208 protein-coding genes and 4 tRNA genes (1 of these 212 only partly in view) are annotated in these 226,152 nt (G+C 65.5%); 143 read left to right on the top strand and 69 right to left on the bottom strand.

Annotated elements, in window-relative coordinates:
• Window positions 1–55: 55 nt before the first annotated feature.
• The 4 genes from ACQ5BL_RS08645 to ACQ5BL_RS08630 are packed head-to-tail and all read right to left on the bottom strand — an operon-like array spanning window position 56 to window position 5,138.
• The gene (locus tag ACQ5BL_RS08645) at window positions 56–286 is read right to left on the bottom strand and encodes a YheU family protein (protein ID WP_205336877.1); all 231 of its coding nucleotides are present in this window, start codon (window positions 284–286) and stop codon (window positions 56–58) included.
• Between the two features lie 59 nt (window positions 287–345).
• Entirely contained in the window at window positions 346–1,548 is a 1,203-nt protein-coding gene (locus ACQ5BL_RS08640) for an osmoprotectant NAGGN system M42 family peptidase (protein WP_243808832.1), read from the bottom strand.
• On the bottom strand, window positions 1,545–3,335 hold the full coding sequence (ngg, locus tag ACQ5BL_RS08635) for an N-acetylglutaminylglutamine synthetase (RefSeq protein ID WP_243808831.1): 1,791 nt from the start codon (window positions 3,333–3,335) through the stop codon (window positions 1,545–1,547). Before ngg ends, ACQ5BL_RS08640 begins: the two co-directional genes overlap by 4 nt.
• Window positions 3,336–3,368: 33 nt before the next feature.
• Window positions 3,369–5,138, bottom strand: a complete 1,770-nt coding sequence (locus ACQ5BL_RS08630) for an N-acetylglutaminylglutamine amidotransferase (RefSeq protein WP_243808830.1) — start codon at window positions 5,136–5,138, stop codon at window positions 3,369–3,371.
• Between the two features lie 130 nt (window positions 5,139–5,268).
• Between ACQ5BL_RS08630 and ACQ5BL_RS08625 the strand changes: the two genes are divergently transcribed.
• Complete coding sequence (locus ACQ5BL_RS08625) at window positions 5,269–5,751, top strand: MarR family winged helix-turn-helix transcriptional regulator (RefSeq protein WP_243434853.1); 483 nt, start codon at window positions 5,269–5,271, stop codon at window positions 5,749–5,751.
• Here ACQ5BL_RS08625 and ACQ5BL_RS08620 read toward each other — a convergent pair.
• Together ACQ5BL_RS08620 and mnmC are read right to left on the bottom strand one after the other, a co-directional pair.
• Window positions 5,748–6,500, bottom strand: coding sequence for a sulfite exporter TauE/SafE family protein (locus tag ACQ5BL_RS08620; protein ID WP_243808829.1), 753 nt, complete (start codon window positions 6,498–6,500; stop codon window positions 5,748–5,750). The genes ACQ5BL_RS08625 and ACQ5BL_RS08620 overlap by 4 nt on opposite strands.
• 52 nt (window positions 6,501–6,552) lie before the next feature.
• Window positions 6,553–8,547, bottom strand: coding sequence for a bifunctional tRNA (5-methylaminomethyl-2-thiouridine)(34)-methyltransferase MnmD/FAD-dependent 5-carboxymethylaminomethyl-2-thiouridine(34) oxidoreductase MnmC (gene mnmC / locus ACQ5BL_RS08615; RefSeq protein ID WP_243808828.1), 1,995 nt, complete (start codon window positions 8,545–8,547; stop codon window positions 6,553–6,555).
• 213 nt (window positions 8,548–8,760) lie between these two features.
• On the opposite strand from mnmC, the gene pap reads away from it, so the two are divergent.
• Window positions 8,761–10,254, top strand: coding sequence for a polyphosphate:AMP phosphotransferase (gene pap / locus ACQ5BL_RS08610; protein ID WP_243808827.1), 1,494 nt, complete (start codon window positions 8,761–8,763; stop codon window positions 10,252–10,254).
• 694 nt (window positions 10,255–10,948) lie between these two features.
• Here the strand turns inward: pap and lapD are convergent.
• The 4 genes from lapD to ACQ5BL_RS08590 all read right to left on the bottom strand — a co-directional run bounded on the left by lapD (window position 10,949) and on the right by ACQ5BL_RS08590 (window position 14,742).
• Complete coding sequence (gene lapD / locus ACQ5BL_RS08605) at window positions 10,949–12,904, bottom strand: cyclic di-GMP receptor LapD (protein ID WP_430293093.1); 1,956 nt, start codon at window positions 12,902–12,904, stop codon at window positions 10,949–10,951.
• A gap of 12 nt (window positions 12,905–12,916) precedes the next feature.
• Window positions 12,917–13,618 (bottom strand): cysteine protease LapG, encoded by a 702-nt coding sequence (gene lapG / locus ACQ5BL_RS08600; protein WP_207888391.1) that lies wholly within the window; start codon window positions 13,616–13,618, stop codon window positions 12,917–12,919.
• An 87-nt stretch (window positions 13,619–13,705) separates the two neighbouring features.
• On the bottom strand, window positions 13,706–14,104 hold the full coding sequence (locus ACQ5BL_RS08595; RefSeq protein ID WP_243808825.1) for a YbaN family protein: 399 nt from the start codon (window positions 14,102–14,104) through the stop codon (window positions 13,706–13,708).
• A 50-nt stretch (window positions 14,105–14,154) separates the two neighbouring features.
• On the bottom strand, window positions 14,155–14,742 hold the full coding sequence (locus ACQ5BL_RS08590) for a YecA family protein (protein ID WP_207888389.1): 588 nt from the start codon (window positions 14,740–14,742) through the stop codon (window positions 14,155–14,157).
• Window positions 14,743–14,938: 196 nt separating this feature from the next.
• Between ACQ5BL_RS08590 and recQ the strand changes: the two genes are divergently transcribed.
• The 5 genes from recQ to ACQ5BL_RS08565 all read left to right on the top strand — a co-directional run bounded on the left by recQ (window position 14,939) and on the right by ACQ5BL_RS08565 (window position 22,751).
• Window positions 14,939–17,083: a DNA helicase RecQ gene (recQ, locus tag ACQ5BL_RS08585; protein ID WP_243808824.1), complete on the top strand. Its 2,145-nt coding sequence runs from the start codon at window positions 14,939–14,941 to the stop codon at window positions 17,081–17,083.
• A 195-nt stretch (window positions 17,084–17,278) separates the two neighbouring features.
• Complete coding sequence (locus tag ACQ5BL_RS08580) at window positions 17,279–18,475, top strand: GGDEF domain-containing protein (protein ID WP_243434899.1); 1,197 nt, start codon at window positions 17,279–17,281, stop codon at window positions 18,473–18,475.
• A gap of 256 nt (window positions 18,476–18,731) precedes the next feature.
• Window positions 18,732–19,748, top strand: coding sequence for a DUF2804 domain-containing protein (locus ACQ5BL_RS08575; RefSeq protein WP_243808823.1), 1,017 nt, complete (start codon window positions 18,732–18,734; stop codon window positions 19,746–19,748).
• Between the two features lie 118 nt (window positions 19,749–19,866).
• Complete coding sequence (gene slyA, locus ACQ5BL_RS08570; RefSeq protein ID WP_207888385.1) at window positions 19,867–20,301, top strand: transcriptional regulator SlyA; 435 nt, start codon at window positions 19,867–19,869, stop codon at window positions 20,299–20,301.
• Window positions 20,302–20,642: 341 nt separating this feature from the next.
• Window positions 20,643–22,751, top strand: a complete 2,109-nt coding sequence (locus tag ACQ5BL_RS08565; protein WP_430293092.1) for a FimV/HubP family polar landmark protein — start codon at window positions 20,643–20,645, stop codon at window positions 22,749–22,751.
• Window positions 22,752–23,094: 343 nt separating this feature from the next.
• On the opposite strand, the gene ACQ5BL_RS08560 is transcribed toward ACQ5BL_RS08565, so the two are convergent.
• Window positions 23,095–25,281, bottom strand: coding sequence for a patatin-like phospholipase family protein (locus tag ACQ5BL_RS08560; RefSeq protein WP_243808821.1), 2,187 nt, complete (start codon window positions 25,279–25,281; stop codon window positions 23,095–23,097).
• 68 nt (window positions 25,282–25,349) lie between these two features.
• On the opposite strand from ACQ5BL_RS08560, the gene ACQ5BL_RS08555 reads away from it, so the two are divergent.
• Together ACQ5BL_RS08555 and rfaD are read left to right on the top strand one after the other, a co-directional pair.
• Complete coding sequence (locus ACQ5BL_RS08555; RefSeq protein ID WP_207888382.1) at window positions 25,350–25,634, top strand: SelT/SelW/SelH family protein; 285 nt, start codon at window positions 25,350–25,352, stop codon at window positions 25,632–25,634.
• 112 nt (window positions 25,635–25,746) lie between these two features.
• On the top strand, window positions 25,747–26,739 hold the full coding sequence (gene rfaD, locus ACQ5BL_RS08550; RefSeq protein WP_243808820.1) for an ADP-glyceromanno-heptose 6-epimerase: 993 nt from the start codon (window positions 25,747–25,749) through the stop codon (window positions 26,737–26,739).
• Between the two features lie 428 nt (window positions 26,740–27,167).
• On the opposite strand, the gene ACQ5BL_RS08545 is transcribed toward rfaD, so the two are convergent.
• The 3 genes from ACQ5BL_RS08545 to ACQ5BL_RS08535 form a co-directional block, all read right to left on the bottom strand.
• Complete coding sequence (locus tag ACQ5BL_RS08545; RefSeq protein WP_243808819.1) at window positions 27,168–28,034, bottom strand: DMT family transporter; 867 nt, start codon at window positions 28,032–28,034, stop codon at window positions 27,168–27,170.
• Window positions 28,035–28,121: 87 nt separating this feature from the next.
• Window positions 28,122–28,463: a tRNA-binding protein gene (locus tag ACQ5BL_RS08540; RefSeq protein WP_207888379.1), complete on the bottom strand. Its 342-nt coding sequence runs from the start codon at window positions 28,461–28,463 to the stop codon at window positions 28,122–28,124.
• Window positions 28,464–28,532: 69 nt separating this feature from the next.
• Window positions 28,533–29,297, bottom strand: coding sequence for an AraC family transcriptional regulator (locus ACQ5BL_RS08535; protein ID WP_243808818.1), 765 nt, complete (start codon window positions 29,295–29,297; stop codon window positions 28,533–28,535).
• Between the two features lie 138 nt (window positions 29,298–29,435).
• Here ACQ5BL_RS08535 and ACQ5BL_RS08530 point away from each other — a divergent pair, with 138 nt between their 5' ends.
• Both ACQ5BL_RS08530 and ACQ5BL_RS08525 read left to right on the top strand, forming a co-directional pair.
• Window positions 29,436–30,245 carry a UDP-2,3-diacylglucosamine diphosphatase gene (locus ACQ5BL_RS08530; protein WP_243808817.1) on the top strand — a complete coding sequence of 270 codons (810 nt, stop codon included), beginning with the start codon at window positions 29,436–29,438 and terminating at the stop codon, window positions 30,243–30,245.
• On the top strand, window positions 30,242–31,264 hold the full coding sequence (locus tag ACQ5BL_RS08525) for a glycosyltransferase family 4 protein (protein WP_243808816.1): 1,023 nt from the start codon (window positions 30,242–30,244) through the stop codon (window positions 31,262–31,264). The genes ACQ5BL_RS08530 and ACQ5BL_RS08525 overlap by 4 nt, the downstream gene beginning before the upstream one ends.
• Here the strand turns inward: ACQ5BL_RS08525 and ACQ5BL_RS08520 are convergent, their stop codons facing one another.
• A complete protein-coding gene (locus tag ACQ5BL_RS08520; RefSeq protein WP_207888375.1) occupies window positions 31,265–31,513 on the bottom strand; it encodes a hypothetical protein in 249 nt (82 codons plus the stop codon).
• Window positions 31,514–31,726: 213 nt separating this feature from the next.
• On the opposite strand from ACQ5BL_RS08520, the gene ACQ5BL_RS08515 reads away from it, so the two are divergent.
• Window positions 31,727–32,866, top strand: coding sequence for a GNAT family N-acetyltransferase (locus ACQ5BL_RS08515; RefSeq protein ID WP_243808815.1), 1,140 nt, complete (start codon window positions 31,727–31,729; stop codon window positions 32,864–32,866).
• A 664-nt stretch (window positions 32,867–33,530) separates the two neighbouring features.
• Here the strand turns inward: ACQ5BL_RS08515 and ACQ5BL_RS08510 are convergent.
• The 4 genes from ACQ5BL_RS08510 to ACQ5BL_RS08495 form a co-directional block, all read right to left on the bottom strand.
• On the bottom strand, window positions 33,531–33,797 hold the full coding sequence (locus ACQ5BL_RS08510; RefSeq protein ID WP_243808814.1) for a DUF2790 domain-containing protein: 267 nt from the start codon (window positions 33,795–33,797) through the stop codon (window positions 33,531–33,533).
• A 242-nt stretch (window positions 33,798–34,039) separates the two neighbouring features.
• Complete coding sequence (locus tag ACQ5BL_RS08505) at window positions 34,040–34,270, bottom strand: cbb3-type cytochrome c oxidase subunit 3 (RefSeq protein WP_207887445.1); 231 nt, start codon at window positions 34,268–34,270, stop codon at window positions 34,040–34,042.
• Window position 34,271: 1 nt separating this feature from the next.
• Complete coding sequence (gene ccoN / locus ACQ5BL_RS08500) at window positions 34,272–35,699, bottom strand: cytochrome-c oxidase, cbb3-type subunit I (RefSeq protein ID WP_243808813.1); 1,428 nt, start codon at window positions 35,697–35,699, stop codon at window positions 34,272–34,274.
• A 149-nt stretch (window positions 35,700–35,848) separates the two neighbouring features.
• Window positions 35,849–36,280: an NUDIX hydrolase gene (locus ACQ5BL_RS08495; RefSeq protein WP_243808812.1), complete on the bottom strand. Its 432-nt coding sequence runs from the start codon at window positions 36,278–36,280 to the stop codon at window positions 35,849–35,851.
• Window positions 36,281–36,397: 117 nt separating this feature from the next.
• Here ACQ5BL_RS08495 and rluB point away from each other — a divergent pair, with 117 nt between their 5' ends.
• Entirely contained in the window at window positions 36,398–37,795 is a 1,398-nt protein-coding gene (gene rluB / locus ACQ5BL_RS08490) for a 23S rRNA pseudouridine(2605) synthase RluB (RefSeq protein ID WP_430293091.1), read from the top strand.
• A 283-nt stretch (window positions 37,796–38,078) separates the two neighbouring features.
• Here the strand turns inward: rluB and ACQ5BL_RS08485 are convergent, their stop codons facing one another.
• From ACQ5BL_RS08485 to ACQ5BL_RS08465, 5 genes are all read right to left on the bottom strand, one after another.
• Window positions 38,079–39,005 carry a GGDEF domain-containing protein gene (locus tag ACQ5BL_RS08485; RefSeq protein ID WP_243808811.1) on the bottom strand — a complete coding sequence of 309 codons (927 nt, stop codon included), beginning with the start codon at window positions 39,003–39,005 and terminating at the stop codon, window positions 38,079–38,081.
• A 255-nt stretch (window positions 39,006–39,260) separates the two neighbouring features.
• Window positions 39,261–40,004 (bottom strand): YciK family oxidoreductase, encoded by a 744-nt coding sequence (locus ACQ5BL_RS08480; protein WP_207887440.1) that lies wholly within the window; start codon window positions 40,002–40,004, stop codon window positions 39,261–39,263.
• Between the two features lie 58 nt (window positions 40,005–40,062).
• Window positions 40,063–40,740, bottom strand: coding sequence for an N-acetylmuramic acid 6-phosphate phosphatase MupP (gene mupP, locus ACQ5BL_RS08475; protein WP_243808810.1), 678 nt, complete (start codon window positions 40,738–40,740; stop codon window positions 40,063–40,065).
• Window positions 40,737–41,435 (bottom strand): bifunctional 2-polyprenyl-6-hydroxyphenol methylase/3-demethylubiquinol 3-O-methyltransferase UbiG, encoded by a 699-nt coding sequence (ubiG, locus tag ACQ5BL_RS08470; protein ID WP_243808809.1) that lies wholly within the window; start codon window positions 41,433–41,435, stop codon window positions 40,737–40,739. The genes mupP and ubiG overlap by 4 nt, the downstream gene beginning before the upstream one ends.
• 133 nt (window positions 41,436–41,568) lie before the next feature.
• Complete coding sequence (locus ACQ5BL_RS08465; protein WP_243808808.1) at window positions 41,569–42,894, bottom strand: TRZ/ATZ family hydrolase; 1,326 nt, start codon at window positions 42,892–42,894, stop codon at window positions 41,569–41,571.
• A 152-nt stretch (window positions 42,895–43,046) separates the two neighbouring features.
• Here ACQ5BL_RS08465 and mtnA point away from each other — a divergent pair, with 152 nt between their 5' ends.
• The 10 genes from mtnA to rarD all read left to right on the top strand — a co-directional run bounded on the left by mtnA (window position 43,047) and on the right by rarD (window position 57,413).
• Window positions 43,047–44,123, top strand: coding sequence for an S-methyl-5-thioribose-1-phosphate isomerase (mtnA, locus tag ACQ5BL_RS08460; RefSeq protein WP_243808807.1), 1,077 nt, complete (start codon window positions 43,047–43,049; stop codon window positions 44,121–44,123).
• A gap of 234 nt (window positions 44,124–44,357) precedes the next feature.
• Entirely contained in the window at window positions 44,358–47,132 is a 2,775-nt protein-coding gene (gyrA, locus tag ACQ5BL_RS08455) for a DNA gyrase subunit A (RefSeq protein WP_207887435.1), read from the top strand.
• 14 nt (window positions 47,133–47,146) lie between these two features.
• Window positions 47,147–48,232 carry a 3-phosphoserine/phosphohydroxythreonine transaminase gene (gene serC / locus ACQ5BL_RS08450; protein WP_207887434.1) on the top strand — a complete coding sequence of 362 codons (1,086 nt, stop codon included), beginning with the start codon at window positions 47,147–47,149 and terminating at the stop codon, window positions 48,230–48,232.
• On the top strand, window positions 48,232–49,329 hold the full coding sequence (gene pheA, locus ACQ5BL_RS08445; RefSeq protein WP_243808806.1) for a prephenate dehydratase: 1,098 nt from the start codon (window positions 48,232–48,234) through the stop codon (window positions 49,327–49,329). The genes serC and pheA overlap by 1 nt, the downstream gene beginning before the upstream one ends.
• Before the next feature lie 80 nt (window positions 49,330–49,409).
• Entirely contained in the window at window positions 49,410–50,522 is a 1,113-nt protein-coding gene (gene hisC, locus ACQ5BL_RS08440; protein ID WP_243808805.1) for a histidinol-phosphate transaminase, read from the top strand.
• Window positions 50,515–52,740, top strand: coding sequence for a bifunctional prephenate dehydrogenase/3-phosphoshikimate 1-carboxyvinyltransferase (locus ACQ5BL_RS08435; RefSeq protein ID WP_243808804.1), 2,226 nt, complete (start codon window positions 50,515–50,517; stop codon window positions 52,738–52,740). The genes hisC and ACQ5BL_RS08435 overlap by 8 nt, the downstream gene beginning before the upstream one ends.
• The gene (gene cmk / locus ACQ5BL_RS08430) at window positions 52,740–53,429 is read left to right on the top strand and encodes a (d)CMP kinase (RefSeq protein WP_207887430.1); all 690 of its coding nucleotides are present in this window, start codon (window positions 52,740–52,742) and stop codon (window positions 53,427–53,429) included. Before ACQ5BL_RS08435 ends, cmk begins: the two co-directional genes overlap by 1 nt.
• Window positions 53,430–53,826: 397 nt before the next feature.
• Window positions 53,827–55,509 (top strand): 30S ribosomal protein S1, encoded by a 1,683-nt coding sequence (gene rpsA, locus ACQ5BL_RS08425; RefSeq protein ID WP_207887429.1) that lies wholly within the window; start codon window positions 53,827–53,829, stop codon window positions 55,507–55,509.
• Between the two features lie 141 nt (window positions 55,510–55,650).
• On the top strand, window positions 55,651–56,520 hold the full coding sequence (locus ACQ5BL_RS08420) for a carboxylate/amino acid/amine transporter (RefSeq protein ID WP_243808803.1): 870 nt from the start codon (window positions 55,651–55,653) through the stop codon (window positions 56,518–56,520).
• Window positions 56,517–57,413: an EamA family transporter RarD gene (rarD, locus tag ACQ5BL_RS08415; protein WP_243808802.1), complete on the top strand. Its 897-nt coding sequence runs from the start codon at window positions 56,517–56,519 to the stop codon at window positions 57,411–57,413. The genes ACQ5BL_RS08420 and rarD overlap by 4 nt, the downstream gene beginning before the upstream one ends.
• Window positions 57,414–57,456: 43 nt before the next feature.
• Here rarD and ACQ5BL_RS08410 read toward each other — a convergent pair whose 3' ends face one another.
• The 4 genes from ACQ5BL_RS08410 to ACQ5BL_RS08395 all read right to left on the bottom strand — a co-directional run bounded on the left by ACQ5BL_RS08410 (window position 57,457) and on the right by ACQ5BL_RS08395 (window position 60,840).
• Window positions 57,457–58,017: a C40 family peptidase gene (locus tag ACQ5BL_RS08410; protein ID WP_430293090.1), complete on the bottom strand. Its 561-nt coding sequence runs from the start codon at window positions 58,015–58,017 to the stop codon at window positions 57,457–57,459.
• A gap of 396 nt (window positions 58,018–58,413) precedes the next feature.
• On the bottom strand, window positions 58,414–58,836 hold the full coding sequence (locus tag ACQ5BL_RS08405; RefSeq protein ID WP_243808801.1) for an NUDIX hydrolase: 423 nt from the start codon (window positions 58,834–58,836) through the stop codon (window positions 58,414–58,416).
• Window positions 58,833–59,378: a dihydrofolate reductase family protein gene (locus ACQ5BL_RS08400; protein WP_207887424.1), complete on the bottom strand. Its 546-nt coding sequence runs from the start codon at window positions 59,376–59,378 to the stop codon at window positions 58,833–58,835. Before ACQ5BL_RS08400 ends, ACQ5BL_RS08405 begins: the two co-directional genes overlap by 4 nt.
• A gap of 97 nt (window positions 59,379–59,475) precedes the next feature.
• Window positions 59,476–60,840: an MFS transporter gene (locus ACQ5BL_RS08395; protein ID WP_243808800.1), complete on the bottom strand. Its 1,365-nt coding sequence runs from the start codon at window positions 60,838–60,840 to the stop codon at window positions 59,476–59,478.
• A 157-nt stretch (window positions 60,841–60,997) separates the two neighbouring features.
• On the opposite strand from ACQ5BL_RS08395, the gene ACQ5BL_RS08390 reads away from it, so the two are divergent.
• Window positions 60,998–62,335 carry a DEAD/DEAH box helicase gene (locus ACQ5BL_RS08390; protein ID WP_243808853.1) on the top strand — a complete coding sequence of 446 codons (1,338 nt, stop codon included), beginning with the start codon at window positions 60,998–61,000 and terminating at the stop codon, window positions 62,333–62,335.
• Window positions 62,336–62,394: 59 nt separating this feature from the next.
• Here the strand turns inward: ACQ5BL_RS08390 and ACQ5BL_RS08385 are convergent, their stop codons facing one another.
• A complete protein-coding gene (locus ACQ5BL_RS08385) occupies window positions 62,395–64,059 on the bottom strand; it encodes an MFS transporter (protein ID WP_243808799.1) in 1,665 nt (554 codons plus the stop codon).
• 220 nt (window positions 64,060–64,279) lie between these two features.
• Here ACQ5BL_RS08385 and ACQ5BL_RS08380 point away from each other — a divergent pair, with 220 nt between their 5' ends.
• Complete coding sequence (locus ACQ5BL_RS08380) at window positions 64,280–65,575, top strand: phospholipase (protein ID WP_243808798.1); 1,296 nt, start codon at window positions 64,280–64,282, stop codon at window positions 65,573–65,575.
• A 194-nt stretch (window positions 65,576–65,769) separates the two neighbouring features.
• On the opposite strand, the gene ACQ5BL_RS08375 is transcribed toward ACQ5BL_RS08380, so the two are convergent.
• Window positions 65,770–66,033, bottom strand: a complete 264-nt coding sequence (locus tag ACQ5BL_RS08375) for a DUF2790 domain-containing protein (protein ID WP_207887420.1) — start codon at window positions 66,031–66,033, stop codon at window positions 65,770–65,772.
• A gap of 462 nt (window positions 66,034–66,495) precedes the next feature.
• The gene (locus ACQ5BL_RS08370; protein ID WP_243808797.1) at window positions 66,496–68,643 is read right to left on the bottom strand and encodes an FUSC family protein; all 2,148 of its coding nucleotides are present in this window, start codon (window positions 68,641–68,643) and stop codon (window positions 66,496–66,498) included.
• Window positions 68,644–68,989: 346 nt separating this feature from the next.
• On the opposite strand from ACQ5BL_RS08370, the gene ACQ5BL_RS08365 reads away from it, so the two are divergent.
• From ACQ5BL_RS08365 to ACQ5BL_RS08260, 22 genes are all read left to right on the top strand, one after another.
• Window positions 68,990–69,937, top strand: a complete 948-nt coding sequence (locus ACQ5BL_RS08365) for a LysR family transcriptional regulator (RefSeq protein ID WP_243808796.1) — start codon at window positions 68,990–68,992, stop codon at window positions 69,935–69,937.
• A gap of 148 nt (window positions 69,938–70,085) precedes the next feature.
• Window positions 70,086–72,041 (top strand): acetate--CoA ligase, encoded by a 1,956-nt coding sequence (acs, locus tag ACQ5BL_RS08360; protein WP_243808795.1) that lies wholly within the window; start codon window positions 70,086–70,088, stop codon window positions 72,039–72,041.
• A 767-nt stretch (window positions 72,042–72,808) separates the two neighbouring features.
• On the top strand, window positions 72,809–73,588 hold the full coding sequence (locus ACQ5BL_RS08355) for an ABC transporter substrate-binding protein (protein ID WP_207887416.1): 780 nt from the start codon (window positions 72,809–72,811) through the stop codon (window positions 73,586–73,588).
• 142 nt (window positions 73,589–73,730) lie between these two features.
• The gene (locus ACQ5BL_RS08350; protein WP_207887415.1) at window positions 73,731–74,420 is read left to right on the top strand and encodes an ABC transporter permease; all 690 of its coding nucleotides are present in this window, start codon (window positions 73,731–73,733) and stop codon (window positions 74,418–74,420) included.
• Between the two features lie 16 nt (window positions 74,421–74,436).
• On the top strand, window positions 74,437–75,135 hold the full coding sequence (locus tag ACQ5BL_RS08345; protein WP_207887414.1) for an ABC transporter permease: 699 nt from the start codon (window positions 74,437–74,439) through the stop codon (window positions 75,133–75,135).
• Window positions 75,136–75,145: 10 nt separating this feature from the next.
• Window positions 75,146–76,258 carry a succinylglutamate desuccinylase/aspartoacylase family protein gene (locus ACQ5BL_RS08340; protein ID WP_243808794.1) on the top strand — a complete coding sequence of 371 codons (1,113 nt, stop codon included), beginning with the start codon at window positions 75,146–75,148 and terminating at the stop codon, window positions 76,256–76,258.
• A 17-nt stretch (window positions 76,259–76,275) separates the two neighbouring features.
• Window positions 76,276–77,040: an arginine/ornithine transport ATP-binding protein AotP gene (aotP, locus tag ACQ5BL_RS08335; RefSeq protein ID WP_243808793.1), complete on the top strand. Its 765-nt coding sequence runs from the start codon at window positions 76,276–76,278 to the stop codon at window positions 77,038–77,040.
• 38 nt (window positions 77,041–77,078) lie between these two features.
• A complete protein-coding gene (argR, locus tag ACQ5BL_RS08330; protein ID WP_207887411.1) occupies window positions 77,079–78,062 on the top strand; it encodes a transcriptional regulator ArgR in 984 nt (327 codons plus the stop codon).
• Between the two features lie 427 nt (window positions 78,063–78,489).
• A complete protein-coding gene (locus ACQ5BL_RS08325) occupies window positions 78,490–79,710 on the top strand; it encodes an aspartate aminotransferase family protein (RefSeq protein ID WP_243808792.1) in 1,221 nt (406 codons plus the stop codon).
• Between the two features lie 153 nt (window positions 79,711–79,863).
• Window positions 79,864–80,880 carry an arginine/ornithine succinyltransferase subunit alpha gene (gene aruF / locus ACQ5BL_RS08320; RefSeq protein WP_207887409.1) on the top strand — a complete coding sequence of 339 codons (1,017 nt, stop codon included), beginning with the start codon at window positions 79,864–79,866 and terminating at the stop codon, window positions 80,878–80,880.
• Window positions 80,881–80,891: 11 nt separating this feature from the next.
• Window positions 80,892–81,911: an arginine N-succinyltransferase gene (gene astA, locus ACQ5BL_RS08315; RefSeq protein ID WP_207887408.1), complete on the top strand. Its 1,020-nt coding sequence runs from the start codon at window positions 80,892–80,894 to the stop codon at window positions 81,909–81,911.
• Between the two features lie 25 nt (window positions 81,912–81,936).
• The gene (gene astD / locus ACQ5BL_RS08310) at window positions 81,937–83,403 is read left to right on the top strand and encodes a succinylglutamate-semialdehyde dehydrogenase (RefSeq protein ID WP_243808791.1); all 1,467 of its coding nucleotides are present in this window, start codon (window positions 81,937–81,939) and stop codon (window positions 83,401–83,403) included.
• Window positions 83,403–84,749, top strand: coding sequence for an N-succinylarginine dihydrolase (gene astB, locus ACQ5BL_RS08305; RefSeq protein WP_243808790.1), 1,347 nt, complete (start codon window positions 83,403–83,405; stop codon window positions 84,747–84,749). The genes astD and astB overlap by 1 nt, the downstream gene beginning before the upstream one ends.
• A gap of 9 nt (window positions 84,750–84,758) precedes the next feature.
• Window positions 84,759–85,040, top strand: coding sequence for a GTPase (locus ACQ5BL_RS08300; RefSeq protein WP_207887405.1), 282 nt, complete (start codon window positions 84,759–84,761; stop codon window positions 85,038–85,040).
• Between the two features lie 50 nt (window positions 85,041–85,090).
• A complete protein-coding gene (gene astE, locus ACQ5BL_RS08295) occupies window positions 85,091–86,089 on the top strand; it encodes a succinylglutamate desuccinylase (protein WP_243808789.1) in 999 nt (332 codons plus the stop codon).
• Window positions 86,090–86,256: 167 nt separating this feature from the next.
• Window positions 86,257–87,261 (top strand): low-specificity L-threonine aldolase, encoded by a 1,005-nt coding sequence (gene ltaE, locus ACQ5BL_RS08290; RefSeq protein ID WP_243808788.1) that lies wholly within the window; start codon window positions 86,257–86,259, stop codon window positions 87,259–87,261.
• 122 nt (window positions 87,262–87,383) lie between these two features.
• Window positions 87,384–90,008 (top strand): alanine--tRNA ligase, encoded by a 2,625-nt coding sequence (gene alaS, locus ACQ5BL_RS08285; RefSeq protein ID WP_243808787.1) that lies wholly within the window; start codon window positions 87,384–87,386, stop codon window positions 90,006–90,008.
• Between the two features lie 101 nt (window positions 90,009–90,109).
• Complete coding sequence (locus ACQ5BL_RS08280; RefSeq protein ID WP_207887401.1) at window positions 90,110–91,345, top strand: aspartate kinase; 1,236 nt, start codon at window positions 90,110–90,112, stop codon at window positions 91,343–91,345.
• Window positions 91,346–91,529: 184 nt separating this feature from the next.
• Window positions 91,530–91,715 carry a carbon storage regulator CsrA gene (csrA, locus tag ACQ5BL_RS08275; protein WP_003085981.1) on the top strand — a complete coding sequence of 62 codons (186 nt, stop codon included), beginning with the start codon at window positions 91,530–91,532 and terminating at the stop codon, window positions 91,713–91,715.
• Between the two features lie 60 nt (window positions 91,716–91,775).
• Window positions 91,776–91,866: transfer RNA gene (locus ACQ5BL_RS08270), tRNA-Ser, on the top strand.
• Between the two features lie 109 nt (window positions 91,867–91,975).
• Window positions 91,976–92,052: transfer RNA gene (locus ACQ5BL_RS08265), tRNA-Arg, on the top strand.
• 98 nt (window positions 92,053–92,150) lie between these two features.
• A tRNA-Arg gene (locus tag ACQ5BL_RS08260) sits at window positions 92,151–92,227 on the top strand.
• Window positions 92,228–92,363: 136 nt separating this feature from the next.
• Here ACQ5BL_RS08260 and bamE read toward each other — a convergent pair.
• Window positions 92,364–92,876: an outer membrane protein assembly factor BamE domain-containing protein gene (bamE, locus tag ACQ5BL_RS08255; protein WP_243809139.1), complete on the bottom strand. Its 513-nt coding sequence runs from the start codon at window positions 92,874–92,876 to the stop codon at window positions 92,364–92,366.
• 323 nt (window positions 92,877–93,199) lie between these two features.
• Between bamE and mgtE the strand changes: the two genes are divergently transcribed.
• Window positions 93,200–94,642: a magnesium transporter gene (gene mgtE / locus ACQ5BL_RS08250; RefSeq protein WP_207887399.1), complete on the top strand. Its 1,443-nt coding sequence runs from the start codon at window positions 93,200–93,202 to the stop codon at window positions 94,640–94,642.
• Window positions 94,643–94,755: 113 nt separating this feature from the next.
• On the opposite strand, the gene amrZ is transcribed toward mgtE, so the two are convergent.
• Window positions 94,756–95,088: a transcriptional regulator AmrZ gene (gene amrZ, locus ACQ5BL_RS08245; protein WP_207887398.1), complete on the bottom strand. Its 333-nt coding sequence runs from the start codon at window positions 95,086–95,088 to the stop codon at window positions 94,756–94,758.
• 467 nt (window positions 95,089–95,555) lie between these two features.
• Here amrZ and phnN point away from each other — a divergent pair, with 467 nt between their 5' ends.
• On the top strand, window positions 95,556–96,119 hold the full coding sequence (phnN, locus tag ACQ5BL_RS08240; protein ID WP_243809138.1) for a phosphonate metabolism protein/1,5-bisphosphokinase (PRPP-forming) PhnN: 564 nt from the start codon (window positions 95,556–95,558) through the stop codon (window positions 96,117–96,119).
• Between the two features lie 3 nt (window positions 96,120–96,122).
• Here the strand turns inward: phnN and ACQ5BL_RS08235 are convergent, their stop codons facing one another.
• A complete protein-coding gene (locus tag ACQ5BL_RS08235; RefSeq protein ID WP_243809137.1) occupies window positions 96,123–96,608 on the bottom strand; it encodes a GNAT family N-acetyltransferase in 486 nt (161 codons plus the stop codon).
• 93 nt (window positions 96,609–96,701) lie between these two features.
• On the opposite strand from ACQ5BL_RS08235, the gene ACQ5BL_RS08230 reads away from it, so the two are divergent.
• From ACQ5BL_RS08230 to ACQ5BL_RS08190, 9 genes are all read left to right on the top strand, one after another.
• Window positions 96,702–96,778, top strand: a tRNA-Arg gene (locus ACQ5BL_RS08230).
• Window positions 96,779–97,030: 252 nt separating this feature from the next.
• Entirely contained in the window at window positions 97,031–97,882 is an 852-nt protein-coding gene (locus ACQ5BL_RS08225) for a LysR family transcriptional regulator (protein WP_243809099.1), read from the top strand.
• Window positions 97,883–98,627: 745 nt separating this feature from the next.
• Entirely contained in the window at window positions 98,628–99,683 is a 1,056-nt protein-coding gene (locus tag ACQ5BL_RS08220; RefSeq protein WP_207887383.1) for a putative 2-aminoethylphosphonate ABC transporter ATP-binding protein, read from the top strand.
• Window position 99,684: 1 nt separating this feature from the next.
• Complete coding sequence (locus ACQ5BL_RS08215) at window positions 99,685–101,388, top strand: putative 2-aminoethylphosphonate ABC transporter permease subunit (protein WP_243809098.1); 1,704 nt, start codon at window positions 99,685–99,687, stop codon at window positions 101,386–101,388.
• A 145-nt stretch (window positions 101,389–101,533) separates the two neighbouring features.
• On the top strand, window positions 101,534–102,559 hold the full coding sequence (locus ACQ5BL_RS08210) for a putative 2-aminoethylphosphonate ABC transporter substrate-binding protein (protein WP_243809097.1): 1,026 nt from the start codon (window positions 101,534–101,536) through the stop codon (window positions 102,557–102,559).
• A gap of 119 nt (window positions 102,560–102,678) precedes the next feature.
• Window positions 102,679–103,809, top strand: a complete 1,131-nt coding sequence (locus ACQ5BL_RS08205) for a TIGR03364 family FAD-dependent oxidoreductase (protein WP_243809096.1) — start codon at window positions 102,679–102,681, stop codon at window positions 103,807–103,809.
• A 166-nt stretch (window positions 103,810–103,975) separates the two neighbouring features.
• The gene (locus tag ACQ5BL_RS08200; protein WP_243809095.1) at window positions 103,976–104,998 is read left to right on the top strand and encodes a transporter; all 1,023 of its coding nucleotides are present in this window, start codon (window positions 103,976–103,978) and stop codon (window positions 104,996–104,998) included.
• A 284-nt stretch (window positions 104,999–105,282) separates the two neighbouring features.
• Window positions 105,283–106,521 (top strand): glutamine synthetase family protein, encoded by a 1,239-nt coding sequence (locus ACQ5BL_RS08195; RefSeq protein ID WP_243809141.1) that lies wholly within the window; start codon window positions 105,283–105,285, stop codon window positions 106,519–106,521.
• A gap of 258 nt (window positions 106,522–106,779) precedes the next feature.
• Window positions 106,780–108,114 carry an MFS transporter gene (locus ACQ5BL_RS08190; RefSeq protein WP_207887378.1) on the top strand — a complete coding sequence of 445 codons (1,335 nt, stop codon included), beginning with the start codon at window positions 106,780–106,782 and terminating at the stop codon, window positions 108,112–108,114.
• A gap of 50 nt (window positions 108,115–108,164) precedes the next feature.
• On the opposite strand, the gene ACQ5BL_RS08185 is transcribed toward ACQ5BL_RS08190, so the two are convergent.
• The 4 genes from ACQ5BL_RS08185 to flgA all read right to left on the bottom strand — a co-directional run bounded on the left by ACQ5BL_RS08185 (window position 108,165) and on the right by flgA (window position 110,677).
• Window positions 108,165–108,914, bottom strand: a complete 750-nt coding sequence (locus tag ACQ5BL_RS08185; RefSeq protein ID WP_347881044.1) for a flagellar brake protein — start codon at window positions 108,912–108,914, stop codon at window positions 108,165–108,167.
• Between the two features lie 99 nt (window positions 108,915–109,013).
• Complete coding sequence (locus ACQ5BL_RS08180; protein ID WP_243809094.1) at window positions 109,014–109,475, bottom strand: flagella synthesis protein FlgN; 462 nt, start codon at window positions 109,473–109,475, stop codon at window positions 109,014–109,016.
• A 47-nt stretch (window positions 109,476–109,522) separates the two neighbouring features.
• Complete coding sequence (flgM, locus tag ACQ5BL_RS08175) at window positions 109,523–109,837, bottom strand: flagellar biosynthesis anti-sigma factor FlgM (RefSeq protein ID WP_243809093.1); 315 nt, start codon at window positions 109,835–109,837, stop codon at window positions 109,523–109,525.
• Between the two features lie 132 nt (window positions 109,838–109,969).
• Window positions 109,970–110,677, bottom strand: coding sequence for a flagellar basal body P-ring formation chaperone FlgA (gene flgA / locus ACQ5BL_RS08170; RefSeq protein ID WP_430293086.1), 708 nt, complete (start codon window positions 110,675–110,677; stop codon window positions 109,970–109,972).
• A gap of 117 nt (window positions 110,678–110,794) precedes the next feature.
• Here flgA and ACQ5BL_RS08165 point away from each other — a divergent pair, with 117 nt between their 5' ends.
• The 28 genes from ACQ5BL_RS08165 (at window position 110,795) to ACQ5BL_RS08030 (ending at window position 142,186) form a co-directional block, all read left to right on the top strand.
• Window positions 110,795–111,733 carry a chemotaxis protein CheV gene (locus ACQ5BL_RS08165; protein WP_207887373.1) on the top strand — a complete coding sequence of 313 codons (939 nt, stop codon included), beginning with the start codon at window positions 110,795–110,797 and terminating at the stop codon, window positions 111,731–111,733.
• 128 nt (window positions 111,734–111,861) lie between these two features.
• A complete protein-coding gene (cheR, locus tag ACQ5BL_RS08160) occupies window positions 111,862–112,683 on the top strand; it encodes a protein-glutamate O-methyltransferase CheR (protein WP_243809091.1) in 822 nt (273 codons plus the stop codon).
• Window positions 112,684–113,904: 1,221 nt separating this feature from the next.
• Window positions 113,905–114,312 carry a flagellar basal body rod protein FlgB gene (gene flgB / locus ACQ5BL_RS08155; protein ID WP_243809300.1) on the top strand — a complete coding sequence of 136 codons (408 nt, stop codon included), beginning with the start codon at window positions 113,905–113,907 and terminating at the stop codon, window positions 114,310–114,312.
• Between the two features lie 5 nt (window positions 114,313–114,317).
• Entirely contained in the window at window positions 114,318–114,758 is a 441-nt protein-coding gene (gene flgC / locus ACQ5BL_RS08150; protein WP_207888433.1) for a flagellar basal body rod protein FlgC, read from the top strand.
• 16 nt (window positions 114,759–114,774) lie between these two features.
• The gene (gene flgD, locus ACQ5BL_RS08145) at window positions 114,775–115,473 is read left to right on the top strand and encodes a flagellar hook assembly protein FlgD (RefSeq protein ID WP_207888432.1); all 699 of its coding nucleotides are present in this window, start codon (window positions 114,775–114,777) and stop codon (window positions 115,471–115,473) included.
• Between the two features lie 69 nt (window positions 115,474–115,542).
• Window positions 115,543–117,051 (top strand): flagellar hook protein FlgE, encoded by a 1,509-nt coding sequence (locus ACQ5BL_RS08140; RefSeq protein WP_207888431.1) that lies wholly within the window; start codon window positions 115,543–115,545, stop codon window positions 117,049–117,051.
• Window positions 117,052–117,410: 359 nt separating this feature from the next.
• A complete protein-coding gene (locus ACQ5BL_RS08135) occupies window positions 117,411–118,160 on the top strand; it encodes a flagellar basal body rod protein FlgF (RefSeq protein WP_207888430.1) in 750 nt (249 codons plus the stop codon).
• A gap of 46 nt (window positions 118,161–118,206) precedes the next feature.
• Complete coding sequence (gene flgG / locus ACQ5BL_RS08130) at window positions 118,207–118,992, top strand: flagellar basal-body rod protein FlgG (RefSeq protein WP_207888429.1); 786 nt, start codon at window positions 118,207–118,209, stop codon at window positions 118,990–118,992.
• Between the two features lie 63 nt (window positions 118,993–119,055).
• Entirely contained in the window at window positions 119,056–119,748 is a 693-nt protein-coding gene (gene flgH, locus ACQ5BL_RS08125; RefSeq protein WP_243809301.1) for a flagellar basal body L-ring protein FlgH, read from the top strand.
• Window positions 119,749–119,758: 10 nt separating this feature from the next.
• A complete protein-coding gene (locus tag ACQ5BL_RS08120) occupies window positions 119,759–120,904 on the top strand; it encodes a flagellar basal body P-ring protein FlgI (RefSeq protein WP_243809302.1) in 1,146 nt (381 codons plus the stop codon).
• A gap of 10 nt (window positions 120,905–120,914) precedes the next feature.
• The gene (gene flgJ, locus ACQ5BL_RS08115; protein WP_430293081.1) at window positions 120,915–122,114 is read left to right on the top strand and encodes a flagellar assembly peptidoglycan hydrolase FlgJ; all 1,200 of its coding nucleotides are present in this window, start codon (window positions 120,915–120,917) and stop codon (window positions 122,112–122,114) included.
• A 12-nt stretch (window positions 122,115–122,126) separates the two neighbouring features.
• A complete protein-coding gene (gene flgK / locus ACQ5BL_RS08110) occupies window positions 122,127–124,154 on the top strand; it encodes a flagellar hook-associated protein FlgK (RefSeq protein WP_243809306.1) in 2,028 nt (675 codons plus the stop codon).
• A 15-nt stretch (window positions 124,155–124,169) separates the two neighbouring features.
• Window positions 124,170–125,471 (top strand): flagellar hook-associated protein FlgL, encoded by a 1,302-nt coding sequence (gene flgL / locus ACQ5BL_RS08105; protein ID WP_207888425.1) that lies wholly within the window; start codon window positions 124,170–124,172, stop codon window positions 125,469–125,471.
• Between the two features lie 285 nt (window positions 125,472–125,756).
• On the top strand, window positions 125,757–127,250 hold the full coding sequence (locus ACQ5BL_RS08100) for a flagellin (RefSeq protein WP_207888424.1): 1,494 nt from the start codon (window positions 125,757–125,759) through the stop codon (window positions 127,248–127,250).
• Between the two features lie 78 nt (window positions 127,251–127,328).
• On the top strand, window positions 127,329–127,691 hold the full coding sequence (locus tag ACQ5BL_RS08095; RefSeq protein ID WP_207888423.1) for a flagellar protein FlaG: 363 nt from the start codon (window positions 127,329–127,331) through the stop codon (window positions 127,689–127,691).
• 83 nt (window positions 127,692–127,774) lie between these two features.
• On the top strand, window positions 127,775–129,229 hold the full coding sequence (gene fliD / locus ACQ5BL_RS08090) for a flagellar filament capping protein FliD (protein WP_243809307.1): 1,455 nt from the start codon (window positions 127,775–127,777) through the stop codon (window positions 129,227–129,229).
• A gap of 121 nt (window positions 129,230–129,350) precedes the next feature.
• Window positions 129,351–129,731, top strand: a complete 381-nt coding sequence (gene fliS, locus ACQ5BL_RS08085; RefSeq protein WP_243809308.1) for a flagellar export chaperone FliS — start codon at window positions 129,351–129,353, stop codon at window positions 129,729–129,731.
• A 14-nt stretch (window positions 129,732–129,745) separates the two neighbouring features.
• On the top strand, window positions 129,746–130,042 hold the full coding sequence (gene fliT, locus ACQ5BL_RS08080; RefSeq protein WP_243809309.1) for a flagellar protein FliT: 297 nt from the start codon (window positions 129,746–129,748) through the stop codon (window positions 130,040–130,042).
• A gap of 259 nt (window positions 130,043–130,301) precedes the next feature.
• Window positions 130,302–131,777: a sigma-54 dependent transcriptional regulator gene (locus ACQ5BL_RS08075; RefSeq protein WP_243809310.1), complete on the top strand. Its 1,476-nt coding sequence runs from the start codon at window positions 130,302–130,304 to the stop codon at window positions 131,775–131,777.
• 120 nt (window positions 131,778–131,897) lie between these two features.
• Window positions 131,898–133,142, top strand: a complete 1,245-nt coding sequence (locus ACQ5BL_RS08070; protein WP_243434902.1) for a sensor histidine kinase — start codon at window positions 131,898–131,900, stop codon at window positions 133,140–133,142.
• Window positions 133,143–133,147: 5 nt separating this feature from the next.
• Window positions 133,148–134,554: a sigma-54-dependent response regulator transcription factor FleR gene (gene fleR / locus ACQ5BL_RS08065; RefSeq protein ID WP_243809311.1), complete on the top strand. Its 1,407-nt coding sequence runs from the start codon at window positions 133,148–133,150 to the stop codon at window positions 134,552–134,554.
• A 995-nt stretch (window positions 134,555–135,549) separates the two neighbouring features.
• Window positions 135,550–135,882, top strand: coding sequence for a flagellar hook-basal body complex protein FliE (gene fliE, locus ACQ5BL_RS08060; RefSeq protein WP_243809037.1), 333 nt, complete (start codon window positions 135,550–135,552; stop codon window positions 135,880–135,882).
• A gap of 11 nt (window positions 135,883–135,893) precedes the next feature.
• On the top strand, window positions 135,894–137,678 hold the full coding sequence (gene fliF / locus ACQ5BL_RS08055) for a flagellar basal-body MS-ring/collar protein FliF (RefSeq protein WP_207888496.1): 1,785 nt from the start codon (window positions 135,894–135,896) through the stop codon (window positions 137,676–137,678).
• 6 nt (window positions 137,679–137,684) lie between these two features.
• Window positions 137,685–138,701 carry a flagellar motor switch protein FliG gene (gene fliG, locus ACQ5BL_RS08050; protein ID WP_207888495.1) on the top strand — a complete coding sequence of 339 codons (1,017 nt, stop codon included), beginning with the start codon at window positions 137,685–137,687 and terminating at the stop codon, window positions 138,699–138,701.
• A complete protein-coding gene (gene fliH / locus ACQ5BL_RS08045) occupies window positions 138,702–139,484 on the top strand; it encodes a flagellar assembly protein FliH (RefSeq protein WP_207888494.1) in 783 nt (260 codons plus the stop codon). It abuts the gene before it with no gap.
• Complete coding sequence (fliI, locus tag ACQ5BL_RS08040; protein ID WP_207888493.1) at window positions 139,474–140,829, top strand: flagellar protein export ATPase FliI; 1,356 nt, start codon at window positions 139,474–139,476, stop codon at window positions 140,827–140,829. Before fliH ends, fliI begins: the two co-directional genes overlap by 11 nt.
• Window positions 140,830–140,956: 127 nt before the next feature.
• Entirely contained in the window at window positions 140,957–141,400 is a 444-nt protein-coding gene (gene fliJ / locus ACQ5BL_RS08035) for a flagellar export protein FliJ (RefSeq protein WP_243809038.1), read from the top strand.
• Between the two features lie 135 nt (window positions 141,401–141,535).
• Window positions 141,536–142,186, top strand: coding sequence for a DUF1345 domain-containing protein (locus ACQ5BL_RS08030; RefSeq protein ID WP_243809039.1), 651 nt, complete (start codon window positions 141,536–141,538; stop codon window positions 142,184–142,186).
• A gap of 214 nt (window positions 142,187–142,400) precedes the next feature.
• Here ACQ5BL_RS08030 and ACQ5BL_RS08025 read toward each other — a convergent pair whose 3' ends face one another.
• Window positions 142,401–143,117, bottom strand: a complete 717-nt coding sequence (locus ACQ5BL_RS08025; protein ID WP_243809040.1) for a TorF family putative porin — start codon at window positions 143,115–143,117, stop codon at window positions 142,401–142,403.
• A 235-nt stretch (window positions 143,118–143,352) separates the two neighbouring features.
• Between ACQ5BL_RS08025 and ACQ5BL_RS08020 the strand changes: the two genes are divergently transcribed.
• The 29 genes from ACQ5BL_RS08020 to ACQ5BL_RS07880 all read left to right on the top strand — a co-directional run bounded on the left by ACQ5BL_RS08020 (window position 143,353) and on the right by ACQ5BL_RS07880 (window position 170,793).
• Window positions 143,353–143,658 (top strand): STAS domain-containing protein, encoded by a 306-nt coding sequence (locus ACQ5BL_RS08020; protein WP_207888087.1) that lies wholly within the window; start codon window positions 143,353–143,355, stop codon window positions 143,656–143,658.
• A gap of 23 nt (window positions 143,659–143,681) precedes the next feature.
• Window positions 143,682–145,379: a SpoIIE family protein phosphatase gene (locus ACQ5BL_RS08015; RefSeq protein WP_430293076.1), complete on the top strand. Its 1,698-nt coding sequence runs from the start codon at window positions 143,682–143,684 to the stop codon at window positions 145,377–145,379.
• A gap of 56 nt (window positions 145,380–145,435) precedes the next feature.
• A complete protein-coding gene (locus ACQ5BL_RS08010) occupies window positions 145,436–145,777 on the top strand; it encodes an Hpt domain-containing protein (RefSeq protein ID WP_207888086.1) in 342 nt (113 codons plus the stop codon).
• An 86-nt stretch (window positions 145,778–145,863) separates the two neighbouring features.
• Complete coding sequence (locus tag ACQ5BL_RS08005) at window positions 145,864–147,162, top strand: flagellar hook-length control protein FliK (protein WP_243809041.1); 1,299 nt, start codon at window positions 145,864–145,866, stop codon at window positions 147,160–147,162.
• Between the two features lie 350 nt (window positions 147,163–147,512).
• A complete protein-coding gene (gene fliL / locus ACQ5BL_RS08000) occupies window positions 147,513–148,034 on the top strand; it encodes a flagellar basal body-associated protein FliL (RefSeq protein WP_207888084.1) in 522 nt (173 codons plus the stop codon).
• Window positions 148,035–148,043: 9 nt separating this feature from the next.
• Window positions 148,044–149,015, top strand: coding sequence for a flagellar motor switch protein FliM (fliM, locus tag ACQ5BL_RS07995; protein WP_207888083.1), 972 nt, complete (start codon window positions 148,044–148,046; stop codon window positions 149,013–149,015).
• A 15-nt stretch (window positions 149,016–149,030) separates the two neighbouring features.
• The gene (gene fliN, locus ACQ5BL_RS07990; protein ID WP_207888082.1) at window positions 149,031–149,501 is read left to right on the top strand and encodes a flagellar motor switch protein FliN; all 471 of its coding nucleotides are present in this window, start codon (window positions 149,031–149,033) and stop codon (window positions 149,499–149,501) included.
• A gap of 1 nt (window position 149,502) precedes the next feature.
• On the top strand, window positions 149,503–149,979 hold the full coding sequence (gene fliO, locus ACQ5BL_RS07985) for a flagellar biosynthetic protein FliO (RefSeq protein ID WP_243809042.1): 477 nt from the start codon (window positions 149,503–149,505) through the stop codon (window positions 149,977–149,979).
• Window positions 149,980–150,044: 65 nt separating this feature from the next.
• Window positions 150,045–150,767, top strand: a complete 723-nt coding sequence (gene fliP, locus ACQ5BL_RS07980) for a flagellar type III secretion system pore protein FliP (protein WP_243809090.1) — start codon at window positions 150,045–150,047, stop codon at window positions 150,765–150,767.
• Window positions 150,768–150,873: 106 nt separating this feature from the next.
• The gene (gene fliQ / locus ACQ5BL_RS07975) at window positions 150,874–151,143 is read left to right on the top strand and encodes a flagellar biosynthesis protein FliQ (RefSeq protein ID WP_152222009.1); all 270 of its coding nucleotides are present in this window, start codon (window positions 150,874–150,876) and stop codon (window positions 151,141–151,143) included.
• On the top strand, window positions 151,143–151,919 hold the full coding sequence (gene fliR, locus ACQ5BL_RS07970) for a flagellar biosynthetic protein FliR (RefSeq protein WP_207888079.1): 777 nt from the start codon (window positions 151,143–151,145) through the stop codon (window positions 151,917–151,919). Before fliQ ends, fliR begins: the two co-directional genes overlap by 1 nt.
• A gap of 6 nt (window positions 151,920–151,925) precedes the next feature.
• Window positions 151,926–153,062: a flagellar biosynthesis protein FlhB gene (gene flhB, locus ACQ5BL_RS07965; protein ID WP_243809043.1), complete on the top strand. Its 1,137-nt coding sequence runs from the start codon at window positions 151,926–151,928 to the stop codon at window positions 153,060–153,062.
• Between the two features lie 120 nt (window positions 153,063–153,182).
• Window positions 153,183–154,448 carry a TPM domain-containing protein gene (locus tag ACQ5BL_RS07960; protein ID WP_430293072.1) on the top strand — a complete coding sequence of 422 codons (1,266 nt, stop codon included), beginning with the start codon at window positions 153,183–153,185 and terminating at the stop codon, window positions 154,446–154,448.
• 267 nt (window positions 154,449–154,715) lie between these two features.
• On the top strand, window positions 154,716–156,839 hold the full coding sequence (gene flhA, locus ACQ5BL_RS07955) for a flagellar biosynthesis protein FlhA (RefSeq protein ID WP_243809046.1): 2,124 nt from the start codon (window positions 154,716–154,718) through the stop codon (window positions 156,837–156,839).
• Window positions 156,840–156,854: 15 nt separating this feature from the next.
• Complete coding sequence (flhF, locus tag ACQ5BL_RS07950; RefSeq protein ID WP_243809047.1) at window positions 156,855–158,165, top strand: flagellar biosynthesis protein FlhF; 1,311 nt, start codon at window positions 156,855–156,857, stop codon at window positions 158,163–158,165.
• Window positions 158,166–158,333: 168 nt separating this feature from the next.
• Entirely contained in the window at window positions 158,334–159,164 is an 831-nt protein-coding gene (gene fleN, locus ACQ5BL_RS07945) for a flagellar synthesis regulator FleN (RefSeq protein WP_015476555.1), read from the top strand.
• Window positions 159,161–159,910, top strand: a complete 750-nt coding sequence (fliA, locus tag ACQ5BL_RS07940; protein ID WP_243809048.1) for an RNA polymerase sigma factor FliA — start codon at window positions 159,161–159,163, stop codon at window positions 159,908–159,910. Before fleN ends, fliA begins: the two co-directional genes overlap by 4 nt.
• 176 nt (window positions 159,911–160,086) lie before the next feature.
• On the top strand, window positions 160,087–160,461 hold the full coding sequence (locus ACQ5BL_RS07935) for a chemotaxis response regulator CheY (protein WP_085988857.1): 375 nt from the start codon (window positions 160,087–160,089) through the stop codon (window positions 160,459–160,461).
• A 19-nt stretch (window positions 160,462–160,480) separates the two neighbouring features.
• Window positions 160,481–161,263 carry a protein phosphatase CheZ gene (locus tag ACQ5BL_RS07930; protein ID WP_243809049.1) on the top strand — a complete coding sequence of 261 codons (783 nt, stop codon included), beginning with the start codon at window positions 160,481–160,483 and terminating at the stop codon, window positions 161,261–161,263.
• A 31-nt stretch (window positions 161,264–161,294) separates the two neighbouring features.
• Window positions 161,295–163,514 (top strand): chemotaxis protein CheA, encoded by a 2,220-nt coding sequence (locus ACQ5BL_RS07925; RefSeq protein WP_243809050.1) that lies wholly within the window; start codon window positions 161,295–161,297, stop codon window positions 163,512–163,514.
• A gap of 56 nt (window positions 163,515–163,570) precedes the next feature.
• Window positions 163,571–164,686, top strand: a complete 1,116-nt coding sequence (locus tag ACQ5BL_RS07920) for a protein-glutamate methylesterase/protein-glutamine glutaminase (RefSeq protein ID WP_243809051.1) — start codon at window positions 163,571–163,573, stop codon at window positions 164,684–164,686.
• Window positions 164,686–165,426, top strand: coding sequence for a flagellar motor protein (locus tag ACQ5BL_RS07915; protein ID WP_207888069.1), 741 nt, complete (start codon window positions 164,686–164,688; stop codon window positions 165,424–165,426). Before ACQ5BL_RS07920 ends, ACQ5BL_RS07915 begins: the two co-directional genes overlap by 1 nt.
• 14 nt (window positions 165,427–165,440) lie before the next feature.
• A complete protein-coding gene (motD, locus tag ACQ5BL_RS07910; RefSeq protein ID WP_243809052.1) occupies window positions 165,441–166,325 on the top strand; it encodes a flagellar motor protein MotD in 885 nt (294 codons plus the stop codon).
• Window positions 166,326–166,374: 49 nt separating this feature from the next.
• Complete coding sequence (locus ACQ5BL_RS07905; protein WP_207888067.1) at window positions 166,375–167,166, top strand: ParA family protein; 792 nt, start codon at window positions 166,375–166,377, stop codon at window positions 167,164–167,166.
• Window positions 167,167–167,257: 91 nt separating this feature from the next.
• Window positions 167,258–168,148, top strand: a complete 891-nt coding sequence (locus ACQ5BL_RS07900) for a CheW domain-containing protein (protein WP_243809053.1) — start codon at window positions 167,258–167,260, stop codon at window positions 168,146–168,148.
• Window positions 168,149–168,219: 71 nt separating this feature from the next.
• Window positions 168,220–168,699, top strand: coding sequence for a chemotaxis protein CheW (locus tag ACQ5BL_RS07895; protein WP_015476565.1), 480 nt, complete (start codon window positions 168,220–168,222; stop codon window positions 168,697–168,699).
• Window position 168,700: 1 nt separating this feature from the next.
• Window positions 168,701–169,111: a DUF2802 domain-containing protein gene (locus ACQ5BL_RS07890; RefSeq protein ID WP_243809054.1), complete on the top strand. Its 411-nt coding sequence runs from the start codon at window positions 168,701–168,703 to the stop codon at window positions 169,109–169,111.
• Between the two features lie 192 nt (window positions 169,112–169,303).
• A complete protein-coding gene (locus ACQ5BL_RS07885) occupies window positions 169,304–170,188 on the top strand; it encodes a DMT family transporter (protein WP_243809055.1) in 885 nt (294 codons plus the stop codon).
• Between the two features lie 119 nt (window positions 170,189–170,307).
• Window positions 170,308–170,793: a hypothetical protein gene (locus ACQ5BL_RS07880; RefSeq protein ID WP_243434863.1), complete on the top strand. Its 486-nt coding sequence runs from the start codon at window positions 170,308–170,310 to the stop codon at window positions 170,791–170,793.
• Window positions 170,794–170,799: 6 nt separating this feature from the next.
• On the opposite strand, the gene ACQ5BL_RS07875 is transcribed toward ACQ5BL_RS07880, so the two are convergent.
• Entirely contained in the window at window positions 170,800–171,135 is a 336-nt protein-coding gene (locus ACQ5BL_RS07875; protein WP_243809056.1) for an EscU/YscU/HrcU family type III secretion system export apparatus switch protein, read from the bottom strand.
• A complete protein-coding gene (locus ACQ5BL_RS07870) occupies window positions 171,132–172,721 on the bottom strand; it encodes a flagellar hook-length control protein FliK (protein WP_243809057.1) in 1,590 nt (529 codons plus the stop codon). The genes ACQ5BL_RS07875 and ACQ5BL_RS07870 overlap by 4 nt, the downstream gene beginning before the upstream one ends.
• Window positions 172,722–172,960: 239 nt before the next feature.
• Here ACQ5BL_RS07870 and ccmA point away from each other — a divergent pair, with 239 nt between their 5' ends.
• The 10 genes from ccmA to ACQ5BL_RS07820 all read left to right on the top strand — a co-directional run bounded on the left by ccmA (window position 172,961) and on the right by ACQ5BL_RS07820 (window position 180,393).
• Window positions 172,961–173,617, top strand: a complete 657-nt coding sequence (ccmA, locus tag ACQ5BL_RS07865) for a cytochrome c biogenesis heme-transporting ATPase CcmA (RefSeq protein ID WP_207888061.1) — start codon at window positions 172,961–172,963, stop codon at window positions 173,615–173,617.
• Entirely contained in the window at window positions 173,614–174,285 is a 672-nt protein-coding gene (gene ccmB, locus ACQ5BL_RS07860) for a heme exporter protein CcmB (protein ID WP_207888060.1), read from the top strand. The genes ccmA and ccmB overlap by 4 nt, the downstream gene beginning before the upstream one ends.
• 65 nt (window positions 174,286–174,350) lie before the next feature.
• The gene (locus tag ACQ5BL_RS07855; RefSeq protein ID WP_207888059.1) at window positions 174,351–175,097 is read left to right on the top strand and encodes a heme ABC transporter permease; all 747 of its coding nucleotides are present in this window, start codon (window positions 174,351–174,353) and stop codon (window positions 175,095–175,097) included.
• Complete coding sequence (ccmD, locus tag ACQ5BL_RS07850; RefSeq protein ID WP_243809058.1) at window positions 175,094–175,270, top strand: heme exporter protein CcmD; 177 nt, start codon at window positions 175,094–175,096, stop codon at window positions 175,268–175,270. Before ACQ5BL_RS07855 ends, ccmD begins: the two co-directional genes overlap by 4 nt.
• Window positions 175,267–175,752, top strand: coding sequence for a cytochrome c maturation protein CcmE (gene ccmE, locus ACQ5BL_RS07845; protein ID WP_152222048.1), 486 nt, complete (start codon window positions 175,267–175,269; stop codon window positions 175,750–175,752). The genes ccmD and ccmE overlap by 4 nt, the downstream gene beginning before the upstream one ends.
• Window position 175,753: 1 nt before the next feature.
• Window positions 175,754–177,727: a heme lyase CcmF/NrfE family subunit gene (locus ACQ5BL_RS07840; RefSeq protein WP_243809059.1), complete on the top strand. Its 1,974-nt coding sequence runs from the start codon at window positions 175,754–175,756 to the stop codon at window positions 177,725–177,727.
• Window positions 177,728–177,729: 2 nt separating this feature from the next.
• Complete coding sequence (dsbE, locus tag ACQ5BL_RS07835; RefSeq protein WP_207888056.1) at window positions 177,730–178,272, top strand: thiol:disulfide interchange protein DsbE; 543 nt, start codon at window positions 177,730–177,732, stop codon at window positions 178,270–178,272.
• Window positions 178,269–178,739, top strand: coding sequence for a cytochrome c-type biogenesis protein (locus ACQ5BL_RS07830; RefSeq protein ID WP_207888055.1), 471 nt, complete (start codon window positions 178,269–178,271; stop codon window positions 178,737–178,739). Before dsbE ends, ACQ5BL_RS07830 begins: the two co-directional genes overlap by 4 nt.
• The gene (gene ccmI, locus ACQ5BL_RS07825; RefSeq protein WP_243809060.1) at window positions 178,736–179,947 is read left to right on the top strand and encodes a c-type cytochrome biogenesis protein CcmI; all 1,212 of its coding nucleotides are present in this window, start codon (window positions 178,736–178,738) and stop codon (window positions 179,945–179,947) included. The genes ACQ5BL_RS07830 and ccmI overlap by 4 nt, the downstream gene beginning before the upstream one ends.
• A 23-nt stretch (window positions 179,948–179,970) precedes the next feature.
• A complete protein-coding gene (locus tag ACQ5BL_RS07820; protein ID WP_243809061.1) occupies window positions 179,971–180,393 on the top strand; it encodes a hypothetical protein in 423 nt (140 codons plus the stop codon).
• 665 nt (window positions 180,394–181,058) lie between these two features.
• On the opposite strand, the gene ACQ5BL_RS07815 is transcribed toward ACQ5BL_RS07820, so the two are convergent.
• Window positions 181,059–182,261 carry a GGDEF domain-containing protein gene (locus ACQ5BL_RS07815; RefSeq protein WP_243809062.1) on the bottom strand — a complete coding sequence of 401 codons (1,203 nt, stop codon included), beginning with the start codon at window positions 182,259–182,261 and terminating at the stop codon, window positions 181,059–181,061.
• Between the two features lie 218 nt (window positions 182,262–182,479).
• On the opposite strand from ACQ5BL_RS07815, the gene ACQ5BL_RS07810 reads away from it, so the two are divergent.
• Entirely contained in the window at window positions 182,480–183,193 is a 714-nt protein-coding gene (locus tag ACQ5BL_RS07810; RefSeq protein ID WP_243809063.1) for a lipoate--protein ligase family protein, read from the top strand.
• 74 nt (window positions 183,194–183,267) lie between these two features.
• Window positions 183,268–185,082: a monovalent cation:proton antiporter-2 (CPA2) family protein gene (locus ACQ5BL_RS07805; protein WP_207888050.1), complete on the top strand. Its 1,815-nt coding sequence runs from the start codon at window positions 183,268–183,270 to the stop codon at window positions 185,080–185,082.
• 158 nt (window positions 185,083–185,240) lie between these two features.
• On the opposite strand, the gene ACQ5BL_RS07800 is transcribed toward ACQ5BL_RS07805, so the two are convergent.
• Window positions 185,241–185,474, bottom strand: coding sequence for a hypothetical protein (locus ACQ5BL_RS07800; protein WP_243809064.1), 234 nt, complete (start codon window positions 185,472–185,474; stop codon window positions 185,241–185,243).
• Between the two features lie 246 nt (window positions 185,475–185,720).
• Window positions 185,721–186,407, bottom strand: a complete 687-nt coding sequence (locus ACQ5BL_RS07795) for an RNA pseudouridine synthase (protein WP_243809065.1) — start codon at window positions 186,405–186,407, stop codon at window positions 185,721–185,723.
• Window positions 186,408–186,512: 105 nt separating this feature from the next.
• On the opposite strand from ACQ5BL_RS07795, the gene ACQ5BL_RS07790 reads away from it, so the two are divergent.
• The gene (locus ACQ5BL_RS07790) at window positions 186,513–187,136 is read left to right on the top strand and encodes a hypothetical protein (protein WP_243809066.1); all 624 of its coding nucleotides are present in this window, start codon (window positions 186,513–186,515) and stop codon (window positions 187,134–187,136) included.
• 7 nt (window positions 187,137–187,143) lie between these two features.
• Here the strand turns inward: ACQ5BL_RS07790 and ACQ5BL_RS07785 are convergent, their stop codons facing one another.
• Both ACQ5BL_RS07785 and ACQ5BL_RS07780 read right to left on the bottom strand, forming a co-directional pair.
• Window positions 187,144–188,244 (bottom strand): AI-2E family transporter, encoded by a 1,101-nt coding sequence (locus ACQ5BL_RS07785; RefSeq protein WP_243809067.1) that lies wholly within the window; start codon window positions 188,242–188,244, stop codon window positions 187,144–187,146.
• Between the two features lie 167 nt (window positions 188,245–188,411).
• Entirely contained in the window at window positions 188,412–188,612 is a 201-nt protein-coding gene (locus tag ACQ5BL_RS07780; protein WP_416788546.1) for a hypothetical protein, read from the bottom strand.
• Between the two features lie 153 nt (window positions 188,613–188,765).
• Between ACQ5BL_RS07780 and ACQ5BL_RS07775 the strand changes: the two genes are divergently transcribed.
• Together ACQ5BL_RS07775 and ACQ5BL_RS07770 are read left to right on the top strand one after the other, a co-directional pair.
• On the top strand, window positions 188,766–190,535 hold the full coding sequence (locus tag ACQ5BL_RS07775; RefSeq protein ID WP_243809069.1) for an ABC transporter transmembrane domain-containing protein: 1,770 nt from the start codon (window positions 188,766–188,768) through the stop codon (window positions 190,533–190,535).
• Window positions 190,536–190,868: 333 nt separating this feature from the next.
• Complete coding sequence (locus ACQ5BL_RS07770) at window positions 190,869–191,705, top strand: CvfB family protein (protein ID WP_243809070.1); 837 nt, start codon at window positions 190,869–190,871, stop codon at window positions 191,703–191,705.
• Between the two features lie 5 nt (window positions 191,706–191,710).
• On the opposite strand, the gene ACQ5BL_RS07765 is transcribed toward ACQ5BL_RS07770, so the two are convergent.
• Together ACQ5BL_RS07765 and ACQ5BL_RS07760 are read right to left on the bottom strand one after the other, a co-directional pair.
• Window positions 191,711–192,124, bottom strand: coding sequence for a DUF5064 family protein (locus tag ACQ5BL_RS07765; RefSeq protein WP_207888415.1), 414 nt, complete (start codon window positions 192,122–192,124; stop codon window positions 191,711–191,713).
• Window positions 192,125–192,314: 190 nt separating this feature from the next.
• The gene (locus ACQ5BL_RS07760; RefSeq protein WP_207888414.1) at window positions 192,315–192,869 is read right to left on the bottom strand and encodes a magnesium transporter; all 555 of its coding nucleotides are present in this window, start codon (window positions 192,867–192,869) and stop codon (window positions 192,315–192,317) included.
• A gap of 219 nt (window positions 192,870–193,088) precedes the next feature.
• On the opposite strand from ACQ5BL_RS07760, the gene def reads away from it, so the two are divergent.
• The gene (def, locus tag ACQ5BL_RS07755; RefSeq protein ID WP_243809071.1) at window positions 193,089–193,628 is read left to right on the top strand and encodes a peptide deformylase; all 540 of its coding nucleotides are present in this window, start codon (window positions 193,089–193,091) and stop codon (window positions 193,626–193,628) included.
• Between the two features lie 332 nt (window positions 193,629–193,960).
• On the opposite strand, the gene ACQ5BL_RS07750 is transcribed toward def, so the two are convergent.
• From ACQ5BL_RS07750 to ACQ5BL_RS07740, 3 genes are all read right to left on the bottom strand, one after another.
• Entirely contained in the window at window positions 193,961–194,089 is a 129-nt protein-coding gene (locus ACQ5BL_RS07750) for a hypothetical protein (RefSeq protein WP_279381585.1), read from the bottom strand.
• A gap of 81 nt (window positions 194,090–194,170) precedes the next feature.
• The gene (locus tag ACQ5BL_RS07745; protein ID WP_207888412.1) at window positions 194,171–194,359 is read right to left on the bottom strand and encodes a hypothetical protein; all 189 of its coding nucleotides are present in this window, start codon (window positions 194,357–194,359) and stop codon (window positions 194,171–194,173) included.
• Between the two features lie 11 nt (window positions 194,360–194,370).
• The gene (locus ACQ5BL_RS07740; RefSeq protein ID WP_243809072.1) at window positions 194,371–194,817 is read right to left on the bottom strand and encodes a hypothetical protein; all 447 of its coding nucleotides are present in this window, start codon (window positions 194,815–194,817) and stop codon (window positions 194,371–194,373) included.
• Between the two features lie 183 nt (window positions 194,818–195,000).
• Between ACQ5BL_RS07740 and ACQ5BL_RS07735 the strand changes: the two genes are divergently transcribed.
• Both ACQ5BL_RS07735 and ACQ5BL_RS07730 read left to right on the top strand, forming a co-directional pair.
• Window positions 195,001–195,435, top strand: a complete 435-nt coding sequence (locus tag ACQ5BL_RS07735) for a PGDYG domain-containing protein (protein WP_243809073.1) — start codon at window positions 195,001–195,003, stop codon at window positions 195,433–195,435.
• Between the two features lie 174 nt (window positions 195,436–195,609).
• Window positions 195,610–196,515, top strand: a complete 906-nt coding sequence (locus ACQ5BL_RS07730; RefSeq protein ID WP_207888409.1) for a YihY/virulence factor BrkB family protein — start codon at window positions 195,610–195,612, stop codon at window positions 196,513–196,515.
• On the opposite strand, the gene ACQ5BL_RS07725 is transcribed toward ACQ5BL_RS07730, so the two are convergent.
• Window positions 196,512–197,063, bottom strand: a complete 552-nt coding sequence (locus ACQ5BL_RS07725) for a hypothetical protein (RefSeq protein WP_430293064.1) — start codon at window positions 197,061–197,063, stop codon at window positions 196,512–196,514. The two genes, ACQ5BL_RS07730 and ACQ5BL_RS07725, sit on opposite strands and share 4 nt — an antisense overlap.
• Window positions 197,064–197,309: 246 nt before the next feature.
• Here ACQ5BL_RS07725 and ACQ5BL_RS07720 point away from each other — a divergent pair, with 246 nt between their 5' ends.
• A complete protein-coding gene (locus tag ACQ5BL_RS07720) occupies window positions 197,310–198,539 on the top strand; it encodes an SGNH/GDSL hydrolase family protein (protein WP_243809075.1) in 1,230 nt (409 codons plus the stop codon).
• A 162-nt stretch (window positions 198,540–198,701) separates the two neighbouring features.
• On the opposite strand, the gene ACQ5BL_RS07715 is transcribed toward ACQ5BL_RS07720, so the two are convergent.
• Together ACQ5BL_RS07715 and ACQ5BL_RS07710 are read right to left on the bottom strand one after the other, a co-directional pair.
• Window positions 198,702–199,826 carry a PilT/PilU family type 4a pilus ATPase gene (locus ACQ5BL_RS07715; RefSeq protein WP_243809076.1) on the bottom strand — a complete coding sequence of 375 codons (1,125 nt, stop codon included), beginning with the start codon at window positions 199,824–199,826 and terminating at the stop codon, window positions 198,702–198,704.
• Window positions 199,827–199,977: 151 nt separating this feature from the next.
• A complete protein-coding gene (locus ACQ5BL_RS07710) occupies window positions 199,978–201,738 on the bottom strand; it encodes an ATP-binding response regulator (RefSeq protein WP_243809077.1) in 1,761 nt (586 codons plus the stop codon).
• A gap of 25 nt (window positions 201,739–201,763) precedes the next feature.
• Between ACQ5BL_RS07710 and ACQ5BL_RS07705 the strand changes: the two genes are divergently transcribed.
• Window positions 201,764–202,420 carry a response regulator gene (locus ACQ5BL_RS07705; protein WP_243809078.1) on the top strand — a complete coding sequence of 219 codons (657 nt, stop codon included), beginning with the start codon at window positions 201,764–201,766 and terminating at the stop codon, window positions 202,418–202,420.
• A 212-nt stretch (window positions 202,421–202,632) separates the two neighbouring features.
• A complete protein-coding gene (locus ACQ5BL_RS07700) occupies window positions 202,633–203,265 on the top strand; it encodes a LysE family translocator (RefSeq protein ID WP_243809079.1) in 633 nt (210 codons plus the stop codon).
• 47 nt (window positions 203,266–203,312) lie between these two features.
• On the opposite strand, the gene ACQ5BL_RS07695 is transcribed toward ACQ5BL_RS07700, so the two are convergent.
• Together ACQ5BL_RS07695 and ACQ5BL_RS07690 are read right to left on the bottom strand one after the other, a co-directional pair.
• Window positions 203,313–203,594 carry a peptidylprolyl isomerase gene (locus ACQ5BL_RS07695; protein ID WP_152222096.1) on the bottom strand — a complete coding sequence of 94 codons (282 nt, stop codon included), beginning with the start codon at window positions 203,592–203,594 and terminating at the stop codon, window positions 203,313–203,315.
• Between the two features lie 341 nt (window positions 203,595–203,935).
• A complete protein-coding gene (locus ACQ5BL_RS07690) occupies window positions 203,936–204,529 on the bottom strand; it encodes an NAD(P)H-dependent oxidoreductase (protein WP_430293061.1) in 594 nt (197 codons plus the stop codon).
• Between the two features lie 168 nt (window positions 204,530–204,697).
• Between ACQ5BL_RS07690 and ACQ5BL_RS07685 the strand changes: the two genes are divergently transcribed.
• Window positions 204,698–204,997 carry a putative quinol monooxygenase gene (locus tag ACQ5BL_RS07685; protein WP_243809081.1) on the top strand — a complete coding sequence of 100 codons (300 nt, stop codon included), beginning with the start codon at window positions 204,698–204,700 and terminating at the stop codon, window positions 204,995–204,997.
• A 6-nt stretch (window positions 204,998–205,003) separates the two neighbouring features.
• Here ACQ5BL_RS07685 and ACQ5BL_RS07680 read toward each other — a convergent pair whose 3' ends face one another.
• Complete coding sequence (locus tag ACQ5BL_RS07680; RefSeq protein WP_243809082.1) at window positions 205,004–206,446, bottom strand: sensor domain-containing diguanylate cyclase; 1,443 nt, start codon at window positions 206,444–206,446, stop codon at window positions 205,004–205,006.
• 243 nt (window positions 206,447–206,689) lie between these two features.
• On the opposite strand from ACQ5BL_RS07680, the gene ACQ5BL_RS07675 reads away from it, so the two are divergent.
• Window positions 206,690–207,538, top strand: coding sequence for a CAP domain-containing protein (locus ACQ5BL_RS07675; RefSeq protein ID WP_243809083.1), 849 nt, complete (start codon window positions 206,690–206,692; stop codon window positions 207,536–207,538).
• Between the two features lie 239 nt (window positions 207,539–207,777).
• Here ACQ5BL_RS07675 and ACQ5BL_RS07670 read toward each other — a convergent pair whose 3' ends face one another.
• The 5 genes from ACQ5BL_RS07670 to ACQ5BL_RS07650 form a co-directional block, all read right to left on the bottom strand.
• Window positions 207,778–208,308 (bottom strand): hypothetical protein, encoded by a 531-nt coding sequence (locus ACQ5BL_RS07670; protein WP_243809084.1) that lies wholly within the window; start codon window positions 208,306–208,308, stop codon window positions 207,778–207,780.
• 183 nt (window positions 208,309–208,491) lie between these two features.
• Window positions 208,492–209,328: a bifunctional allantoicase/(S)-ureidoglycine aminohydrolase gene (locus ACQ5BL_RS07665; protein ID WP_152222109.1), complete on the bottom strand. Its 837-nt coding sequence runs from the start codon at window positions 209,326–209,328 to the stop codon at window positions 208,492–208,494.
• A gap of 184 nt (window positions 209,329–209,512) precedes the next feature.
• Window positions 209,513–210,397: a LysR family transcriptional regulator gene (locus ACQ5BL_RS07660; protein ID WP_207888398.1), complete on the bottom strand. Its 885-nt coding sequence runs from the start codon at window positions 210,395–210,397 to the stop codon at window positions 209,513–209,515.
• Window positions 210,398–210,467: 70 nt separating this feature from the next.
• Window positions 210,468–210,710 (bottom strand): hypothetical protein, encoded by a 243-nt coding sequence (locus ACQ5BL_RS07655; RefSeq protein WP_243809085.1) that lies wholly within the window; start codon window positions 210,708–210,710, stop codon window positions 210,468–210,470.
• A 113-nt stretch (window positions 210,711–210,823) separates the two neighbouring features.
• Window positions 210,824–211,882, bottom strand: a complete 1,059-nt coding sequence (locus ACQ5BL_RS07650; protein ID WP_243809086.1) for a hypothetical protein — start codon at window positions 211,880–211,882, stop codon at window positions 210,824–210,826.
• A 325-nt stretch (window positions 211,883–212,207) separates the two neighbouring features.
• On the opposite strand from ACQ5BL_RS07650, the gene ACQ5BL_RS07645 reads away from it, so the two are divergent.
• Window positions 212,208–212,531: a hypothetical protein gene (locus ACQ5BL_RS07645; RefSeq protein ID WP_243809087.1), complete on the top strand. Its 324-nt coding sequence runs from the start codon at window positions 212,208–212,210 to the stop codon at window positions 212,529–212,531.
• Window positions 212,532–212,646: 115 nt separating this feature from the next.
• Here the strand turns inward: ACQ5BL_RS07645 and ACQ5BL_RS07640 are convergent, their stop codons facing one another.
• The 7 genes from ACQ5BL_RS07640 to ACQ5BL_RS07610 all read right to left on the bottom strand — a co-directional run bounded on the left by ACQ5BL_RS07640 (window position 212,647) and on the right by ACQ5BL_RS07610 (window position 221,583).
• Window positions 212,647–212,844: a hypothetical protein gene (locus ACQ5BL_RS07640; protein WP_207888395.1), complete on the bottom strand. Its 198-nt coding sequence runs from the start codon at window positions 212,842–212,844 to the stop codon at window positions 212,647–212,649.
• A gap of 364 nt (window positions 212,845–213,208) precedes the next feature.
• A complete protein-coding gene (locus ACQ5BL_RS07635; RefSeq protein WP_243809088.1) occupies window positions 213,209–213,403 on the bottom strand; it encodes a hypothetical protein in 195 nt (64 codons plus the stop codon).
• Window positions 213,404–214,688: 1,285 nt separating this feature from the next.
• Entirely contained in the window at window positions 214,689–215,156 is a 468-nt protein-coding gene (locus ACQ5BL_RS07630; protein ID WP_243808431.1) for a BRO-N domain-containing protein, read from the bottom strand.
• Window positions 215,157–215,530: 374 nt separating this feature from the next.
• Window positions 215,531–216,523 carry a DGQHR domain-containing protein gene (locus tag ACQ5BL_RS07625; protein WP_243808432.1) on the bottom strand — a complete coding sequence of 331 codons (993 nt, stop codon included), beginning with the start codon at window positions 216,521–216,523 and terminating at the stop codon, window positions 215,531–215,533.
• A gap of 11 nt (window positions 216,524–216,534) precedes the next feature.
• Window positions 216,535–217,089, bottom strand: a complete 555-nt coding sequence (locus ACQ5BL_RS07620; RefSeq protein ID WP_430293058.1) for a hypothetical protein — start codon at window positions 217,087–217,089, stop codon at window positions 216,535–216,537.
• Window positions 217,090–217,205: 116 nt separating this feature from the next.
• Window positions 217,206–218,453 (bottom strand): ribonucleotide-diphosphate reductase subunit beta, encoded by a 1,248-nt coding sequence (locus ACQ5BL_RS07615; RefSeq protein ID WP_207888480.1) that lies wholly within the window; start codon window positions 218,451–218,453, stop codon window positions 217,206–217,208.
• A gap of 238 nt (window positions 218,454–218,691) precedes the next feature.
• On the bottom strand, window positions 218,692–221,583 hold the full coding sequence (locus tag ACQ5BL_RS07610; RefSeq protein ID WP_243808434.1) for a ribonucleoside-diphosphate reductase subunit alpha: 2,892 nt from the start codon (window positions 221,581–221,583) through the stop codon (window positions 218,692–218,694).
• Between the two features lie 768 nt (window positions 221,584–222,351).
• Between ACQ5BL_RS07610 and ACQ5BL_RS07605 the strand changes: the two genes are divergently transcribed.
• The 4 genes from ACQ5BL_RS07605 to modB all read left to right on the top strand — a co-directional run.
• The gene (locus ACQ5BL_RS07605) at window positions 222,352–223,056 is read left to right on the top strand and encodes a response regulator (RefSeq protein ID WP_207888478.1); all 705 of its coding nucleotides are present in this window, start codon (window positions 222,352–222,354) and stop codon (window positions 223,054–223,056) included.
• Between the two features lie 250 nt (window positions 223,057–223,306).
• Window positions 223,307–224,923, top strand: a complete 1,617-nt coding sequence (locus ACQ5BL_RS07600; protein ID WP_243808435.1) for an ATP-binding protein — start codon at window positions 223,307–223,309, stop codon at window positions 224,921–224,923.
• Between the two features lie 218 nt (window positions 224,924–225,141).
• Entirely contained in the window at window positions 225,142–225,897 is a 756-nt protein-coding gene (gene modA / locus ACQ5BL_RS07595; RefSeq protein ID WP_243808436.1) for a molybdate ABC transporter substrate-binding protein, read from the top strand.
• A gap of 30 nt (window positions 225,898–225,927) precedes the next feature.
• Window positions 225,928–226,152 carry the 5' end (the start) of a molybdate ABC transporter permease subunit gene (gene modB, locus ACQ5BL_RS07590; protein WP_243808437.1) on the top strand. Its footprint extends 456 nt past the window's final position, so 225 of the gene's 681 nt are visible here — the first part of the coding sequence; its start codon is at window positions 225,928–225,930; the stop codon falls past the right edge of the window.

Raw genomic sequence — 226,152 nt, 5'->3', positions numbered from 1 at the left:
CTTCGGTGCTGGGCTATCGCGGACAGAGTCCGCTCCTACTGGTTCACCACCTGTCTCAGTCCTCCAGCCACTCCCTCGGCACTTCGCTTTTCAGCATCAGCTGGCACTGCTGGCTTTCCGGATCGAAGACGATCACCGCCTCGCCACGCTTCAAGGCATGCCGCGCGCGCTCCACGCGCACGTCCAGCGGCGTGTCGTCGCCGTTGTCGGTGCCTTCGCGGGTGACGAAGTCTTCCAGCAGGTTGTTGAGGGTGTCGGCTTCGATCAGGTCAAAGGGAATCAGCATGGCGGGTACTCGCAAATCGCAGCGCGGGATTGTAGTCCCGCGCCGCGGCGAGTGCAGCTTCAGTTCCTGTTCTTGTCCGTGCTGTCGCCGTTCTCCAGCAGATCGTCCACTGGCGGCACATGGGTGGTGCTCTCCATGTGCACCGGATGTTCCAGCTGTTTGCTGAAGCGCTCCAGCGCGCCTTCGCTCGGTTCGGCGTCGCTGTCGAACACCGGCGGGCTCAGCAGGTAGGCCGTCAGCAATTTCGACAGGGCAGACAGGCTGTCGATGTGGGTGCGCTCGTAGCCGTGGGTGGCGTCGCAGCCGAACGCCAGCAGTGCGGTGCGGATGTCGTGGCCGGCGGTGATCGCCGACTGCGCATCGCTGTGGTAGTAGCGGAACAGGTCGCGGCGTACGGCGATCTCGTGGCGCTCGCTCAGCCGCAGCAGGTGCCGCGACAGGTGGTAGTCGTACGGTCCGCCGGAGTCCTGCAGGGCCACGCTTACCGCGTGCTCGCTGGAGTTCTGCCCCTCGGCCACCGGGGCGATGTCGATGCCGACGAACTCGCTGACGTCCCAGGGCAGCGCGCCCGCCGCGCCGGAGCCGATTTCCTCGGTGATGGTGAACAGCGGGTGGCAGTCGATCGGCGGTTGCTGGCCGCTCTCGCGGATCGCCTTCAGCGCCGCCAGCAGCGCGGCGACCCCGGCCTTGTCGTCGAGGTGGCGGGCGCTGATGTGGCCGCTCTCGGTGAACTCCGGCAGGGGATCGAAGGCGACGAAATCGCCGATGGCCACGCCCAGGGTCTCGCTGTCGGCGCGGCTGACGGTGTAGGTGTCCAGCCGCAGTTCGACGTGGTCCCAGCTGATCGGCAAGGTATCCACGGCGGTATTGAAGGCGTGCCCGGAAGCCATCAGCGGCAGCACGCTGCCACGCAGCACGCCGTTCTCGCAGAACACCGTGACCCGGCTGCCCTCGGCGAAGCGGCTCGACCAGCAGCCGACCGGCGCCAGCGCCAGGCGGCCGTTGGGCTTGATCTCGCGGACGATGGCGCCAATGGTGTCCAGGTGCGCCGAGACCGCACGGTCCGGGCTGTTGCGCCGGCCGGAGAGCGTCGCGCGGATGGTTCCGCGGCGGGTCATCTCGAAGGGCACGCCGATCTCCTCCAGACGTTCGGCGACGTAGCGCACGATGGTGTCGGTGAAGCCGGTGGGGCTGGGGATGGCGAGCATTTCCAGCAGCACGCGCTGCAGGTAGTTGAGGTCGGGTTGTGGCAATGAATTCATGCAGATGCCTCCATGCCCGGGGGCGATTCGCGGTTGAGCAGCTCGCGGCTCAGCGGGAACAGCAGGTCGAGGAAGCGCTCGGCGGTGGGCTGCGGCTCATGGTTGGCCAGCCCGGGCCGCTCGTTGGCTTCGATGATCACGTATTCCGGCTGGTCGGCGTCGCGTACCAGCAGGTCGAGGCCGGTGACCGGGATTTCCAGCGCGCGCGCCGCGCGGATCGCCGCTTCGGCCAGTTTCGGATGCAGCCGCTCGGTGACGTCCTCCAGGGTACCGCCGGTGTGCAGGTTGGCGGTGCGGCGCACGGCCAGGCGCTGGCCGCTGGGCAGCACGTCGTCGTAGCCGAAGCCGGCGGCGGCCAGGGTGCGCTCGGTCTCGCCGTCCAGCGGGATGCGGCTTTCGCCGCCGGTGGCGGCCTGCCGGCGGCGGCTCTGCGCCTCGATCAGCCGGCGGATGCTGTGCCGGCCATCGCCGATCACTTCGGCGGGGCGACGGATCGCGGCGGCCACCACTTCATAGCCGATCACTACGATGCGCAGGTCCTGGCCGGGGTGGTAGCTCTCCAGCAGCACGCGGGTGTCGAACTGCCGGGCATGGGCGATGGCGCTTTCCACTTCGCCGGTGCTGCGCAGGTCCACGGCAACCCCCTGGCCCTGTTCGCCGTCCACCGGCTTGACCACCAATGAGCCGTGTTCGGCGAGGAACTTCGCGTTGTCCCTGGCGCAGCCCGCCAGGCGCTGCTGCGGCTGGCGCAGGCCGACCCGGTCGAGGGCGCGGTGGGTGAGGGTCTTGTCCTGGCACAGGCTCATGCTGACCGCGCTGGTCAGGTCGCACAGCGATTCGCGGCAGCGGATGCGCCGGCCACCCTGGGTGAGGATGAACAGTCCGGCGTCGGCGTCCTGCACCTGCACGTCGATGCCGCGCCGATGGGCTTCGTCGACGATGATCCGGGCGTAGGGGTTCAGGCCTTCTTCCGGGCCGGGGCCGAGGAACAGCGACTGGTTGATGCCGTTCTTGCACTTCACCGCGAAGGTCGGCAGCTCGCGGAAGCGCAGCTTGCGGTACAGCGACTTGGCCTGCTGGTTGCCGTGCAGCACCGACAGGTCGAGATAGGCCAGGCCCCGGCTCATGAAGTGCTCGATCAGGTGGCGCACCAGCGCTTCGCCGACGCCTGGGCGGCTGGACTGCGGGTCCACCGCCAGGCACCAGAGGCTGGAGCCGCCTTCCGGGTCGCGGAAGGCCTTGGCGTGGTTGATGCCCATGACGGTGCCGATCACCGTACCGGTCTCGTCGTCCTCGGCCAGCCAGTAGGCCGGCCCGCCTTGGTGGCGCGGCGTGACGTTGGCCGGATCGACCGGCAGCATGCCGCGCGAGAGGTACAGGCGGTTGATCGCGGCCCAGTCTTCGTCGCTGTGTACCCGGCGGATTCGGAAGCCGCGGAACGGCCGGCGCGCCGGGCGATAGTCGGTGAACCACAGGCGCAGCGCATCGGAGGGGTCGAGGAAGAGTTGCTGCGGGGCCTTGGCCAGCACCTGTTGTGGCGCCGCCACGTAGAGGGCGATGTCACGCTCGCCCGGGCGTTCGTTGAGCAGCTCGGCGGCCAGTTGCTCGGCCGTGGCGAAGGTGTGGCCGATCAGCAGGCGGCCCCAGCCGCATTGCAGGATCAGCGGGCCCTCGGGGCGCTGCGCATGGTCGCCGGCGAAGCGCGCCTGGAGGCGTTCGTAGGTGGGCGTCTGGCCTCGCAGCAGGCGCTGGTTGTGCGGGTGAGGCAGGTTCAAATGGGTCTTCATGGTCAACTCCGTGAAAAGCATTCGTCCTGGGCTTCACAAACCTTGTTCGGTCAGCCAGAGATTGAGCGCGGCCAACTGCCAGAGCTTGGAGCCCCGCAGCGGCGTGAGGTCGGTCGACGGGTCGCTGAGCAGGCGGTCGAACATCGCCGTCTCGAACAGGCCTCGATCCTGGCTCGGGTCCAGCAGCAGTTCGCTGACCCAGGCACGGGTGTTGCCTTGCAGGTGCTTGAGGCCCGGCACCGGGAAGTAGCCCTTGGGCCGGTCGATGACCGCGTTGGGGATGACCTTTCGCGCAGCGGCCTTGAGCACCTGCTTGCCGCCGTCGCCGAGCTTGAAGCGCGAAGGGATGCGCGCCGACAGCTCCGCCACCCGGTAGTCGAGGAATGGCACGCGGGCTTCCAGGCTCCAGGCCATGGTCATGTTGTCGACCCGCTTGACCGGGTCGTCGACCAGCATGATGGTGCTGTCCAGGCGCAGGGCCTTGTCCACCGGGTCGTCGGCGCCGGGCTGGGCGAAGTGCTCGCGGACGAACTCACCGGCCACGTCCTCCACCCGCAGGGCTGCGCGCACGGTTTCCAGATACTCGCCGTGGCTGCGGTCGAAGAACGCGGTGCGGTAGGCCTGCAGCGGGTCCTTGGCGCCGGCCACCTTCGGGTACCAGTGATAGCCGGCGAACAGCTCGTCGGCGCCCTGGCCGCTCTGTACCACCTTGCAGTGCTTCGACACTTCGCGGGAGAGCAGGTAGAAGGCAATGCAGTCATGGCTGACCATGGGCTCGCTCATGGCCTGGAAGGCCGCCGGCAACTGCTCGATGACTTCCTTCTCGGCGATGCGCAGCTGGTGGTGGCGGGTGCCGTAGTGCCGGGCGATCAGGTCGGAGTACTGGAACTCGTCGCCGCGCTCGCCGCCGGCATCCTCGAAGCCGATGGAGAAGGTCAGCAGGTTGTCGACCCCCGCTTCGTGCAGCAGCCCGACCAGCAGGCTCGAATCGACTCCGCCGGAGAGCAGCACGCCGACTTCGCGGGCGGCGCGCTGGCGCACGCTCACGGCGTCGCGCAGGCTGCCCAGCAGGCGGTCTTCCCAGTCGTCCAGGGTCAGTTCCCGCTCATCGGGCAGCGGGCCGTAATCGAGGTTCCACCAGCGCTGGCGCTCGGTGTGGCCTTCGGCGTCGATGCTCATCCAGGTGGCCGGCGGCAGCTTCTGCACCTCGGCCAGCAGGGTGCGCGGTGCGGGCACCACGGCGTGGAAGTTGAGGTAGTGGTTGAGCGCCACCGGGTCCAGCGCCGGATCGATGTCGCCACCCTTTAGCAGCGCCGGCAGGCTGGAGGCGAAGCGCAGGCGCTGGCCGGTCTTCGATAGGTACAGCGGCTTGATGCCCAGCCGGTCGCGGGCGATGAACAGACGCCGTTTGTCGCGTTCCCAGATGGCGAACGCAAACATGCCATTGAGGCGAGGCAATAGTTCTTCGCCCCAGGCGTGGTATCCCTTTAGAAGGACTTCGGTATCGCCTCCGGAAAAAAAGTGGTAGCCGAGGGCTTCCAGCTCCCCGCGTAGCTCGGGGTAGTTGTAGATTGCACCGTTGAACACCAGCGACAGGCCCAGCGTCGGGTCGATCATCGGCTGGCCGGACGCTTCGGCCAGGTCCATGATCTTCAGGCGCCGGTGTCCCAGGGCCAATGGCCCTTCGCTGTGGAAACCCCAGGCATCGGGGCCCCGCGGGGCGAGGTGGTGGGTGATGCGTTCGACCGCGGCGAGATCGGCGGCCTGTTTATCGAAACGAAGTTCTCCTGCTATTCCGCACATGTCCTTACCGGTTCTCCGTTGGGGATGAGTGGGTGGTCCCTCCAGGGGGGCCATAGGGGAGGACCGTCCGATTGGTTGAGAGTTCTATTTGATTTCATTGAGGAAAGTTCGAAGGCGCAGGTGAGCGATGATGGCCGATAGCAAATCCAAGACGCGCAATGCCCATGCCCTGTCGATGCTGCAGGCGTTGCGTCGGTTGCAGCAGGCGGCCGACGTGCACTCCAAGAGCCTGGGGCGCGATGGCGAATTGACGCCGCTGCAACTGCTGATCCTGCAGGTGGTGGCGCTGGAGGGGGAAATTACCGCTGGTCAGTTGGCCGGGCAGGTCGCGCTGTCCCAGTCGTCGCTGTCAGGCGCCCTGGCGCGCCTGGAAAGCCAGCGGCTGCTGACCCGCCGGCGCGATACCGACGACCGCCGCAAGCAGTGGCTGAGTCTGAACGACGCGGGCCTGGAGGCGCTGCGCGACGGACCGGAGCTGCTGCCCGAGCACGCCCTGGAGCGTTTTGCCGGACTGCCGGAATGGGAGCAGCACACCATTCTCGCCGGGCTGCTGCGCGCTGCCGAACTGTTCGAGACACCCGACGCGGCGGTTGAGGAAGAAGAGGCGAGCTAGGACGTCAGCAACTTCTGCGCAGCCAGCGACAGACTGACCGCCACCAGCATCAGGGCGAACAGACGTTGCAGCGTCGCGCCACCCAGGCGCACCGCCAGGCGGTTGCCGAACAGCACGCCGAGCGCGCCGCCCGCCGCAAGGCACGCCAGCAACGGCAGCGGCGGCTGGGCATGGGTTAGATAGAGCAGGAAGCCGCCGCCGGACACCAGTGCGATCACTGCCATCGAGGTCGCCGTTGCCGCCAGCATCGACAGCGGGGTGAACCACAGCAGCCCCGGCACGATCAGGAAGCCGCCGCCCACGCCCATCAGGCCGGAGAGTAGTCCCACCGCAAGGCCGACGCCGAGCAACGGCCCGTTGCGCATCGGCTTGTTGCAGGTGCGTGGCTGGCTGGAGCCCTGCCACATGCGCCAGGCCGACCACAGCACCAGCAGGCAGAAGCCGACGATCAGCCAGGAGTCTGGTACGAATTTCCCCAGCCACTGGCCGACGGCATTGCCCGGCCAGCCGGTGATCACCAGCCAGAACAGCGGCTTCCATGCCACCTGGCCCTGCCGCGCGCGCGGCACCGCACCAATGGCCGCCGACAGCGCCACGGCGCCGAGGCTGACGCCGATGGCATCGTGCAGCGGCAGGTGCAGGCTGAGCAGCAGGGGCAGGGCCACCAGCGAACCGCCGGCGCCGGTGAGGCCCAGCAGCAGGCCCAGGATCAGGCCGATGGCGGAGGATTCGAACAGCAGTGCATCCATGTCGGTGGTCCGCTCTGGAAGTGTTGCCGCGGCCCGTCCGGCCGCGCGGTGATCAGGATGTCTTCTGCCCGCGTACCACTTCGCGCAGGAAGAAACGATTGGGGTGACAGGCTTCGGCCACGGCGCGCGGCAGGGGCAGCGGCTCGTCGTCCAGCCAGGCCGCCAGCAGCTCGCCGGCCAGCGGAGCGGTGACCAGCCCGCGCGAACCGTGGGCGCTGTTCAAGTACAGGCCGTCCAGCCAGGGACAGGGCGTTTCCGGCACCTGCCGGGCGTCCTTGCCGAGCACCGCGTAGGCCGCCGCGAAGGCAGCGTGGTCGGCCAGCGGGCCCACCAGCGGCAGGTAGTCCGGCGTGGTGCAGCGGAAGGCTGCGCGGCCTTGCAGGGTTGCCGGGTCGAGCTGGGCGACGTGCAGGCGTTCGCTCAGGTCTGTGGATATCTCCGCCAGCAGGTCGAGGTTGCCCAGGTGTTCTTCCAATGATGGCTCAGTGTCGTCTCGCTTGAATTCGAAACTGGCGCCCAAGGTGTGCTCGCCGTGGCGTGGCGGGGCGACGTAGCCTTCGGCACAGACCACGGTGCTCAGCGCTGCGCTCTCGGCGGTGACCGGCAGGCGGGTGATCTGCCCGCGGATGCGCTTCATCGGCAGGCCCTGCGCGCCCTCGAAGCGGCGCACCTCGGCGGCGGTGGCGAGGATGGCGACCGGCGCGCTGGCGAGCTTGTCGCCGCCGCTCCAGGCGCTCCAGCCGTCGGCCTCGCGCTGAAGGCGGACTTCCTCGCCGGTCAGCACACGGATATTCGGATGTTGCGCCAGATGCCGGCACAGGGCTGGCGGATGCACCCAGCCGCCCTCGGGGTAGAACAGGCCGCCGGCCGGCAGGCCGATACCGGCGATGGCCTCGGCTTCGGCCTTGTCCAGCTGGCGCAGCAGCGTGTCGGGGAAGGCCTCGGCCAGCTTCGCCTGGCGCTCGGTTTCGGCCTCGTCGAACCCCAGTTGCAATACGCCGCAGTCGGACCAGTCCTGGTCTTTCTGCAACCTTTCGATCAGCCGCCGGGTATGCCCGAATCCGCTGACGATCAGGCGCGACAATGCGGTGCCGTGGGCCGACAGCTTGAGGTAGAGCACGCCCTGGGGATTGCCCGAGGCTTCCTCGGCCAGGGCGCCGTGGCGTTCGATCAGCGTCACCTGCCAACCGCGTGCGGCGAGGCTGGCGGCGCTGGCGCAACCGGCCATGCCGCCGCCGATCACCAGTGCCTCGCGCGGGCCCTCGCCGTCCTGGGGAGAGCGACGGGCAGGGCGGGCGTACCAGGGTTTAGCGGCAGGCGGTTCGGCGCCGACGTATTCGCCCTGGGACATTTCCCATTTCTTGCCGAAGCCCAGGGTGCGACGGATCTTGAAGCCGGCGGCGCCCAATCCACGGCGGACGAAACCGGCGCTGGTGAAGGTAGCCAGGGTCGTGCCCGGCGCCGAGAGCCTGGCAAGCTGGGCGTACAGCGCGTCGTTCCACATCTCGGGGTTCTTCGACGGGGAGAAGCCATCGAGGAACCAGGCGTCGATGCGTGCGTCCAGCTCCGGCAGCATGTCCAGCACGTCGCCCACCAGCAGGGTCAGTACCACGCGGCCGCCGGCGAAGACGAAGCGCTGGAAGCCGGGGTTGATCCCGACGTACTGCGCCAGCAGCTGCTCCGACAGGTGCGCCAGCTCCGGCCAGAGGGCGAAGGCACGACGCAGGTCCTCCAGCGCCACCGGGAACTTCTCCACGCTGACGAAATGCAGCCGCGCATCGGCCGGCGCCAGCGCCTCGAACTGCTGCCAGGCGCAGAGGAAGTTCAGCCCGGTACCGAAGCCTGTCTCGCCGATGCACAGCCGTCCGCCGGCCGGCAGTGCGGCGAAGCGTTCGGGCAGGCGGTTGCCGGCGATGAACACGTGGTGCGTCTCCGCGATGCCGGAGGCGCGGGAGAAGTACACGTCGCCGTAGACGCGGGAGGTGGGTTGGCCGTTTTCGTCCCAGTCGATCTGGGCGCTATGGGGTTTGGGTGGGGTAGGGGACATGCGTCGATCGTGGTGAAAGCAAAGGCGGCAGTTTAGCCGATCCGTCGCGCGGACCTCAGCGGTTGGCGATGTTTCGATGTGCGCCGCGTTGCCGCGGCGGATGGTCGGCTAGCTGCCGATCCTGCGTGTCATTGTCACGGGCACGACAAAATCTCGACAGTGCTGCCGGCACATCCGCTACCTTTTATGGCATTCGGAAACAAGGAGAGGTGCATGTTCGAATCCGCCGAGATCGGCCATTCCATCGACAAGGAAACCTACGAGAAGGAGGTCGCCGTCCTGCGCGAGGCCTTGCTCGAAGCCCAGTACGAGCTCAAGCAGCAGGCGCGCTTCCCGGTAATCATCCTGATCAACGGCATCGAGGGCGCCGGCAAGGGCGAGACGGTGAAGCTGCTCAACGAATGGATGGACCCGCGCCTGATCCAGGTGGAGAGCTTCCTCCTGCCCACCGACGAGGAACTCTCCCGCCCGCCGCAATGGCGTTTCTGGCGCAAACTGCCGCCCAAGGGGCGCATCGGCATCTTCTTCGGCAACTGGTACAGCCAGATGCTCTATTCGCGGGTGACCGGCGAGATCAAGGACAGCCAGCTGGACGGCCTGATCGGCGACGCCGAGCGCTTCGAACGCATGTATTCCGACGAAGGCGCGCTGATCTTCAAGTTCTGGTTCCACCTGTCCAAGAAGCAGCTCAAGGAACGCCTCAAGACCCTGGAGAACGACCCGCAGCGCAGCTGGCAGCTCAGCGACCTGGACTGGAAGCAGAGCGAGGTCTACGACAAGTTCGTGCGCTACGGCGAGCGCGTGCTGCGCCGCACCAGCCGCGACTATGCGCCCTGGTACGTGGTCGAGGGCGCCGATGAGCGCTACCGCAGCCTGACGGTGGGCCGCACCATCCTCGAAGGCCTGCAGGCGGCGCTCAAGCGCGAGGGCCGCCCCACACCGCAACCCCATGCCGCGCCCCTGGTTTCCAGCCTGGACAACAAGGGGCTGCTCGGCGCGCTCGACCTGAGCCTGGCGCTGGACAAGGACCAGTACAAGGAGCAGATGGCCAAGGAGCAGGCGCGCCTGGCCACGTTGATGCGCGACAAGCGCTTCCGCAGCCATTCGCTGGTCGCCGTGTTCGAGGGCAACGACGCCGCCGGCAAGGGCGGCGCCATCCGCCGCGTGACCGACGCACTGGACCCGCGGCAGTACCACATCGTGCCGATCGCCGCGCCCACCGAGGAGGAGCGCGCGCAGCCGTACCTGTGGCGTTTCTGGCGGCACATGCCGGCGCGCCGGCAGTTCACCATCTTCGACCGCTCCTGGTATGGCCGCGTACTGGTGGAACGGGTCGAGGGCTTCGCCTCGGATGCGGACTGGTTGCGCGCCTACGCGGAGATCAACGACTTCGAGGAGCAGTTGGTCAACTTCGGCATCGTGGTGGTGAAGTTCTGGCTGTCCATCGATCAGGAGACCCAGCTGGAGCGCTTCAAGGAGCGCGAGTCGATTCCGTTCAAGCGCTTCAAGATCACCGAGGAAGACTGGCGCAACCGTGACAAGTGGGATCTTTATGTGGACGCGGTGGGGGACATGGTCGACCGCACCAGCACCGAGATCGCGCCGTGGACGCTGGTGGAGGCCAATGACAAGCGGTTTGCGCGGGTGAAGGTGCTGCGCACCATCAACGATGCGCTGGAGGCGGCGTACGCGAAGAAGAAGGGGTGAGGGCATTCCTTAGGAGCGAGGGGGCGCCTGGTTCTTCTGCGAACCCGCGATGCTTTTGGTTTGGGTGTGTATGCGCCGCTTCGGCGTGTGCTGATGTATTGGGTTTCGCCCCCTCGGGCGAGTTACTTTCTCAAACGACAGAAAGTAACCAAAGGTCTTGCCCCTGCATCCGGCCCCGGCTTCGCCGGGGTTCCCTCGCTCCATCGAAGTTTCAGGGGCACGCGTCGACGGGCCATCCATGGCCCAACGACGCTCTCGCGGCATCCATGCCGCTCAACCCCTGAAACTCCGATTCCACTCGGCCTCCTGAAGGGGCGTTCGGAGTGCGCGGAGGTTTCTCTGGAAGTCTTCAAGAGCTAGTGCAGAGCATCTTGATCCGCGCTGCTTTTGCTCCCGTAGGAGCGGACTCCGTCCGCGATGCTCTTGCGCTGCGTAGGGCGCCAAAAGGGACTCGCCCGAGGGGGCGAAACAAAATCTCACAGCACACGCCGAAGCGGCGCAGAAATGCCCAACCCCAAGCATCGCGGACCGTTGCTCCTACCTTCTTCTGGATCCCCGCGTTCGCGGGGATGACCTGTGCGGGGGCGATACCTTGCACCGTCACTCCCGCGAACGCGGGACAGCGCTTGCGCTGAACGCACTTCAGTGCGGCCCGAAGGGTGAGCGCAGCGAATAGCCCAAAAGACAGCTGCTCCTACGCCCCATTCTTCTGCGACGGCCGCGGCGCCCCGATGAGGCGGCCCATGGCCCCGGCGATCCCCATCTCCCGCAATACCTTCAGCTCACCCTCGCTTTCCACCATCTCCGCGATCAGCGGCAGGTCGATGCTGTTGGCCGCACGGAACACCGCCTCGATGAACAGGCGCTTGTCGTTGTCCTGGTCGATGGCACGGATGTAGCTGCCGTCGATCTTCAGGTAGGCCAGGCCCAGGCGGGTGAGGTTGCCGATCAGGCTGAAACGGCCGCCGAAGTGCTGCAGGCCGACGCGGGAGCCGACTTCCTGCACGGACTGGGCGAGTTTCTCCAGCTCCGCCGGCGGCGGCAGGTAGCGTTCGTCCACTTCCAGGGTGATCAGCCGGGCTTCCTGGGGATGGGCGCGCAGGACGTCGAACAGCTGGCGCAGCGGTGCGGCGCCGCGCACGGTTTCCGCCGAAAGCGACAGCGCCAGCGGTGCTGGTTGCTGGGCGAGATGGGCGAGGGCGTGTTCGAGCATCGCCAGGTCAAAGCGCGCGGACCAGCCGAAGCGTTCGATCCAGGGCAGGAACTGGCCGGCGGCCACGGCTTCGCCTTGCGGGTCGAGCAGGCGGGCGAGGACTTTCTGGTGCAGCAGTTCGCCGCCTTCGGCGCAGGCGCGCACGGGTTGGAACCAGAGCTGCAGCTTGCCTTTCTGCAGGGCGTCGTCGAGCCAGTCGCGCCAGGCGTGGGAGTCCTGCGCCGGCTGGCTGCCGGAGCTGTCCAGGCGCTGCCAGGGGCGGTCCGGCGAGGCTTGCGACTGCGCCAGTGCCTGGTCGGCGCGGGATAGCACGCTGGCGGGGGCTTCGCCGGGGCGGAAGGCCGACAGGCCCAGGTGCGCCACCGGCGTGCAGTCGCTGGCGCCGGTGCCGCGCAGGTTTTCCAGGGAGGCGCTCAGCTCGTCCGCCAGCTGCTCGGCGCTGGCGCTGTCCAGGCCGGGGGCGAGCAGGGTGAATTCGCCGCCGCGGCTGCGCGCGGCCAGCCATTCCGGGGTGCCGTGGTGCTGGCGCACCCGCTCCAGCAGCTCGGCCACATCGCGGATCAATGCGTCGGTGCGTTGTCCGCCCAGGCGATGGTTGAGTCCGGCCAGGTCGTTCAGGCGCAGCAGCAGCAGGTAGCCGGCGGCGTTCTGTTCGCTGGGTGAGAGTTGCGCATTCAGGCGCGCATCGAACAGGCGGCGGTTGGCCAGGCCCGAGAGGCTGTCCTGGTAGGCCTCTTCGCGCAGCTTCTCGCTGCGCGAGGCTTCCTCGGCGAACAGCGCCTTGAGCTTGTCGACCATCTGGTTCATCGCCTGGACCACGCGTTTGAGCTCGGGGGTACGCGGCTCCTTGGGCAGGGTGAGGAATTCGCGGCGGGTGATGGCCTGGGCCTGCTGCACCATCTGGTCCAGCGGCTTCAACTGGGTGCGCAGCAGCCAGCCGCCGAGGATGGCGCTGATCAGCCCGCACAGCAGCAACCAGGCCAGGCTGCCCAGCGCGCTGTCCCACAGCTTGGCCAGGGCGAACTGCGGATGGCTGACCACCTCGACCCGCGCGGCCTGTTCCCAGCCGCGCATGATCAGCGCGTCGCCGCCCTGGGCCTTGAGGTTCACCAGGCGGGCGAACCAGTGCGGCACCTGTTCGGACTGGGTGTCGGTATCCCGTTCGACGATGACCTTGCCGTCCGCGATGCTGACCACGCGGATGGTGGCGAAGTAGCCGGAGTCGAAGATCGAGCTGACCATCAGTTCGATCATCGCCGGGTCGTCCACGTGCGGCGTCAGCGACAGGCCCAGCGCGGTGGCAGCGTCCTGGGCGTGGGAGCGCAACTGGCTGATCATCTGCTCGCGGGAGCTCTCCAGGCTGGTGACGAAGCTGCCGGCGAAGGCCACTACGAGGAACAGGCAGATCGCCAGGAACAGTTGCTTGAGCAATGACATGCCGGGTTTCTCCTATCGCGTCTCGTCGAGGTCCAGGCCCTCGGCGCGCATCTTGGTCAACAGGTCCTGCCAGCGCGACAGCTTCTTGCTGTCGCCGGTGCGCTTGCCGCCGCCGGGGCCGGGCAACCACAGCCCTTCTGCGTTGAAGGCGTAGACGGGCAGGAGGTCCCTGCGCTGGGAGGCGGGCCTGATCTGCGGGATCAGGTTGTCCAGCACCAGCGGGTCGGCAGTGGGGGTGGGGTAATAGGTGAGCACCATGTGCGCCTGGTTCTGCTGCAGCGCCTTGACGTAGGTGATGCGCAGCTTGTCGCTGGCGACTCCGAGGCGGCGCAGGGTGACGTACTTGGCGATGGAGTAGTCCTCGCAGTCGCCGGCGCCCTTGTAGAGGGATTCCACGGGCGTCGCCCAGTAGTCCTCCTGGTGCCAGACGGTACGGTCGTCGGTGAACACCAGGGCGCCATTGAAGAAGGCGTTGACCGCCTTGAGCTTGGCTGCTTCGTCGAGGTTTTCGCTGTCGTCGATCAGCCGGCCCCAGGACTGGATGCGGGTTTTCGCGGTGCCCAGGTTGCCGTATTGCTGTTCGGCGTTCTGCAGGATGGTGTCGAAGTTCCAGGCGGCGCCGGCCGTCAGCGCGAGGAGCGCGAGCAGCAGCGCACCGGCCCGCAGACGCAGCGGGCTGGCGAACAGCCTAAGGGCTCCTCCGGTTGGCTGCATCGCCAGCGCTCCATGTGGGATGAATGGAGTCTAGGCGGTCCGTGGAAAGTTGCGCTGGCGTATTGCCAGTGAGTGGGGCTGTGCGGTCTAGTCCAGTCGACGTGTCTTGACCCGGAGCAGATAGATCGTCACCAGCGTCGCGCTGGTCAGCATGAAGCCCCAGGCCCACGGCCGCTGCACCAGGTAGCAGGAGAGGGCGATGCTGCTCCACATCAGGCCGATGGCGTAGACCTTGCCCTTGAGCGGAATACCTTCGCCGTCCAGGTAGTCACGGATCCAGGGGCCGAGCTTGGGGTGGTTCACCAGCCAGTCGTAGAAGCGCTGGGAGCTGCGCATGAAGCAGGCGGCGGCGAGCAGGAGGAAGGGCGTGGTGGGCAGCACCGGCAGGAAGATGCCGATCACGCCCAGCGCCACGCTGAGCCAGCCGACGCCGAGCAGCAGATAGCGAACCCAGGCGTGGCGGCTTTGGCGGATTTGCCGTGACATCGGTGTGCGCGATCGAGTCCGGAGCCGCAGGGCGCGGCTCCGGCGCCGGATCAATGAGTGCGGGGTTTCAGCAGGGCCGGCTTCTCTTCCGGGGCCTGGCACAGCAGGAACAGGTTGGTCAGCAGCTCGGGAATCTGAGCGACCATGTCGTCGACCAGTTGGCGGTCGCGGGCGATCTCGTCGAACTCGGGCTGTTCGTCGAACAGGCCGGAACCGACCATGATCGGCAGCAGCAGTTCGCTGACTTCTTCCTCGGCCTGCTCGAACCACACCGCTTCGCGCAGGAACACACCTTCCATGAAGCCGATGCACCAGCCGCGGATGTCGGAGTCGTCCGGCTCGTCGCCCAGGTAGGGCTCGCACGGCAGTTCCAGTTCTTCGTCACCGGCCATCTGGCGGGTGATGTGCGCCTTGAGCTGGACCAGGGTGCCTTCGATCTCGGCACGTTCTTCGTCGCTGCGGTAGTGCGGCGGCTCGGCGAACAGGGCGTCGATCCACTCGCGCTCCGGCACTTCCTCCGGGCAGATCGCCAGGGCGGTCAGGTAGCCGTGTGCCGCCACGTAGTCCAAGGCTTCCTCGTGCAGGTCATCGGCATCGAGAAAGGCTTGCAGGCGGGACAATTGGTCGGCGAAGGACATCGGGTACTACCTCGGAGGTGATCGGCCCCCGATTGTAGTCGTTCCGGGGCCTCGCGGCAAAAGCGAAATACCCGCGCGGCCCGTGCTGACGCGGGCTTCGGACGCATGTGGCGGATTTTTCCGCAGTTTCCCGGACAAGGTGCCGGTCGCAGGCGGACGGCTTGCGTATAATGCCCGGCTTCATTCGGAGTCCCCCATGCTCGACCAGGCCCAGCGCATCCTCAAAGACGTTTTCGGTTACGACGCCTTCCGTGGCAATCAGGCGCGGATCATCGAGCGCGTGGCCAGTGGCGGCGATGCCCTGGTGCTGATGCCCACCGGCGGCGGCAAGTCGCTGTGCTTCCAGGTCCCGGCGCTGCTGCGCGACGGCCTGACGGTGGTGGTTTCGCCGCTGATCGCGCTGATGGAGGACCAGGTCGCCACGCTGGACGAGCTGGGCGTGCCGGTGGCGGCGCTGAACTCCTCGCTCAGCCCCGACGCCCAGCGCGAGATCGCCGACCGTCTGCAGCGCGGCGAGATCAAGCTGCTTTACCTGGCCCCCGAACGCCTGGTGCAGCCGCGCATGCTGGCGTTCCTGCAGCGCCTGCAGATCGGCCTGTTCGCCATCGACGAAGCGCACTGCGTGTCGCAGTGGGGCCACGACTTCCGTCCCGAATACCTGCAACTGGGCCAACTCGCCGAGTTGTTCCCGGACGTGCCGCGCATCGCCCTGACCGCCACGGCGGACATGCGCACCCGCGAGGAGATGATCCAGCGCCTGCACCTGCAGAACGCCGAGCAGTTCCTCTCCAGCTTCGACCGGCCGAACATTTTCTACCGCATCGTGCCCAAGGAGCAGCCGCGCAAGCAGCTGCTGGGCTTCCTCGCCGAGCGGCGCGGCGATGCGGGCATCGTCTACTGCATGTCGCGCAAGAAGGTCGAGGAGGTCGCCGAGTTCCTCTCCGCCCAGGGCTTCCCGGCGCTGCCGTACCACGCGGGGCTGTCCAACGACCTGCGTGCCTATCACCAGAAGCGCTTCCTCAACGAGGAAGGGCTGATCATGGTGGCCACCATCGCCTTTGGCATGGGCATCGACAAGCCCAACGTACGCTTCGTCGCGCACCTGGACCTGCCGAAAAGCCTGGAAGCGTACTACCAGGAAACCGGCCGCGCCGGCCGTGACGGCCTGCCCGCCGATGCCTGGATGGCCTACGGCCTGCAGGATGTGTTGCTGCTGCGGCAGATGATGCAGAACTCCGAGGGCGACGAGCGCCACAAGCGCGTCGAGCGGCACAAGCTCGAAGCCATGCTGGCGCTGTGCGAGGAAACCCGCTGCCGCCGCCAGGCGCTGCTGGCCTACTTCGACGAGGTGATGCCCAACCCTTGCGGCCACTGCGACATCTGCGTCGACGGGGTGGAAACCTGGGATGCCACCGAACCCGCGCGCCAGGCCTTGTCGGCCATCTATCGCAGCGGCCAGCGCTACGGCGTCGGCCACCTGGTGGACGTGCTGCTGGGCAAGGACACCGAGAAGGTGCGCAGCGTGGGCCACCAGCACCTGGCGGTGTTCGGCATCGGCAAGTCCCGTGGCGAGGACGAGTGGCGCACGCTGTTCCGCCAACTGGTCGCCCGGGGCTTTGCCGACGTGGATGTCGACGGCTTCAACGGCCTGCGCCTGACCGAGGCCTGCCGTCCGCTGCTGCGCGGCGAAGAAACGCTGGCCCTGCGCCGCGATCCCAAGCCGCAGCGCAGCAAGTCTTCCTCCTCCGGCGGAGCCAGCCCGGCCAGCCAACTGGTGCGCCAGGAAGAGCGCGAGATGTGGGAAGCCCTGCGCACGCTGCGGCGCAAGCTGGCCGAGGAGCACTCGGTGCCGCCCTACGTCATCTTCCCCGACGCCACCCTGCTGGAAATGCTGCGCAGCCAGCCGACCACGCTGTCCGCCATGGCGCAGGTCAGCGGCGTGGGTGCGCGCAAGCTGGAGCGCTACGGCCAGGCCTTCCTCGATGTGCTCACCGAGTCGGACAAGGCACCGGACACCCCGGCCCCGGTCACCGACCTGCGCCACGAACTGGTGACCCTGGCCCGCGCCGGCATGACCCCGGCACAGATCGCCCGCCAGCTCGATTGCAGCGAGAAGAACGTCTACAGCCTGCTGGCCGAGGCCATCGGCCGCCAGCAACTGACTTTGGAACAGGCGCTGGACCTGCCCGAGGAGCTGCTCGGCGAAGTGCAGGACGCCTTCCTCGACGAGGATGGCGAACTGCCGCCAGTGAGCGCCATCGCCGAGTTGTTCGAAGGTCGCGTGCCGCTGGGCGTGCTGCATTGCGTGCGCGCCGCGCTGCAGGCTGAACTTGAGGTCTGACCGGCTGGCGCTGATGTAGGAGCGGACTTCGTCCGCGATCGACTCACCGCCCACTCCGGCCTACCCGGGAGCGGGGCATAGCCATCGCGGACGGAGTCCGCTCCTACGGGGGTGAACCTGAAGCGTCGAAGGAAATGGCCGTCAGTTTCGTGACGGAGCAAAACGACAAACTTGTGACGCGCGTCCCGAACGGCTATGGTGGCACTTAGACCTCCACGAGAAGAGGTGAGCGTGTCACAACAACAAAACTGGCTGGACGACGTCCACACCAATGCCTATGCCGAACAGCTCTCCCGGGGCTTTCGCCGCCTGCGTTTCGAACCCGACCTCGAAGTCCAATACCGTCACTACCTGCTCGAAGACAGCTTCGATCTCAAGCGCACCGCGCTGACCATCGGGGTGCTGATCTGGCTGGCTCTGGCGGTCATCGACTTTCTCCTCATCAGCGGCCCGGTGCATTGGCAGATGCTTGCCGTGCGCCTCGGCGTACTGGTGCTGCTGGTGGCCTGCGGCGCGTTGATCCTGCAGCGACGCCACACCCAGCTGCTGGTTCCGCTGAGCCTGGCCTGCATCCTCTGTATCGGCGTCGGTGCCGCTGCAGTGGTGGCCATCGCCCACTCGGTCGACCAGACCTATCCCTACGAGGGATTGCTGCTGGTCAGCATGGCTGCCTACTTCCTCATCGGCCTGCGCTTTTCCGAGGCGGTGGCCTGCGCCTTCGTCATCCTGCTGGCGTACGTGGGCGGCGAGCTGTATGTCGGGCTGCCACTGCCCAAGTTGATCAACAACGTGGTGTTCCTGCTGTTCGGCAACCTGGTCGGCGCGGTGGGGTGTTACCTGCTGGAGTACAAGTCCCGCCAGCATTTCCTGATCAGCCGCCTGCTGCGGGTGATGGCCGAGCACGACAGCCTCACCGGACTGCACAACCGGCGCAGCTTCAACCGCCAGCTGGAACGCCTGTGGCGCCAGGCGCAGCGCGAGAGCGTGGGGCTGGCGCTGCTGCTCTGCGACGTCGACCACTTCAAGGCCTACAACGACCGCTATGGCCACCAGGCCGGCGATACCGTGCTGCAGCGCATCGGCGAGGTGCTTGCGGCCTGCGCCCGGCGGCCGCTGGACATGGCCGTGCGCCTGGGCGGCGAGGAGTTCGCCGTATTGCTCTACGGCGCCAGCGAGCGCGAGGCCAGGGATCGCGCCGAGGTGCTGCGCGAGGCGGTGCAGGGGCTGGGCATCGCCCACGAGGGTTCGCTGACGGCGAACGAGGTGACGTTGTCCATTGGTGTCTCCTGCCTGTGGCCGGAGACCGGGCATCCGTTGCGCAGCATCTATGAACACGCCGATCGGGCGCTGTACGAGGCGAAGGCGTTCGGGCGCAACCAGGTGGTGGCCTGAAACATTCCGACCCTGTAGGAGCGGGCCATGCCCGCGAATAGCGCCTGTAGGGCGCTTACTTTAGCTTGCGCCAGGCCGTCGGTACGTGCCGGTCACGCGGACCTTGTCCGTGATCGCGCGCATGGCGCGCTCCTACAGGGATATTGGTGCTGGCCGATGTGGCCCATTCCGTCCCTCGCACTGGCGCCGTGCGTGACTGCGGCGCCCGCAGGCCCGGTGCTAGGATGCGCCGGACCCCGCCACCGAGCCCGCGCCCATGCAGCAGCTGATCCAGCCCAACGGCCAACCGCACTACGGCATCTTTCCCACCACCCCGGCGACGATCAACTACCGCGACTTCGACTTCCGCTCGCCCATGGGCCGCCGTCTCGGCGCGCTGAGCAAATGGCGCAGCTTCCACCAGTTCCAGTACTTCGGCCTGATCAGCCCGACCCTGATCGGTGGTTGCGCCCTGGCCGATATCAGCCTGCTCACCGTCGGCTTCGTCTACCTCTACCATCCCGAAAGCGGGCGGATGATCGAGCGCCAGTTCAAGTGCCCGCTGGGCATGGGCGCGAACTTCTCGCAGAGCCCTGACGACGGCGTCTGCGAACTGCGCCAGGGGCGCAACCGGCTGCGCCTGGAAAACGGCTCGTCGCCGCTGGAGAAGCGGCTGCTGGTGGAACTGGACGACAGCACCCGCATCGATGCGCGCTTCAGCGAGGAGCAGCCGGCCTTCGAGCCGATGAGCCTGTGCACGCCGACGGCGGCGAATGGCTGGGTGTACGCGCGCAAGGTGGCCGGCGTGCACTGCCACGGCGAGGTGCGCAGCGCCCTGGGCAACTACGACCTGCGCGAGCTGGATGCCTACGCCCATCATGACTGGTCCGCCGGCTACATGCGCCGCGAGACCTTCTGGAACTGGGCCTGCTTGTCCGGCGAGGCGCAGGGCCAGCGCGTCGGCCTGAACCTGTCGTGCGGGGTCAACGAGACCAGTTTCACCGAGAACTGCTACTGGCTGGACGGCAGGCTGGTGAAGGTGGACACGGTGCGCTTCGAGTTCGACCGCGACCATCCGCTGGGGCCCTGGAGCATCCGTTCCTTCGATGGTCAGGTCGAGCTGCGCTTCGAGGCCCACGGCCTGCACCAGGAGCGTCTCAACCTCGGTGTGTTGGCGAGCAACTTCAAGCAGATATTCGGTCGCTTCAGTGGCGTGCTGCGGCCGGCGGGGCGGGCGGAGGTGAGTATCAACAACCTGTGGGGGTTCGTCGAGGACCAATATGCCAAGTGGTGAGGTGTTGCGTCACACCCTGCGACAATCTGTCATTGTACGGGCTTGATTAGCTGGCTAATAATTAGTCAAATCAACTTCGCTGAATCATCCCGATTCGTGACCTGAAAAACGCGACGCAATGGCAGACAACGATAAGCACTACTTCGGCACCCAACTGGCCCAGGCCTCCCGTGCATGGCGGGCTGAACTCGACCGCCGCCTCAGCCACCTGGGACTGTCCCAGGCGCGCTGGCTGGTGCTGCTGCACCTGGCACGCCACTCCGCCGCGCCCACCCAGCGCGAGCTCGCGCAATCGGTCGGTGTCGAAGGGCCGACCCTGGCCCGCCTGCTCGACGGCCTCGAAGCTCAGGGGCTGGTTCGCCGCCAGGCCGTGGCCGAGGACCGCCGCGCCAAGCGCATCGCCCTGACGCCCAAGGCTGACGTCCTGATCGCCGACATCGAGAGCATTGCCGCTGCGGTGCGCAATGAGGTGCTCAACGGCATCACCGAGGACGAGATTGCCCTGTGCCAGCAGGTGCTCAGCCGGATTCTTGGCAACCTCGAGAAAAACTGAGCTTCTCATCACATTAAATTCGGTAAGATAGCCATTTTTCTGGCGGTTTCTCGCGAGGTCGCCCGTTCAGCACTCGATTGCCCTGACCATTCGCCGGTTTTTCGACGATTTGTCTTGACCAAACCCGTTGTAGCACCTAATCCCTGATATCAATCGGCCTGTACCTTTCGGGTGCAGTGGTAGGGCGCGTGCGGTCTGTCATCCGGCATTACGTTCGAGTGCGGACAAGGTGATACCTGCCGCTTTCGGGTGGTCAGGGAACGGCTAGCAGACCCGAACAATGGGATGGGGTTATGGCACTAATAACAAATAGAATTCCGCTGACGCTCGCTGCGCTTTCGGTGTTTGTTTCTGCTCATGCGCATGCCCTGAGCCTGGGTGAAATCACCCTGCATTCATCGCTGAACCAGCCGCTGGATGCGGAGATCGCCCTGCTGCAGACGGGCGATATGACCTCCGATGAACTGATCGCTCGCCTGGCGAGCCAGGCCGACTTCGAGAAGGCTGGCGTCGATCGCTTCATGTTCCTGCAGAACCTGCGCTTCACTCCGGTGATCCGCAGCGGACGCGGCTACATCAAGGTGGTCTCCACCCAGCCGGTGCACGAGCCTTATCTGAATTTTCTGGTGGAAGTGGAGCGGCCCAACGGGCGCATGCTGCGCGAGTACACCGTGCTGCTCGATCCGCCGAGCTACAACAGCGCGCGGACGTCCGTCGCCGCCAGCATCCCGCTTCCCGAACGTAGCGCGCCTGACTCCTCCAGCCGACGTGCCGCCCCCGTTCGCAGTGCCCCTGCGGCGCCGCCCATTCCGGCAGGCGAAGGGCGCTACACCACCGTACGCAACGACACGCTGTGGCGGATCGCCTCGCGTCTCTCCGGTACCGGCGCCTCGCACAGCCAGCTGATGGACAGCATTCTCGCGCTCAATCCCCAGGCCTTCGTCAATGGCGATCCGCACCGCCTGAAGGTCGGGCAGACGCTGATCCTGCCGCAGGGGCAGCAGTACGCCGGGCATGGCAACGCTCCCGCGCCGCAGCCCACAACCCGCGCGCCTGCCACCGATTCCGCAGTACCGGCTGCACCGGGTGCCGCTCCGGCCGGCACGGCGACTGCCGCCACGCCGGCCGCCGCTGCGCCAACTGCCGTTGCGCCGGTTGCACCGACGGTCGATGGCGGCCTGGCCAAGGTCGAAGCCGATCTCGCCCTGAGCAACGCCCAGCGCGACCAGTTGAACCAGCGCATGGACGCCATGCAGAAGCAGCTGGAGTCGCTGCAGAAAGCCCTGGAAAGCCGCGACCAGCAGGTGCAGAGCCTGCAGGCCGAACTGGCCCGCCGCGATGGGACGGCCACGCCGGCGGCTCCGGCCGCGCCCAAGGCTGAGCAGTCGGCTCCCGTGCCGGTCGTTGCCACTCCTGCCAGCGATGCCCTGGGCTCGTCGTTCAACTTCTGGCCGTGGCTGGGTGTGGGCGCGCTCGGTACCTTGCTGGCCGGGCTCCTGCTGATGCGCCGCAAGCGTGAGGAACAGCCGCCGGTCAAGGACACCCGAGTCCAGCCAGTCCAACCCAAGCCCATCCCGCCGGCCAGGCCCGTGGCCGCCGCGGTAGTGCCGCCGGCGCCCGCTCCGGTCCAGCGCCCGCAGCCGGTGGCCGTGCCCGATGCCGGTGTGGCTCGCCTTCCGGCGGCCAGCGCGGACAGCCTGGAAGGGGCGGATATCTACATCGCTTATGGCCGTTTCAACCAGGCGCGCGACATGCTGCGCAAGGCTGTGGCCCAGGAGCCCGAGCGCCGCGAACTGCGCATGAAGCTGCTGCTGGTGTTCGCCGAGCTGGGCGACGTGGCGGGCTTCCATGAGCAGGAACGCGAGCTCATGGCGCAGGGGGCGGACCAGAAGCAGATCGACCAGATCAAGTCGCGTTACCCGGCGATGCTCGAACGTGCGCAGGACGTCCCTCCGGCGCCGACGGGCGAAACCCTGACCGACTGGGACGACCTGTCGCTGGGTGAAACCCCCGCATCCACTGCAGGCGCCACCACCGCCGAGACGGACCCGGACTTCGCGCTGAATCTGAGCGACATGTCGCTGGACCTGGACTGGGACACCCTCGATCCCTTCGAGACGCCGCAGCGCAGCAAGAACGCGCCGGTAGCCGAGCAACCCGTTCCCGCCGATTTCCGCAGCAACCTGCGCGAGCTGCCGGAGATCACCGAGCTGGATCTGGATGGCGAGCATGCCAGCATGTTCGGGCAGGCTACGGAGACCGACCTGGTGTTCGACTTGCCGGACGATCTGCACGAGCATGACGAGCTACTGGCCAGCCTCGACGAAGCCCGTGCCTGCATCGACAAGGGCAATCTGGAGGAGGCCTACCGCATCCTCAAGCAGGTGATCGAGAACGGCGACTCCAAGGCCAAGGCCGAGGCACGCGAGCTGTTGGCGCTGATTGCCTGATTCGCGTGGTGAATGAAAAAGCCCGGCCCTGTGCCGGGCTTTTTCATGGGAGCTGACCGGCTTTTCGTAGGAGCGGACTCTGTCCGCGATCACCTGCGCGCGGGGCGAATCGCGGACGGAGTCCGCTCCTACGAGAGTCTGATGTAGAGCTCAACCCAGCATGGGGCTCGGTACCGCTTTTCGTAGGAACGGACCTTGTCCGCGAAGGGTCGGCCCCGCAGAAGAGCATCGCGGAGAAGCTCCGCTCCTACGAGAGCAGCCCAGGCTCGGCACTGACGATTGCGTGAGGTATGTCGGCGTACAACCGTGAGCGGCTGTACGCCCTACATGGGATGACGCGTCGTTAGAAATTCCGCCCCAGGTTGACGTACACCGCGTGCTCGCTGGCGCTGTTCAGGCCGTAGCTGAAGGACAGTGGCCCCAGCGGCGTCTCGAAGCCCATCAGCAGGCTGCCGGCATTGATGTAGCCGGTGTCGTAGCTGTTGTCGTTGTTCCAGACCCGGCCACGCTCCAGGCTGCCGCCCAGGTAGAAGGGGAAGTCCAGTGGCAGGAAGGAGCGCTCGGTCATGCGCCGGTAGTAGATGACCCGGCCCAGGCTGTAATTCTGCCCGGCCAGGGCGTCCTGGCGGTAGCCGGAGAGCTGCCGGGCGCCGCCGAGAAGGAAGCTCGATTCCACCACGTTGGCGTCGTCGAGGGTGCGGCCGTAGCCACCGCCCAGCACGAAGGTGTCCGGGCCGCTGCTCATGGCCTTGTCCAGGCGGATGTCCCACTGCCGGTAGCGGTCGTCGTCGCCCAGCGAGGGGGTGTGCTCACGGAAGGACGTCTCGATGTTCTCGCCTTCGCGGGGGAAGTCGACGTTGTCCATGGTGTCGAAGGAATACTGGAGCTGGGCATAGCCTTCGTTGAAGCGGTAATTGGGCAGGTCCTGCTCGCCCACGCGGACATCGGCCTTGCCGTAGGCCTGGGCCACGCCGAAACGGAATTCGCCGTTGTTGGCGATCTGCCGGCCAAGGTTGATGCCGTAGCCGTAGCGCTCCAGCCGGTATTCGGCGATGGGGTCGTTGTCGTCGGTCGCCTCGACGTTCTGTGCCTCGTTGAACAGGAAGGGCGCGACGAAGTAGCGCGAGCCCACGTCCAGCGGCTGGTAGAACTCGCTGTAGAGTTCCTGGTGGTCGCCGATCTGCAGGCGCGTCAGCCACTCCGCGCCGAGGCGGTTGATGCCGTTCATGCGGTAGCTGGCGCCGACGTTGAAGGTGCTGTCGCCGCGCAGGTCGTCGGAGAGGTTCAGCCCCAGGCGCAGGTAATCGGTGCCGCCGCGCTTGCCGTAGGCGTGGATGACCAGGGCGTTGCCCTCCGGGCGGTGTACGACGCGGTATTGCACCTGGTCGAAGTAGTCCAGGCCGTAGAGCGTGCTCATGTCGCGCTGCAGGCGATCGAGGTCCAGGCGTTCGCCCAGCGGTTGGCGGATGTAGTGGAGGATCACCTCGTCGCTGACCTTGGAGTTGTTCTCCACTTCGATGCGCGTGATCACCGGCTGGCGCTCGCCGGGCGTGCGCGCCTGGTTCAGCGCCAGGGCGTGCTCGTCCTCGCGATGGCCCAGGCTGGCCAGGCGCGGCGCGAGGATGCGGGTGGCGCGGTAGCCGGCGTCGATCAGTTGCGGCACCCTGCCGAAGTCCGTGGAGCTGTAACCGCTGAGCGGCGGCTGGATCAGCACGTCGCTGGCGGTCAGGGTGGCCAGTTGGGCCTCGGAGTTCTTGCGGGTCATCAGGGTGACGGACTGGTTGAGCATGTCCACCACGGTGGTCAGTTGCTTGCGGTCCAGCAGCGGGTTGCCGATGTCGACCACGATCACCACGTCGACGCCCATCTGCCGGGCCACGTCCACCGGGATGTTGTCGACCATGCCGCCGTCCACCAGCAGCTTGCCGTTCACATCCACCGGCGCGAACACCGCCGGGATCGACATGCTGGCGCGGATCGCCTGGGGCAGGTGGCCCTTGCTGAACACGACCTTCTCGCCTGTGGATATGTCGGTGGCCACTGCACGGAAGGGGATGGCCAGCTTGTCGAAGTCGCGGGTATCGCTGGTGTGCACCAGCAGGCTTTCCAGCAGCATCGACAGGTTCTGCCCCTGGAGAGCGCCCAGCGGCAGGCCGAGGGTGCCGTCGTCGCGGAAGCTGAGTTTCTGCTTCACCAGGAAGTCGCGGTCGTCCTGCTTGCGGCGGAAGGGCATGTCGACCCGTGGCGGGGCGTCGGAAAGGGCCTGTTGCCAGTCCAGGCCCAGGGCCAGCTTTTCCAGTTCATCGGGCGTGTAGCCCGCCGCGTAGAGCCCGCCGATCACCGCGCCCATGCTGGTGCCGGCGATGGCGTCGACGTGGATGCCCTGTTCGTCCAGCGCCTTGAGCACGCCGATATGCGCAAGGCCCCTGGCCGCGCCGCCGGAGAGCACCAGCCCGATCTTCGGCGGCGAGTTGGCCGCCAGGACGCCGAGGGGCAGGAGCAGGAGGAGGACGAACAGCAGGCGGCGCATGACAGAAGCATCCGGGTAAGCGTATGGGCCGGTATTATAGGTGCGCGTCCTACAGCCGAGTCTGATTCATGTCCGAAGCCAAAGCCGAAATCGTCATCACCTATTGCACCCAGTGCCAGTGGCTGCTGCGCGCCGCCTGGCTGGCGCAGGAACTGCTGAGCACCTTCGGCGACGATCTGGGAAAGGTCAGCCTGGTGCCGGGCACGGGTGGCGTTTTCCACATCACCTGCGACGGCGAGCAGATCTGGGAACGCAAGGCCGACGGCGGCTTCCCCGAGGCCAAGGTGCTCAAGCAACGGGTGCGCGACCGCATCGATCCGCAGCGCGACCTGGGCCACAACGACCGTTCCTGATCCGTGGGAAATTCATTTCGATAGCAGGCTAACTTCCTTGCTTCATGTCAACGGGGTACGTCCGTACCGCTCGTAGTCTCAAGGCATCCATTCTCCGCAGGGGATGCCTGACATGAGCATCATTGTCACGGGCGCCGCCGGATTCATCGGCAGCAATCTCGTCAAGGCGCTGAATGCGCGTGGCGAGACCGACATCATCGCGGTCGACGACCTGACCGATGGCGACAAGTTCGCCAACCTCGCCGACTGCGACATCAGCGACTACCTGGACAAGCGCGACTTCATCGAGCGCTTTGCCCGGGGCGACTTCGGCGTGGTGCGCGCATTGCTGCACCAGGGCGCCTGCTCCAGCACCGTTGAGCGCGACGGCCGCTACATGATGGACAACAACTACCGCTATAGCGTCGAGTTGCTGGAGGCCAGCCTGTCGCTGGGCGTGCCTTTCCTTTATGCCTCCTCGGCGGCGGTGTACGGCGGCGGCCACGAGTTCCGCGAGATGCGAGCCTGCGAGCGGCCGCTGAACGTCTATGGCTATTCGAAATTCCTTTTCGACCAGCGGGTGCGCAAGGCGCTGCCGCAGGCGCGCAGCCAGGTTGCCGGCTTCCGCTACTTCAACGTCTACGGCCCGCGCGAGCAGCACAAGGGACGCATGGCCTCGGTGGCGTTCCACTGCTTCAACCAGTTCCGCGAGACGGGCAAGGTGACGCTGTTCGGTGAATATGGCGACTACCCGGCCGGCGGCCACCTGCGCGACTTCGTCTCGGTGGAGGACGTGGCGCGGGTCAACCTGCATTTCCTCGACCACCCCGAGCGCAGCGGCATCTTCAACCTGGGCAGTGGCCGTGCGCAGCCGTTCAATGATGTGGCGCTGGCGGTGATCAACACCCTGCGTGCGCAGCAGGACCTGCAGCCGCTGACCCTGGATGCGGCGGTTCGCGCCGGGTTGCTGGAATACTGCGTATTCCCCGATGAGTTACGTGGCAAGTACCAGTGCTACACCTGCGCCGATATCGCTCTTCTGCGCGAGGCGGGCTACCGCGAACCGATGCTGGGCGTGGAGGAGGGCGTGGAGCGCTATTGCCGCGCGTTGCTGCAAGCGGCGTGAGGCGTCGTGCATGGCCGGGTTTACCCAGTCTTTACCCTGAGCTGACACTCAAGGACGGGTGAGCGCGCGATCATTGCATCCCGAGCGGCGGATACCGGTCCGCCGGATACCGCGTCAACCGAGGCTTCTGGAACATGGGGGCCGACACCGGACAGGCCGCTTCGCAGGCTGTCATGCGAGGAACCCTTGGCAATCCCTCCCCGGGGCAAGGGTTCGCAATCCGCATGCTGCGAAGCGGCCTTTTTTTGCGCCGCAGATGGTATCTGCCTTTTGTAGGAGCGAGCTTGCTCGCGAACAGCTCACGCTCTGCTGCCAAGAGGTTCGTGAGCAAGCTCGCTCCTACGAAAGCACTCCAGGCTCAGCCTTGGCAGAGACGATGGCGCGTGGTGTATCGGCGTACAACCGCGAACGGTTGTACGCCCTACGCGTCAGTGTGATCCGCGGGCGCTGAGGAAGGTGGCGAAGATGATCAACGCGCCGCCCGCCAGCATCCGCAGGCTCGGTGTCTCGCCGAACAGCACGGTGGCGAAGGCGATGCCGTAGACCGGCTCCAGGGCGAAGATCACAGCAGCCGTGCGCGCCTTGATCAGCCGCAGACTGGCGACGAACAGGCTGTGGGCGACGCCGGTGCAGAGCACGCCCAACAGGATCAGCCACAGCCAGTCCATCCCGCGCACAGCGGGCAGTTCGACGAACACCAGCGGCAACAGGCAGGCGATGATGGTCAGGTTCTGGCACAGCGCTGCCTGGATCGGGTCGATGCCGCGCACGCTCACCCGGTTGGCCAGCGACAGCAGGGCGAATAGCAGGCCGGATACCGTGCCCCAGAGCAGCCCGGCGGTGGCGCCGTCGCGAAGGTCCAGGGTCGGGGTAACCATCACCAGGCCGATGCACACCAGCGCTACCACCCCGTACTCGCCCTTGCGGATACGTTCGCGGAACAGCAGTCCCTCCAGCAGCACGGTGAAGGCGGGGAAACTGGCGAAGCCAAGGGTGGCGACGGCAACGTTGCCGACCTTCACTGCGAGGAAGAAGGTCAGCCAATGAGTGCACAGCAGCACGCCGCCGCCGACCAGCATGGCCACCTGTTTCAGCGTGGGCCTTTGCTGCTCGCGCAGATGCCTGGCGAACACCGCAGCCAACGACAGCGAGCCGAACAGTGCGCGGCCGAAGACGATGACCAGGGGGCCGGCGAGGATGAGTTTGCCGAAGATGCCGGACAGCCCGAACATCAGGGCGCCGATGTGCAGGCCGATCAGGGCGCCGCGGGGAGTGAGTCGGGAAACGGAAATCATGCCTGCGAACCCGCCGACTGCCGTGGCGGGGCCTTGATGAATAGAGAAGAGGCGCGCCGGATCGGCCGGCCCGTGGTGAGGCGCAAGTCAGGCCAGCCGCGCGCCATTGGGCAGCGGCTTGTCGAAGCCGGCCAGCACCACCTTGTCGTCGCTGTCGTAGACGCCGGTGACCAGCACTTCCGAGCGCACCCCGGCGATGGACTTGGGCGCGAAGTTGCACACGCAGAGCACCTGGCGGCCGATCAGGTCTTCGATCGCGTAGTGCGCGGTGATCTGCGCGCTGGAGGTCTTCAGGCCGAGGGGGCCCAGGTCAACCTGGAGGATGTAGGCGGGCTTGCGCGCCTTCACGTTGGGTTCGGCCTGGACGATGGTGCCCACGCGCAGTTCGACGCGTTCGAAGTCCTGCCATTCGATGGTGTCTGCCGACATCGCTGCTCTCTTTGTTCAGTTCGATGGCCGGCAGTCTAGGCCCTGGGCGCGCGGCTGTCTGTCGTGCGGCTAGCGGGAATTGTCGCGCGCCTCCTGGCGCAGCTGGCGCGCCGTGGTGCCGAACTGGCGCACCAGGGCGGCGGTGAAGGCGCTCTGCGAGGCGTAGCCGACTTGCGCAGCGATCTCGCCTACGGGCAGGTGCGTGCTGCGCAACAGGTCGCGAGCCTGTTGCAGGCGGCGCTGGCGCACATAGTCCATGGGCGTCTGCCCGGTCTCGGCGAGGAAGCGGGCGTGGAAGCGCGCAGCGGAAAGGCCGGCGAGGCGCGCGAGATCGGCGACCTGCAGCGGGTGGGCGGCATGGCGATCAATGTAGCTGTCGAGGCTGGCCAGCGGCAGTTGCGCCGGCTCCTCGATGCGCTGCTGGCCGGCGGCGAGGCTGGCGAGCAGCAGGATGGCGCCCTGGCGGGCCAGTACCGGGTCGTGCAGTGAGCTGCTGGCCAGCCAGTTAACCAGTTGCGCCTGGTCGCCATTGAGCAGGCGCTGGCCGGGAGTTTCCAGCAGGCGACGGCCGGCATCGGCATGCTGGCCAAGGCCTGCGAGCAGATCGTCCTCGTCGTCGAGGTCGACCACCAGGCAGCGGCTACCGTCGGGGCTGGCGCAGGCGTGGTGGGTTTCGCGCGGGACCACCGCGAAGCACTGCCGGGTCACCAGGCTGCCGCGCCCGCCGACCTCGAAGTCCAGGCTGCCGGAAAGGCCCAGCACCAGTTGCGCGTGGCTGTGGCTATGGGCGAGGTGGTCGTGGCTGTAGGTGCGCAGGGAGAGAATCGGGCTCATCGGGGCGGCTCATCGGGCTCTGGCGGCTGGCCGTCAGTCTAGCGCGGCGTGGGCTGTAACGGGACTGTCGCCAGTCGGTCACGTTTGCTTCACCCCCAGCGCCGAAAATCGGACGAACCCCACCGGAGGTCGCCGACGATGAGCAGCGCGCAACGCATGACGCCGACGAAGAAACAACGGGTACGGACCCTGTGGATATCCGATGTCCACCTCGGCACCCGCGATTGCCAGGCCGAGCATCTGGCGGCTTTCCTCAAGCGCTACCACGCCGATCGCATCTACCTGGTCGGCGACATCATCGATGGCTGGAAGCTGCGCGGCGGCATGTACTGGCCGCAGGCGCACACCAATGTGATCCGCCGCCTGCTGACCATGAGCAAGCGTGGCACCGAGGTGATCTACGTCACCGGCAACCATGACGAATTCCTGCGTCGCTATTCCTCGCTGCTGCTGGGCAACATCCGCCTGGTGGACGAGATCGAGCACACCACTGCCGACGGTCGACGTCTGCTGGTGATCCATGGCGACCAGTTCGACGTGATCACCCGCTACCACAAGTGGCTGGCCTTCCTCGGCGACTGGGCCTACGAGTTCACCCTGACCCTGAACCGCTGGCTGAACCACTGGCGCAGCCGCTACGGCTATGGCTACTGGTCGCTGTCGGCGTACCTCAAGCACAAGGTGAAGACGGCGGTGAACTTCATCAGCGACTTCGAAGAAGCCATCGCCCACGAGGTGCACAAGCGTGGGCTCAACGGGGTGGTCTGCGGGCACATCCACCACGCGGAAATCCGCCAGATCGGTGAGGTGGAGTACCTCAACTGTGGCGATTGGGTCGAATCCTGCAGCGCGCTGATCGAGCACTGGGACGGCAGCATCCAGCTTTACCGGTTGGCCGAGGAGCAGACGCAGGTCACCGAGCTTGCGGCGGTCGAGTCGGCGGCATGAGGCTGCTGATCGTCACCGATGCCTGGCTGCCGCAGGTCAACGGCGTGGTCACCAGCCTCGAGGCGCTGGTGACGGAGCTGGAAGGGTTGGGCCATACGATCGGCCTGATCACACCGCTGGATTTCCGTCACCGTCCGTGTCCGAGCTACCCGGAAATTCCGCTGGCCTGGGACCTGTGGAAGGTTGGCGGGAAGATCAGCGAGTTCGCCCCCGATTGCGTTCACCTCGCCACCGAAGGTCCGCTCGGCTGGGCCGCCCGGCGCTGGCTGATGCGCCGGGGCCTGAGGTTCAGCAGCGCCATCCATACCCGCTTTCCCGAATACGTGAACACCCGCTGGCCCTGGTTGCCGCTTTCCTGGGGCTATGCCTTCCTGCGCCGCTTCCACACGCCCAGCCAGGCCGTGCTGGTGAGCAGCGAACGGATGCGCGGGGCCTTTGCCGAACAGGGGCTGCAGCGCCTGGCGTTGTGGCGCAAGGGTGTCGATCTGTCCCGCTTCCAGCCGGGCGATGGGGCGCCGATGACAGAGCCGGTGTTCCTCTACGTCGGCCGCCTGGCGCGGGAGAAGAATCTCGAAGCCTTCCTCGATCTCGACCTGCCCGGAGTCAAGCGCGTGGTGGGCGACGGCCCGCAGCGATTGGAGCTGCAAGCGCGTTATCCACAGGTGGAATTCCTCGGCTATCGCCACGGCGATGAACTGGCGGCGGCCTATCGCGGCGCCAGTGTGCTGGTGTTCCCCTCGCGGACCGATACCCTGGGGCTGGTGATGTACGAGGCGCTGGCCTGCGGCACGCCGGTGGCGGCGTTCCCGGTGGCGGGACCGCTGGACGTGCTGGAGGAGGGCGTGACCGGTGCGCTGGACGACAACCTGCACAACGCCTGCCTGAGGGCGCTGGAACTGGACCGCCAGGCCTGCGCGCTCTGGGCGCAGGGGCAATCCTGGCGGTCGTCGACGCAGGAGTTCCTTTCCTTGCAGGTACGCCTGAACCCGCTGCCGGTCAGCGAAGTACCGGCCTGCTGATCAGAACAGCTGACGGTCGTGGTCCAGGCTCTGGTCCACCAGCCATTTGCCGTGGGCGATGGAAGCGTGCTGGGCCTTTTCCAGGTCCGCCATGAAGGCGAATTCCACCGGCAGCGTCTTGCGCTTGGTGGTCTGGCCGTCGGGGCTGGTGATGTGGCAGCCGCCAGCCCAGGGCGTGGGCAGGCCGGGGTGTTCAACGACATCGGCGGTGATGGTGTACTTGCGGTATTCGCATTGCATCAGGCTCATGGGTCGTCCTCCGGGCAAATCGCCACTGGCCCGGGCCGGGCGCGTGGCGGGCGGAATGGAGCCGGCTGAGGTTGCCGGCAAGCCTTTTCAATCCCCACCATAGACCAGTCGTTGGGCCCGTTTGCCGGATACCGACGAACGTGAATGTCACTGGCGCGGGCTTTTCCTGCGCCAATCTTCCCTTCCCGGGCGCTGCGCGCCAGACTGTCGGCCATGCCTATCCAGACCCTTGCCCGCCTCGCCGATGTGGATGCCCGTCAGTGGGATGCCCTGCTGCCGGACGACCAGCCGTTCCTGCGTCATGCCTTTCTTTCCGCGCTGGAGGAAAGCGGCAGCGTCGGCGGGCGCACCGGCTGGGCGCCGGCCCATCGCGTCCTGTTCGGCGACGATGGCCGCCTGCTCGCCGCCGCACCGACCTACCTGAAGAGCCATTCCTACGGCGAGTACGTATTCGACTGGAGCTGGGCCGATGCCTGCCAGCGTGCCGGCATTCGCTACTACCCCAAGCTGCTGGTGGGCGTTCCTTTCACGCCGGTGGGTGGCGCGCGTCTGCTCGGTGCGCCCGAAGCGGCGCTGAGCCTGGTCGGCGCGCTGGCGGGGGAGGTGGACGAGGCGCGCTGCTCCGGCGTGCACGTGAACTTCACCGATGGCGCCGCCGATGCGCTGCTCGGCGGTGCCGATGGCTGGATGGAGCGCCTGGGCTGCCAGTACCACTGGCGTAACCGGGGGTACCGGGACTTTTCGGACTTCCTCGATGCTTTGAGTTCGCGCAAGCGCAAGCAACTGCGCAAGGAGCGGGAGCAGGTTGCGGGGCTGGGCATCGATTTCGTCTGGATGGAGGGGCGGGAGCTTTCCGAGGCGCACTGGGACTTCGTCTATGCCTGCTACAGCAGCACCTACGAGGTTCGTGGGCAGGCGCCCTATCTGGCGCGGGCGTTCTTCAGCCTGCTCGGCGAGCGGATGCCGGAGGCCGTTCGGGTGGTCTTCGCCCATCGCGGCGGTCGTCCGGTGGCCATGGCCTTCAGCCTGGTCGGTGGCGACACGCTGTACGGCCGCTATTGGGGTTGCCTGGCGGAGTTCGACCGGCTGCATTTCGAGACCTGCTTCTACCAGGGCCTCGATTACGCCATCGGCCATGGTCTGCAACGCTTCGACGCCGGGGCGCAGGGCGAGCACAAGCTGATTCGCGGCTTCGAGCCGGTGATCACACGGTCCTGGCATCGCCTGGGGCATCCCGGATTGCGGGAGGCGGTGGCGGAGTTTCTGCAGCAGGAGCGCGCCGGCATTCTCGCCTACGCGGAAGAGGCGCGGGCGGCGCTGCCGTATCGGAAAGATAGCCCTTTGCAGGACTGAGGGTGACGCATCGCTCAGATGCTCGGCTGGATTCCTCCGCGATGGATTTCGTGGACAAGGGCCAGGCGCCCCGTCTCGCCTACAAGAGCGGAATGTATCCGTAGGAGAGGACTCCGTCCGCGATGCTGTGGCTCCTTGTAGGGCGAATAACGCACAGCGTTATCCGCCTTGATGGGTATCGCTTCGCTCCACACCATCCTACGAAAAAGCCAAAATCACCGGCGTGCGCAGAGTCCCGTCAGGAGGCCGAGTGGAGGTATTGCGCAGAGGGGCGAGCGGCATGGATGCCGCGAGAGGCTTGAAGGGCCATGGATGGCCCTTGCGAGCCGACCCTCGGAGTGATACCGGAGCGAGGGGAGTCCGACGCAGTCGGACCCGTATGTTGGGACGAGACCTTTTGGTTCCTTTTGGGGCGTTTGCCAAAAGGGACTCGCCCGAGGGGGCGAAACAAAAGCTCCCAGCACACGCTGAAGCGGCGCATGAACACCGAACAAGACGGCGGATAACGCCTTAAGCGTTATTCGCCCTACGAAGAGCAAGAGCATCGCGGACGAAGTCCGCTCCTACGCGGCGACAGAGCCTGTCAGTCAGGATCGCCCCCCGACCGCCACCACAGGCTCGCGGGGTTTGGCCAAGGCGGCCGGAGGGCGATGCTCGGTGGGGCTCAGCTCTGGCTGGTGCGGCCGCCCCATTCGAGGAAGCGGACCTTGTGGGCTTCGCCCTGGTGGTCCAGGTAGACCATGTAGGCCGGGACGATGCCGACCTTGCTGGAGTTGTCGGTGCGGTGCAGCACCTTGTCCACGTCCAGGGCCATGCCGTAGTGGTACTCGGTGGTGGGCAGGTCGGCGCCGGGGTTCTTGATGGCGTCCTGGGCAAAGGCCATCGGGGCGAGGCTGGAGATAACGGCCGACACGACAGAGGCAAGCTTCATTCGGTATTCCTCGATTAGGGGCTCGATGAATGGGGTGAAGCCCCACCGGGGAGCGCTGGCATCTGGTGTCTGCCCTGGGGTCCGGGCAGGGCAGTGGACGATGCTTCAGGCATCCATCGGTGGCGGGGCACGGGACAGATAGTTCCATCCTGGCCGCCCGCCGGGAAATTGATGTGCTTGCTAATGAAGATTGATGAAGGTGATGCGACGCTCTGTCGCAGACGTGCTGCCAAGGTGGCGCGCTAGGGCGTCCAGTCGCGCCAGTGCTCGCAGTCGCCCCGGCACTGGCCGGGGCAGGCACAGCCGGTGCGGCTGCGCCCGGTGGCTTTCTCCATGCGCCGGGCGACTTCCTCGTCATCGGCGAAGGGCAGCATGCTGGCCTCCTCGATGCCGCGTGCGCGGTGCGCCCGCAGGCTCCAGCCGACGCCGAAGTACAGCGCCAGCAAGCCGGCCAGCCCCAGCCACAGCGTCATCTCAGGCCATCCGTTCGGCGGCGAGCATGGCCTGGGGTTGCGCGTGGCGCACGGTCTTCCAGGTGTTCCAGGCCATCAGCAGCATGCCGCTGAGGAACATCAGGCCGCCGGTCATGCGTACCACGAAGCCCGGATGGCTGGCCTGCAGCGCCTCGACGAAGGAGTAGGTGAGCGTGCCGTCGGCGTTGACCGCGCGCCACATCAGGCCCTGGGTAATGCCGTTGACCCACATGGAAGCGATGTACAGTACGGTGCCGATGGTCGCCAGCCAGAAATGCGCGTTGATCAGGCCGACACTGTGCATCTGCTCGCGGCCGAACACCTTGGGAATCAAGTGGTAGAGCGAGCCGATGGAGATCATCGCCACCCAGCCCAGCGCCCCGGCGTGCACATGGCCGATGGTCCAGTCGGTGTAGTGGGAGAGGGCGTTGACGGTCTTGATCGCCATCATCGGCCCCTCGAAGGTGGACATACCGTAGAAGGCCAGGGATACCACCAGGAAGCGCAGGATCGGATCGGTGCGCAACTTATGCCAGGCGCCGGAGAGCGTCATCATGCCGTTGATCATCCCGCCCCAGCTCGGCGCCAGCAGGATCAAGGACATCACCATGCCCAGGGACTGCGCCCAGTCCGGCAGCGCGGTGTAGTGCAAGTGGTGCGGGCCGGCCCAGATGTACAGGGTGATCAGCGCCCAGAAATGCACGATGGACAGCCGGTAGGAGTACACCGGGCGCCCGGCCTGCTTGGGAACGAAGTAGTACATCATCCCGAGGAAACCGGTGGTGAGGAAGAAGCCCACGGCGTTGTGCCCGTACCACCACTGCACCATGGCGTCGGTGGCGCCGGAGTACACCGGGTAGGACTTGAACCAGTCCACCGGAATCGCCAGGTGGTTGACGATGTGCAGCATCGCGGTGACCACGATGAAGGCGGCGAAGAACCAGTTGCCCACATAGATGTGCGAGGTCTTGCGCTTGAGCAGTGTGCCGAAGAACACCACCGCGTAGGCGACCCAGACGATGGTCATCCACACCGCGCCGCTGAACTCGATCTCGGCGTATTCCTTGGTGGTGGTGTAGCCCAGCGGCAGCGTGATCATCATGGTCACGATCAGCGCCTGCCAGCCCCAGAAAGTGAAGGCGGCCAGGCTGTCCGAGAACAGTCGCACCTGGCACGTGCGCTGCACCGTGTAGTAGCTGGTGGCGAACAGCGCGCAACCGCCGAAGGCGAAGATCACCAGGCTGGTGTGCAGTGGGCGCAGGCGCCCGAAACTGGTCCACGGCAGGTCAAGGTTCAGTTGCGGCCAGACCAGCTGGGAGGCGATCAGTACCCCCATGGCCATGCCGACCACGCCCCAGACCACCGTCATGATGGCGAACTGGCGGACCACCTTGTAGTTGTACGCCTGCTCCGTGCTTCTCGTGTTCATGCTGGATTCCCGCTTGTGTCAGAACGTCCGGGCGCGCGCAGGTGGGCCGGCGGCGTGCTCCGGTGAGCGGGCAATCTAAGGAGATGCGTCAGCGGGAAACAGATTCAGATGGGCCGTGCAAATGCATATCAGCGGGGCAGTCCGCGGATTCAGTCGATTTCGACGCGCCCTGCGAGGAAATGCCGCAGGCGTTTCTGCAGGTAATCCACCGCCCGCTCGTGGGTGAGGTATTCGCTGACGCGCATCAGCCGCCAGAACTGGCCTTCATCGCCGAAGCGGATGGCGTCGAACTCGGCCTGTTCCAGCCGCGCCACCAGGAACCAGGCCCAGGGCGCGGAGCCGTGGGTGGCGCGGTAGCGGCGCTGCCATTCGATACGCTGTTCATCTAGGCGCACGGAGAATTCTTCTTCCAGCTCGCGCAAAGCACATTGCACCGGGGTTTCGTTCCCCTCGCGACCGCCGCCGGGAAAGTCCCAGTAGCCGGGGTAGGGGATGCCGGGCTTGTCGTCGCGCTTGTAGACCACCAGCTGGCCGCCATGGAACAGCGCGAGCTTGGCGCCGGTGAAGTCGTCCTGATGCATGGCGCCTCCGAGTAACTCGACTAGTCTTTCCCGATCGCGGACGGTGCTTTGCTGCCCGCAAGCGCGTATGATGCGCGACCTTTTTATTCGTTGCATGCCACACCGGGAGGTGCCCAGATGACCGACACGCACGAAAACCTAGAAGAACTTACCCCAGCCCCGGCCGGCGAGAAACTGCAGAAAGTCCTCGCGCGCATGGGCGTGGGCTCTCGTCGTGACGTCGAGGCCTGGATCGAAGAAGGCCGCGTCAAGGTCAATGGCGCCGTGGCGACCCTCGGCCAGCGCGTGGGCGACCGCGACGCCATCGCCGTCGACGACCGCCTGCTCAAGCGCGAGAAGATCGAAGAACACGTCCGCCGCGTGCTGATCTACAACAAGCCCGAAGGCGAAGTCTGCACCCGTGACGATCCGGAAGGCCGTCCGACCGTATTCGACCGCCTGCCGCGCCTGCGCAGCGGCCGCTGGATCAACGTCGGCCGCCTGGACATCAACACCACCGGCCTGCTGATGTTCACCACCGACGGTGAGCTGGCCAACCGCCTGATGCACCCGTCCTACGAGATGGACCGCGAGTACGCCGTGCGCGTGCGTGGCGAAGTCGACGAAGAGATGATCGAACGCCTGAAAGCCGGCGTGATGCTCGAAGACGGCCCGGCCAAGTTCAGCGACATCCAGGAAGCGCCCGGTGGCGAAGGCTTCAACCACTGGTACCACGTGGTGGTGATGGAAGGCCGTAACCGCGAGGTCCGTCGCCTGTGGGAGTCCCAGGGCGTGGTGGTCAGCCGCCTGAAGCGCGTGCGCTTCGGACCGGTGTTCCTGACCTCCGAGCTGACCATGGGCCGCTACCGCGAGATGGGCCAGCGCGAGCTGGACATCCTCAGCGAGGAAGTCGGCCTGAAGCCGGTCGCGCTGCCTGCGGTCTCCACCAAGACCAAGGAAAAGGTCGAGCGCCAGGAGCGCAAGCTCGGCAAGAAGCTGGCGCCCAGCGAGCGTCCGGGCCGTGGCTCGCGTACTCGCAAGGAGCACGCCGAAGGCGAGCGTCCGCAACGCGCTCCGCGTCCGGCGGCAGGCGAGCGTCCGGCCCGTGCTCCGCGTGACGGCGACGAGCGTCCGGCTCGCGCCCCGCGTGGTGAAGACAGCCGTGCGCCGCGCAAGCCGCGTGACGCTGGCAGTGATCGTCCCGCTCGCGCTCCGCGTGACGCCGGCGATCGTCCGGCCCGTGGCCCGCGCAGCGATTCCGGCGAAGGCCGCGCTCCGCGCAAGCCGCGTGATGCCGGTGGCGACCGTCCTGCCCGCGCTCCGCGTGATGGCGATCGTCCGGCCCGTGGCCCGCGTAGCGATGCCGGCGAAGGCCGTGCTCCGCGCAAGGCACCGAGCGACCGTCCGGCTCGCGCCCCCGAGCGCGACAAGGGCGCTCCGCTGGCCGAGCGTCCGGGCAAGCCGGCGCGCAAGCCGATTGCCAAGCGTCGCCCGCAAGCGGCCGGCGACGGCATGCGCCCGGGCTTCAAGCGCTAAGCGTTAGCGACAAATAAAAAAGGGCTCTTCGGAGCCCTTTTTTATTGCCTGCGATCTGCTGGGATGGGGATTTTCGTAGGACCGAGGGGGACGCCTGGTTCTTGCTCGCGAACCCGCTTGACGCCAGAGCTGCGGGGAAACCCGTTCGCGAGCAAGCTCGCTCCTACAGGTACCCGTGTTCGCCGGGAAATTTCGGTCACCAGCATCCTGTAGGAGCGGGCCATGCCCGTGATCGCGCGCATGGCGCGCTCCTACAATCCAGCGCCGGGGCGGGTTCGTCGAATCAGCTCGCGCAAGCCAGCCGATTGCGCCCATCGCGCTTGGCTTCGTACAGGGCGTTATCGGCGCGGCGCAGCAGATCGTCCACCGACTCGCCGGCATTGAGCGAGGCACAGCCCAGGCTGATGGAGAGCGGCAAGGATTTGCCGTCGATGACCAGATCCAGCTCCTCCACGGCACGCCGCAGCCGCTCGCCCACATGGGCGGCGGCGCTGCCGGAGGTGTTGGACAGCAGCACGAGGAACTCCTCGCCGCCAAAGCGGAACACCATGTCGACGTTGCGCAGGCTGGCCTTGATCGCCGCCGCCACCGCGCGCAGGGCGTCATCGCCGATGCTGTGGCCGTGCCGGTCGTTGATCTGCTTGAAGTGATCCAGGTCGAGCATCAGCACCGACAGCGGTTGCAGGTGGCGCCGGGCGACCTCGACCTCGCGGGTCAGGGCCTGGTCCATGGCGATGCGATTGCCGGTGCCGGTGAGCGCGTCGCGCAGGGCCGACTGCACCGCGGCGCGGTAGAGCAGGGCGTTGCGCAGCGGGTAGAGCAGGCAGGCCATCAGCGATTCGAGCTGGGCCAGTTCGGCCTCGGAGAAGCGCTGGCGGCGGCGGAAGCAGAGTTCGCCCAGGTATTCGCTGTCATGAATGAGGCGATAGTCGGCGCTGTGTTGTGCCGAGTCGCCGAACTCCAGCCGCAGGTCGGCACCGGTGTGCTGGTAGGCCAGGTAATCCACCGGCAACAGGCGCTGAATCTCGCTGAAGAACACCGCCAGGATGCGCTCCGCCTCCAGGCTCACCTGCAGTTGCAGGTTCAGCTGCTGGCGCAGTTCCAGCAGGTCGAGCGGACGCCCGGCGCGCTGGCGCGGCTCCTGGGCGGCCAGGCGCTGGAGCTTGGCGGCATCGAAATCGATGGTATTGGACTGCTTGGGGGGAACCATGGCGCGAGGCAACCTCTGACGCGTTTCATACGGCGACAGGAGGGACAGAGCGATTTCCGTGCCAGCCCTCGAAAAGTCTCGAAAAGAGGGCTTATGGACCGACCGAAGGCCGTTTGGGTTCCAAAGAGAGGGAAGATTCGTCAGAAGACTGGCGAAATGATGGCACTTTACTGGGGAGATAAATGACGAGTAGCCAGAAAACCGGCGGAGTGCGGGCGCCCTCGATGCGGGGCGAGGGCGCCGTGGTTCGGGACGTCAGTCCTGGGCGTTGAAGGCCTGGCCGTTGACGCCTTTGCTGTCCGGGCCCATGAGGTACAGGTAGACCGGCATGATGTCTTCGGGCAGCGGGTTGTTGAACGCGTTCTCGCCCGGATAGGCATGGGCGCGCATGGCGGTACGGGTGGCGCCGGGGTTGACACTGTTGGCGCGGACGCTGGAGATGTCCTCGCACTCGTCCGCCAGCACCTGCATCAGGCCTTCGGTGGCGAACTTCGACACCGCGTAGGCGCCCCAGTAGGCGCGACCCTTGCGGCCGACGCTGCTGGAGGTGAAGACCACCGAGGCGTCCTCGGAGAGCTTGAGCAGCGGCAGCAGGGTGTGGGTGAGGCTGAACATGGCGTTGACGTTCACCTGCATGACGCGGGTGAAGTTGTCGGTGGAAATCTGCTCGATGGGCGAGCGCAGGCCAAGGATCGAGGCGTTGTGCAGCAGGCCGTCGAGCTTGCCGAATTCCTTCTCGATCATGGCTGCCAGTTCGTCGTACTGGTGCGGCAGGGTGGTTTCCAGGTTCAGCGGAATCACCACCGGTTCCGGATGGCCGGCGGCGACGATCTCGTCGTACACCTCGTTGAGGAAGTCTTCGGTCTTGCCCAGCAGCAGCACGGTGGCGCCGTGGGCGGCGAAGGTGAGCGAGGCGGCCCGGCCGATGCCACGGCCGGCACCGGTCACCAGGATCACGCGGCCCTTGAGCAGGTCGGGGCGGGCGGAATAGTCGAACATGGTTTCTCCTTGGCGGAGCCCGTCAGTGCGGTACACGACGGGCTCGCGGGAATGGGGCTCAGCAGGAGCAGAGGGCGCGGTCGAGAACTGCCAGCAGGTCGCGGGGCTGGTCGACGATGACGTCGGCGCCCCAGTGCGCGGGGTTGTCGTCCGGGTGGATGTAGCCATAGCGCACGGCGGCGGTCTTGGTCCCGGCGGCGCGGCCCGACTCGATGTCGCGCAGGTCGTCACCGATGAACAGCACTTCGGACGGGTCGACCTTCAGCTGGCTGCAGGCCAGCAGGAGCATTTCCGGGTCCGGCTTGCTTCGGGTCACGTGGTCCGGGCAGACCAGCACGGCGGAACGTTCGGCCAGGCCCAGCTGCTCCATGATCGGAGCGGCGAAGCGCACCGGCTTGTTGGTCACCACGCCCCAGATCAGGCGCGATTGCTCGATGCTGGCCAGCAGCTCGGGCATGCCGTCGTACGGGCGGGTGAAGACGGCACAGTGCTCCTGGTAGCGATCGAGGAACTCCTGGCGCAGGGGCTCGAAGCCAGGGGCTTCCGGGTCCATGTCGAAGGTTGCGGCGACCATGGCGCGGGCGCCGCCGGAGACCACATCCTGGATGCGCTGGTCGTCGATCGGCGCGCGGCCGTGGGCCTTGAGCATCGCCTGGCAGACGGCGATGAAGTCCGGCGCGGTGTCGAGCAGCGTGCCGTCCATGTCGAAGAGAACCGCCTTGAGCATGCGATTCACTCCTCGCGCAGGGTCTGGATCATGTAGTTGACGTCAACGTCGTCGGCCAGCTTGTAGTGCTTGGTCAGCGGGTTGTAGGTCAGGCCGATGATGTCCTTGACCGCGAGGCCGGCGTCGCGCGACCAGGCGCCCAGCTCGGAGGGGCGGATGAACTTCTTGAAGTCGTGGGTGCCGCGCGGCAGCAGGCGCATCACGTATTCCGCGCCGACGATGGCGAACAGGTAGGCCTTCGGGTTGCGGTTGATGGTGGAGAAGAACACCTGGCCGCCGGGCTTGACCATCCTGTAGCAGGCGCGGATGACCGAGGCCGGGTCCGGCACGTGCTCGAGCATCTCCAGGCAGGTCACCACGTCGAACTGCTCGGGCATCTCTTCGGCCAGTTCCTCGGCGGTGATGCGGCGGTATTCCACCGGCACGCCGGACTCCAGCTGGTGCAGCTGGGCGACCGCCAGGGGCGCTTCGCCCATGTCGATGCCGGTGACGGTGGCGCCGCGCTGGGCCATGGCTTCGCTGAGGATGCCGCCGCCGCAGCCGACGTCGAGCACCTTCTTGCCGGCGAGGCTGACGCGCTCGTCGATCCAGTTGACCCGCAACGGGTTGATGTCGTGCAGGGGCTTGAACTCGCTTTCGCGGTCCCACCAGCGGTGGGCGAGGGCCTCGAATTTGGCGATCTCGGCGTGGTCGACGTTGCTCATGGTGTCCCTATTGATCGAAAAGCTGGAAACGAAGGCTGACTATGATGCCAGCTTCGTGCGGCAGATGGGGCGCGGCATGACAGATTGTCGCAGCCGCGGCCCGTATCCGGGCCGCGCTGCTCAAGGACTGGGCTCAGGCGCCGGCGATCTTGCGGCCCCATTCGCCGGCCACGGCGATCAGGCGCTCTTCGTCCATACGGGTGAGCTTGCCGTGTTCCAGCAATTGCTTGCCGCCGACCCAAACGTGGCGCACACAGTCGCGCCCGCTGGCATAGATCAGCTGGGAAACCGGCTCATAGACCGGTTGCTGGGCCAGGCCCGAGAGGTCGAAGGCGGTCAGGTCGGCGGCCTTGCCCAGTTCCAGGCTGCCGGTTTCCTGCTCCATGCCCAGGGCGCGTGCGCCGTTCAGGGTGGCCATGCGCAGGGCGCGGTGGGCGTCCAGCGCGGTGGCCTGGCCGGCCACGGCCTTGGCCAGGAGAGCGGCGGTACGGGTTTCGCCGAGCAGGTCCAGGTCATTGTTGCTGGCGGCGCCGTCGGTGCCGATGGCGACGTTGACGCCGGCCTGCCACAGGCGCTCCACCGGGCAGAAGCCGCTGGCCAGCTTGAGGTTGGATTCGGGGCAGTGCACCACCGAGCTGTTGGTTTCCACCAGCATGGCCAGGTCGTCGTCGTTCACCTGAGTCATGTGCACGGCCTGGAAGCGCGGGCCGAGCAGGCCGAGGCGATGCAGGCGGGCCAGCGGCCGCTCGCCGTTCTTCTCCAGCGCCTGCTGGACCTCGAAGGCGGTCTCGTGGACGTGCATGTGGATGCCCGCATCCAGCTCCTCGGCGAGCATCAGGATGTTTTCCAGCTTGTCGTCGCTCACCGTGTAGGGCGCGTGGGGGCCGAAGGCGACCTTGATGCGCGGGTGGTGCTTGAGGTCGTCGCGCAGCGCCAGGCCCTGGCGGATCGCCTCGTCAGCGTCGCGGGCGCCGGGCACCGGGAAGTCCAGCACTGGCACGCTGATCTGCGCGCGTACGCCGGCCTTGTGCACCGCCTCGCAAGCCACCTGCGGATGGAAATACATGTCGGAGAAGCAGGTGATGCCACCCTTGAGCTGCTCGGCGATGGCCAGTTCGGTGCCGTCGCGGACGAAGTCCTCGCCGACCCATTTGGCTTCCGCAGGCCAGATGTGCTCCTGCAGCCAGGTCATCAGCGCCAGGTCGTCCGCCAGGCCACGGAACAGGCTCATCGCCGCATGACCGTGGGCGTTGATCAGGCCGGGGGCGAGCAGCATGCCCGGCAGCTCGCGGGTTTCCGTGGCCGGGTGGCGCAGGGCTTCGGCGCGCGGGGCGAGCAGGGCGATGCGGCCGTCGCGGATGCCCAGGGCATGATCGCGCAAGACGATGCCGGCAGGTTCCACGGGGACGATCCAGGTAGGGAGCAGAAGCAGGTCGAGCGGGGCTTTGGCGGTGGGCATGAAGCGCATCCTGGGCGCGGCGGAGAGTGCGCCGGAGTATAGCCGAGCACCGCTGCCGCAGGCTCGGTATACTCGGCGCTTTTACCCGCTTGCGGGAAGATTTCTGGGGGCCGGGAATGGCCCGCGATTCCATTCGAATGACGAGGTGTTCCATGCGTGAGCGACTGTTGGCGGCCGAACGGGTTACGGCCATTGATTGGCGCAAGGGGACCCTCCGCCTGCTGGACCAGCGCCTGCTGCCGCTGGAAGAAACCTGGCTGACCTACGAGAGCGCGGCGGGCGTGGCCGAGGCCATCCGCCAGATGGTGGTGCGCGGCGCGCCGGCCATCGGCATTGCCGCCGCCTATGGCGTGGTGCTGGGCTTGCGCGCCCGCGTATCTGCCGGCGGCGACTGGCGCGCGGCGCTGGAAGACGACTTCACCCTGCTGGCCGAGTCGCGTCCGACGGCGGTCAACCTGTTCTGGGCGCTGAACCGCATGCGCGACCGCCTGGAGCGGCTGAAGCCCGGCGAAGACCCGATGCCTGTGTTGGAGGCGGAAGCCATCGCCATCCATGAAAGCGACCGCGAGGCCAACCTGACCATGGCCCAGCTGGGCGTGGAACTGATCCGCAAGCAGCACAGCGGGCCGCAGAAGATCCTCACCCACTGCAACACCGGCGCCCTGGCCACCGGCGGCTTCGGTACCGCGCTGGGGGTGATCCGCGCCGCGCACCTGGAAGGGCTGATCGAGCGCGTCTACGCCGATGAAACCCGCCCCTGGCTGCAGGGCGCGCGCCTGACCGCCTGGGAGCTGGCCAACGAGAACGTGCCGGTCACGCTCAATGCGGATGCCGCCGCCGCGCACCTGATGAAGACCGAAAGCATCACCTGGGTCATCGTCGGGGCCGACCGCATCACCGCCAACGGCGACGTGGCCAACAAGATCGGCACCTACCAGCTGGCGGTCAACGCCATGCACCACGGCGTGCGTTTCATGGTAGTGGCGCCCAGTTCGACCATCGACATGAGCCTGGAAAGTGGCGAGGACATCCCGATCGAAGAGCGCGACGGTCGCGAACTCCTGGAAATCGGCGGCAAACGTGTGGCTGCCGAGGTCGAAGCCTTCAATCCGGTGTTCGATGTGACTCCGGCTGACCTGATCGATGCCATCGTGACCGAGCGCGGCGTCGTCGAGCGTCCCGATGCCGAGCGGATGGCTCAGCTGATGAGTCGCAAGCGCCTGCATTGATGGGGCCTGCGGCAATTCATCGTGGGGCTTGGGCGAGGGTAGGGTTTGACCCTGGCTTGTGGTAAGCTCCGACGGTTCTTCGGGGGGCGTTTTCGCACCCCCTTCAGCATCGCGGATCAGCGCAATAAGTCGTTGATTTGTAGAGAGTCGGTGGCGCTTTGATGGCGCGCCGCGCTCCGCCGGGCCCAGGACGGGCGTGGCGGAGTCACATTTGAAAAAGGAACCAGGCTTCTCATGGGCGAACTGGCCAAAGAAATCCTCCCGGTCAACATCGAAGACGAACTCCGACAGTCCTACCTCGATTACGCCATGAGCGTGATCGTCGGTCGTGCCCTGCCCGATGCGCGCGACGGCTTGAAGCCCGTGCATCGCCGCGTCCTGTACGCCATGAGCGAGCTGGGCAACGACTGGAACAAGCCCTACAAGAAATCCGCCCGTGTGGTCGGCGACGTGATCGGTAAGTACCACCCGCACGGCGACACCGCGGTGTACGACACCATCGTCCGCATGGCCCAGCCGTTCTCGCTGCGCTACATGCTGGTAGACGGCCAGGGCAACTTCGGTTCGGTGGACGGCGACAACGCCGCGGCCATGCGATACACCGAAGTGCGCATGGCCAAGCTCGCCCATGAGCTGCTGGCGGACCTGGACAAGGAAACCGTCGACTGGGTGCCCAACTACGACGGCACCGAGCAGATCCCGGCGGTCATGCCGACCAAGATCCCGAACCTGCTGGTCAACGGTTCCAGCGGTATCGCCGTGGGCATGGCGACCAACATCCCACCGCACAACCTCACCGAGGTGATCGACGGCTGCCTGGCGCTGATGGACAACCCCGAGCTGTCCATCGACGACCTGATGAACTACATCCCCGGCCCGGACTTCCCGACCGCGGGCATCATCAACGGCCGTGCGGGCATCATCGAGGCCTATCGCACCGGTCGTGGCCGCATCTATATCCGTGCCCGTGCCACCATCGAGGACATGGAAAAGGGCGGCAACCGCCAGCAGATCATCATCACCGAGCTGCCCTACCAGCTGAACAAGGCCCGCCTGATCGAGAAGATCGCCGAGCTGGTGAAAGAGAAGAAGATCGAAGGCATCACCGAGCTGCGCGACGAGTCCGACAAGGACGGCATGCGTGTGGTCATCGAGCTGCGCCGTGGTGAAGTGGGCGAGGTCGTGCTGAACAACCTCTACGCCCAGACCCAGCTGCAGAGCGTCTTCGGCATCAACGTGGTGGCCCTGGTCGACGGCCAGCCGCGCACGATGAACCTCAAGGAAATGCTCGAGGTGTTCATCCGTCACCGCCGTGAAGTGGTGACCCGCCGGACCGTCTACGAGCTGCGCAAGGCCCGTGAGCGCGGCCACATCCTAGAAGGCCAGGCCGTCGCCCTGTCGAACATCGACCCGGTGATCGAGCTGATCAAGACCTCGCCGACCCCGGCCGAAGCCAAGGAACGCCTGATCGCCACCGCCTGGGAATCCAGCGCCGTGGAAGCCATGGTCGAGCGCGCCGGCGCCGATTCCTGCCGTCCGGAAGACCTGGACGAGCAGTACGGCCTGCGCGACGGCAAGTACTACCTGTCCCCGGAACAGGCCCAGGCCATCCTGGAACTGCGCCTGCACCGCCTGACCGGCCTGGAGCACGAGAAGCTCCTGTCCGAGTACCAGGAAATCCTCACCCTGATCGGTGAGCTGATCCGCATCCTGACCAGCCCCGAGCGCCTGATGGAAGTCATCCGCGAGGAGCTGGAGAAGGTCAAGGCCGAGTTCGGCGATGCCCGCCGCACCGAGATCGTCGCGTCGCAGATGGACCTGACCATCGCCGACCTGATCACCGAAGAAGAGCGCGTGGTGACCATCTCCCACGGCGGCTACGCCAAGTCCCAGCCGCTGGCCGCCTACGAGGCCCAGCGTCGCGGTGGCAAGGGCAAGTCGGCCAGTGGCGTGAAGGACGAGGACTACATCGAACACCTGCTGGTCGCCAACAGCCACGCCACCCTGCTGCTGTTCTCCAGCAAGGGCAAGGTCTACTGGCTGCGCACCTTCGAGATCCCGGAAGCCTCGCGTACCGCCCGTGGCCGTCCGCTGGTGAACCTGCTGCCGCTGGACGAAGGCGAGCGCATCACCGCGATGCTGCAGATCGACTTGGAAGCCGTGCGCGCCCAGTTCGCCGGTGAAGAAGGCGATGACGACGACGTGGTCGCCGAGCAGGTCGCCGAAGTGGTGGAAGCCGAAGAAGGCGAAGAGGGCGACGACGCCGACTTCAGCCAGGACGAGCCGACCGGCGCGTACATCTTCATGGCCACCATGAAAGGCACCGTGAAGAAGACCCCGCTGATCCAGTTCACCAAGCCGCGCTCCAACGGCCTGATCGCCCTGAAGCTGGAAGAGGGCGACTCGCTGATCGCCGCCGCCATCACCGACGGTTCGAAGGACGTGATGATGTTCTCCAACGCCGGCAAGGTGATCCGCTTCAAGGAAAGCAAGGTGCGCATCATGGGCCGTAACGCCCGTGGCGTGCGCGGCATGCGTCTGGCCGAAGACCAGCGCATCATCTCCATGCTGATCCCGGAATGCCGCGAGGCGCAGATCCTCACTGCCTCCGAGCGCGGCTACGGCAAGCGCACCCCGCTAGCCGACTACCCGCGTCGCGGTCGTGGTGGCCAGGGCGTGATCGCCATGGTGATCAACGAACGTAACGGCAACCTGGTCGGCGCCGTGCAGGTGCTGGATGGCGAGGAAATCATGCTGATTTCCGACCAGGGCACCCTGGTGCGTACCCGTGTCGACGAAGTTCGCGGCGCTGGCCGTAACACCCAGGGCGTGATCCTCATCAAGCTGGCCGCCGACGAAACCGTCGTGGGCCTGGAGCGGGTGCAGGAGCCGACCGTGGTCGAAGACGACGTCATCGACGGCGAGATCGTCGAAGGCGAAGTCTCGGACGAGAACCAAGAAGCAGGCGAAGCTGCGGCGGAAGAAGCCCCGCAGGCCAGCGAAGACTGATAGCGAGAGTGGATGTGAGCAAGCGAGCCTTTAACTTCTGCGCCGGTCCCGCGGCGCTTCCCACCGAGGTGCTGGAGCGCGCCCGCGCCGAGCTGCTGGATTGGCAGGGCAAGGGCCTGTCGGTCATGGAGATGAGCCACCGCAGCGACGACTACGTGGCCATCGCCGAGAAGGCCGAGCAGGACCTGCGCGACCTGATGGGCGTGCCGTCGAACTACAAGGTGCTGTTCCTGCAGGGCGGCGCCAGCCAGCAGTTCGCCGAGATTCCGCTGAACCTGCTGCCCGAAGACGGCGTGGCGGACTACGTGGAAACCGGCATCTGGTCGAAGAAGGCCATCGAAGAGGCTCGCCGCTACGGCAACGTCAACGTGGTTGCCAGCGCATCCAAGTACGACTACTTCGCCATCCCCGGGCAGAACGAGTGGAACCTGTCCAAGGACGCCGCCTACCTGCACTACGCGTCCAACGAGACCATCGGCGGCCTGGAGTTCGACTGGATTCCGGAAGTCGGCGATGTTCCGCTGGTGGTGGACATGTCCTCGGACATCCTCTCCCGCCCGATCGACGTGTCGAAGTTCGGCCTGATCTATGCCGGCGCGCAGAAGAACATCGGCCCATCCGGCCTGGTGGTCGTCATCGTTCGTGAAGACCTGCTGGGCCGCGCCCGCAGCATCTGCCCGACCATGCTCAACTACAAGGTCGCCGCCGATAACGGCTCCATGTACAACACCCCGGCGACCTATTCCTGGTACCTCTCCGGCCTGGTCTTCCAGTGGCTGAAGGAGCAGGGTGGCGTCGACGCCATGGAGAAGCGCAACCGCGCCAAGAAGGACATGCTGTACGGCTTCATCGACAGCAGCGACTTCTATACCAACCCGATCCAGCCCAGCGCCCGTTCCTGGATGAACGTGCCGTTCCGCCTGGCCGACGAGAAGCTCGACAAGGCCTTCCTCGAAGGCGCCGACGCGCGCGGCCTGCTCAACCTGAAGGGCCACCGTTCGGTGGGCGGCATGCGCGCCTCCATCTATAACGCCCTGGGCCTGGACGCCATCGAGGCCCTGGTCGGCTACATGGCCGAGTTCGAGAAGGAGCACGGCTGATGAGCGACGCTGACCAGCTCAAGGCTTTGCGCGTACGCATCGACAGCCTCGACGAGAAGATCCTCGAGCTGATCAGCGAACGCGCCCGCTGCGCCACCGACGTGGCGCGGGTGAAGATGGCTTCCCTGGCCGAAGGCGAGAAGCCGGTGTTCTACCGGCCCGAGCGCGAGGCCTGGGTGCTCAAGCACATCATGGAGCTGAACAAGGGCCCACTGGACAACGAGGAGGTCGCGCGTCTGTTCCGCGAGATCATGTCCTCCTGCCTGGCTCTGGAGCAGCCGCTGAAAGTGGCCTACCTCGGCCCGGAAGGTACCTTCACCCAGGCCGCGGCGCTCAAGCACTTCGGCCACGCGGTGATCAGCACGCCGATGGCGGCCATCGACGAAGTGTTCCGCGAAGTCGCCGCCGGTGCGGTGAACTTCGGCGTGGTGCCGGTGGAAAACTCCACCGAGGGCGCGGTCAACCACACCCTCGACAGCTTCCTCGAGCACGACCTGGTGATCTGCGGCGAGGTGGAGCTGCGCATCCACCACCACCTGCTGGTGGGCGAGAACACCAAGACCAACAACATCACCCGCATCTATTCCCATGCCCAGTCCCTGGCCCAGTGCCGCAAGTGGCTGGACGCGCACTACCCGAACGTCGAGCGCGTGGCGGTTTCCAGCAACGCCGACGCCGCCAAGCGGGTGAAGAGCGAGTGGAACAGCGCGGCGATTGCCGGCGACATGGCGGCCAGCCTGTACGGCCTGGACAAGCTGCACGAGAAGATCGAGGACCGCCCGGACAACTCCACGCGCTTCCTCATGATCGGCAACCAGGAAGTGCCGCCCACCGGCGACGACAAGACCTCCATCATCGTCTCCATGCGCAACAAGCCGGGCGCCCTGCACGAGCTGCTGGTGCCGTTCCACACCAACGGCATCGACCTGACCCGCATCGAGACCCGCCCGTCGCGCAGCGGCAAGTGGACCTACGTGTTCTTCATCGACTTCGTTGGCCACCACAAGGACCCGTTGATCAAGGACGTGCTGGAAAAGATCAGCAGCGAAGCCGTTGCCCTGAAGGTGCTGGGTTCCTACCCGAAAGCGGTTCTTTGATTCTGCTGCAGGCCGCAGGCGGCGCTTCGAAAGGGGCGAGCTGAACCTGCGGCCTGGAGCGCCAAGCCTGAGGCCTTCCCATGAGCTGTGATTTCCTTGCCCTGGCCCAGCCGGGCGTGCAGAAGCTTTCCCCCTATGTTCCCGGCAAGCCGGTCGACGAACTGGCGCGCGAGCTGAATCTCGACCCCGCCGGCATCATCAAGCTGGCCAGCAACGAGAACCCGCTGGGCCCGAGCCCGAAGGCGCTCGAAGCCATCCGCGCCGAACTGGCCGAGCTGACCCGCTACCCCGATGGCAACGGCTTCGAGCTGAAGAGCCGCCTGGCCGCCCGTTGTGGCGTAGGCACCGCGCAGGTGACCCTGGGCAACGGCTCCAACGACATCCTCGACCTGGTCGCCCGCGCCTACCTCGCGCCCGGCCTGAACGCCGTGTTCAGCCAGTACGCCTTCGCCGTCTACCCGATCTCCACCCAGGCCGTTGGCGCCCAGGGCAAGGTCGTGCCGGCCAAGGACTGGGGCCATGACCTGGAAGCCATGCTGGCGGCTATCGACGCCAACACCCGCGTGGTCTTTATCGCCAACCCCAACAACCCCACCGGCACCTGGTTCGGCCCGGACGCGCTGGAGCGCTTCCTGTCGCAGGTTCCGGAGAACGTCCTGGTGGTGCTCGACGAGGCCTACATCGAATACGCCGAAGGCGAGGAGCTGCCGGACGGCCTGAAGTACCTGGCCCGCTACCCGAACCTGCTGGTGTCGCGCACCTTCTCCAAGGCCTACGGCCTGGCGTCGCTGCGCGTCGGCTTCGCGATCTCCTCGGCGCAGGTCGCCGACGTGCTCAACCGCGTGCGCCAGCCGTTCAACGTCAACAGCCTGGCCCTGGCCGCCGCCTGCGCCGCGCTGGACGACGCCGAGTACCTGGCTGAAGGCAAGCGCATCAACGACGAAGGCATGCTGCAGCTGGAAAACGGCCTGCGCGCCCTCGACCTGCAGTGGATTCCGTCCAAGGGCAACTTCATCGCCGTGGACCTCAAGCGCGACGCCGGCCCGGTCTACCAGGCACTGCTTGCCGAAGGCGTGATCGTCCGTCCGGTGGGCGGCTACGGCATGCCGCAGCACCTGCGCATCTCCATCGGCCTGCCGGCCGAGAACGCCCGCTTCCTCGAGGCGCTGGCCAAGGTGCTCGCCCGTGCCTGATGTCCAGCCGCACAAGCTGCGCCGCCTGGTGGTGGTGGGGCTCGGCCTGATCGGCGGCTCCTTCGCCAAGGGCATCCGCCAGAAGGGGCTGTTCGAGGAAGTGGTCGGCGTCGACCGTGACCCGGAAACCCGCCGCCTGGCGGTGGAGCTGGGCGTGGTCGACCGCTGCGAGGAAAGCCTCGCGGCCGGCTGTCGCGACGCCGACGTGATCCAGCTCGCCGTGCCGATCCTGGCCATGGAGAAGGTCCTCGGCGAACTCGCCACCTTTGACCTGGGTAACGCCATCCTCACCGATGTGGGCAGCGCCAAGGGCAACGTGGTGCGCGCGGCGAAGGCGGTGTTCGGCGGCATGCCGGCGCGCTTCATTCCCGGCCACCCGATCGCCGGCTCCGAGCAGAGCGGAGTGGAGGCGGCCAACGCGAAACTGTTCCGCCGTCATAAAGTCATCCTCACGCCGCTGGATAATGCCGACGCGGATGCGGTCCGGTGCGTCGAAAGCCTCTGGCGCGAGCTGGGCGCGGATGTCGAGCAGATGGACGTCGAGCACCACGACGAAGTCCTGGCGGCGACCAGCCACCTGCCGCACCTGCTGGCCTTCACGCTGGTCGACTCGCTGGCCAAACGCAGCGAGAATCTGGAAATCTTCCGCTATGCCGCTGGCGGCTTCCGCGACTTCACGCGGATCGCCGGCAGCGACCCGGTGATGTGGCACGACATCTTCCTCGCCAATCGCGAGGCGGTGCTGCGCATCCTCGACGTATTCCGTGACGACCTCGACGCCCTGCGCGAGGCTGTCGACAAGGGGGACGGGCAGCAACTGATGGGCGTCTTCACCCGCGCCCGGGTTGCCCGCGAGCATTTCAGCAAAATCCTGGCCCAACGGGCCTATGTGGACGCCATGCATAACAATGACCTGATTTACCTGGCCCAGCCGGGTGGCCGCCTGTCCGGACGTGTTCGCGTACCGGGCGACAAGTCCATCTCCCACCGCTCGATCATGCTCGGCTCCCTGGCCGAAGGCACGACCGAGGTGCAAGGCTTCCTCGAGGGCGAAGATGCCCTGGCCACCATTCAGGCGTTCCGCGACATGGGCGTGGTCATCGAAGGCCCGCACCACGGCCGCGTGACCGTCCACGGCGTCGGCCTGCACGGCCTGAAGCCGCCGCCCGGTCCGATCTACCTGGGCAACTCCGGCACCTCCATGCGCCTGCTCAGCGGCCTGCTGGCGGCCCAGCCGTTCGACTCCACCCTGACCGGCGACCCGTCGCTGTCCAAGCGTCCGATGAACCGCGTCGCCAAGCCGCTGCGCGAGATGGGCGCGGTGATCGAGACCGGCCCCGAAGGCCGTCCGCCGCTGACCATTCGTGGTGGCAAGAAGCTCACCGGCATGCACTACGACATGCCGATGGCCAGCGCCCAGGTGAAATCCTGCCTGCTGCTCGCCGGCCTCTATGCAGCCGGCCAGACCTCCACCACCGAGCCGGCTCCGACCCGCGACCATACCGAGCGCATGCTGCGCGGCTTCGGCTACCCGGTCGATGTCGAAGGCGCCACCGCCCGCGTCGAGTCCGGCCACAAGCTGACCGCCACCTCCATCGAAGTCCCGGCCGACATCTCCTCGGCTGCCTTCTTCCTGGTCGCGGCGAGCATCGCCGAAGGTTCCGACCTGACCCTGGAGCACGTCGGCATCAACCCGACCCGCACCGGCGTCATCGACATCCTCAAGCTCATGGGCGCCGACATCACCCTGGAAAACCAGCGTGAAGTGGGCGGCGAGCCGGTTGCCGACATTCGCGTGCGCTCGGCCCAACTGAAGGGCATCGACATCCCCGAAGACCTGGTGCCGCTGGCCATCGACGAATTCCCGGTACTCTTCGTCGCCGCCGCCAACGCCCAGGGCCGCACCGTCCTGCGCGGTGCTGAAGAGCTGCGCGTGAAGGAATCCGACCGCATCCAGGTCATGGCCGATGGCCTGATCGCCCTGGGCGTGAAGTGCGAGCCGACCCCGGACGGCATCATCATCGACGGCGGCAGCTATGGCGGCGGCGAAGTCTGGAGCCATGGCGACCACCGTATCGCCATGTCCTTCAGCGTGGCCTCCCTGCGTGCCGGCGCGCCGATCCGCATCCACGACTGCGCCAATGTCGCGACTTCCTTCCCGAACTTCCTCGGGCTGGCCTCCGGCGCGGGCATCCGCGTCGCCGAGGAGAAAAACTGATGAACGCTGAATGGCCGGTCCTGGCCATCGACGGCCCCAGCGGCTCGGGCAAGGGCACCGTCGCCGGCCTGCTGGCCAAGCGCCTGGGCTGGAACCTGCTGGACTCCGGTGCGCTGTACCGCCTGCTGGCGTTCGCCGCCGGTAACCACGGCATCGACCTGACCAACGAGGAAGCCCTCAAGGTTCTGGCTGCGCACCTCGACGTGCAATTCACCCACGGCAAGGGTGGGCAGGGCCAGCACATCATCCTCGAAGGCGAAGACGTCACCGACACCATCCGCACCGAACAGGTCGGCGCCGGTGCCTCGCAGGTCGCCGCACTGCCGGCGGTGCGTGACGCCCTGCTGCAACGCCAGCGCGCCTTCCTCGAAGCGCCCGGCCTGGTGGCCGATGGTCGCGACATGGGCACCGTGGTCTTCCCCGGCGCCCAGTTGAAGATATTCCTCACCGCTTCGGCCGAGGAGCGCGCCCGCCGCCGCTACCTGCAGCTGAAGAACAAGGGCATCGACAGCGACCAGGCGCAACTGGCCGAAGAAATCCGCACCCGCGACGAGCGCGACAGCCAACGCGCCGTGGCGCCGCTGAAGCCGGCCAAGGGAGCCATCCTGGTGGACTCCACCTCGATGGGCATCGACGAGGTGGTCGACAGCATCCTCGCTGAGGTTTCGCGCCTGGGCCTGGCTGACTAGTCGAGCGGCAAATGAAAATCCCCGGCAGTGCCGGGGATTTTTCTTTAAGGGTGGGGCGGGTCCGCAGGATGGATCTGACAGGCGGTTCCCCCACTTTCCGAGGCTGGGCGAAAATGAAGGAATGAGGCTGGAGTCAACAAGGGCATTGGGCGCCAGGGGCTTCGATTGACGCAATCGCCATCCATTGCTACCATTCCAGACCTTGTATCGGGAGGGTTTCGCCCATATTGAGCGAAGCGTTCCCTTAAAATCTGAATGTGGAGCATCCGTTTCGGCGGGTGCAACAGGGGGCCGGCGGGATACCAGTCTTGATCCCGCTGGCTTCTTTTTCATCACTTGACCGTGTTCGCTGGTGGCGCGGAATCGGGCTTACAAGCCTTTGACTACAGGTATAGACATGAGCGAAAGCTTCGCAGAACTCTTTGAAGAAAGTCTGAAATCCCTCGACATGCAGCCGGGTGCAATCATCACCGGCATCGTGGTCGACATCGATGGTGACTGGGTCACCGTCCATGCCGGTCTGAAATCCGAGGGCGTCATCCCGGTCGAGCAGTTCTACAACGAACAGGGCGAGCTGACCATCAATGTGGGTGACGAAGTCCACGTTGCGCTGGACGCGGTAGAAGATGGCTTCGGTGAAACCAAGCTGTCCCGCGAGAAAGCCAAGCGTGCCGAGAGCTGGATTGTTCTGGAAGCTGCTTTCTCTGCCGACGAAGTGGTCAAGGGCGTCATCAACGGCAAGGTCAAGGGTGGCTTCACCGTTGACGTCAACGGCATCCGCGCGTTCCTGCCGGGTTCGCTGGTCGACGTGCGTCCGGTGCGTGACACCACTCACCTGGAAGGCAAAGAGCTCGAGTTCAAGGTCATCAAGCTGGACCAGAAGCGCAACAACGTTGTCGTTTCCCGCCGCAGCGTGCTGGAAGCCGAGAACAGCGCCGAGCGCGAGGCTCTGCTGGAATCCCTGCAGGAAGGCCAGCAGGTCAAAGGTATCGTCAAGAACCTCACCGACTACGGTGCGTTCGTTGACCTGGGCGGCGTCGATGGTCTGCTGCACATCACCGACATGGCCTGGAAGCGTATCAAGCATCCGTCGGAAATCGTCAACGTTGGCGACGAGATCGATGTCAAGGTTCTGAAGTTCGACCGCGAGCGCAACCGCGTATCCCTGGGTCTGAAGCAACTGGGCGAAGACCCATGGGTTGCTATCAAGGCTCGTTACCCGGAAGGCACCCGCGTTACCGCGCGCGTCACCAACCTCACCGACTACGGCTGCTTCGCCGAGCTGGAAGAGGGCGTGGAAGGCCTGGTACACGTCTCCGAAATGGACTGGACCAACAAGAACATCCACCCGTCGAAAGTCGTTCAGGTTGGCGACGAAGTGGAAGTTCAGGTTCTGGACATCGACGAAGAGCGTCGTCGTATCTCCCTGGGCATCAAGCAGTGCAAGTCCAACCCGTGGGAAGACTTCTCCGGCCGCTTCAACAAGGGCGACAAGATCTCCGGCACCATCAAGTCGATCACCGATTTCGGTATCTTCATCGGCCTGGAAGGCGGCATCGACGGTCTGGTTCACCTGTCCGACATCTCCTGGAACGAAGTTGGCGAAGAAGCCGTTCGCCGCTTCAAGAAGGGCGACGAGCTGGAAACCGTCATCCTCTCCGTTGATCCGGAGCGTGAGCGCATCTCCCTGGGCATCAAGCAGCTGGAAGACGATCCGTTCTCCAACTACGCCTCGATGCACGAGAAGGGCACCATCGTTCGCGGCACCGTGAAGGAAGTTGACGCCAAGGGCGCTGTCATCACCCTGGCCGGCGAAATCGAAGGCATCCTGAAAGCCTCCGAAATCAGCCGTGACCGCGTTGAAGACGCTCGCAACGTTCTGAAAGAAGGCGAAGAAGTCGAAGCCAAGATCATCAGCATCGACCGTAAGAGCCGCGTCATTTCCCTCTCCATCAAGTCCAAGGACGTTGATGACGAGAAGGATGCGATGAAAGAACTGCGTAGCAAGCAAGACGCAGAAAGCACTGGTCCGACCACCATCGGTGACCTGATCCGTGCTCAGATGGAGAACCAGGGCTAATCCCTGCTTCCTCATCCAAGGAAAAGGGCGACTTCGGTCGCCCTTTTTCGTTTCTGCCTTTCGCTGGCGGCGGGCGCGCAGCGCTATTCTCCGGTGTGAGACAGACGCTATGGTGCTTGCCCCGTTCCGGTCGTATCCCTCATGCCTTACCTGCTTTTCGTTACCGTCCTTTGGGCGTTTTCCTTCAGCCTGATCGGTGAGTATCTCGCCGGGCAGGTCGACAGCTATTTCGCGGTACTGACCCGTGTGGTGCTCGCCGGCCTGGTGTTCCTGCCGTTGACCCGCTGGCGCGGCGTCGATCCGCGTTTCATTGCCGGGGTGATGCTGGCCGGCGCGCTGCAGTTTGGCATTACCTATGTCTGCCTCTACCAGAGCTTCCGGGTGCTGACGGTGCCGGAAGTGCTGCTGTTCACCGTGCTGACGCCGCTGCACGTGGCGCTGATCGATGACGCGCTGAACCGTCGTTTCAATGCCTGGGCGCTGCTGGCGGCCGCCGTGGCGGTGCTGGGGGCGGGGATCATTCGCTACGACGGCGTCAGCGGCGATTACATCCAGGGCTTCCTGCTGCTGCAGCTGGCCAACGCGACCTTCGCCGCCGGGCAGGTGTTCTACAAGCACCTGGTACAGCGCTACCCCTCGGATATCCCGCAATACCGCCGCTTCGGCTACTTCTTCGTCGGCGCGCTGCTGATCGCGCTGCCGGGCTGGCTGCTGTTCGGTAACCCGCAAAAGCTGCCCAGCACCGAGGTGCAATGGGGGGTGCTGGTATGGATGGGGTTGCTGGCCACGGCATTGGGGCAGTTCTGGTGGAACAAGGGCGGCACCCTGGTGGATGCCGGAACCCTGGCGGTGATGAATAACCTGCACGTGCCAGTGGGACTGCTGATCAATCTGCTGATCTGGGGCGAACAGGCCGATCTGCCGCGCCTGGCCCTGGGCGGTGCGGTGATCGTCGCATCCCTGGGCGTCAATCGCCTCGGCCTGCGCCGCCACAAGGAGCGTTTCGCATGAATATCTCCGGACGTGGCGTGGCGCTGTCCCTGGCGTCGTCGGTGCTGTTCGTGACCCTGCCGGCCTATATCCATGCATTGGAGCCGCTGAGCAGCATCCAGGTGATCGCTCACCGGGTGGTCTGGTCAATTCCCATGGTGCTGCTGCTGGTGTGGTTCACCCGCCAGGGAAATGTCCTGCGTGACGCAGCCCGACGCCTGCTGCGTGAGCCTTGGCTGCTGGCGTGCTTCCCGCTGACGGCGGCGATGATGCTGGTGCAGTGGGGCGTGTTCATCTGGGCGCCCATGGTCGGGCGCACCCTGGAGTTGTCGCTGGGCTACTTCCTGCTGCCGTTGACCATGGTGCTCTGCGGGCGGCTGTTCTATGGCGAGCGCCTGACGCCGCTGCAAGCCATCGCCGTGGTCTTCGCCGTTGCCGGGGTACTGCATGAGCTGTGGCTGACCCGGGCGTTTTCCTGGTTCAGCCTGATCACGGCGCTGGGCTATCCGCCGTACTTCATGCTGCGCCGCAAGATGGCGGTGGACTCGCTATCGGGCTTCGTCTTCGAGATGGCCGTGCTGCTGCCGTTCGCGCTGGCGACGCTATGGATCACCGGCAGTGGCGAGGTACTGGAGGCGGTGCCGCGCCTGTGGGCATTGCTGCCGCTGCTTGGCCTGATCAGTGCGCTGGCCTTTGGCGCCATGATGGCGTCCAGCCGGTTGCTGCCGATGGGGCTGTTCGGGATTCTGAGCTACGTCGAGCCGGTGCTGTTATTCGCCATCGCCGTGCTGTTCCTGGGCGAGGCGTTCAATCCGGCGCAGATATGGACCTACGGACCGATCTGGATCGCCGTGCTGCTGACCGGTTGGGATAGCGCGCGACTGTTGCGCCGTCAGGCGCGTCGAGGCTTGTAAGCGAGGAGGGAAGCGCTCTCCCAGGAAGGGAGAGCGCAGGCCGTCAGTCGAAGCTGCGGCCGCCGACGTCGGCCTTGGCCAGGGTTTCCGGCAGGATGCGGCGGGCGGCGGTGTAGTGACGTTTCCAGTAGTCGCCATTGAGGTCGGAGACGCGGACCTTCTGGCCGCGGCGCGGCGCATGGACGAACTGGTTGTCGCCGACGTAGATGCCGACGTGGTCGACATTGCGGCGATTGTGAATGCGGAAGAACACCAGGTCGCCGGGCTGCAGATCGTCGCGGGCCACCTTCGGGTTGCCGCGCATGCTGAAGATCTCGCGGGCGGTACGCGGCAGGTCGACTTCATCCACGTTCTGGAACACGTAGTTCACCAGGCCGCTGCAATCGAAGCCGCGCTTGGGCGTGGTGCCGCCCCAGCGGTAGGGCGTGCCGATCATGCTGTAGGCGCGCTGGGTGACCTGGTGTGCCTCGCTCTTGGCCGGTTTTTCGGCCTGAGGCGTCATGGTCAGCAGGGCGCTGCCCTGGACCGGGACGCGCAGGTCGACCGGAGCAGGGTGGTAAGTGCGTGAGACCTTGGATGAGGCGGTAGCCCCGGTGGCGGCCAAGAGGGTCGCCAAGCCTATGGAAAGGCATGTCAAAATGTTACGTCGCATTCGGCATGTCTTCTTGCTGGTTGATGTCACCCAGACTCCGCTGGATCGCCGTTGCTGTCGGCGTGGTTTCCTTTTTGTCCGTCTAAAAAGTCCGGGCATTCTGAACGAGTTTTCATGACAGTTTTTACCGTCTGTCGACTCTGCAAATCGTCATGTGACTTGCTGGAAGATCCGTGACATGTGCTCGGACCCATCGGTCAGGGCCGTGGCTTATAGCAGGAAGCCCTATGCCATGGGGGTTTGGGCTATGACGGCAGGGCGCCATGCCCCTGATGGCGCAAAGCCAGGGAAGGTGTGCCGTCGCAGGTAAAAACCCGACGAAATGCAGGTTCTTGCGCTGACCAGGAATCAGCCCAGGTGCTGGAGAAGGGCCGGCAGGACGTGTTCGCGCAACAGCGGCGCGAGATTGTGCGGGACGCTTTTGCCAGGGGCCAGGTCAGTGGGGGCGAGCCAGGCCAGTTCTTCCAGCTCCGCCGCGGGGCTTACCGGGTGGGGCAGGGCGGCCAGGTAGACCTGCGCGTCGATCTGGGTATCGGGCTCATTGGCCGCGTCGGCGTGGAAATGGCCCAGCAGCGTCAGCGCGTTTTCCGTCAGGCGCAGGTTGAGCTCTTCATCCAGTTCGCGCAGCAGAGCCTGCACCGAGGTTTCACCGGGCTCGTGCTTGCCGCCGGGCAGCATGAAGGCGTGGGTGCCGCGCTTGCGCACCAGCAGCAGGCGTCCGCTGTCGTCGAGCAGGCAGGCGGCGGCGATGCTGAGGGTGGCGAGGGTCATGGCGAGGGGCTTTCCTTGAGAACCTGGTAACGCAGTTGCACGATGCCGCTGGGAAAACTGCGCTGTTCCAGCAGTTGCAGGCGTTGTTCGAGCCCGATGCTGAACAGCGGAATGCCGGCTCCGAGCAGGTGGGGGATGATGCTGACGATCAGCTCGTCGAGCAACCCCGCGGCAAGAAAGTTTCCCGCCAGGCTCCCGCCGCCGACCAGCCAGATGCGCCGACAACCCTTGGCCTGCAGGGCCTCCAGGGCTTCGCTCGGTGGGCTGTGCATCAACTCGACGGTGGGGCTTGCCAGCGGAAGGTGGTTGGCACGGGTCAGGATGAGGGCCGGTTTGCCCGGATAGGGCCAGTCGCCCAATCCGAGGGAGTGGAGGTAGGTGGCGCGCCCCATCAGCAGGCCGTCGATACTGGCATAGAAGGCGCCGTAGCCATGGTCGTCGGTCGCGCTGTCGTAACCCTGCAGCCAGTCCACGCTGCCATCGGGCCGGGCGATATACCCGTCCAGGCTGGCAGCGACGAAATAAATGAGAGTCGATTGCACCCTGTTTCTCCGTTGCGTAAGGCTCGATCAGAGCATGGCACGGTGGCTGTAGGGTGCTGGTACGTTCGTCCGATTCCTGCCTGCGTTGGGCGGCACGTCAGCCGGCGAGTTCCTCCAGGGTTCGGCCACGCGTTTCGATGCCGAAGATCCAGACCACGCCGGCGGCGAGCAGGAAGCACAGTGCGCCGAGGGTGAACACGCCTCCCTGGCCGGCCACCGGCAGGATCAGGCCGGCGACGGTGGGGCCGAGCAGCGAGCCGATGCGTCCGACTGCCGAGGCGAAGCCGGAACCGGTGGCGCGCGCCGAGGTGGGGTAGAGCTCCGGCGTGTAGGTGTAGAGCACCGCCCACATGCCGAACAGGAAGAACTGCATGGCCAGACCGAAGCCGATCAGCAGGCCCAGGCTGCCGCCGAACACCGCCGTCTGCCCGTAGGCGTAGGCCATGGCGCCGCCGCCCAGGAGCATCAGTACGCAACTTGGCTTGCGTCCCCAGCGTTCGACCAGCCAGGCCGCGCAGAGGAAACCGGGAATGCCGGCCAGGGAGATCAGCACCGTGTAGTAGACCGACTGGGTGGCGGCGAAGCCCGATTGCTGGAGCAGCGCGCTGAGCCAGGAGGTGAGGCCGTAGAAGCCGAGCAGGGCGAAGAACCACAGGTTCCAGACCGTCAGCGTGCGGCGTCGATAGGCGGGCGACCAGAGTTCGGCGAAGGCGCGGAAGAACCCCGGCGCACTCGGCTCCGGGCGCGCCAGCGGGCGCGGTTCGGGCAGGCTGGTCAGCTTGAGTGAGGCCATCACCCGCGCTTCGATGCGTTGCAGGGAGCGCTCGGCCTGATCGAGCAGTCCGGCCTGTTCCAGCCAGCGCGGCGATTCCGGGATCATGAAGCGGATCGCCAGGACGAAGATCGCCGGGAACGCCAGCAGCAGGAACAGGCTGCGCCAGCCGGCCACCGGCAGGATGAAGTAGGACAGACAGCCCGCGGCGATGAAACCCAGCGGCCAGAAACCGTCCATCAGCGCGATGTACTTGCCGCGCTTCTGCGCCGGGATCATTTCCGAGAGCAGCGACTGGGCGATGGGGAACTCCATGCCCATGCCGATCCCCAGCAGCACGCGGTAGAGGGTCAACTGCTGCACGTCGCCGGCGGTGGAGCAGAGGTAGCTGGCGATGCCCCAGAGCACGATGCTCCACTGGAACACCGGCTTGCGCCCGAAGCGGTCGGCGAGCAGACCGGACAGCGCCGCGCCGATCACCATGCCAACGAAGCTGGAGCTGGCCAGCAGGCCGGCCTGGGCGCTGGAGAGCCCGAACTCGGCTTTGATCGAGCCGAGCAGGAAGGTCATCATCGCCAGGTCCATGGAGTCGAAGAAGAACGCCAGGGCGATGATCACGAAGATCAACCGGTGGTAAGGACTCAGCGGCAGGCGCTCCAGACGTTCGGCGGCGGTTGGGCGGTGCGTCATCGCGGCTATCCTTGTGCGGCGTTCTTGGGCGTTGCGGCCAGTCTGGGAGCGGCTCCCGAGGCTGTCTGTCCCCTACGCGACCCGTGCCGTGCCGATTGCGACCGGCGATTAAAAGCTGCGCATCGGTTACGCTATGCAGCTATTTGGTCTTTACGTGATATCGAGGTCTGCCTTGTTCTCCCAATTCGCCCTGCACGAACGCCTGCTCAAGGCGCTCGATTCGTTGTCCTTCTCCGAGCCGACCCCGGTCCAGGCTGCGGCCATCCCGAAGGCCCTGGAGGGACGCGACCTGCGGGTAACGGCGCAGACCGGCAGCGGCAAGACCGCCGCCTTCGTGCTGCCGTTGCTGCACCGCCTGCTGAGCGAAGAGAAGCCCAAGAGCGGCGCCCGCGCGCTGATCCTGCTGCCGACCCGCGAGCTGGCCCAGCAGACCCTCAAGGAAGTCGAGCGCTTTGCCCAGTTCACCTTCATCAAGGCCTGCCTGATCACCGGCGGCGAAGACTTCAAGGTGCAGGGCGCGCGCCTGCGCAAGAACCCGGAAATCATCATCGGCACTCCGGGCCGCCTGAACGAGCAGTTCAACGCCGGCAACCTGCCGCTGGGGGACGTGGAAGTGCTGATCCTCGACGAAGCCGACCGCATGCTCGACATGGGCTTCTCCGAGGACGTGCTCAAGCTTGCCGCGCAGTGCCCGGCCGAGCGCCAGACCCTGCTGTTCTCCGCCACCAGCGGCAGCGGCCTGCACGAGATGGTCGAGAAGGTGCTGCGCGAGCCGGAGAACCTGCAGCTCAACCGCGTCAGCGAGCTGAACGAGGATGTGCAGCAGCAGGTGATCCTGACCGACGACGTGGCGCACAAGGAAGCCCTGGTGCACTGGCTGATCGGCAACGAGACCTACGACAAGGCGATCATCTTCACCAACACCCGCGTCGCCGCCGATCGTCTTACCGGTCGCCTGATCGCTGCCGGGCACAAGGTCTTCGTCTTGCATGGCGAGAAGGACCAGAAGGACCGCAAGCTGGCCATCGAGCGCCTGAAGCAGGGCGCGGTGAAGATCCTCGTCGCCACCGACGTGGCCGCCCGTGGCCTGGATGTCGATGGCCTGGACCTGGTGATCAACTTCGACATCCCGCGCCGTGGTGACGAGTACGTGCACCGCATCGGCCGTACCGGCCGCGCCGGCGCTGCCGGCACCGCGATTTCGCTGGTCGGCCATGGCGACTGGAACCTGATGTCGAGCATCGAACGCTACCTCAAGCTGCGCTTCGAGCTGCGTACCATCAAGGAACTCAAAGGCACCTACAAGGGACCGAAGAAGGTCAAGGCATCCGGCAAGGCCGCTGGCACCAAGAAGAAAAAGGACGATGCGAAGAAGGGTGGCAGCAAGGCGTCGGCCAAGAAGAAGCCCGCCGCCAAACCCAAGGCTGGCCCGTCCAAGGTGGTGAGCCAGGACGGCCTGGCGCCGCTCAAGCGCAAGAAGCCCGCAGCGGAGTAATCCTTCCGCGTTACCGAAAACGCCTCTCCTGACCGAGAGGCGTTTTTGTTTCTACGCGATTAGCCCAGGGACTCCGGCGGCGGCTCGTAACTTCCCGACTCGTAGCTCACCCCGTGGCGTATCACCGGCGGCGCGTCGCCCGCATGCAGGCTGGTGACGTTGTCGATGATGGTCTTGTCCTCAAGGGTGAGGCGGTCGAGCATCCGCAGGTGGCCGATCCAGTTGTCCACCAGGAACAACTCCTGCCAGATTTCCTGGTTGCTCACGTCGCGGTACAGCGCCCAGCGCTCCGCCCCGTTGCGCAGGCGCAGGCGGCGCAGCGGCTTGGCAGCGCGAACGAAGTCACGGGTACGCTCGGCGGGGATCCGGTACTCGATGGAGACCAGCACCGAGCCGCGCTCCGGGTTGAAGACGAAGGTCGGCTGCCCCGGCACGCCGACCGGTGCGCGGGCGATGCTGGCGGAGTTCAGCTCCGGCAGGCGCGAGTTGTACAGCAGCGCCACCGAGATCAGCAGCAGGCAACCGGCGGCGATCAGCGCGCCTTGCACCCCCATGGTTTCGGCAAAGTGGCCCCAAAGGAAGGAGCCCGCCGCGAGCCCGCCATAGATCGCGGTCTGGTAGAGCGCCAGGGCCCGGGCCTTGACCCAGTCGGGCACGAGAATCTGCACGGCGGAGTTGTAGGTGGCTACCGCCGCGATCCAGCAGGCGCCGCCCAGCACCAGTGCGGGGAAGATCACCCAGAGGTTGTCGACCCAGCCCAGGATGAGCATGACCAGTGCGAGCGTGGCGGCGGCGAAGCTGATCAGCCTGCTGCTGCCCAGCAGCAGGCGAGCCTTGCTGACCACGGTACTGGCGACGATGGCGCCCAGGCCGAGGGCGCCGAGCATGTAGCCATACACCGAGGCGCTGCCGTCCGGATTACGGTGTGCCAGCAGCGGCAACAAGGCCCAGATGGCGCTGGCCGACAGGCCGAACACCGCCGAGCGCATCATCACCAGGCGGGTGACGCTGGAATATTGGGTGAAGCGCAGTGCGGCGATCACGCCTTCGAAGATGTGCTCCGGCGGCAGGGTGCGTTTGGGCACGTCGCGGCGCCATTGCCAGATCGCCCAGATCAGTGCGGCGTAGCACAGGCAGTTGAACAGGAACACCCAGGACGGCCCGGTGGCCGACAGCAGCAGGCCGCCGATGGCCGGACCGACCGCGCGGGCGACGTTGTAGTTGACGCTGTTGAGCAGCACCGCGTCGCCGAGCATGCGCGGTGGCACCTGCTCGTTCACCGCCGCCTGCCAGGCCGGGATGGTGATCGAGCTGCCCAGCGACAGCCAGAGGATCGACACGATCAGCAGCAGCGGGTCGAGGTAGCCCATGAACGCCAGCACCGTCACCAGCGCGGCACCGGAGAGCTCCACCGTCAGGCCCACCAGCATGATCTTGCGCCGGTCGTGGTTGTCGGCCAGCACGCCGGACATGATCGACAGCAGCACCAGCGGCAGCGCCGAGGCGACCTGGATCATCGCCACCATCAGGGGGCTGGCGTGGGCCTCGGTGACTACCCAGGCGGCCGCCACCGATTGCGCCCAGGTGCCCAGGTTGGCGAACAGGTTGCAGATCCAGATGATGCGGAACGCGGCGATGCTGAAGGGGGCGAGAACGCCGCTGCGGGGTTCTACTGGATCGGGTTTGAGGGGGAGGTCGTGCTTGGGTGAAACGGACTGCAGCATGGGAACGCCCTTATTTCGAGTGGTCGGTACGCGCGTGGCCGCGGTGCCTTTCCATGCCGGGCAAGTGTAGTGGCTGGGGCCATATGCGCCATTGATGATGGTCAGCCATGGCGTTATCGGTGACTCGTGCTGGCAAGCTTCGACAGTGCCGGCGTGGCTTCGGATTGTTAGGCTGCGTCGGAATTTTCCGCATTGCATTGCCAATAAGAGCGAAGAGCCGATGAAGCGATTTTCAACCTGCCTGCTGGCCGGCCTATTGGCCCTGCCGCAAAGCCTCTGGGCCTGGTCCAATCACACCCTGGGCAGCTATATCGCCCTGCAGCAATTGCCGGCGATCACCCAGGCGCCAGAGGTCGAGGTGGAGCCGCTGGAAAGCTTCATCAGCCAGCAGCGCGCGGGCCTGGTGAAGCTGCTGGACGAGCAGGAAACCTATGCCCGCGAGCACTTCCGCGCGTACCCGCCGCGCCCGGATGACCTGCGCCTGACCGAGGACGGCCGCGACGACCTGAGCAAAGCGTTCCTCATGGCGCTGCGCCTGAACCCGGAAATCAAGCTGGCCACCGCCGTGCAGCTGCCACCGGGAGGTGAGCTGCCGGGCCATGCCGTACTCAAGCCGGCCGATGTGCTGGTGTTCCACAATCTGTCCGGCTGGAGCCAGTGGCGTTTCGTGCAACTGCAGCCGGGGGAGAAGATTCCGGCACTGGATGTGCTGGCCAGCGCCGCCGACGAGCCGGACTTCGGCCACGACATCAACCTGTTCAGCGACAACCCCGGCGAGGCCGGCCAGCGCTACGGCTTCGGCACCCAGCCGTTCGGCGACCCGCGCTACGAGTTCAGCTCCCAGGCGCCGTTCCACATGGGCTTCTACCACGAGGACGCGATCATCTTCGCCGGCGCGCCATACCTTGAGCGCAACTGGCCGGAGTGGCGCGCCTACCAGTTCTACGGCCTGGCGCGCTTCGCCTTCGACACGGGGCACCCGTACTGGGGCTACCGTTTCCTCGGCTGGGCGATGCATTACATCCAGGACATGACCCAGCCCTACCATTCGACGCCGTTGCCGGGGGAGACCACCAGCAGCATGTTGTGGACGGCGGGCAAGTCCATGGCCGGCTTCGATGCCGACAAGCAGGCGGCGATCCAGCGCGTGGCGGACCGGCATACCGGCGTCGAGCGTTATCAGGTGGACTGGCTGCGCGAGACCTTGCGCCAGGGTGGGCAGTCGCCGTTGCTGGCGGTCTATGCCGACACCAGCACCGATGGAAGTTATCCACCGTACTCGACGGAGTACCTGCGTGACGTGGTGGCGAGCGAGTCCCATGCCCATGCGGCGGCATTCGATGCGGCCATCGGTCATTGGTTGGAGAACGAGAAGACGCCGGCGGGGGATTTCAGCGCGGGGAACTCACCGCAGCCGTTCCGCCATGATGAGGCGTTGGATGAACAGATCCTGCAATTGATCCGGCACTTTGGCGCGCACAGTCGCAACCTCGCGAAGGCGGCGCTTCAGCCGTAAGGGAGCATCCCCGTCGGGGCGGCGTGGAGCCCCGGCGGGAATGTCTTGGAACCCGCTCCTGATCCGACGAGCTAGAGCAGGGCAAGGCGAAAGTGGGCGAGGGAGCGGAGTTTGCTGCTGCAAATGAGCATCCCGAGCCCAGTTTCAACGCAGCCCTGCCGACGCGCAGTCGATCAGAGCAGGTTCTAAGCCGGTTAGCCGCCGGAGCAGCCGTTGCCCCACACCTGGTATTCGACGGTGTGGCGCTGACCCTGGGAGTCTTCGTAGGTCATGCGTGCCGGCACGATGCCGCACTGGGTGGACACGTCCGTGGTGGAGATCACATGGGCGACGTCCAGCTTCATGTCGTAGGTGTACTGCTCCGCGGCCGCGCTTTGCGCCTGGTCGGCGGCGTTCACCTGCTCGGCCAGGGCGAGCGAAGAGAAGCCCAGCATGGCCAGGATGACTACAGCTTTCATGAATTTACCTGCCTTGTTCCCGGTGTCCGGGCATGACCTGCCCGTGACGCTCAGCCGGAGCTGCGTCGGGAAGCGTTGGGGATGGTTACGGGTCTTGGATGGTGTTGCGGCGCGCGCTGTAACAGCACGGAAATAATAGGATTTGCCTGACTTGAGTCATATATCCAGGCGCCAACAAGACTTCGTACTCAGAGGCAACAATCCAGGCGTGGTGCGGGTTTGAGGAGAGGTCTTGTAGCGGGCTGTCGCAGATTCGAAGGATTCGCGCGGGGTTGTCGGCAGGCGTCGGAGCGGACTCCGTCCGCGATTGGTCCGCAGCGCGCCGGAAAGCATCGCGGACGGAGTCCGCTCCTACGAACAATCTGAAATCCTGTGCCGTGCGGTTCGCGAGCAAGCTCGCTCCTACGAAGAGCGCGCCGGCGCATACCTGTAGGAGCGAGCTTGCTCGCGAACCCGCCCAGCTCAATCGCGCAGCGGCGACTGCGGATCGAGCAGCGAGGTGCGGATGAAGTGCAGGTAGCTGCACACCCGGCGCAGGGGCGAGGAGTCGAAGTGCGGCGGTCGATGGTCGTCGGTGCTGCGCGTCGCATGGATGGCATGCTCAACCGCCGCCAGAGCGCGCTGCCGGTTGCTCTCGCTGGGCTGGATGAACAGGCGGATCAGCGAGCGTCCTAGTGCACGGATCGCCCGGCGCCAGGGCATGCGCTCGGCGTACCAGGGCTCCTTGGGCAAGGCTGCCTGTTCGCGGCGCAGCTCGATGATCGACAGGCCGATCTCCTGCACCTGGAAGGTCCAGCGCAGCAGCCGGCGCTGCACGTCCGGGCGGCCTGTGGATAACCCGTAGGCCTGGTTCAGCAGATCGCGGGTGCCGCTTTCGAAGTTCGACGACAGGCCCTTCAGCGGATCGCTGATCACCCGCACCACGCGCAGGCGCAGCTCGGCTTCCAGACGCTCCCACAACCATGGCCGGTTCGGCGGCAGGATGACGATCGAGGCGACCACCGCCATGCCCATCGACAGCAGCATCGCCAGGTACTCGTTGATGAAGGTGTAGGCGTCGTAGCGCGCCAGGTTCGCCGGCAGCGAGGCGATGCAGAACCACACCAGCAGGCCGACGCCGTAGCCACTCCACTTGGGACGGGTGATGAGGAAGGCGCCGAGGGCGAACACCGGGGCAAGCACGAAGCACAGCAGCGGGAAGCCATCGATGTGCGGCAGCACGCGGAAGGTGAGGATGAAGCCGAGCGTGGCGCCGAGCAGGGTGCCGAGAGTCAGTTGCAGTGACAGGCGTTTGGGATTGGGTGAAGCGGATGAAAGCGCGGCGATCAGCACGGAGGTCAGCGCGAAGGTGGCGCCGCTGAGCCAGGAGGTCTCGATCCAGAACACCCCGCCGACTATCACCAGCAACGCACAGCGGAAGCCGGCGACCGCTGCCGCCAGGGCATTGGCCTTGGGCGTGAAGCGCTCCTTCCACTGCTCGCGCTCGTGCTTGTGCGCGGCCAGCGAAGCGTGGGTCTGGGCGTAGTTGTGCATATCGTCGGCGAAGCGGTAGAGCAGCTCGGCGGCGGTCTCGAAATCCAGCTGGTCGGCTTCCCGCGGGCAAGTATGGCCGAGGGTGGAGCGGGCCTCGCGGATGCGCGGCATCAGATGGTGCTTGCACAATTCCAGCTGCACGCTGAGCCGCTCGGCGTCGGCCTCGGAGAGCGGTCGGCCGTGCCAGCTGGCGAGCAGTTCACTGACGTCGATCAGGCACGGCATCAGCACTTCCAGCACGTTGCTGGCCTGGCGCTGACGCAGGCGGTCGAGCAGGCGCTGCAGGGCGTGGAAGCGCGTGGTCAGCTGCATGAACTCACTGTTCAGGCGCGCCAGGCGGCCGCTGCGCAGGCGCATGTGCGGGTCTTCGAAGGCGGTGACGTTACGCAGGCTTTCCAGGCCGACCACTTCGGCGGCGATGCGCGCACTGGCTTGCTCGAAGCGTTCGGGATCGAGCGTGCCGTTGAGCCCGGCGCTGGCGAGGCCGGCAAAATCGCCGAAGCGGGTGTTCAGCGCGTTGCGCAGGGCGGCGGTGCTGGTCTGCGGCAGGACCACGGCGCTGACCACGCCGGTGCAGAGAATCCCGAGGCTGATCTCGATCACCCGCCACAGTGCCTGCATGAAGGCGCCTTCGGGGTGCAGGGTGGCGGGGATGCCGATCATCACCGCGGTGTAGCCGGCGAGCAGGCAGGCGTACGCGCGGAAATCCCGGTAGCGCGCCGCGCCGGCCGTGCACAGGCCGACCCAGATCGCCACGCAAAGCAGGAACAGCACGCGCTCCTGGGCGAACAGGGCGATGAAGGTGACCATCACCGTCAGCCCGGTCAACGTGCCGAGGATGCGGTAGAAACTCTTCGCCAGTACCTGCCCGCTCTGCGGCTGCAGCACGATGAAGGCGCTCACCAGCACGGTGTTGGGCTGCGGCAATTCCAGGCGATAGGCCAGCCACAAGGCGGTGAAGGCGGTGATCAGCGTCTTGAGGATGAACATCCAGGTAACGCCGTCGGTATGCGCCCAGTCGGACAGGGCGAAGCGCAGCGCGGCAGCCTTGGGCAGGCGCACGGAGAGACTGCTCATCGGGCTTATCTCGTCTGGCTTTGGGTGGGGATCAGGCCTTCAGGGCCTTGTAGTCGGGAGATGAAACGAGGGGGTGGAAGCACGTTGCGCGAAAGGCGGAGCACGGCTGCTTGTCCTGGGGCGTGGCGGGAGACCGCGTTGGGGACGGCGATTCTAGAAGTGCGCCGGGGGCAGGATAAGCTGACGGATGGGCGAATTATTGTTACCTGAAAGTACAATAATCCCCGCGCGACACCTGTGCGACAATTCGCCGCCTGTCATGAATCTGTAACAAGGCGTTGCTCGGTCGAGCGCCGTTGCAGAGGCCGCCCGCCGTGGTGCGCCGACAGGCTCTTATGGAGAAATGATGGACCTGCTGCACAACATGCGTGCTTTCGTCTGTGTCGCCGAGACCGGCAGTTTCACCGCCGCCGCCCAGCGCATGGACCTCACCACCGCGTACGTCTCGCGGACGGTGGCCAAACTCGAAGCGCACCTGCGCACCCGCCTGCTGCACCGCACCACCCGCCGCATCGCCCTCACCGAAGCCGGCCAGCGCTACCTGCAGCGCTGCCAGCAGATCCTCGGCTACATCGAGGAAGCCGAGGCCGAAGCGGGCGACGCCCACGCCCGGCCCCATGGCAAGGTGAAGGTGCATGCCATGACCGGTATCGGCCAGCACTACCTGATCCGCGCGATCTCGCAGTACTGCGAGATCTACCCCGAGGTCAGCTTCGACCTGACCCTGGCCAACCGCATCACCGACATCCTCGACGAGGGTTACGACATCTCCGTGGTCATCGCCCAGGAGCTGCCGGATTCGGGCTTCGTCTCCAAGCGTATCGGCAAGACCTACAGCGTGCTCTGCGCGTCGCCCGAGTACGTGGCGCGCAACGGCATGCCGACAAAGCTGGCCGAGCTTACCGATCACCGTTGCCTGCGCCTGGTGAACTCGGTGATGTCCCTGGACAAGTGGCTGTTCGACGGCCCGGGCGGCCAGGAGCTGGTCGGCATCAACCACAGTCATTTCCAGGTGAACACCGCCGACGCCATGACCGAGGCGGTGCGCGCCGGCATGGGGATCGGCGCGCTGCCGGTGTACTCCGCCGTGCAGGGGCTCAAGGACGGCAGCCTGGTGCGCGTGCTGCCCGACTACAGCCTGTTCCACCTCAACGTCTATGCATTGTACCCGTCGCGCCAGTACCTCGACGCGAAGATCCGCACCTGGGTGGAGTTCCTGCGTGACTGCGTACCCGGCATGCTCGAGGAGCACGAACGGATGATGGTGCAGCACGGGCGTACGGCTTTGGTCTGAGGTCGCTACAACCGCCAGAAGTCGCACTTATGGGGCCCATCAGTACAGGGCCCCGAGTGGTAAGACCATGGTCGAATGGTTCGGAGGAGGGTGTCGCCGTTACAACTGACGGCAACAAAAACAACACTCTTCACCGAGGTAGAACGCCATGACTGCGGCATCCGTGTACCCCGTGCGTCCCGAAGTGGCCGCGACCACTTTGACCGACGAGGCCACCTACAAGAAGCTGTACCAGCAGTCGGTGGTCAACCCCGACGGCTTCTGGCGCGAACAGGCCCAGCGCATCGACTGGATCAAGCCGTTCACCAAGGTCAAGCAAACCTCCTTCGACGACCACCACGTCGACATCAAGTGGTTTGCCGACGGCACCCTGAACCTCTCCTACAACTGCCTCGACCGCCACCTGGCCGAGCGCGGCGACCAGATCGCCATCATCTGGGAAGGCGACGATCCTTCCGAGCACAAGGAAATCACCTACCGCGAACTGCACGAACAGGTCTGCAAGTTCGCCAACGCCCTGCGTGGCCAGGACGTGCACCGTGGCGACGTGGTGACCATCTACATGCCGATGATCCCGGAAGCCGTGGTTGCCATGCTGGCCTGCGCCCGCATCGGTGCGATCCATTCCGTGGTGTTCGGCGGCTTCTCTCCCGAAGCCCTGGCCGGCCGCATCATCGACTGCCGCTCCAAGGTGGTGATCACCGCCGACGAAGGCGTGCGCGGCGGCAAGAAGACCCCGCTGAAAGCCAACGTCGACGACGCGCTGACTAACCCGGAAACCAGCAGCGTGCAGAAGATCATCGTCTGCAAGCGCACCGGTTCGAACATCAAGTGGAACCAGCACCGCGACGTGTGGTTCGAGGACCTGATGAAGGTCGCCGGCTCCACCTGCGCGCCGAAGGAAATGGGCGCCGAGGACCCGCTGTTCATCCTCTACACCTCCGGCTCCACCGGCAAACCCAAGGGTGTGCTGCACACCACTGGCGGCTACCTGGTCTATGCCTCGCTGACCCATGAGCGCGTATTCGACTACCGCCCGGGCGAAGTCTTCTGGTGCACCGCCGACATCGGCTGGGTCACCGGCCACACCTACGTCGTCTACGGCCCGTTGGCCAACGGCGCGACCACCGTGCTGTTCGAGGGCGTGCCGAACTACCCGGACATCTCCCGCGTTGCGAAGATTGTCGACAAGCACAAGGTCAACATCCTCTACACCGCGCCGACTGCCATCCGCGCCATGATGGCCGAGGGCAAGGCCGCGGTCGAAGGCGCCGACGGCTCCAGCCTGCGCCTGCTGGGTTCGGTGGGCGAGCCGATCAACCCGGAAGCCTGGCAGTGGTACTACGAGACCGTCGGCCAGTCGCGCTGCCCGATCGTCGACACCTGGTGGCAGACCGAAACCGGCGCCTGCCTGATGACCCCTCTGCCGGGCGCCCATGGCCTGAAGCCGGGCTCCGCTGCCAAGCCGTTCTTCGGCGTGGTGCCGGCGCTGGTGGACAACCTGGGCAACATCCTGGAAGGGGCCACCGAGGGCAACCTGGTGATCCTCGATTCCTGGCCGGGCCAGGCGCGCACCCTCTACGGCGACCACGACCGCTACGTGGACACCTACTTCAAGACCTTCAAGGGCATGTACTTCACCGGCGACGGCGCCCGTCGCGACGAGGACGGCTACTACTGGATCACCGGCCGCGTCGATGACGTGCTCAACGTCTCCGGCCACCGCATGGGCACCGCCGAGATCGAGAGCGCCCTGGTCGCCCACCCGAAAGTGGCCGAGGCCGCGGTGGTTGGCGTGCCGCACGACATCAAGGGGCAGGGCATTTATGTCTACGTCACTTTGAATGCCGGCGAGGAAAACAGCGAACAACTGCGCCAGGAACTGCGTGCCTGGGTCCGCAAGGAAATCGGCCCGATCGCCACCCCGGACGTGATCCAGTGGGCGCCCGGCCTGCCGAAGACTCGCTCGGGCAAGATCATGCGCCGCATCCTGCGCAAGATCGCCACGGCCGAGTACGATGCGCTGGGTGACATCTCCACCCTGGCCGATCCGAGCGTGGTGCAGCATCTGGTGGAGACGCACCAGTCCATGCGCGCTGCCTGATCCTAGGCTCCATGAAAGACGCCCCGCTTGCCGGGGCGTTTTTCTTTTCTGCGCTTCTATCTAGTGGGAGCGAGGGACGAGGGATATGCGCGCGAACTGTATGGCACGGCATTCCCCTGTAGGAGCGGGCCATGCCCGCGATCGCGCGCGTGGCGCGCTCCTACAGGTCTATTCCCGTCGTTTCCATTCTCGTAGGAGCGGACCTTGTCCGCAAAGTCCCTCGCGGATGAATCCATTTCCACAGGGGGTGACGGTGCTTTGCGCTTGCGTAGGAGGGGACTCTGTCCGCGATGAGGCAGTGCGGTTCGCGAGCAAGCTCGTTCCTACAGTGTGCGTTGTGCTCCCCGGTAACATTTCAGTGCGACAAATTGAGGCGTCAGGAAACAATTCGTATGGGCTTGGTGTGCATTTCCTGTCGACTTCAAACACCAAAACTTATCGCAACCCGCATGATTACTGGGTGGTAAAATTGTTGGCCTGATAACTGCAGGTAAAATTGGTTTTACTACTCACTTCTGCATCACGTATTATCCGCGCCGTCAAGCCGCAGGGGCTCTGTCTCCAGCGCTTCTATAATTACTTGTCGCATTGAAGAAATAACCGCTCAGGGGCTGTCGCTAGAATGCCGTTCACCCCGGTAGGCGTGCTTTTCCACGAGAAACACGCCGGCAATGCGCAGAGAAACAATAACCTTCACTTCTGCCGGGCAGCCTGGGCCAACCCCTTTTCTCCTGCCAATCGAAGTCTTACCCTCGAAGGAGTTACTGATGAAGAAGTTTGCACTTCTCGGTGCGCTGGCCCTGTCCGCGCTTTCCCTGGTTGCCCACGCTGACGACAAGCCGGTCCGCATCGGCATCGAAGCCGGTTACCCGCCGTTCTCCTTCAAGACGCCCGACGGCAAGCTCGCCGGTTTCGACGTGGATATCGGCAACGCCCTGTGCGAAGAAATGAAGGTCAAGTGCACCTGGGTCGAGCAGGAATTCGATGGCCTGATCCCGGCGCTGAAAGTTCGCAAGATCGACGCCATTCTCTCGTCCATGACCATCACCGACGAGCGCAAGAAGTCCGTCGACTTCACCAACAAGTACTACCACACCCCCGCGCGCTTCGTGATGAAGGAAGGCGCCACCCTGGCCGATCCGCTGAAGGATCTGAAGGGCAAGAAAGTCGGCGTGCTGCGCGCTTCCACCCACGACCGCTACGCCACCGACGTCCTGGCTCCGGCCGGCATCGAAGTCGTGCGCTACAACTCCCAGCAGGAAGCCAACATGGACCTGGTCTCCGGCCGCCTCGACGCGGTCATGGCTGACTCGGTCAACCTCGACGACGGCTTCCTGAAAACCGACGCCGGCAAGGGCTACGCTTTCGTAGGTCCGGAATACAACGATCCGAAGTACTTCGGTGGCGGTGCCGGCATCGCCGTGCGCAAGGGCGATACTGCCCTGGCCGAGAAATTCAACGCGGCCATCGCTGGCATCCGTGCCAACGGCAAGTACAAGCAGGTACAGGACAAGTACTTCAAGTTCGACGTCTACGGCGAGAACTGATCAACGTCCACGAAAGTGGCGCAAACCCGGGCCTGTTCCTGAAGTTTGTGCCACTTTTTTATTGGGTGCGATCCCGCGTCGGGTGATCGCCCTGCAGCGTCCGTACGGTTGCGGACGGCGTCCGGTCTAGAGGTGCGAAACTATGTTCAATGGCTACGGAGCCACCATCGTCGATGGTGCCTGGCTGACGCTCCAGCTGTCGTTGCTGTCGATGGCGCTGGCGATCGCGCTGGGCCTGCTCGGTGCGGCCATCCGCCTGTCGCCGGTGAGGTGGCTGGCCTGGTGCGGCGACCTCTACGCCACCGTGATCCGCGGCGTGCCGGACCTGGTGCTGATCCTGCTGATCTTCTACGGCGGCCAGGCTGCGGTGAACTGGGTCGCGCCCATGGTTGGCTATGAGGATTACATCGACCTCAATCCCTTCGCCTCCGGCGTCGGCACCCTGGGCTTCATCTTCGGCGCCTACCTGTCCGAGACCTTCCGTGGCGCCTTCATGGCCATTCCGAAAGGGCAGGGCGAGGCCGGCTTCGCCTACGGCATGAGCCCGCTGCAGGTGTTCTTCCGCATCCAGGTGCCGCAGATGATCCGCCTGGCCATCCCCGGCTTCACCAACAACTGGCTGGTGCTGGTCAAGGCCACCGCGCTGATCTCCGTGGTCGGCCTGCAGGACATGATGTTCAAGGCCAAGCAGGCCTCGGATGCCACCCGCGAACCCTTCACCTATTTCCTCGCCGTGGCGGCGCTGTACCTGGTGGTCACCACCGTTTCCCTGGTACTGCTGCGCTTGCTCGAACGCCGCTATTCGGTCGGCGTGAAAGTCGCCGAGCTTTGAGTCAGAGGACGCCATCGTGATATTCGACTTCTCCGTTATCTGGGACAGTCTGCCGCTCTACTTCAGCGGCCTGCTGGTGACCCTCAAGCTGCTGGCGATCTCGCTGTTCTTCGGCCTGGTCGCGGCGGTGCCGCTGGCGCTGATGCGCTGCTCGAAGAACCCGGCGGTGAACCTGCCGGCCTGGCTGTACACCTACGTGATTCGCGGCACCCCGATGCTGGTGCAGCTGTTCCTCATCTACTACGGCCTGGCCCAGTTCGAGGCGGTACGTGAAAGCTCGCTGTGGCCGCTGCTGTCCAACGCCACGTTCTGCGCCTGCGCCGCGTTCGCCATCAATACCAGCGCCTACACCGCCGAGATCCTCGCCGGCAGCATTCGCGCCACCCCGCATGGCGAGATCGAAGCGGCCAAGGCCATGGGCATGTCGCGAATCAAGATGTACCGCCGCATCCTCCTGCCCTCGGCGCTGCGCCGCGCGCTGCCGCAGTACAGCAACGAAGTGATCATGATGCTGCAGACCACCAGCCTGGCGTCCATCGTCACCCTGGTGGACGTCACCGGCGCCGCGCGCACCGTGTACTCGCAGTACTACCTGCCGTTCGAGGCGTTCATCACCGCCGGCATCTTCTACCTGATCATGACCTTCACCCTGGTGCGCCTGTTCAAGGCCGCCGAGCGCCGCTGGCTGGCCTATCTCGCGCCGCGCAAGCACTGAGGAGTCGACTGTGGAACGTATCGATCATCTGTTGCCGTGGAGCAGCCTGGGTAGCGAACGCCGCCTGAGCGTGTTCCGCTACGGCAAGGGCCCGCGCAAGGTCTACATCCAGTCCAGCCTGCACGCCGACGAACTACCGGGCATGCGTACCGCCTGGGAGCTCAAGCAGCGCCTGGCCGACCTGGAGTCGCAAGGGCTGCTCAAGTGCGTCGTCGAACTGGTGCCGGTGGCCAACCCCATCGGCCTGGGCCAGACCTTGCAGGCCAGCCACCTGGGCCGTTTTGAATTCGGCAGCGGGAAGAACTTCAACCGCGATTTCGTCGAGCTCTCCGCGCTGGTGGCCGAGCGTGTCGGTGACAAACTCGGTGCCGATGAAGCCGCCAACGTCGAGCTGATCCGCCAGGCCATGCGCGACGGCCTCGATGCGCTGCCGCCGGCCGCGTCCGAGCTGCAGGGCATGCAGCGCGTCCTGCTGCGCCACGCCTGCGACGCCGATGTGGTGCTCGACCTGCACTGCGACTTCGACGCCGCCATCCATGTCTATGCGATCCCGCAGCACTGGCCGCGCTGGAAATCCCTGGCCGCGCGACTCAAGGCCGGTGTGGCGCTGCTCGCCGAAGATTCCGGCGGCAGCTCCTTCGACGAATCCTGCTCGCTGCCCTGGCTGCGCCTGTCGCAAGCCTACCCGCAGGCGGCGATTCCGCTGGCGTGCCTGGCGACCACCGTCGAGCTGGGTGGCGTGGCCGATACCCGTGTCGACCAGGCCCGGGACAACGCCGAAGCCATTCTCGGCTTCCTCGCCGAGCAGGGGCTGATCGCAGGCGACTGGCCGGCGGCCCCGACCGAATGCTGCGAAGGCATGCCCTTCGAAGGCACCGAATACCTCCACGCGCCCCATGCCGGTGTCGTGAGCTTCCTGCGCAAGGCGGGGGAGTGGGTGGAGAAGGGCGACGCGCTGTTCGAGGTAGTCGACCCGCTGAACGACAAGGTCAGCACCGTTTGCGCCGGGACTTCCGGCGTGCTGTTCGCCATCGAGCGTGGGCGCTATGCCCAGCCAGGGCTTTGGCTGGCCAAGGTGGCCGGGCGTGAGCCGTTCCGCAAGGGCCGGCTGATCAACGACTGAATTCGAGAACCGACACCATGTACAAACTGGAAATCCAGGACCTGCACAAGCGCTACGGCAACCACGAGGTGCTCAAGGGCGTCTCCCTGGCGGCGAAGGCGGGCGACGTGATCAGCATCATCGGCTCCTCCGGCTCGGGCAAGAGTACCTTCCTGCGCTGCATCAACCTGCTGGAGCAGCCCCACGCCGGCAAGATCCTGCTCAACGGCGAAGAGCTCAAGCTCACCCCGAACAAGGACGGCGCACTCAAGGCCGCCGACGCCAAACAGCTGCAGCGCATGCGCTCGCGCCTGTCGATGGTGTTCCAGCACTTCAACCTGTGGTCGCACATGAGCGCCCTGGAAAACGTCATCGAAGCGCCGGTCCATGTACTGGGCGTGTCGAAGAAAGAGGCGCTGGAAAAGGCCGAGCACTACCTGGCGAAAGTCGGCGTGGCGCACCGCAAGGATGCCTATCCCGCGCACATGTCTGGTGGCGAGCAGCAGCGCGTGGCCATCGCCCGTGCCCTGGCGGTCGAGCCGGAAGTCATGCTGTTCGACGAACCGACCTCGGCGCTCGACCCTGAGCTGGTCGGCGAAGTGCTGCGCGTGATGCAGGACCTGGCCCAGGAAGGCCGCACCATGGTGGTGGTGACCCATGAGATGGGCTTTGCCCGTGAGGTTTCCAACCAGCTGGTATTCCTCCACAAGGGCCTGGTGGAAGAGGCGGGCTGTCCGAAGGAAGTCCTGGCCAATCCGCAATCGGATCGCCTGAAGCAGTTCCTTTCCGGCAGCTTGAAGTAAGCTGTCTGTCATCCCGTGTCGCCTGGTGACCTCGTCGCATGACTGCACAACGCATCGGATTCCTCCTCTGGCCGCACACCCGTGCGCTGACCCTGGCGCTGGCCGAGGAGGCCCTGCGGGTCGCCCGCCGGCTGCATCCGGAGGCGCTCTACGATCCGGTGTTCATGAGCGCCGAAACGGTTGCCGAGGCCGACGGCTGGCGCCTGCCGGGCCAGCCCTGGGCGGGAGCGCTGGAGCAGTGCCAGCGCATTTTCCTGGTCGCCGATGAAGTTCCCCATACGGTCTCCGCACCGCTGGCCTCCGCGCTCAAGCAGCTGTCGCGCAGCGGCGTGAGCATCGGCGCGCTGTCCGCCGGCATCTACCCGCTGGCGCAGCTCGGCCTGCTCGACGGCTACCGCACCGCCGTGCACTGGCGCTGGCACGACGACTTCACCGAGCGTTACCCCAAGGTCATCGCCACCAACCACCTGTTCGAGTGGGACCGCGACCGCCTGAGCGCCTGTGGCGGCATGGCGGTGCTCGACCTGCTGCTGGCGGTGCTGTCCCGTGACCATGGTGCGGAACTGGCGGGCGCGGTGTCCGAAGAGCTGGTGGTGGAGCGCATCCGCGAAGGCTCCGAACGCCAGCGCATCCCGCTGAAGAACCGCCTCGGCTCCAGCCACCCGAAGCTCACCCAGGCGGTGCTGCTGATGGAGGCGAACATCGAGGAGCCGCTGACCACCGACGAGATCGCTCAGCACGTGTGTGTCTCGCGCCGCCAGCTGGAGCGCATCTTCAAGCAGTACCTGACCCGCGTGCCCAGCCAGTACTACCTGGAACTGCGCCTGAACCGCGCGCGGCAGATGCTCATGCAGACCAGCAAGTCGATCATCCAGATCGGCCTGTCCTGCGGCTTCTCCAGCGGTCCGCACTTCTCCAGCGCCTACCGCAATTTCTTCGGCGTGACCCCGCGCGAAGACCGCAACCAGCGCCGCGGCCAGAGCGCCGCCGAGGCTGCTCCGGTTGTAGCCGAGCGCGGCTGACGCAGCGCTTTTCGTAGGGCGAATAACCTGGAACAGGTTATCCGTCGCTGTGGTCACGGCGGATAACGCTGGCGCGTTATGCGCCCTACATGCCTGTTCTTTGTAGGAGCGAGCTTGCTCGCGAACAATCTTGTCGGATACGCCGGTTTAAAGCGGTTCGCGAGCAAGCTCGCTCCTACGAAAACTCCCTCTGCTTTATTTCTGACCGTTCATTCGCCACGCGAACAAATTCCACGTCCCCGTGTACCCGCAGCAGTCCGCAGGCCTTACACTGCGCCTTCCCGACGCTTTCTGTCGCATTTCCGTAAAGCTCGGCAATCCATGGGTTGGCGCTATAACAAGTTGTCGCATGGCGACAATGCCGACCCGACAATCGTCCCTACAATCCTTCCATCGATAGCCGCCTCAACCAGGCAGGAGAACACCGATGTCCGCTCCGCAAGCTCAGGTCCAACGTTCCGATTTCGACCAGGTCATGGTTCCCAACTATTCGCCGGCCGCTTTCATTCCGGTGCGTGGCGAGGGTTCCCGAGTCTGGGATCAGAGCGGCCGAGAGCTGATCGACTTCGCCGGCGGCATCGCAGTGAACTCCCTGGGCCACGCCCACCCGGCGTTGATGCAGGCGCTGACCGAGCAGGCCGGCAAGATCTGGCACGTCTCCAACGTGTTCACCAACGAGCCGGCCCTGCGCCTGGCCAAGAAGCTGATCGACTCCACCTTCGCTGAACGCGTGTTCTTCGCCAACTCCGGCGCCGAGGCCAACGAGGCTGCGCTGAAGCTGGCCCGTCGTTATGCCCATGATGTCTACGGCCCCGAGAAGTACGAGATCATCTCGATGGTCAACAGCTTCCACGGCCGTACCCTGTTCACCGTCAACGTCGGTGGCCAGGCCAAGTACTCCGACGGCTTCGGCCCGAAAGTGCAGGGCATCACCCACATTCCGTTCAACGACCTGGACGCGCTGAAGGCCGCCATCTCCGACAAGACCTGCGCCGTGATCATCGAGCCGGTACAGGGCGAGAGCGGCGTGCTGCCGGCCGACAAGGCCTATCTGGAAGGCGTGCGCAAGCTGTGCGACGAGAACAACGCACTGCTGATCTTCGACGAAGTGCAGAGCGGTTTCGGTCGTATCGGCTACCTCTACGCCCACCAGTACTACGGCGTGAACCCGGACATCCTGTCCAGCGCCAAGGGCCTGGGCGGCGGCTTCCCGATCGGCGCCATGCTGACCACCGCGAAGATCGCCGAACACCTGGTCGTCGGCACCCACGGCACCACCTACGGCGGCAACCCGCTGGCCTGCGCCGTGGCCGGTGCGGCCTTCGACGTGATCAACACCCCGGAAGTGCTCGAAGGCGTGAAAGCCAAGCACGAGCGCTTCAAGGTCCGCCTGGAGAAGATCGCCGCCGAATACGGCATCTTCACCCAGGTTCGCGGCATGGGCATGCTGATCGGCGCCGTGCTGGCCGACGCCTGGAAAGGCAAGGCCAAGGACGTGCTGAACGCTGCCGAGAAAGAGGCCGTGATGGTCCTGCAGGCCGGCCCGGACGTGGTGCGCTTCGCCCCCAGCCTGGTGATCCCGGATGCGGACATCGACGAAGGCCTGGATCGCCTGGAGCGCGCCATCGCCAAGCTGACCCGCGGCTAACAGCTGCGACTAAGCTGAATCTGCGGCGGAGCGATTTCGCCGCGCCACCGGCCGGGACACCCCGGCCGGTCTTCCGAATGCCCTGGTGAGTGCGGCACAGGTTGTGTCGCGCCCGCGAATCATGAACTTTTGTCTGGTTAGAGGAGTGACGCCATGCTGGTGATGCGCCCCGCCCAAGTGGCCGACCTGCAGCAGGTGCAGCGTCTCGCCGCGGACAGCCCGGTCGGCGTCACGTCGCTGCCGGACGACGCGGAACGTCTGCGGGAAAAGATCCTTGCCTCGGAGGCCTCGTTCGCCGCCGAAGTGAGCTTCAACGGTGAAGAGAGCTATTTCTTCGTGCTGGAAGACAGCCTCAGCGGCCGCCTGGTCGGCTGCTCGGCGATCGTCGCGTCGGCCGGCTTCTCCGAGCCCTTCTACAGCTTCCGCAACGAGACCTTCGTGCATGCCTCCCGCGAGCTGAAGATCCACAACAAGATCCACGTCCTCTCGCTGTGCCACGACCTCACCGGCAACAGCCTGCTGACCAGCTTCTACGTCGAGCGCGACCTGGTGAACACGCCGGTCGCCGAGCTCAACTCCCGCGGCCGCCTGCTGTTCATGGCCAGCCATCCGGAGCGCTTCGCCGATGCAGTGGTGGTGGAGATCGTCGGCTACAGCGACGACCAGGGCCAATCGCCGTTCTGGAACGCCATCGGCCGCAACTTCTTCGACCTCGACTATTCCGAGGCCGAGAGGCTTTCGGGCCTCAAGAGCCGCACCTTCCTCGCCGAGCTGATGCCGCACTACCCGATCTACGTGCCGCTGCTGCCGGACGAGGCACAGGAGTCCATGGGCCAGGTGCACCCGCGTGCGCAGATCACCTTCGACATCCTGATGCGCGATGGCTTCGAGTCCGACAACTACATCGACATCTTCGACGGCGGCCCGACCCTGCACGCGCCCATCTCCAGCATCCGTTCCATCGCCCAGAGCCGGCAGGTGCCGGTGCGTATCGGCGAAGGCGGCAAGGGGAATCGCGGCTACCTGGTCACCAACGGCCAGCTGCAGGACTTCCGCGCCATCGTCGCCGAACTCGACTGGGCACCCGGCAAGCCGGTGACCCTGAACCAGGAAGCCGCTGACGCTCTGGGCGTCGGCGAAGGCGCCAGCGTGCGCCTGGTCGCGATCTGAGGGGAGAGAACATGATCGTCCGTCCCGTAACCAGCGCCGACCTTCCGGCCCTGTTCGACCTGGCCCGCAGCACCGGCACCGGCCTGACCACCCTGCCGGCCAACGAGCAGCGCCTGCAGCACCGCGTCAGCTGGGCCGAAAAGGCCTTCCGTGGCGAGGCCGAGCGTGCCGACGCCGACTACCTGTTCGTCCTCGAGGATGACGACGGCAAGGTGGTGGGGATTTCCGCCGTGGCCGGCGCCGTCGGCCTGCGCGAGCCCTGGTACAACTACCGTGTCGGCCTGACCGTCAGCGCCTCCCAGGAACTGGGTATCCACCGCGAGATTCCTACGCTGTTTCTGGCCAACGACCTCACCGGTCAGTCCGAGCTGTGCTCGCTGTTCCTGCATGCCGACCACCGCACCGGCCTCAATGGCCGCCTGCTGTCCAAGGCGCGTTTCCTGTTCATCGCCGAGTTCCGCGAACTCTTCGGTGACAAGGTGATCGCCGAGATGCGCGGCATGTCCGACAGCGAAGGTCGCTCGCCGTTCTGGGAGAGCCTGGGCCGGCACTTCTTCAAGATGGAGTTCAGCCAGGCCGACTACCTGACCGGCGTGGGCAACAAGTCCTTCATCGCCGAACTGATGCCCAAGTTCCCGCTCTACACCTGCTTCCTCTCGGAAGAGGCGCGTGCGGTGATCGGCCGCGTACACCCGGACACCGAGCCGGCGCTGGCCATGCTCAAGGCCGAAGGCTTCAGCTACCAGGGCTATGTCGACATCTTCGACGCCGGCCCCGCCATCGAGGCGCCGACCGACAAGATCCGTCCGATCGCCGACAGCCAGACCCTGGTGCTGGCCATCGGTACGCCGGGCGACGACGCCGAACCCTTCCTGATTCACAACCGCAAGCGCGAGGAAAGCCGCATCACCGCGGCTCCGGCGCGCGTGGCTGCCGGCTCGCTGGTGGTCGACGCGCTGACCGCCAAGCGCCTGCGCCTGTCCGCCGGTGCTTCGGTCCGCGCGGTGCCTCTCTCCGGAAAACGCAACTGACGCCGCGAGGCGTCAGGGGAGCCTGATGATGAATACCCACTACATTGCCGGCCAGTGGCTGGCGGGCGAAGGCGAGTCGCTGGAGTCCCTCTGCCCGGTCAGCCAGACCGTGGTCTGGAGCGGCCGCGCCGCCTCGGCCGCGCAGGTCGGCGCCGCCGTTGCCGCCGCACGCGCCGCTTTCCCGGCCTGGGCCCGTCGCCCGGTGGAAGAGCGCATTGCCGTGCTGGAGCGCTTCGCCGCCGCCCTCAAGGGGCGCTCCGAGGAACTGGCCCGCGCCATCGGCGAGGAAACCGGCAAGCCGCTGTGGGAAGCCGCCACCGAAGTGACCAGCATGGTCAACAAGGTCGCCATCTCGGTCCAGGCCTTCCGTGAACGTACCGGCGAGAAGAGCGGCCCGCTGGCCGACGCCACCGCCGTGCTGCGCCACAAGCCCCATGGCGTGGTCGCCGTGTTCGGCCCCTACAACTTCCCGGGTCACCTGCCCAACGGCCATATCGTGCCGGCCCTGCTGGCAGGCAACGCCGTGGTGTTCAAGCCCAGCGAGCTGACTCCGAAGGTCGCCGAGCTGACCCTGCAGGCCTGGATCGAGGCGGGTATTCCCGCCGGCGTGATCAATCTGGTGCAGGGCGCCCGCGACACCGGCGTGGCACTGGCTGGCAACGATGACATCGACGGCCTGTTCTTCACCGGCTCCAGCCGTACCGGCAACCTGCTGCACAGCCAGTTCGGCGGCCGTCCGCAGAAGATCCTGGCGCTGGAGATGGGCGGCAACAACCCGCTGGTGGTCGATGAAGTGAAAGACGTTGACGCTGCCGTCTACACCATCATCCAGTCCGCCTTCATTTCCGCCGGCCAGCGCTGCACCTGCGCCCGCCGCCTGCTGGTACCGCAGGGCGCCTGGGGCGACGCGCTGATCGAGCGCCTGGTGGCCGTGGCCTCGACCATCAAAGTCGGCCGCTTCGACGAGCAACCGGCGCCTTTCATGGGCTCGGTGATCTCGCTTGCCGCCGCCGAACACCTGATCAAGGCCCAGGAGCAACTGCTGGCCAAGGGCGCCAAGCCGCTGCTGGCGATGACCCAGCCGCTGGCCGGCGCCGCGCTGCTGACGCCGGGCATCCTCGATGTCACCGCCGTGGCCGAGCGCCCGGACGAAGAATTCTTCGGCCCGCTGCTGCAGGTGATCCGCTATGCCGACTTCGACGCCGCCGTGCGCGAAGCCAACGCCACCCAGTACGGCCTGGCCGCCGGCCTGCTGTCGGATTCCCGCGAGCGCTATGAGGACTTCCTCATCGAAAGCCGCGCCGGCATCGTCAACTGGAACAAACAACTGACCGGCGCTGCCAGCAGCGCGCCCTTCGGCGGTATCGGCGCTTCGGGCAACCACCGCCCGAGCGCCTACTACGCCGCCGACTACTGCGCCTATCCGGTCGCCTCTCTGGAAAGCGAAAGCCTGAGCCTGCCTGCAACCTTGACCCCGGGAGTGAGCCTGTGATGACCGCCTATGAAATGAACTTCGATGGTCTGGTCGGACCGACCCACAACTACGGTGGCCTGTCCTACGGCAACGTTGCTTCGCAGAGCAACAGCCAGGCGGCGTCCAACCCGCGCGAAGCCGCCAAGCAGGGCCTGGCGAAGATGAAGGCGCTGATGGAGATGGGCTTCAAGCAGGGCGTATTCGCCCCGCAGGAGCGCCCGGCCGTTGCCTCGCTGCGCGCCCTGGGTTTCTCCGGCACCGACGCCGAGGTCATCGCCAAGGCCGCCAAGGAGGCCATGCCGTTGCTGGCCGCCACCAGCTCGGCGTCCTGCATGTGGACCGCCAACGCGGCCACCGTCAGCCCCGGGGCAGATACGGCCGACGGCCGCGTGCACTTCACCGCCGCCAACCTGAACTGCAAGTTCCACCGCTCCATCGAGCATCCGCAGACCAGCCGTATCCTCGCGGCGATGTTCAATGACGAGAAGCACTTCGCCCATCACGCCGCACTGCCGGCGGTCGCCCAGTTCGGCGACGAGGGCGCAGCCAACCACACGCGCTTCTGCAAGTCCTACGGCGAGGCCGGCGTGGAGTTCTTCGTGTTCGGCCGCAGCGCCTTCGACAGCCGCTTCCCGGCGCCGCAGCGCTACCCGGCGCGGCAGACCCTGGAAGCCTGCCAGGCGGTGGCCCGCCTGCACGGCCTGAGCGATGACGGCGTGGTCTACGCCCAGCAGAACCCGGCGGTGATCGACCAGGGCGTGTTCCACAACGACGTGATCGCAGTGGGCAACGGCGAAGTGCTGTTCCACCACGAAGACGCCTTCCTCGACACCGAGCGCGTGCTCGCCGAGCTGCACGACAAGCTGGGTCGCCGTGGCGGTCGCTTCCAGGCCGTGTGCGTGCCGCGCGACCAGGTCACGGTCGAGGACGCGGTGAAGTCCTACCTGTTCAACAGCCAGTTGCTCACGCGCGCCGACGGCAGCATGCTGCTGATCGTCCCGGAGGAGTGCCGCAAGAACGAGCGCGTGTGGAACTACCTGTCGCGCCTGACCGCCGAGGACGGCCCGATCCGCGAGGTGAAGGTGTTCGATCTCAAGCAGAGCATGCAGAACGGCGGCGGCCCTGCCTGCCTGCGCCTGCGCGTGGCGCTGACCGACAAGGAGCTGGCGGCGGTCAATCCGGGCGTGATCATGACCCCGACCCTGCACGACACGCTGGTCACCTGGGTCGACAAGCACTACCGTGATCGGCTGTCCGAGTCCGATCTGGCCGACCCGCAACTGCTCATCGAGTGCCGTACGGCGTTGGATGAATTGACCCAGATCCTTAAACTGGGCTCGGTTTATCCCTTCCAGCAGATTTGAGTAACCGACATGACCGAAAGCCTCCCGCTGATTCTCGAAGACAACAAGGGCGAGCGCCGCGAGACCCATACCGCGCGCCTGGCCATTCGCCTGGAAGGGCGCGAGCTGTGGCTGGAGGCCGACGGCAAGGGCGGTTTGGTGATCTACGCCGACTCCCATGAGGACGACACCGAGATCCCGCTGCTGGTGGTGCGCCCGCAGGCAGTCAACCAACTGGGCCTGACTCTGGAGCTGGAAGCCGCCGAAGTCCACGAACATGGTCCAGACTGTGGATGTGACCATCACCACTGATCGCGGAGTCCACGGCCCGATCCGGCCGTGGGACTGATGGAGGCGTCCGCATGCTAGCTCTGGGCAAACTGCTCGAACTGACCCTCGCCGGCCGTGAGCCGACGGAAAAGATCCAGCTCACCGCAGACGGCACCCGCCTGCACTGGCTGGCCGAGGGCGCCTTGGAAATCAACCCGTCCACGACCCGCGACCAGGGTGGCGATCTGCTGCTCTCGGCCGGCATTCACGGCAACGAGACCGCGCCCATCGAGCTGCTCGACCGCCTGGTGCAGCGCATCGCCCGTGGCGAGCTGAAGCCGGCGGTGCGGATCCTGATCCTGCTGGGTAACCCCGAGGCCATGCGCCGCGGCGAGCGCTACCTGGAGCAGGACATCAACCGCCTGTTCTGCGGTCGCCACGAAGAGGGCAGCGGCAACGAAGCCCTGCGTGCGTCCGAGCTTGAGCGCCTGGCCGCTGCGTTCTTCGCCCGCGAAGGGCGCACCCGCCTGCATTACGACCTGCACACCGCCATTCGCGGTTCGAAGATCGAGCAGTTCGCCCTATATCCCTGGAGCGAGGGGCGTCAGCATTCCCGCGACGAACTGGCGCGTCTGCGCAGCGCCGGCATCGACGCGGTGCTGCTGCAGAGCAAACCGGGCATTACCTTCAGCGCCTACACCTACAGCCACCTGGGCGCCGAGGCCTTCACCCTGGAACTGGGCAAGGCGCGGCCGTTCGGGCAGAACCAGGCGGTCAACCTTGACCGCCTGGAAAGTATGCTGCAAAGCCTGATCCGTGGTGACGCGCCGGAGGCCGATGGCAGCCAGCTCGACGGCCTCAAGCTGTTCGCCGTGTCCCGCGAGGTGATCAAGCACAGTGACCATTTCCGCCTGCACCTGGACGATGCTGTGGATAACTTCACCGAGCTGGACCAGGGCTACCTGCTCGCCGAGGACATCGGCGGCACCCGCTGGATCGTGGAAGAGCAGGGCGCACGGATCATCTTCCCCAACCCCCGGGTGAAGAACGGATTGCGCGCCGGCATCCTGGTCGTCCCCACCGAGCTCTGACCGCTTTTTGCTCTCGTAGGAGCGAGCTTGCTCGCGAACGGAATTGTCGGCGGCTCCTGCGCTGGGCGGTTCGCGAGCAAGCTCGCTCCTACAGTTATCCAACCCTTGTCCCGCCACTGGCGAGCGCTTAGCATCGGCCTTTCCGCCTGATGCCCGAGGAGCCCGCCATGCCCATCATCGACCTTCGCAGCGACACCGTGACCCTGCCCACCGCCGGGATGCGCGAGGCCATGGCGCGCGCCGAACTGGGCGATGACGTGTATGGCGAAGACCCCACCGTCAACCGCCTCGAAGCGACCCTGGCCGAGCGCCTGGGGTTCGCCGCCGCGCTGTTCGTGCCCACCGGCACCATGAGCAACCTGCTCGGGCTGATGGCCCACTGCGGCCGGGGCGACGAGTACATCGTCGGCCAGCAGGCGCACACCTATAAATACGAAGGCGGTGGCGCTGCAGTCCTCGGCTCCATCCAGCCGCAGCCCATCGATGGCGAAGCCGATGGTTCGCTGGATCTGGCCAAGGTCGAGGCGGCCATCAAGCAGGACGACTTCCACTTCGCCCGCACCCGCCTGCTGGCGCTGGAAAACACCATGCAGGGCAAGGTCCTGCCCCAGGCCTATCTCGCCGCCGCGCGCGCGATGACCCGCCGCCGTGGCCTGGCACTGCACTTGGACGGTGCGCGCCTGTACAACGCGGTGGTGAAGCTGGGCGTGGATGCCCGCGAGATCACCCGCCACTTCGACTCCGTTTCCGTGTGCCTGTCCAAGGGGCTGGGCGCGCCAGTGGGTTCGGTGCTCTGCGGCGACGCCGAGCTGATCGGCCGCGCGCGCCGCCTGCGCAAGATGGTCGGCGGTGGCATGCGCCAGGCCGGCGGTCTGGCGGCGGCGGGATTGTATGCGCTGGACCACCAGGTCGAGCGTCTGGCTGAGGACCATGCCAATGCCGAGGCGCTGGGCCGTGGTCTGGCCGAACTGGGCTATGCCGTCGAGCCGGTGCAGACCAACATGGTCTACGTCGGCCTCGGTGAGCAGGCCGGCGCGCTGGCGACTCACCTTGCCGAGCGCGGCATTCGTGTCAGCCCGGCGGCACGCCTGCGGCTGGTCACGCATCTCGACGTGAAATCGGCGGATATTCCGCGTATCGTCGAAGCTTTCGCCGCCTTTCGTCGCAACTGAGCAAGCGTAAGGCGCAATAGCCGCCGGCTATCGCACAAACACACTGTACCGAGCACGCAGGGCCGATCATAATGCGGCCCTTTGCCGGCGATTTGTGGCCGCATTTTTCCGTGGAAGAATCTATGAAAAGCGCTGAAATCCGTGAAGCCTTCCTCCGCTTCTTCGAAGAGAAGGGGCACACCCGCGTAGCGTCCAGTTCGCTGATCCCCGCGAACGACCCGACCCTGCTGTTCACCAACGCAGGCATGAACCAGTTCAAGGACTGCTTCCTGGGCCTGGAAAAGCGCGCCTACACCCGCGCCACCACCAGCCAGAAGTGCGTACGCGCCGGCGGCAAGCACAACGACCTGGAAAACGTCGGCTACACCGCGCGCCACCACACCTTCTTCGAGATGCTGGGCAACTTCAGCTTCGGCGACTACTTCAAGCGCGACGCCATCACCTACGCCTGGGAATTCCTGACCTCGGACAAGTGGCTGAACCTGCCCAAGGAAAAGCTCTGGGTCACCGTCTACGCCACCGATGACGAGGCCTACGACATCTGGACCAAGGAAGTCGGCATTCCCGCCGAGCGCATGGTCCGCATCGGCGACAACAAGGGCGCACCCTACGCCTCGGACAACTTCTGGGCGATGGGCGATACCGGTCCGTGCGGTCCGTGCACCGAGATCTTCTTCGACCACGGCGCCGACATCTGGGGCGGCCCGCCCGGCTCGCCGGAAGAAGACGGTGACCGCTACATCGAGATCTGGAACAACGTCTTCATGCAGTTCAACCGCACCGCGGACGGCGTCATGCACCCGCTGCCGGCGCCGAGCGTGGACACCGGCATGGGCCTGGAGCGCATCAGCGCCGTGCTGCAGCACGTCCACTCGAACTACGAGATCGACCTGTTCCAGAGCCTGCTGAAGGCTTCCGCCGACGCCATCGGCTGCGCCAACGACAACGCGCCGTCGCTGAAAGTCGTTGCCGACCACATCCGTTCCTGCGGCTTCCTGATCGCCGACGGCGTGCTGCCGTCCAACGAGGGCCGCGGCTACGTGCTGCGCCGCATCATCCGTCGCGCCTGCCGCCACGGTAACAAGCTGGGCGCCAAGGGCACCTTCTTCCACAAGATCGTCGCCGCGCTGGTGGGCGAGATGGGCGAGGCGTTCCCGGAGCTCAAGCAGCAGCAGGCGCACATCGAGCGCGTGCTGAAAACCGAGGAAGAGCAGTTCGCCAAGACCCTGGAGCAGGGCCTGAAGATCCTCGAGCAGGACCTGTCCGAACTCAAAGGCAGCGTCATCCCCGGCAACGTGGTGTTCAAGCTGTACGACACCTACGGCTTCCCGGTCGACCTGACCAACGACATCGCCCGCGAGCGCAGCCTGACCCTCGACGAGGAAGGCTTCGAGCGCGAGATGGAGGCCCAGCGTGAGCGCGCCCGCTCCGCCAGCGCCTTCGGCATGGACTACAACAGCCTGGTGAAAGTCGACGGCGACACCCGCTTCCTCGGCTACCAGGGCGTTTCCGGTGCCGGCCAGATCATCGCGCTGTTCAAGGACGGCAAGGCCGTCGAGCAGCTGGGTGAAGGCGAGGAGGGCGTGGTCGTCCTCGACCAGACCCCGTTCTATGCCGAGTCCGGCGGCCAGGTTGGCGACTGCGGTTACCTCGCCGGTGCCGGCGTGCGCTTCGACGTGCGCGACACCACCAAGGCCGGCGGCGCGCACCTGCACCACGGTGTGGTCGCCCAGGGCAGCCTGAGCGTCGGCGCCGCGGTGAAGGCCGAGGTCGACGCCAGCGTGCGCCAGGCCACCGCGCTGAACCACTCCGCCACCCACCTGCTGCACTCCGCGCTGCGCCAGGTGCTGGGCGATCACGTCCAGCAGAAGGGCTCGCTGGTGAACAGTCAGCGCCTGCGCTTCGACTTCAGTCACTTCGAGGCGATCAAGCCCGAGCAACTGAAGCAGCTGGAAGACATCGTCAACGCCGAGATTCGCAAGAACACCGAAGTCGAGACCGAAGAGACCGACATCGACACCGCCAAGGCCAAGGGCGCCACCGCGCTGTTTGGCGAGAAGTACGGCGACCTGGTGCGCGTGCTGAGCATGGGCGGCGACTTCTCCGTCGAGCTGTGCGGCGGCACCCACGTGTCCCGTACCGGCGACATCGGCCTGTTCAAGATCACCAGCGAGGGCGGCGTGGCCTCCGGCGTGCGTCGTATCGAGGCGGTCACCGGCGCTGCGGCGCTGGCCTACCTGAACGGTGCGGAAGAGCAGCTCAAGGAAGCGGCCGGCCTGGTCAAGGGCAGCCGTGACAACCTGCTGGACAAGCTGTCCGGCCTGATCGAGCGCAACCGTCAGTTGGAGAAGGAACTGGAACAGCTCAAGGCCAAGGCTGCCAGTGCGGCCGGCGATGACCTGGCTTCCTCGGCCATCGAGGTCAGCGGTTCCAAGGTGCTCGCCGCGCGTCTCGACGGCGTGGACGGCAAGGCGCTGCTGGCGCTGGTCGACCAGCTCAAGAACAAGCTCGGCAGCGGCGTGATCCTGCTCGGCGGCGTGTTCGAGGAGAAGGTCGTGCTGGTTGCCGGCGTGACCCAGGACCTGACCGCCAAGCTCAAGGCCGGCGATCTGATGAAGCAGGCCGCTGCGGCCGTGGGCGGGAAGGGCGGTGGTCGCCCGGACATGGCCCAGGGCGGCGGCGTTGACGCCGGCAAGCTGGACGAGGCTCTGGCGCTGGCACGCAGTTTTGTCGAACAGGGCCTCTAAGGCCCTGAAATACCGGGGTCCGCAGCGCGTCCGGCGGACCTTGGCAGCATGCGGTGATGCATGTTAAATGGGCGCCCTTCAGGAATCAGGCGGCTTTTGAAATGGCTTTGATCGTACAGAAGTTTGGAGGGACCTCCGTCGGCACCGTCGAGCGAATCGAGCAGGTGGCCGAGAAGGTGAAGAAATTCCGTGAGGCGGGCGACGACATCGTCGTGGTGGTGTCCGCCATGAGCGGCGAGACCAATCGCCTGATTGGCCTGGCGAAACAGATCATGGACCAGCCGATTCCGCGCGAGCTGGACGTGATGGTCTCCACCGGCGAGCAGGTGACTATTGCACTGCTGAGCATGGCGCTGCTCAAGCGCGGCGTGCCGGCGGTGTCCTACACCGGCAACCAGGTACGTATCCTGACCGACAGTTCCCACACCAAGGCGCGTATTCTGAGCATCGATGATGCGAACATTCGCGCAGATCTGAAGGCCGGCCGCGTTGTCGTGGTCGCAGGCTTCCAGGGTGTGGACGAGCACGGCAACATCACCACCCTCGGCCGTGGCGGTTCCGACACCACTGGCGTGGCCCTGGCCGCGGCGCTGAAGGCTGACGAGTGCCAGATCTACACCGATGTCGATGGCGTCTACACCACCGATCCGCGCGTCGTGCCGCAGGCGCAGCGTCTGGACAAGATCACCTTCGAGGAGATGCTGGAAATGGCCAGCCTCGGCTCCAAGGTCCTGCAGATCCGTTCGGTCGAGTTCGCCGGCAAGTACAACGTCCCGCTGCGCGTGCTGCACAGCTTCCAGGAGGGTCCGGGCACCCTCATTACCCTTGATGAAGAGGAATCCATGGAACAGCCGATCATCTCCGGCATCGCCTTCAACCGCGACGAAGCCAAGCTGACCATCCGTGGCGTACCGGATACCCCCGGCGTTGCTTTCAAGATCCTTGGTCCGATCAGCGCTGCGAACATCGAAGTCGACATGATCGTGCAGAACGTTTCGCACGATAACACCACCGACTTCACCTTCACCGTGCACCGCAACGATTACCAGGCCGCCCTGGATATCCTCAAGCAGACCGCCACCAGCATCGGTGCGCGCGAAGCCACCGGCGACACCAATATCGCCAAGGTTTCCATCGTCGGTGTCGGCATGCGTTCCCACGCCGGTGTCGCCAGCCGCATGTTCGAGGCTCTGGCCAAGGAATCCATCAACATCCAGATGATCTCCACCTCGGAAATCAAGGTGTCCGTGGTCATCGAAGAGAAGTACCTCGAACTGGCGGTCCGTGCCCTGCACACCGCGTTCGAACTCGACGCCCCGGCCCGACAGGGCGAGTAAGGCGGGATATACCGAAAGGCGCGGCTACCCCGCGCCTTTTGTCGTTTTTGACTGGCTGACAGGAACTTTCATTCCGACAGGACTGGTCAATACTTGGTGAAGGATTCGCGCACTTGATCTTCACGAATCTGCCACCATTTCTATTTTTGCAGACTGTTTATCCGTAATTCGTAAGGAGAAAGGAATGCTGATTCTGACTCGCCGGGTCGGAGAGACCCTGATGGTCGGTGATGACGTCACCGTGACTGTGTTGGGTGTCAAAGGAAATCAGGTGCGAATCGGTGTGAATGCGCCGAAGGAAGTCGCTGTGCACCGTGAGGAAATCTACCAGCGCATCCAGAAAGAGAAAGACCAAGAACCAAACCATTAATTTTCTTAAAAATTTTCTTTGCAAACGGGGAAAACATGGTTATCATGCGCCCCGTGTTGCGGAGAGGTGGCCGAGTGGCCGAAGGCGCTCCCCTGCTAAGGGAGTACACCTCAAAAGGGTGTCGGGGGTTCGAATCCCCCCCTCTCCGCCATTGCATCCTCTGGTGCGATGAGTTGTCCGGTTACGTAAGTGACTGAAATGATTGAAAAATCTTGTTGACAGCTCAGAAAAATCGCTCTAGAATTTGCGCCCTCATCAGCGCACTCATAGCTCAGCTGGATAGAGTACTCGGCTACGAACCGAGCGGTCGGAGGTTCGAATCCTCCTGAGTGCGCCATATACGAGGCAACGCGAAAGCGGGGCTTCAGTGGCGAAAGGGCTGAAAAGCCATTAGCTGCAACCAGTTGGTGAATCTGGTTAAACTTTGCCAACGACGCACTCATAGCTCAGCTGGATAGAGTACTCGGCTACGAACCGAGCGGTCGGAGGTTCGAATCCTCCTGAGTGCGCCACATACGAAAGGGCCTGCAGAAATGCAGGCCCTTTTTCTTTGTGCGGTAAAAAGCCTTTGTGCGGTAAATAGCCATTGCACAGTCAAAGGCCTTTGTACTGTGGAAAGTTTCCCGCAGACGCTTCGTGTCGCGAATTTCAGCGTTTTTTCTTGCCCGCCACGCAGCCGTCCTCGTCGAAGGTCACGCTGCGCGCGCCGCGCTTCTTGTCCGCCTCGTAGTGATAGCGCAGCGTCCCGTTGTGCTGGCTGACCTTGTCCGGCCTGCCGAGGGCGCTTTCCACGTCGCTGCGGGTCATCCCGGTCCTGATCCGGCCTTCGATGATCGCCTTGCGCCGGGCTGCTCCGGTCACGCGATTGCCACAGCCGTTCTGCTGTTCGCCAACCACGACCACTTCATTGTCGATTTTCTGGTCTTTCCCGCGCGTTGCGGCACGGGGTTGCGCTGCGGGCTTGGGATTCGCCAGCGGCACCGGTTCGCCGCTGCCGGGCGTGGCGTTGAAGGCTTCCTGTTGGTCCTGATGCTGGTCGCCGGGGCAGCCATACTGGCTGAAGAGGACTTTTCCACTGGCGGATGTGCAACGGAACACCATTGCCGCTTCGCTGGTCGGTAACAGAAGCAAGGTCGAGAAGAGCAGGGCGGGCAGGCGCATGGTGTCCTCCGTGACGGCGGGTCTGCCAGGAGCCTAGGTGGCGGGTTTGTAATCCGGGTCCGGGTGTCTTGTCGGGGATTTCGCGCGTCGAACCGACCGATGAACCTGCACTGAGCTTTCGGGCGCAAGCGATTGTTCTTGCCGCGATTTTGTAACGCGTACCGACCCCCGGAGTGTTATCATTTCCCGCATCTGCCCTTGATGGGCGCATGGGACAACCACCATGGACTTACCCAGTAGTTACTCAGAACCCCGATTGCGTACACACGACCTGATGTATTGATCCCCAATGGCGCGTTCTGCCACTGGGGGTGGAGCGTGCTATGACCGAAGTAGAAGCCAAGAAGCCGCAGGAAAGCCTGCAGGACCGCCTCAGCCAGGTGGTCGACCTGCTGCACAAGCACAAGCTGGTGGAAGACCTGACGCACCGTCAGGAGGGCCAGCATCACGATCTCGTCGAAAACCTGGTCCACCGCCAGAATCTTGCCGAACTTCAGCGCAAGCTGGACGAGCTGCACCCGGCCGACATCGCCCACATCCTCGAATCCCTTCCGCTGGATGACCGCCTGACGGTCTGGCAGCTGGTCAAGGCCGAGCGCGACGGCGACATCCTCCTCGAAGTTTCCGACGCTGTGAGGGAAACCCTGATCGCCGACATGGACGATCACGAGATTCTCGCCGCCGCCAAGGACATGGATGCCGACGAGCTCGCGGACCTGGCGCCGGAGCTGCCGCGCGATGTAGTCCATGAGCTGATGGAAAGCCTCGATGCGCAACAGCGCGAGCGCGTGCGTTCGGCGCTGTCCTACGAGGAAGATCAGGTCGGCGCGCTGATGGACTTCGAGATGGTCACCATCCGCGACGACGTCAGCCTGGAAGTGGTGCTGCGCTACCTGCGCCGCCTGAAGGAGCTGCCGGGCCATACCGACAAGCTCTTCGTGGTCGACTACGACGGCGTGCTCAAGGGCGTGCTGCCGATCAAGCGCCTGCTGGTGAACGATCCGGAGAAGGACGTGGCCGAGGTCATGGCCACCGATCCGGTGACCTTCACCCCCGACGAGGACGGCTACGATGCCGCCCAGGCGTTCGAGCGCTACGACCTGATTTCCGCCCCGGTGGTGGACAAGAACGGCAAGCTGATCGGTCGTCTGACCATCGACGAGATGGTCGACCTGATCCGTGAGGAGAGCGAGAGCGAAGTGCTGAGCATGGCCGGTCTGCGCGAAGAGGAAGACATCTTCGCCTCGGTCTGGAAGTCGGTACGCAACCGCTGGGCCTGGCTGGCCACCAACCTGATCACCGCCTTCATCGCCTCGCGGGTGATCGGCCTGTTCGAAGGCTCCATCGAGAAGCTGGTGGCGCTGGCCGCGCTGATGCCCATCGTCGCCGGCATCGGCGGCAACTCCGGCAATCAGACCATCACCATGATCGTTCGCGCGATGGCTCTGGACCAGATCCAGACCAACAGCGCCAACCGCCTGCTGCGCAAGGAACTGGGTGTGGCCCTGGTCAACGGCCTGGTGTGGGGCGGTGTGATCGGCCTGGTGGCCTACTACCTGTATGGCAACTGGGAGCTGGGCGCGGTGATGACCGGCGCCATGACCCTGAACCTGCTGCTGGCGGCGTTGATGGGCGTGCTGATCCCCATGACCCTGTTGCGTCTGGGGCGCGATCCGGCCATGGGCTCCAGCGTGATGATCACCGCCATGACCGACAGCGGCGGCTTCTTCATCTTCCTCGGGCTGGCCACGCTGTTCCTCATGTAGCAACCAGCCCCGCCGAAAAGGCCGCCCGCGGGGCGGCTTTTTTGTGCCCGGAACAAAAGCGGCAGGCATGAAAAAGCCGGCGCGAGGCCGGCTGTTTCGGTGCTGTGTACGACTCAGGCGTCGTTCTGCGCCATTTCGGCGTCGTGCGCGATCAGGGCGATCAGCGCGTTCTGCTGACGATGGGTCAGCTGGCGGAAGCGTTGCAGCAGTTCGCGTTCGTGCAGGCTCAGCTCCGGGCTGTCCAGACGAATGCCGAGATTGTCTTGCAATGCGCCTTCCTGGAGCAGGCTCTGCTCCAGGCGCGCGATGATCTCGGAGTTCATGCTGCGATGGTGGCTGCGAGCAACTTCAGCGATGCGCTCGCGCATGCCTTCCGGCAGACGTACGACGAATTTGTCAGCGGTGCGGCTGGAGTAGGTAGGGGTTGCCTGTTTCATTGGGCGCATACATTAAACCTGTAAGTCAGGGAGGCCGATGCCATGGGTCAGCGTTCGTTCAGGCCCTTTGACAGCAATTTCTGTTGGCCGTTCAGCGCGTCGTCAACGGTTTCGAAAAAAACCAATAACTTGACGTCAAATCTGCGACATATTGTGGCGCGGGTGAAGGCTAAATGCCAGCACCAATCATCCGAAATGCGACGTCCTCGGCAGACCTTTCTTTCGATGGGTTGAGGCGACGTCAGGCCCGATGTTGACAGCTTAGCCGAACGAATGACGGCTCCGCGCCAGCACTGCGACGGGGGGCGGCGTGTATCCGATGAGGGGCGCGCATGATGGCACAGCTGAGGTTATATGGGGCGTGTCGGCGAAAATCCAGGCGAGATTCGCTGATTTCGTACAAGGCCGCGAGTATCATGCGTCAGGCGGATCAGAATCGATGTATCGCCGAGCCGCCGGCCCCTCCAGAGAGTGTCATGACCCCAGGCAGACTTATTTACCTGATGGGCCCTTCGGGCTCCGGCAAGGACAGCCTGTTGCAGGCCGCCAGCGTTCCACTGGCGGCGCGGGACTGCCGGATTGTCCGGCGCGTCATCACACGCTCCGCCGAGGCGCGAGGGGAAGAGGCGCATTCAGTGAGCGTCGAGGAGTTCGCACGGTTGGAGCAGTCCGCTGCCTTCGCCATGAGCTGGCGCGCCAACGGCCTGCACTATGGGATTCCCCGCGAAATCGATGACTGGCTCGCTGCTGGGCACGACGTGCTGGTCAATGGTTCGCGCAAGTACCTGCCTGAAGCGCGGCGCCGCTATCCCAGGCTGATTGCAGTATTGCTGCGGGTCGAGCCCGAGGTGCTGCGTCAGCGTCTGCTCGAGCGCGGACGCGAGACGCTGGCAGAGATCGAGGAGCGCCTGGCCCGCAATGCGCATTTCGCCGATGGCCTGCCCGGCCCCCTGGTGGAGCTGGACAACTCGGTGTCCCTGGATGTCACCGTCGGCCATCTGCTGGACCTGCTCGATCCGCCGGATGCCCAGGCGAGCTGAGGGTCAGTCCAGCTGCAGCGACAGGCTCACGCCGTGGGGAGCGAAGCCCATCGCCGCATAGAAACGATGGGCCATCTCCCGGTCCTGGTGGCTGGACAGCGCCAGCTTGTAGCAGCCCCAGCCGCCGGCCCATTCCACCGCACGCCGGATCAGTGCCTGGCCTATGCCCTGGCCGCGGGCGCGGCTGTCCACCACCATGTCTTCGAGGATTGCCGAACGGGCGAAGCTGTGGGCGATGTGCTCGATGAGGTGAAGGGTGCAGGTGCCCAGCAGGGTGCCGTCGCGCTCGGCCACCAGCGTGACCCGGGTCGGTCGCTGGTGGCCCAGCTCCAGCGCCAGCAGTGCGACGTCCGGGCTTGGGTCATGGAGGCCCAGTTGCTGCAGTAGCGGCGCGAGGGCAGGGGCATCGTCCGGCGTGGCGACGCGCACGTCGAAGGTGGCGAATGGCGAATCGGGTGTCGCTTCGTGGTCCGGTGAGCTGGTGTTCACGGCAGTCCTCCACAGTTGGAAAAATTATGGACCCGTCCGGTGGCAGCGACATGACAAATTCGCCATCGGTGGTTAACATGCCGACCCGATCATGTCCCGGTAGCTCAATTGGATAGAGCGTCCCCCTCCTAAGGGGAAGGTTGGAGGTTCGACCCCTCTCCGGGACACCAGCATGCCAAGGCCCGCACTCGCGGGCCTTTTGTTTTTGCAGGGCCGATGGAAAGGGCGGCCATCATCGGAAGGCGATGAGTGCGCCAATGCACCATCGTCGAGGTGCTGTCCCATGGCGACCATGTGGGCCCGCCGCAGTTCATAATGAGAGCGGCTCTGATCCCGGCCGGTATGCGGCCAGTCCTCGTCTCAGAGGGCTGGCAAAGCCTGGACGCGTATCGATGATTTCTACCAACGAGCGAGTCTAGCGGATGCTGAGTGCGGAACTGAAAGCGTTCTATCGGGTGGCGAAGCTGGGCAGCATCACCCAGGCGGCGAAGAAGCTCGGCCTGAGCCAGCCCACCGTCACAACCCAGATCCGCAACCTGGAAAGCCAGTACGCGGTGGAGCTGTTCTACCGTGGCGGCCGCCGCCTGACCCTGAGCGACGAGGGCGCCCGTCTGCTGCCGATGGTCGAGGCGTTGCTGCAGCAGGAAGCCGACATCGAGTTCTACCTGCGCAACTGCGGGCAGATGCAGGGCGCGCTACGCATCGGCGCCACCTCTCCTTATTACGTGCTTGGCCTGATCAAGACCTTCCGCGAGCGTTATCCACAGATTGAGGTGTCGGTGGAGATCGGCAATTCCCAACAGGTGCTCGAAGCGCTGGTGGAGTGCCGGGTCGACCTGGCGGCGTCCTCGCAGCAAGTGGACGACGCCCGCCTGACCCGCGTCGTGCTGGGCAGCGACCCGCTGGTGCTGGCGGTGCACCGCAGCCATCCGCTGGCGATGCAACAGTCGGTGGCCCTGGGTGATCTGCGCAGTCACTGCCTGCTGATGCGCGAGGCCGGCTCCACCACCCGCCAGCTCACCGAGGCGATGCTGTTGGAAGCCGGTGTGACGCCGGCCTCGATGCTGGAGATCGGCAGCCGCGAGTCGATCCGCGAGGCGGTGATCCGCAACCTGGGGGTGAGCATCATCGCCCGCCAGGAGGTGCCGGATAATCCGCAGTTGTGCGTCCTGGAGATCACCGGGGCGCGGAGGATCGATGAGTACCTGTATTGCCTGAAGGACCGGCGGCAGGCGCGGTTGCCGAGTGTTTTTCTGGGGTTGGCGCAGGCGTGATTCGGTGAATCAGTGCCACGTCGGTGGCTTTTGTTGCACATCCGAAGGGCATCGCGGACGGAGTCCGCTCCTACGCAGGCGCAAAGCACTGGCGCGTTCCTGTCGGAGCGGATTCATCCGCGATGGATTTCGCGGACAAGGTCCGCTCCTACGAAGAGCGCCCTCGGCTCTGGCTTTGGAGACTTCCAGAAAAATTGCCGCACACGCCGGAGCGCCCCTTCAGGAGGCCGAGTGGAATCGGAGTTTCAGGGGTTGAGCGGCATGGATGCCGCGAGAGCCGCGATGGGCCAGGGATGGCCCTTCGCGGCGTGCCCCTGAAACTTCGATGGAGCGAGGGAACCCCGGCGAAGCCGGGGCCGGATGATGGGGCAAGACCTTTTGGTTCCTTTTGTGTCGTTTGACAAAAGGGACTCGCCCGAGGGGGCGAAATAAAACCTTTCAGCACACGCCGAAGCGACGCAGAAACACCCAAAGCCAAAGCGGCGGATAACGCCAGAGGCGTTATGCGCCCTACGAAGAGCCAGAGCATCGCGGGCATGGCCCGCTCCTACAGGAAGAGCTGGCGCCCGCTCAATCCCGCCCCCTTCACAAATTTTTTCTCTCTCATACCAAAAATTGCCTATGGATCTATCGGTGCACTTTTAGTCATCGCAACAGAGCCGTCGCAATCCCTCCCTAGCATGAACCTCGTCAAATCACGCCGCCGCCCACGGCAACGTGAGCCACAGGAATACGAGGTACCGCCATGCACACGACTATCGCCGGCACGCCGCTCAGCGTGCGCCACATCCGCAAGCGCTTCGGCCAGTTCGTCGCCCTCGACGGCGTGTCGCTGGACGTCAAGGCGGGCGAACTGGTCTGCCTGCTCGGCCCCTCCGGTTGCGGCAAGACCACGCTGCTGCGCTGCATCGCCGGCCTGGAGCGCCAGGACGAGGGCGCCCTGCACCTGGGCCCGCGAGATGTTTCCCTGCTGCCGCCGCAGGCGCGGGACTACGGCATCCTGTTCCAGTCCTACGCGCTGTTCCCCAACCTGACCGTCGAGCAGAACATCGCCTACGGCCTGGCCAACGTCAGCAAGGACGACGCCCGCCGCCGCGTCGCCGAGATGCTCGAACTGGTCGGCCTCTCCGGCAGCGAGAAGAAGTATCCCGGCCAGCTCTCCGGCGGTCAGCAGCAACGCGTGGCCATGGCCCGTGCGCTGGCACCGAGCCCGTCGCTGCTGCTGCTCGACGAGCCGATGTCCGCGCTGGACGCCCGCGTCCGCGAGCACCTCTGCGGTGAGCTGCGCCAACTGCAGAAGAGCCTGGGCATCACCACCGTGATGGTCACCCACAACCAGGACGAGGCGATGCTGATGGCCGACCGCATCGCGGTGATGAACCACGGGCGCATCGAGCAGTACGGCACCGCCCAGGAGATCTACAGCACCCCGGCGACGCCCTTCGTCGCCGAGTTCGTCGGTCAGGGCAACTGGCTGCCGTTCGAGCGCGGCAGCGATGGCCATGCCCGTGTCGGCAGCCTCAACCTGCGCCTGCAGGGGCAGGCCGCGAGCGCTTCGGGCCGGTTGTTCTGCCGCCCGGAAGCGATCAGCGTGAACCCGGTGGTGCACCAGGAAAACCTGTTCCGCGCGCAGATCCGAGAGATCACTTTCCTCGGCAACCGCTGCCGCATGAGCTTCGAGCTGGAACAACTGCCGGGCCACCCGCTGTTGGCCGAGCTGGCGCCGGAGGACATGCCGCGCCTGGGCTCCCCGGATGTCTGGGTCTCCCTTCCTCCGCGCAGCCTGCAGGTGTTCGCCTGAGATGGATGCCGTGGTGAATCACAATCCGGCGCTGTCCGCCGGCAAGCTCCGTAGCGATCTCGGTGATCGCCTGTTCGTGCGCGGTGGCAAATGCCTGCTGCTGGTGCTGCTCACTGTCGCCGTGCTGCTGCCGCTGCTGGTCATCTTCTGGCGCGGTTTCAGCAGCGCGGCGGGGCAGGGCGGTGGCGTCGCCGCCATGGGCGAGTTGCTGCGCAGCGACAATTTCCACTGGCTGCTGGGCAATAGTCTGAAGGTTTCGCTCAGCGTCGCCGCCATCGTGGTGCCGCTGGCCTATGCGTTCGCCTATGCCCTGCAGCGCACGCTGATTCCGGCCAAGGGCCTGTGGCGGGGGATTTCGCTGCTACCGCTGCTGGCGCCGTCGATGCTGCCGGGTATTGCGCTGATCTACCTTTTCGGCAACCAGGGCCTGCTGCGCGGCTGGGTGCCGGACAATATCTATGGCTTCTGGGGCATCGTCCTCGGCGAGGCCATCTACACCTTCCCCCACGCGCTGATGATCCTGCTGTCGGCGCTGTCGCTGGCCGACGCGCGCCTGTTCGACGCCGCTTCGAGCATGGGCGCCGGCCCCTGGAAGGCCTTCCGCAGCATCACCTGGCCGGCCTCGCGCCAGGGCGTGTTCGCCGCCTTCTGCCTGGTGTTCACCCTGACCATCACCGACTTCGGCGTGCCGGTGGTGGTGGGCGGCGACTACCAGGTGCTGGCGCTGGAAGCCTACAAGGCGGTGGTCGGCCAGCAGCAGTTCGGCCGTGGTGCGCAGATCGGCATGATCCTGTTGCTGCCGGCGCTGCTTAGTTTCGCCGTGGACACCTGGCTGCGCCTGCGCCAGCGCGAGGCCATGAGCGGCCGCGCGCAGGTCTACCATCCCAAGCCGTCGCGCCGCCGCGATGCCGCCTTCCTCGCCATCGTGCTGCTGATCTGCGCGGTGCTGCTGGGCGTGCTGGGCATGGCCGTGTACTCCTCGCTGGTGAAGTTCTGGCCGTACAACCTGTCGCTGTCGCTGCATCACTACGACTTCGACACCACCGCCGGCGGCGGCTGGCTGGCCTACCGCAACAGCCTGACCCTGGCCGCCTGCACCGCCATCATCGGCAGCGCGGTGATCTTCACCGGCGCCTACCTGATGGAGAAGACCCGCGAGCAACCATGGTTGAACCAGTTGCTGCGGATGCTCTGCTTCGTGCCCATGGCTGTTCCCGGCCTGGTGCTGGGCCTGGGCTACGTGTTCTTCTTCAACCTGCCGGGCAACCCGCTGCATGTGTTCTACGGCAGCATGGCGCTGCTGGTGGTGTGCACCATCGCCCACTACCTGACCACCGCGCAGATGACCGCCACCGCCGCGCTGCGCCAGCTCGACGGCGAGTTCGAGGCCGCCGCGCTGTCGCTGAAGATGCCGCTGTGGCGCCACTACCTGCGCGTCACCGTGCCGATCTGCCTGCCGGCGCTGCTGGACATCATCCGCTACCTGTTCGTCTCGGCGATGACCACGGTGTCGGCGGCGATCTTCCTCTACAACCCGGACACCATCATCGCCGCCGTCGCCGTGCTGAACATGGACGACTCCGGCAACGTCGGCGGTGCCGCCGCCATGTCCACGCTGATCCTCTTCACTTCCGCCGCCGTGTCGCTGCTGCTGGCCGGCGCCTCGCGCGGCCTGCTGCGCCGCTCCCAGGCCTGGAGGAAGTGATGCCCGGTTTCCCGTTGCACCTCGCTGAACACCAACCGTCGCACTGATCGTCATCCCCGCGAACGCGGGACGCAGCCTCATCGCGAACAGCGCTTGCGCTGGCCCGAAGGGGAATCAACCAACAGACACTGCCAAGGAGCTCCACATGTTCAAACGTCTTGCCCTCGCCGCCGCCGTGGTTGCCGGTTTCGCCGCACAGGTCCATGCCGCCGACACCGAGCTGACCGTCTACACCGCCCTGGAGCCGGAACAGCTGACCGCCTACAAGCAGGCCTTCGAAGCCGAGAACCCGGACATCAAGATCAAGTGGGTGCGTGACTCCACCGGTATCGTCACCGCCAAGCTGCTGGCCGAGAAGGATCGCCCGCAGGCCGACGCCGTTTGGGGCCTGGCGGCTTCCAGCCTGGCCATCCTCGATGCGCAGGGCATGCTGGAGAAGTACGCGCCCAAGCACCTGGACGCCATTGGCAAGAACTACCGCGACCCGGCCAACCCGCCGGCGTGGGTGGGCATGGACGTGTGGGCCGCCACCATCTGCTTCAACACCGTCGAGGCGCAGAAGCTGGGCCTGGAGAAGCCGGTGAGCTGGCAGGACCTGACCAAGCCTGAGTACAAGGGCAAGATCGTCATGCCGAACCCGGCGTCTTCCGGGACCGGCTTCCTCGATGTTTCCGCCTGGCTGCAGACGTTCGGCGAGAAGCAGGGCTGGGCCTACATGGACGCCCTGCACGAGAACATCGGCCAGTACGTCCATTCCGGTTCCAAGCCGTGCAAGCTGGCCGCCGCCGGCGAGTTCCCGATCGGTATCTCCTTCGAGTACCCGGCCGTGCAGCTCAAGCGCCAGGGCGCGCCGCTGGACATCGTCCTGCCGAAGGAAGGCCTGGGCTGGGAGATCGAAGCCACCGGCATCGTCAAGGGCACCCAGCATGAAGCCGCGGCGAAGAAGCTCGCCGACTTCTCCGCCAGCCCGAAAGCCATGGAGCTGTACAAGGAAAACTTCGCCGTGCTGGCCCAGCCGGGCATCGCCAAGCCGCAGACCGAACTGCCGGCCGACTACGAGCAGCGCCTGATCAAGAACGACTTCGCCTGGGCCTCGAAGAACCGCGACGAGATCCTGGCCGAGTGGCGCAAGCGCTACGACGGCAAGTCGGAGAAGGTTGCGCAGAAGTAAGCGCGTGAGCCCTCTTTCCAGCGGGAAGAGGGCGCTGCTCCGGCAACATCGTTGAACCCTCGCGCCTGCCGCAAGCTGCGCGGCCGGCGCGAAGGGCACCTCGCAAGAAGGATTTCCCCATGACCCAGACCCACTGCGACGTCGCCATCGTCGGCGCCGGCATCCTCGGCCTTTCCCACGCCTACGCCGCTGCCCGCCGCGGCCTGTCCGTACGCGTCTTCGAGCGGACCGCCACGCCCCTGGGCGCCTCGGTGCGCAACTTCGGCCAGGCCCTGGTCACCGGTCAGCCGCCGGGCGTGATGTCGGACCTGGCGCGGGCCAGCCGCTCGATCTGGGCGCACTGGGCCGAGCAGGCCGGGTTCTCCCTGCGCCGCCATGGCTCGCTGCTGTTCGCCCGTACCGAAGCCGAGGAGCACCTGCTGGAGGTCTTCTGCGCCGGCCGCGCCAAGGAGCTGGACTACCGCGTGGGCCTGCTGCGCGGCAGCGAACTTAATGACCTCTACCAAGGCCACTTCCGCCACCACCGCGCCGCGCTACTGGGGTTCGACGACCAGCAGCTGTATTCCCGCGAGGCGTTGCCGGCCCTGATCGACTACCTGCGCCGCGAGTACGGCGTAGCGTTCCATTTCTCCACCCTGGTGCGGGACGTCGACACCGGCGTGCTGCGTACCACGGCGGGCAGCTTCACCGCCGGGCAGGTGATCGTCTGCTCCGGTCACGATTATCAGACCCTGCTGGCCGATAGCATTGCTCCGCTGGAGCTGCAGGTGTGCCGCTTGCAGATGCTGCGCGCGCGTCTGCAGGTCGACTTCGGACTGGGGCACGCGGTGCTGACCGGACTGAGCTGCGTGCACTACGGTGCCTTCGCCGACCTGCCGGAAGCCGAGGCGATCCGCGTGCAGATCCGCCGCGAGACGCCGGAGCTGGAGGCGCAGGGCATCCACCTGCTGATCAGCCCGACGCCCCACGGTGAGCTGCTCATCGGCGACTCGCACCACTACGGTAGCGACGCCACACCGTTCAACGCGGAGGCTGTGGATAAGCTGATGCTGGCGCTGGCCGAGGACACCCTGGGCATGCGCGTGGAAGTGGTCGAGCGCTGGCAGGGCGTTTATGGCGCGCGCGGGCCGGGGCCGTTCTCGGTGCTGCACGCGGCGGACGGCGTCACAGCTGTATTGATGCATACCGGCGTGGGCATGAGCGTCGGCCCGGAACTGGGCGAGCGTACCGTCGCCGCGCTGTTTGGCTGACACGGGGGCTGTCATCTGACTTTCACCGGGTTCTGTTACTACCGGCTGACGCGGATTCGCTTTTTGTAGGAGCGAGCTTGCTCGCGAACCTGCACGGCACGGAGCTATGCGGTTCGCGAGCAAGCTCGCTCCTACACGCACCTTCCACCTGCGTGCACGGAGTCCCATGAACCACAGCATCGTCCAGAGCCACCAGGATTCCGACCTGTTCGGCCTGCTCTACGGCTTCAGCTTTCGCCCCGATCAGCCCGGCCTGGAAATCGACTCGCCCACCGCCTTGCAGCGCCTGCGGGAACCGCACGCGGAAGATGAGTTCCTCTGGCTGCACCTGAACCTGGCGCACGCGGCCTGCGAGCGCTGGATGAAGTCGCACCTGGAACTGCCCGACTACTTCTTCGAGACCCTGCGCGAAGGCTCGCGCTCCACCCGCATCGAGCATGTGGACGGTGCGCTGCTGGCGGTAGTCAACGACGTGGTGTTCGACTTCGGCAGCCGTATGTCCTCGGACGTCTCTACCCTGTGGGTCTGTGCCCGTGGCCGCCTGCTGGTCACCGCTCGCGCCCAGCCGCTGCGCTCGGTCGACACCCTGCGCTCTTCGGTCAAGCACGGCGAGCGTTTCCGCTCGCCGCTGGAGTTGCTGGTGCACCTGCTGCGCGACCAGGGCGACATCCTCACCCGCATCCTGCGCGAGACCAGCATCAGCGTGGATCGCATCGAGGATCAGCTGCTGTCAGCGCGGCTTTCCGATAATCGTGCCGACCTGGGCGCGATGCGCCGCGTGCTGGTGCGCCTGCAACGCCTGCTGGCGCTGGAGCCGGGCTCGCTGATGCGCCTGCTCAACCGCCCGCCGGTGTGGCTGAAGGAGGGTGACGTGCGTGTGCTGCGCGAGGCCACCGAGGAATTCTCCCTGGTGATCAACGACCTCACCGCCCTAGGCGAGCGCATCAAGCTGCTGCAGGAAGAGATCGCCGCGAAGATCAACGAGCAGAGCAACCGCACCCTGTTCACCCTCACCGTGGTCACGGTGCTGGCGCTGCCGATCAACATCATTGCCGGCTTCTTCGGCATGAACGTTGGCGGCATTCCCTTTTCCAGTGACCCGGAAGGTTTCTGGATTCTCGTCGTGCTGGTGGCCAGCTTTACCGGGCTGGCCGGGCGCTGGGCGTTTCGCAAGCGGGATGATTATTGAGTTGGCCCTGTAGGAGCGGGCCATGCCCGCGATTCGCGCGCATGGCGCGCTCCTACAGGGGAATTCCGTGTTTCCCGCTGGGTCTGCTTGAAATATCGAACGAGCGGTGCGTATTTTGTACGGGGTCGCGCGCATCGCGCGGCGTCCTGTAACAGGGACAAGAAGAACAAGGATAAGAAGTCATGAGTAGCGATCCAACAATCCCGCTCGCCGAACGCTTGGCTGGAGTGGAAGAGATCGAGTGCGTCACCCCCGACCTCAACGGGGTGCCGCGTGGCAAGGTGATGACCGGGGAAGGCTTCCTCACCGGCCGACGCCTGCAGCTGGCGCGCGGCGTCCTGTTGCAGTGCATCATGGGTGGTTACCCGCCCGCGCGGTTCTATGGCAGCGACGACGGCGACCTCGCCCTGGTCGCCGAACCGACCCAGATCCACCGCCTGCCCTGGAGCGACGAGCCGCGCGCCTTCGCCATCTGCGACGCGGTCGAGCTCGATGGCCAACCCTCCGGCCTGTCTACCCGTGGCCTGCTCAAGCGTGTGCTGGCGCGTTACGCCGAGCGCGGCTGGAGCCCGGTGGTGGCCACCGAGCTGGAATTCTTCGTCTTCGCGCCCAATCCTGACGCCAACGAGCCTTTCCAGGCGCCGCTCGGTCCGGACGGTCGCCGCGAGATCGGCCACTCGGCCTTCAGCGTGTCCTCCAACAACGGACTGCGTCCGTTCTTCCAGGACGTCTACCGCTGCATGGCGGCGGTGGGGCTGGAGCGAGACACCTTCATGCACGAGATGGGGACCAGCCAGTTCGAGATCAACTTCCTGCATGGCGACCCGGTGCTGCTGGCCGACCAGACCTTCCTGTTCAAGCACCTGCTCAAGGAAGTCGCGCTCAAGCATGGGCTGATCGTGGTGTGCATGGCCAAGCCGCTGGCGAAGACGCCGGGCAGTTCGATGCACATCCACCAGAGCATCGTCGACGGCGAAGGCCGCAACATTTTCACCGACGCCAACGGCGAGGCCACGCCGGCCTTCCGTCACTTCATCGGCGGCCAGCAGGCGTGCCTGGCGGACTTCACCCTGCTGTTCGCGCCGAACGTGAACTCCTTCCAGCGCCTGTGCCACCCCTACGCTTCGCCGAACAACGCCTGCTGGTCCCATGACAACCGCGCCGCCGGCCTGCGTATTCCAGCCAGTGCGCCGGTGGCTCGTCGGGTGGAGAATCGCCTGCCGGGCGCCGACGCCAACCCCTACCTGGCGATTGCCGCCAGCCTCGCCGCCGGCTTGCATGGCATCGAGCATGCGCTGGAGCCGACCGAGGCGATCCAGGGCGAGTTCGAGGTGCCCGAAGCCCTGCTGCTGCCATGCACGATGTATGACGCGCTGCAACGCCTCAAGCGCAGCCAGCTGGCGCGCGAGGTGTTCGGCAACGAGTTCATCGATGGCTACACGGCGACCAAGTCGATGGAGCTGACCAGTTTCTTCGACGAAATCACCCCGTGGGAGCGCCGCGTGCTGGCCGCCCAGGCCTGACGCGCGGGCACGCCGACAGAGCTGCGCGCCGGTACGGGCGCAGCTGCGATCGGCAGCCATTTCCAGCGTTCTCCAACCCATCCTCGTTCATCCCGTCGTCATCCTTCAGGATGCCCGGCAGCACACTCCGCGACCCGCTCTGTTCCAGGTCCGGCAGCCCTCTCGACGCGCCCTCCGGCAAGCTCTAAGGTGTCACCGCAAGTCCCGCTTTCCGTCACCCGGGGACCGTCCCGGGGTTGTTCTGGGCCAGGAGGTCCGATGCTCCGGATCGTCACCGCTTTTCGCGCTCTGTATTTCGCTGCCGTCATGCTCCTGACCGGTTCCGGTCTGCTCAGTACCTACCTTGCCTTGCGCCTCGGCGCGGAGAAGGTCGATGGGCTGTGGATCGGCGCCATGATGGCGGCCTATTACCTCGGCCTGGTGCTGGGCGGCAAGATCGGCCACCGGCTGATCGCCCGCGTCGGCCACATCCGCGCCTACGTCGCCTGCGGCGGCTTGGTGACGGCGGCGGTGCTGGGCATCGGCCTGTTGCCCTGGCTGGGCTTCTGGCTGGTGCTGCGAACGGCCATCGGCCTGGGCATGATGTGCCAGTACATGGTCATCGAGAGCTGGCTCAACGAGCAGGCCGAGGCGCGCCAGCGCGGCCTGGTATTCGCCGGCTACATGGTGTCGTCCTACCTCGGCCTGGTGCTCGGCCAACTGGTGCTGGTGGTGCACCCGGGGCTGGGGCCGGAGCTGCCGATGATGATCGCGCTGTGCTTCGCCCTGTCGCTGATTCCGGTGGCGATCACCCATAAGGTCCACCCCGCGCCGCTGCGTCCGGCGCCGCTGGAACCGCGCTTCTTCCTCAAGCGGGTGCCGCAGTCGCTGACCACGGTGCTGGTGTCGGGCCTGGTGATCGGCGCCTTCTACGGCCTGGCGCCGCTCTACGCCTCGCAGCAAGGGCTCACCACCGAGCAGATCGGTCTGTTCATGGGCGGCTGCATCTTCGCCGGCCTGCTGGTGCAATGGCCGCTGGGCTGGCTCTCGGACCGCTACGACCGCGCCGTGCTGATCCGCAACGCGGCGATCCTGCTGCTGCTCTTCGCACTGCCGCTGGCGCTGCTGCCGATGCTGCCGCTGCCGGATATGTCGCTGCCGCTGGTATTGCTGTTGCCGGCGGGTTTCCTGGTCTGCCTGGTGCAGTTCACCCTCTATCCGCTGGCGGTGGCATTTTCCAACGACCACGTCGAAGGCGACCGCCGCGTGTCGCTGACGGCGATGCTGCTGGTGACCTTCGGCGTTGGCGCCTGCATCGGGCCGCTGGCGGCCGGTGCGCTGATGAAGCTGTTCGGCCCGAACATGCTCTACGCCTTCGTCTGCGCCTGCTCGCTGATCCTGATCTGGCGCGTGCAGCCGGAGAAGGTCAGCGGCATGCACCGGGTCGACGAGGCGCCGGTCAAGCACGTGGCCACGCCGGACAGCATGGTCTCGTCGCCGCTCTCGGCGGCGCTCGATCCGCGGGTCGATGACCGGGCGGTGGCCGAACAGATGAAAGGCACCGACAGCAAGGTGTCGGCGCCGGAAGCGGAAGAGGAAAGCCGGCCCGCATAAGGGCCGTGGGTGAGGGCGGCAAAGCGTTGCCGCCCGACTCTCGTGGCGGGCTAGAACAGCTCGTCTTTTTCGAAGCGCCGGGCTTCGCGCTGCAGCTGGTAGACGAAACGCTCGATGTTGCGCTGGACCAGGCCGCTGACCTGCTGGAAGCGCAGGCCGGCGAAGCTTACGCCGACCTTTTCCTCGAAGTGCACGTGGCGCAGCTCCACCTCCAGGGTGATGGCGCCGATGGGCAGGCGGGCGGTGAAGCGCTCGTAGACCTGGCCCGGTTGCAGGCGGCTGCTGACGTCGCCTTCCAGGCGTACCTTGCAGCCCGTGGCGGAAATGTCGATCAGGCTGCCCTTGAGCGGGGCCTTGAGCTTGTCGCCGGCGATTTCCACCGTTACCGGCTGGCTCTGGCTGACGCTGGCGCGGAAGGCGTTGCGGCGTTGGTGGTAGAGCACCTCGGCCGGTACTGGCAGCCAGTAGCAGCGGGCGCCGTCGATCTCGGCGAAATAGGCGTTCTGGGTGGCTTCCCAGGCGATGCGCACGCCGTCGTGGAAGGCTTCGATGCGGAACGGCTCGCCGTTCTGCAGGAAGCGTTCGCCGTCGTTGGGGATCAGTTCGTCCAGGGCGATCAGGTTGCGTTCGCGGTTGACCTCGACAACGAAGCTCTGGAAACGCTGGGTACGGCCTTCGAAGGTGAGCAGCAGGGGATCGTGGCTGTCCATGAGCGTGCGCAGGCAGGCATGGATCTCCACCGGGGCCTTGAGCATCTTCGGTGGTTGAGGGCCGTTCTCCTCGACAAACAGGTTGGCCACGGTCCGCAAGTCTCCATCTAGATTATGTTTGTTATGGCGTTGGCACGGGGCGATGCCGATGCTGGCATTGTGCCCAAAGGCGGGCCGTCAGGCCAGTGCTCAGGCCTGGCTGAGCGGACGCTGCCGGCTGCTCTGGGTCGAGCTGCCGCGGCGGTCGTAGAGATTGGGAGTGTCCTGCCCGCGCAGGATGTCGAGCAGGCGGCCGGTGCTGGCCTGACCGGCGCGGATGATCCGGCCGTTGCGCTGGTTGGCGTCCTGGCACTGGTCGAGCAGGGCGCCCAGCTCATCGCCACGCGCCAGCAACTCGCTGTTGCCGCTGCGCTGGGCGAATTGCTCGAGTCCCTGGCGATCAACGCTGACACCGGCCTGTTGCAGGGCGGTGGCGCGTTCGCGGCCGTTGCGCTCGAGCTGCTGCATCAAGGGTACCTTGCGTTCCAGCAGCTGTTGCAGCTGCGCCAGATCGCGCGCTTGCAGCGCCTGGTATTCGTCGTCGATCAGCTGCAGCAGCTGACGGGCTGCGTCGATGTCACCGGTGATCAGGGAAAGCAGGGCATCGGACATCTTGGGCTCGGCACTTTTGCGGGCTGGTCCCCGGCGCGACGCGTAGGTCAGCGCTGGGATTCGAAATCGAGCAGCTTGCTGGCGACTTTCTGACTGTCGACCTGGTAGCTGCCATCGGCGATCGCCTGCTTGAGGCGGGCCACTTTTTCCTTGTCGACCACGGGCTGATCCTTCAGCTGATCGCTGACTTTCTGCAACTGCTGGGCGGTATCGCTGAGTTGCACCGATTCGCCGCTCTTGGTCGGGGCGCTGGTGGTGGCAGACTCGGCCGGGGCTTCGCTGCGACCGTTCTGCGCAGCTCCGCTACGGCCAGTGGTCGCTGGCGTAGAGGCTGGATTCAGCCGGTTGAAGTCGATAACCATGTTGAAAACCTCTGGAGGTATTTGGACGCTTGCCAAGCTTTTCGGCCGGCTGGCGGAAAACTTTAGGCCGATTTTTTGCGCACCCGAACACAGTTTAGTGAAGGCTGCGCCCATCATGCCAGACTCGGCTTACTACAGGCTGACTTCGACGGTTCCGGGCTCCACCACGCGTGCCTTGACGATACGCTGCGAGCGCAGGTTGCGCACGCGGATCTGCTGTCCGGGGACGCCGTCGGAGAGCGCCTCGCCAGGCATCACCACGTTGACGGCGCTGGTGCGCGCGCGGATCACCACCTGGTCGCCCTTGCGGATCGCTTCGGCCTGTTCGAGGAAGACCGGCGCGAGTACCTGATCGTTCACCGTGGCGCGCTTCAGCTTGAGGCCGATCACCTGTTGCGGGTCGGTCAGGTAGCCCTGTTTCAGCGGACCGACGTCGCGTTCCACCACCGAGATGTCGGCGGCGTCGATGACATGGTCGCGCTTGAGTGGCAGGGTGGTGACGACCACCTGGCGGAACAGTTTCACCGTGGCCGGTACGAACACCGTCCAGGGCGAACTGCCGTCGCAGCGCACCCGCACGGTGACGCGCCCGACCGGCTGCGCCGGACTTTCCAAGGCCTGCGTCAAGTCCTTGTCGCACTGCACCAGGCGCAGGCGGGGATCGATGCGCGCCACTTCGATTTCGTAGCGTGCTTCAATTCCGCTGGTCTGCAGATAATCTTCGACTTTGAACTCAAGAAAGCCCTGGGTGGAGCCGATAAGGATTTCAGGCGCGGTAAAGCCCTCGGCTCTCGTGGAGCCGGCGGCGAGCGCAGCACACACCCCGAGCACGGCGGCCATCAGGTCGCGCGCGCTTCGGAGCTGTCGGGAAAATGTCGTTGCCTGTTTCATGCAACGGGTTAAGCAATGGTCGTGCCGCCTGACGGGTCAGGTGGCGTTGCGTGCAGGGGAGGCTCAATGGCCGGAGTCATGGATTCAGTCAACCAGCGTACGCAGCTGGTCGGCCAGAATCGTCTCGAGCTGCTGCTGTTCCGGCTGAACGGCAGCCAGTTGTACGGGATCAACGTGTTCAAGGTGAAAGAGGTACTGCAGTGCCCGCGCCTGACGGTGATGCCCAAATCCAGCCAGGTGGTGCGCGGGGTGGCGAACATCCGTGGCGGCACCATCCCGATCCTCGATCTGGCGCTCGCCACGGGGCGTCATGCCCTGCGGGACATCGGCAACAGCTTCGTGATCATCACCGAGTACAACACCAAGGTGCAGGGCTTCCTGGTGCATTCGGTGGAGCGCATCGTCAACATGAACTGGGAGTCGATCCATCCGCCACCCAAGGGTACCGGCCGCGACCACTATCTGACGGCGGTCACGCGGGTCGACAACCAACTGGTGGAAATCATCGACGTGGAGAAGATCCTCGCCGAGGTGGCGCCGACTTCGGAAGACATCTCCGAAGGTGTGCTGGATGCCGACACCCAGGCCCGCGCGGTGAGCAAGCGCGTGCTGGTGGTGGACGATTCCTCGGTGGCGCGCAAGCAACTGGTGCGTTGCCTGGAAACCGTCGGCGTGGAAGTGCTGGCGCTCAACGATGGCCGCCAGGCGCTGGACTACCTGCGGCAGATGGTGGAGGCGGGCGGGCATCCGGGCAGCGATCTGCTGATGGTCATCTCGGATATCGAGATGCCGGAAATGGACGGCTATACGCTTACGGCGGAAATCCGTCACGACCCGCGCATGCAGGACCTGCACATTCTCCTGCATACTTCGCTGTCCGGGGTGTTCAACCAGGCCATGGTGAAGAAGGTCGGCGCTGACGACTTCCTCGCCAAGTTCCGTCCCGATGACCTGGCCGCCCGCGTGGCGGAGCGGATCAAGGCAGTGGACGGCACGGCGGTCTGACGCCGCGGGAAAAACGGGCGGCGCCGGTGCCGCCCCGGACCCTGGTCTTCGACTATGGTTTTTGGAACACCGGTCAGACGGTTGCCGCCACGGAGGCGGCAACCGTCCACGAGTAAAGAGGTCTATCTGTGACATCCACCAATGCTGAATTCGAGCTGTTCCGGGATTTCCTGGAGAAGACCTGCGGCATCCTCCTGGGCGCCAACAAGCAGTATCTGGTCTCCAGCCGCTTGAACAAGTTGATGGAGCAGCAGGGCATCAAGTCCCTCGGCGAGCTGGTGCAGAAAGTCCAGATGCGCAGCCAGCTGCGGGAGCAGGTGGTGGATGCGATGACCACCAACGAGACCTTGTGGTTTCGCGATACCTATCCCTTCGAGGTGCTGAAGAACCGCGTGCTGCCGGAGATGATCAAGGCGTCGCCGGGGCAGCGCCTGCGCATCTGGTCGGCGGCCTGCTCCTCGGGGCAGGAGCCTTACTCGCTGTCGATGTCCATCGACGAGTTCGAGCGCACCAACCTCGGCCAGCTCAAGGCGGGCGTGCAGATCGTCGCCACCGACCTCTCCGGCTCCATGCTCACCGCGTGCAAGGCGGGCGAGTACGACAGCCTGGCCATTGGCCGTGGGCTGTCCCAGGAACGCCTGGCTCGCTACTTCGACCAGAAGACGCCGGGGCGCTGGACGGTCAAGCCGGCGGTGAAGAGCCGCGTGGAGTTCCGCGCGCTGAACCTGCTGGACAGCTACGCCACCCTCGGCAAGTTCGACATGGTGTTCTGCCGCAACGTGCTCATCTATTTCTCCGCCGAGGTGAAGCGCGACATCCTGCTGCGCATCCATGCCACGCTGAAGCCGGGTGGGTACCTGTTCCTCGGCGCCTCCGAGGCGCTCAATGCGTTGCCGGAGCATTACCAGATGGTTCAGTGCAGTCCGGGGATCATCTACAAGGCCAAGTGATGGCCGCTGCCTCGGGCCGTTCGGGCGGGGTTCTCTCTTGAAACGTTGCGGGTGTGGGCTGCTCCTTCCCTTGTAGGAGCGGGCCGTGCCCGCGATGCTCTCGCCTTTCATGGGGCGGATAACGCCTAAGGCGTTATCCGCCGTTGTGGGGTATGGGTGTTCCAGCGCCGCTTCGGCGTGTGCTGAGAGATTTTGTTTCGCCCCCTCGTGCGAGTCCCTTTTGGGGCCCCAAAAGGAACCAAAAGGGCCCGTCCCGGCATCCGGGTCTTCGCTGCGCTCAGACTGCCCTCCTTCCGGTATTGCTCCGAGGGTCGGCGTACAAGGGCCATCCCTGGCCCTTTACGCCTCTCGCGGCATCCATGCCGCTCGCCCCTCTGCGCAATACCTCCACTCGGCCTCCTGACGGGACTCTGCGCGCGCCTGCAACTTTGGCTGCTTCATGCTTGCTTGCTCTTCGTAGGATGGGGTGGAGCGAAGCGATACCCATCACGGCGGATAACGCTGCGCGTTATTCGCCCTACAAGAGCATCGCGGACAGAGTCCGCTCCTACGCGGGCGCTCAGCATTAGTGTTTTCCGGTAGGAGAGGAATCCATCCGCGAGGGATTTCGCGGGCATGGCCCGCTCCTACGGGAGCCCCTCCGCTCTGGCTTTAGCTTTGGCTCTTGAGGACTTCCAGAGAAATATCTGCACACTCCGAGCGCCCCTTCGCGGCGGGCCCCTGAAACTTCGATGGAGCGAGGGAAACGAAGCGAAGCGTAGTAACAGCCGAAGGCTGGCCCGCAGGGTGAGCGAAGCGAATCAGTCCCGCGAAGCGGGACCCGGATGATGGGGCAAAGACCTTTGGTTACTTTCTGTCGTTTGAGAAAGTAACTCGCCCGAGGGGGCGAAACAAAATCTCTCAGCACACGCCGAAGCGGCGCAGTAACTCCTAACAAGACGGCGGATAACGCCAAAGGCGTTATGCGCCCTACGAAGAGAATTGCATCGCGGACGAAGTCCGCTCCTACGAAAAGCGACCGCGAGCGGCAATGATGGAGGATGGCGGCAAGCTTGCCGCTTTCTCCCCGGCGGCAAGGAAACCGGTTGCCGCTTGCCGCTGTTTGCCGCCCATTGCCGCTCCCGATATATGATCAAGTCATTGATTTTAAAGGATATATAAATCTGGCACGCACCTTGCTGAAGTGTTGGCAGGCCCACACCGGCAAACAGGTTCGCGATCATGAGCATCAGCTTCGACAAAGCCCTCGGCATCCACCAGCAAGCACTGAGCTTCCGCTCCCAGCGCGCTGAAGTCCTGGCCAACAACCTGGCCAACGCCGACACGCCGAACTACAAGGCGCGCGACCTGGATTTCGCCTCGGTGCTTGCGGCCCAGTCCGACAAGATGAAGAACGGCACCTTCAATGCCACCCGTACCAATGCGCATCACATCGCCGCTGGCGGTTTCAGCATGGGCGAGGATGCGCTGAAGTACCGCACGCCGTTCCAGCCCTCGATGGACCAGAACACCGTGGATGAGCAGATCGAACAGTCCAACTACGCGGAGAACTCCGTGCAGTTCCAGGCTTCGTTCACCTTCCTCAACAACAAGTTCAAAGGGCTGATGAACGCCCTGCGCGGGGAGTAATCGCCATGTCGCTTGCCAGTGTCTTCAACATCGCCGGTACCGGCATGAGTGCCCAGAGCACCCGTCTGAACACCACCGCCTCGAACATCGCCAACGCCGAGACCGTCTCCTCCAGCGTCGACAAGACCTACCGCGCGCGTCACCCGGTGTTCGCCACCATGTTCCAGCAGGCCCAGGGCGACCAGGGTTCGCTGTTCGCCGACACCGACCAGTCCGGCTCGGGCGTGCAGGTGCTGGGCGTGATCGAGGACAAGAGCTCGCTGATGCCGCGTTACGAGCCCAACCACCCGGCCGCCGACAAGGACGGCTACGTGTACTACCCGAACGTCAACGTGGTGGAGGAGATGGCCGACATGATCTCCGCCAGCCGTGCGTTCCAGACCAACGCGGAAATGATGAACACCGCCAAGCAGATGATGCAGAAGGTCCTGACCCTGGGTCAGTAAGCGCTGAGGAAGCACGATGAGCATCGACAACAGCAGCATCAACGGCTCCAGCTCGGTTCTGGACCAGTATGCGATCAACAAGGACAGCAGCAGCGGCTCCGCGGGCGGCAATAGCAAGCTCGGCAAGGATGAGTTCCTCAAGCTGCTGGTGGCGCAGATGAACAACCAGGACCCGATGTCGCCCCAGCAGAACGGCGAGTTCATTGCCCAGCTGGCGCAGTTCAGCACCGTGGAAGGCATCCAGTCGCTGAACAGCAGCATGGACAGCATGCTCTCCAACTACCAGTCGTCCCAGGCGCTGCAAGCCTCGTCCCTGGTGGGGCGCAAGGTCATCGTGCCGACCGACAAGTCGATGGTCGATACCTCCGAGACCTTCAAGGGCACCTACACGATGCCGATTTCCACCGCCAACAGCTGGGTCAACGTCTATGACGACAAGGGCGCCCTGGTGAACCGTGTCGAGATGGGCCAGCAGGCGGCCGGCAACGTCAGCTTCATGTGGGACGGCAAGGATTCGAGCGGCAATCTCGCGCCGCCGGGGCGCTACAAGTTCGAGGCGCAGACCAACTACGAAGGCAAGACCTACGCCCTGACCACCTTCCTGCCGGCCAACGTCGACAGCGTGACCCTCGGGCAGAACGGCGGCGAGCTGACGCTGAACCTCGCCGGGCTGGGCAGCATCGGCCTTTCCAAGGTCCAGATCATCGGCCAGTAAAGCGCCGCTGGCGGGCCCTGGGCCCGACTGAACAGATTCGAGTCGGCGATACCGACAAGGAGATAACAGATGTCTTTCAATATCGGGCTCAGCGGTATCAATGCCGCCTCCAGTGACCTGAATACCACCGGCAACAACATCGCCAACGCCAGCACCGTCGGCTTCAAGCAGTCGCGCTCGGAGTTCTCCGATGTGTATGCGGCGTCCGTGCTGGGTTCCGGCAGCAACCCGGTCGGCAGCGGCGTGCGGCTGTCCAACGTCTCGCAGCTGTTCAACCAGGGCACCATCGACTCGACGCAGAACGCGCTGGACATGGCCATCAACGGCAACGGCTTCTTCGTCACCAGCAACAACGGTGCGGTCAGCTACACCCGCGCGGGCTACTTCGGCACCGACAAGAACGGCTACGTGGTCGACAACAACGGTTACCGCCTGCAGGGTTATGCGGTGAATGCCCAGGGCCAGCTGCAGAACGGCGTGGTTGGCGACCTGCACATCGAAACCAGCAACCAGGCGCCGAAGGCCACCAGCCAGGTCGACCAGACCTTCAACCTGAACTCCACCAACACCACGCCGACGGTCACCCCGTTCAACGCCAGCGATCCGACGACCTACAACTCGTCGACCTCGGTGAACATCTATGACAGCCAGGGCAACGCCCACGTGCTGACCCAGTACTTCACCAAGACCGGTCCCAACGACTGGACCATGAACGTGCTGGTGGACGGCCGCAACCCGGCCAATCCGACCGATGACACCACGGCCATCAGCGCCGCGACCACGGCGGCCGGTGTTGCCGGGGCGACGGCTGCGGATGTCTCCAACGCGGTGGCGGCATCCACGGCAACGCCCGCCGCCAAGGCGGCAGCCGCTGCCGCCGCCGCTGCGGCCGGCGCGACCCCGGCCAGCGTGTTGGCTGCCGTCAATGGCATGGGTACCAGCCCGTACCAGGTCAACCTGACCTTCAGCGCGGCAGGGCAGTTGCAGACCCAGACCCCGGTGAGCAACCTCACCGGAGACGGCTTCGTCCCGAACCCCAGCGGCGACGGTACTCTGGTCCTGAGCAACTGGGTGCCGGCAATCTCCGACGGCAAGACGCCGCCGACCTGGAGCGCCAACGGCGCCACCGCGAATTCGGGTGGCATCAACCTGGACATCCGCAGCTCCACCCAGTACGCCACCGCCTTCGCGGTGAACAGCGTCAACCAGGACGGCTACACCACCGGCCAGCTCTCGGGCCTGGAAATCGACGACCAGGGCAACATCTTCGCCCGCTACACCAACGGCCAGTCCAAGATTCAGGGGCAGGTGGTGCTGGCGAACTTCGCCAACGTCCAGGGCCTGACGCCGATCGGCAAAACCTCCTGGGTACAGTCCTCGCAGTCCGGCGAGCCGGTGGTCGGCACTCCGCGTTCGGGCACCCTCGGCGCCTTGCAGTCCGGCGCGCTGGAAGCGTCCAACGTCGACCTGTCCAGCGAGCTGGTGGACCTGATCGTCGCCCAGCGCAACTACCAGGCCAACGCCAAGACCATCCAGACCGAGGATGCGGTTACCCAGACCATCATCAACCTGCGGTAACCGTCCGTAGGGCGTACAACCGTTCGCGGTTGTACGCCGTTGCACCTTGCTCGTCGCCGCTGCCCGGTTCGAACTCGGAGCGGATTGGCGTCAAGGCTGATCGGCGTATAACGCGGAGCGTTATACGCCCTGCGTCCAGGCTCCTTCATATAAGGCGTCGTGGAAGCGGCAAATCTCTCTTGCCGGTGGCGGCAGACACTCGCCGCCACCGGCTTCGAAAGGCTCCTTCGGGAGCTTTTTCTTTTTGTTAGCCCTTTTAAATCAAAGGCTTAATCTAGAAGTTCAGTTCTGGCACGCCCCTTGCTGAATAGCCTCCATGACGCCCGCGACCGGCAATCGCCGCGGGTCTGGAGGATTCGATGGACAAGATGCTGTACGTCTCGATGAGCGGAGCGAGCCAGAACACCCTGGCCATGCGCGCTCACGCCAACAACCTGGCAAACATCTCCACCAACGGCTTCCGCCGTGACTTCGAGCAAGCACGCTCGATGCAGGTGTTCGGCGACAGTTTCCCGGCGCGGGTCTATGCCATGACCGAGCGTCCGGCCACCGACTTCACCCCCGGCAGCCTGCAGGCAACCGGCCGCGACCTCGACGTCGCCGCCAAGGGCGATGCATGGATCGCCGTGCAGGCGCCCGATGGCGGCGAAGCCTACGTGCGCACCGGCAGCCTGGAAATCGATGCCCTCGGCCAGCTGCGCACCGGCGACGGTTTGCCGGTGATCGGCAATGGCGGGCCGATTGCCGTGCCGCCGGAGGAAAAGATCGACATCGGCGAAGACGGCACCATCAGCATCCGCGGCCTGGGCGATAGCCCCAGCGTGGTGGCCGAGGTCGACCGCATCAAGCTGGTCACCCCGGACCCGAAGAAGCTGGAGAAGGGCCTCGACGGCCTGGTGCGCATCAAGCAGGAGCCGGGCAAGCCGGCACCGCAGCCCGATGCCAGCGCCAGGCTCGAATCCGGCTTCCTCGAAGCGAGCAACGTCAACGCGGTGGAGGAGATGACTTCGATCCTCTCGCTGTCCCGCCAGTTCGAGCTCCACGTAAAGATGATGCGCACCGCCGAGGACGATTCGGCAGCCATGGCGCGGGTTTTGCAATTCAGCTAATCACCTGATCGAGGCGCCATGAATCCGGCGCCCGAGGAGAACGACGATGCTTTCGGCACTGTGGGTCAGCAAGACGGGTCTTTCGGCCCAGGACATGAACCTGACCACCATTTCCAACAACCTGGCGAACGTTTCGACCACGGGCTTCAAGCGCGACCGCGCGGAGTTCCAGGACCTGCTGTACCAGATCAAACGCCAGCCCGGCGCCAACTCCACCCAGGACAGCGAGCTGCCTTCGGGCCTGCAGCTGGGCACCGGTGTGCGCATCGTCGGCACTCAGAAGAACTTCAGCGAAGGCAGCCTGCAGACCACCGACCAGCCGCTGGACATGGCGGTCAACGGTCGCGGCTTCTTCCAGGTCCTGATGCCCGACGGCACCGTCGGCTACACCCGTGACGGCAGCTTCCACCTGAACTCCGACGGCCAGATCGTCACCGCCAACGGTTACGCGCTGGAGCCGGCCGTGGTCGTGCCGAACGAGACCCAGACCTTCACCGTCGGCCAGGACGGCACCGTCTCGGTGACGACCCCGGGCAACCCGCAACCGCAGATCATCGGCAACATCCAGACCGCTGACTTCGTCAACCCGGCCGGCCTCGAGGCCATTGGCGGCAACCTGTTCCTGGAAACCGGCGCCAGCGGCGCGCCGCAGGTCGGCACGCCGGGCCTCAACGGCCTGGGCACCGTGCAGCAGAACACCCTGGAAAACTCCAACGTCAACGTGGTCGAGGAACTGGTGAACATGATCACCACCCAGCGCGCCTACGAGATGAACTCCAAGGTCATCTCCACCGCTGACCAGATGCTGTCGTTCGTCACCCAGAACCTTTAGTGAATGACGGAGCCTCCGGGCTCTGGTGAAACCGTAGTCGCTCTCCCCGAGAGGTAGCTGTAAATGAACCGTTCCCACCTTCTTCCGCTGCTGGCCATCGCCGCGCTGGCCGGGTGCGTCAGTCCTCCGCCGAAACCGGACGACCCCTATTACGCCCCCGTGCTGCCGCGCACCCCGGTGCCCGCCGCGCAGAACAACGGTTCGATCTACCAGAGCGGTTTCGACAACAACCTCTACGGCGACCGCAAGGCCTTCCGTGTCGGTGACATCATCACCATCACCCTCAACGAGAAGACCCAGGCCAGCAAGAAAGCCAACTCGGACATCTCCAAGGACAGCAAGACCAAGATGGGCCTGACCTCGATGCTCGGCAGCGGCCTGACCACCGACAACCCCATCGGTGGCGGCGAGCTGAGCCTGAGCGCCGAGTACGGCGGCTCCCGCGATGCCAAGGGCGACAGCCAGGCAGGGCAGAGCAACAGCCTGACCGGTTCGGTGACCGTCACCGTGGCCGACGTCATGCCCAACGGCATCCTTGCCGTGCGCGGCGAGAAGTGGATGACCCTGAACACCGGCAACGAGCTGGTGCGCATCGCCGGGCTGATCCGCGCCGACGACATCGCCACCGACAACACCGTGCCCTCCACCCGCGTGGCCGATGCGCGCATCACCTACTCGGGCACCGGTGCGTTCGCCGATGCGAGCCAGCCGGGCTGGTTCGATCGCTTCTTCCTCAGCCCGCTGTTCCCGTTCTGAGGTGGTGAGCATGATTGCCTCTGGAAAAACGTGGATAGCGATCGCGGACGGAGTCCGCTCCTACGCTCTGGCGGTGCTTTGTGCGTTGCTGGTGATTCCGGCTGCCCAGGCTGAGCGCCTCAAGGACATCGCAACCATCCAGGGTGTGCGCAACAACCAGCTGATCGGCTACGGCCTGGTCGTGGGCCTGGATGGCAGCGGCGACCAGACCACCCAGACGCCCTTCACCCTGCAGACCTTCAACAACATGCTGGCGCAGTTCGGCATCAAGGTGCCGGCCAACGTCGGCAACGTGCAGCTGAAGAACGTCGCCGCGGTGTCCGTGCATGCCGACCTGCCGGCCTTCGCCAAGCCGGGCCAGACCATCGACATCACCGTGTCCTCCATCGGCAACGCCAAGAGCCTGCGCGGCGGCAGCCTGCTGATGACCCAGCTCAAGGGCATCGACGGCCAGACCTACGCCGTGGCCCAGGGCAACCTGGTGGTCGGCGGCTTCGACGCCGAAGGCCGCGACGGCTCGAAGATCACCGTCAACGTACCGTCGGCCGGCCGCATCCCCGCCGGTGCCACCGTGGAGCGCTCGGTGCCGAGCGGCTTCGACCAGGGCAACAGCCTGACCCTGAACCTCAACCGCCCGGACTTCACCACCGCCAAGCACATCGTCGACCGCATCAACGAACTGCTCGGCCCGGGCGTTGCCCAGGCCATCGATGGCGGTTCGGTACGGGTCAGCGCGCCGCTGGATCCGAACCAGCGCGTGGACTACATGTCGGTGCTGGAAAACCTCGACGTGCAGTCGGGCGAGGCAGTGGCCAAGGTCATCATCAACTCGCGCACCGGCACCATCGTGATCGGCCAGAACGTGCGTGTGTCGCCGGCCGCCGTGACCCACGGCAGCCTCACCGTGACCATCACCGAAGACCCCATCGTCAGCCAGCCCGGCCCGTTCTCCAACGGTCAGACCGCCGTGGTGCCGAAGTCGAACGTGAGCGCCAACCAGGAAGCCAAGCCGATGTTCAAGTTCGGCCCCGGCACCACCCTGGATGAAATCGTCCGCGCCGTTAACCAGGTGGGCGCCGCGCCCAGCGACCTGATGGCGATCCTCGAAGCCCTGAAACAGGCCGGCGCGCTGCAAGCCGACCTGATCGTGATCTGAGGACGCCGCCTTGGATGCCAAACTGTTTTCCGCCGGTGCCTCGGGCACCAACTCCGGGGCCTACACCGACCTCAACCGCCTGGCACAGCTGAAGAACGGCGCCGGGCGCGACAGCGAAGCCAACATCCGCAAGGTCGCCCAGGAATTCGAATCGCTGTTCATGAACGAAATGCTCAAGTCGATGCGCTCGGCCAACGACGTGCTCGCCGAAGGCAACTTCATGAACACCCAGACCACCAAGCAGTACCAGGAAATGTACGACCAGCAGCTGGCCGTCAGCCTGTCCACCAAAGGGCATGGCATTGGCCTGTCAGACGTGCTGACCCGCCAGCTGTCGCACATGAACAGCGGCAAGCGCACGGGCGCGGCGAACCCCTTCGCCAAGGTCGGCCAGACCTCCGCCTGGCCGTCCACAACCGGCGTCAACGCCAGTGGCAAGCCCTTGCCGCAGCCGGCGGAAGGCCGTGATGACTCGAAGATGCTCAATGCTCGTCGCCTGTCCCTGCCGGGCAAGCTGGCCGACCGCGTGATGGCCGGTATCGTGCCGGGCGCGGCGACCTCCGAAGAGCAGGGCAAGCCGCTGGCCGGCAACGACTGGCAGACCGCCAAGTCCTACGCCAATGCCGTGGACGCCATCGATGCCGCCGCCGGCGCCCAGGACGTCAGCGGCCGTCGCTACGCCCAGCCGCCGCTGGCGCCGGGCAAGTCGGCCTTCGGTTCGGCAGACGAATTCGTCGCCACCATGCTGCCCATGGCGCAGAAAGCCGCCCAGCGCATCGGCGTCGATGCGCGCTACCTGGTGGCCCAGGCCGCGCTGGAAACCGGCTGGGGCAAATCCATCATCCGCGACCAGGACGGTTCCAGCAGCCACAACCTGTTCGGCATCAAGTCCGGTTCCAGCTGGGACGGCGACTCCGCGCGGGCGGTGACCAGCGAATACGTGAACGGCAAGAAAGTGAAGGAAGTCGCGGCGTTCCGCTCCTACGACTCCTTCGAGCAGAGCTTCAACGACTACGTGAGCTTCCTGCAGAACAACGACCGCTATTCGGACGCGCTGGATTCCACCGGGCGCCCCGAGCAATTCATGAAGGAACTGCAGCGCGCCGGCTATGCCACCGATCCGAACTACGCCCGCAAGGTCGCGCAGATCGCCAAGCAGATGCAGGTGTACCAGGCGGTTGCCGCGGCGGACACCCCGCCCCTGGGATAAGGACCAAGAGTTATGAGCGATCTACTGTCCATTGGCCTGTCGGGCCTGCGTTCGAGCCAGACCTCGTTGACGGTGACCGGCCACAACATCACCAACGTCAACACGCCCGGCTATTCCCGCCAGCAATCGGTGCAGCAGAGCGGCATCCCGCAGTACACCGGGGCCGGCTACATCGGCTCGGGCAGCCAGGTGGTCGACGTGCGCCGGCTGGCCAGCGACTTTCTGTTCACCCAGGTGCGCAGCGCCACCAGCCAGACCAATGAGCTGAGTGCCTTCCAGGGGCAGATCGAGCAGCTCGATGCCTTGCTCTCGGACACCACCACCGGCATCAGCCCGGCGTTGCAGAAGTTCTTCGCCGCGCTGCAGACCGCCGCCGCCAACCCGTCCGCCACCGAGGGCCGCGAGGCGCTGCTGGCGGAGGCGCAGGGCGTATCGAAGTCCTTCAACACCCTGTACGACCAGCTCGACAAGCAGAACAGCCTGATCAACCAGCAGCTCGGCTCGCTGGCCAACCAGGTCAATTCCCTGGCGACCAGCGTCGCCAGCTACAACGACGCCATCGCCAAGGCCAAGGCCGCCGGCGGCCAGCCCAACGACCTGATCGATGCGCGCGAAGAGACCATCCGCAAACTCTCCGAGCTGATCGGCGTACAGGCCGTGCCGCAGGACGACAGCAGCGTCAACCTGTTCATCGGCACCGGCCAGCCGCTGGTGGTGGGCACCACCACGTCGGCGTTGCAGGTGGTGCCGGGCACGGACGACCCGACCCGCTTCCAGGTGCAACTGGTCAGCGGCAGCGCCATCCAGACCATCAGCAGCCAGGTTTCCGGCGGCCAGATGGGCGGCCTGCTGGCGTATCGCGATACCGCGCTGGACGCCTCGTACAACAAGCTCGGGCAGATCGCCGTCACCTTCGCCGACGCCGTCAACAAGCAGCTCGGCCAGGGCCTGGACCTCTCCGGCAATGCCGGCAGCCGGCTGTTCGGCGACATCAACGACCCCAGCATCACCGCGCTGCGGGTCATCGCCCAGTCCGGCAACACCGGCACCGTCAGCCCCAGCCTGAACATCACCGACACCAGCAAGCTCGGCGTCAGCGACTACCGCCTGGAGTACGACGGCACCAACTTCACGGCGCGGCGCCTGTCCGACAATGCGCCGATCAACGTCACGGTGAGCGGCAGCGGTCCCTACACCCTGAGCTTCGCCGACGGCAGTGGGGGCGACCAGGGCTTCCAGGTGACCATGAACAGCCTGCCGCCGGCCGGCGATGGCTTCACCCTGCAACCCACCCGCCGTGGTGCGTCGGACATCAATACGGCGCTGACCAAGGGCGACCAGCTGGCCTTCGCCGGCACCGCCCGCAGCGAAGCCACCACCAACAACCGTGGCACCGGTTCCATTGGCCAGCCCAGGCTCACCAGCGGCCCGTCGCCGGTAGTAACCAGCGAATTGCAGAACCTGTTCGGCGCCAACGGCCTCAGCCTGAGCTTCGATTCCACCACCAATACCCTGACCGGCACGCTGCCGGCGGGTGCGACCCTGAGCTACGTGTCGCCCTCGACCACAGGCCTGACCTCGGGGCAGACCAACACGGTGCGCCTGGACTACACCGATCCGGGCAGCGGCAACAGCTACAGCTACGAATTCACCCTGAGCGGCGTGCCTCAGGCCGGCGACAGCTTCACCCTGGGCATGAACACCAAGGGCATCTCCGACAACAGCAACGCCCTGGCGCTCTCCGGCCTGCAGAGCAAACCCACTGTGGGCGGCACCGGCAGCACCGGCGCCAGCTTCAACGACTCCTACGGCGGCCTGGTGGAGCGCATCGGCACCCTGACCGCGCAGGTGCGCAACAACGCCGACGCCAGCGCCACCGTGCTCAAACAGGCGCAGGACAACCGCGACTCGCTGTCGGGCGTGAACCTCGACGAAGAGGCGGCCAACCTCATCCAGTTCCAGCAGTACTACAGTGCGTCGGCCCAGGTGATCCAGGTCGCCCGTTCCCTGTTCGACACGCTGATCGGCGCGTTCCGCTGATAGAGGAAGTTGACCATGCGTATCTCCACCATCCAGGCCTACAACAACTCGGTCGGCGGCCTGCAGAAGAACTACGGCAACGTCACCCGCACCCAGGAACAGATCAGCACCGGCAAGCGCATCCTCACCCCGGCGGACGACCCGGTGGCCTCGGTGCGGCTGTTGCAACTGAGCCAGGAGCAGTCGCTCAACGACCAGTACAAGAGCAACATCACGGCGGCGAAGAACAATCTCACCTCGGAGGACGCGATCCTCAACTCGGTGGGCAATATCCTCCAGCGCGTCCGTGAGATCGCCGTGCAGGCCGGCAACGGCGCACTGGACCATACCGACCGTGCCTCCCTTGCCACCGAGCTGTCGCAGCGCGAGGACGAGCTGCTGAACCTGCTCAACAGCAAGGACGCCAGCGGCAAGTACCTGTTCTCCGGCTCCCAGGGTGACACCCAGCCCTACGTGCGCAATCCGGACGGCACCTTCACCTACCAGGGCGACGAGAGCCAGCGCCAGGTGCAGATCGCCAGCAGCACCACGCTGCCGATCAGCGACAGCGGCAAGGCGCTGTTCGAGGATGTCACCAACGCCAACCGTGTGATCACCGGTGCGGCGGCGGGCAATACCGGCAGCGGGAGGATTTCCGCAGGTCTGGTGGAAGACAAGCAGGCCTACGACGCGACCTTCCCATCGAGCACGCCACCAGCGGCCACCGATGGCGTCGGCATCCACTTCCTCGATGACAAGAACTACGTCGTCTACGACCTCAAGGACATTCCCGCCGGCTATGACTGGACCACCACCGACCCGGCGGCGCCGTCCTTTCCGACCAAGTCGGCGGGCACCCTTGATGACAACCCCGCGACCAACGACTTTATCCGTTACGGCGGGGTGAAGGTGCAGCTGGATGGCCAGGTGAAGGGTGGCGACAGCTTCTCCATCAACCGCGATCCGTCCGCGGAAAAACGCAGCCTGCTCAACGTCGTCTCCGACCTGCGCAAGGCATTGCAGAGTGCGGGCGACACCCAGGCCGACACCTACGCGATACGCGATGCGACGGCGGTGGCAATCAGCAATCTCGACACGGCGAACGGCCAGGTGCTGACCGGGCAGGGCAAGATCGGCGCGCGGCTCAATGTGATCGACTCCACCGAGACCTTCATCGATGACGTCAAGCTAGTGAACACTGGGGTCATCTCCGATCTGCAGGACCTGGACTACGCCGAGGCGCTGTCGCGTCTCTCGATGCAGTCAACCGTGCTGCAGGCGGCGCAGCAGAGCTACGTGAAGATCAGCGGGCTGAGCCTGTTCAACTACCTCAACTGATCGCCCGGCGGGAGTCAAAAAAAGCCCACGCGCCTAAAGCCGTGGGCTTTTTTGTCGACACAGTTTGTACGCAGAAATCTTCTCGCTTCTACGCCTGCCTCTGGCGGCAAGCATCTGCAAGTGACTGATTCAAAAGCCGAAAAAAATCTGCGGAAATTTCGCTAAAGCTCACTGGATCAGCGCCGATACAGTTTACGAATGCGAATTCTTGGGGAGCCTGAGCAAACAGACCCAGGGGTCGCAACATCAGGCACCCGACCACAAGGTTCTTTGGAGGAACTCACCATGGCCCTGACAGTCAACACGAACATTTCTTCCCTGAACACTCAGCGCAACCTGTCGTCTTCTTCCAACGCCCTGGGTACTTCGCTGCAGCGCCTGTCCACCGGTAGCCGCATCAACAGCGCCAAGGACGACGCCGCCGGTCTGCAGATCTCCAACCGTCTGTCCAACCAGATCAGCGGCCTGAACGTTGCCGTGCGCAACGCCAACGACGGCATCTCCCTGGCGCAGACCGCTGAAGGCGCCCTGCAGCAGTCCACCAACATCCTGCAGCGCATGCGTGACCTGTCCCTGCAATCGGCCAACGGCAGCAACAGCGAGACCGACCGCGCCTCCCTGCAGAAGGAAGTGGGCCAGCTGCAATCGGAACTGAGCCGTATCTCCGACACCACCACCTTCGGTGGCCGCAAGCTGCTCGACGGTTCCTTCGGCACCAGCTCCTTCCAGGTCGGCTCCAACGCCAACGAAACCATCAACGTGACCCTGAAGTCGGCCTCGGCCAACTCCCTGGGCATGAACTACAACGATTTCACCGGCGCAGCTGCTGGTGGTGTCGGCACCGTGTCTCTGGCTGCCGGTGCAGTCAACGCTGTGGGTGCGGATACCCTGGCCATCACTGGCTCCCGGGGCAGCGCCAGCGCTACCGTTGCTGCCAACGATTCGGCCAAGAACATTGCGCAAAGCATCAACGCACAAACCGGTAAAACCGGCGTGACCGCTGATGCCCGTACTGGTGTAGAGATCTCCGGTCTCTCCGCAGCAGGTACCTACTCCTTCAACCTGCAGGGTTCGAACGGTACCGCGGTGGCCATTACCGCTACTGCGACCTCGACCACCGACTTCGCCGACTTTGCCGACAAGATCAACTCGGTCAGCGGCAGCACTGGCATCGTGGCCGTTGCGGACTCCTCCGGTAAACTGCGTCTGACCAACGAAGCCGGCGATGACATCAAGATCACCGGTTTTGCAGGCAACGGTGCTGGTAACCAGACCGCAAGTCTGAAGGCTCTGGATTATGACAACAATGCTGTCGGTGCAGCTGTAACCCTGACTGAAGGCGCTGCTGCTACGGCAGATGCCAACGTGGTCGGCGTAGTACGTACCTCCAGCTCGGGTTCGTTCTCGGTAACTGCAACTGGCACCACTGTTACCGGTACTGCCGGCACTGAAACCTCGACCCTGAAAGCCATCTCTTCGGTCGACATCAGCTCGCAGAACGGCGCCCAGGCCGCCATCGCCGTGATCGATGCCGCCCTGGAGTCGATCGACAGCCAGCGTGCCGACCTCGGTGCGGTGCAGAACCGCTTCGACAACACCATCAGCAACCTGACCAACATCGCGGAAAACGCCACCTCCGCCCGCAGCCGCATCAAGGACACCGACTTCGCCGCGGAAACCGCGAACCTGTCGAAGAACCAGGTGCTGCAACAGGCTGGTACCGCGATCCTGGCTCAAGCCAACCAGCTGCCGCAGTCGGTCCTCAGCCTGCTCCGGTAAGCCCCGGCCAACGGCTGATGTGAAGACAGGAGGAAGGGGCAACCCTTCCTCCTTTTTGGCATTCGCGAGGTGAGAAGAATGGACGTCGGAAACGTTGCTACCCTGAGTGTGGCCGGCATGACCGCAGCGAACCGCGCCGTCGGTAACGATCCTCAAGTGAGCGCGCGCGGGGAAGGGCAGAGTCAGCCGGGCGAGCGCACGGGCAGTGCCGACGCCATGCGTGGCCAACTGGATTCGGCCGTGGCCGATATCCAGAAGTTTGTCCAGGCGTCGCGCCGAGACCTGAACTTCAGCATCGACGAATCCACCGGCGATGTGGTGGTGAAGGTGATCGACGGCGAGTCTGGCAAGGTGGTGCGGCAAATTCCTTCCGAGGAAGTGCTGAAACTTGCCGCCCAGCTCGACGACATGCGCAGCCTGATGTTCGAAACCCGCGCCTGACACGCTTGTGCCAGGTTGGCACGACGCTTGCTTTGGTTCGGGACGATAGCGCGTTCTGTGCGGAATCTTGACGGAGAAGGGATATGACCAGCATCACCGGTCTGGGCTCGGGCCTCGACATCAACAGCATCGTCAGTGCGATGGTGAATGCCGAGAAGACGCCCAAGCAGAACCAGATCACCACGCTGAGCAAGAACACCACCGAGCAGATCACCGCTCTGGGTGCCGTCAAGAGCGCCATCAGCGATTTCCAGACTGCGCTTGCCGCGCTGAACAAGCCCGAGAACTTCCAGGGGCGCGCTGTCAGCTCGTCCAAAACCGACCTGTTGACCGCCACCGCCAAGGTCACGGCAGGGGTTGGCAGCTACCAGGTCGAGGTCCAGCAACTGGCCCAGGGCAGCAAGGTGGCCCTTGGCGCCGTGCCGTCCAATGGCGCCCAGGCGGCGACCTTCGGCAAGGGCAGCCTGACTATCAAGGTCGGCGACACCGCGCTGCCGGATATCGTCGTCGATAGCAGCAATAACACACTGGCGGGCGTGCGCGACGCGATCAACAAGGCCGGTAAGGATCAGGGCGTCAGCGCCACCATCGTCACCGATGCGCAAGGCTCGCGGCTGGTCCTGAGCAGCAGCAAGATGGGCGATGGCAAGGACATCTCCGTCAGCGTCAGCGGCGACGATGGCAGCGGCAGCGCCAGCCTGAACAGTCTGGCCTTCACTCCCAGCGCCGCGCCGAGCGATCCGGCCGTGGTCGATCCGCCGGTGCCGAGCGACCCGACTGCCGCGCGCATGCTCACCCGCGCCAAGAGCGCCGAGCTGACCATCGATGGCCTGCAGATCAAAAGCGATTCCAACACCGTCGAGGATGCTGTCGAAGGCGTCACTCTCACGCTCAAGGGCGTCACCGAAGCTGGCAAGCCGCTGACCATCGGCGTGACCCAGGACGAGGCTGGGGTGAAGAGCAACGTCAAGAAGTTCGTCGACTCCTACAACAAGCTGATGGGCGTCATCAAACTGCAGACCGCGGTGACTACTGTCGGCGAGGACAAGGCCCCGGTCACCGGTGCGCTGGTCGGCGACGCCACCATGCGTTCGCTGCTGAGCACCGTGCGCAACGAGCTGGTCAGCACCCAGGGCGACAGCAATGACGGCGTTCGCGTGCTGGCCGACCTCGGTATCACCACCAAGCAGGACGGCACCCTCGACCTCGACTCCACCAAGCTGGACAAGATGGTCAGTTCCAACTTCCAGGATGTCGCCAATCTGTTCGTCGGCGACAACGGCCTGGCGACCCGCCTGGACGCCAAGCTCAAGCCCTATACCCAGTCCGGCGGTGTGTTCGATCTGCGCAACAAGGCCCTGCAGAGCACGCTGAAGAATGCGGACAAGCAGCAGGCCGACCTCGACCGGCGCATTTCCGCGTTGCAGGAGCGTCTGCTCAAGCAGTTCAACACCATGGATTCGCTGGTGAGCAGCCTGACCTCCACCGCCAACAGCCTCACCAGCCAGCTCGCCAGCCTGCCGTTCGCCAAGAGCTGATCCTGAGCGCCGTGGCCGGCTTGTGCGGCCACGGCAAAAATATTCTCCAACTCACCTTCAAGCTCCCGCACTACCGGCCGATACCTTGGTCAGTAGATGAAATTCCCCGCAGGAGCCTGCCATGTACGCCATGAGAGCCATGAAGCAATATCAGCAAGTCAGCCTGGAGTCGCGCGTTGCCGAGTCCTCGCCGCACGGTCTGATCCAGCTGCTGATGCAGGGCGGCCTGGAGCGCATGGCGCAGGCCCGTGGTGCCATCGAGCGCGGCCAGCTGGCCGAGCGTGGCGAGCTGATCAGCAAGGCCATCGGCATCGTCGGCGGTCTGCGCGAGGCGCTGAACCTGGAGCAGGGCGGCGAACTGGCGTTGAATCTCGACAATCTTTACGTTTACATGACCGAGCGCCTGCTGGAGGCGAACCGCAATGGCGATGCCGCGATCCTCGACGAGGTTTCCGGCTTGCTGCGCGAAGTGAAATCGGGCTGGGACGCGATCGCCGCCTGAAGGAAGGACGAGTCATGAGTCAGGCCATGCAACAACTCAACGAAACCCGCGCCGCGCTCTCTGCCGCGATGCAGAGCAAGGACTGGGAAGCCATCAGCGAACTGGACCGGATGTGCCGCGAGCAGGTAGACGTGGCCATGCAGGACGCCGAGCGCGACGAGCAGGCCCTGCGCGACACCATGGAGCAGCTGCTGGCGCTCTACGGCGAGCTGGTCAAGGTCTGCACCGCCCAGCGCACCGCCATCGGCGAGGAGCTGACTGCGGTGCGTCGCTCCAGTCAGGGCGCCAAGGTCTACCAGATGTTCGGCTGATCCGTTCGGATCGGTTTCCCCCGGCGGCCCACGGGCCGCCGCCGTGTTTGTGCGAACCGCTCCTCGGTTCGATTGCCATGATCCGGGTCAACGCCCTTCGTCGGGCAGCATCAAAAAAAGCACGCCATAAATTTGACTCTTGCCACATTTTTGACTTTACTAGTGGCCAAATGCTGGCGACTTCTTGGAATTGTGTCGTCGTCAGTCTCGTGTCAGCAGCCGTTCGACGGCCTCAAAGCCCCGGGATGACAAGCTAAAGATGTGGCGCGAAACCAAGATTCTCCTGATCGACGACAACCAGGAACGGTGCCGTGACCTCTCGGTCATCATCGGCTTCCTGGGTGAGGACCAGATCGCCTGCGGCAGCCACGACTGGCGCCAGGCCGTCGACGCACTGCCCAACGGCAGCCGCGACGTGCTCTGCGTGCTGCTCGGCAACGTGGAAAGCAAGGGCGGGGCGCTGGAGCTGCTCAAGCAGGTAGCCGCCTGGGACGAGTTCCTGCCCGTGCTGCTGATCGGCGAATCGGCTCCCGCCGACTGGCCCGAAGAGCTGCGCCGCCGCGTGCTGGCCAGCCTGGAAATGCCGCCCAGCTACAACAAGCTGCTCGACTCCCTGCACCGCGCCCAGGTCTACCGCGAGATGTACGACCAGGCCCGCGAGCGCGGCCGCCAGCGCGAGCCCAACCTGTTCCGCAGCCTGGTCGGCACCAGTCGCGCCATCCAGCAGGTGCGGCAGATGATGCAGCAGGTCGCCGACACCGACGCCAGCGTGCTGATCCTTGGCGAGTCCGGCACCGGCAAGGAAGTGGTCGCGCGCAACCTGCACTACCACTCCAAGCGCCGCGACGCGCCCTTCGTGCCGGTCAACTGCGGCGCGATCCCGGCGGAGCTGCTGGAAAGCGAACTGTTCGGCCACGAGAAGGGTGCCTTCACCGGCGCCATCACCAGTCGCGCCGGACGTTTCGAACTAGCCAACGGCGGCACCCTGTTCCTCGACGAGATCGGCGACATGCCTCTGCCGATGCAGGTCAAGCTATTGCGCGTGCTGCAGGAGCGCACCTTCGAGCGCGTCGGCAGCAACAAGACGCAGAACGTGGACGTGCGCATCATCGCCGCGACCCACAAGAACCTCGAGAAGATGATCGAGGAAGGCAGTTTCCGCGAAGACTTGTACTACCGCCTCAACGTCTTCCCCATCGAGATGGCCCCGCTGCGCGAGCGCGTGGAGGACATCCCGCTGCTGATGAACGAACTCATCTCGCGCATGGAGCACGAGAAGCGCGGTTCGATCCGCTTCAACTCCGCCGCCATCATGTCGCTCTGCCGTCACGACTGGCCGGGCAACGTGCGCGAGCTGGCGAACCTGGTCGAGCGCCTGGCGATCATGCATCCCTACGGCGTGATCGGCGTGGGTGAATTGCCGAAGAAATTCCGTCACGTCGACGACGAGGACGAGCAACTGGCGACCAGCCTGCGCGAGGAACTGGAAGAGCGCGCGGCGATCAGCGCCGGCCTGCCGGGCCTCGACTCGCCGGCCATGCTGCCGGCCGAGGGCATCGACCTGAAGGACTACCTCGCGAACCTGGAGCAGGGACTGATCCAGCAGGCGCTGGACGATGCTGCCGGTGTTGTCGCCCGTGCCGCCGAGCGCCTGCGCATCCGCCGCACCACCCTGGTGGAGAAGATGCGCAAGTACGGCATGAGCCGTCGCGAGGAGGAAATGGCGGAGGATTGACGCCTCCGCCATGCTCGTTTCTCCAACTCGTTGAAAAACAACGAGTAATTTTTAGGCACGCGGTTTGCTAAGACTCATCCGACCGACAGTTCTACGACGTCGGACGGATGAGAGAGCCGCATGATGCCAGTCGCCCAACGCCAGCCCGAAGCCACTTCCCTTGTGTCTGTTGACGCCCTTGCGCCCGTCGAAGAAAGCAGGCCGGTGGAGGAGAGCAGCCGCGCGAACCTGGAACAGGCTTTTGCCCTGTTCAACCAGATGTCCAGCCAGCTCAGCGAGTCCTACAGCCTGCTGGAAGCGCGCGTCACCGAGCTCAAGGGCCAACTGGCCCTGGTCAGCGCCCAGCGCATGCAGGAGCTGGCCGAGAAGGAGCGCCTGGCCAACCGCCTGCAGAGCCTGCTCGACGTGCTACCCGGCGGCGTCATCGTGCTCGATGCCCAGGGCGTGGTGCGCGACGCCAACCCGGTGGCCTGCGCGCTGCTCGGCAAGCCGCTGGTGGGCATGCTCTGGCGCGAGGTGATCGCCCGCAGCTTCGCTCCCCGTGCCGACGACGGCCATGAAGTTTCCCTGCGCGATGGCCGCCGTGTGTCCATCGCCATCCGCTCGCTGAACGGCGAACCCGGCCAGCTCATCCTGCTCAACGACCTGACGGAAACCCGGCGCCTGCAGGACCAACTGGCCCGTCACGAGCGCCTGTCCGCCCTGGGCCGGATGGTCGCCTCGCTGGCCCATCAGATCCGCACGCCGCTTTCCGCCGCCATGCTCTATGCCAGCCACCTGAGCGAGCAGGAGCTGCCGCTGGAACAGCAGCAGCGCTTCGCCGGGCGCATCAAGGAACGCCTGCACGAACTGGAAAACCAGGTCCGCGACATGCTGGTGTTCGCCCGTGGCGAGCTGCCGCTGCCAGACCGCCTGGCGCCGGCGCAGCTGTTCACCAGCCTGCGTGCCGCCGCCGAATCCCACGTCGCCGGCCTGAACGTCCGCTGGCAGTGCGACGCCCGGGCGGGCGAGTTGCTGTGCAACCGCGACACCCTGGTCGGCACCGTGCTCAACCTGGTGGAGAACGCCATCCAGGCCGCCGGCCGTGACCTGCGCTTGAAGGTTCACCTGTATGCGCGCGGCGACAGCCTGCGCCTGGCCATCAGCGACAACGGCCCGGGCATGAGCGCCGAAACCCTGACGCGCCTGGGCGAACCCTTCTTCACCACCAGGACCACCGGCACCGGCCTCGGGCTGGCCGTGGTCAAGGCTGTCGCCAAGGCCCACCAGGGCGAGCTGCGCCTGCGCTCGCGCGCCGGCCGCGGCACCTGCGCCACGCTGATCCTGCCGTTGATCAACGCCCAATCCATCGCTCACAAGGAATGAACACCATGGCCGCCAAAGTCCTGCTGGTCGAAGACGACCGCGCCCTGCGTGAAGCCCTTTCCGACACCCTGATGCTCGGCGGGCACGACTTCGTCGCCGTCGACTGCGCCGAGGCCGCGTTGCCGGCTCTGGAGAAGGACGCCTTCAGCCTGGTGATCAGCGATGTGAACATGCCGGGCATGGATGGGCACCAGTTGCTGGGCCTGATTCGCGCACGTTATCCACAGCTGCCGGTGCTGCTGATGACCGCCTATGGCGCGGTGGACCGCGCCGTGGAAGCCATGCGCCAGGGCGCGGCGGATTACCTGGTCAAGCCCTTCGAGCCGAAGGCCCTGCTGGAACTGGTGGCGCGTCATGCGCTGGGCACGGTTGCTCGCGTCGAAGGCGACGGTCCGGTGGCGCTGGAGCCGGCCAGCCGGCAACTGCTGGAGCTGGCCGCCCGCGTAGCGCGCAGCGATTCCACCGTGCTGATCTCCGGCGAGTCCGGTACCGGCAAGGAAGTGCTGGCGCAGTACATCCACCAGCAGTCGCCGCGCGCGGCCAAACCGTTCGTGGCGATCAACTGTGCGGCGATTCCGGACAACATGCTCGAGGCCACCCTGTTCGGCCACGAGAAGGGGGCCTTCACCGGCGCCATCGCCGCCCAGCCAGGCAAGTTCGAACTGGCCGACGGCGGCACCATCCTGCTCGACGAAATCTCCGAGATGCCGCTGGGGTTGCAGGCCAAGCTGCTGCGCGTGCTGCAGGAGCGTGAAGTCGAGCGCGTCGGTGCGCGCAAGCCGATCAGCCTGGATATCCGCGTGCTCGCCACCACCAACCGCGACCTGCTCGGCGAAGTGGCGGCGGGGCGCTTCCGTGAAGACCTGTACTACCGCCTTTCGGTGTTCCCGCTGGCCTGGCGCCCGCTGCGCGAACGCCCGGCGGACATCCTGCCGCTGGCCGAGCGCCTGCTGGCCAAGTACAGCCGCAAGATGAACCTGGCGCCGGTCAGCCTCGGCGCCGATGCTCGCGCCGCCTTGCTGGCGCATCCGTGGCCGGGCAACGTGCGTGAGCTGGACAACGCCATCCAGCGCTCGCTGATCCTGCAGCAGGGCGGCCAGGTGCAGGCGGCCGACCTCTGCCTGACCGCGCCCATCGGCCATGCGCCGCGCCCGGTGCTGGCCGCTGTGCCGGCGGCGTCGGCTCCGGCCAGCGTCGAAATTCCGTCACCTGCCGTGCAGGATGCCGGAGCGCTGGGGGAAGACCTCAAGCGCCGCGAGTTCCAGATGATCATCGATACCCTGCGCAGCGAGCGCGGCCGCCGCAAGGAAGCCGCCGAGCGGCTGGGCATCAGCCCGCGTACCCTGCGCTACAAGCTGGCGCAGATGCGCGATGCGGGGATGGATGTGGAGGCGTATCTGTACGCCAGTTGATGGATTGACGAGTTCCCCTCTTGGCCCGCCGTTGTGCGGGCTTTTTCTTGGTGGGGTGGTGGGCCTTGACCCCTGTAGGAGTGGACTTTGTCCGCGATGTTTTTGTTCTCGTATGGGTGTTTCTGCGCCGCTTCGGCGTGCGCTGGGACTTTTTGTTTCGCCCCCTCGGGCGAGTTACTTTCTCAAACGACAGAAAGTAACCAAAGGTCTTTGCCCCATCATCCGGGTCCCGCTTCGCGGGACTTCCCTCGTTCCATCGAAGTTTCAGGGGCCCGCCGCGAAGGGCCATCCCTGGCCCATCGCGGCTCTCGCGACATCCATGTCGCTCAACCCCTGAAACTCCGATTCCACTCGGCCTCCTGAAGGGGCGCTCCGGTGTGCGCGGAAGTTTCTCTGGAAGTCGATTTTTGTAGGAGCGAGCAATCCAGCATGAAGCAGCCAAAGTTGCAGGCGCGCGAAGAGTCCCGTCAGGAGGCCGAGTGGAGGTATTGCGCAGAGGGGCGAGCGGCATGGATGCCGCGAGAGGCTTGAAGGGCCATGGATGGCCCTTGCGAGCCGACCCTCGGAGCAATACCGGAAGGAGGGCAGTCTGAGCGAAGCGAAGACCCGGATGTCGGGACAAGCCCTTTGGTTACTTTCTGGGGGCGGCCATCCGTCGTTTGAGAAAGTGACTCGCCCGAGGGGGCGAAATAAAATCTCCCAGCACTCGCCGATGCGGCGCAGAAACGCTGAGCAAGACGGCGGGTAAAGCTCAAGGCGTTATGTGCCCTTGCTCCAGGCAGGCGAGATACTTAGGTATTTCCCTGTTGGAGCGGACTCACCCGCGATGGATTTCGCGGATAAGATCCGCTCCTACGGGGGGTGCCCCGGAACGCCCATCCCAGAGCTCTTTCGTCCAAATCTCCATCACCCCAAAACCTGGCACCCAAGTTGCAATCCCCTGTGCAAAGCGCCGCGTAGCGTCAAAAAACCGCGGCCAGTCGGAGGGGTAGGTAATGAGTCAGGGTGTCGAATTCAATCGTCTGCTGCTGGAAATGCGCTCCATGCAAATGGAAGCCATGGCCAAGTCGAAGGCCCAGGCTGTACAGCCGGCCGAGCCGGGCGCGCCGAGCTTCTCGCAGATGCTCACCCAGGCGGTCGACAAGGTGAACGGCACCCAGCAGGTCGCCACCGACATGGCAACCGCCTTCGAAGTCGGCCAGAGCGGCGTCGATCTCACCGACGTGATGATCGCCTCGCAGAAAGCCAGTGTGTCCTTCCAGGCCATGACCCAGGTACGCAACAAGCTCGTCCAGGCGTACCAGGACATCATGCAGATGCCGGTCTGAGGTAGCAGGTCATGGCTGAAGCCACCGTAGACAGTCAGGTTCCCGCCAAGCTCGGCGCAGCGAAAAAGCCGCTGCTGGGCCTGACCTTCCTCGAAAACCTCGCGGACATGCCCGTGCTGCGCCAGGTCGGTCTGCTCGTCGGCCTCGCCGCGAGCATCGCCGTCGGCTTCGGCATGGTGCTGTGGTCGCAGCAGCCGGACTACAAGCCGCTGTACGGCAGCCTGAACGGCGTCGACGCCAACAAGGTGGTCGAGGCGCTGAGCGCCGCCGATATTCCCTACAAGGTCGAGCCCAACTCCGGCGCGCTGCTGGTGAAGGCCGACGACCTCGGCCGCGCGCGGATGAAAGTCGCCGGGGCCGGCGTCGCGCCGACCGACAACAATGTCGGCTTCGAGATCCTCGACAAGGAACAGGCCCTGGGCACCAGCCAGTTCATGGAGGCGACCAATTACCGTCGCGGCCTGGAAGGCGAGCTGGCCCGCACCATCTCCAGCCTGAACAACGTCAAGGGCGCCCGCGTGCACCTGGCGATCCCGAAGAGCTCGGTGTTCGTCCGTGACGACCGCAAGCCCAGTGCCTCGGTGCTGGTCGAACTCTATCCGGGCCGCTCCCTGGAGCCGAGCCAGGTGCTGGCCATCGTCAACCTGGTCGCCACCAGCGTGCCGGAACTGGACAAGTCCCAGGTCACCGTGGTCGACCAGAAGGGCACGCTGCTCTCCGACCAGCAGGAGCTCTCCGAGCTGACCATGGCCGGCAAGCAGTTCGATTTCACCCGCCGCATGGAAAGCAACTTCACCCAGCGCGTGCACAGCATCCTCGCGCCGGTACTGGGCAACGGCCGTTACAAGGCCGAAGTCTCCGCCGACGTCGATTTCAGTGCGGTGGAGTCCACCTCCGAGTCCTACAACCCGGACCAGCCGGCGCTGCGCAGCGAGCAGACCAACAACGAGGAACGGCAGAACAGCAACGGCCCGCAGGGCGTGCCGGGGGCGCTGTCGAACCAGCCGCCGGGGCCCTCCAGCGCGCCGCAGACCACCGCGCAGAATGCGCCCGCCGACTTCATTGCGCCGGGCCAGCCGTTCAAGGACGCCAACGGCCAGCCGATGATCGATCCGAAGACCGGCAAGCCGGAACTGGCGCCGTACCCGACCGACAAGCGCCAGCAGAACACTCGCAACTACGAGCTGGACCGCTCGGTGAGCTACACCAAGCAGCAGCAGGGCCGCCTGCGCCGGCTTTCCGTCGCGGTGGTGCTGGATGACCGGATGATCACCGACGCCAAGACCGGCGAGGTGACCCACAAGCCGTGGAGCGCCGAAGAACTGTCGCGCTTCACCCGCCTGGTGCAGGATGCGGTCGGCTACGACGCCAGCCGTGGCGACAGCGTCAGCGTGATCAACGCGCCGTTCGCTCCGGAGCAGGGCGATGAAATCGTCGCGCCGCCGTTCTACTCGCAGCCCTGGTTCTGGGACGTGGTCAAGCAGGTGCTGGGCATCGTCTTCATTCTGGTGCTGGTGCTGGGCGTGCTGCGCCCGGTGCTGAACAACCTGTCGGGCAACAAGGGCAAGGCCCTGGTGGCCGGCGGCGCTGGCGCCGACGGCGGCCTGGGCGAGCTGGGTGGTCTGGACGGCGAGCTGTCGGACGACCGCGTCAGCCTCGGCGGCCCGGCGAGTATTCTGCTGCCCAGCCCGTCCGAGGGTTACGATGCGCAGCTCAACGCGATCAAGAGTCTGGTCGCGCAGGACCCCGGGCGTGTCGCTCAGGTGGTGAAAGAGTGGATCAATTCCGATGAGTGACCGCACATGAGCGAGCCGCGGGCGAACGCCAAACTGAGCAAGGTCGACAAGGCCGCCATCCTCCTGCTGTCCCTCGGCGAGACCGACGCGGCGCAGGTGCTGCGGCACATGGGGCCCAAGGAAGTGCAGAAGGTCGGCGTGGCCATGGCGCAGATGCGCAATGTGCACCGTGAGCAGGTCGAGCAGGTGATGGGCGAGTTCGTCGAGATCGTCGGCGACCAGACCAGCCTGGGCGTCGGCGCCGACAGCTACATCCGCAAGATGCTCACCCAGGCCCTGGGCGAGGACAAGGCCAACAACCTGATCGACCGCATCCTGCTGGGCGGCAACACCAGCGGCCTGGACAGCCTGAAGTGGATGGAGCCGCGCGCCGTGGCCGACGTGATCCGCTACGAACACCCGCAGATCCAGGCCATCGTGGTCGCCTACCTCGATCCGGACCAGGCCGCCGAAGTGCTCAGCCACTTCGACCACAAGGTGCGCCTGGACATCGTCCTGCGCGTGTCCTCGTTGAATACCGTGCAGCCGTCCGCGCTCAAGGAACTGAACCTGATCCTGGAGAAGCAGTTCGCCGGCAACGCCAACTCCACCCGCACCACCATGGGCGGCGTGAAGCGCGCGGCAGACATCATGAACTACCTCGACAGCTCGGTCGAAGGCGCGCTGATGGACGCCATCCGCGACGTGGACGAAGACCTCTCCGGGCAGATCGAAGACCTCATGTTCGTCTTCGACAACCTCGCCGACGTCGACGACCGCGGCATCCAGGCGCTGCTGCGGGAAGTGTCCTCCGACGTGCTGGTGCTCGCGCTCAAGGGCTCCGACGAGGCGATCCGCGAGAAGATCTTCCGCAACATGTCCAAGCGTGCCGCCGAACTGCTGCGCGACGACCTGGAGGCCAAGGGCCCGGTGCGCGTCAGCGAAGTGGAGGGCGCGCAGAAGGAAATCCTCACCATTGCGCGGCGCATGGCCGAGTCCGGCGAGATCGTGCTCGGCGGCAAGGGCGGCGAGGAGATGATCTAAGTGGTGCCCCCGGCCAAAGACGAGCAGGAACTCAGCGAGCTGATCCGCGCGCGGGATGTCGCGGGCTTCGACCGCTGGTCGCTGCCCAGTTTCGACCCGATCAAGCCGCAGCCCGAACCCGAGCCGGAACCCGAACCTGTGGCCGAGGAGCCGCAGATCGAGGAGGTGCCGGAGGAAGAGGTCAAGCCGCTGACGCTGGAGGAGCTCGAGGCGATCCGCCAGGACGCCTATAACGAGGGCTTCTCCACCGGCGAGAAGGACGGCTTCCACGCCGGCCAGCTGAAGGCGCGTCAGGAAGCCGACGCGGCCTTGCAACCGCGCCTGCAGAGCCTGGAAACCCTGATGGGCCAGCTGCTGGAGCCGATCGCCGAGCAGGACCAGATGCTGGAGCAGGGCATGCTCAACCTGGTGACCCACGTGGTGCGCCAGGTGGTGCAGCGCGAGCTGGCTACCGACTCCAGCCAGATTCGCCAGGTGCTGCGTGAGGCGCTGAAGCTGCTGCCCATGGGCGCCGGCAATATCCGCATCCAGGTCAACCCGCAGGACTTCGAACTGGTGAAGGCCCTGCGCGACCGCCATGAGGAAAGCTGGCGGATCATCGAGGACGACGCTCTGCTGCCCGGCGGCTGCCGCATCGAGACCGAACACTCGCGCATCGATGCCAGCATCGAGACGCGCCTGGCCCAGGCGATCAAGCAGCTCTTCGAGCAGCAGCGTGAACAGGCGACCCATGCGCTGGCGCCGGACCTGCACATCGACCTGGGCGCGCCCGATGCGTCTTGACCGGGTCAGCTTCGCCCGCCGCCTGCAAGGCTACAGCGAGGCGGTGAACCTGCCGGCGCAGCCGGTGGTGGAAGGCCGCCTGCTGCGCATGGTCGGCCTGACCCTGGAGGCCGAAGGCCTGCAGGCTTCGGTTGGCAGCCGCTGCCAGGTCATCAACGACGGCGGCTATCACCCGGTGCAGGTGGAGGCCGAGGTGATGGGCTTCTCCGGCAGCAAGATCTACCTGATGCCGGTGGGCAGCCTCGCCGGCATCGCCCCCGGCGCCCGCGTGGTGCCGCTGCCGGATTCCGGCCGCCTGCCCATGGGCATGTCCATGCTCGGCCGCGTGCTTGACGGCGTCGGCCGCGCGCTGGACGGCAAGGGCGGGATGCGTGCCGAAGACTGGGTGCCGATGGAAGGGCCGATCATCAACCCGTTGGCACGCGACCCGATCCACGAACCGATGGACGTCGGCATCCGCTCGATCAACTCCCTGCTCACCGTCGGCCGTGGCCAGCGCCTGGGTCTGTTCGCCGGTACCGGCGTGGGTAAATCCGTGCTGCTGGGCATGATGACCCGCTTCACCAAGGCCGACATCATCGTGGTCGGGCTGATCGGCGAGCGGGGCCGCGAGGTGAAGGAATTCATCGAGCACATCCTCGGCGAGGAAGGCCTCAAGCGTTCCGTGGTGGTCGCATCCCCGGCGGACGACGCGCCGTTGATGCGCCTGCGTGCCGCGCAGTACTGCACGCGCATCGCCGAATACTTCCGCGACAAGGGCAAGAACGTCCTGCTGCTGATGGATTCGCTGACCCGTTACGCCCAGGCCCAGCGCGAGATCGCCCTGGCCATCGGCGAGCCGCCGGCGACCAAGGGCTATCCGCCGTCGGTGTTCGCCAAGCTGCCGCGCCTGGTGGAACGGGCCGGCAACGGCGAGAAGGGCGGTGGTTCGATCACCGCCTTCTACACCGTGCTCAGCGAGGGCGACGACCAGCAGGACCCGATCGCCGACGCCGCCCGTGGCGTGCTCGACGGCCACTTCGTGCTGTCGCGCCGGCTGGCCGAGGAAGGCCATTACCCGGCCATCGACATCGAGGCTTCCATCAGTCGGGTGATGCCCCAGGTCACCACCCCCGAACACCTGCGCGACGCCCAGCGCTTCAAGCAGCTCTGGTCGCGTTATCAGCAGAGCCGCGACCTGATCAGCGTCGGCGCCTACGTGGCGGGCGGCGATGCCGAGACGGACCTGGCGATCCAGCGCTTCCCGATCATGCGCCAGTTCCTCCGCCAGAGCCTGGACGAGAGCCAGAACCTCGACGACAGCCGCCTGCTGCTGGACGCCGTGGTCAGCGGCAAGGCCGGCTGATGACAGACACGCGCGCTCGTAGGATGGGTGGAGCTTGCGATACCCATCGTTTTTCCGCTGGTGATTACCTGCAGCATGGGTATCGCTTCGCTCCACCCATCCTACGGTCACGTCATGAGGCGAGTGAATGAACCGCCGCGCCGAACGCCTCGCGCCGGTGGTGGACATGGCCCTCAAGGCCGAACGCGAGTCCGCCCGCCAGCTCGGCCTGGTGCAGAACCAGCTGGTGCAGGCGCAGCGCAAGCTCGCCGAGCTCGAACGCTACCGGCTGGACTACCAGCAACAGTGGATCCGCAACGGCCAGCAGGGCGTCACCGGGCAGTGGCTGATCAATTACCAGCGCTTCCTCTCGCAGCTGGAAACCGCCGTCGAGCAGCAGAACCGTGCCGTGGATTGGCACCAGGGCAGCGTCGACAAGGCCCGCGCCGCCTGGCAGGAGAAGTACGCCCGGCTGGAGGGCCTGCGCAAGCTGGTGGAGCGCTACCGCGAGGAAGCGCGCGCCGCCGCCGACAAGTACGAGCAGAAGCAGCTCGACGAGTTCGCCCAGCGCCTGAAGCCTTCGCCGGATTGAGCGGGGGCGCGTGCTAGTCTCCGGTCAGACCCTCGACTGGAATGCCTGATCCATGCCCATCCTGCCGTCCCAGCCCGAACTCTCCCGCTATCCGCAACTGTGGAGTTGCGAATCCATGGAGCTGGAGCGCACGCCATGCTGCGCTTGAATCGCGCCTTCCTCAGCGCGCATCCGCGCCTGATCGCCGCCTTTGCCGGGGGGCTGCTGGTGGCGGTTGCCTGTTATCGCCTGGACCCGATGATGCGGGTGCTGGTGGGGTGGAACTGCATGGCCTGGCTGTATGTCCTGCTGATCGGCTGGCTGGCTTGGCGCGCCGACCCGCAGGAGGTGCGGCGCCTGGCCGAGATCGAGGACGAGAATGCTGAGGCGGTGCTGGTGCTGATCAGCGTCGCCGCGCTGGCCAGCCTGGTGGCCATCGTGTTCGAGCTGGCCGCCGCCGGCCATGCCGACGGGGGTGAAAAACTCTGGCGCTATGCCTTCACCGCCAGCACCGTGCTGGGCTCCTGGTTCCTTATCGGCATGGTGTTCACCATGCACTATGCGCGGATGTTCTACGCCTGCAGCGGCGAACCGGCGCTGCGTTTTCCGGACGGGGAGGCGAGCCCGGACTACTGGGACTTCCTCTACTTCTCCTTCACCCTGAGCGTGGCGGTGCAGACCTCCGACGTGGCCGTCGCCTCACGGGCCATGCGCAAGGTGGTGCTGGCGCATTCGGTGATCGGCTTCCTGTTCAATACCGCGATTCTCGGGTTGGCGATCAACCTGGGGGCGGGGTTGATCGGGTAGTGGGGCGGATTGATCTGTGCTCGGATTGGCCCTCACCCCAACCCTCTCCCAGGGGGAGAGGGGGCTGATCGGAGTGAGGATGAGTTCTTGCCCAAGCCTGTGCTCTGGTTTCCTGGGCGCGTAAGTCTCAGTAAGTACGCCAAGGTTCGAATAGCAGAGGACGGCCCCCTCTCCCTCCGGGAGAGGGCTGGGGTGAGGGGCTCTTTCCGCCGTGTCAGAACAGCGGCTTCGAAGCCTTGATCATCACTGTCGTATCGCAATAGCTGTTGTGCCCCGAATAGGCGCTGCAATCGCTGCCGGTCAGGCTGCTGCCGCTGTAGGAGAAGTCCAGGTCGATACCCAGCCAGGGCCGGCTGAGGTTCACCGACCAGTCGCCGAAGCTGCTGACGCTGCCTCCGTTGTCCAGGCTGGCGGGCGTGGCGAGGCTGTAGGCGGAGTACTTGAAGGACACATCGAACCCCGTGTCCTGCGCCAGGCCCAGGTCGGTGAACAGCGTGGCGGTGCTGCGGCCTTCCAGGTTGCTGTAGGCCGCACCGAGGCGGCTGCCGAACACCGAGAGGCCGCCGTACAACGCCTGGCTGTCGAAGTCCGGCTGCTCGGGGCGGCTGTAGCGCAGGGTGCCCAGTTCGTAGCCCAGGTTGCCGTCGCCCAGCGGGTGCTTGAAGCCCGCGTAGGTGTCGACCTCCAGTGGCTTTTCCTGCTCCAGGTTCGAGGTCCAACTGCCGACGTACCAACCGGTGGTGTGGCTGACGTCCACGCCACCCAGGGCGCTGTTCGCCTGGCCGGGGCGGACCAGGCCCTGGGCCATGCTGCGGGTGGGCGAGTGGGCGAGTTTCAGCTCGAAATCGCCCAGCTCGCGCTGCGTCACCTGGGCATTCGTGCACGACACCACGCAGACAGCGCAGGCCACGACGAGAATGGACTTGTACATGCTCCCTCTCCATTGCCTGGTGCGGCCCGGCGCAGGCCTTGGGCGAGCCTTGGCCGGTGTATCGCACCGCAAAAGGGTAACGGCATTTGCCAAGCCATTGGGGCCCGGTGGTCCATTTGGCGGAAATTCGACGTGGCCCGTTGATGGCGTTCCGATAGCCGCCGAGGTTGCTGCTGTCATGAGTTGCTGCTACATCTGAAAGCTCGCGCGTGCCATCACCGATAAGGAGAATCCCATGGCCATCACTTCCGTTCCCTCCGCTGACGGGCAGGAACTGACCATCGTGGTCCAGGGCCGTTTCGATTTCGGTGCGCACCAGGAATTCCGCGACGCCTACGAGCGCGTCGATACCACGCCCAAGCGCTATGTGGTCGACCTCAAGGGCGCCACCTACCTGGACAGCTCGGCACTGGGCATGCTGCTCCTGCTGCGCGACCACGCCGGTGGCGAGAACGCGCAGATCCGCCTGGAGCACTGCAACGCCGATGTGCGCAAGATTCTCGCCATCTCCAATTTCGAGCAGCTGTTCACCATCAGCTGACTGTCCTGCATCCGAGAGCGGCCATGGCTGATTACCTTACGGTCCTGATCGCCGACGACAACGCCGCCGACCGCCTGCTGCTGTCCACCCTCGTCAGCCGCCAGGGGCATCGGGTGATCACCGCAGCCAATGGCCTGGAGGCCCTGGCGCTGTTCGCCCAGGAGCGCCCGCAGCTGGTGCTGATGGACGCATTGATGCCGGTGATGGATGGCTTCGAGGCGGCGCGCAGGATTCGCCGGCAGGCGGGCGAAGAGCTGGTGCCGATCATCTTCCTCACCTCCCTGAGCGAGCCCGAGGCGCTGGTGCAGAGCCTGGAGGCGGGCGGCGACGACTTTGTTTCCAAGCCCTACAATCGGGTCATCCTCGAGGCCAAGATCCGCGCCATGGGGCGCCTGCACCACCTGCAGCGGATGGTGCTGGAGCAGCGCGACCTGATCGCCAGGCATAACGAGCACCTGCTCAACGAGCAGCGGGTGGCCAAGGCGGTGTTCGACAAGGTGGCACACTCCGGCTGCCTCAACGCGGCGAACATCCGCTACCTGCAATCGCCCTTCGCACTGTTCAACGGCGACCTGCTGCTGGCGGCGTTCAAGCCCTCCGGGGGGATGCACATTCTGCTCGGCGACTTCACCGGGCACGGCCTGCCGGCGGCCATCGGCGCCATGCCGCTGGCGGAGGTGTTCTACGGCATGACCGCCAAGGGCTACCCCATGGCGGACATCCTTCGCGAAATGAACGCCAAGCTCAAACGCATCCTGCCCGTGGGCGTGTTCTGCTGCGCGGCGATGCTCAACCTGAGCTTCCAGCGCGGCCTGGTGGAGGTCTGGAACGGCGGATTGCCCACTGGCTACCTGCTGCGCCACGACAAGCGCGAGGCGTTGCCGCTGGTGTCGCGCCACTTGCCGCTGGGCATACTCGACGCGGCCTCGTTCAACGAGCACTACGAGGTCTACGCGATGGAGGAGGGCGACCGCGTGTTCCTCTTCTCCGATGGCGTGACCGAGGCGCGCAACGCCGCCGGCGAGATGTTCGGCGAACAGCGCCTGCGCGAGGTCTACGAAGGCGAGCCGGAGCCGTCGCGTCTGTTCGATGTCATCCAGTCGGCGCTCGCGCGGTTCCGTGGCGAGGCGCAGGACGACGTCAGCATGCTGGAAGTCGTGCTGGTGCCGGAACATGCCTTGCAGCGGCCGCCGCTGGCGTTTTCCGACAACGGCCTGAGCAGCCCGCTGGACTGGTCCGCCAGCTTCGAATTCCGCGCGCCGACCCTGCGGCACTTCAATCCGCTGCCGTTCCTGCTGCAACTGCTGATGGAAGTGCAGGACCTGCGGCCCAAGGGCGGCGCGCTCTATACCGTGCTCGCCGAGCTGTATTCCAACGCCCTGGAACACGGCGTGATGGGCCTGGACTCTTCGCTCAAGTGCGATGCCGCAGGTTTCGCCCGCTATTACCAGCAGCGCAGCCAGCGCCTGGACACGCTGCGCGATGGTTTCGTGCGCTTCCATCTCGACCTCGCGCCCCATGGCGAGGGCGGGCGTCTGCTGGTGCGGGTGGAGGACAGCGGCGACGGCTTCGACGTTGGCGCGGTGCTGGCCTCCCAGCGCGCCGCCGGCAGCCTCTGCGGCCGAGGCCTGGCGCTGGTGCGGCAGCTGGCCGACCGTTGCCAGTGGTCGGCTGATGGCAAATCGGTCTCCGTGGAGTTCTTCTGGTCGGCTCAGGCATAATCCGGCCTTCGCTCGCCATCCAGCCCCGTGGCGAGCAGTCCTACCGGGAGTGCCGAATGTCCGTGCCGCATCTCGACGACGCCGTGCAGCGCAATCTGCTGGAAATCATGGAAGACGAGTACCCATTGCTGGTGGAAACCTTCCTGAGCGATTCCGAGGAGCGCCTGAGCAGCATTCGCGCGGCCTTCACCGCCGCCGACGGCAACGCATTGCGCCATGCCGCACACAGCTTCAAGGGCAGCTGCGGGAACATGGGCGCCGCCGTGCTGAGCGGCCTGTGCAAGCAGCTCGAAGAGGCCGCCCGGCACAACGACCTGGAGACCGCTCAAGGGCTGATCACCAAAGTCGAGCGCGAATTCACCCTCGTCCGCACCTTGTTGCAGCCCGGCCGCGGCTGACCGTCTGCGCCAGATCGGCTTGAAAAGCGACTTGGCCCGCCCCTTGCTATCTCCGTGATGGATATTCACATCAACGGAGAACTCCGATGGCTGTCGCCCCGGATATTTTATTGACGCCTACGCCTGATCCCAGGCCCAAGGCGGCGCTCTCCAAGCCTGCGCAGAATTCGCCCGACGCCACGGGTGACAAGGGTTCCAGCTTCGCCGACGTCTACGCGCAGGAGCAGCGTCCGGCGTCCAGCGAGCGCCCGGACAAGGCGGCCAAGCCCAAGGCCGAGAAGGCCAGGGACGCTTCCGACAAGGACGCCGAGGCCAGCGATTCCAAGGACGCCGCTGCCGCTGACAAGCCAGTGGTTGCCGAAGACGGCAAAGCCTTGCCGGCCGATGGCGAGGTCAAGGTGGCGGAAGGCGAGGAGAAGCCTGAGGCTACCCTCGACCCCCTGCTGATGCTGGGCATGACCGGCCAGATGCCTGCCCCGGCTACCGAGGCGCCGCCGCTGGTGATCAGCAGCGGCGTTGGCGAGAAGACCGTAGCCAGCACCGACGGCGACCTGGAAAAGCTCAACGCGCTGCCGGGCGTGACCCTGGCCCTCGGCCAGGGTGCCCAGGACCAGGCGCAGCAGGTCCAGCAGGCGCAGGTGGCCGGTGACGTGGCGGCCAAGGCCGGCGATAAGCCGGTGGAAGGCAATGCCAAGGCCGACCTGTCGGCGATGCTCTCGGCGCTGGGCCCGGATGCGCCAGCCAGGACCGCCGAGGGCAAGCTGGCCGAAGGCGCCGTGCAGGCCAGCACGGACCTGAGCCAGCAGTTGCCGGAACTCCAGGTCGAGGCCAAGCCCGAGGCGCCGCGCACCGAGTCCTTCGCCGCGCGGCTGGAGTCGCTGACCCAGGCGCTCAACACGCCGCAGGCCATGACCAATCGTCCGGTAAACCCGCTGGTGCCAGGGCAGCCGGTGTCGGTGCAGCAGAATGGCTGGACCGACCAGGTGGTGGACCGGGTGATGTGGATGTCCGCGCAGAACCTGAAGTCCGCCGAAATCCAGATGGACCCGGCCGAACTTGGGCGCCTGGAAGTGCGCATCCACATGAGCGCCGACCAGACCCAGGTGAACTTCGTTAGCGCCAACGCCGGCGTGCGCGAAGCGCTGGACAGCCAGCAGCACCGCCTGCGCGAGATGTTCAGCCAACAGGGCATGGGGCAGCTCGACGTCAACGTTTCCGACCAGTCCGCCCGCGGCTGGCAGCAGCAGGGCGGTGATGATCGCGGCGGTTCGCGGCGTGCCGGTCGTTCCGAAGGCGGAGAGGACGAGCCGATGATCGGCGGGGTCTCCGAGATCCGCCCGCAGGTGGCGGCGCAGGGCAGGGGCCTGGTGGATTACTACGCCTGATGCTCAAGCCGTAGGGCGTACAACCGTTCGCGGTTGTACGCCGATACACCATGCCTGTCTGCCACTGCAGGGTCGAACCGGGCGCCCAGTTCATACCCGAGTCGGCCATCGGCCACGGCCAGTCGGCGTATAACGCGGAGCGTTATACGCCCTACGCCAAGGTCGACTCTTGCGTGGCATGTGTGATCGCACGCCGATATACCTCGGAAATTTCTCTTCCGGCCCCGTGACATCCTCCGTCTAGCCTGTAATATCCGCGGCGGCGCCAGTCAGACAATTGCAAACTGGCACAGCCCTTGCTCCTCCCCCGGTATCTGCGCATCGCGCCGGAAAAGTGACGGATATTTGGCATGGCCAAGAAAGATCAGACGCCTCCCTTCCCTGATGGACAGGCCCCCGGCAAGGGCAAGCTGAAACTCATCATTCTCATCGCCCTGGCATTCCTGCTGGCGGTGGGGCTGTCGGTCGGCGGTACCTGGTTCTTCCTCAGCAAGCACGCCAAGCCCGCCGAGGCCGAGGCGAAAGCCGAGGAAGGCGCGGCGCCGGGCAAGAAGCAGGCGATCTACGAAATCCTCGCACCGTCCTTCGTGGTCAACTTCAATCAGAACGGCCGCCAGCGTTATCTTCAGGTAGCGGTGGCGCTGATGGGCCGCGACCAGGCGCAGATGGATGCGCTGCGCGAGCAGATGCCGCTGGTGCGCAACCAGCTGGTGATGCTGTTCTCCAGCCAGAATTTCGATTCGCTGGTGACCCCGGTGGGCAAGGAGATGCTGCGCCAGCAGGCGACCTCCAGCCTTCAGGAACTGGCGAAGAAGGCCACCGGTCAGTTGACCGTAGAGCAAGTGCTTTTCACCAACTTCGTATTGCAGTAGGTACCCGCCATGGCCATGCAGGATCTACTTTCCCAGGACGAGATCGACGCGCTGTTGCACGGCGTCGACGACGGCCTCGTGGAAACCGAGTCCGACGTCGAGCCGGGGGCGATCAAGTCCTACGACCTGACCAGCCAGGACCGCATCGTCCGGGGCCGCATGCCGACCCTGGAGATGATCAACGAGCGTTTCGCCCGTTACACCCGCATCAGCATGTTCAACCTGCTGCGCCGCTCGGCGGATGTCGCCGTGGGCGGCGTGCAGGTGATGAAGTTCGGCGAGTACGTGCACTCGCTGTACGTACCCACCAGCCTCAACCTGGTGAAGATGAAGCCGCTGCGCGGCACCGCGCTGTTCATCCTCGACGCCAAGCTGGTGTTCAAGCTGGTGGACAACTTCTTCGGCGGCGATGGCCGTCACGCCAAGATCGAAGGCCGCGAGTTCACCCCCACCGAGCTGCGGGTGGTGCGCATGGTCATCGAGCAGGCCTTCGTCGACCTCGCCGAGGCCTGGCATGCGGTGATGCCGATCGCCTTCGAGTACGTGAACTCCGAGGTGAACCCGGCGATGGCCAACATCGTCAGCCCCAGCGAAGTGGTGGTGGTCTCCACCTTCCACATCGAGCTCGACGGTGGCGGTGGCGACCTGCACATCACCCTGCCGTATTCGATGATCGAGCCGATCCGCGAGATGCTCGATGCCGGCTTCCAATCCGACGTGGACGACCAGGACGAGCGCTGGATCAACGCCTTGCGCGAGGACATCCTCGACGTCCAGGTACCGGTCGGCGCCACCGTCGTGCGCCGCCAGCTCAAGCTGCGGGACATCCTGCACATGCAGCCGGGCGACGTGATCCCGGTGGAGCTGCCCGAACACATGATCATGCGCGCCAACGGCGTGCCTTCCTTCAAGGTCAAGCTGGGTTCGCACAAGGGCAACCTGGCCTTGCAGATTCTCGATCCGCTCGAGCGCCCGCGCTGAGCAAGAGGACCCACCATGGCAGACGAAGACAACGTAACTCCCGAAGAACAGGCCCTGGCCGATGAGTGGGCTGCCGCCCTCTCCGAGGCGGGCGACGCCAACCAGGACGACATCGACGCGCTGATGGCCCAGGGCGGCGCCACTCCGGTGGCACCGGCCGCGCCGCGCGCACCGATGGAAGAGTTCGGCATGGCGCCCAAGGCGCCGACCATCGCCGGCCTGGAAGGGCCGAATCTGGACGTGATCCTGGATATCCCGGTGACCATTTCCATGGAGGTCGGCAACACCGACATCAATATCCGCAACCTGCTGCAGCTCAACCAGGGCTCGGTGATCGAACTCGATCGCCTGGCCGGCGAGCCGCTGGACGTGCTGGTCAACGGCACCCTGATCGCCCACGGCGAAGTGGTGGTGGTGAACGAGAAGTTCGGCATCCGCCTCACCGACGTGATCAGCCCCAGCGAACGCATCAAGAAGCTGCGCTGACATGGCCCGCCTCTCCGCGATCCTCAGCGCCCTGCCGCTGGCGGGGCTGTCCGCGCTGGCGTTCGGCGAGGAAGGCACGGCGCCGGTGTCGACGCCGGCCATCGTCCACGCCAGCTCCGCGCCGAGCATGATCACCGGCAGTGCCGGCGGGCAGTTGCTGCAACTGCTGCTGGGCCTGGTGCTGGTGGTCGGCCTGATCTTCCTGCTCGCCTGGCTGGTGCGCCGCGTGCAGCAGGTCGGCCCGCGCAGCAACCAGGCGATCCGCCTGGTGTCCAGCCAGGCCCTCGGCCCGCGCGACCGTCTGGTGCTGGTGCAGGTGGGCGAGGAGCAGATCCTGCTCGGCCTGACTCCCGGCCGTATCACCCCGCTGCACGTCCTGCGCCAGCCGGTGCATGCCACCGAATCGGAACCGGCGCAGCCGGAATTCGCCCAGCGCCTGCTGGAGTTGCTGAACAAGGACAAGGGCCGCCCGCAGTGACCCGTTCACCGAACCTTTCCGCGCTGCCCGGCGCGCTCAAGCGCATTGCGCCGTGGCTGCTGGCTATGCTCGCGATTGCCGTGCCGCAGGCCTTCGCCGCCGATCCGACGCAGATCTCGGCGATCACCGTGACCACCAACGCGCAGGGTCAGCAGGAGTACTCGGTCAGCCTGCAGATCCTGCTGATCATGACCGCGCTGAGCTTCATCCCGGCGTTCGTCATGCTGATGACCAGCTTCACCCGGATCATCATCGTCTTCTCCATCCTGCGCCAGGCGCTGGGCCTGCAGAGCACGCCGTCGAACCAGGTGCTGATCGGCCTGGCGCTGTTCCTGACGCTGTTCGTCATGGCGCCGGTGTTCGACAAGATCAACGCCAACGCGCTGCAGCCCTACCTCAACGAGCAGATTCCGGCGCAGGAGGCGATCAGCCGCGCCGAGGTGCCGCTGAAAGCCTTCATGCTGGCGCAGACCCGGCAGTCGGACCTGGAGCTGTTCGTGCGGCTGTCCAAGCGCACCGATATCCAGAGCGCCGACGCCACGCCCCTGACCATCCTGGTCCCGGCGTTCGTCACCTCGGAGTTGAAGACGGCGTTCCAGATCGGCTTCATGATCTTCATCCCGTTCCTGATCATTGACCTGGTGGTCTCCAGCGTACTGATGGCGATGGGCATGATGATGCTGTCGCCGCTGATCATCTCGCTGCCGTTCAAGATCATGCTGTTCGTGCTGGTGGACGGCTGGGCGCTGATCATCGGCACGCTCGCCGGCAGTTTCGGGACCGTGTAGCGATGCCCGCCGCCCTTGTAGGAGCGAGCTTGCTCGCGAACCGCAGCAACACAAGAGCTTCGCGAGCAAGCTCGCTCCTACAGGCTGCCGAACACGAGGAGCAATCATGACCCCCGAAGTTGCCGTAGACCTGTTTCGCGAAGCGCTCTGGCTGACGGCGATGATCGTCGCCATCCTGATCCTGCCCAGCCTGCTGGTGGGCCTGGTGGTGGCGATGTTCCAGGCCGCCACGCAGATCAACGAGCAGACCCTGAGCTTCCTGCCGCGCCTGCTGGTGGTGCTGCTCACCCTGATCGTGCTGGGCCCCTGGCTGATACGGCAGCTGATGGAGTACACCCAGACGCTGATCAGCAGCATCCCGACGCTGATCGGCTGATGCTGGAGCTCACCAACGCGCAGATCGGCGGCTGGGTCGGGGCCTTCCTGTTCCCGCTGTTCCGCATCGCCGCGCTGCTGATGGTGATGCCGATCTTCGGCACCCAGCTGGTGCCGACCCGCGTGCGCCTCTACCTGGCCCTGGCGATCGCCGTGGTGCTGGTGCCCAACCTGCCGCCCATGCCGCAGGTGGACGCGCTGAGCGTGAAGGCCATGCTGCTGATCGGCGAGCAGATTCTCATCGGCGCCATGCTCGGCTTCACCCTGCAGCTGATGTTCCACGCCTTCGTCATCGCCGGGCAGATCATCTCCATGCAGATGGGCCTGGGCTTCGCCTCCATGGTCGACCCCACCAACGGCATCTCGGTGCCGGTGCTCGGGCAGTTCTTCACCCTGCTGGTGACCCTGCTGTTCCTGGCCATGAACGGCCATCTGGTGGTGTTCGAGGTGCTGGCTGAGAGCTTCGTCACCCTGCCGGTGGGTGAGGGGCTGTCGGGCAACCACCTGATCACCGTCGCCGGCAAGCTCGGCTGGGTGATCGGCGCTGGGCTGCTGCTGGCGCTGCCGGCGGTCACCGCGCTGCTGGTGGTCAACCTGGCGTTCGGCGCCATGACCCGCGCCGCGCCGCAACTGAACATCTTCTCCATCGGCTTCCCGCTGACCCTGATCATGGGCTTCATCATCGTCTGGATCGGCAGCGCCGACATTCTGTCGCAGTACCAGTCCCTCGCCAGCGAGGGCCTGCAGCTGCTCCGTGACCTGGTTCGAGCGAGGTAGCCGGCGATGGCTGAGAGCGAGAGCGGTCAGGACAAGACAGAGGAACCCACAGAGAAACGGCGCCGGGAGGCGCGCGAGAAAGGCCAGCTGCCGCGTTCGCGGGAGCTGAACACCCTCGCTGTGCTCGTCGCCGGCGCCGGCGGCCTGCTGATCTACGGCGCGGGCCTGGCGGATGCGCTGATGCGCCTGATGCGCGGCAGCTTCGAGCTGTCCCGCGAGACGGTGATGAACAGCGACAACATGCTCAGGCTGCTGGCCAGCGCCGCGCAGATCGCCGGCGAAGGCCTGTGGCCGATCCTTGCCCTGCTGCTGGCGGCGGCCCTGCTGGGGCCGATCGCGCTCGGCGGCTGGCTGTTCTCCAGCGAGGCGCTGGCGCCCAAGTTCAGCCGCCTGAACCCGCTGGAGGGGCTCAAGCGGATGTTCTCGGCCAAGTCGCTGCTGGAGCTGTTCAAGGCGCTGATCAAGTTCACCGTGGTGCTCGCCGTGGCGATCCTGGTGTTGCAGTCGGACAAGGACGACCTGCTGGCGATGGCCCACGAGCCCACCGAACAGGCCCTGGTGCACTGTGCCAAAGTCGTCGGCTGGAGCGCCTTCTGGCTGGCCTGCAGCCTGATGCTGATCGCCGCCGTGGACGTGCCCTACCAGCTCTGGGACAACCGCCAGAAGCTGATGATGACCAAGCAGGAAGTGCGCGACGAGTACAAGGACTCCGAGGGCAAGCCCGAGGTCAAGGCCAAGGTCCGCCAGATGCAGCGCGAGATGGCCAACCGGCGGATGATGCAGGCGGTGCCGGAGGCCGACGTGGTCATCACCAACCCGACGCACTTCGCCGTCGCCCTCAAGTACGACCCCGGCGCAACCGGCGCGCCCAAGCTGCTGGCCAAGGGCAACGACTTCATGGCGCTCAAAATCCGCGAGGTAGCCCAGGAGCACAAGGTCACGGTGCTGGAGTCGCCGGCGCTGGCGCGGGCGGTGTACTACTCCACCGAACTGGATCACGAGATTCCCGCCGGCCTTTACCTCGCCGTCGCCCAGGTACTGGCCTACGTCTACCAGCTCAAGCAGTTCCGCGCCGGCAAGGGCAAGCGCCCGGGCCCGATGCCGGACCTGCCGATTCCGCCGGATTTGCGGCGGGACGAGTGATGGTCTGCATCGGTCCGGCGAACTATTCTGCGGTTTCTGTTCGCACCCGGTCTGCCTAGCACCAGGTTTCCCATGGCCGGTTCGATTGCGTCGGTCTCACTGCCTTCAGGGATGGAAGGAATGAACAACTGGATTCGCCTCGCATTCTGCCTGCTCATGTCGTTGAGCGCTCCCGTGGTCCATGCCGAGGCGTTCGGTGACGAGCCAGTGGCCGAGTCGGTCGCTGCCGACGCCGCGCGGGCTCCCTCTGAGCAGATAGTGGCCGTGCCCATGCTGGAGCGCCCAGTTACCGACCTGACGGCGACCCTGGGTGCAGCCTGGGTCGCGGGCATGGAGCAACGCCTGCTCGCCCTGCAGCAGCGCAAGGGCTCGCAGATTGCCATCCTGATGCTGCCCAGTACCGGCGAGGAAAGCATCGAGCAATACGCCACGCGGGTGTTCGAGCAGTGGCGCCTGGGGCGTGCGGATGTCGATGACGGCGTGCTGGTTCTGGTGGCCAAGGACGACAGGGCGATGCGCATCGAGGTCGGCTACGGGCTCGAGGGTGCAATTCCCGACGTCACAGCCGGCCGCATCATTCGTGATGAGATGGTCCCGGCGTTTCGCCAGGGCGACTTCGCCGGTGGCATCGAAAACGCCGTGAATGTACTGGAGCGGCTGATCGACGGAGAAGCCTTGCCCGAGCAGGCGCAGGGCGGTGGCCTGACTCGTGAGGGCTGGTTGCTGCTGATCGCCATGCTCTGTGGTGCCGTGGCGGGCGTGGCGTTGCGCCGCAACCTGTTCGCCACCCGTAGGGTCGTCGGCGTGTCGGTGGGGCTGATGGTGCTGCTGTCGTTTGGTGCCGGCTTCAAGACTGCGCCGCTGTTCTTCATGGCCGTGTCCTTCAGCATGGTGCTGGGCGGGGCGCTCGGTGCCCTGGCGGCGGGGTCGCGCAAGTCTGCCTGTATCGTCGGCACCGTCGTTGGCTACATCGTCGCGCTGTCGGTGGCGGCCAGTCAGTACGGCGCCGAGGTGCTGCTCTACGGATTGGGTGGCCCCATCGCTCTGGGCCTTGGGCTGGCGTTGCTTTGCTTGCCGTTCATCCTCGCCCGCGCTGCCTGGAGGCGCAGCCGGCTGGAGTTCTTCGTTCGACTGGTGCTGGCCTCGGGCATCTGCGTGTTCCTCATGACGGTCACCTGCATCGTCGAACGTCTCGGCGAGTTTCCGGATTCGCTGGCGCTGCTGCCGATGATCTACTTCCCGCTGCTGCTCGCCTTCACTCGTGGTTGGGCGGCCAATTCGGGCTCCGGTTCCAGTGGTGGCGGCAGTTCGTCTTCCGGTGGCGGCGGCAGCTATTCCGGTGGCGGTGGCTCCAGCGGCGGGGGTGGCGCTTCCGGGAGCTGGTGAGGTAGGGCGTATAACGCTCCGCGTTATACGCCGGTTGGCCTTGGTTCCAAGGCGCTCCGGGTTCGACCTGGGCGTCGTCGGAAAACGTGGTGTATCGGCGTACAACCACGAACGGTTGTACGCCCTACGGGTCGCTCTGGAATGGGGGTTTCCGCCCTTTCGAAAAAGTTGGAACGCTTCCTGCTAAAGCTCCTGCAAACGCCCATCCGGGCGTCAAAAGTTTGATAGGGCGGGCGCAAGACCCGTCGCAGGGCAGGGGAGTCAAGGGTGGACCGCACGCAACTGATCAGCAACGTTCGCAGCAATCTGGCGGGCCTGGGCCGGGGCAATCTCGGCGTGCCGCTCCTGCTGCTGGCCATGCTGGGCATGATGACCCTGCCGATCCCGCCGTTCCTGCTGGACGTGCTGTTCACCTTCAACATCGCCCTGTCCATCGTGGTCCTGCTGGTCTGCGTGTACGCACTGCGTCCGCTGGACTTCGCGGTATTCCCGACCATCCTGCTGGTCGCCACCCTGCTGCGCCTGGCGCTGAACGTCGCCTCCACCCGCGTGGTGCTGCTCCACGGCCATGACGGCCACGCCGCCGCGGGCAAGGTGATCCAGGCCTTTGGCGAGGTGGTGATCGGCGGCAACTACGTGGTCGGTATCGTGGTCTTCGCGATCCTCATGATCATCAACTTCGTGGTGGTGACCAAGGGCGCCGGGCGTATCTCCGAAGTGAGCGCGCGCTTCACCCTCGACGCCATGCCCGGCAAGCAGATGGCCATCGACGCCGACCTCAACGCCGGCCTGATCGAGCAGGCGGAAGCCAAGAAGCGCCGCGCCGAGGTGGCCCAGGAAGCCGACTTCTACGGCTCCATGGACGGTGCCAGCAAGTTCGTCCGCGGCGACGCCGTGGCGGGCCTGCTGATCCTCTTCATCAACCTCATCGGTGGCGTCGCCATCGGCATGCTCCAGCACGCGATGAGCTTCGGCGATGCCGGCAAGGTCTACGCCCTGCTGACCATCGGTGACGGCCTGGTGGCGCAGCTGCCGTCGCTGCTGCTGTCCACCGCCGCGGCGATCATGGTGACCCGCGTCTCCAGCGCCGAGGACATGGGCCAGCAGGTCAACCGGCAGATGTTCGCCTCGCCCAAGGCGCTGGCCATCTCCGCCGCGATCCTGATCGCCATGGGGCTGGTGCCGGGCATGCCGCACATTTCCTTCGTCGGCCTGGGCGGTCTGGCCGCTGGCGGCGCGTATCTGATCTGGCAGCGCCAGCGCCAGGCGGCGCAGCAGGCCGAGCAGGAAACCCAGCGCCAGCAGGAGCTGCTGCCGGCCCAGCGCGCCCAGGAAACCAAGGAGCTGGGCTGGGACGACGTGACCCCGGTGGACATGGTCGGCCTGGAAGTCGGCTACCGCCTGATCCCGCTGGTGGACCGCAACCAGGGCGGCCAGCTGCTGGCGCGGATCAAGGGCGTACGCAAGAAGCTGTCCCAGGACCTGGGCTTCCTGATGCCCTCGGTGCACATCCGCGACAACCTCGACCTGCTGCCCAACGCCTATCGTTTGACGCTGATGGGCGTGAGCGTGGCGGAAGCCGAGATCTACCCGGACCGCGAACTGGCGATCAACCCCGGCCAGGTGTTCGGCACCCTCAACGGCATCGCCGGCAAGGACCCGGCCTTCGGGCTGGAGGCGGTGTGGATCGAGCCGTCCCAGCGCGACCAGGCGCAGTCCCTGGGCTACACCGTGGTGGACGCCAGCACCGTGGTCGCCACCCACCTCAACCAGGTCCTGCACAAGCACGCCCACGAGCTGCTCGGCCACGAGGAAGTCCAGCAACTGATGCAACTGCTGGCCAAGACCTCGCCGAAACTGGCGGAAGAACTGGTGCCGGGGATGATTTCCCTGTCGACCCTGCTCAAGGTCCTGCAGGCGCTGCTGCAGGAGCAGGTTCCGGTGCGCGACATCCGCACCATTGCCGAGGCCATCGCCAACGTTGCCGCCAAGAGTCAAGATCCCGCCGCCATGGTCGCGGCGGTTCGCGTCGCGCTGTCCCGTGCAATCGTGCAAACCATTGTGGGACTAGAGCCGGAGCTGCCTGTGATCACCCTGGAGCCCAGGTTGGAACAGATATTGCTCAATAGTCTTCAGAAGGCCGGACAGGGCTCCGAAGACGGCATGTTGCTGGAGCCCGGAATGGCAGAGAAGCTGCAACGCTCGATGGTCGAGGCGGCGCAGCGCCAGGAAATGCTTGGCAAGCCGGCGATCCTGCTGGTGGCCGGCCCGGTCCGCGCGATGATGTCCCGGTTCGCGCGGATGGCGGTCCCCACCATGCACGTGCTGGCTTACCAGGAAATCCCGGATAACAAGCAAGTAACGATCGTTGCCACCGTTGGGCAGAATTGATTGAGGTCCCAGGCCATGCAGGTAAAACGCTTCTTCGCCGCTGATATGCGTCAGGCCATGAAACTGGTGCGTGACGAGCTAGGCCCGGATGCCGCGATCATCGGCAATCGCCGTGTCGCCGGTGGCGTCGAACTGACCGCGGCGCTGGATTACCAGGCCCCGGCGGCAGCCAGCAAGCCGAACCCGGCGCTGGAAGCCGAGCTGCGCAAGACCCAGGCGCGCATCGCCCAGGCCAAGGCCGAGCTGAGCGAGCCGACCCGCATGAGCGAGGCCGTGCGCAAGGACCGTCAAATGTACGACGCGCAGCCGCCGCGCCGCAGCGCCGCCGAGACCCTTGCCGAAGCCATGGCCGCACCGGTCGCCCCGGCGGCTGCCAACGTCGGCCAGCAGGCGCTTGAAGCCATGCGCTTCGAGCTCAACGGCCTGCGTGAACTGATCGAAGTGCAACTGGGCTCCATCGCCTGGAACCAGCTGCAGAGCCAGCGTCCGAAGCAGGCCAACCTGTGGCGTCGCCTGCAGCGCATGGGCCTGCCGGCGGACCTGTCGCGCAGCCTGCTGGAAAAGGTCGCCTCCATCGCCGAGCCGAAACAGGCCTGGCGCATGCTGCTGGCGCACCTGGCGCGCTCCATCAACACGCCGGAAACCGATCTGCTGGAAGAGGGCGGGGTGGTTGCGCTGGTCGGTCCGGCCGGCATGGGCAAGACCACCACCCTGGCCAAGCTCGCCGCCCGCTACGTACTGAAGTACGGCGCGCAGAGCATCGCCCTGGTGTCCATGGACAGCTTCCGCATCGGCGCCCAGGAGCAGATCAAGACCCTCGGCCGCATCCTCAACGTGCCGGTGACCCTGGTCGATCCCGGCCAGTCGCTGATCCAGGCCATGGCCCCGCTGGCGCGCAAACGCCTGGTGCTGATCGATACCGCCGGCCTGCCGGCCAACGATCCGGCGCTGCGCATGCAGCTCGAAGCCCTGGCCGCGCAGAGCCTGAACGTGAAGAACTACCTGGTGCTGGCCGCGACCAGCCAGAGCCAGGTGCTCAAGGCCGCCTGGCAGAACTATCGTTCCTGTGGACTGGCCGGATGCATCCTGACCAAACTGGACGAAGCCGGCAGCCTCGGCGAGGCGCTCGCTCTGGCAATTGGCCAGCGTCTCCCGGTAGCCTATCTGGCGGACGGTCCGAAGATTCCGGATGATCTGCAGATTGCGCGCAGCCACCAGCTGGTCAGCCGCGCGGTGAGCCTGCAGGCACCGGAAGAGCCGAGCGAGGAGGCCATGGCCGACATGTTCGCCGGCCTGTACCAGCAGCCGGTGCGTCGCGCCAGCTGAACGAATTGAACGGCCCCATGGTGGGGTGACGGGCGGCCAGGTGGGTCGCCCGGCAAGGCGGATGCTCTGGGAGACGATCCGCGAACGCCGGAAGCGGTAGAGCACCGCAGCCGGCAAGGCCGCAGCGCCAGGGGGCGCGGCGGCTGATTGACGAGACAAGGTATTGATATGGGCATGCATCCTGTACAGGTAATCGCAGTCACCGGTGGCAAGGGTGGTGTTGGCAAGACCAACGTGTCGGTGAACCTGTCGCTGGCGCTGGCCGACCTCGGCCGCCGCGTCATGCTGCTGGACGCCGACCTGGGCCTGGCCAACGTCGACGTGCTGCTGGGCCTGACGCCCAAGCGCACGCTGGCCGATGTGATCGAAGGCGAGTGCGACCTGCGCGACGTGATCCTCCAGGGGCCCGGCGGCGTGCGCATCGTCCCGGCGGCTTCCGGCACGCAGAGCATGGTGCACCTCACGCCGATGCAGCACGCCGGCCTGATCCAGGCCTTCAGTGACATCAGCGACAACATCGACGTACTGGTGGTGGACACCGCCGCCGGCATCGGCGACTCGGTGGTGAGCTTCGTTCGCGCCGCCCAGGAAGTGCTGCTGGTCGTTTGTGATGAACCTACTTCCATCACCGACGCCTACGCTTTGATCAAGCTGCTCAACCGCGACTACGGCATGACCCGCTTCCGTGTGCTGGCGAACATGGCCCACAGCCCCCAGGAGGGCCGCAACCTGTTCGCCAAGCTGACCAAGGTCACCGACCGCTTCCTCGATGTGGCGCTGCAGTACGTCGGCGCCATTCCGTACGATGAGTCGGTTCGCAAGGCGGTGCAGAAGCAGCGTTCGGTGTATGAGGCGTTCCCGCGCAGCAAGGCTTCCCTGGCCTTCCGCGCGATAGCGCAGAAAGTCGACAGCTGGCCGCTGCCGGCCAACCCGCGTGGGCACCTGGAGTTCTTCGTCGAGCGCCTGGTGCAGCATCCGACCACGGGTTCGGCCGTATGATGACGGCCTCCGGAGCGCGTATGTACAGCAAGGCGCAGGCGCAGAACTCCCAGGACCAACTGATCCAGCGGTACGCGCCGCTGGTCAAGCGTATCGCCTATCACCTGCTGGGCCGTCTGCCGGCCAGCGTGCAGGTGGAGGACCTGATGCAGGCCGGCATGATCGGCCTGCTGGAAGCGGCGAAGAAATACGACGCCGGCAAGGGCGCGAGCTTCGAGACCTATGCCGGCATCCGCATCCGTGGCGCCATGCTCGACGAAGTGCGCAAGGGCGACTGGGCCCCGCGTTCGGTGCACCGCAATTCCCGCATGGTCAGTGACGCCATCCGCGCCGTCGAGGCCAGAACCGGTCGTGACGCTAAAGATCAGGAAGTTGCTGCCGAACTCAATATGAGCCTCGAAGAGTATTACGGCATCCTGAGCGACACCCAGGGCAGCCGCCTGTACAGCTTCGACGATCTGCTGCAGGACGGCGAGCAGGGCAGCGGCCTGGCCGAAGACGCTTCGCACCAGGGCAGCGAGCCCTCCCACGGCCTGGAAGACGAACGCTTCCAGGCGGCGCTGGCCGATGCCATTACCAAGCTGCCCGAGCGCGAGCGGCTGGTGCTGGCCCTGTACTACGACGAGGAGCTCAACCTCAAGGAGATCGGCGAAGTGCTGGGCGTCAGCGAGTCCCGGGTCAGTCAGCTGCACAGCCAGTGCGCCGCGCGCCTGCGGGCGCGTCTGGCGGAGTGGCGCGCGCACTGAGGTTCGGGTAGTTTCGCGTCGGCTTTTTCGTAGGCTTCAGATTTAGATTTCAGAATTCTTTCGGGCGACGTCCCTTTGACGCCGCCCACACGGGATGAGCGCACGCCGCTCAATGAATTGACGGCACGCCCGCCAGGACGTGCCTGGTATCGATGGAGGTCGGTTTGGACAAGAATATGAAAATTCTCATCGTGGACGACTTCTCCACGATGAGGCGCATCATCAAGAACCTCCTGCGTGACCTGGGGTTCACCAACACCGCAGAGGCCGACGACGGCACCACTGCGCTGCCGATGCTGCACAGCGGCAACTTCGACTTCCTCGTCACCGACTGGAACATGCCCGGCATGACCGGCATCGACCTGTTGCGCGCTGTGCGTGCCGACGAGCGCCTGAAGCACCTGCCGGTGCTGATGGTCACCGCCGAGGCCAAGCGCGACCAGATCATCGAAGCGGCCCAGGCCGGGGTCAACGGCTATGTGGTCAAGCCTTTCACCGCTCAGGTGCTGAAAGAAAAGATCGAGAAGATTTTCGAGCGGGTCGGCAGCTGAGGCTGACAGAGAGGGCGTCATGGATCTCAACGAATCCGCGGGTGACTTCGAGTCGACCCTGAAAAAACACGCGCGCGAATTGGTCGACTGCCTCGAACGCGGCGAAGTCCAGACCGCCGTGCAGCTGATCTCCGAGCTCAACCAGGCGCGCGATCGCGGGCTTTACCAGGAAGTCGGCAAGCTCACCCGCGAGCTGCACAATGCCATCGTCAACTTCCAGATCGACCCCAACTCCCGCCACGCCGAGGAGATGTCGCAGATCGCCGACGCCACCGATCGTCTCTCCTACGTGGTGAAGATGACCGAGAAGGCGGCCAACCGCACCATGGACCTGGTGGAAGAGTGCACCCCGGTGGTCATGCACATCGAGACCCAGGCCAAGGAACTGCAGGAAGACTGGGCGCGCTTCATGCGCCGCGAGCTGGGCCCGGAGGCCTTCCGCGAGCTGGCCAAGCGCGTCGAGCAATTCCTCTACATCAGCGCCCAGGACAGCCGCAAGCTTTCCGCGCACCTCAACGACATTCTTCTGGCGCAGGACTTCCAGGACCTCACCGGTCAGGTGATCAAGCGCGTCACCAAGCTGGTCACCGAGGTCGAGTCGAACCTGGTCAAGCTGGTCTGGATGGCCGGCCAGGTGGACCGCTACGCGGGCATCGAGCATGACTACCAGGGCATGAGCGAGGCCGTCGAAAAAGAAAGATCGTCCAAGGGTGAAGGTCCGCAAATCGCTGCCGATACAAGAAAGGACGTCGTATCCGGTCAGGACGATGTCGACGACCTGTTGTCCAGCCTTGGTTTTTAAGCGTCCGCTGACGCTGTAGAGGGAGCACCGAATGAGCTTCGACGCCGATGACGAGATCCTCCAGGACTTTCTGGTGGAGGCCGGCGAGATCCTCGAGCAGCTGTCCGAGCAACTGGTCGAGCTGGAAAGCCGACCCGATGACATGGACCTGCTCAATGCGATTTTCCGTGGGTTCCACACCGTCAAGGGTGGCGCGGGCTTCCTCCAGCTGAACGCGTTGGTGGAGTGCTGCCACATCGCCGAGAACGTGTTCGACATCCTGCGCAAGGGCGAACGCCGTGTGGACGCCGAGCTCATGGACGTGGTCCTGCAGGCGCTGGATACCGTCAACGTGATGTTCCAGCAGGTGCGCGATGCCGAAGAGCCGACTCCGGCGACTCCCGAGCTGCTGGCCGCGCTGTCGCGCCTGGCCGAGCCGGGTGGCAGCGAGCCGGCCGAAGCACCGCAAGCCGTCGAGCCTGAGCCGGTTGCGGAAGCTCCCGCCGCCTACGGCGACATCACCGATGCCGAGTTCGAGCAACTGATGGATGCTCTCGAACCGACCGCCGACGCACCGGCTGCACCGATTGGCGCGGGTGGCGACGACATCACCGATGACGAATTCGAGGCGCTGCTCGACCAGCTGCACGGCAAGGGCCAGTTCGGTGGGGCCCAGTCGCCCGCCAGCGCCGCGCCTGCCGCGAGCGAAGCCGCGCCGGCCGCCAGCTCGGGTGACGACATCACCGACGACGAGTTCGAAGCGCTGCTCGACCAGCTGCATGGCAAGGGCCAGTTCACCGGTGCGAAGGATGAGCCGGTGGCCGCCGCCCCTGTGGAAAAAATCGAGAAAGCCGCCGAGGCACCCGCTGCCGGTGGCGACGACAACATCACCGACGACGAATTCGAGAAGCTGCTCGACGAGCTGCACGGCAAGGGCCAGTTCACCGGCGCGAAGGAAGAGCCGGTCGCCGCCGCCAAGCCCGTTGCCAAACCGGCCGCCGCGCCGCAGCCGGCCAAGGCTGCCGCGGCACCCGCTGCGGCCAAGGCGGTCGCCAAGCCCGCCGAGGCTCCGCGTGCCGCCGCCGCCGAGAAGCCGGCGAACGAGGCGGAAACCACGGTGCGCGTGGACACCGCGCGCCTCGACGAAATCATGAACATGGTTGGCGAACTGGTGCTGGTGCGTAACCGCCTGGTGCGCCTGGGCGCCAACAGCGGCGACGAGGCGATGGCCAAGGCCGTGTCGAACCTCGACGTGGTCACCGCCGACCTGCAGTCGGCGGTGATGAAGACCCGCATGCAGCCGATCAAGAAAGTCTTCGGCCGCTTCCCGCGGCAGGTCCGCGACCTGGCGCGCAACCTGAAGAAAGAGATCAACCTGGAGCTGATCGGCGAAGAGACCGACCTGGACAAGAACCTGGTCGAGGCCCTGGCCGACCCGCTGGTACACCTGGTGCGCAACGCGGTGGACCATGGCATCGAAGGTCCGGACGAGCGCGAAGCCGCCGGCAAGGCGCGTTCCGGCCGGGTGGTGCTGTCCGCCGAGCAGGAAGGCGACCACATCCTGCTGTCGATCTCCGACGACGGCAAGGGCATGGACCCGGATGTGCTGCGCGCCAAGGCGGTGGAGAAGGGCCTGCTGGACAAGGACGCCGCCGACCGCCTCTCCGAGTCCGAGTGCTACAACCTGATCTTCGCCCCGGGCTTCTCGACCAAGACCGAGATTTCCGACGTCTCCGGCCGCGGTGTCGGCATGGACGTGGTGAAGACCAAGATTTCCCAGCTCAACGGCATCATCAACATCTACTCGACCAAGGGCCAGGGTTCGAAGATCGTCATCAAGGTCCCGCTGACCCTGGCGATCATGCCGACCCTGATGGTGATGCTGGGCAACCAGGCCTTCGCCTTCCCGCTGGTGAACGTCAACGAGATCTTCCACCTCGACCTGTCGAACACCAATGTGGTCGATGGTCAGGAAGTGGTGATCGTCCGCGACAAGGCCCTGCCGCTGTTCTACCTCAAGCGCTGGCTGGTGCCGGGCGCCGAGTACGAAGAGCAGGGCGAGGGCCATGTGGTGATCCTCTCCGTGGGCACCCAGCGCATCGGCTTCGTGGTCGACCAGCTGGTGGGCCAGGAAGAGGTGGTCATCAAGCCGCTGGGCAAGATGCTGCAGGGCACGCCGGGCATGGCCGGGGCGACCATCACCGGTGACGGGCGCATCGCCCTGATCCTCGATGTGCCGAGCATGCTCAAGCGCTACGCGCGGCGTATCTGATTCTTGCGCGCACGGGGACGCCCGCGCGCGCGGCAAGGCTTTATTCAGGAGTGTCTATGGCTGTCAAAGTCCTGGTGGTGGACGATTCGGGATTCTTCCGCCGCCGTGTCTCGGAGATTCTCTCCGCCGATCCGCAGATCCAGGTGGTCGGCACGGCCACCAATGGCCGCGAGGCGATCGACCAGGTGCTGGCGCTCAAGCCCGACGTGGTCACCATGGACTACGAGATGCCGCTGATGGACGGCATCACTGCCGTGCGGACCATCATGCAGCGTTGTCCGACGCCGGTACTGATGTTCTCCTCGCTGACCCATGAGGGCGCGCGGGTGACCCTGGACGCGCTGGATGCCGGCGCCGTCGATTACCTGCCGAAGAATTTCGAGGACATCTCGCGCAACCCGGACAAGGTCCGCCAGCTGCTGTGCGAGAAGGTCCACACCATCGCCAGGAGCAACCGTCGCTTCGCCGCCTACGCCTCGTACTCCACCGGCGCGCCGGCTCCCGCGCCAGCCGCCGCCGGCGGTGTCCCGCGCCATGCGGTGCCGGCTTCCGCTGGCAGCCATGCGCCCGCAGCGCCGGCACCGGCGACCTCCGCGCCCCCAAAGCGTAAGCCCTACCGGCTGGTGGCCATCGGTACTTCCACCGGTGGGCCGGTGGCGCTGCAGCGGGTCCTGACCCAGCTGCCTGCCAATTTCCCCGCGCCGCTGGTGCTGATCCAGCACATGCCGGCGGCGTTCACCAAGGCGTTCGCCGAGCGCCTGGACAAGCTGTGCAAGATCACCGTCAAGGAAGCCGAGGACGGCGACCTGCTGCGTCCCGGCGTGGCCCTGCTGGCCCCCGGCGGCAAGCAGATGATGGTCGATGCCCGCGGCGCCGTGCGCATCCTGCCCGGCGATGAACGGCTGAACTATAAGCCCTGCGTCGACGTGACCTTCGGTTCCGCATCCAAGGCCTATGGCGACAAGGTGCTGGCGGTGGTCCTCACCGGCATGGGCGCCGACGGTCGCGAAGGCGCGCGCATGCTCAAGCAGGGCGGCAGCCAGGTGTGGGCGCAGGATGAAGCCAGCTGCGTGATCTACGGCATGCCCATGGCGATTGCCAAGGCGGGCCTGGCCGATGCGGTGTACAGCCTGGACGACATCGGCCGTCACCTCACCGAGGCCTGCGGCTGATGGATGTGCTCAGCATTGTCGGCCTGGTCCTCGCGCTGGTTGCCATCATCGGAGGCAACTTCCTCGAGGGCGGGCACGTCGGTGCGTTGGCCAACGGCCCGGCCGCGCTGATCGTGATGGGCGGCACCCTGGCCGCCGCGCTGCTGCAGACCCCGGTGGCCGTGCTCAAGCGCTCGCTGCAGATGCTGCGCTGGATCATCCTGCCGCCCCGGGTGGACCTGGTCGGCGGCATCGGCCATGTGGTCGGCTGGAGCATGACCGCGCGCAAGGAGGGCCTGCTGGGCCTGGAGACCGTCGCCGACGCCGAACAGGATCCATACGCGCGTAAAGGCCTGCAACTGCTGGTGGACGGCGCCGAGCCGGAAGCCATCCGCAGCATCCTCGAAGTCGACCTGTACAACCAGGAAACCCGCGACCTGGCGGCGGCCAAGGTATTCGAAGCCATGGGCGGCTACTCACCGACCATCGGCATCATCGGCGCGGTGATGGGCCTGATCCACGTGATGGGCAATCTCGCCGACCCGAGCCAGCTGGGCAGCGGCATCGCCGTGGCCTTCGTCGCCACCATCTATGGCGTGGGCCTGGCCAACCTGTTGCTGCTGCCGGTGGGCAACAAGCTGAAAAGCATCGTGCACCGCCAGTCCTGCTACCGCGAGATGCTGATGGAGGGCCTGCTGTCCATCGCCGAGGGCGAGAATCCGCGCTCCATCGAACTGAAGCTGCAAGGCTTCGTCGGCTGAGGGAGCACACACAGATGGCTCGCCGCAGACGTCACGAGGAACACGAGAATCACGAACGCTGGCTGGTGTCCTACGCGGACTTCATCACCCTGCTGTTCGCCTTCTTCGTGGTGATGTACTCGATCTCCTCGATCAACCAGGGCAAGTACAAGATCCTTTCGGAAACCCTGACCGGCGTGTTCAACCAGCCGGACCGCGCGGTCCGCCCGATCCCCATCGGCGAGGAGCGGCCACGCACCCAGCAGCCGGACCAGTCGCTGAACGAACCCATGGACGAGGGGCAGGCCGAGGGCAACCCGGATACCCTGCAGCAGATCGCCAGCAGCATGCGCGAGGCATTCGGCGAACTGATCAAGAGCGACCAGGTGAGCGTGCGCGGCAACGAGTTCTGGATCGAGATCACTCTCAATTCCAGCCTGCTGTTCCCCAGCGGCGATGCGATCCCCAACGACACCGCGTTCACCATCGTCGAGAAGGTCGCCAGGATTCTGGCGCCTTACCGCAACCCGGTGCATGTCGAAGGCTTTACCGACAACGTGCCGATCCACAACAGCCAGTACCCGACCAACTGGGAACTGTCGGCCGCCCGCGCCGCGAGCATCGTGCGCATGCTCGCCCAGGACGGCCTGGATGCAGGCCGGTTGGCGGCGGTGGGCTATGGTGAATTCCAGCCGGTGGCGGACAATGCGACGGCGGAAGGCCGCGCCCGCAACCGCCGGGTGGTGCTGGTGATTTCCCGCAACCTCGAAGTACGCCGCGCCGTCAGCGGCGTGGGCAGCGGCAAGGCGCAGCCGGACCCGGCGTTGCGACATGCTGGCACGCAACCTGCACCAGTGGTTGCCAGCGAGGCGCCCGGCAGTGGCGCCGTCAAATCTTCGACATCGGCGGCAGGGGAGTGAAAATCATGGCGACCCTGAACCGATCCTGTGCCAGCGGGGAGTCAGCACTATGAAAGTCTGGGCGGTAGCCAACCAGAAAGGTGGCGTCGGCAAGACCACATCCTCCATCGCGTTGGCGGGCCTGTTGGCCGACGCCGGCAAGCGCGTGCTGATCGTCGACCTCGACCCGCACGGCTCGATGACCAGTTACTTCGGCCACGATCCGGACACCCTGGAGCACAGCGTGTTCGACCTGTTCCTGCACCAGGGCAACGTGCCCGAGGGGCTGCCGGAGTCGCTGCTGCTGCCGACCAGCCACGAGAACGTGCGCCTGCTGCCGTCGAGCACCGCGCTGGCCACCCTGGAGCGCCAGTCGCCGGGGCAGAACGGCCTGGGCCTGGTGATCGCCAAGAGCCTGGCGCAGCTGTGGAACCAGTTCGACCACGCGATCATCGACAGCCCGCCGCTGCTCGGCGTGCTGATGGTCAACGCGATGGCGGCCAGCCAGCACCTGGTGATCCCCGTGCAGACCGAGTTCCTCGCCCTGAAGGGCCTGGAGCGCATGGTCAACACCCTGAAGATGGTCAACCGCTCGCGCAAGCAGGCGTTGCCCTTCACCATCGTGCCGACCCTGTTCGACCGCCGCACCCAGGCGTCGCTCGGCGCGCTGCGGGTGCTGCGCGACACCTATCCCGACACGCTCTGGCAGGCTTTCGTGCCGGTGGACACCAAGCTGCGCGACGCCAGCCGCCACGGCCTGGTGCCGTCGCGCAACGACGCCAACAGCCGGGGCGTGATCGCCTACCGCGCGCTGCTCAAGCATCTGCTGGGGCAGGTGCCGGCGGCGCAGCAGGTGGCCTGAGTATGGTCAGCAAGAATTTCCGACGAGAGTGTTCAAGTCTCGCCACCCGGCGGCCGATAGGCTGGAAAGTCCCTTTGCGCGGTCATCAACCATGAGTCGTTCCGCTACCGCCACGCGTCCCCAGCTTGCGCTGCAGTCCTACCTGGATGCGCTGCTGCAGGATGCTTTCGAAGAGTTCGCAGACGCACCCGCGCCTGCGCCCGCACCCGAAGCGCCGGCGCCGGTTGCCCTGGCCAGCGTCGAACCGGTGGAGGCGGTCGTCGTCGAGCCGCAGCCGAGCCTGGTGGAGCCGCAGCGCGACAGCGTCAGCCTGGATGAATTCGAGGCCGCGGTATTCGAGGAGCAGGTGCGCGATGCCCGCCTGAACCTTGTCCGCGAGCCCGTGGCACGGACAGTCGAGCCCGAGCCCATGGCGCCGGAGCCCGAGGTACCGCCGCAGAGCGCGCAGGTCATCGAGCTGCGCCAGCCCGGCAGCGCCGAATTGCCGGCCGCGCCCCTGGCGCTGCTGGACGACGGCCGCCCGCTGTGGGCCGCCGAGCCGTTCGAGTGCCTGCTGTTCGACGTCGCCGGGCTGACCCTGGCGGTGCCGCTGGTCTGCCTGGGCTCGATCTATCCGCTGGCGGGCCACGACCTGACTCCGTTGTTCGGCCAGCCGGACTGGTTCCTCGGTATCCTGCCGGGCCAGACCGGCAACCTGAAGGTGCTGGACACCGCGCGCTGGGTGATGCCCGAGCGCTACCGCGACGACTATCGCGAAGGCTTGCAGTACGTGATTTCCGTGCAGGGCTACGAGTGGGGGCTGGCGGTACACCAGGTCAGCCGCTCGATCCGCCTGGACCCGTCCGAGGTGAAGTGGCGCACTCAGCGCCAGCAGCGCCCGTGGCTGGCCGGCACGGTGATCGAACAGATGTGCGCGCTGCTGGACGTCTCGGCCCTGGCCGAGCTGATCGCCAGCGGCGCAACGCGGCGCCCTCAGCACTGAGTGCGCGCTGATCCATTTAACGAGAGCCACCATGCCGCCAGCGGCATGGTTCGACGAAGAGGCGAGGGGATATGAAGAAAACGTCAGCGCAGGGTGCCGAAGATCCGATTCTGCAGTGGGTCACCTTCCGCCTGGACAACGAGACCTACGGCATCAACGTGATGCAGGTCCAGGAAGTGCTGCGCTACACCGAGATCGCGCCGGTGCCCGGTGCCCCGAGCTACGTGCTGGGGATCATCAACCTGCGCGGCAACGTGGTCACCGTGATCGACACCCGCCAGCGCTTCGGTCTGGACCCGGCGCCGGTCTCGGACAACACCCGCATCGTCATCATCGAGGCGGACAAGCAGGTGGTGGGCATCCTGGTCGACAGCGTCGCCGAGGTGGTCTACCTGCGCCAGTCCGAAATCGAGACCGCGCCGAACGTCGGTAACGAGGAATCGGCCAAGTTCATCCAGGGCGTCTGCAACAAGAACGGCGAACTGCTGATCCTGGTCGAACTGGACAAGATGATGACCGAGGAAGAGTGGTCGGAGCTGGAGAGCATCTGAGGTGCAGTTGATCGCACTGGCGTTTCTGGCCGTGGCCTGTATCGGCCTTGCGGTGGCCTGTGTCTGGCTGGCCGGGCGTCAGCGCGTCCAGCAGGCGCAGGCGGCGGCGCAGGCCGCGCAGGTCGAGGCGCTCGAACAGCGCCTGAAAGAGCTGGGCAAGCGTATCGAGTCGTACCAGCTGATCAATGTCCGCATGGGCGAGGAGCTGCGCGACCTGGGCAAGCAGCTCGCGCCGCTGCCCGAGCGCGTGACGCGCATGGAGCAGCGCGACCCTGCCAGCCTGTCGTACAGCCAGGCGGCGCGCCTGGTCGGCATGGGCGCTTCGGCCGCCGACCTGACCCAGAGCTGCGGGCTGTCCCAGGCCGAGGCCGAACTGGTGGCGCGCCTGCACCAGGGCAAGGAGCGCGAGTAGCGGTACGACGTCCGCGAGCGCGCCTGCGACTCGCCCGGACATCCCGCTCGACAACGGCGCAAGGCCGGTGCAACGTGAGCGTCCTTTGTCCGCGCCGATACCGATGAATCCTGCATTCCGCCGTGTCCACGGCGACATGGTCAGTGCGGCCTGCGCTTGTCGTTGACTGTCCAGGGGATGGCACTGAGCCCCATGCACCGCCCGCACCTCGATTCGCGTCTTCCCGGCATCCTCTGCCTGCTGGTCACCGCCACGGGCTGGGCCATCAACTGGCCCGCCATGAAACTGCTGCTGCAGGTCTGGCCGCCGCTGTTCTCCCGGGGCCTGGCGGGGGTGATCGCCGCCGCCATACTGGTCGCCATCGCGGCGCTGCAGGGGCAACGGCTGATCCCTGAGCGCCAGGTGCTGCCCCGGCTCGCTGCCGCCGCCTTTACCAACGTCTTCGCCTGGATGGGCTTCTCCACGCTGGCCATGAAATGGATCAACGTCAGCGAAGGCGTGCTGCTGGTCTATTCGATGCCGATCTGGGTCACGCTGCTGGCCTGGCCGCTGCGCGGCCTGCGCCCTACGGCGAGCGGCTTTGCCGCGCTGCTGCTGGGGCTGGTCGGCGTCACGGTGCTGCTGAGTGCCCACGGTCTCTCCATCGCCCCGGGGCAGGCCCTTGGCGTCGGCTTCGCGCTGGCCGCCGCCGTGCTGTTCGCCCTGGGCACGGTGCTCAATGGCGGCCCCTTCCCGCTGGCGCCGATCGTCTCGACGGCCTGGCAGGTCGGGCTGGGTTGCCTGCCGATGCTGGTGTTCGGCATCGCCTTCGAGCACCCGCGGCTGGATGCCCTGGGCCCCTCGTCGCTCGCCTGCATGGTCTACATGACGCTGGTGCCCATGGGCGTCTGCTATCTGACCTGGTTCGCGGCCCTGCAGCGCCTGCCGGCGTCCGTCGCGGCAACCGGCATGTTGCTGGTGCCGCTGCTGGGCGTACTGTCCGCCGCCGTCATGCTGGGCGACGCCATTGGTACGCGGGAAATCCTCGCGATGGTCCTGACCTTGAGCGGCGTGGCCCTGGTATTGAAACGCCGCTGAGGATCGGCAGTCCGCTCGTTGTAGTCCATTTGCTACGTGCGTTTCGGACTTGTCTGATAAGAAAGCCTTCAGAACGCCGTTAGATTGGCCCCGTCGAAACTTCCGAGAGGGCCAACGATATGGCCGCCATTTCGCGACGGGCCATGGTGCTGTGTTCGCATCCGGGCCGCTTGCTGGACTACAGCGCACTGCTCAACCGCCTGGAGTTCTATCACCTGAGCCTGTGTCAGGACCTGGACGAGGTGCGCAAGGCGCTGTCCAGCCAGCAGCGCTACAGCCTGTTCATCCTTGACGATTTCGCGCCCGGTCCCGGCGAGCTGATGAGTCTGAAAACCCTCAGCCAGAGCAACGCCTTCCGCCAGTTCGTGCTGGCGGGGAACTACAGCGACCGGGAGAAGACCGGGTTGTACCAGTGGGCGTGGAAAAATCGCGTGCCGCTGCTGCAGGTGCTGGACAAGCCGCTGTCGCTGGCGCAACTGCGGGAGGTCGCCAATAGCCTGGTGGCCTACCACGGCGAGGACGAAAAGCCGATTCGCGCGTCGGTAAGCGAAATCCGCGACTATCAGGTATCCGGCGAGCCGCTGCGCTGTTCGGGGAGCTCCTGAGCGACGTCAATCGGTCGCTGTGCCGGGACCGTCGAGCAATAGCGGGGTTTCATCCGTGGGCGGGGCGCCGTTCAGCGGGCTCTTGCCCTTCAGGTACCAGGCGAAGGCAATGATCTCGGCGATAGTGCGATAGAGCGCCTCGGGAATCGCCTCGCCCAGCTCCAGTCGCGCCAGCAGGCGCACCAGGTCGGCGTTCTCGTAGATCGGCACTTCATGATGGCGGGCAATGGCGAGGATGGTTTCGGCCAGCTCGTCGTCACCCTTGGCAGTGAGGGTCGGTGCCGTCTGCCCGTCGTAGTTGAGGGCGATGACCTGGCGCGGGGCCTTCTTCGGCTTGCTCATGCGGTTTCATCCACCCAGCGCTGTTCCACGGCGGTGCGCTTGCCCTGGGGCGGCTTGCCCTGGCTGCAGGACAGCTCGCCAACGGTGAGCCCGGCGTCGTTCAGGCGCTGGCGCAGGGTACCCAGTTCGCGGTCGATCAGGTTGGCGGTGCTGGCCCGCTCGGCCCACAGCTGGCTGGCGATGCTGCCGTGGGCGAGGGTGGCCTGGACCTGCAGCGGGCCCAGGGGGGCGAGGTCGAAGGCCAGCTCCACGCGCCAGAGTGTGTCGCGCTGCTGTTCGCGTTCGCTGGCCTGCCGCTCTTCCTGCTGGATACGCACCTGCAGTGGGACCAGTTGCTGCTGTTGGCGCAGGGGGATTTCCATCTGCCAGGTGTTGAGCACGGTGCCGTCGGGCAGCACTTCGTTCTGCGACAGGCTGGACAGCTGGTGGGTCTGCAGGCGCGCCACGGCGGCGGCGGCGAGCTTGAGCAGGGATTCCAGGTCGCCGTCTTCTTCCAGTTGGTGCGCCAGGCGGCTGGGCAGCGGAAAGCCGATTGCCGGCGCGGTGCGTCCGCCAGTCTGGCCGAGCACGCCGAGGGCGTTGCGCACGAAGGCCGGCAGCGTTTGCGCCAGGTTGCTGGCGCCGGCCAGGGCATTGCCCGGCAGGTTGCCCAGCACCGAGGCGGCGGTGCCGTTCTGTGCCGGCAGCAACTGGGCGATCAGGCGCAGCAGATTGGCTTTGAGGTCCTGCGGCAGGCCTTCGGCGCCGCGCAGCAGCTGGGCTTCGAGGAACACGCCGCTCTGCTGGATGGCCTGGGCCACGCCCTTGGCGCTGCCGAGCTGGTGGACGTCGGGGAGAGCAGTGAGCAATTTATCCACAGCCTGGCGCAGCTCGGGGCTGAGCGCCTGGCCGCGCCCGGCGCCTTGCAGGGCGTGGAACAAGCCTTCCAGCGAGCCTTGCCGGGTCTGCTGGCTGGTCAGTTGCTGGCTGAGGTCGAGCTGGTCGAGGCGGCTGGTCAGCGGCAGGAACTGCAGGGCCTGCTGGTCCTGCACCCGCGCGCTGAGCAGGCTGCCCAGCGGCAGCGGATGCAGCGATTCGAGGCTGAGCTGGCGCCCCGCCAGTGGCGTGTTCAGCAGGCTGACCAGCACCTTGTAGATGACCTGCTCGGCCTTGCCCTGGGCGATCAGCTGGCTGGCTTCGACCTTGCCCTGCAGCAGGGTGCCCACCGGCAGCAGGTCGAGGTCCAGGCTTTCCAGAGGGGGCTGGCCGATCAGTGCCTGATTGGTCGTGGCCTGGTTCAGCAAGGTGGCGGCGAGGTTGGTCTGCGACAGCGCCGAGAGTTGCAGTGTGCTGCCCTGGGGCAGGGCCTGCGGGCTTTCTGCGCTGACCAGGGTCTGCTGCCCGCTGGCCAGCGTCAGGCGCAGCAGGAGCTGGAAGCTGACCTGGGTATCGCGTACCGCGACCACTTCGGCCTGGGCCTTTTCACCCGGCGGCAGCAGGTCGCCCAGGCTCTGCGCGAGCTTGAGGGTCAGCTCCGCAGCGCTCGCGGCGTTGCGTGAGGGGGGCGTGGGTGGGAGCGGGCGGGAGGCGCCAATTTCGCTCGGCATCGGGGACCTGGCTGGGCATGCGGGACGGGGTGACGCCCAGTGTATCGGCGCGTGCAGCGGGCACTTTAGACCGTCCGGCGGCGCCGGGTGCGCTGTTTTGACGTTACACCCTGTCGAAAAACCTGACGTCGGGCGTAGGAACGCCTGTGTATAATGCGCCGCCCGAGGCCGCGCTTGGCGGCCCGGACGGTTTGGCCGCATTTTTGCACCACTGAATGTTTTCTGCCCGACGGTTGCCGATGCCCTTGACCCATCCACTTCTCGAAACCGTGGCGCTCGCCTGCGAGCGCGACTGGCGCATGCTGTTCGAGCGTCTCGATTTGCGACTGGGCGCTGGCGAGATGCTACAGATCGTCGGCCCCAACGGCAGCGGCAAGACCAGCCTGCTTCGTCTGCTCAGCGGCCTGATGCAGCCCACCGCGGGCGAGGTGCTGCTCAACGGCAAGCCGCTGGGCGAGCAGCGCGGCGAGCTGGCCCGGCTGCTGCTGTGGATCGGTCATGCCGCCGGTATCAAGGGCCTGCTGACCGCCGAGGAGAACCTCGCCTGGCTCTGCGCCCTGCACCAGCCGGCCAGCCACGAAGCCATCTGGCAGGCCCTGGCCGCCGTCGGCCTGCGTGGCTTCGAGGACGTTCCCTGCCACACCCTGTCCGCCGGCCAGCAGCGCCGCGTGGCCCTGGCGCGCCTGTACCTGGACGCGCCGCCGCTGTGGATCCTCGACGAACCCTTCACCGCCCTCGACAAGCAAGGCGTGGCGCAGCTGGAAGAGCACCTCGCCGGTCATTGCGAGCGCGGCGGTCTGGTCGTGCTGACCACCCACCACACCCTGGAGCGGATGCCCTCCGGCTACCGGGCGCTCGATCTCGGCCAGCACGCGCGGGAGGTTGCGTCGCGATGAGCAACGTCTTCACCCTGCTGCTGGCCCGCGAGACCCGCCTGTTGTTCCGCCGTCCGGCGGAGCTGGCTAATCCTTTGGTCTTCTTTGCCATCGTCATCGCGCTGTTCCCATTGGCGGTGGGCCCCGAATCGGAGATGCTCAAGAACCTCTCGCCGGGCCTGGTCTGGGTCGCGGCGCTGCTAGCGGTACTGCTGTCGCTGGACGGCCTGTTCCGCAGCGATTTCGAGGATGGTTCTCTGGAACAGTGGGTCCTTTCGCCGCACCCCCTGCCACTTCTGGTTCTGGCCAAGGTGCTGGCACACTGGCTGATTTCCGGGCTGGCGCTTGTGCTGCTGTCCCCGCTGTTCGCCCTCATGCTGGGCCTGCCGGCGCGCTGCCTGCCGGACCTGCTGCTGTCGCTGCTGCTGGGGACGCCGGTATTGAGCCTGCTGGGCGCGGTGGGTGCGGCGCTGACGGTTGGGTTGAAGCGCGGCGGTCTGCTGCTGGCGCTGCTGATCCTGCCGCTGTACATACCGGTGCTGATCCTCGGCAGCGGCGCGCTGCAAGCCTCCCTGCAGGGCCTCCCGACCGCCGGGCACCTGTTGTGGTTGGCCAGCCTGACGGCGTTAGCATTGACGCTGACGCCCTTTGCCATCGCCGCCGGGCTGAAAATCAGCGTCGGCGAGTGAACGAACGATCGCCGGCCTGGGAAGCAGGATCGGCGACAGACTAGAGCTTTGCATTACAGAGCCTGATGATGAACTGGACTTGGTTTCACAAGCTTGGGTCGCCCAAGTGGTTCTACGAGATCAGCGGACGCTGGCTGCCCTGGTTCGCCGTCGCCGCGATCCTGCTGATGAGCGTCGGCATCGTCTGGGGCCTGGCCTTCGCGCCGCCGGACTACCAGCAGGGCAACAGCTTCCGCATCATCTATATCCACGTTCCGGCGGCGTTCCTCGCCCAGTCCTGCTACGTCATGCTGGCGGTGGCCGGCGCCATCGGCCTGATCTGGAAGATGAAGATCGCCGACGTCGCCGTGCAGTGCGCCGCGCCCATCGGCGCCTGGATGACCTTCGTCGCGCTGGTCACCGGCGCCATCTGGGGCAAGCCGACCTGGGGCGCCTGGTGGGTGTGGGACGCGCGCCTGACCTCGATGCTGATCCTGCTGTTCCTGTATTTCGGCGTCATCGCCCTCGGCCAGGCGATCACCAACCGCGACAGCGCGGCCAAGGCCTGCGCGGTGCTGGCCATTGTCGGCGTGGTGAACATCCCGATCATCAAGTACTCGGTGGACTGGTGGAACACCCTGCACCAGCCGGCCACCTTCACCCTCACCGAGAAGCCGCCGATGCCGCCGGAGATGTGGATTCCGCTGCTGCTCATGGTCGCCGGCTTCTACTGTTTCTTCGCCGTGGTGCTCTTGATGCGCATGCGCCTGGAAGTGCTCAAGCGCGAAGCCCGTTCGAGCTGGGTCAAGGCTGAGGTGGAGCGCGCACTATGAGTTTCCAGTCCTTCGGTGATTTCCTCGCCATGGGTCAGCATGGCCCTTATGTGTGGTCGGCCTACGCCATCAGCCTGGTGGTGCTGGCGATCAACGTCGCTTCGCCGCTGCTGGCGCGCCGGCGGTACCTGCAAGAAGAGGCGCGTCGTCTGCGCCGGGAGGCCAACAAGTGAATCCGGTTCGCAAGAAGCGCCTGTACATCGTCCTCGCCATCGTCGCCGGCGTGGGCGTGGCCGTCACCCTCGCGCTGTCGGCCCTGCAACAGAACATCAACCTGTTCTACACCCCGACCCAGATCGCCAACGGCGAGGCGCCGCACGACACCCGCATCCGCGCCGGCGGCATGGTGGAGAAGGGCTCGCTCAAGCGTTCGGCGGATTCGCTGGACGTGGAATTCGTGGTCACCGACTTCGCCAAGGAAGTCACGGTGAAGTACCGCGGCATCCTCCCGGACCTGTTCCGCGAAGGGCAGGGCATCGTCGCCCTGGGCAAGATCGACGGGAACGGCGTGCTGACCGCCGACGAAGTGCTGGCCAAGCACGACGAGAAATACATGCCGCCGGAAGTCACCAAGGCGCTCAAGGACAGCGGCAAGCTGGAGCACTACGAAGCCAGCCAGGGCGCCAACGGCGCGGCACAGCAGGGGAGCAACTGACATGGTTCCCGAACTCGGCCACCTCTCGCTGATCCTGGCGCTGTGCATGGCGCTGGTGATGTCCTTCTTCCCGCTGATCGGCGCCTGGCGTGGCGACCGCCAGTGGATGAGCCTGGCGCGTCCGGCCGCCTGGGGGCAGTTCACCTTCCTGGTGTTTTCCTTCGGCTGCCTGACCTGGGCCTTCCTCCACGATGATTTCTCGGTGGCCTACGTCGCCAGCAACTCCAACAGCGCGCTGCCCTGGTACTACAAGTTCAGCGCCGTGTGGGGCGCCCACGAAGGCTCGCTGCTGCTCTGGGCGCTGATCCTCGGCGGCTGGACTTTCGCCGTGTCGGTGTTCTCCCGCCAGTTGCCGGAAGTGATGCTGGCCCGCGTGCTGGCGGTGATGGGCATGATCAGCACCGGCTTCCTGCTGTTCCTGATCATCACCTCCAACCCGTTCAGCCGCCTGCTGCCGCAGGTGCCGTCCGACGGCAACGACTTGAACCCGCTGCTGCAGGACCCCGGCCTGATCATTCACCCGCCGATGCTCTACATGGGCTATGTGGGCTTCTCGGTGGCCTTCGCCTTCGCCATCGCCGCGCTGCTCGGCGGCCGCCTCGACGCGGCCTGGGCGCGCTGGTCGCGCCCCTGGACCCTGGTGGCCTGGACCTTCCTCGGCGTCGGCATCGTGCTCGGCTCCTGGTGGGCCTACTACGAACTGGGCTGGGGCGGCTGGTGGTTCTGGGACCCGGTGGAAAACGCCTCCTTCATGCCCTGGCTGGTGGGCACCGCGCTGATCCACTCGCTGGCGGTGACCGAGAAGCGCGGCGTGTTCAAGAGCTGGACCGTGCTGCTGGCCATCGCGGCCTTCTCCCTGAGCCTGCTGGGCACCTTCCTGGTCCGCTCCGGCGTGCTGACCTCGGTGCATGCCTTCGCCTCCGACCCCGAACGTGGCGTGTTCATCCTGGCCTTCCTGCTGGTGGTGGTCGGCGGCTCGCTGACCCTGTTCGCCCTGCGCGCGCCGGTGGTCAAGAGCCAGGTCGGCTTCGCCCTGTGGTCCCGCGAGACGCTGCTGCTGCTCAATAACCTGGTGCTGGTGGTGACCGCCTCGATGATCCTGCTGGGCACCCTCTACCCGCTGGTGCTCGACGCCATCAGCGGCGCCAAGCTGTCGGTCGGCCCGCCGTACTTCAACGCGCTGTTCGTGCCGCTGATGTCGATCCTGATGCTGGCCCTGGCGGTCGGCGTGCTGGTGCGCTGGAAGGACACCCCGACCCGCTGGCTGCGCGGCATGCTCACCCCGGTGCTGATCGGCACCCTGGTGCTGGGCGTGCTCGGCAGCTTCCTCTACGGCGAGCTGCACTGGGAAGTGCTGGGCGTGTTCCTGCTGGCTGCGTGGGTGGTGCTGGCCGGCGTGCGCGACTTCTTCGACAAGGTCCGCCACAAGGGCGTGATCGCCGGGGCCGCGGGCCTGAACCGCAGCTACTGGGGCATGCAACTGGCGCACCTCGGCATCGCCGTCTGCGCCATCGGCGTGGTCCTCACCAGCCAGTTCAGCGCCCAGCGCGACCTGCGCATGGCCCCGGGCGAGTCGGTGGAGCTGGCCGGCTATCAGTTCCGTTTCGAGGGTACCCATCACTTCGAGGGGCCGAACTTCACCTCCGACAAGGGCACCATCCGGGTGATCCGCGACGGTTCCGAAGTCACCGTGCTGCACCCGGAGAAGCGCCTGTACAGCGTGCAGAATTCGATGATGACCGAGGCCGGCATCCACGGCAGCCTGACCCGCGACCTCTATGTCGCCCTGGGTGAGCCGCTGGACAATGGTGCCTGGGCGGTGCGGGTGCACATCAAGCCGTTCGTGCGCTTCATCTGGCTGGGCGGCCTGCTGATGGCCCTGGGCGGCGTGCTGGCGGCGCTCGACGGCCGCTACCGCCTGAAAGTGAAAACACGTGTACGCGAGGCCCTGGGCCTCGCCGGACAGGGAGCCTGAGTGTGAAGCGTGCGATCCTGCTGTTGCCCCTGGCGATCTTCCTGGTCGTCGCAGTATTCCTCTTCCGTGGCCTGTGGCTGGACCCCAGCGAGCTGCCCTCGGCGCTGATCGGCAAGCCGTTCCCGGCGTTCTCGCTGCCCAGCGTCACCGAGCCGGGCAAGACCTACACCGAGGCCGACCTCAAGGGCAAGCCGGCGCTGGTCAACGTCTGGGGCACCTGGTGCCCGACCTGCCGCTTCGAGCACCCGGTGCTCACCGACCTCGCCGCCAAGGGCGTGGTGATCTACGGCATCAACTACAAGGACGATGCCGTCGCCGCGCAGAAGTGGCTCAAGGAACTGCACAACCCCTACCTGCTGAACATCGCCGACGCTACCGGCACCCTGGGCGTGGACCTGGGCGTGTACGGCGCGCCGGAGACCTACATCATCGACAAGGACGGCATCATCCGGCACAAGCTGGTCGGCGCCGTCGACGAGAAGGTCTGGCGCGAACAGCTGGCGCCGATCTACCAGGGGCTGGTGGACGAGGCGCAGGGCAAATGAAGCGACTGCTTGCCGCCGCTGCGCTGGGCCTGACCCTCACCGGCATCGCCCATGCGGCCATCGACACCTACGAGTTCGCCAACGATGCCGAGCGCCAGCGCTTCCGCGACCTGACCACCGAACTGCGTTGCCCCAAGTGCCAGAACCAGGACATCGCCGACTCCAACGCGCCGATTGCCGCCGACCTGCGCAAGCAGATCTACGCCCAGCTGCAGCAGGGCAAGAGCAACCAGCAGATCGTCGACTACATGGTCGACCGCTACGGTGAGTTCGTGCGCTACAAGCCCGAGGTCAGCGAGCGCACCTGGCTGCTCTGGTTCGGCCCGGCGGCCTTCCTGCTGCTGGGCGTGGGCGTGATCGGCGTCATCGTCGCCCGTCGCCGCCGCCCGGCTGCCGCCACCTCCACCACGCTGTCCGCCGAGGAGCAGGCGCGTCTCGACCAATTGCTGGATAACCAAGACAAATGATCGACTTCTGGCTCGCCGCCGGCCTGCTGTTGCTGGTGGCCCTGGCATTCCTCCTCATCCCTCTGCTGCGCGGCCGTCGTGCCCAGGCCGAGGAAGACCGCACCGCCCTCAACGTCGCCCTGTACCAGGAGCGCCTGGCCGAGCTGACCGCCCAGCGTGATGCCGGTACCCTCGACGATGCCCAGCTCGAAGCCGGCCGTGCCGAGGCCGCCCGCGAGCTGCTGGCCGATACCGAAGGCACCGCCGAGTACCGCCGCTCCCGCCTCGGCCGCGCCGCGCCGCTGATCGTGGTGCTGGTGCTGCCGTTCCTCGCCCTCGGCCTGTACCTGCACTGGGGCTCCAGCGACAAGGTGGCCCTGGCCCGCGAATTCGCCACCGCGCCGCACTCGATGGAAGAAATGACCGCCCGCCTGGAGCGCGCGGTGAAAGCCCAGCCGGACTCCGCCGAAGGCTGGTACTTCCTTGGACGCACCTACATGACCCAGAACCGCGCCGCCGATGCCGTCAAGGCCTTCGAGCAGGCCGCGCGCCTTTCCGGCCGCCAGCCGGAAGTCCTCGGCCAGTGGGCCCAGGCGCTGTACTTCGCCGGCAACAAGGCGCTGACCCCTGAGGTGCGCGGCCTGGCCGACGAGGCGCTGAAGAAGGACCCGCAGGAAGTTACCACCCTCGGCCTGCTCGGCATCGCCGCCTTCGAGGATGAGAAATACGCCGACGCGGTCAACTACTGGGGCCGCCTGGTCGCCGTGCTGCCGCAGGACGACCCCTCTCGCGAGGCAATCGCCGGTGGCATCGAGCGCGCCCGCCAGCGCATGGTCGAGAAGGGCCAGACGCCGCCGGAAGCGCCGGTTGCGGCCGCTACCGCCGGGGTGACGCTAAAGGTTAAGGTCGACCTCTCCGCCGCCGTGAAGGGCCAGGTCAAGCCGGACGACAGCGTGTTCGTCTTCGCCCGCGCGGTGAGCGGCCCGCCGATGCCGCTGGCGGTGAAGCGCCTGAAGGTTTCCGATCTGCCCACTGAAGTGGCGCTCAGCGATGCCGATGCGATGATGCCGCAACTCAAGCTCTCGGCCTTCCCGCAGGTGCAGCTGGTGGCGCGGGTTTCCCGTGCTGGCAATGCGACGGCCGGGGAGTGGATCGGACGCACCGAAGCGTTGTCTACTGCCCAGGCTGGCGAGCAGGCAGTGACCATCGACAGCCCGGACCAGCGCTGAAACGGATAGGAGAGGGTAGGGTGATGAAGGTTAGATTGCTGGCGCTGAGCGCCTTGCTGGTACTGGGTGGCTGCGTGGTGCAGCCGCCGCAGCCGGAGGAGCCATCGGAGTATCCGTCGCGGCCGACCACCGCGCCGACGCAGCCGGGCACCACCAAGCCGCCGGTCAAGTCGTCGTCCTCGCCGATCACCCCGCAGCCGAGCAAGCAGCAGTCCACCTCCAGGCATCCGCCCCAGTTCGCCCCGCCGCCCGGTGGCAAGGGCCGCTGGGATGCCAGCCTGGGCGTCTACGTGATGCAGGGGCAGAAGGATACCTACTACCGCCAGCGCACCTACTACCACTGGGATAACGGCTGGTACTGGAGCGTCGCTCCCCAGGGGCCCTGGACCGAAACCGACAGCAGCGGCGTGCCGCCGGGGCTGACCCGCAAGTACAGCGCGCCGTAAGGTCTCCTGCACAATTTTGTCCGCGGACACCCTCATCGGAGTTGCGGACAGGCGCCGTTCTTACACGGCTCCTACGAAATCACCACCGCTCCGGCTAATGACTTCCAGAGAAACATCCGCACACTCCGGAGCGCCCCTTCAGGAGGCCGAGTGGAATCGGAGTTTCAGGGGTTGAGCGGCATGGATGCCGCGAGAGCGTCGTTGGGCCATGGATGGCCCGTCGACGCGTGCCCCTGAAACTTCGATGGAGCGAGGGAACCCCGGCGAAGCCGGGGCCGAATGATGGGGCAAGACCTTTTGGTTCCTTTTGTGTCGTTTGACAAAAGGGACTCGCCCGAGGGGGCGAAACAAAATCTCCCAGCACACACCGAAGCGGCGCTGAACACCCAAGCAAAAGCATCGCGGACAAAGTCCGCGAAATCCATCGCGGCGGAATGTGCGCCCACCGGAAAAACACCTCGGCATGACGCCAGAGCCCATAGGACCGGAGGCGACGCCCAGTCCTTGCTAGCGAACACTTGCTGATCGCGGACGGAGTCCGCTCCTATGTAGGCGGAATACGCCGGTATTCCCCTGTTGGAAGGGAGTCATCCGCGACGGATTTCGCGGACAAGGTCCGCTCCTACAGAAGGCGGTATCCGCATGATGTAGCGGTCGCCCGACCCTCAATCAAACGTCCCCATCTGCGCCCCCACCTCTATCAGTTCCACCCGGTTGCGCCCGCTGGCCTTGGCCCGGTACAGCGCCTTGTCCGCCGCCGCGTAAAGCCCTTCGTAGGTGCCCGGCACGCCCGCCTCCAGACAGGCGATGCCGAAGCTCGCGGTGAGATACAACAGGCCGCCCTTCATGGGCAGCGCGGTTTCCTCCAGCAGCTTGCGGACCTTCTCGGCAATGCTGCGCGCCTGCGCCTGGCCGGTGTCGGGCAACAGCAGCAGGAACTCCTCCCCACCCAGCCGCGCCACGCTGTCGCCGCTGCGGGTGTAATTGCGCAGCAGTTGGGCGGTATGGCGGATCACCTCGTCGCCCAGCGGGTGGCCATAGCGGTCGTTGATGAATTTGAAATGATCCAGGTCCACCATCAGCAGGCTGACCGGCGCCGGCTGCCGGGAAACCCGTGCCAGTTCCATGCTCACCAGCTGGTCGAACTGTCGCCGGTTGAACAGCCCGGTCAACGGATCATGCCCGGCGAGGTACTCCAGCTGGCGGTTCTTTTCCTCCAGCTCCAGCCGCTGCTGGCGGAGGAACTGACGCTGGCGCAGGTTGCGGATGTGGCCGTGCCAGAGGATCAGCGAGAGGATCAGGCCGATACCGCAGATGGTCAGCCCGCCCATCTGGTTGGACAGGCGCAGCTCCGGGTTCGCCTGGGTCAGCATCATCGTCACCTCGAAGAGACTGAGGGCGAGGATGTAGAGCGTGATCGCATGGCGCGGGCGCATCAGGATGATCAGGGCCGCGCCTACCGCCCCCATCAGGAAGGGGGTAATGCTGCTGGTGACCTGCTGGTCCGCGCCGGTGATGGCGATGCCGAAGCCGAGCAGGATGGCGCTGGCCAGCAGGCTCAGGAGTTTCATGAACCACAGCGGCGAATTGCGCTGGGGGCGCGAGGCGAACCAGGCAAGCAGGCCCAGGGCGCTGAACAGCAGGGCGACCGTGGCATGGATGCGGATGATGTCCAGGCGCCAGCCGTCGTGGTCCGGGCTGGAACCCTGCAGGTTGAGCCAGAACACCAGAATATGGATGAGATCGAAAACCACGGCGAAAGCCGCGGCGAAATACAGCCGCCGCAGGTTTTCCAGGGCGACCGGCTGCTCCATCGCGTCATTGACCGCGACGGAATGTTGCAGCTGTTGGAGCCATGTCCTGGACACGATTGCCGCCTCTCCCGAGCGCGTGCGGGCAGTTGGAGCATAGACAGCGGTGATGGCAGTGTCGTGGCAGGTTGGAAAGAAGTGTTCAGGTTGTGAGCGGCTGCCCACTGCGGCTACCTTCGAAACGTCGCTATAGCCGCAACTATCCGTCTCTGATAATTGTCGGATTCGCCTGCTGCGGGCATAGTCCGCCCCCCTGGATGCTGAAGGAATCGGTCATGAACAGAGTGCAACACCTGCCGGTGGAAGAGGGCCTGGATGCCGAGCGGGCCCTGCTGGACGATGCCTTTCGTGGCGAGCGGGACAGCGGGCTGCTGTTCTGGCGCCCGCTCCAGCAGGCGCTGGTGATGCCGCGCCGGCTCAGCCGGCTGGACGGTTTCAGCGCGGCGGAGCAGGTCTGCGCCGGGCTGGGCTGGCCCATCGCGTTGCGCGATACCGGCGGCGAGCCGGTGCCGCAATCGCCCGCCGTGCTCAATGTCGCCCTGGTCTACGCGATTCCGTCCACCGACAACGAACAGACACGCATCGAAACCGCCTACCAGCGCCTGTGCCAGCCACTCTGCGACTGGCTTGCCGCACTGGGCCTCGATCCGGGTCTGGGCGAGGTGGACGGCGCCTTCTGCGATGGCCGCTACAACGTCAACCTGTCCGGACGAAAGCTGGTCGGCACCGCCCAGCGCTGGCGCCGCCGGCCCAGCGACGGCCGTTACGTGGTGCTGGCCCATGGCGCGATCCTGATGGAAAACCAGCGTGAGCCGATGGTCGAGGTGGTGAATGCCTTCTACCAGCACTGTGGCCTCGACGCGCGCTGTCGCGCCGCCAGCCATGTGGCGCTGGATGAGCGTCACGCGCAGCCGTGGAGCCAGGTGGATGCGCTGGCCGGGCAGTTCCAGCGTCATCTGCTGGCCGAGGGCGTGGCTCTGGATGTCTGATTCGAAGGCAGCCTGATTTGAACGACATGGGTGGATTTTCGCTTCGCCCCAACCCTTCCAAGGAGTCTTGATACATGGAACATGGGACGAACTACCTGCAGTCGGCAGTGGTCTTCCTGCTCGCTGCGGTATTCATGGTGCCGCTGGCCAAGCGCATGCAGCTGGGGGCCGTGCTCGGCTACCTGCTCGCCGGCGTGTTCATCGGGCCCTCGCTGCTGGGGCTGATCGACAACCCGGAAAGCGTCGCCAGCCTGTCCGAGCTGGGCGTGGTGCTGCTGCTGTTCATCATCGGCCTGGAGCTCTCGCCCAAGCGCCTGTGGGTGATGCGCAAGCAGGTGTTCGGCGTGGGCCTGGCCCAGGTGCTGCTCACCGCGCTGGCGCTGGGCAGCCTCGGCGTGCTGGCCTTCGATCTGCCGGTGAACGCGGCGGTGGTGATCGGCGGTGGCCTGGCCCTGTCGTCCACCGCCTTCGGCCTGCAGATCCTCGCCGAGCGCAAGGAGCTGAACAGCGCTTATGGCCGCCTGGCCTTTGCCATCCTGCTGTTCCAGGACATCGCGGCGATCCCGTTGATCGCCATGATCCCACTGCTGGGCGCGCGCGCCGATTCGGCGGCGGCCGGCGGCGACCTGGCCCATGTCATGGAAGTGGTTGGCAGCATCGCCGTGGTGGTGATCGGCGGGCGCTTCCTGCTGCGTCCGGTGTTCCGCTCTGTGGCGCGTACCGGCCAGGCCGACCTGTCGACCGCCACCGCGCTGCTGGTGGTGGTGGGCACCGCCTGGCTGATGGAAGAGGCGGGCGTGTCCATGGGCCTGGGCGCCTTCCTCGCCGGCCTGCTGCTGGCCGACTCGGAATACCGCCACGAACTGGAAGCGCAGATCGAGCCGTTCAAGGGTCTGCTGCTGGGGCTGTTCTTCATCAGCGTCGGCATGAGCGCCGACCTCAGCCTGCTGCAGAGCGAGCCGCTGCGGGTAATCGGCCTGACCCTGCTGCTGGTGGGCATCAAGCTGCCGCTGTTGTTCCTCATCGGCCGTCTGGCCGGTGGTCTGGACAAGGTCTCGGCCATACGCCTGGGTGTGCTGCTGGGGGCCGGCGGCGAGTTCGCCTTCGTGGTGTTCAAGCTGGCGCGGGCCCAGGGCCTGATGGACGGCGACCTGCATGCGCTGCTGGTGCTGGGGATTACCCTGTCGATGGCGATGACACCGCTGCTGGTGCTGGCCCTGGCGCGCGGCATCAAGCCCAAGCCGGCGGTCCTGCGCGAGCCGCCGCCGGAATACCGCCAACTGCCCGATGACGCGCCGCGCGTGGTGATCGCCGGCATGGGCCGGATGGGCCAGGTAGTCGCCCGTATCATGCGCGCCCAGGGCGTACCCTTCGTGGCGCTGGACACCTCGGTGGACACCATCGAGCTGACCCGCAGCTACGGCAATATTCCGATCTTCTACGGTGATCCGCTGCGCCCGGAAATCCTCCGCGCCGCCCAGGTGGAAAAGGCCGAGTTCTTCGTGGTCGCCACCGACGATCCGCAGACCAACATCGAGACCGCGCGGCTGGTGCGCAAGCTCTACCCGCACATCAAGGTCATCGGCCGGGCGCGCAACCGCCAGCACGTCTACCACCTGCTCGACGCCGACGCGACGCCGGTGCGCGAGACCTTCCATTCCAGCCTGGAAATGAGCCGTTTGCTGCTCACCGGCCTGGGGCTGAGCGAGGAACAGGTGGCTGCGCGCATTCGCCGCTTCAAGCGTCACGACGAGGCGGTGCTGATGGCCCAGTACCGCGTCTACGATGACGAGAAGGCGGTAATCCAGACTGCCCGCGAGGCGCGCAAGGAACTGGAGACCCTGTTCGAGGCCGACCACCTGGAAGACCAGGGTATCGGCCATCACTGACGGCCCGGAAGCGCTGGGGAATTCTGCGACGCCCTGGCGCATCGCCGCTTTGCCGGCGGCGGGCGTTGTCCGTGTCAGGGCTGTGGTGCGGAAGGTTACGCAGGTCGACTCAGTCGGTTTGATGATGGATAGGGAGAAGCCAGGGAGCGGGCGCTGACTCAGGCCGCTTCCGCCAGCGCCGGCTTATGCTCCACCACCACGGCGCGCGGCTTGCGAACCACCGGCCGGCGGCGTTCGGGAATGCTGATCGGCTGGCCGGGCGAGCGCAAGGTCAATACGGCGATGACACTGAGCAGCACCACGGTGGCCAGGACCACGCTGGCCAGGACGACATAGAGCAGCAGCTCCACCAGGGAGCCAACCAGCAGCAGGAAGTCCAGTACGATTTGCATGATTCGATCCTCTTTCGGGCCGTGGGCGACTGTCGCGGGTGGTGGGTTCGCCCCTGCGGCCTGGAAGAGGGGCCGGCGAATCGGATTCCAGCGAGCTGATGGGGCGAAGATGCCGCGCGGGCCGGGCAAAGAGAACTGAAAGCGCCTGCTGTTCACTATCGACGCCATCGATAGCAGCGCAAAACGGCGTGCCAGAGCGGCTCCCCGCGTTGCACGGGGAGCCTTGGACCATGGTCGGATAGTCCTTTAGAAGCGCTCGCCCGGCTGCAGATAACGCCAGTGGCCGACCGGCAGCTTGGCCATGGCCACGCCTCCCAGGCGGATGCGGCGGATCGCTTCCACACGCAATCCGGCTTCCCGGCACAGCTTGCCGATCAGCCCCGGTCGCACCTGCTTGCCGGCAATGCGCAGACGGTTTTCGCTCTGCCAGCTGGCTTTCAGCGGCAGGCCCTGGGCCAACTGCTTCAGCCCGTGGGCGTCCAACTCGCCGCTGACCTCGATCACGTATTCGTGCTCGACCCGGGCGGCATCGTCCATCAGCTTGCGGATCACGCCGAAGTTCTGGGTGAACACCAGCAGGCCGCTGGCGCCGTCTTCCAGCGGGGTGGTCGGGCGCTGCTGGCGCAAATGCTTGCGCAGCAGGCGCTGCGTGGAGGGATCGTCGCTCCAGCGCTGTTCCTCCCGCAGCAACGCCACGGCGTCCTCGACGCTGTAGCCGGCGGGCTTGTGCAGCAGCAAGGTCATCGGCGGCAGGGGTTCGGGCAGGGCGCCGGGCAGCAGCTCGATGCGCTGGTCGTCGACCTTGAACTGCGGCTCCTCCACCGTCACGCCATCCACGGTCACCCAGCCGCCTTCGATATACAGCTCGGCTTCGCGGCGCGAACAGGGCAGCAGCTCGGCGAGGCGCTTGGACAGGCGGATGGGTTCGGACATGACGGGAGACCGGGACAGGAAAAGGGCCACCATTGTAACCGCAAGCCATCGGAATGATCCGAACTCCCGCCGGTCAGACCCTAATGACGGACGGGGAGCGAGGCGATGCAGATAACCCTGATCGACGGTCTGCACTGGGATGTGGACGAACTCGGCAGCGGTGGCCTGATTAACCGCCGCGGCGACAAGGTGCACCTGCGCCAGGGCGACATGGACGGCGCCTGCGGCCCCTATTGCCTGGTGATGGCAATGCTGGCGCGCAACCAGCTGGGGCGCCGCCAGGCCAAGGGGCTGGCGCCGGTGGATTCGCGCACACGCTACGGCCGCCTGATGCAGGCGCTGGAACGACGCGAACCACTGATTCGCGTTGGCACCACGGGCGACGACCTGCTGGAGCTGCTGCGGGTGATCAGCGACAAGGAGTTCCGCGTGGAACGCGGCAGCGGCCGGCGCATGGTCGAGCTGACCCGCCAGCACCTGGCGGCGAACATCCCGGTAGTGCTGGGTTTCCACGGCCGCAAGGACAGCGACATCCGCCATTGGGGATTGGCCGTGGGCATGAGCGAGGAGGCGTTCTTCCTCCTCGATCCGGCCCACGACCTGCAGCGCGGCCTGGCGTGGAATGCGGTGCTGACGGCCCGCGCCAACGGTTCGCGGTTCGGTTACCGCTATCTCAATCCCAAGGGCACCTGGGCGGTGACGCTCAAGGAAATGGTCGCGCTGCTCTGAGAGGGCTTCAGGGCGTCGGGGCGGCGGGCGGCTCGGGCTGCGTCTCGCGCTCACGTACCCAGGACATGAACAGCTCGTAGCCCAGGGCCAGGACCACCGGGCCGACGAACAGTCCGATGATGCCGTTGCTGAGCATGCCGCCCAATGCGCCGATGAGGATCACGGCCATCGGTACCTTGCTGCCGCGGCCGAACATCAGGGGCTTGAGCACGTTGTCGCTGAGGCCGCCGATGACGGTCCAGACGGTGAACAGGATACTCACCAGCAGCGAGTCGCCGGTCATGAACACATAGATGATCGCCGGCAGGGTGATCAGCACCACCGGCAGCTGGGTGATGCCCAGCAGCAGTACGCCCAGGGCCAGCAGGCCGGCGCCGGGGATGCCCATGACGATGAAGCCCAGGCCCAGGAACAGCGTCTGGATGAACGCCACGCCCACCACGCCCTGGGCCACCGCGCGGATGGTCGCGGTGCACAGCTCGGCCAGCCCCGGACCGCGTTCCAGGTTGGAGATGCGGATGGCGATGTCGCAGGCGGTGCGGCTGCCCAGCTTGCCGTAGGCCATGATCACGCCGGCGATGACGAAGGCGGCGAGGAACTGCATCAGCCCCATGCCGACGCCCGCCGCCTGGCCGGCGATCTTCTTCGCCACGCCCTGCAGGTGCGGGGCCAGTTGCTGCGCAACGCCCATGAAATCGGTGGCGACGCGATGCCAGAACGGATAGACGTACTGCCCGATCACCGGCCAGTTCTGCACCGAATCCGGTGGCAGCGGAACATGCAGGGTACGGTTCTGGATGGCCTGCACCAGGTCGCGCACGGACTCGGCCATGGACAGGCCGATCACCACCACCGGCACCAGCAGGATCACCAGGCCCAGCAGCACGATCACCGTCGCCGCGCTGTTCGGCCGGTCGCCCAGGGCGTGGCTGATCATCTGGTGCAGCGGATAGAGGGTGATGGCGAGGATCACCGACCAGAGCATCAGGTCGAGGAACGGGTGGAAAATGCGGAAGCAGAAGAGGGCCAGCAGCAGAATCAGGCCGGCGCGGATGAGCACATCCAGCAGGTTGCGGGACAGCAGCTTTTCCGGGGGCGTGGGTAGCATCGCGAACTCCTTGCGGCGGTGGCCGGGGCGGCCAGGTCCAAACTATTGGCGGACTCTGCCCGAGAGCAAGGCGCGGAGGCAATAAAAGATGTCGGGAATGATGCGGGAGCGTGCAGAGGAGGGAAACGGGCAGCCTGCCGGAGCCGGCAGGCTTGCCGAAAAGGGGGTTACTTCTTGCCGAGGCTGATGTGGCGGCTCGGTGCGCCGTAGTTCTGACCGGTCACGCCCTTGGCGATCTGCTGAATCTCGCCGCCGGACTTCAGGAAGGCGGCTACCTGGTCTGCCAGCGCTTCGCTGGTGGCGGTGGCGGCGGGGGCCTTGGGGGCGGCTTTCTGGCGGGTGGAGGGCTTGGTGGTCATATCTGCCATACCTGTCTGCGCAAATTGGCCGCCCATTGTACACGAAATGAGCACTCTTCGGGGCGGTTATGGCACGAATGGTTCCACACCGCGCCAGCCGTCGCCTGTGCGGGGTCGGCGGTGCTACGCTCGGAGGCCCTGACGCGAGCATCGAGTCGCCCAATGCGCCTGTTGTCGTCCCGCCAGCGCAACGCGTTGCGCCTGGCCCGTTCGTTCCTCGCTCCGTATCGTTGGCGTGCCCTGGGGGCGCTGGTCGCCCTGTTGTTCACCGCGGCTATCACCCTGTCGCTGGGGCAGGGCATCCGCATGCTGGTGGACCAGGGCTTCGTCACCCAGTCCGCCGCGCTGCTCAACCGCGCCATCGGGGTCTTCTTCGTGCTGGTGGCGGGGCTCGCGGTAGGCACCTTCGTGCGTTTCTACCTGGTTTCATGGATCGGCGAGCGCTTCGTCGCCGACATCCGCCGGCGCGTGTTCGACCATCTGATCGAATTGCATCCGGGCTTCTACGAGAACAACCGCGCCTCGGAGATCCAGTCGCGCCTGACCGCCGACACCACGCTGCTGCAGACGGTGATCGGCTCGTCGCTGTCGATGGCGCTGCGCAACACGCTGATGCTGATCGGCGGCGTGGCGCTGATGTTCATCACCAACGCCAAGCTGACCAGCATCGTGGTCGCCTCGCTGCCGCTGGTGATCGCGCCGATCCTGCTGTTCGGCCGCCGGGTGCGCAGCCTGTCGCGGCAGAGCCAGGACCGCGTCGCCGATGTTGGCAGCTACGTCGGCGAGACCCTCGGCCAGATCAAGACGGTGCAGGCCTACAACCACCAGGCGCAGGATCGTCAGCGCTTCGGCGAAACCGTCGAGCAGGCCTTCGATACCGCGCGGCGGCGCATCCTGCAGCGCTCCTGGCTGGTCAGCGTGGTGATCCTGCTGGTGCTGGGCGCAGTGGGGGTGATGCTCTGGGTCGGCGGCATGGACGTGATCGCCGGGCGGATCACCGCCGGCGAGCTGGCGGCCTTCGTGTTCTACAGCCTGCTCGTCGGCATGGCCTTCGGCACCCTGAGCGAGGTGATCGGTGAGCTGCAGCGCGCGGCCGGCGCGGCTGAGCGCATCGCCGAGCTGCTGCGGGCGCGCAGCGATATCCACACGCCAGCCAGTGGCGTGCTGAAGCTGCCGCAGCGGGTCGGCGGCAGCCTGTCGCTGGAAGGGGTGCGCTTCGCCTATCCGTCGCGCCCGGAACAGTGGGCCATCGATGGCATCGACCTGCGTGTCGAGGCCGGGGAAACCCTGGCGCTGGTCGGGCCGTCCGGCGCCGGCAAGTCCACGCTGTTCGACCTGCTGTTGCGCTTCTACGACCCGCAGCAGGGGCATATCCGCATCGACGGCCAAGCCATCGCCCAGCTCGACCCCGCCGACCTGCGGCGCAGCTTTGCCCTGGTGTCGCAGAACCCGGCGCTGTTCTTCGGCAGCGTGGAGGAGAACATCCGCTACGGCCGCCCCGATGCCAGCGACGCCGAAGTCGAAGCCGCCGCCCGCGCCGCCCATGCACACGAATTCATCCTGCGTCTGCCGCAGGGCTACCAGACGCACCTGGGCGAGAGCGGCCAGGGGCTTTCCGGCGGCCAGCGCCAGCGTCTGGCAATTGCCCGCGCGCTGCTGGTGGACGCGCCGATCCTGCTGCTGGACGAAGCCACCAGCGCGCTCGACGCGGAGAGCGAACACCTGATCCAGCAGGCGTTGCCGGGGCTGATGAGCGGCCGTACCACGCTGGTGATCGCGCACCGGCTGGCGACCGTGCTGAATGCTGATCGTATCGCCGTGATCGACCACGGCCGGCTGGTGGCGCTGGGGCGGCATGTTGAGTTGGTGAACAGCAGTCCACTGTATGCGCGCCTGGCCGAGCTACAGTTTGGGCAGGCACAGGATGTGTAGGGCCGGGAGACGTCTGGTCTTTGCTCGCGATTGGCACCGGAGCGGAATCTGTTCGCGAGCAAGCTCGCTCCTACAGGTATGGCACCGGCGCGCTTTTCGTAGGAGCGAGCTTGCTCGCGAACCGCACGGCACCGAACCCAATCGCGGATGGAGTCCGCTCCTACAGAAATCGACAGGCGCGGCGCGAGTTTCCTCTGTAGGAGCGGGCCATGCCCGCGATTCGCGCGCATGGCGCGCTCCTACAGGTTCAGATCTGGCTTAATCCGGTAACCGGCGGCAGCCATCAGACGCCAATGCGCGTAGAATGCCCGCCCCGTTCACGAGGTAAGCGTCATGGCAGTCATAGGTCGGTTCAATTCGTTGCAGGTGGCCAAGCACACCGATTTCGGTCTCTACCTGGATGGCGAGAGCCATGGCGAAATCCTGCTGCCCAAGCGTTACGTGCCGAAGAACGAACCCACCGAGGTGGGCGACTGGCTGAACGTGTTCATCTACTTGGACAGCGAAGATCGCCTGATCGCCACTACCCAGAAGCCCAAAGTGCAGGTCGGCGGCTTCGCCAGCCTCAAGGTGGTGGAGGTCAATCGCGTCGGCCTGTTCCTCGACTGGGGCCTGCCCAAGGACCTGCTGCTGCCGCACTCCGAAGAGAAGCGCCCGCTACAGGTCGGCGACTACTGCGTGGTCTACGTCTACCTCGACGAACGCACCCGCCGCATCACCGCCACCGCGCGCCTGGACCGCTACCTGGACAACACCCCGGCCAATTACAAGGTTGGGCAGCAGGTGGACCTGCTGGTGGTGGAGCGCACCGACCTCGGCTACAAGGCCATCATCGACGGCAAGCACTGGGGCCTGATTCACAAGAACGAAGTCTTCAAGTTCATGCGCAACGGCCTGCGCGAGACCGGCTACATCAAGGAAATGCGCGCCGACGGCAAGATCAGCCTGAGCCTGCAGCCGGCCGGCGCCGGCCTGTCCGATGCACTCAGCGAGCAGATTCTCAAGGCCCTGCGCGAAGCCGGCGGCCGGTTGGCGCTGAGCGACAAGAGCCCGCCGGAGCTGATCGCGCAGCAGTTCGGCGTCAGCAAGGGCAACTTCAAGAAGGCCATCGGCGGCCTCTACAAGCAGGGCCTGATCACCATCCTCGACGACGGTATCGAGCTGGTCTGAACGGCTCAGCCACGTCCGCGCACGATGGATTCGGCAACCGCGCAACGCGGTTGCACCGGCGCCAGCGACGCCATGCGCTGCAGGTCCACCGGCTTGCCGGGTTCGGCGCCCAGCTGGCGGCGCAGGTCGTCGAAGACCTGGTCGTGCTCCTTGCGAAAACGCACCACCGCTCCCTGGCACAGGCGCAGGCCGTGGCGGCGCAGCAGGCGGGAGGCGCTGCTGGCGAAGTTGAAGGCGATGTCGCCGGGCAGTTCGAAGTCATCAACGAACGGCTGGCCGTCGATCTCGCCGTCCAGCTGGAACTTCACTCGCGCATCGCGGCTGGCCGGGTTCTCCACCTGGTAGTCGAGGCGGATGAGATAGTGCTGGCGGTCGATGCCCGGGCTGGATCGAATGATGATCTGCGCAGGTCGGGGCATGGAGTCCTCCTGGCGAATGCTGGCGCCGCAGGCCGCGGCCTGCCTTGACGCCTGATTCCGTTGCTTTCGAGGACTCAGTTTCGAGCCTGGGCGCGCGGATCGGCCTGATATGCATCAAGGCGAGGCGAATCCAGCCGCACGACGCCTCTCCGCGGCGCCCGGGCGGCGCGGCAGGGGAGGCGCCTGCGCGTCACATCATGTGACGGAAGCGGTTCCAGGCGTGTTCGACGGACACCAGCCAGCTTGGCATGGCCGCGCCGAAGCCGGCGATCTCCAGACGCGGGTGATGGCGCACCACCATGTCCAGCACGGGCTCCTGCTCGGGCTTCACGTCGACGAAGAACACATGCTGGCCAGCATGCAGGCTGGGCTCGAAGCGGCGCACGTCGCCGCTGGGGCGTTGCAGGCCGACGAAGCTGCCTTCCCACAGGCTGAAGCCCATCAGCACTGCGGCGAGGAACAGCACCGGAATCCAGCCCGCGGCGGTTTGCGTCCAGCCGCTGAAATAGCCCACCACCAGTACCAGCACCGCCAGCATGGCGCCGATCAGCAGGCCGACCTTGCCCCAGTGCACCACGTCCTGTTTCATCATCGATGGCACCTGGTGCAGCCGATGATCCTTCAGCTCGGCATCCTGATCGCTCAGCACGTGCATTTGCTCCAGGCTGATGCCGCTTTGCGCCAGTTCCTGTTCGACCGTTTCCAGGTCGTCCAGGTTGTCGCTGATGTAGTAATGCCTGTTCATGACGAACCTCCGCCCCCAACCGGTCAAAACCCCTTGGGTTTGACAGGGATCTGCCGTGAATTCCGGCAGATCGCCGCCATTTGCTGAATTTCGTCAGAGTTGAGTCTAGCACCGGCGAGGTGGCCCCGTGGTGCGGGGGCCCAGTGGTCGCCTGGCTTGCACGATGCCCGCGCATGGCCGAGGATGCCGCTTTCCGGCCAGTCCAGGGGCGAGAGCGAGATGATCCGCGAGATTCTCAAGATGGGCGACGAACGCCTGCTGCGTGTGGCGCCGCCGGTGCCCGCGTCGATGTTCGGCAGCGTCGAATTGCAGACGCTGATCGACGACATGTTCGAGACCATGCACCACGTCGGCGGCGTCGGCCTGGCTGCGCCGCAGATCGGCGTGGACCTGCAGCTGGTGATCTTCGGCTTCGAGCGCAGCGAGCGCTACCCGGATGCCCCGGCGGTGCCGCCGACCATCCTGCTCAACCCGGTGATCACGCCGCTCGGCGAGGAGCTGGAGGAGGGCTGGGAAGGCTGCCTGTCGGTGCCGGGCCTGCGCGGCGCGGTGAATCGATACCGGTGCATCCGCTACCAGGGCGTCGACCCGCAGGGACAGACGATCGACCGCAGCGTCGAAGGCTTCCATGCACGCGTGGTGCAGCACGAGTGCGATCACCTGATCGGCCGGTTGTACCCGTCGCGGATCACCGATTTCAGCAAGTTCGGCTTTACCGAAGTGCTGTTCCCGGGGCTCGATCCGAAGGCGGATGACTGAGATAGGCGGGTGTCGTCCTGTCGGTGACTGCGCTTTTGTAGGAGCGGACTTTGTCCGCGATGTTCTGGCGCAGGGGCTGATCGCGGACGGAGTCCGCTCCTACGAGAGCGGGTTCGATGCGAGGGGCGTGCAACCGTTCATGGGGGCGCCTATTGGCGCTTTTCGCGGGCATGGCCCGCTCCTACAAGAACCTTCCGAGGCCCCTGTAGGAACGGGCCATGCCCGCGAATCGCTTGATGCCGGGGTTGCCCGCAAGCGCATGGGCTCACGGGACTGAATTCGATAAGCGGATAGCCTCTCCCAAGGCTATCCGCGTGACGAGGGGCGTGCCCTCACGACGATTGCTGCGGGGTGCCCAGCAGTGTCTTGCCGGATTTCTTCTGCCGCTTGGCCATACGCTTTTCATGTGCGGTTTTCAGCGGCTTCTTCTTGCTTTGCTTTTTCGCGTCGAGACCTTTCATGACCTGTCCTCCGACGGGACGCCCTCGATCCGAGGGCGGACAGCTACAGCATAGCCTTCGGACGGCATGCCGCCTCGCCGTTCAGCCGCTGGCGAGGCGCTCCAGCTCGCGGCGCACCATCGCCGCGTAGTGGGGCGGCGTCAGGCGGTACAGCTCGGTGGCCACCCAGGGCAGCCAGCGCGCACCCATGGCCTCGCGCTCGGCCAGCAGGCGCCGGGCTTCGGCCTCGGCGCGCTGGGCGTGTTCCTGGTGGTAGTCGGCGCGACTCATGGGGCGGGGGATCAGCTCTTGGCGCAATTCAGGGTCTGCGGGTCGATGGTGATGCTGGCCAGCGGCTTGCCGTCGCTGCCGGTGTATTCGTGGGTGACGCTCAGGTGGTGCTCGCGGAAGCGCTGCAGCAGGTCGGTCTGCTGGCAGGTGGTGCCTTCCAGTTGCGTCTTCAGTCCGTTCTCGAACTTGGCGCGGGCGCCCAGGTCCATCTGGTCCAGGCGCAGGCTGGAAATCGCGTAGCGGTAATACAGCATCTTCTTCGCCGGGTCGAGTTGCACGCTGTTGAGGGTGGTGACCTTGTCCACCTTGTGCGGCAGGTTGGTGCGGGTGACCTGGTCGAAGTAGGTCACCGAGACCTGTAGGAACTTGGCTTCGTCGGCGGCCTCGTCGGCCTGTACGGCGACGCTGGCCAGCAGCAGGAGGGGCAGGGCAAGGCGGGGGATCAGACGGATCGGCATGCGGTTTTCCTGTACGGCGGGAGGAGTGGGACGCGGAAGCGCCAGGAAGTTTATAGGCCATGGCGCGGTGTTCCGCCTGGCCAGTCGCGGCGGCTGTTCTTTCCGATTACTCTTGCACACCGCACGAGCCGGGCGTCGCTCCCGTCTCACCCTTCACGCCTATCCGGAGGCAGGCCCGCTGCCATGCTCGAACTGACTCAACTCGATCTCTCCACCGACTCCGCTGCGCAGCGCGTGGTCAAGGACGAAACCGTCACCGTCGAATTCGCCGTGGCGCCCGGTGAGCTGATGAGCCTGGAAGGCCCGAACCGCTATGCCCCCGGCGATGCGATCATCAGCAGCGCGACGGGCGAACGCTGGGTCGTCTCCCGCGAGCGTTTCGATCCGAAGTACCTGCCCGCCGACGCGGCGCTCACCCATGGCGAGCCCGGCGCCTATCGCAACCGGCCGACGGTGGTGCTCGCCCGGCGCATGGACGAGGCGTTCAGCCTCCTGCGCTCGACAGGCGGCGACCGCCTGACTGGCGCGGCTGGCGACTGGGTGATGCAGTACGCGCCCGGCGATTACGGCGTGGTGAAGGCGGCGCGATTCGCCAAGGTCTATCGCCTGGCCGACTGAGCCTTCCTTCGCACACCGTGCGCCCCTCCTGCTGGCACTGAACGGCGCCCAGCGGCTATGGTCTGTCCTGGCGGGCGCTCTGCGCCGCGCTTTCAAATGCAACTTTGCCCGCGCCGCGCAGGTCCACCCCTGCACCAACGGCCGGCGGGCCAGCCAGCAGAAGGACGGAGCGGGATGCGATTCATGGATATGCGGGGTCTGAGCCTGGGGCCCTGGAAACTGATCAGCCTGACGGTGAAGGATTTTCTCGACGACGAGATGCCTACCTATGCCGCCGCGCTGGCCTACCAGGGGCTGTTCTCGCTGTTTCCCTTCCTGCTGTTCCTCATTGCTCTGCTGGGCTTCCTGCACCTGCCGGAGTTCTTCGACTGGCTGCGCGGGCAGGCCGACTATGTGCTGCCGGCGCAGGCGCTGGAGCAGGTCAATCCGGTGATCGACCAGTTGCAGCAGCGCCAGGGCGGCCTGCTGTCGATCGGTATCATCATTGCGCTGTGGTCGTCCTCGGCGGCGGTGCGCTCGCTGATGACCGCGCTGAATGCGGCCTACGACGTGCGCGAGAGGCGGCCGGCGTGGAAGCGCGTGCCGCTGTCGGTGCTCTACACCTTCGGCATCGTCGGCATGCTCCTGGTCATCGCCGCGCTGATGATCCTCGGCCCGCAGGTCATGGGCTGGATCGCCGCGCGGGTGGGGCTGGAGGACTACGTGGTGCTGCTCTGGAGCGTGCTGCGCTGGCCGGTCATCGTGCTGCTGATGATGATGGCGGTAGCGGTGATCTACTACGTCACGCCCAACGTGAAGCAGAGGTTCCGCTTCATCACCCCCGGCTCGGTGCTCGCGGTGGTGCTGTGGATTTCCGCGTCCCTGGGGTTCGGTTTCTACGTGAAGAACTTCGCCGACTACAACGCCATGTACGGCAGCGTCGGCGCCATCATCGTCCTGCTGCTGTACTTCTACATTTCCTCGGCGGTGCTGTTGCTGGGGGCGGAGCTCAATGCGGTGATCGATCTCCACTTGCCCCACGACAAGGGGGCAGGCGAGCGGACCGTCGAGCAGCCCGCTCCGGCGCCGGACGAGCGTTAGCGGCGGACCTGCTGGCTGGCGAGCGCGGGCGGCGGCGCCAGCAGGTTGTCGACGACCATCAGCGACTGCTCGAAGGAGGGATAGCCGCTGCGGGCCACGTCCAGTCCCGAGTAGGCGCGCCGGTAGCGCAGGGCCTTGCCCGGATTGGCCTGCGCCACCAGATAGGGCTCGGACCAGACCTTGTACAGCAGCGCCACGGCATAGGGCTGGCCGGCGTCGGCGGCGTGCTCCAGCAGCGGCAGCACTTCGCTCACCTGCGGGCCTTCCTTGATCTTCAGCAGCGCCTTGTAGAAGCTCACTTCGCCGCGTTCATCGAAGGGCTGGGCGCGATCGAGCAGGGCACCCGCCAGTTCGTAGTTGCCCGGGTCGCCGGAGGCGATCAGCATCTTCGCCTGCAGCATGTCGTTACGGTAGAGCAGGCGCTCGACATGACAGCGCTGGCTGCCCATGGACGCCTCGCAGGGCGCGGTGGTGGCGCTGGAGCAGCCGGCCAGCAGCAACGAAATGCCCAGCATGGCCGTCAGGTAAGGCGGTTGAGGCTTGCCCATGGAAGTCCCCCGGAAGCGAATGGCAGAAATCGACCGGTCTGTGTGCGCCGGTTCTGTCTATTGGCCATCAGCATAGCCGCTACGCTCTCGCACGGCTTCGAAACCGGGCAAGTGCGGCCGATGGTGGAGTAATTCGAAAAGTGGTGGGTAGCGGCGGGATGGGCAGAGTGGCCTGCCTCCCCTGCCGATTTGTTCATCCAATGAAGGGGCAGTGCAGATGCCGCTTGCCGGGCTCGAGGAATCCCCATGAGACGACTGCTGTTCGCTGCGCTGATTGCGCTGGTCGCGCCCCTGGTGCTGGCCGAGGACGGACACTGGCAAGCCACCTGGAGCGCCAGTCCGCAGCGCACCTGGGGCAGGGAAGTACCGCTGCCGGTGGGCGTGCCGGCGGTGATCGGCAACCATACGTTGCGCCAGGTGGTGAAGGTCAGCTTGGGCGGGCGCCGGCTGCGCATCGCCTTGTCCAACACCTACGGCAGCCAGCCGGTGGCCATTGGCGGCGCGGCGGTGGCGTTGGCCGCGCCGGGTGGTCGCCTGGGCGGTACCAGTCACCGCCTGACCTTTTCCGGCCAGCCCACGGCCTATATCGCTCCCGGCGCCCAATTGCTCAGTGACCCGCTGGATCTCGCCGTGCCGGCGCTAGGCGAGCTGACGGTATCGCTCTACCTGCCGCAGCCGACCGTCATCGAGAGCTTCCACTGGGACGGCAAGCAGCGCGTCTATGGCGAGCCCGGCGAGCAGGTCGACGCCGTACGCCTGCCGCCGGAGGGCAAGGTGGAAGCGCGGCTGTTCCTCGCCGATGTGCTGGTGGAGTCCGCCGAGCCGCGCCCGGTGGTGGCGGTGCTGGGTGACTCCATCACCGACGGCCGCGGCGCCAGCCTCGACGGCAACCAGCGCTGGCCGGACGTGCTGGCGCAGCGCCTGGCCACGCGCAAGGTGGGGGTGATCAACGCCGGTATCTCCGGCGCGCGGCTGCTCTCCGACGGCATGGGGCAGAGCGCCCTGGTGCGCTTCGAACGCGATGCGCTGGACAAGCCGGGGGTGAAGGCGGCCATCGTCCTGCTGGGCATCAACGATATCTCCTGGCCCGGCAGCACCTTCGCGCCGAACAACCCGCTGGTGCAGTTCGAGGACCTGGTGGCGGGCTACCGGCAGCTCATCGCCCAGGCCCATGTGCGGGGCGTGCGTATCATCGGAGCGACCCTGTTGCCGTTCGAACGGGCGTTGAGCGGATCGGTGGTGGAGAACTACCACGCGGCCAACAAGGAAGCATTGCGCCAGCAGGTGAACCGCTGGATACGCGAAAGCGGAGAGTTCGATGCGGTGATCGACCTGGATGCCCGCCTGCGCGATCCGGCACGGCCGTTGCGCCTGCTGCCGGCCTACGACAGCGGCGATCACCTGCACCCGGGGGATGCGGGGAATCGGGCGATGGCCGAAAGCGTGGACCTGGATGCGTTGCTGCAGGGCCTGTGAGGGGCTTTGGCAGGGCGTACTGCCGATTCTGGCCATCGACGCGGGGGAGGACTCGGGGTGGCTGCGATCAAGGCCACGCGGCGTGTCACGTCGACCGTCATACGCCCTGCGTGAGCGTTCGTGTCTGTGGTGTAACGGCCTCGCTGCCGGGCCGGGAGTGCCCTACGCCCCGAACACCGAGCCCATGCTGTCGTCGTCCATCCCGCGTTCCAGCTTGATCTTCAGCGCGAGGTCGGTGCGCGAGTCGGCGAACTTGAGCGCGTCGGAGACGCTGATGCGACCTTCCTCCAGCAGCTTGTAGAGGCTCTGGTCGAAGCTCTGCATGCCGCTTTCCAATGCGCGCTCCACCGCGCCCTTGAGCTCCGGCAGCTCGTCGCGCTGGATGATGCCGCGAATGTGCGGCGTGCCCAGCATCAGCTCCACCGCTACCGCGCGGCGCTGACGCGTGCCGGGTACCAGGCGCTGGCCGATCAGTGCCAGCAGGTTCTGCGACAGGTCGGCGAGCACCTGCGGGCGGGCTTCGTCGGGGAAGAAGCGGGTGATGCGCTCGATGGCATGGCGGCAACTGGTGCCGTGCAGGGTGGCCACGCACAGGTGGCCGGTTTCGGCGTAGTGCAGGGCGTTCTGCATGGTCGGCGCGTCGCGGATTTCGCCGAGCATGATCACGTCCGGGGCCTCGCGCAGCACGTTGCGCAGGGCATCGGCGTAGCTGTGGGTATCCAGGCCCACCTCGCGCTGGTCGATGATCGACTTCTGGTGCGAATGGAGGAATTCGATCGGGTCTTCGATGCAGACGATGTGCCCGGAGCGGTGGCGATTGCGGAAGTCCAGCATGCTCGCCAGGGTGGTGGACTTGCCCGAGCCGGCCGCACCGACCACCAGGATCAGTCCGCGATCCTGCATCGCCAGCTTGTCGAGGATCGGCGGCAGGCCGAGGGTCGCCACGTCCGGGATCACCTGCTTGATCAGCCGCACCACCATCGCCACCTCGCCGCGCTGGTAGTAGATGTTGGCGCGGAAGCGGCCCAGCTCCGCCACGCTGATGGCCAGGTTCATCTCCAGGTCGCGTTCGAACTCCGTCACCTGCTCGGGCGTCATCAATTGCCAGGCCAGGGTCTTCACTTCGCCGGTGGCCAGCACGCGCTCGCCCACCGGCCGGCTGTGCCCTTCAATCTTGAGGTGCGGCGGCGCGCCGACGCTGAAGAACATGTCGGAGCCGGCGTTCTGTGGCAGCTGGGCCAGGTAGCTGAAGACATCGGGCAGGGCGGTGGCGCTGGCAGTGCTCATGGGAACATCCTTCGTTCGGCGGTGGGCCCGGCAGTCAGGGCGCGTCTGTATTCAGACTAGCCGGGACGCAGGTTGTAGGACGCGAGCGTAGGAAAGGTACGAGGAGTCTGCGTTGACACACCGCACGGGATTGCGAGGCCCGACCTCAGCGCTAGGCCGTTTCCGCTTGCTGCTGGCTGACGCCCAGCGCCTCCCGTAGCTGGTCGGTATCCAGCGGCTTGTGCAGCAGGCGATAACCGTGGGCGGTCGCTTCGCGGAGGCGCTCCGGGGAGGTGTCGCCGGTGACGATCAGCGCCGGCACCTTGCGCGCCAGGTAGCTGCGGATACGCCGGATCACTTCCTCGCCGGTCTGCCCCTCGCCCAGCCGGTAGTCGGTGAGGATCAGATGGACGGGCGCCGGGCCGCGATGACTGGCTTCGATGTGCCGCTGGCAGGCCTGCAGCGCCGTGGTGCCCGGATAGACGCGATGCCCCCAGACCTCCAGCAGGTTGCAGAGGGCGTGCAGGACGTCGCGCTCATCGTCCACCACCATGATGCCCAGGCCTTTGGTGTCGGGCTCTTCGGGCAGGGGACAGGTGGCCGGGCTGGCAGCCGGGGCCTGCACCAGGGGCAGGCGGACCGCGAACAGCGAGCCGCGTCCGGGCTGCGATTGCAGGCGCAGAGGGTGGCCGAGCAGGCGGGCGGTATGGCGAACGATGGCCAGGCCCAGGCCGAGGCCCTGCTTGCGGTCGCGCTCGGCGTTGTGCAGCTGGACGAACTCCTCGAAGACCATCTCCTGCTGGCTGGGATGGATGCCGATGCCGCTGTCCAGTACCTGGATTTCCACTTCCTGGCCGTGGCGACGACAGCCCAGCAGTACGCCGCCGCTGTGGGTGTAGCGGAAGGCGTTGGCCAGCAGGTTGTCCAGCAGCCGCTTGAGCAGTACCGGGTCGCTGTCCACCCACAGCCGGCTGCCGCACACCCGCCAGCGCAGGCAGCGTTCAGCGGCGGTACCGGCGAACTCCAGTTGCAGGTCGGTGAACAGCCGCTGCAGGGCGATGGGCTCGCGAGCCAGCGGCACCACCCCGGCGTCGAGTCGGGAGATGTCCAGCAGGCCGTTGAGCAGGCTGCCCAGGTTGCCGAGCATGGCGCGCAGGCGCGTGGCGATGTCCCGCGCCTTGGGGGCGTCCACCGGGCCGCGCTCGGCCAGCGAGGCGAGCGCGCCGACGAACAGGCCCAGGGCGTGGATCGGCTGGCGCAGGTCATGGCTGGCGGCGGCGAGGAAGCGCGTCTTGGCATGGTCGGCGGCCTGGGCGCGGTCGCGCTGCTCCTTGAGGTCCTGCACCAGCTCCGAGTTCTCCAGGCGCAGGCGGACGGTTTCGCAGAGGCTGCGGTAGGTGACCCGGCTGTAATACAGGTTCACCCCGGCCAGGCAGGCGATGAAGAAGCTGTAGGTGGCGAACTGTTCGTCGCGGCGGCTCAGGCACAGCACCAGCAGTGGCAGCAGCATGGCGGCGAGCGAACCGACATAGGCGGGCGGATAGGCCGACAGCGACGGCACCGCGCCGCACACCAGCCCTGTCAGCACGATGCAGGTGAAGGCGAAGAGCTGCGGGTCGCTGTGGGCGAAGCCCACCCAGCCGAGCCAGCCCCACAGCAGGCTGCTGAGCCACGACAGCAGCGTGGCCGTCCAGGGCCAATGCCTGCCCGGCGTGCCCGCGGGGGCTTGCCGGAAGTACGCGCGTGCCAGGACAATCCGCCCCAGCGTGAGCACGTAGAGCGCGGCCAACCAGACCCCCATCGCCGTCGGCGACAGGGCGTTGCGGAAGATGTACAGCACCGGCAGCGGTATCACCAGGTTGGCGAAGAGCACGGCATAGGACTGGCGGAACAACAGATCGACCAGTTCGCGTTGCTGAGGGCTGCTGTGCATTTCGATGGCCTCAAGGAGACGAACGATGGAAGGGAAGCGCTTGCGGGTGCTGGTCGCCGATGACCATGGCATCGTGCGCGATGGACTGCGTCTGTTGCTCTCGACCCTGGAGGCGGTCGAGGTGGTCGGCGAGGCCGGTGACGGCATCCGTCTGCAGTCGCTGCTGGAGGAATGCCCGGCCGACCTGTTGCTGCTGGACCTGAACATGCCGGGGCTCAACCGCCTGCAGGTCATCCACGACCTGCGCCAGCGCCACCCGCGCCTGAAGATCCTGGTGCTCACCGCCAACACCGAGCTGGCCACCGTGCGCTCGGTACTCGACGCCGGCGTGCATGGCTACCTGAGCAAGGGCGAGGAAACCGGTGAACTGCTCGAGGCGATCGATGCCCTGCGTGGCGGACAGACGTACCTGGCGCGCAGCCTGCGCTTCATCCTCGACGGCCCCCACGTGCGCCCGCGCGACGAAGCCAACCTGCTGGCGGCGGTGCAACTGACCCGGCGTGAACGGCAGATTCTCACCCTTGCCGCCCAGGGCCGCAGTGCACGGGAAATCGCCGAGCACTTCAGCATCAGCCCGCTCACCGTGCGCAAGCATCGCGAGAACCTGATGCGCAAACTCGACCTGCACAGCCCCGCGGAACTGACGGCCTACGCCGTACGCCTGGGAGTCCCCAGCGCCTGAACCTTGCCTGTGCGTACCACGCGTGCGAGGGCGCATGCCGTCGATTCCTTCCAACCTGTTGGAGCACAGCCTAACGCCGCTCCAGCGCAGAAAAAATACGGCAACTGCCGTATGTGCCTGACCGGCCCACGTCCCTAACCTTCCCGCCACTGGCTCGCCGCTCCCTTGTGAGGCGCCAGACCATCATTCGTGATCAAGGGAAGGATCAGATCATGCTGCAGTCTGCCTACTGGGCCTCGTTCGCCTTGGCGACCCTGGCCTTCGCCTGCATGCCAGGCCCCGCCATCCTCTACATGACCTCGCAGACCCTCGCCCACGGCCGCCGCTCCGGCCTGCATGCGGCGCTGGGCATCCACCTGGGCTGCTACCTGCACATCCTTGCCGCCAGCGCCGGGCTCGCTGCGCTGCTGCACCATGCGCCCACCTTGTACCTGGGCCTGAAGCTGGCCGGCGCGGCCTACCTGATCTGGCTGGGCGGCTCGATGATCCTGGGCCAGCGCCGGCTGCTCGAAGGCGCTGAGGAAGTGGCCGAGGCGCATCCGCAGGTGCTGCGCGACAGCATCGTGGTGGAGATGCTCAACCCCAAGACTGCGCTGTTCTTCCTGACCTTCCTGCCGCAGTTCGTCGACCCGGCCGCCAGCCTGCCGGTGGGCCTGCAGTTCTTCATCCTCGGGGTGATCGTCAACCTGGTGTTCTCCAGCGCCGACGTGCTCGCCGTACTGTTCGCCTCACTGCTGCTCGGCGTGCTGGGAGAAGGGCGCGGCAAGCGCCTGATGCCGCGGGTGTGCGGCTCGATACTGGTGGGGCTGGGGGTAATGCTGGCAGCCCGTGGCGGGCCGGTGTGAAGGCAGGGCGCCGCGCCCATCGACGGGCACGGCGCAGGCGGAGCGGATCAGTCCTCGCGGCTGGTCACTTCTACCAGGTGGTAGCCGAACTGGGTCTTTACCGGACCCTGGACGACGTTCAGCGGCGCGCTGAACACGACCTGGTCGAACTCGCGAACCATCTGGCCCGGACGGAAGCTGCCCAGGTCACCGCCGCTGCGGCCGGACGGGCAGGTGGAGTTGTCGCGGGCCACCTGGGCGAAATCGGCGCCGCCTTCGATGGCAGCTTTGAGTTCATTGCACTTGGCTTCGCTGGAAACCAGGATGTGACGGGCGGATGCACGGGCCATGGAATAACTCCTGAACAGGCAGTAGGAAAGGGCGAAGCCTAGCTGATTCGCGGGCGGAACCCAATGCCGGGTGCCCGGTGGCGCGGCTGCGAGGTTCATCCGGCTAGCTCGGAGCAATAAGGCCCGGCTCTTGTAGGAGCGAGCTTGCTCGCGAACCGCCTGGCATCGGAGTGGTCGGGAGGTTCAATCGCGGACGCAGTCCGCTCCTACGGAGGCGTGTCCTGGCAAATTGTTGCGAGGCGAACCTGCTCTTGTAGGAGCGGACTCTGTCCGCGATCAGTCCAGCACCGGAACCGCCGGCAAGTCCGTTCGCGAGCAAGCTCGCTCCTACGAAAGGCGCTTCATGATGCCTGGGTACCAAACACCTCGCCCAGGTGCCGCTGGTAACGCTCCACATCGCCCTCGATATTCGGACGCTTCATCACATCCACGCAGAGGAAGGTCGGCAGCGGGCTCATGCCCAGGAACTGGTTGGCCTTGTGGAAGGGGAAGTACACCGCGTCCACACCCTTGCCTTCGAAGAAATCGGTCGGGTCGTCGAAGGCCTGCTGCGGCGCGTTCCAGGTGGCCGAGATCATGTATTGCTTGCCGTGCAGCAGGCCGCCGCTGCCGTACTTCTGCGAGGCATCGGAGCGGGTGCGGCCGTCGTTGGCGTAGAGGCTGCCGTGGCCGGCGGTGAAGACCTCGTCGATGTACTGCTTGACGGTCCAGGGCGCACCCATCCACCAGCCGGGCATCTGGTAGATCACCACGTCGGCCCAGAGCATCTTCTGCACTTCCTCGGCCACGTCGTAGCCGCCGTCCACGAAGGTTTCCTTCACGTCGCAGCCGGCGCGGTCGAGGTAAGCGATGGCGGCTTCGTGCAGGGTGGCGTTGTAGCGGCCGTCGGAATGGGCGAACTGCTTGCCGCCATTGATCAGCAGGATCTTTTTCATGGGAAGGACTCTCGAAGTGACGAATTCTGGATGGCGGCAGGATATCGACGCGTGCACGCGGGAAAAACCCGTTCCCCGACAAAGGATATGTGCGCAAGACTCACGAATACTGCTGATTGGTTTGCGTCAGGATAGGGGAATTCATCCGCCATCCCGAGGCCCACGCCCATGTACGCCTTCATCCTCCAGGCCCACACCCGTCCGGAAAAGTCAGAAGCCTTCGAGAACCTGTTCCGCACCTACCTCGCACCGAGCCGTGCCGAGGACGGCTGCGTCCAGTACCACATGCTGCGTGACGCCAGCGACCCGACCCTGTTCACCTTCTTCGAGGTCTGGCAGAGCCGCGAGCACCTGGCCGTGCACACCGCGTTGCCGCACATGCGCGAATTCCATGAGCAGCGCATGGACTACCTGCGCCGCGATTTCGATATCCAGGAAGTCGAGGTGATGGCGCCGTTGGCGGGCTGACCCGCTTCACGCCACCACCTTGTTGCGCCCCGCCGCCTTGGCCTCGTAGAGATTCGCGTCCGCCGCCGCGACCAGTGCTTCGATGCTGTCCGCCGGGGTATCCGAGGTGCTCGCCACGCCGATACTGATGGTCACCACGCCGCGATCGCCCTTGGCGTGGGGCAGGGCGGTTTCCTCCACGGCGCGGCGAATCGATTCGGCCACGCGTTCCGCGGCGGCGGTATCGCAGCCGGGCAGGATGACCACGAACTCCTCGCCGCCGTAGCGTGCCGCGCCGTCGCTCTCGCGGCGGCAGCCCTGGCGGACGAGGTGCGCCACGTTGATCAGCGCCAGGTCGCCGCGCGGGTGGCCGTAGTGGTCGTTGTAGGCCTTGAACTGGTCGATATCCAGCATCAGCACCGCCAGGTCGCCGTCACCGTCGCGGCGGCGTTGCCATTCGAGTCGAGCCTTGTCGTCGAACCAGCGGCGGTTGTGCAGGCCGGTCAGCGGGTCGGTGTCGGCCTCGGTGCGCAGGCGGTCTTCCTTGGCGTCTCGGCGACGCAGGTGGCGGGTCAGGCGGAAGGCGAAGAAGAGCGTTGCGGCGTTGATCGCCAGCAGCAGCCCGCTGGTGGTCCAGTTGCGGCCGGTCCAGGTCTGGAAGATATCCTCCCGGTACAACTCGACCGAGACCGTCACCGGATAGTCGCCGACACGCCGATAGCCTCGCCAGTAAGCCTCCGAACCATAGGGCTGCTGGCTGAAAGACTCCTTCTCGCCACTGGCGACGAAACTGCGGAACGTCCTGCTCTCATCCTCGCTGTCGCGCGCTGGCGCCGGCGGCCATTGGGCCAGGACCGTGCCGTCGAGCAGGCGGATCGAGACCACCTCGCGCTTTCCCAGGTCCAGTTCACGGACGAAGGTTTCCAGGTGCCGCAGTTCCTTGATCGCCGCGACCACGCCGAGGAAGTTGCCGTGCTTGTCCTGCACGGCACGGCTGAGCGCGATGCTGGGCAAGGTGCCGGGGTAGGGGGGCAGGAACGGATGACTCAGGAACAGGCGCGAAGGGTAGTCGCGCGCCCCCCGGAAATACTCGCGCCGGGACAGGTCCTTGTGTGCCTCGCCAAGGTGGTTGAGGTCCACCAGCAGGTGGCCCTTCGCATCGGTCACCACCAGCGTGCCCGCCTGCGCGGCCCCGGCGGCGTGCCCCTGCACCAGTTCCTGCAATACCTGCCGGGACAGTTCGGGGGTGGCCGGGCCGGCCATGACGTTGGCGAGCGTTTGCAGGGTTTGCCAATGCACATCCAGGTCGCGGTGGAGGTCCCGCTCCACCAGCATCAGGGTGTTCTTGCCGCTGGCGTGGGCATAGGCCAGCGCATCCTGCCTCATCTGCAGCATGTGCCAGCCGGCCAGCAGCGACGCCGCCACCGCCAGCAGGACGGTAATCAGGAAAACACGACGCGGGTAGAACACAGCAGCACCTCCCGCCTTGTTCGGACGCTGTTCGGAAAACGTTCGGTTTCTTTCATTGTCTGACAGGCTGAAAGCGGTGCAATCGAAGTAGAACCAACCCTTGTCGCAGATCAGGCCGCCGCGGGAAATAACTCATCGATCAGGCTGCAACCGGTTCTGACGCGGTGTCGGATCGCTCGCGAGCGCAGCCAAACGCCAAAGAATCACGCATCATGTACGCCATTTCGCCAAGGGGAATCCTGCATGGGTGCCACGTCCTACATCCCGCGTAGCCTGCTGTTGTCGCTGGGGCTGCTGTCCGCCACCTTCGCTGTCGCCGCCGAACAGGAACAACTGGTCGAAGCCATCAACGCCTATCGCGGCGAGGTGCAGTCCTGCGCCGGCAGCGCCTCGCAGGTTCTCCCGCCGCTGGCGGTGGAGCAGCGCCTGGCGATCCCCGCTGGCGTCGGCGACTGGAAGAGCGCGCTGAACCAGACCGGCTACCCGATGAGCAGCGTGCGCATGCTCAGCCTCACCGGCCCGCGTGACGTGAGTGCGGCGATGAAGGCCCTGCAGGAGAGCTTCTGCCAGGTGCTGCTCGACCCGCAGTTCGTCGACGTTGGCGTAAGCCGCGAGGGCGAAGACTGGCGCATTCTCCTTGGCCGTCCGCTGCTGCAAGGCAAGCTCGGTACCTGGGAGGCCGAAGGCCAGCAACTGCTGCAGGCCATCAATGCCGCCCGTGGCCAGGCGCGCCAGTGCGGCGGGCAGAACTTCGGCAACGCGCCCGCGCTGACCTGGAACGCCACCCTCGGCACTATCGCCGAAGGCCATAGCCGCGACATGGCCAACAACAACTACTTCGACCACAAGGGCCGCGACGGCAGCACCCCTGGCGACCGCGCCGAACTGGGCGGCTATACGTTCCAGCAGATCGGCGAGAACATCGCCGCCGGCCAGGGCAACGCGCGCAAGGTGGTGGACAGCTGGCTGTCCAGCCCCGGCCATTGCGCCAACCTGATGAACCCGCAATTCCGCGAACTGGGCGCGGCCTACGCCGCCGACCCGAAGAGCGACGCGGGCATCTACTGGACGGCGCTGTTCGGGGCGCAGTAAGCGTGTTTCGGCCGGCACCGATCCCCCTGTAGGAGCGAGCTTGCTCGCGAACCCGCCGAAAGGCGGTCGGCTTGCGCCGACCATCGCGGAGAAGCTCCGCTCCTACGAGAGCGTCTCTCCCGCAGGGAGTACAACGCTCCGCGTTATACGTCGATTGACCTTGGCTTCAAGGCACTCCAGATCGGACCACGGCACCAATGGCGGCCCACGCTGAATCGGCGTACGTACGGTGCCAACCCTCAGCGATGACCGGCGGCGCTCTCGCCGTCGGCATCGCCCTGGCGCTGCCCCTTCACCTTCGCCGCCAGAATCGCCGCCTCGACCGCCTTCAGCGTGCCCGCACCGGCCGGGAATTCCAGCACGCCGCTCTCGGCGAGGGTGGCGACGCGCTCGCCGTCATTCAGCGTGAACTCCAGAAACGCCAGATGCTCCGACCAGGAGCGATAGCGCCGCACCATGAACAGGCTGTGGCGGCTGCGCACCGAACTGATCGTCTCCAGGGCGATCTGCCGGTGGCTGTCCTGGCCGCAGAGCACCAGCTCACCCTTGTCGATGAACGCCGGTTCCGCCTTCGACACCCGCCGCCACTCCACCGCGAAGCGCCCGCCGAGCAGCAGCAGGCAGAGGGGCAGGGCGGAGAACAGGGCAACGACGCCACTGAACACCTTGATCAGCGTGAAGACGGCCATCGCCAGCAGGATTAGCAGGGTGACGGCGCGGTAGAAATGGACGTTGTCGAACTCGGTCTGTGGCAAGAACCGGACTTCCATGTACCTGTTTCCTCGGCGATTGCGAAACGTTTCCAGCCAGACGTTTTAGCAGACTGGGGCGGGCTTGCTACGCGAGGCCGGTCACGGCATGGGCTATGCGCAAAAGAAAAACCGGCGCCAGGGCGCCGGTTTTTTCTGTGTCGCTGCGGTAGTCCGAGGGGACTTCCCGCCCGAACCCGTCGCTTAGTGCGCCTGGTTCAGGGTCAGGCGCATATGACGGTTCACATCCTTGTACAGCAGGTAGCGGAAGCGACCGGGGCCACCGGAGTAGCAAGCCTGCGGGCAGAAGGCGCGCAGCCACATGAAGTCGCCGGCTTCCACCTCGACCCAGTCCTGGTTCAGGCGGTAGACCGCCTTGCCTTCCAGCACGTACAGGCCGTGTTCCATCACGTGGGTCTCGGCGAACGGAATCACGCCGCCCGGCTCGAAGTTCACGATGTTCACGTGCATGTCATGGCGCATGTCGCTCATGTCGACGAAGCGGGTGGTGCTCCAGCGGCCTTCGGTATCCGGCATCACCTTCGGCTCGATGTCCTGCTCGTTGGTGACGAAGGCTTCCGGCAGCGGTACGCCGTCGACCTTCTGGTAGTGCTTGCGGATCCAGTGGAAGCGGGTGTGCTGGCCGGAGGTGTTGCGCACCTTGTAGTCCGCGCCCGGCGGAATGAAGGCGTAGCCGCCCGGCTGCATGTTGTGGACCTGGCCCTGCAGGGTCAGGGTCAGCTCGCCTTCGACGATGAACAGCACCGCCTCGGCGTTGACGTCCTGCTCCGGCTTGTCGCTGCCGCCGTTGGGGGCCAGCTCGACGATGTACTGGGAGAAGGTCTCGGCAAAGCCGGACAGCGGGCGGGCGATGACCCACATGCGCATGTTGTCCCAGAAGGGCAGATGGCTGGTGACGATGTCACGCATCACGCCCTTGGGGATCACGGCATAGGCTTCGGTGAACATCGCGCGGTCGGTGAGCAGCTCGGTCTGTGCCGGGTGCCCGCCGTGCGGCGCGTAATAGCTGGTTTTGGCCATGGGGGATTTCCTCATTGTTGTCTTGCTGCCCGGCGCCTGGCGCCGGGTCGAACAATTCGTGCGGATCGGTGCGCCGCCAGGGCGTTGTCCGTCGCTGAGAGCCACGATATCCAGCGGCGGGTTCATGCACAAATTAAATGTTGGAATCCGCCGTATTCACTTTTCAAATGCGTGAGCGCGCCGCTCAGCCCTGCGTGTCCTGGGCCAGAACCCGCGACAGCACGCGGGCGAGTTCCTTCACCTTGGGGTCCGCCGCCGGGCGATGCAGCAGCGCCACCTCGAATACATCCACCGAGGGCAGGCCGGTGTTCTTCGGCAGCACCGCGTGTTCCGCCGTCACCGCCCGCTGCGGCAACAGGCCGATGCCCATGCCGTCGGCGATGGCCGACTGGATGCCGGAAAGACTCGAACTGGTAAAGCTGATGTGCCAGCGCCGGCCCACGGCTTCCAGGGCAGCGATCATCTCGTCGCGGTACACCCCGCGCGGTGGGAAGGTCACGATGGGCAGCGGGTCCAGCTCGATGCAGGGATTCTTCGCGCTATCCACCCAGCGCGTCTTCTCCGGCCAGCAGGCCACCGCCTCGCGGGCGTTCTGCCGCTGCTTGAGCAGCACCAGGTCCAGTTCGCCGCGGTCGTAGCTGGCGGAGATGTCACGGCTCAGGCCGCTGGTGACTTCCAGCTTCACCTGCGGGTAGCGCCGGTTGAAGGCCGCCAGTTGCTCGGTGGTGCGACCGGTGGCGAAGTCATCCGGCACGCCGATGCGCACCGTCAACGCCACCGTGGCGCCGGACAGCGCTTCGACCATCTCGTCGTTCAGCGCCAGCAGGCGCCGCGCGTAACCCAGCAGCGTCTCGCCGGCATCGGTGGGCAACACGTCGCGGTTGCCGCGCTCCAGCAGGCGATGCCCGGCCATTTCTTCAAGGCGGCGGATCTTCTGGCTGATGGTCGACTGGGTCGAGTGCAGGCGTGTGGCGGCCGTGGTGAAGCTGCCGCAATCGGCCACCGTGACGATGGCGCGAAGCAGATCGAGGTCGAACAGGCGGGTATTCGATTTTTCACTTTCGCTCATGGCGGAATCTATTTTCTGAATGTCGATTCCGCTTTTAGCAGCTCACCTGTGGGCCAGCAATCATCCCTTGCTAGTTGTCGGTGAACTTCGACCAGGGATCTCCCGACCCCGCACGCCGGTCGCCCTTGCGGCGGTCCGCCTCGAAACGGATGCTCTGCCGCCGGTCCGTGCCGCTGCGACGATCCTTCCCGTGGCGGGTATCGACCATGAATTTGGGCTTGGCAGGCGCTGCGGATGCGGCCGGCGGCGCCTCGTCCGGCTCCAGCGGGACCAGGCTGAGTTCGTCGAGGTTCAGCTTGCCTTCAGTGCTCATTGCGTCACTCCTGTGCATCGCACAGCAATGAGCGTAGATCAGGGCAACGGATTTGTAGGGGGCAGCTCGCTCGCAAACCCGCGCCATCCGTCGTACGCCGATCACTCAATCGTTTAACGCTCGCCTTGCACGATGGCTTTCACGAAGCGAGAGGGGAGTTGTACCTGGCGCGCATCCTTGCCCGCTCCAATGCGCAACGTCAGAACATCGCCCATTGACCACACCACTTGTACCTTCTTCAGCTCGCACTCAGGGGTAAGTGGCAAGTCGTTGGGGGCCGCCCCCTCGCAATAGCCCTTTTCCAGTATGACGCTCTGCGCTTCGTAGTTACCCAGGCCCAGGTTGCGTACGACGCGGTCTGGCATGCCGGTGAGCACGCCGCTGTAGAAGGCGATTGCCAGAGCGAAGAACAACGAAAAATGCAGGGCGTAGACGAAGCCTCCAAAGCATCCTGCGGCGCAGATCGCGGCGACGAGACAGGCGCCCAGGGGAATCAGGTAGAAGGCCAGAACTTTCAGGTCACCGTCCTCGATTCTGTTGAGGAATGGTGCGGTATCGGCGCTGACGGAGAACGCCACGCCTCCGGTGACCATGACAGGTATCCAGGAGCAGTAAGAAAAACGGAGGAATGTGATTCCCGGAAGTTTGAAGATCAGTTGTATGACGATGCCAAACAACATGGATACGAGCAGGGGCACGAGGATGAGTGCCCAGAGGTAGAGTGCAGGAGAATGCAGCAGGACGGATGTCAGAATGAGGGAGTTGAGAGAATATGGCCCTGCGAAGTACAACGCCAAAATGCCAAATGCCTTTCGAAGCCGTCGCTCTTCGTCTTGGTCTAGCCAGTTACCGATGGCAGAGCGAACCTCTGTTCGATTGATGAACCCGTGAAATATCAGCAGTCCTGGGGCCAGCAATCCAACCATTAGCAGTCCGATCAGGAAGAATCCGAGCACGCCTGCGCCGAGTAGCAGTGATGAAAATTGGAGCAGGTCGAAGCTTGGATAGAAGTGGTTGGCGTGGAAATACAGAAGGAAAAGAACAAACCCAGCTGCCGGTGGGGCGAATTTGGCGAGCTGCGACGAGTACCGCTTGAAAAATGCAGAGCTGACTATTGCGAACCGATCAATCAGGTCCTGCTCAGGCGCAGGCCGATCACTCCATCGTTCCATGATGCTTCCTTGCTGGGCTGCTAGCTTACTGCCGGCATGGTAGGGAGGTGCGTCAGCGCTGTCATCAGTCGGCGCACGACAAGGGGTGGGGCAACTTGTAGGAGCGAGCTTGCTCGCGAACCAGCGCCATCCGTCACTTGCGCGTAGGGCGTACAACCGTTCGCGGTTGTACGCCGATGCACCGCGCCTCATTACTCGTTTCGAAGCCAGGCTCGGAGTGCGCTTGGTGACATTTATGTGGCCAATGCACAGCACGCCCCCGGAGAGGCCGTCTAGACTCTGCACACTCAGAACTTACCCCCGTGGAATCACAAGGAGCGTCACCATGAAAGGTTCTTCCAAACTTCTGCCTCTGCTGGCTATTGCCGCTGCGCTGTCCGGCTGCATGAACGATCAACAGTTCATCGCTGCCAACCAGCAGGCCGCCCTCAACGCCACCGAGTCGCGGGCGAAGTTCGAGCTCAATTGCCAGCAGGTGAATTCCAGCGTGCTGTCGAGCAAGGTCACGGATACCCGCTTCGGCTACCAGCGCACCGAATACACAATCGGCGTGCGCGGTTGCGGCCGGCAGGCGACCTACCTGACCTATTGCCTCGATACCACCAACTGCAATGCGCTGAGCGACACCGCGCGGGTCGGCAACGAGTAAGCCAGGAGTGCGGCGGTGGCGGTTGTTGCCACCGCACGTTGCGCAATGAGGCGGGAGTTGAGCGTTCTGCCGAGGAATCAGTGCAGGCCCCTGGCTGGCAGGGGCCGGTGTTTCGTCAGGCGGCGGAAAGGACCCGGATCGGGCTCGGCTGGGGCTTCCTGAGGGTTTGCAGCAGCAGCGGGTCATCGTCGAGCCAGCCGAGTGCGGCCAGGTTCAGTCGCTCATCGAGCAGTGCGCAGATCGCCAGGGCGGCAGCGGCACGGTCTTCCCTGGCTTCGCGGATCGCATTCTCAATCTCTTTTCGCAGTTTCATCTCGTCATTCCTAAGCGCCGGGGTGGATGGCATGGCCCCTCGTCAGGCGTGGGGCAACTCACGGTGGGTGTCGCATAGGTACGTGGAACCGGGAGGACGACGCGTCTTGCCGCCGCCGCATCCGCTCGAACGAAACGTGGCGCCCGGCATCCTCGGCCGGCGCGTGGCGCGAGGGGAGGCCGGGTGTTCTCCACGCTTTCCAAGGTCGCTTTGGCAGATTAACGGTGTCTTAAGGGACCGGCGGGCCCGCCGACTTCGGAAAATACCTACCGGTATTGCACGTCGAGCGGCCGGACTGGACTGCTGGCGGATGAGCCGGCGACACGGTGGGAGCCGCCGGCCGCGCCCGGAGCAAGCCGGGTGGTCAGCCCTGTGCCGTTAGGCGCCCGGAGGTTTTCAGGAGGTTGATCTCGTTCTGCAGCAGCGGGTCGTCGTCGAACCAACCCTGCGCGGACAGCCCCAATCTGGATTCGAGCAGCAGACAGATGGCCAGCGCAGCATTGGCGCGGTCTTCGTTGGCTTCGCGAATCGCAGTCTCGATTTCCTTGCGTAGTTTCATCGTCTCGTACCTGTGGGCGTGGCCCCTGGTTGTGCGTGGGCGGCAAGGTTGCGCGCTCCCCGCAGGGATTCGGAACAGCGGTGGCAAGCCGGTCGCTGTCGCTGACGGCCCCTTTTATATTCCTATTTGGTCGCCGGAACTTTCCTATCCGGGTCCTCAATAACCTGAGTGGCGGTCTTGTGCGCAATGTCGCGGATAGGGCGTCCTACGCCAGGCTGCCGTCCGGCTATCTGGACATTTACCGGCTACCTGTAGGAGTGAGCTTGCTCGCGAACTGCACTCTGCCGTGTTGGGCTGTTCATGCGCCGCTTCGGCGTGTGTTGAGAGATTTTGTTTCGCCCCCTCGGGCGAGTTACTTCTTCCAAACGCCGAAGAAGTAACCAAGAAGGCTTGCCCCTACATCCGGGTCCCGCTTCGCGGGACTTCCCTCGCTCCATCGAAGTTTCAGGGGCGCGCGTCGACGGGCCATCCATGGCCCAACGACGCTCTCGCGGCATCCATGCCGCTCAACCCCTGAAACTCCGATTCCACTCGGCCTCCTGAAGGGGCGCTCGGAGTGCGCGGATGTTTCTCTGGAAGTCTTTAAATCCAGAGCCAGAGCCAGAGCCAGAGCCAGAGCTATGCGGCGCATATGCTCTCGTAGGAGCGGACTTTGTCCGCGAAATCTATCGCGGCGAAATTTGTGCTTCCAGGGAAGCGCAGATGCCAGTCGCTGCAGGACCGAGGGGACACCCAGTCCTTGCTCGCGAACCGTAGCTGATCGCGGACGGAGTCCGCTCCTACAAGAGCTGCATGCTTCCGTAGGAGCGGACTTCGTCCGCGATGCTCTTGTAGGGCGAATAACGCGCAGCGTTATCCGCCGTGATGGGTATCGCTTCGCTCCACGCCATCCTACGAAGAGCAATCCAGCATGAAGCAGCCAAAGTCCCAGGCGCGAGCAGAGTCCCGTCAGGAGGCCGAGTGGAGGTATTGCGCAGAGGGGCGAGCGGCATGGATGCCGCGAGAGGCGTAAAGGGCCAGGGACGGCCCTTGTACGCCGACCCTCGGAGCGATACCGGAAGGAGGGAAGTCTGAGCGAAGCGAAGACCCGAATGCCGGGACGAGCCCTTTTGGTTACTTTTCTGGCGTTTGAGAAAAGTGACTCGCCCGAGGGGGCGAAACAAAATCTCTCAGCACACACCGAAGCGACGCAGAAACACCCAACCCGAAGCAAACAAAATCGCGGGCCAGGCCCGCGATTCGTCCACCACACGGAACGATGGGTATCGCTCCGCTCCACACCATCCTACGAAGAACCCTCCGGCCCGGAACTCAACACCGGCCACTGCTGATAGGGCACCCAAACCACGCCCTGCCATTTCAACACCGACAAGGTCGTCGGCCCTTGCAGTATTTCCCGACGCGGCTCGCCAAAGCTGATGGGGTGCTGGTCGCGCAGGGTTGGGATGACGTGCAGCGAGAGCCACTGGCGGATGCTGCGGTTTTCCGGGTGGAAGTAGTGGATCAGCGTGGCGTACACCGCCGATTCGCCGAGCAGCAGTTCATCGATGTACTCGCCGCTGCCATCGAGCATCCAGGCGTGGCGGAACTGGTCCTCGTCCAGGTTGCGCTCCACGCGCTCGGCCAACAGCGGAAAGCCGATCAGCCGGCCCAGGTCGTGGGCGCAGAACCAGCACTGGTCTTCCAGCAGCACAGCGCGCAGCTGGCGCTTGTGGCGGGTGAAAACGGTGGGGATCAGGACCTCTTCAGACATGGCGCACCTCCGGGGTGGAGGGGGAAGAGGGCGGGTACAGCGAAGCGCCTTCGGGGCGAAGGCTGGGGGTGAAAGGCATATCCATTACCTCTGGTCGCTTCTTAGGGCGTAATTGGAGTCGGGAGCTAAGAAACCCACCAGAGACGGGCCGGACGTATTCCCCTTGCGGGTCTTGTATTAGCCCACTCCCGACAGCGCGAGTGACCTTTTCTGCGGACGTGGCTAGACCTACGGACGCAAAAAAGCCGCAAAAGCTATCGGGTGCGGTGGACCGCTCTGGTTCAGGCGTTTCTTAGGCGCCGGATACGAGGGTAGGGGGGGATTATGCGTACGTCAATATGGGGCGGAGAAAGGGCATCTCCGCCCCCAAATTACTATTGCTGCAATATTGAGAGTATGCCTCGCTTGATATCCAGCATGGCTGAGTTCCCTGTTCCTCTTGGCGGTGTAGGGTATGCTTTTATAAAGTCACTCATTATTTTTTCAAAATAGCCTTGACTGAGATCTTTAGAGTCTCTTGCGTTTTCAATAAGGCTATTTAAGGATTGAATTACTCCGCCATATCCAGATGTGCGATAAAAATAATCAGTAGGATACTGGTTTTCATCTTTCTCTAGTGCTGAATTTATTGCACTAAAGACGTTTGAGATTATTTTTCTTAATGCCCATTCTTCTTTGTTTTCATAAAACTTTCTGGTTTCACTATTGGTTGCTGTGAGCGATTTTATTAGCTGGTCGATGAAGGCGGATTGAGAAAGGGTCTCTGAGTCTTCTACTTTCTTTCCAAGGATCTTTATTTTTCTATAGAATGGTGATTGCTCGTCATCGTTTAGTGATTTTACGATTTCGTGACAGCTTTTCTCTATGCTTCTATTTGGATTTAATGAGAATAGATCATAAATCAGAGATTTCGATACTTGCTTTTGATTGCTGTTGATTGTTGTGAAGATTGTTGCTTCAGAATAGATGTCAATTTCAAAAACGAAAACAATAAGAAGCTCAATTAGTTCTAGCTTTTCTGGCGCTATTTGTTGAAGCTCTCTGAGTCCTAGTACGCGATGCTGGCCATCAAGTATGTGGCCGATTATATCTGCATTGGAATCAATTCTGAGTTCGTTGGGGGTAACAGAAACTGCCGAACTAGATGCGGAGACAATGATAGGGGTCGGAATTATTGCTTCGGGCTTTTGGAGGTATGACTCAATATCCCGGATTCTTTTCTTGTCCTCGTCCCGCTGGATTCCGAGCTCTGAACTGTCGCTTCTTCTTCTGACTTCAAGACGGTTAATTACATCAGCGGCATTGATTGTGCATGCGTAAAAGCTTCCGCCTGGCTGATTGTATTGAATATAGCTGTAAGTATTCATTATATAAACCCTTATAGCGTGAAGCCGTCAGAAGTGCTGGTTTTTTTGGCGGAGTCTTGAGTCAGTTTGTCGGTGCTATCATTAATTTCTTTTAGCACCGCCATGCCGGACTCATCCTCTTCAAGCTTCCAGAGGCTGACGGACGTCAGAATTGAAGCAGTATAAGCTAGCCAGTGCAGAGCTTCTTGGGCGCAAGAGACAAATGTTGGGCTTTGAATTAGCTTCAATGATATTACGGCGTCTAGTATTCCTAGTACTGCTGCAAATAGAAGAAGCTTTGACTTTCTGTGTTTGTTGGATATCTCTTTCTTTTTTCCATATTCGCGGACTAAGAAAAATGCCGAGCTTGCAAGCAGGGATGTCGCGAAGATTATGAAATTTCCTTGCTGTGCTTGTCTGTTCAGTTCGTTGAGTGCGTCTTTCCCATCCCACCAGGCGTTAAAGATGGAAAGCATTGCACCTAACTGGCCAAGCAAAACTGCAATGAAGAGAAACCAACCTAAGCTAACGAGATTCTTAGGCGAGAAAAAGTTTTTTAGTCGTTGGCACATGCCGTAGTCCATCATTATAGAAAAGCCCCGCACTAGGCGGGGCTTTTCGCTTTCTAATCACTGCCCCAAAATCCATTTCGGTCTACAGCGTTTTCTAATGGTCTTGACTTGCGGTCTTGCTACTACTTCCGTCAGTCCCAGCTCAGCGCGCCGCCGGTCTGGTACTCGATCACGCGGGTCTCGAAGAAGTTCTTTTCCTTCTTCAGGTCCATGATTTCGCTCATCCACGGGAACGGGTTGCTGGTGCCCGGGTATTCCTCTTTGAGGCCGATCTGGGTCAGGCGGCGGTTGGCGATGAACTTGAGGTAGTCCTCCATCATCGCCGCGTTCATGCCCAGTACGCCGCGCGGCATGGTGTCGCGAGCGTATTCGATCTCCAGCTGGGTGCCTTGGAGGATCATCTGCGTGGCCTCGTCCTTCATCTGGGCATCCCACAGGTGCGGGTTTTCGATCTTGATCTGGTTGATCACGTCGATGCCGAAGTTCAGGTGCATGGATTCGTCGCGCAGGATGTACTGGAACTGCTCGGCGGTGCCGGTCATCTTGTTGCGGCGGCCCATGGAGAGGATCTGGGTGAAGCCGCAGTAGAAGAAGATGCCTTCCAGCACGCAGTAGTAGGCGATCAGGTTGCGCAGGAACTGGCGGTCGGTCTCCGGGGTGCCGGTCTGGAACTTCGGATCGGAGATCGAGCGGGTGTACTTGAGGCCCCAGGACGCTTTCTTCGCGACGCTCGGGATCTCGTGGTACATGTTGAAGATTTCGCCCTCATCCATGCCCAGCGACTCGATGCAGTACTGGTAGGCGTGGGTGTGGATCGCTTCCTCGAAGGCCTGGCGCAGGATGTACTGGCGGCACTCGGGGTTGGTGATCAGGCGGTAGACGGCCAGCACCAGGTTGTTGGCGACCAGGGAGTCGGCGGTGGAGAAGAAGCCGAGGTTGCGCATGACGATGCGGCGCTCGTCTTCGGACAGGCCGTCCTTGCTCTTCCACAGGGCAATGTCGGCGTTCATGTTCACTTCCTGGGGCATCCAGTGGTTGGCGCAACCATCCAGATACTTCTGCCAGGCCCAGTCGTACTTGAAGGGTACGAGCTGGTTGAGGTCGGCGCGGGCGTTGATCATCTGCTTGTCGCCGACCTGTACGCGGGCAGCGGAGCCTTCCAGATCGTCCAGGCCTTCCTGGATGTCCAGGGCGTCGAGGGCCTGCTTGGCACGGGCGACGGCGTCGGAGTCGGCGGCGGAAACGGCGCGGGCTTCCTCGACGGAGCCGGCGGCTTCGGAGTCGAGTTTGTCAGCGTTCTGCGCGGCGGCCTGGGCGACTGCCGGGGCGGCCTTGGTTTCGGTGGCGTCTTCTTTGTCGAATTCGTCCCAGCTCAGCATGGGTCCTCTCCTGTTCTGGATGGCCGTTCTGTGGCGGCCTGATGTCTGGTGGCGTGTGGTGCACGCTAAGAGCTTGTGCTTCTTCCGCTCTACGAAAGTCCGTGACGGAGGAGGCTGTTGTTCTGTGAGGAAGGGGGCCTTTAAGAGCCCCTCACCCTAGCCCTCTCCCAGAGGGAGAGGGGACAGTCCGTGCGGTCTGCCGTTTCGGTGTCAGCGCCGCCGAGGCGGCGCGCTCACCTTATTGGCAGGCTTCGCAATCCGGATTGTCGATGCTGCAGGCCTTGGGTACAGGGGCCGGCTGCGGCGCGGCGGCCGGAGCGGCTTGCAGGCCTTCGTCGCTGCCCGCCGACACGGCGTTGAGCTTGCCGGTGTTGATGGTGGACTTCTCGGTGCTGGTAGCGGCCAGGGCACGGAGGTAGTAGGTGGTCTTCAGACCACGGAACCAGGCCATGCGGTAGGTCACGTCCAGCTTCTTGCCCGAGGCGCCGGCGATGTAGAGGTTCAGGGACTGGGCCTGATCGATCCACTTCTGGCGGCGGCTGGCGGCGTCGACGATCCACTTGGTCTCGACTTCGAAGGCGGTGGCGTACAAGTCCTTCAGGTCTTGCGGGATGCGCTCGATCTGCTGCACGGAGCCGTCGTAGTACTTCAGGTCGTTGACCATGACTGGGTCCCACAGGCCACGAGCCTTGAGGTCGTGAACCAGGTAGGGGTTGATCACGGTGAACTCGCCGGAGAGGTTCGACTTCACGTAGAGGTTCTGGTAGGTCGGCTCGATGGACTGCGATACGCCGGTGATGTTGGCGATGGTCGCGGTCGGCGCGATGGCCATGATGTTCGAGTTCCGAATACCTTTCTGTACGCGGGCACGGACCGGCGCCCAGTCCAGGGACTCGGTCAGGTCGACGTCGATGTACTTCTGGCCACGGGCTTCGATGAGGATCTGCTGGGAGTCCAGCGGCAGGATGCCCTTGGACCACAGGGAGCCGTTGAAGGTCTCGTAGGCGCCACGCTCGTCGGCCAGGTCACAGGAGGCCTGGATGGCGAAGTAGCTGACCGCTTCCATGGACTTGTCGGCGAACTCGATGGCCGCATCGGAGCCGTACGGGATGTGCTGCAGGTACAGCGCGTCCTGGAAGCCCATGATGCCGAGGCCTACCGGGCGGTGCTTGAGGTTCGAGTTGCGAGCCTGCGGGACCGAGTAGTAGTTGATGTCGATAACGTTATCGAGCATGCGCACGGCGGTCTTCACGGTCTTCTCGAGCTTGGCGGTGTCCAGCTTGCCGTCGACGATGTGGTTGACCAGGTTGATCGAGCCCAGGTTGCAGACGGCGATCTCGTCGGCATTGGTGTTCAGGGTGATCTCGGTGCACAGGTTCGAGCTGTGGACCACGCCCACGTGCTGCTGCGGGCTGCGCAGGTTGCACGGGTCCTTGAAGGTCAGCCACGGGTGGCCGGTCTCGAAGAGCATGGACAGCATCTTGCGCCACAGGTCCTTGGCCTGGACGACCTTGAACACCTTGATCTTGTTGTACTCGGTCAGGGCTTCGTAATACTCGTAGCGCTCTTCGAAGGCCTTGCCGGTCAGATCGTGCAGGTCCGGTACTTCGGACGGGGAGAACAGGGTCCACTTGCCGTCGTCGAAGACGCGCTTCATGAACAGGTCCGGAATCCAGTTCGCGGTGTTCATGTCGTGGGTGCGGCGACGGTCGTCACCGGTGTTCTTGCGCAGTTCGAGGAATTCCTCGATGTCCAGGTGCCAGGTTTCCAGGTAGGCGCAGACGGCGCCCTTGCGCTTGCCGCCCTGGTTTACGGCGACGGCGGTGTCGTTCACCACTTTCAGGAACGGAACCACGCCCTGGGACTTGCCGTTGGTGCCCTTGATGTAGGAGCCCAGCGCACGCACCGGAGTCCAGTCGTTGCCCAGGCCGCCTGCGAATTTGGACAGCATGGCGTTGTCGTGGATGGCGTTGTAGATGCCCGACAGGTCGTCCGGAACGGTGGTCAGGTAGCAGCTGGAGAGCTGCGGACGCAGGGTGCCGGCGTTGAACAGGGTCGGGGTCGACGACATGTAGTCGAACGAGGAGAGCAGGTTGTAGAACTCGATGGCGCGAGCTTCACGGTCCTTCTCTTCGATGGCCAGGCCCATGGCCACGCGCATGAAGAAGACCTGCGGCAGTTCGAAACGGATGCCGTCCTTGTGGATGAAGTAGCGGTCGTACAGGGTCTGCAGGCCGAGGTAGGTGAACTGCTGGTCGCGCTCGTGGTTCAGCGCGGCGCCCAGCTTGGCCAGGTCGAACTCTTTCAGCTTGCTGTCGATCAGCTCGAACTCGGCGCCTTTCTCGACGTAGGCGGCCAGGGCCTTGGTGTAGAGGTCGGCCATCTCGTGGTGAGTGGCGCTCTCGGCCACGCCCAGGAAGCCCAGGGCTTCTGCGCGCAGGGTGTCCATCAGCAGGCGGGCGGTGACGTAGGAGTAGTTCGGCTCGCGCTCGACCAGGGTACGGGCGGTCATCACCAGGGCGGTGTTGACGTCCTTCTCGGCGACGCCGTCGTACAGGTTCTTCAGGGTTTCGCGTTCGATCAGGTCGCCGTCGACTTCGGCCAGGCCTTCGCAGGCTTCGCGGATGATGGTCTGCAGGCGGCCCATGTCCAGCGGCTGGGTGCTGCCGTCGGCCTTGGTGATGCGGATGCTCGGGTGCGGCTGGGCGATGTCGCTGGCGGTGCCGGCGTTCTTGCGCTCGTTGGCACGGGCTTCGCGGTAGATCACGTAGTCGCGGGCGACTTTCTGCTCGCCGGCGCGCATCAGGGACAGTTCGACCTGATCCTGGATCTCTTCGATGTGGATGGTGCCACCGGAGGGCATGCGGCGCTTGAAGGTCGCGGTGACCTGTTCGGTCAGGCGGCGCACGGTCTCATGGATGCGCGACGAGGCGGCAGCGGTGCCGCCTTCCACGGCGAGGAACGCCTTGGTGATGGCTACGGTGATCTTGTCATCGGTGTAGGGAACTACGGTGCCGTTGCGCTTGATCACGCGCAGCTGGCCCGGCGCGGTGGCGGCCAGATCCTGGACGGATTCGGCGGCCTGCGGCGCGTTGGCCTGCGGGTTCTCGCGAGTGGTGTCGATTTGCATGGGTGGTTGTCTCCACGTTCTCGTAATTGGTGTGTTACTGGCACCTGGGGTGCCGGCCCGAAAAATAAAGAGCGAAAAGAGCAGTGGCCCGCGGCAGGACCGCGAGCTGAAAATTCTCTGAGCAGGGGGATTGAGACCCGAAGCGCCTCCCTGGCCCAAGTCGGGTGCCGGCTTTACGGGCCGGGACCACAATACCTAGTGGTGTTGAACGTATCGTTGCAACACCCGTACCGCGTTTCCATCGACATGAATCGCTCCTTGCGGGTCGCCCCGCCTGGTCCATCAGTACGGCTGGAATTACGTTGTGGGTGAACCGGAGGAGCCATGGAAAAGGCTCGCGACTTCGACTTTCTTCTTGTGTCCGGTTCACGGTGGCAACCCCAAGATGTAGGGGTATGCCGCAACGGGGATACAAGATAATGCGCTAGTGGGGGGTTTGCAAGGAGAGGGGCGTGGGAAAAGCTGTGGATAAAATGTGGGTGAAATGTGGGTGAAGCCGGGTAACTCGCGCCAGCCCGCGTGCTGAGGGCCTTTCACCGTTCGTCGTGCTTGATGACAGATTTTTCACTCAACGGGGTGGCGTCGCGAGGGGGTGAACACTACCACAATATGTAGTGTTTTTGCCGCAGCAGGACTTGACCTTTTCGGGCATTGTCTGCCTATGCCGTCGGCGTGCGACGGCGCGGGCAATCTGGCTACAATGCCGGCCGCTTTCGCGGGCTTTCTGCTTCAGTCATGGATAGGGCCCGCCGTGCATCAGGAGGCAAGGTGGAACAAGAAGCGCGCATTCTCATCGTCGAGGACGACCAGCGACTGGCCGAGCTGACCCAGGATTACCTGGAGAGCAATGGCCTGGCGGTTGCCATCGAGTCCAACGGCGCGGCGGCGGTGGAGCGGGTGCTGGCCGAGCGGCCGGACCTGGTGGTACTCGACCTGATGCTGCCCGGCGAGGATGGCCTGTCGATCTGCCGGCGCCTGCGCCCGGACTACGACGGCCCGATCCTGATGCTGACCGCGCGCACCGACGACATGGACCAGGTGCAGGGCCTGGAGATGGGCGCCGACGATTATGTGTGCAAGCCGGTGCGTCCGCGCCTGCTGCTGGCGCGCATCCGCGCCTTGCTGCGGCGCTCCGAGCCGGCCGAGGCCGCTCCGGTGGCCGGCGGCAAGCGCCTGACCTTCGGCAAGCTGGTGATCGACAACGCCATGCGCGAGGCCTGGCTGGACGAGCAGACCATCGAGCTGACCAGCGCCGAGTTCGACCTGCTCTGGCTGCTGGCGTCGAACGCCGGGCGCATTCTGTCCCGCGAGGAAATCTTCAACTCCCTGCGCGGCATCGAGTACGACGGCCAGGACCGCTCCATCGACGTGCGCATTTCGCGCATCCGCCCGAAGATCGGTGACGACCCGATGCACCCGCGCCTGATCAAGACGGTGCGCAGCAAGGGTTACCTGTTCGTCGGGGAGCTTTGAGGCATGGCCGGGTGAGTTTCGTGCTCGGGCTGGCCCTCACCCCAGCCCTCTCCCGGAGGGAGAGGGGGCTGTCTGTACCGGCTGCCAGTTGGGTTTCAGCCTGCAAGCTCTGGTGTAGTGGAAGCTTGGGGCGTGGGCCGGCTGGAGCGCTGAGCTTCGCGCATACTCCGAACAGTCCCCTCTCCCTTTGGGAGAGGGTTAGGGTGAGGGCGCTCTTCATCAGCACTGCCGTCCCCCGGAAATACCACCCATGAAATCCATCTTCCTGCGCATCTACGGCGGCATGCTGCTGACCCTGGTGCTGGTGGCCGCCCTCGGCGTGCTGACCTTGCACCTGGTCAACGAGGTGCGCGGCGAGCGTTACCGCGAGGACCTGGCGCGCGGCACCTTCCGCCTCATGGCCGACGAGCTGTTGCCGATGACCGAGGTGGACCGCAAGCGCTCGCTGATCCAGTGGAGCCGTCTGCTGGGCATTCCGCTGAAGCTGGTCAGCCTGGACGGGCTGGGCATGGAAGGGCGCAGCCGGGCGCGGCTGATGAACGATCAGGTGCTGGTGCAGGCCGAGGAGCCGCACCGGGTGCGCGCGCTCACCCAGGTCAGCGCCGCAGAGGGGTTGATCCTCACTGGCGAGGTGGAGCAGGTCAGCGAGCAGTTGGCGCGGGCCACCATCTACCTGCTGATGGACGAGCTCAAGCGTTACCCGGCCAGCGAGCAGCCTTACCATCTGGCGCGCATCGTCCGCGACAAGCGCTTCGGCTACGAGGTGCACCTGCTGAGCATCAAGGAAGTGGACCTCGACGACGACCAGAGCCGCCGCGTGGAGGAGGGCGACACGGTGATGGCGCTGGGCAAGGACGGCGACTCCATCCGCGTGCTGGCGGGCATCATCGATACGCCCTGGGTGCTGGAAATGGGCCCGATCTACCAGATGAACTCCTATCCGCCGCAGCTGCTGTCGATCATCGTGATCGTCGCCCTGAGCCTGATCGGCCTGACCCTGTACCTGCTGATCAGTGGCCTGGAGCAGCGCCTGCGCAGCCTGGAGTCCGCCGCCACGCGCATTGCCCGCGGCAGCCTGGATACCCGCGTGGAGGCGCGCGGCGCCGACTCGGTGGGGCGCCTGGCGGGGGCGTTCAACCACATGGCGGAGCAGTTGCAACTGTTGCTGGCGATGCAGCGCGAGCTGGTGCGCGCGGTGTCCCACGAGTTGCGTACGCCGGTGGCGCGCCTGCGCTTCGGCCTGGAAATGATCGAGTCGGCGGAGACCGATGCGTCGCGGCGCAAGTACATGGAGGGCATGGATGGCGATATCCAGGACCTCGACCAGCTGGTGGACGAGATGCTCACCTATGCGCGCCTGGAGCAGGGTTCGCCGGCGCTGACCTACCAGCGCCTGGAGCTGGCCGCCCTGGTGGAGCAGGTGGTGTCGGAAATCGCGCCGCTGCGGCGGGAGATCAGCGTGACCATCGAGCCGGGGCCTCTGGTGCCGTTCGACCAGGGCAGCTGGGTGGAGGCCGAGCCGCGCTATCTGCACCGCGCCCTGCAGAACCTGCTGACCAATGCCTTGCGCTATGCCGAGGGCCGCGTGCGGGTCAGCTTCCGGGTCAGCGTGGATCGCTGCCAGGTGGATGTCGAGGACGACGGCCCTGGCGTGCCGGAGGCGCAATGGCCGCGCCTGTTCCAGCCGTTCTTCCGGGCCGATGACAGCCGTGCGCGAGTCACGGGCGGGCATGGGCTGGGGCTGTCGATCGTGCGGCGGATCATCCATTGGCACGGCGGGCGGGCATTGATCGCGCGTAGCGAGAGCCTGGGCGGCGCCTGCTTCACGCTGGTCTGGCCGCGCCGCCAGGCGCCCAAGGTCGAGTGAGTTTTTGCAGCATTTGACCTTTAGGTCAGAAAATGCAGAATGCTGCCGATGCCGCCGTTTTGCCGGTGGCCATTCCGGTCTGCGCTGCCTTCTCCCTTTCGCGTGACTTATCCCATGAGGGGTATTGCAGCTTTACGGCTATCGTTATGTAATTTTGGTTATAGCGTTCCGTCCGGTCTCGTAGCCCTGATAACGACAACCCCCGCTGGAGCATCACGATGAAACACCGCTTGGCCCGTCTTTCCCTGCTGGTCGCTTCCTGTTTCGCCGTGCATTCGGCGCTGGCCGATGAGGTGCAGGTCGCCGTCGCCGCCAACTTCACCGCGCCGATCCAGGCGATCGCCAGGGACTTCGAGAAGGACACCGGGCACAAGCTGGTTGCCGCCTACGGCGCCACCGGGCAGTTCTACACCCAGATCAAGAACGGCGCGCCTTTCGAGGTGTTCCTCGCCGCCGACGACAGCACGCCGAAGAAGCTGGAAGCGGAGCAGGAGATCGTCCCCGGCTCGCGCTTCACCTACGCCATCGGCACCCTGGCGCTGTGGTCGCCAAAGGACGGCTACGTCGACGCCAAGGGCGAGGTGCTGAAGACGGACGCGTACCAGCACCTGTCCATCGCCAACCCGAAGGCCGCGCCCTACGGCCTGGCCGCCACCCAGGTGCTGGGCAAGCTGGGCTTGAAGGACAAGGTCGCCGGCAGGATCGTCGAAGGCCAGAACATCACCCAGGCCTTCCAGTTCGTCTCCACCGGCAACGCGGAACTGGGCTTCGTGGCGTTGTCGCAGATCTACAAGGATGGCAAGGTGACAGGCGGTTCCGCGTGGATCGTGCCGGCCAACCTGCATGACCCGATCCGCCAGGACGCGGTGATCCTCAACAAGGGCAAGGACAGTGCCGCCGCCAAGGCGCTGGTCGAGTACCTGAAGAGTCCGAAAGCCGCCGCGGTAATCAAGTCCTACGGCTACGAAATCTGACGTTTTCCCCATCGACGCAAGGAACAGGCGATGCCCCTCACGCAGGAGGATTTCCAGGCCATCCGGCTCACCCTCGAGCTGGCGGCCCTGAGTACGGCAATTCTCCTGCTGCTCGGCACGCCCATCGCCTGGTGGCTGGCGCGCACCCGCTCCTGGCTGAAAGGCCCGCTGGGAGCGGTGGTGGCGTTGCCGCTGGTGCTGCCGCCGACGGTGATCGGCTTCTACCTGCTGATCACCCTGGGGCCCAACGGCGCC

The organism is Pseudomonas sp. B1-22 (assembly GCF_050474425.1).
GTDB lineage: Bacteria > Pseudomonadota > Gammaproteobacteria > Pseudomonadales > Pseudomonadaceae > Pseudomonas.
This window is presented reverse-complemented; position numbering and strand designations above follow the sequence as displayed.

Bases quoted from the DNA above. Each gene is read 5' to 3' on its own strand.
- ACQ5BL_RS08645 (WP_205336877.1), bottom strand. From the start codon at position 286: ATGCTGATTCCCTTTGACCTGATCGAAGCCGACACCCTCAACAACCTG.
- hisC (WP_243808805.1), top strand. From the start codon at position 49,410: ATGAGCTGTGATTTCCTTGCCCTGGCCCAGCCGGGCGTGCAGAAGCTT.
- ACQ5BL_RS07735 (WP_243809073.1), top strand. From the start codon at position 195,001: ATGCTCGAACTGACTCAACTCGATCTCTCCACCGACTCCGCTGCGCAG.
- ACQ5BL_RS07885 (WP_243809055.1), top strand. From the start codon at position 169,304: ATGCACCGCCCGCACCTCGATTCGCGTCTTCCCGGCATCCTCTGCCTG.
- ACQ5BL_RS07870 (WP_243809057.1), bottom strand. From the start codon at position 172,721: ATGCCGAGCGAAATTGGCGCCTCCCGCCCGCTCCCACCCACGCCCCCC.
- ACQ5BL_RS08385 (WP_243808799.1), bottom strand. From the start codon at position 64,059: ATGCTGCAGTCCGTTTCACCCAAGCACGACCTCCCCCTCAAACCCGAT.
- ACQ5BL_RS08015 (WP_430293076.1), top strand. From the start codon at position 143,682: ATGGCTGATTACCTTACGGTCCTGATCGCCGACGACAACGCCGCCGAC.
- ACQ5BL_RS07800 (WP_243809064.1), bottom strand. From the start codon at position 185,474: ATGCAAATCGTACTGGACTTCCTGCTGCTGGTTGGCTCCCTGGTGGAG.
- ACQ5BL_RS08300 (WP_207887405.1), top strand. From the start codon at position 84,759: ATGACCGAAAGCCTCCCGCTGATTCTCGAAGACAACAAGGGCGAGCGC.
- flgA (WP_430293086.1), bottom strand. From the start codon at position 110,677: ATGGCCGCCGTGCTCGGGGTGTGTGCTGCGCTCGCCGCCGGCTCCACG.
- ACQ5BL_RS07740 (WP_243809072.1), bottom strand. From the start codon at position 194,817: ATGCCGATCCGTCTGATCCCCCGCCTTGCCCTGCCCCTCCTGCTGCTG.
- ACQ5BL_RS08020 (WP_207888087.1), top strand. From the start codon at position 143,353: ATGGCCATCACTTCCGTTCCCTCCGCTGACGGGCAGGAACTGACCATC.
- pap (WP_243808827.1), top strand. From the start codon at position 8,761: ATGTTCGAATCCGCCGAGATCGGCCATTCCATCGACAAGGAAACCTAC.
- fliJ (WP_243809038.1), top strand. From the start codon at position 140,957: ATGAACCGCCGCGCCGAACGCCTCGCGCCGGTGGTGGACATGGCCCTC.
- bamE (WP_243809139.1), bottom strand. From the start codon at position 92,876: ATGCGCCTGCCCGCCCTGCTCTTCTCGACCTTGCTTCTGTTACCGACC.
- ACQ5BL_RS07900 (WP_243809053.1), top strand. From the start codon at position 167,258: ATGAGTCGTTCCGCTACCGCCACGCGTCCCCAGCTTGCGCTGCAGTCC.
- ACQ5BL_RS08480 (WP_207887440.1), bottom strand. From the start codon at position 40,004: ATGTTCGACTATTCCGCCCGCCCCGACCTGCTCAAGGGCCGCGTGATC.
- ACQ5BL_RS08215 (WP_243809098.1), top strand. From the start codon at position 99,685: ATGGATGCCGTGGTGAATCACAATCCGGCGCTGTCCGCCGGCAAGCTC.
- ACQ5BL_RS08220 (WP_207887383.1), top strand. From the start codon at position 98,628: ATGCACACGACTATCGCCGGCACGCCGCTCAGCGTGCGCCACATCCGC.
- ACQ5BL_RS07785 (WP_243809067.1), bottom strand. From the start codon at position 188,244: ATGCTACCCACGCCCCCGGAAAAGCTGCTGTCCCGCAACCTGCTGGAT.
- fliM (WP_207888083.1), top strand. From the start codon at position 148,044: ATGGCCATGCAGGATCTACTTTCCCAGGACGAGATCGACGCGCTGTTG.
- fliT (WP_243809309.1), top strand. From the start codon at position 129,746: ATGAGTCAGGCCATGCAACAACTCAACGAAACCCGCGCCGCGCTCTCT.
- ACQ5BL_RS07780 (WP_416788546.1), bottom strand. From the start codon at position 188,612: ATGGCAGATATGACCACCAAGCCCTCCACCCGCCAGAAAGCCGCCCCC.
- ACQ5BL_RS07620 (WP_430293058.1), bottom strand. From the start codon at position 217,089: ATGATGGACTACGGCATGTGCCAACGACTAAAAAACTTTTTCTCGCCT.
- ACQ5BL_RS08210 (WP_243809097.1), top strand. From the start codon at position 101,534: ATGTTCAAACGTCTTGCCCTCGCCGCCGCCGTGGTTGCCGGTTTCGCC.
- astE (WP_243808789.1), top strand. From the start codon at position 85,091: ATGCTAGCTCTGGGCAAACTGCTCGAACTGACCCTCGCCGGCCGTGAG.
- ACQ5BL_RS08535 (WP_243808818.1), bottom strand. From the start codon at position 29,297: ATGAGCCCGATTCTCTCCCTGCGCACCTACAGCCACGACCACCTCGCC.
- ACQ5BL_RS08095 (WP_207888423.1), top strand. From the start codon at position 127,329: ATGGACGTCGGAAACGTTGCTACCCTGAGTGTGGCCGGCATGACCGCA.
- ACQ5BL_RS08075 (WP_243809310.1), top strand. From the start codon at position 130,302: ATGTGGCGCGAAACCAAGATTCTCCTGATCGACGACAACCAGGAACGG.
- ACQ5BL_RS07715 (WP_243809076.1), bottom strand. From the start codon at position 199,826: ATGAGCACTGCCAGCGCCACCGCCCTGCCCGATGTCTTCAGCTACCTG.
- ACQ5BL_RS08625 (WP_243434853.1), top strand. From the start codon at position 5,269: ATGGCCGATAGCAAATCCAAGACGCGCAATGCCCATGCCCTGTCGATG.
- flgL (WP_207888425.1), top strand. From the start codon at position 124,170: ATGCGTATCTCCACCATCCAGGCCTACAACAACTCGGTCGGCGGCCTG.
- ACQ5BL_RS08510 (WP_243808814.1), bottom strand. From the start codon at position 33,797: ATGAAGCTTGCCTCTGTCGTGTCGGCCGTTATCTCCAGCCTCGCCCCG.
- ACQ5BL_RS07920 (WP_243809051.1), top strand. From the start codon at position 163,571: ATGGCTGTCAAAGTCCTGGTGGTGGACGATTCGGGATTCTTCCGCCGC.
- ACQ5BL_RS07670 (WP_243809084.1), bottom strand. From the start codon at position 208,308: ATGGAAGTCCGGTTCTTGCCACAGACCGAGTTCGACAACGTCCATTTC.
- flgM (WP_243809093.1), bottom strand. From the start codon at position 109,837: ATGGTTATCGACTTCAACCGGCTGAATCCAGCCTCTACGCCAGCGACC.
- ACQ5BL_RS08005 (WP_243809041.1), top strand. From the start codon at position 145,864: ATGGCTGTCGCCCCGGATATTTTATTGACGCCTACGCCTGATCCCAGG.
- ACQ5BL_RS08355 (WP_207887416.1), top strand. From the start codon at position 72,809: ATGAAGAAGTTTGCACTTCTCGGTGCGCTGGCCCTGTCCGCGCTTTCC.
- motD (WP_243809052.1), top strand. From the start codon at position 165,441: ATGGCTCGCCGCAGACGTCACGAGGAACACGAGAATCACGAACGCTGG.
- ACQ5BL_RS08640 (WP_243808832.1), bottom strand. From the start codon at position 1,548: ATGAATTCATTGCCACAACCCGACCTCAACTACCTGCAGCGCGTGCTG.
- astD (WP_243808791.1), top strand. From the start codon at position 81,937: ATGATGAATACCCACTACATTGCCGGCCAGTGGCTGGCGGGCGAAGGC.
- ACQ5BL_RS07640 (WP_207888395.1), bottom strand. From the start codon at position 212,844: ATGAAACTGCGAAAAGAGATTGAGAATGCGATCCGCGAAGCCAGGGAA.
- ngg (WP_243808831.1), bottom strand. From the start codon at position 3,335: ATGAAGACCCATTTGAACCTGCCTCACCCGCACAACCAGCGCCTGCTG.
- ACQ5BL_RS07760 (WP_207888414.1), bottom strand. From the start codon at position 192,869: ATGAACAGGCATTACTACATCAGCGACAACCTGGACGACCTGGAAACG.
- ACQ5BL_RS08365 (WP_243808796.1), top strand. From the start codon at position 68,990: ATGGACCTGCTGCACAACATGCGTGCTTTCGTCTGTGTCGCCGAGACC.
- phnN (WP_243809138.1), top strand. From the start codon at position 95,556: ATGACCCCAGGCAGACTTATTTACCTGATGGGCCCTTCGGGCTCCGGC.
- rluB (WP_430293091.1), top strand. From the start codon at position 36,398: ATGACCGACACGCACGAAAACCTAGAAGAACTTACCCCAGCCCCGGCC.
- fliF (WP_207888496.1), top strand. From the start codon at position 135,894: ATGGCTGAAGCCACCGTAGACAGTCAGGTTCCCGCCAAGCTCGGCGCA.
- slyA (WP_207888385.1), top strand. From the start codon at position 19,867: ATGGCAGACAACGATAAGCACTACTTCGGCACCCAACTGGCCCAGGCC.
- flgB (WP_243809300.1), top strand. From the start codon at position 113,905: ATGAGCATCAGCTTCGACAAAGCCCTCGGCATCCACCAGCAAGCACTG.
- cmk (WP_207887430.1), top strand. From the start codon at position 52,740: ATGAACGCTGAATGGCCGGTCCTGGCCATCGACGGCCCCAGCGGCTCG.
- ACQ5BL_RS08525 (WP_243808816.1), top strand. From the start codon at position 30,242: ATGAGGCTGCTGATCGTCACCGATGCCTGGCTGCCGCAGGTCAACGGC.
- ACQ5BL_RS07855 (WP_207888059.1), top strand. From the start codon at position 174,351: ATGATGAACTGGACTTGGTTTCACAAGCTTGGGTCGCCCAAGTGGTTC.
- ACQ5BL_RS08370 (WP_243808797.1), bottom strand. From the start codon at position 68,643: ATGAGCAGTCTCTCCGTGCGCCTGCCCAAGGCTGCCGCGCTGCGCTTC.
- ACQ5BL_RS08530 (WP_243808817.1), top strand. From the start codon at position 29,436: ATGAGCAGCGCGCAACGCATGACGCCGACGAAGAAACAACGGGTACGG.
- fliO (WP_243809042.1), top strand. From the start codon at position 149,503: ATGGCCCGCCTCTCCGCGATCCTCAGCGCCCTGCCGCTGGCGGGGCTG.
- alaS (WP_243808787.1), top strand. From the start codon at position 87,384: ATGAAAAGCGCTGAAATCCGTGAAGCCTTCCTCCGCTTCTTCGAAGAG.
- ACQ5BL_RS07820 (WP_243809061.1), top strand. From the start codon at position 179,971: ATGAAGGTTAGATTGCTGGCGCTGAGCGCCTTGCTGGTACTGGGTGGC.
- ACQ5BL_RS07905 (WP_207888067.1), top strand. From the start codon at position 166,375: ATGAAAGTCTGGGCGGTAGCCAACCAGAAAGGTGGCGTCGGCAAGACC.
- ACQ5BL_RS08495 (WP_243808812.1), bottom strand. From the start codon at position 36,280: ATGCATCAGGACGACTTCACCGGCGCCAAGCTCGCGCTGTTCCATGGC.
- ACQ5BL_RS08580 (WP_243434899.1), top strand. From the start codon at position 17,279: ATGGTGGCACTTAGACCTCCACGAGAAGAGGTGAGCGTGTCACAACAA.
- amrZ (WP_207887398.1), bottom strand. From the start codon at position 95,088: ATGCGCCCAATGAAACAGGCAACCCCTACCTACTCCAGCCGCACCGCT.
- ACQ5BL_RS08280 (WP_207887401.1), top strand. From the start codon at position 90,110: ATGGCTTTGATCGTACAGAAGTTTGGAGGGACCTCCGTCGGCACCGTC.
- ACQ5BL_RS07810 (WP_243809063.1), top strand. From the start codon at position 182,480: ATGAACAGAGTGCAACACCTGCCGGTGGAAGAGGGCCTGGATGCCGAG.
- ACQ5BL_RS08190 (WP_207887378.1), top strand. From the start codon at position 106,780: ATGCTCCGGATCGTCACCGCTTTTCGCGCTCTGTATTTCGCTGCCGTC.
- ACQ5BL_RS08375 (WP_207887420.1), bottom strand. From the start codon at position 66,033: ATGAAAGCTGTAGTCATCCTGGCCATGCTGGGCTTCTCTTCGCTCGCC.
- ACQ5BL_RS08070 (WP_243434902.1), top strand. From the start codon at position 131,898: ATGATGCCAGTCGCCCAACGCCAGCCCGAAGCCACTTCCCTTGTGTCT.
- lapG (WP_207888391.1), bottom strand. From the start codon at position 13,618: ATGCAGCCAACCGGAGGAGCCCTTAGGCTGTTCGCCAGCCCGCTGCGT.
- ACQ5BL_RS08225 (WP_243809099.1), top strand. From the start codon at position 97,031: ATGCTGAGTGCGGAACTGAAAGCGTTCTATCGGGTGGCGAAGCTGGGC.
- ACQ5BL_RS08620 (WP_243808829.1), bottom strand. From the start codon at position 6,500: ATGGATGCACTGCTGTTCGAATCCTCCGCCATCGGCCTGATCCTGGGC.
- ACQ5BL_RS07690 (WP_430293061.1), bottom strand. From the start codon at position 204,529: ATGAAAAAGATCCTGCTGATCAATGGCGGCAAGCAGTTCGCCCATTCC.
- ACQ5BL_RS07650 (WP_243809086.1), bottom strand. From the start codon at position 211,882: ATGGAACGATGGAGTGATCGGCCTGCGCCTGAGCAGGACCTGATTGAT.
- flhF (WP_243809047.1), top strand. From the start codon at position 156,855: ATGCAGGTAAAACGCTTCTTCGCCGCTGATATGCGTCAGGCCATGAAA.
- ACQ5BL_RS07615 (WP_207888480.1), bottom strand. From the start codon at position 218,453: ATGCTGAGCTGGGACGAATTCGACAAAGAAGACGCCACCGAAACCAAG.
- ACQ5BL_RS07695 (WP_152222096.1), bottom strand. From the start codon at position 203,594: ATGGCCCGTGCATCCGCCCGTCACATCCTGGTTTCCAGCGAAGCCAAG.
- ACQ5BL_RS07895 (WP_015476565.1), top strand. From the start codon at position 168,220: ATGAAGAAAACGTCAGCGCAGGGTGCCGAAGATCCGATTCTGCAGTGG.
- flgG (WP_207888429.1), top strand. From the start codon at position 118,207: ATGCTTTCGGCACTGTGGGTCAGCAAGACGGGTCTTTCGGCCCAGGAC.
- ccmA (WP_207888061.1), top strand. From the start codon at position 172,961: ATGCCCTTGACCCATCCACTTCTCGAAACCGTGGCGCTCGCCTGCGAG.
- fliN (WP_207888082.1), top strand. From the start codon at position 149,031: ATGGCAGACGAAGACAACGTAACTCCCGAAGAACAGGCCCTGGCCGAT.
- ACQ5BL_RS08630 (WP_243808830.1), bottom strand. From the start codon at position 5,138: ATGTGCGGAATAGCAGGAGAACTTCGTTTCGATAAACAGGCCGCCGAT.
- ACQ5BL_RS08195 (WP_243809141.1), top strand. From the start codon at position 105,283: ATGACCGGGGAAGGCTTCCTCACCGGCCGACGCCTGCAGCTGGCGCGC.
- ACQ5BL_RS08405 (WP_243808801.1), bottom strand. From the start codon at position 58,836: ATGACCCTCGCCACCCTCAGCATCGCCGCCGCCTGCCTGCTCGACGAC.
- ACQ5BL_RS07840 (WP_243809059.1), top strand. From the start codon at position 175,754: ATGGTTCCCGAACTCGGCCACCTCTCGCTGATCCTGGCGCTGTGCATG.
- fliL (WP_207888084.1), top strand. From the start codon at position 147,513: ATGGCCAAGAAAGATCAGACGCCTCCCTTCCCTGATGGACAGGCCCCC.
- recQ (WP_243808824.1), top strand. From the start codon at position 14,939: ATGCTCGACCAGGCCCAGCGCATCCTCAAAGACGTTTTCGGTTACGAC.
- def (WP_243809071.1), top strand. From the start codon at position 193,089: ATGATCCGCGAGATTCTCAAGATGGGCGACGAACGCCTGCTGCGTGTG.
- ACQ5BL_RS08165 (WP_207887373.1), top strand. From the start codon at position 110,795: ATGGCCGGAGTCATGGATTCAGTCAACCAGCGTACGCAGCTGGTCGGC.
- ACQ5BL_RS07700 (WP_243809079.1), top strand. From the start codon at position 202,633: ATGCTGCAGTCTGCCTACTGGGCCTCGTTCGCCTTGGCGACCCTGGCC.
- ACQ5BL_RS08515 (WP_243808815.1), top strand. From the start codon at position 31,727: ATGCCTATCCAGACCCTTGCCCGCCTCGCCGATGTGGATGCCCGTCAG.
- aruF (WP_207887409.1), top strand. From the start codon at position 79,864: ATGCTGGTGATGCGCCCCGCCCAAGTGGCCGACCTGCAGCAGGTGCAG.
- ACQ5BL_RS08595 (WP_243808825.1), bottom strand. From the start codon at position 14,104: ATGTCACGGCAAATCCGCCAAAGCCGCCACGCCTGGGTTCGCTATCTG.
- ACQ5BL_RS07935 (WP_085988857.1), top strand. From the start codon at position 160,087: ATGAAAATTCTCATCGTGGACGACTTCTCCACGATGAGGCGCATCATC.
- rfaD (WP_243808820.1), top strand. From the start codon at position 25,747: ATGAGCATCATTGTCACGGGCGCCGCCGGATTCATCGGCAGCAATCTC.
- fliP (WP_243809090.1), top strand. From the start codon at position 150,045: ATGCTCGCGATTGCCGTGCCGCAGGCCTTCGCCGCCGATCCGACGCAG.
- ACQ5BL_RS08100 (WP_207888424.1), top strand. From the start codon at position 125,757: ATGGCCCTGACAGTCAACACGAACATTTCTTCCCTGAACACTCAGCGC.
- fliD (WP_243809307.1), top strand. From the start codon at position 127,775: ATGACCAGCATCACCGGTCTGGGCTCGGGCCTCGACATCAACAGCATC.
- ACQ5BL_RS07930 (WP_243809049.1), top strand. From the start codon at position 160,481: ATGGATCTCAACGAATCCGCGGGTGACTTCGAGTCGACCCTGAAAAAA.
- ACQ5BL_RS08010 (WP_207888086.1), top strand. From the start codon at position 145,436: ATGTCCGTGCCGCATCTCGACGACGCCGTGCAGCGCAATCTGCTGGAA.
- argR (WP_207887411.1), top strand. From the start codon at position 77,079: ATGACTGCACAACGCATCGGATTCCTCCTCTGGCCGCACACCCGTGCG.
- ACQ5BL_RS08560 (WP_243808821.1), bottom strand. From the start codon at position 25,281: ATGCGCCGCCTGCTGTTCGTCCTCCTCCTGCTCCTGCCCCTCGGCGTC.
- acs (WP_243808795.1), top strand. From the start codon at position 70,086: ATGACTGCGGCATCCGTGTACCCCGTGCGTCCCGAAGTGGCCGCGACC.
- ACQ5BL_RS08200 (WP_243809095.1), top strand. From the start codon at position 103,976: ATGAACCACAGCATCGTCCAGAGCCACCAGGATTCCGACCTGTTCGGC.
- ACQ5BL_RS08395 (WP_243808800.1), bottom strand. From the start codon at position 60,840: ATGACGCACCGCCCAACCGCCGCCGAACGTCTGGAGCGCCTGCCGCTG.
- ACQ5BL_RS07660 (WP_207888398.1), bottom strand. From the start codon at position 210,397: ATGAGCGAAAGTGAAAAATCGAATACCCGCCTGTTCGACCTCGATCTG.
- ACQ5BL_RS08505 (WP_207887445.1), bottom strand. From the start codon at position 34,270: ATGACGCTGTGGCTGGGGCTGGCCGGCTTGCTGGCGCTGTACTTCGGC.
- ACQ5BL_RS07625 (WP_243808432.1), bottom strand. From the start codon at position 216,523: ATGAATACTTACAGCTATATTCAATACAATCAGCCAGGCGGAAGCTTT.
- flgC (WP_207888433.1), top strand. From the start codon at position 114,318: ATGTCGCTTGCCAGTGTCTTCAACATCGCCGGTACCGGCATGAGTGCC.
- astB (WP_243808790.1), top strand. From the start codon at position 83,403: ATGACCGCCTATGAAATGAACTTCGATGGTCTGGTCGGACCGACCCAC.
- ACQ5BL_RS08540 (WP_207888379.1), bottom strand. From the start codon at position 28,463: ATGTCGGCAGACACCATCGAATGGCAGGACTTCGAACGCGTCGAACTG.
- fliR (WP_207888079.1), top strand. From the start codon at position 151,143: ATGCTGGAGCTCACCAACGCGCAGATCGGCGGCTGGGTCGGGGCCTTC.
- ACQ5BL_RS07925 (WP_243809050.1), top strand. From the start codon at position 161,295: ATGAGCTTCGACGCCGATGACGAGATCCTCCAGGACTTTCTGGTGGAG.
- astA (WP_207887408.1), top strand. From the start codon at position 80,892: ATGATCGTCCGTCCCGTAACCAGCGCCGACCTTCCGGCCCTGTTCGAC.
- ACQ5BL_RS07750 (WP_279381585.1), bottom strand. From the start codon at position 194,089: ATGAAAGGTCTCGACGCGAAAAAGCAAAGCAAGAAGAAGCCGCTGAAA.
- mgtE (WP_207887399.1), top strand. From the start codon at position 93,200: ATGACCGAAGTAGAAGCCAAGAAGCCGCAGGAAAGCCTGCAGGACCGC.
- rpsA (WP_207887429.1), top strand. From the start codon at position 53,827: ATGAGCGAAAGCTTCGCAGAACTCTTTGAAGAAAGTCTGAAATCCCTC.
- ACQ5BL_RS07745 (WP_207888412.1), bottom strand. From the start codon at position 194,359: ATGAGTCGCGCCGACTACCACCAGGAACACGCCCAGCGCGCCGAGGCC.
- flgD (WP_207888432.1), top strand. From the start codon at position 114,775: ATGAGCATCGACAACAGCAGCATCAACGGCTCCAGCTCGGTTCTGGAC.
- ACQ5BL_RS08380 (WP_243808798.1), top strand. From the start codon at position 64,280: ATGAAGCGATTTTCAACCTGCCTGCTGGCCGGCCTATTGGCCCTGCCG.
- fliI (WP_207888493.1), top strand. From the start codon at position 139,474: ATGCGTCTTGACCGGGTCAGCTTCGCCCGCCGCCTGCAAGGCTACAGC.
- fliS (WP_243809308.1), top strand. From the start codon at position 129,351: ATGTACGCCATGAGAGCCATGAAGCAATATCAGCAAGTCAGCCTGGAG.
- ACQ5BL_RS08350 (WP_207887415.1), top strand. From the start codon at position 73,731: ATGTTCAATGGCTACGGAGCCACCATCGTCGATGGTGCCTGGCTGACG.
- ACQ5BL_RS07730 (WP_207888409.1), top strand. From the start codon at position 195,610: ATGCGATTCATGGATATGCGGGGTCTGAGCCTGGGGCCCTGGAAACTG.
- ACQ5BL_RS07830 (WP_207888055.1), top strand. From the start codon at position 178,269: ATGAAGCGACTGCTTGCCGCCGCTGCGCTGGGCCTGACCCTCACCGGC.
- ACQ5BL_RS07765 (WP_207888415.1), bottom strand. From the start codon at position 192,124: ATGCCCCGACCTGCGCAGATCATCATTCGATCCAGCCCGGGCATCGAC.
- fliQ (WP_152222009.1), top strand. From the start codon at position 150,874: ATGACCCCCGAAGTTGCCGTAGACCTGTTTCGCGAAGCGCTCTGGCTG.
- ACQ5BL_RS07610 (WP_243808434.1), bottom strand. From the start codon at position 221,583: ATGCAAATCGACACCACTCGCGAGAACCCGCAGGCCAACGCGCCGCAG.
- fleR (WP_243809311.1), top strand. From the start codon at position 133,148: ATGGCCGCCAAAGTCCTGCTGGTCGAAGACGACCGCGCCCTGCGTGAA.
- ACQ5BL_RS08025 (WP_243809040.1), bottom strand. From the start codon at position 143,117: ATGTACAAGTCCATTCTCGTCGTGGCCTGCGCTGTCTGCGTGGTGTCG.
- ubiG (WP_243808809.1), bottom strand. From the start codon at position 41,435: ATGAGCAACGTCGACCACGCCGAGATCGCCAAATTCGAGGCCCTCGCC.
- ACQ5BL_RS07675 (WP_243809083.1), top strand. From the start codon at position 206,690: ATGGGTGCCACGTCCTACATCCCGCGTAGCCTGCTGTTGTCGCTGGGG.
- ACQ5BL_RS08180 (WP_243809094.1), bottom strand. From the start codon at position 109,475: ATGTCCGATGCCCTGCTTTCCCTGATCACCGGTGACATCGACGCAGCC.
- ACQ5BL_RS07775 (WP_243809069.1), top strand. From the start codon at position 188,766: ATGCGCCTGTTGTCGTCCCGCCAGCGCAACGCGTTGCGCCTGGCCCGT.
- flgK (WP_243809306.1), top strand. From the start codon at position 122,127: ATGAGCGATCTACTGTCCATTGGCCTGTCGGGCCTGCGTTCGAGCCAG.
- ccoN (WP_243808813.1), bottom strand. From the start codon at position 35,699: ATGAACACGAGAAGCACGGAGCAGGCGTACAACTACAAGGTGGTCCGC.
- ccmD (WP_243809058.1), top strand. From the start codon at position 175,094: ATGAGTTTCCAGTCCTTCGGTGATTTCCTCGCCATGGGTCAGCATGGC.
- mtnA (WP_243808807.1), top strand. From the start codon at position 43,047: ATGCGTGAGCGACTGTTGGCGGCCGAACGGGTTACGGCCATTGATTGG.
- ACQ5BL_RS07960 (WP_430293072.1), top strand. From the start codon at position 153,183: ATGAACAACTGGATTCGCCTCGCATTCTGCCTGCTCATGTCGTTGAGC.
- ACQ5BL_RS08135 (WP_207888430.1), top strand. From the start codon at position 117,411: ATGGACAAGATGCTGTACGTCTCGATGAGCGGAGCGAGCCAGAACACC.
- ACQ5BL_RS07790 (WP_243809066.1), top strand. From the start codon at position 186,513: ATGCAGATAACCCTGATCGACGGTCTGCACTGGGATGTGGACGAACTC.
- ACQ5BL_RS07665 (WP_152222109.1), bottom strand. From the start codon at position 209,328: ATGGCCAAAACCAGCTATTACGCGCCGCACGGCGGGCACCCGGCACAG.
- fleN (WP_015476555.1), top strand. From the start codon at position 158,334: ATGGGCATGCATCCTGTACAGGTAATCGCAGTCACCGGTGGCAAGGGT.
- flhB (WP_243809043.1), top strand. From the start codon at position 151,926: ATGGCTGAGAGCGAGAGCGGTCAGGACAAGACAGAGGAACCCACAGAG.
- modA (WP_243808436.1), top strand. From the start codon at position 225,142: ATGAAACACCGCTTGGCCCGTCTTTCCCTGCTGGTCGCTTCCTGTTTC.
- ACQ5BL_RS07630 (WP_243808431.1), bottom strand. From the start codon at position 215,156: ATGTCTGAAGAGGTCCTGATCCCCACCGTTTTCACCCGCCACAAGCGC.
- ACQ5BL_RS08465 (WP_243808808.1), bottom strand. From the start codon at position 42,894: ATGCCCACCGCCAAAGCCCCGCTCGACCTGCTTCTGCTCCCTACCTGG.
- ACQ5BL_RS07875 (WP_243809056.1), bottom strand. From the start codon at position 171,135: ATGAGCAAGCCGAAGAAGGCCCCGCGCCAGGTCATCGCCCTCAACTAC.
- ACQ5BL_RS07655 (WP_243809085.1), bottom strand. From the start codon at position 210,710: ATGAGCACTGAAGGCAAGCTGAACCTCGACGAACTCAGCCTGGTCCCG.
- csrA (WP_003085981.1), top strand. From the start codon at position 91,530: ATGCTGATTCTGACTCGCCGGGTCGGAGAGACCCTGATGGTCGGTGAT.
- fliG (WP_207888495.1), top strand. From the start codon at position 137,685: ATGAGCGAGCCGCGGGCGAACGCCAAACTGAGCAAGGTCGACAAGGCC.
- ACQ5BL_RS07720 (WP_243809075.1), top strand. From the start codon at position 197,310: ATGAGACGACTGCTGTTCGCTGCGCTGATTGCGCTGGTCGCGCCCCTG.
- ACQ5BL_RS07645 (WP_243809087.1), top strand. From the start codon at position 212,208: ATGAAAGGTTCTTCCAAACTTCTGCCTCTGCTGGCTATTGCCGCTGCG.
- ACQ5BL_RS07705 (WP_243809078.1), top strand. From the start codon at position 201,764: ATGGAAGGGAAGCGCTTGCGGGTGCTGGTCGCCGATGACCATGGCATC.
- ACQ5BL_RS08325 (WP_243808792.1), top strand. From the start codon at position 78,490: ATGTCCGCTCCGCAAGCTCAGGTCCAACGTTCCGATTTCGACCAGGTC.
- ACQ5BL_RS08555 (WP_207888382.1), top strand. From the start codon at position 25,350: ATGTCCGAAGCCAAAGCCGAAATCGTCATCACCTATTGCACCCAGTGC.
- ACQ5BL_RS08590 (WP_207888389.1), bottom strand. From the start codon at position 14,742: ATGTCCTTCGCCGACCAATTGTCCCGCCTGCAAGCCTTTCTCGATGCC.
- ACQ5BL_RS07725 (WP_430293064.1), bottom strand. From the start codon at position 197,063: ATGGGCAAGCCTCAACCGCCTTACCTGACGGCCATGCTGGGCATTTCG.
- ACQ5BL_RS07710 (WP_243809077.1), bottom strand. From the start codon at position 201,738: ATGCACAGCAGCCCTCAGCAACGCGAACTGGTCGATCTGTTGTTCCGC.
- ltaE (WP_243808788.1), top strand. From the start codon at position 86,257: ATGCCCATCATCGACCTTCGCAGCGACACCGTGACCCTGCCCACCGCC.
- mnmC (WP_243808828.1), bottom strand. From the start codon at position 8,547: ATGTCCCCTACCCCACCCAAACCCCATAGCGCCCAGATCGACTGGGAC.
- rarD (WP_243808802.1), top strand. From the start codon at position 56,517: ATGAATATCTCCGGACGTGGCGTGGCGCTGTCCCTGGCGTCGTCGGTG.
- aotP (WP_243808793.1), top strand. From the start codon at position 76,276: ATGTACAAACTGGAAATCCAGGACCTGCACAAGCGCTACGGCAACCAC.
- fliA (WP_243809048.1), top strand. From the start codon at position 159,161: ATGATGACGGCCTCCGGAGCGCGTATGTACAGCAAGGCGCAGGCGCAG.
- ACQ5BL_RS08420 (WP_243808803.1), top strand. From the start codon at position 55,651: ATGCCTTACCTGCTTTTCGTTACCGTCCTTTGGGCGTTTTCCTTCAGC.
- ACQ5BL_RS08140 (WP_207888431.1), top strand. From the start codon at position 115,543: ATGTCTTTCAATATCGGGCTCAGCGGTATCAATGCCGCCTCCAGTGAC.
- ACQ5BL_RS07600 (WP_243808435.1), top strand. From the start codon at position 223,307: ATGAAATCCATCTTCCTGCGCATCTACGGCGGCATGCTGCTGACCCTG.
- ACQ5BL_RS08545 (WP_243808819.1), bottom strand. From the start codon at position 28,034: ATGATTTCCGTTTCCCGACTCACTCCCCGCGGCGCCCTGATCGGCCTG.
- ccmI (WP_243809060.1), top strand. From the start codon at position 178,736: ATGATCGACTTCTGGCTCGCCGCCGGCCTGCTGTTGCTGGTGGCCCTG.
- flgH (WP_243809301.1), top strand. From the start codon at position 119,056: ATGAACCGTTCCCACCTTCTTCCGCTGCTGGCCATCGCCGCGCTGGCC.
- fliE (WP_243809037.1), top strand. From the start codon at position 135,550: ATGAGTCAGGGTGTCGAATTCAATCGTCTGCTGCTGGAAATGCGCTCC.
- ACQ5BL_RS07880 (WP_243434863.1), top strand. From the start codon at position 170,308: ATGGCCGCCATTTCGCGACGGGCCATGGTGCTGTGTTCGCATCCGGGC.
- ACQ5BL_RS07795 (WP_243809065.1), bottom strand. From the start codon at position 186,407: ATGTCCGAACCCATCCGCCTGTCCAAGCGCCTCGCCGAGCTGCTGCCC.
- ACQ5BL_RS08030 (WP_243809039.1), top strand. From the start codon at position 141,536: ATGCTGCGCTTGAATCGCGCCTTCCTCAGCGCGCATCCGCGCCTGATC.
- ACQ5BL_RS07635 (WP_243809088.1), bottom strand. From the start codon at position 213,403: ATGAAACTACGCAAGGAAATCGAGACTGCGATTCGCGAAGCCAACGAA.
- ACQ5BL_RS08485 (WP_243808811.1), bottom strand. From the start codon at position 39,005: ATGGTTCCCCCCAAGCAGTCCAATACCATCGATTTCGATGCCGCCAAG.
- gyrA (WP_207887435.1), top strand. From the start codon at position 44,358: ATGGGCGAACTGGCCAAAGAAATCCTCCCGGTCAACATCGAAGACGAA.
- ACQ5BL_RS07685 (WP_243809081.1), top strand. From the start codon at position 204,698: ATGTACGCCTTCATCCTCCAGGCCCACACCCGTCCGGAAAAGTCAGAA.
- ACQ5BL_RS08120 (WP_243809302.1), top strand. From the start codon at position 119,759: ATGATTGCCTCTGGAAAAACGTGGATAGCGATCGCGGACGGAGTCCGC.
- pheA (WP_243808806.1), top strand. From the start codon at position 48,232: ATGAGCGACGCTGACCAGCTCAAGGCTTTGCGCGTACGCATCGACAGC.
- ACQ5BL_RS07770 (WP_243809070.1), top strand. From the start codon at position 190,869: ATGGCAGTCATAGGTCGGTTCAATTCGTTGCAGGTGGCCAAGCACACC.
- ACQ5BL_RS07915 (WP_207888069.1), top strand. From the start codon at position 164,686: ATGGATGTGCTCAGCATTGTCGGCCTGGTCCTCGCGCTGGTTGCCATC.
- ACQ5BL_RS07805 (WP_207888050.1), top strand. From the start codon at position 183,268: ATGGAACATGGGACGAACTACCTGCAGTCGGCAGTGGTCTTCCTGCTC.
- ACQ5BL_RS08575 (WP_243808823.1), top strand. From the start codon at position 18,732: ATGCAGCAGCTGATCCAGCCCAACGGCCAACCGCACTACGGCATCTTT.
- lapD (WP_430293093.1), bottom strand. From the start codon at position 12,904: ATGTCATTGCTCAAGCAACTGTTCCTGGCGATCTGCCTGTTCCTCGTA.
- ccmB (WP_207888060.1), top strand. From the start codon at position 173,614: ATGAGCAACGTCTTCACCCTGCTGCTGGCCCGCGAGACCCGCCTGTTG.
- ACQ5BL_RS08520 (WP_207888375.1), bottom strand. From the start codon at position 31,513: ATGAGCCTGATGCAATGCGAATACCGCAAGTACACCATCACCGCCGAT.
- ACQ5BL_RS08205 (WP_243809096.1), top strand. From the start codon at position 102,679: ATGACCCAGACCCACTGCGACGTCGCCATCGTCGGCGCCGGCATCCTC.